Source organism: Sphingomonas sp. Leaf23 (assembly GCF_001421585.1).
Taxonomy (GTDB): domain Bacteria; phylum Pseudomonadota; class Alphaproteobacteria; order Sphingomonadales; family Sphingomonadaceae; genus Sphingomonas.
Window position 1 is genome coordinate 286213 of record NZ_LMKR01000002.1, and the last position, 225231, is coordinate 511443.

Annotated in this window: 212 protein-coding genes, 3 tRNA genes, 1 pseudogene and 1 riboswitch (2 of these 217 cut by a window edge); of the genes and pseudogenes, 93 read left to right on the top strand and 123 right to left on the bottom strand. The window is 67.9% G+C overall.

Translation table 11 applies throughout. The annotated features are described in order from the left end of the window. Positions 1-92, top strand: partial view of a response regulator transcription factor gene (locus tag ASE67_RS05175; RefSeq protein WP_055757508.1) — the 3' portion only. The gene continues 598 nt to the left of window position 1, outside the view; only the last 92 of its 690 coding nucleotides appear in the window; its start codon lies beyond the left edge, outside the window; the stop codon is at positions 90-92. 10 nt (positions 93-102) lie between these two features. Further along, entirely contained in the window at positions 103-1470 is a 1368-nt protein-coding gene (locus ASE67_RS05180; protein WP_055757510.1) for a sensor histidine kinase, read from the top strand. Between the two features lie 115 nt (positions 1471-1585). Here the strand turns inward: ASE67_RS05180 and ASE67_RS05185 are convergent, their stop codons facing one another. From ASE67_RS05185 to galE, 5 genes are all read right to left on the bottom strand, one after another. Beyond that, complete coding sequence (locus ASE67_RS05185; RefSeq protein WP_055757511.1) at positions 1586-2572, bottom strand: LLM class flavin-dependent oxidoreductase; 987 nt, start codon at positions 2570-2572, stop codon at positions 1586-1588. Between the two features lie 66 nt (positions 2573-2638). Beyond that, complete coding sequence (locus ASE67_RS05190; protein ID WP_055757513.1) at positions 2639-3424, bottom strand: PhzF family phenazine biosynthesis protein; 786 nt, start codon at positions 3422-3424, stop codon at positions 2639-2641. 1 nt (position 3425) lies between these two features. After that, positions 3426-4382, bottom strand: a complete 957-nt coding sequence (locus tag ASE67_RS05195; protein ID WP_055757515.1) for a cation diffusion facilitator family transporter — start codon at positions 4380-4382, stop codon at positions 3426-3428. Continuing rightward, positions 4379-4957, bottom strand: coding sequence for a pyridoxamine 5'-phosphate oxidase (gene pdxH, locus ASE67_RS05200; protein ID WP_055757517.1), 579 nt, complete (start codon positions 4955-4957; stop codon positions 4379-4381). The genes ASE67_RS05195 and pdxH overlap by 4 nt, the downstream gene beginning before the upstream one ends. Before the next feature lie 69 nt (positions 4958-5026). Further along, on the bottom strand, positions 5027-6022 hold the full coding sequence (gene galE, locus ASE67_RS05205; RefSeq protein WP_055757520.1) for a UDP-glucose 4-epimerase GalE: 996 nt from the start codon (positions 6020-6022) through the stop codon (positions 5027-5029). Positions 6023-6086: 64 nt separating this feature from the next. Here galE and msrA point away from each other — a divergent pair, with 64 nt between their 5' ends. Beyond that, positions 6087-6629 (top strand): peptide-methionine (S)-S-oxide reductase MsrA, encoded by a 543-nt coding sequence (msrA, locus tag ASE67_RS05210; protein ID WP_055757522.1) that lies wholly within the window; start codon positions 6087-6089, stop codon positions 6627-6629. A gap of 107 nt (positions 6630-6736) precedes the next feature. Next, positions 6737-8722 carry a GAF domain-containing protein gene (locus ASE67_RS05215; RefSeq protein WP_055757524.1) on the top strand — a complete coding sequence of 662 codons (1986 nt, stop codon included), beginning with the start codon at positions 6737-6739 and terminating at the stop codon, positions 8720-8722. Positions 8723-8789: 67 nt separating this feature from the next. Here ASE67_RS05215 and ASE67_RS05220 read toward each other — a convergent pair whose 3' ends face one another. From ASE67_RS05220 to ASE67_RS05230, 3 genes are all read right to left on the bottom strand, one after another. Next, the gene (locus ASE67_RS05220; RefSeq protein WP_055757526.1) at positions 8790-9041 is read right to left on the bottom strand and encodes a GlsB/YeaQ/YmgE family stress response membrane protein; all 252 of its coding nucleotides are present in this window, start codon (positions 9039-9041) and stop codon (positions 8790-8792) included. Positions 9042-9150: 109 nt separating this feature from the next. Beyond that, a complete protein-coding gene (gene sciP / locus ASE67_RS05225; RefSeq protein WP_055757528.1) occupies positions 9151-9453 on the bottom strand; it encodes a CtrA inhibitor SciP in 303 nt (100 codons plus the stop codon). A 99-nt stretch (positions 9454-9552) separates the two neighbouring features. Further along, positions 9553-9822 carry a hypothetical protein gene (locus tag ASE67_RS05230; RefSeq protein ID WP_200909355.1) on the bottom strand — a complete coding sequence of 90 codons (270 nt, stop codon included), beginning with the start codon at positions 9820-9822 and terminating at the stop codon, positions 9553-9555. Between the two features lie 113 nt (positions 9823-9935). Between ASE67_RS05230 and mnmA the strand changes: the two genes are divergently transcribed. The 3 genes from mnmA to dapD all read left to right on the top strand — a co-directional run bounded on the left by mnmA (position 9936) and on the right by dapD (position 12682). Beyond that, positions 9936-11030 carry a tRNA 2-thiouridine(34) synthase MnmA gene (mnmA, locus tag ASE67_RS05235; RefSeq protein ID WP_055757530.1) on the top strand — a complete coding sequence of 365 codons (1095 nt, stop codon included), beginning with the start codon at positions 9936-9938 and terminating at the stop codon, positions 11028-11030. A 174-nt stretch (positions 11031-11204) separates the two neighbouring features. Next, positions 11205-11867 (top strand): pyrimidine 5'-nucleotidase, encoded by a 663-nt coding sequence (locus tag ASE67_RS05240; RefSeq protein WP_055757532.1) that lies wholly within the window; start codon positions 11205-11207, stop codon positions 11865-11867. Beyond that, the gene (gene dapD, locus ASE67_RS05245) at positions 11864-12682 is read left to right on the top strand and encodes a 2,3,4,5-tetrahydropyridine-2,6-dicarboxylate N-succinyltransferase (protein ID WP_055757534.1); all 819 of its coding nucleotides are present in this window, start codon (positions 11864-11866) and stop codon (positions 12680-12682) included. Before ASE67_RS05240 ends, dapD begins: the two co-directional genes overlap by 4 nt. Positions 12683-12736: 54 nt before the next feature. On the opposite strand, the gene ASE67_RS05250 is transcribed toward dapD, so the two are convergent. Next, a complete protein-coding gene (locus ASE67_RS05250) occupies positions 12737-13969 on the bottom strand; it encodes a dipeptidase (protein WP_055757536.1) in 1233 nt (410 codons plus the stop codon). 86 nt (positions 13970-14055) lie between these two features. Here ASE67_RS05250 and ASE67_RS05255 point away from each other — a divergent pair, with 86 nt between their 5' ends. After that, a complete protein-coding gene (locus ASE67_RS05255) occupies positions 14056-14568 on the top strand; it encodes a hypothetical protein (RefSeq protein ID WP_055757538.1) in 513 nt (170 codons plus the stop codon). Positions 14569-14725: 157 nt separating this feature from the next. On the opposite strand, the gene ASE67_RS05260 is transcribed toward ASE67_RS05255, so the two are convergent. From ASE67_RS05260 to sucC, 3 genes are all read right to left on the bottom strand, one after another. Continuing rightward, positions 14726-15655: an electron transfer flavoprotein subunit alpha/FixB family protein gene (locus tag ASE67_RS05260; RefSeq protein WP_055757540.1), complete on the bottom strand. Its 930-nt coding sequence runs from the start codon at positions 15653-15655 to the stop codon at positions 14726-14728. Continuing rightward, positions 15652-16401 carry an electron transfer flavoprotein subunit beta/FixA family protein gene (locus ASE67_RS05265; protein WP_055757542.1) on the bottom strand — a complete coding sequence of 250 codons (750 nt, stop codon included), beginning with the start codon at positions 16399-16401 and terminating at the stop codon, positions 15652-15654. The genes ASE67_RS05260 and ASE67_RS05265 overlap by 4 nt, the downstream gene beginning before the upstream one ends. A 201-nt stretch (positions 16402-16602) precedes the next feature. Beyond that, a complete protein-coding gene (sucC, locus tag ASE67_RS05270; protein ID WP_055757544.1) occupies positions 16603-17802 on the bottom strand; it encodes an ADP-forming succinate--CoA ligase subunit beta in 1200 nt (399 codons plus the stop codon). A 192-nt stretch (positions 17803-17994) separates the two neighbouring features. Here sucC and ASE67_RS05275 point away from each other — a divergent pair, with 192 nt between their 5' ends. The 6 genes from ASE67_RS05275 to ASE67_RS05300 all read left to right on the top strand — a co-directional run bounded on the left by ASE67_RS05275 (position 17995) and on the right by ASE67_RS05300 (position 22038). Next, complete coding sequence (locus ASE67_RS05275; RefSeq protein ID WP_235511800.1) at positions 17995-18549, top strand: sterol desaturase family protein; 555 nt, start codon at positions 17995-17997, stop codon at positions 18547-18549. Further along, the gene (locus tag ASE67_RS05280; protein ID WP_055757546.1) at positions 18546-18929 is read left to right on the top strand and encodes a hypothetical protein; all 384 of its coding nucleotides are present in this window, start codon (positions 18546-18548) and stop codon (positions 18927-18929) included. Before ASE67_RS05275 ends, ASE67_RS05280 begins: the two co-directional genes overlap by 4 nt. 4 nt (positions 18930-18933) lie before the next feature. Beyond that, positions 18934-19680: a sulfite exporter TauE/SafE family protein gene (locus tag ASE67_RS05285; protein WP_443025532.1), complete on the top strand. Its 747-nt coding sequence runs from the start codon at positions 18934-18936 to the stop codon at positions 19678-19680. A 136-nt stretch (positions 19681-19816) separates the two neighbouring features. Next, on the top strand, positions 19817-20920 hold the full coding sequence (locus ASE67_RS05290; protein ID WP_055757548.1) for a hypothetical protein: 1104 nt from the start codon (positions 19817-19819) through the stop codon (positions 20918-20920). Continuing rightward, complete coding sequence (locus ASE67_RS05295; protein WP_055757550.1) at positions 20920-21426, top strand: hypothetical protein; 507 nt, start codon at positions 20920-20922, stop codon at positions 21424-21426. Before ASE67_RS05290 ends, ASE67_RS05295 begins: the two co-directional genes overlap by 1 nt. A gap of 111 nt (positions 21427-21537) precedes the next feature. After that, positions 21538-22038 (top strand): Mpo1 family 2-hydroxy fatty acid dioxygenase, encoded by a 501-nt coding sequence (locus ASE67_RS05300; protein WP_055757552.1) that lies wholly within the window; start codon positions 21538-21540, stop codon positions 22036-22038. A gap of 187 nt (positions 22039-22225) precedes the next feature. Here ASE67_RS05300 and ASE67_RS05305 read toward each other — a convergent pair whose 3' ends face one another. Further along, positions 22226-23161, bottom strand: a complete 936-nt coding sequence (locus ASE67_RS05305; RefSeq protein ID WP_055759168.1) for a ribose-phosphate pyrophosphokinase — start codon at positions 23159-23161, stop codon at positions 22226-22228. A 121-nt stretch (positions 23162-23282) separates the two neighbouring features. On the opposite strand from ASE67_RS05305, the gene gltX reads away from it, so the two are divergent. From gltX to ribH, 7 genes are all read left to right on the top strand, one after another. Further along, complete coding sequence (gltX, locus tag ASE67_RS05310; RefSeq protein WP_055757554.1) at positions 23283-24602, top strand: glutamate--tRNA ligase; 1320 nt, start codon at positions 23283-23285, stop codon at positions 24600-24602. Between the two features lie 248 nt (positions 24603-24850). Next, positions 24851-25525 carry a TonB family protein gene (locus ASE67_RS05315; protein ID WP_055757556.1) on the top strand — a complete coding sequence of 225 codons (675 nt, stop codon included), beginning with the start codon at positions 24851-24853 and terminating at the stop codon, positions 25523-25525. Positions 25526-25580: 55 nt separating this feature from the next. Beyond that, positions 25581-25928 (top strand): hypothetical protein, encoded by a 348-nt coding sequence (locus ASE67_RS05320; RefSeq protein WP_156348525.1) that lies wholly within the window; start codon positions 25581-25583, stop codon positions 25926-25928. A 32-nt stretch (positions 25929-25960) separates the two neighbouring features. Beyond that, positions 25961-26905: a bifunctional diaminohydroxyphosphoribosylaminopyrimidine deaminase/5-amino-6-(5-phosphoribosylamino)uracil reductase RibD gene (gene ribD, locus ASE67_RS05325; protein WP_055757561.1), complete on the top strand. Its 945-nt coding sequence runs from the start codon at positions 25961-25963 to the stop codon at positions 26903-26905. Positions 26906-26915: 10 nt separating this feature from the next. Continuing rightward, complete coding sequence (locus tag ASE67_RS05330; protein WP_055757563.1) at positions 26916-27518, top strand: riboflavin synthase; 603 nt, start codon at positions 26916-26918, stop codon at positions 27516-27518. Beyond that, the gene (gene ribB, locus ASE67_RS05335) at positions 27508-28638 is read left to right on the top strand and encodes a 3,4-dihydroxy-2-butanone-4-phosphate synthase (RefSeq protein ID WP_055757565.1); all 1131 of its coding nucleotides are present in this window, start codon (positions 27508-27510) and stop codon (positions 28636-28638) included. The genes ASE67_RS05330 and ribB overlap by 11 nt, the downstream gene beginning before the upstream one ends. 1 nt (position 28639) lies before the next feature. Beyond that, positions 28640-29062, top strand: coding sequence for a 6,7-dimethyl-8-ribityllumazine synthase (gene ribH, locus ASE67_RS05340; protein WP_055757568.1), 423 nt, complete (start codon positions 28640-28642; stop codon positions 29060-29062). Positions 29063-29264: 202 nt separating this feature from the next. Here the strand turns inward: ribH and ASE67_RS05345 are convergent, their stop codons facing one another. Next, positions 29265-29882: a YbhB/YbcL family Raf kinase inhibitor-like protein gene (locus ASE67_RS05345; protein WP_055757570.1), complete on the bottom strand. Its 618-nt coding sequence runs from the start codon at positions 29880-29882 to the stop codon at positions 29265-29267. A 153-nt stretch (positions 29883-30035) separates the two neighbouring features. Between ASE67_RS05345 and ASE67_RS05350 the strand changes: the two genes are divergently transcribed. Beyond that, on the top strand, positions 30036-31070 hold the full coding sequence (locus tag ASE67_RS05350) for a patatin-like phospholipase family protein (RefSeq protein WP_055757571.1): 1035 nt from the start codon (positions 30036-30038) through the stop codon (positions 31068-31070). Here the strand turns inward: ASE67_RS05350 and ASE67_RS05355 are convergent. The 4 genes from ASE67_RS05355 to ASE67_RS05370 form a co-directional block, all read right to left on the bottom strand. After that, positions 31067-31426 carry a Rieske (2Fe-2S) protein gene (locus ASE67_RS05355; protein ID WP_055757573.1) on the bottom strand — a complete coding sequence of 120 codons (360 nt, stop codon included), beginning with the start codon at positions 31424-31426 and terminating at the stop codon, positions 31067-31069. The genes ASE67_RS05350 and ASE67_RS05355 overlap by 4 nt on opposite strands. After that, positions 31423-32712 carry a homogentisate 1,2-dioxygenase gene (gene hmgA, locus ASE67_RS05360; protein WP_055757575.1) on the bottom strand — a complete coding sequence of 430 codons (1290 nt, stop codon included), beginning with the start codon at positions 32710-32712 and terminating at the stop codon, positions 31423-31425. Before hmgA ends, ASE67_RS05355 begins: the two co-directional genes overlap by 4 nt. A gap of 248 nt (positions 32713-32960) precedes the next feature. After that, positions 32961-34019 carry a 4-hydroxyphenylpyruvate dioxygenase gene (gene hppD, locus ASE67_RS05365; RefSeq protein ID WP_055757577.1) on the bottom strand — a complete coding sequence of 353 codons (1059 nt, stop codon included), beginning with the start codon at positions 34017-34019 and terminating at the stop codon, positions 32961-32963. 32 nt (positions 34020-34051) lie between these two features. Further along, positions 34052-34978 (bottom strand): LysR family transcriptional regulator, encoded by a 927-nt coding sequence (locus ASE67_RS05370; protein WP_055757579.1) that lies wholly within the window; start codon positions 34976-34978, stop codon positions 34052-34054. Between the two features lie 192 nt (positions 34979-35170). Between ASE67_RS05370 and ASE67_RS05375 the strand changes: the two genes are divergently transcribed. Then, positions 35171-37258, top strand: a complete 2088-nt coding sequence (locus ASE67_RS05375) for a malate synthase G (RefSeq protein ID WP_055757582.1) — start codon at positions 35171-35173, stop codon at positions 37256-37258. Positions 37259-37575: 317 nt separating this feature from the next. Here the strand turns inward: ASE67_RS05375 and ASE67_RS05385 are convergent. From ASE67_RS05385 to ftsE, 5 genes are all read right to left on the bottom strand, one after another. Then, positions 37576-37650, bottom strand: a tRNA-OTHER gene (locus ASE67_RS05385). A 45-nt stretch (positions 37651-37695) separates the two neighbouring features. After that, positions 37696-38415: a lysophospholipid acyltransferase family protein gene (locus ASE67_RS05390; protein ID WP_055757586.1), complete on the bottom strand. Its 720-nt coding sequence runs from the start codon at positions 38413-38415 to the stop codon at positions 37696-37698. Then, positions 38415-38954: a YdcF family protein gene (locus tag ASE67_RS05395; RefSeq protein ID WP_055757588.1), complete on the bottom strand. Its 540-nt coding sequence runs from the start codon at positions 38952-38954 to the stop codon at positions 38415-38417. The genes ASE67_RS05390 and ASE67_RS05395 overlap by 1 nt, the downstream gene beginning before the upstream one ends. Then, positions 38951-39832, bottom strand: coding sequence for a cell division protein FtsX (locus ASE67_RS05400; RefSeq protein WP_055757590.1), 882 nt, complete (start codon positions 39830-39832; stop codon positions 38951-38953). Before ASE67_RS05400 ends, ASE67_RS05395 begins: the two co-directional genes overlap by 4 nt. Continuing rightward, positions 39829-40515 (bottom strand): cell division ATP-binding protein FtsE, encoded by a 687-nt coding sequence (ftsE, locus tag ASE67_RS05405; RefSeq protein WP_055757592.1) that lies wholly within the window; start codon positions 40513-40515, stop codon positions 39829-39831. Before ftsE ends, ASE67_RS05400 begins: the two co-directional genes overlap by 4 nt. A 186-nt stretch (positions 40516-40701) precedes the next feature. On the opposite strand from ftsE, the gene ASE67_RS05410 reads away from it, so the two are divergent. Next, a complete protein-coding gene (locus tag ASE67_RS05410) occupies positions 40702-41532 on the top strand; it encodes a zinc-ribbon domain-containing protein (RefSeq protein ID WP_055757594.1) in 831 nt (276 codons plus the stop codon). Between the two features lie 313 nt (positions 41533-41845). Here ASE67_RS05410 and pdeM read toward each other — a convergent pair whose 3' ends face one another. From pdeM to ASE67_RS05430, 4 genes are all read right to left on the bottom strand, one after another. Continuing rightward, positions 41846-42508, bottom strand: coding sequence for a ligase-associated DNA damage response endonuclease PdeM (gene pdeM / locus ASE67_RS05415; RefSeq protein WP_055757595.1), 663 nt, complete (start codon positions 42506-42508; stop codon positions 41846-41848). 239 nt (positions 42509-42747) lie between these two features. Next, complete coding sequence (locus ASE67_RS05420; protein ID WP_055757597.1) at positions 42748-44013, bottom strand: DUF445 domain-containing protein; 1266 nt, start codon at positions 44011-44013, stop codon at positions 42748-42750. 150 nt (positions 44014-44163) lie between these two features. Continuing rightward, positions 44164-47361 carry an efflux RND transporter permease subunit gene (locus tag ASE67_RS05425; protein WP_055757599.1) on the bottom strand — a complete coding sequence of 1066 codons (3198 nt, stop codon included), beginning with the start codon at positions 47359-47361 and terminating at the stop codon, positions 44164-44166. A gap of 4 nt (positions 47362-47365) precedes the next feature. Next, complete coding sequence (locus tag ASE67_RS05430; RefSeq protein WP_055757600.1) at positions 47366-48574, bottom strand: efflux RND transporter periplasmic adaptor subunit; 1209 nt, start codon at positions 48572-48574, stop codon at positions 47366-47368. 193 nt (positions 48575-48767) lie between these two features. Between ASE67_RS05430 and ASE67_RS05435 the strand changes: the two genes are divergently transcribed. Then, complete coding sequence (locus ASE67_RS05435) at positions 48768-49490, top strand: SIMPL domain-containing protein (RefSeq protein ID WP_055757602.1); 723 nt, start codon at positions 48768-48770, stop codon at positions 49488-49490. 56 nt (positions 49491-49546) lie between these two features. Here the strand turns inward: ASE67_RS05435 and ASE67_RS05440 are convergent, their stop codons facing one another. The 4 genes from ASE67_RS05440 to ASE67_RS05455 are packed head-to-tail and all read right to left on the bottom strand — an operon-like array spanning position 49547 to position 52224. Beyond that, on the bottom strand, positions 49547-49945 hold the full coding sequence (locus ASE67_RS05440) for an acyl-CoA thioesterase (protein ID WP_055757604.1): 399 nt from the start codon (positions 49943-49945) through the stop codon (positions 49547-49549). After that, positions 49942-50577, bottom strand: a complete 636-nt coding sequence (locus ASE67_RS05445; protein ID WP_055757606.1) for a hypothetical protein — start codon at positions 50575-50577, stop codon at positions 49942-49944. The genes ASE67_RS05440 and ASE67_RS05445 overlap by 4 nt, the downstream gene beginning before the upstream one ends. After that, the gene (locus ASE67_RS05450; protein ID WP_055757608.1) at positions 50574-50915 is read right to left on the bottom strand and encodes a hypothetical protein; all 342 of its coding nucleotides are present in this window, start codon (positions 50913-50915) and stop codon (positions 50574-50576) included. The genes ASE67_RS05445 and ASE67_RS05450 overlap by 4 nt, the downstream gene beginning before the upstream one ends. A gap of 55 nt (positions 50916-50970) precedes the next feature. Next, positions 50971-52224 (bottom strand): multidrug effflux MFS transporter, encoded by a 1254-nt coding sequence (locus ASE67_RS05455; protein ID WP_055759171.1) that lies wholly within the window; start codon positions 52222-52224, stop codon positions 50971-50973. A 119-nt stretch (positions 52225-52343) separates the two neighbouring features. On the opposite strand from ASE67_RS05455, the gene ASE67_RS05460 reads away from it, so the two are divergent. Together ASE67_RS05460 and ASE67_RS05465 are read left to right on the top strand one after the other, a co-directional pair. Next, positions 52344-53297: an isopenicillin N synthase family dioxygenase gene (locus ASE67_RS05460; protein ID WP_055757610.1), complete on the top strand. Its 954-nt coding sequence runs from the start codon at positions 52344-52346 to the stop codon at positions 53295-53297. Positions 53298-53401: 104 nt separating this feature from the next. Further along, positions 53402-54694, top strand: coding sequence for a homoserine dehydrogenase (locus ASE67_RS05465; RefSeq protein WP_055757612.1), 1293 nt, complete (start codon positions 53402-53404; stop codon positions 54692-54694). A 274-nt stretch (positions 54695-54968) separates the two neighbouring features. Here ASE67_RS05465 and ASE67_RS05470 read toward each other — a convergent pair whose 3' ends face one another. The 15 genes from ASE67_RS05470 to ASE67_RS05540 all read right to left on the bottom strand — a co-directional run bounded on the left by ASE67_RS05470 (position 54969) and on the right by ASE67_RS05540 (position 70211). Next, complete coding sequence (locus ASE67_RS05470) at positions 54969-55367, bottom strand: hypothetical protein (RefSeq protein WP_055757614.1); 399 nt, start codon at positions 55365-55367, stop codon at positions 54969-54971. 32 nt (positions 55368-55399) lie between these two features. Next, entirely contained in the window at positions 55400-55939 is a 540-nt protein-coding gene (locus ASE67_RS05475; protein WP_055757616.1) for a demethoxyubiquinone hydroxylase family protein, read from the bottom strand. Next, complete coding sequence (locus ASE67_RS05480) at positions 55936-56415, bottom strand: disulfide bond formation protein B (protein ID WP_055757617.1); 480 nt, start codon at positions 56413-56415, stop codon at positions 55936-55938. Before ASE67_RS05480 ends, ASE67_RS05475 begins: the two co-directional genes overlap by 4 nt. A 4-nt stretch (positions 56416-56419) precedes the next feature. Further along, on the bottom strand, positions 56420-57769 hold the full coding sequence (locus ASE67_RS05485; protein WP_055757619.1) for a S41 family peptidase: 1350 nt from the start codon (positions 57767-57769) through the stop codon (positions 56420-56422). A 163-nt stretch (positions 57770-57932) separates the two neighbouring features. Continuing rightward, a complete protein-coding gene (locus ASE67_RS05490; protein ID WP_055757621.1) occupies positions 57933-59759 on the bottom strand; it encodes a methyl-accepting chemotaxis protein in 1827 nt (608 codons plus the stop codon). Positions 59760-59862: 103 nt separating this feature from the next. Continuing rightward, positions 59863-61017: a murein hydrolase activator EnvC family protein gene (locus ASE67_RS05495; protein ID WP_082456965.1), complete on the bottom strand. Its 1155-nt coding sequence runs from the start codon at positions 61015-61017 to the stop codon at positions 59863-59865. Next, the gene (locus ASE67_RS05500; protein ID WP_055757623.1) at positions 61014-61436 is read right to left on the bottom strand and encodes a 23S rRNA (pseudouridine(1915)-N(3))-methyltransferase RlmH; all 423 of its coding nucleotides are present in this window, start codon (positions 61434-61436) and stop codon (positions 61014-61016) included. The genes ASE67_RS05495 and ASE67_RS05500 overlap by 4 nt, the downstream gene beginning before the upstream one ends. Positions 61437-61448: 12 nt before the next feature. After that, positions 61449-61802 carry a ribosome silencing factor gene (gene rsfS, locus ASE67_RS05505; protein ID WP_055759176.1) on the bottom strand — a complete coding sequence of 118 codons (354 nt, stop codon included), beginning with the start codon at positions 61800-61802 and terminating at the stop codon, positions 61449-61451. Positions 61803-61837: 35 nt separating this feature from the next. After that, entirely contained in the window at positions 61838-62461 is a 624-nt protein-coding gene (locus ASE67_RS05510) for a nicotinate-nucleotide adenylyltransferase (RefSeq protein ID WP_055757625.1), read from the bottom strand. Continuing rightward, positions 62458-62757 (bottom strand): type II toxin-antitoxin system RelE/ParE family toxin, encoded by a 300-nt coding sequence (locus ASE67_RS05515; protein ID WP_055757627.1) that lies wholly within the window; start codon positions 62755-62757, stop codon positions 62458-62460. Before ASE67_RS05515 ends, ASE67_RS05510 begins: the two co-directional genes overlap by 4 nt. Further along, the gene (locus ASE67_RS05520; protein WP_055757629.1) at positions 62745-63005 is read right to left on the bottom strand and encodes a hypothetical protein; all 261 of its coding nucleotides are present in this window, start codon (positions 63003-63005) and stop codon (positions 62745-62747) included. Before ASE67_RS05520 ends, ASE67_RS05515 begins: the two co-directional genes overlap by 13 nt. 31 nt (positions 63006-63036) lie before the next feature. Further along, a complete protein-coding gene (locus ASE67_RS05525) occupies positions 63037-64299 on the bottom strand; it encodes a glutamate-5-semialdehyde dehydrogenase (protein WP_055757631.1) in 1263 nt (420 codons plus the stop codon). A gap of 128 nt (positions 64300-64427) precedes the next feature. Next, on the bottom strand, positions 64428-67733 hold the full coding sequence (locus ASE67_RS05530; protein ID WP_055757633.1) for a TonB-dependent receptor domain-containing protein: 3306 nt from the start codon (positions 67731-67733) through the stop codon (positions 64428-64430). A gap of 222 nt (positions 67734-67955) precedes the next feature. Continuing rightward, positions 67956-69128, bottom strand: coding sequence for an acetyl-CoA C-acetyltransferase (locus ASE67_RS05535; RefSeq protein WP_055757636.1), 1173 nt, complete (start codon positions 69126-69128; stop codon positions 67956-67958). Between the two features lie 15 nt (positions 69129-69143). Beyond that, positions 69144-70211, bottom strand: a complete 1068-nt coding sequence (locus ASE67_RS05540) for an alpha/beta fold hydrolase (protein ID WP_235511801.1) — start codon at positions 70209-70211, stop codon at positions 69144-69146. 30 nt (positions 70212-70241) lie between these two features. On the opposite strand from ASE67_RS05540, the gene phaR reads away from it, so the two are divergent. Next, positions 70242-70835 (top strand): polyhydroxyalkanoate synthesis repressor PhaR, encoded by a 594-nt coding sequence (phaR, locus tag ASE67_RS05545; protein ID WP_055757640.1) that lies wholly within the window; start codon positions 70242-70244, stop codon positions 70833-70835. Positions 70836-70871: 36 nt separating this feature from the next. Here phaR and ASE67_RS05550 read toward each other — a convergent pair whose 3' ends face one another. Continuing rightward, complete coding sequence (locus ASE67_RS05550) at positions 70872-71672, bottom strand: class I SAM-dependent methyltransferase (protein ID WP_055757642.1); 801 nt, start codon at positions 71670-71672, stop codon at positions 70872-70874. A gap of 27 nt (positions 71673-71699) precedes the next feature. On the opposite strand from ASE67_RS05550, the gene ASE67_RS18125 reads away from it, so the two are divergent. Continuing rightward, positions 71700-71891, top strand: coding sequence for a hypothetical protein (locus ASE67_RS18125; RefSeq protein ID WP_055821510.1), 192 nt, complete (start codon positions 71700-71702; stop codon positions 71889-71891). A gap of 82 nt (positions 71892-71973) precedes the next feature. Here ASE67_RS18125 and ASE67_RS05555 read toward each other — a convergent pair whose 3' ends face one another. The 9 genes from ASE67_RS05555 to mdh form a co-directional block, all read right to left on the bottom strand. Beyond that, complete coding sequence (locus tag ASE67_RS05555; protein ID WP_055757644.1) at positions 71974-73143, bottom strand: aspartyl protease family protein; 1170 nt, start codon at positions 73141-73143, stop codon at positions 71974-71976. A gap of 32 nt (positions 73144-73175) precedes the next feature. Further along, positions 73176-74720, bottom strand: coding sequence for a CpaF family protein (locus ASE67_RS05560; RefSeq protein ID WP_235511802.1), 1545 nt, complete (start codon positions 74718-74720; stop codon positions 73176-73178). A gap of 148 nt (positions 74721-74868) precedes the next feature. Beyond that, positions 74869-76269, bottom strand: a complete 1401-nt coding sequence (gene lpdA / locus ASE67_RS05565; RefSeq protein ID WP_055757646.1) for a dihydrolipoyl dehydrogenase — start codon at positions 76267-76269, stop codon at positions 74869-74871. A gap of 15 nt (positions 76270-76284) precedes the next feature. Beyond that, entirely contained in the window at positions 76285-76782 is a 498-nt protein-coding gene (locus tag ASE67_RS05570; RefSeq protein WP_055757648.1) for a YfbM family protein, read from the bottom strand. A gap of 17 nt (positions 76783-76799) precedes the next feature. Beyond that, complete coding sequence (odhB, locus tag ASE67_RS05575) at positions 76800-78068, bottom strand: 2-oxoglutarate dehydrogenase complex dihydrolipoyllysine-residue succinyltransferase (protein ID WP_055757650.1); 1269 nt, start codon at positions 78066-78068, stop codon at positions 76800-76802. A gap of 42 nt (positions 78069-78110) precedes the next feature. After that, entirely contained in the window at positions 78111-81083 is a 2973-nt protein-coding gene (locus tag ASE67_RS05580; RefSeq protein ID WP_082456966.1) for a 2-oxoglutarate dehydrogenase E1 component, read from the bottom strand. Positions 81084-81156: 73 nt separating this feature from the next. After that, positions 81157-82041: a succinate--CoA ligase subunit alpha gene (gene sucD / locus ASE67_RS05585; protein WP_055757657.1), complete on the bottom strand. Its 885-nt coding sequence runs from the start codon at positions 82039-82041 to the stop codon at positions 81157-81159. A gap of 38 nt (positions 82042-82079) precedes the next feature. After that, a complete protein-coding gene (locus ASE67_RS05590; protein ID WP_055757659.1) occupies positions 82080-82367 on the bottom strand; it encodes a GIY-YIG nuclease family protein in 288 nt (95 codons plus the stop codon). 99 nt (positions 82368-82466) lie between these two features. After that, positions 82467-83429 (bottom strand): malate dehydrogenase, encoded by a 963-nt coding sequence (gene mdh / locus ASE67_RS05595; RefSeq protein WP_055757664.1) that lies wholly within the window; start codon positions 83427-83429, stop codon positions 82467-82469. A 306-nt stretch (positions 83430-83735) separates the two neighbouring features. Here mdh and ASE67_RS05600 point away from each other — a divergent pair, with 306 nt between their 5' ends. Together ASE67_RS05600 and ASE67_RS05605 are read left to right on the top strand one after the other, a co-directional pair. After that, positions 83736-84017, top strand: a complete 282-nt coding sequence (locus ASE67_RS05600; protein WP_055757665.1) for an ETC complex I subunit — start codon at positions 83736-83738, stop codon at positions 84015-84017. Next, positions 84014-84424, top strand: a complete 411-nt coding sequence (locus tag ASE67_RS05605) for a DUF2147 domain-containing protein (RefSeq protein WP_055757667.1) — start codon at positions 84014-84016, stop codon at positions 84422-84424. The genes ASE67_RS05600 and ASE67_RS05605 overlap by 4 nt, the downstream gene beginning before the upstream one ends. Positions 84425-84427: 3 nt before the next feature. Here the strand turns inward: ASE67_RS05605 and ASE67_RS05610 are convergent, their stop codons facing one another. The 4 genes from ASE67_RS05610 to ASE67_RS05625 all read right to left on the bottom strand — a co-directional run bounded on the left by ASE67_RS05610 (position 84428) and on the right by ASE67_RS05625 (position 88957). Beyond that, the gene (locus ASE67_RS05610; RefSeq protein ID WP_235511803.1) at positions 84428-85189 is read right to left on the bottom strand and encodes an EAL domain-containing protein; all 762 of its coding nucleotides are present in this window, start codon (positions 85187-85189) and stop codon (positions 84428-84430) included. Between the two features lie 226 nt (positions 85190-85415). Continuing rightward, positions 85416-87062 carry a chaperonin GroEL gene (gene groL, locus ASE67_RS05615; protein ID WP_055757669.1) on the bottom strand — a complete coding sequence of 549 codons (1647 nt, stop codon included), beginning with the start codon at positions 87060-87062 and terminating at the stop codon, positions 85416-85418. 79 nt (positions 87063-87141) lie between these two features. Further along, positions 87142-87429 carry a co-chaperone GroES gene (groES, locus tag ASE67_RS05620; RefSeq protein ID WP_055757672.1) on the bottom strand — a complete coding sequence of 96 codons (288 nt, stop codon included), beginning with the start codon at positions 87427-87429 and terminating at the stop codon, positions 87142-87144. 136 nt (positions 87430-87565) lie between these two features. Next, on the bottom strand, positions 87566-88957 hold the full coding sequence (locus ASE67_RS05625; protein WP_055757673.1) for an MATE family efflux transporter: 1392 nt from the start codon (positions 88955-88957) through the stop codon (positions 87566-87568). Between the two features lie 232 nt (positions 88958-89189). Here ASE67_RS05625 and ASE67_RS18715 point away from each other — a divergent pair, with 232 nt between their 5' ends. Then, positions 89190-89771 (top strand): TetR/AcrR family transcriptional regulator, encoded by a 582-nt coding sequence (locus ASE67_RS18715; RefSeq protein ID WP_055757675.1) that lies wholly within the window; start codon positions 89190-89192, stop codon positions 89769-89771. Here the strand turns inward: ASE67_RS18715 and ASE67_RS05635 are convergent. The 7 genes from ASE67_RS05635 to ASE67_RS05665 form a co-directional block, all read right to left on the bottom strand. After that, entirely contained in the window at positions 89713-91179 is a 1467-nt protein-coding gene (locus ASE67_RS05635; protein WP_055757677.1) for an efflux transporter outer membrane subunit, read from the bottom strand. The genes ASE67_RS18715 and ASE67_RS05635 overlap by 59 nt on opposite strands. Beyond that, positions 91179-92738, bottom strand: a complete 1560-nt coding sequence (locus tag ASE67_RS05640) for an MDR family MFS transporter (RefSeq protein WP_055757679.1) — start codon at positions 92736-92738, stop codon at positions 91179-91181. Before ASE67_RS05640 ends, ASE67_RS05635 begins: the two co-directional genes overlap by 1 nt. A gap of 1 nt (position 92739) precedes the next feature. Beyond that, positions 92740-93870 carry an HlyD family secretion protein gene (locus tag ASE67_RS05645; protein WP_055757682.1) on the bottom strand — a complete coding sequence of 377 codons (1131 nt, stop codon included), beginning with the start codon at positions 93868-93870 and terminating at the stop codon, positions 92740-92742. 118 nt (positions 93871-93988) lie between these two features. Further along, positions 93989-94735, bottom strand: a complete 747-nt coding sequence (locus ASE67_RS05650; protein WP_055757683.1) for an AcvB/VirJ family lysyl-phosphatidylglycerol hydrolase — start codon at positions 94733-94735, stop codon at positions 93989-93991. Beyond that, the gene (mprF, locus tag ASE67_RS05655; protein WP_055757685.1) at positions 94732-97356 is read right to left on the bottom strand and encodes a bifunctional lysylphosphatidylglycerol flippase/synthetase MprF; all 2625 of its coding nucleotides are present in this window, start codon (positions 97354-97356) and stop codon (positions 94732-94734) included. Before mprF ends, ASE67_RS05650 begins: the two co-directional genes overlap by 4 nt. After that, on the bottom strand, positions 97349-97792 hold the full coding sequence (locus ASE67_RS05660; RefSeq protein WP_235511804.1) for a DUF2147 domain-containing protein: 444 nt from the start codon (positions 97790-97792) through the stop codon (positions 97349-97351). The genes mprF and ASE67_RS05660 overlap by 8 nt, the downstream gene beginning before the upstream one ends. Positions 97793-97866: 74 nt before the next feature. Next, positions 97867-98223, bottom strand: coding sequence for a hypothetical protein (locus ASE67_RS05665; protein WP_055757689.1), 357 nt, complete (start codon positions 98221-98223; stop codon positions 97867-97869). Between the two features lie 270 nt (positions 98224-98493). On the opposite strand from ASE67_RS05665, the gene ASE67_RS05670 reads away from it, so the two are divergent. From ASE67_RS05670 to ASE67_RS05680, 3 genes are all read left to right on the top strand, one after another. Further along, complete coding sequence (locus tag ASE67_RS05670) at positions 98494-100101, top strand: inorganic phosphate transporter (RefSeq protein ID WP_156347718.1); 1608 nt, start codon at positions 98494-98496, stop codon at positions 100099-100101. A gap of 22 nt (positions 100102-100123) precedes the next feature. Next, on the top strand, positions 100124-101587 hold the full coding sequence (locus ASE67_RS05675) for a hypothetical protein (RefSeq protein WP_055757691.1): 1464 nt from the start codon (positions 100124-100126) through the stop codon (positions 101585-101587). Between the two features lie 92 nt (positions 101588-101679). After that, positions 101680-102564, top strand: coding sequence for an NmrA family NAD(P)-binding protein (locus tag ASE67_RS05680; protein ID WP_055757694.1), 885 nt, complete (start codon positions 101680-101682; stop codon positions 102562-102564). An 81-nt stretch (positions 102565-102645) separates the two neighbouring features. Here the strand turns inward: ASE67_RS05680 and cobU are convergent, their stop codons facing one another. Further along, complete coding sequence (gene cobU / locus ASE67_RS05685; RefSeq protein ID WP_055757696.1) at positions 102646-103164, bottom strand: bifunctional adenosylcobinamide kinase/adenosylcobinamide-phosphate guanylyltransferase; 519 nt, start codon at positions 103162-103164, stop codon at positions 102646-102648. Positions 103165-103189: 25 nt separating this feature from the next. Further along, a riboswitch (cobalamin riboswitch) is annotated at positions 103190-103391 on the top strand. A 132-nt stretch (positions 103392-103523) separates the two neighbouring features. Here cobU and ASE67_RS05690 point away from each other — a divergent pair. From ASE67_RS05690 to ASE67_RS05740, 11 genes are read left to right on the top strand one after another with little or no spacing between them, the layout of a single operon-like run. Next, a complete protein-coding gene (locus ASE67_RS05690; RefSeq protein ID WP_055757697.1) occupies positions 103524-105452 on the top strand; it encodes a TonB-dependent receptor plug domain-containing protein in 1929 nt (642 codons plus the stop codon). Between the two features lie 4 nt (positions 105453-105456). Then, complete coding sequence (locus ASE67_RS05695) at positions 105457-106410, top strand: aminotransferase class I/II-fold pyridoxal phosphate-dependent enzyme (RefSeq protein WP_235511805.1); 954 nt, start codon at positions 105457-105459, stop codon at positions 106408-106410. Continuing rightward, the gene (gene cobO, locus ASE67_RS05700) at positions 106407-107018 is read left to right on the top strand and encodes a cob(I)yrinic acid a,c-diamide adenosyltransferase (protein WP_055757700.1); all 612 of its coding nucleotides are present in this window, start codon (positions 106407-106409) and stop codon (positions 107016-107018) included. Before ASE67_RS05695 ends, cobO begins: the two co-directional genes overlap by 4 nt. Beyond that, a complete protein-coding gene (locus ASE67_RS05705) occupies positions 107015-107821 on the top strand; it encodes an ABC transporter substrate-binding protein (protein ID WP_055757702.1) in 807 nt (268 codons plus the stop codon). The genes cobO and ASE67_RS05705 overlap by 4 nt, the downstream gene beginning before the upstream one ends. After that, positions 107818-108780, top strand: coding sequence for a FecCD family ABC transporter permease (locus ASE67_RS05710; RefSeq protein ID WP_055759191.1), 963 nt, complete (start codon positions 107818-107820; stop codon positions 108778-108780). The genes ASE67_RS05705 and ASE67_RS05710 overlap by 4 nt, the downstream gene beginning before the upstream one ends. After that, a complete protein-coding gene (locus ASE67_RS05715) occupies positions 108777-109547 on the top strand; it encodes an ABC transporter ATP-binding protein (RefSeq protein ID WP_055757705.1) in 771 nt (256 codons plus the stop codon). The genes ASE67_RS05710 and ASE67_RS05715 overlap by 4 nt, the downstream gene beginning before the upstream one ends. Then, complete coding sequence (cbiB, locus tag ASE67_RS05720) at positions 109547-110416, top strand: adenosylcobinamide-phosphate synthase CbiB (RefSeq protein ID WP_055759194.1); 870 nt, start codon at positions 109547-109549, stop codon at positions 110414-110416. Before ASE67_RS05715 ends, cbiB begins: the two co-directional genes overlap by 1 nt. Further along, positions 110404-111861 (top strand): cobyric acid synthase, encoded by a 1458-nt coding sequence (locus ASE67_RS05725; RefSeq protein WP_055757707.1) that lies wholly within the window; start codon positions 110404-110406, stop codon positions 111859-111861. Before cbiB ends, ASE67_RS05725 begins: the two co-directional genes overlap by 13 nt. Beyond that, positions 111858-112862, top strand: a complete 1005-nt coding sequence (cobT, locus tag ASE67_RS05730; protein ID WP_055757709.1) for a nicotinate-nucleotide--dimethylbenzimidazole phosphoribosyltransferase — start codon at positions 111858-111860, stop codon at positions 112860-112862. Before ASE67_RS05725 ends, cobT begins: the two co-directional genes overlap by 4 nt. After that, positions 112852-113625: an adenosylcobinamide-GDP ribazoletransferase gene (gene cobS / locus ASE67_RS05735; RefSeq protein ID WP_235511806.1), complete on the top strand. Its 774-nt coding sequence runs from the start codon at positions 112852-112854 to the stop codon at positions 113623-113625. Before cobT ends, cobS begins: the two co-directional genes overlap by 11 nt. Next, a complete protein-coding gene (locus ASE67_RS05740) occupies positions 113622-114161 on the top strand; it encodes a histidine phosphatase family protein (RefSeq protein WP_235511807.1) in 540 nt (179 codons plus the stop codon). Before cobS ends, ASE67_RS05740 begins: the two co-directional genes overlap by 4 nt. On the opposite strand, the gene ASE67_RS05745 is transcribed toward ASE67_RS05740, so the two are convergent. Beyond that, positions 114143-114994, bottom strand: a complete 852-nt coding sequence (locus ASE67_RS05745; RefSeq protein ID WP_082456968.1) for a glycoside hydrolase family 16 protein — start codon at positions 114992-114994, stop codon at positions 114143-114145. The two genes, ASE67_RS05740 and ASE67_RS05745, sit on opposite strands and share 19 nt — an antisense overlap. Before the next feature lie 128 nt (positions 114995-115122). Between ASE67_RS05745 and ASE67_RS05750 the strand changes: the two genes are divergently transcribed. Both ASE67_RS05750 and msrB read left to right on the top strand, forming a co-directional pair. Continuing rightward, the gene (locus tag ASE67_RS05750; protein WP_055757713.1) at positions 115123-115833 is read left to right on the top strand and encodes a dienelactone hydrolase family protein; all 711 of its coding nucleotides are present in this window, start codon (positions 115123-115125) and stop codon (positions 115831-115833) included. A 55-nt stretch (positions 115834-115888) separates the two neighbouring features. Continuing rightward, positions 115889-116332 carry a peptide-methionine (R)-S-oxide reductase MsrB gene (gene msrB / locus ASE67_RS05755; RefSeq protein WP_055757715.1) on the top strand — a complete coding sequence of 148 codons (444 nt, stop codon included), beginning with the start codon at positions 115889-115891 and terminating at the stop codon, positions 116330-116332. Between the two features lie 89 nt (positions 116333-116421). Here msrB and ASE67_RS05760 read toward each other — a convergent pair. Continuing rightward, positions 116422-116496 (bottom strand) — tRNA-Thr (locus ASE67_RS05760). A 112-nt stretch (positions 116497-116608) separates the two neighbouring features. Between ASE67_RS05760 and ASE67_RS18440 the strand changes: the two genes are divergently transcribed. The 7 genes from ASE67_RS18440 (at position 116609) to ASE67_RS05790 (ending at position 120896) form a co-directional block, all read left to right on the top strand. Then, positions 116609-116746, top strand: coding sequence for a hypothetical protein (locus ASE67_RS18440; RefSeq protein WP_200922174.1), 138 nt, complete (start codon positions 116609-116611; stop codon positions 116744-116746). Between the two features lie 73 nt (positions 116747-116819). After that, positions 116820-117779: a glycoside hydrolase family 5 protein gene (locus tag ASE67_RS05765; RefSeq protein ID WP_055757717.1), complete on the top strand. Its 960-nt coding sequence runs from the start codon at positions 116820-116822 to the stop codon at positions 117777-117779. A 39-nt stretch (positions 117780-117818) separates the two neighbouring features. Beyond that, a complete protein-coding gene (locus tag ASE67_RS05770) occupies positions 117819-118529 on the top strand; it encodes an alpha/beta hydrolase (protein ID WP_055759203.1) in 711 nt (236 codons plus the stop codon). Then, positions 118529-119281 carry a tetratricopeptide repeat protein gene (locus tag ASE67_RS05775; RefSeq protein WP_055757719.1) on the top strand — a complete coding sequence of 251 codons (753 nt, stop codon included), beginning with the start codon at positions 118529-118531 and terminating at the stop codon, positions 119279-119281. The genes ASE67_RS05770 and ASE67_RS05775 overlap by 1 nt, the downstream gene beginning before the upstream one ends. Before the next feature lie 61 nt (positions 119282-119342). Next, on the top strand, positions 119343-119762 hold the full coding sequence (locus ASE67_RS05780; RefSeq protein WP_055757722.1) for a VOC family protein: 420 nt from the start codon (positions 119343-119345) through the stop codon (positions 119760-119762). Next, on the top strand, positions 119759-120481 hold the full coding sequence (gene gloB, locus ASE67_RS05785) for a hydroxyacylglutathione hydrolase (protein WP_055759206.1): 723 nt from the start codon (positions 119759-119761) through the stop codon (positions 120479-120481). The genes ASE67_RS05780 and gloB overlap by 4 nt, the downstream gene beginning before the upstream one ends. Positions 120482-120500: 19 nt before the next feature. Continuing rightward, positions 120501-120896: a hypothetical protein gene (locus tag ASE67_RS05790; protein WP_055757724.1), complete on the top strand. Its 396-nt coding sequence runs from the start codon at positions 120501-120503 to the stop codon at positions 120894-120896. 256 nt (positions 120897-121152) lie between these two features. Here ASE67_RS05790 and hslU read toward each other — a convergent pair whose 3' ends face one another. The 5 genes from hslU to ASE67_RS05815 form a co-directional block, all read right to left on the bottom strand. Continuing rightward, complete coding sequence (hslU, locus tag ASE67_RS05795; protein WP_055757726.1) at positions 121153-122451, bottom strand: ATP-dependent protease ATPase subunit HslU; 1299 nt, start codon at positions 122449-122451, stop codon at positions 121153-121155. Positions 122452-122461: 10 nt separating this feature from the next. After that, a complete protein-coding gene (hslV, locus tag ASE67_RS05800) occupies positions 122462-123013 on the bottom strand; it encodes an ATP-dependent protease subunit HslV (RefSeq protein WP_055757729.1) in 552 nt (183 codons plus the stop codon). Between the two features lie 173 nt (positions 123014-123186). After that, positions 123187-123594 (bottom strand): holin family protein, encoded by a 408-nt coding sequence (locus ASE67_RS05805; RefSeq protein ID WP_055757731.1) that lies wholly within the window; start codon positions 123592-123594, stop codon positions 123187-123189. Positions 123595-123625: 31 nt separating this feature from the next. After that, positions 123626-124177, bottom strand: coding sequence for a glycoside hydrolase family 108 protein (locus ASE67_RS05810; RefSeq protein WP_055757733.1), 552 nt, complete (start codon positions 124175-124177; stop codon positions 123626-123628). 247 nt (positions 124178-124424) lie between these two features. After that, on the bottom strand, positions 124425-126032 hold the full coding sequence (locus ASE67_RS05815; protein WP_055757735.1) for an alpha-N-arabinofuranosidase: 1608 nt from the start codon (positions 126030-126032) through the stop codon (positions 124425-124427). 152 nt (positions 126033-126184) lie between these two features. Between ASE67_RS05815 and era the strand changes: the two genes are divergently transcribed. Beyond that, positions 126185-127087, top strand: a complete 903-nt coding sequence (era, locus tag ASE67_RS05820) for a GTPase Era (RefSeq protein ID WP_055757737.1) — start codon at positions 126185-126187, stop codon at positions 127085-127087. Between the two features lie 118 nt (positions 127088-127205). Here the strand turns inward: era and ASE67_RS05825 are convergent, their stop codons facing one another. Beyond that, the gene (locus ASE67_RS05825; RefSeq protein ID WP_055757739.1) at positions 127206-129713 is read right to left on the bottom strand and encodes a hypothetical protein; all 2508 of its coding nucleotides are present in this window, start codon (positions 129711-129713) and stop codon (positions 127206-127208) included. A 173-nt stretch (positions 129714-129886) separates the two neighbouring features. Continuing rightward, positions 129887-130282 carry a glycine zipper 2TM domain-containing protein gene (locus tag ASE67_RS05830; RefSeq protein WP_055757741.1) on the bottom strand — a complete coding sequence of 132 codons (396 nt, stop codon included), beginning with the start codon at positions 130280-130282 and terminating at the stop codon, positions 129887-129889. 250 nt (positions 130283-130532) lie between these two features. On the opposite strand from ASE67_RS05830, the gene gyrB reads away from it, so the two are divergent. Further along, complete coding sequence (gyrB, locus tag ASE67_RS05835) at positions 130533-133001, top strand: DNA topoisomerase (ATP-hydrolyzing) subunit B (protein ID WP_055757744.1); 2469 nt, start codon at positions 130533-130535, stop codon at positions 132999-133001. A 278-nt stretch (positions 133002-133279) separates the two neighbouring features. Here gyrB and ASE67_RS05840 read toward each other — a convergent pair whose 3' ends face one another. Both ASE67_RS05840 and ASE67_RS05845 read right to left on the bottom strand, forming a co-directional pair. Continuing rightward, on the bottom strand, positions 133280-135688 hold the full coding sequence (locus ASE67_RS05840) for a ligase-associated DNA damage response DEXH box helicase (RefSeq protein WP_082456969.1): 2409 nt from the start codon (positions 135686-135688) through the stop codon (positions 133280-133282). 207 nt (positions 135689-135895) lie between these two features. Beyond that, positions 135896-137542 (bottom strand): alkaline phosphatase D family protein, encoded by a 1647-nt coding sequence (locus ASE67_RS05845; RefSeq protein ID WP_055757746.1) that lies wholly within the window; start codon positions 137540-137542, stop codon positions 135896-135898. Positions 137543-137666: 124 nt separating this feature from the next. Between ASE67_RS05845 and ASE67_RS05850 the strand changes: the two genes are divergently transcribed. Further along, the gene (locus tag ASE67_RS05850; RefSeq protein ID WP_055757747.1) at positions 137667-140051 is read left to right on the top strand and encodes a TonB-dependent receptor; all 2385 of its coding nucleotides are present in this window, start codon (positions 137667-137669) and stop codon (positions 140049-140051) included. 56 nt (positions 140052-140107) lie between these two features. On the opposite strand, the gene ASE67_RS05855 is transcribed toward ASE67_RS05850, so the two are convergent. Continuing rightward, the gene (locus tag ASE67_RS05855; RefSeq protein ID WP_055757749.1) at positions 140108-142600 is read right to left on the bottom strand and encodes a TonB-dependent receptor domain-containing protein; all 2493 of its coding nucleotides are present in this window, start codon (positions 142598-142600) and stop codon (positions 140108-140110) included. A gap of 251 nt (positions 142601-142851) precedes the next feature. Here ASE67_RS05855 and ASE67_RS05860 point away from each other — a divergent pair, with 251 nt between their 5' ends. Both ASE67_RS05860 and ASE67_RS05865 read left to right on the top strand, forming a co-directional pair. Continuing rightward, positions 142852-145647: a TonB-dependent receptor gene (locus ASE67_RS05860; protein WP_055757751.1), complete on the top strand. Its 2796-nt coding sequence runs from the start codon at positions 142852-142854 to the stop codon at positions 145645-145647. Between the two features lie 59 nt (positions 145648-145706). After that, positions 145707-146669, top strand: coding sequence for a phytase (locus ASE67_RS05865; RefSeq protein ID WP_082456970.1), 963 nt, complete (start codon positions 145707-145709; stop codon positions 146667-146669). A 19-nt stretch (positions 146670-146688) separates the two neighbouring features. Here ASE67_RS05865 and ASE67_RS05870 read toward each other — a convergent pair whose 3' ends face one another. The 11 genes from ASE67_RS05870 to lgt all read right to left on the bottom strand — a co-directional run bounded on the left by ASE67_RS05870 (position 146689) and on the right by lgt (position 158798). Next, positions 146689-147294 (bottom strand): DedA family protein, encoded by a 606-nt coding sequence (locus tag ASE67_RS05870; RefSeq protein ID WP_055757756.1) that lies wholly within the window; start codon positions 147292-147294, stop codon positions 146689-146691. A gap of 171 nt (positions 147295-147465) precedes the next feature. Continuing rightward, positions 147466-148419, bottom strand: a complete 954-nt coding sequence (gene gshB / locus ASE67_RS05875; RefSeq protein ID WP_055757758.1) for a glutathione synthase — start codon at positions 148417-148419, stop codon at positions 147466-147468. Between the two features lie 68 nt (positions 148420-148487). After that, on the bottom strand, positions 148488-149462 hold the full coding sequence (locus ASE67_RS05880; protein WP_055757760.1) for a cell wall hydrolase: 975 nt from the start codon (positions 149460-149462) through the stop codon (positions 148488-148490). A gap of 164 nt (positions 149463-149626) precedes the next feature. Continuing rightward, positions 149627-152473, bottom strand: coding sequence for a M16 family metallopeptidase (locus tag ASE67_RS05885; protein WP_055757762.1), 2847 nt, complete (start codon positions 152471-152473; stop codon positions 149627-149629). A gap of 111 nt (positions 152474-152584) precedes the next feature. After that, positions 152585-152779: a hypothetical protein gene (locus tag ASE67_RS05890; RefSeq protein WP_055757764.1), complete on the bottom strand. Its 195-nt coding sequence runs from the start codon at positions 152777-152779 to the stop codon at positions 152585-152587. Positions 152780-152802: 23 nt separating this feature from the next. Beyond that, complete coding sequence (tgt, locus tag ASE67_RS05895) at positions 152803-153936, bottom strand: tRNA guanosine(34) transglycosylase Tgt (RefSeq protein WP_055757766.1); 1134 nt, start codon at positions 153934-153936, stop codon at positions 152803-152805. 77 nt (positions 153937-154013) lie between these two features. After that, entirely contained in the window at positions 154014-155333 is a 1320-nt protein-coding gene (locus tag ASE67_RS05900; RefSeq protein WP_055757768.1) for a cystathionine gamma-synthase family protein, read from the bottom strand. 91 nt (positions 155334-155424) lie between these two features. Further along, on the bottom strand, positions 155425-156192 hold the full coding sequence (gene pgeF, locus ASE67_RS05905; protein ID WP_055757770.1) for a peptidoglycan editing factor PgeF: 768 nt from the start codon (positions 156190-156192) through the stop codon (positions 155425-155427). Continuing rightward, complete coding sequence (locus ASE67_RS05910; protein ID WP_055757772.1) at positions 156189-156698, bottom strand: GNAT family N-acetyltransferase; 510 nt, start codon at positions 156696-156698, stop codon at positions 156189-156191. The genes pgeF and ASE67_RS05910 overlap by 4 nt, the downstream gene beginning before the upstream one ends. Further along, on the bottom strand, positions 156695-157744 hold the full coding sequence (locus ASE67_RS05915) for a class I SAM-dependent methyltransferase (RefSeq protein WP_055757774.1): 1050 nt from the start codon (positions 157742-157744) through the stop codon (positions 156695-156697). The genes ASE67_RS05910 and ASE67_RS05915 overlap by 4 nt, the downstream gene beginning before the upstream one ends. A gap of 154 nt (positions 157745-157898) precedes the next feature. After that, positions 157899-158798 carry a prolipoprotein diacylglyceryl transferase gene (gene lgt / locus ASE67_RS05920; protein WP_055757776.1) on the bottom strand — a complete coding sequence of 300 codons (900 nt, stop codon included), beginning with the start codon at positions 158796-158798 and terminating at the stop codon, positions 157899-157901. A 344-nt stretch (positions 158799-159142) separates the two neighbouring features. Here lgt and ASE67_RS05925 point away from each other — a divergent pair, with 344 nt between their 5' ends. The 5 genes from ASE67_RS05925 (at position 159143) to nadA (ending at position 163896) form a co-directional block, all read left to right on the top strand. Next, complete coding sequence (locus ASE67_RS05925; RefSeq protein ID WP_055757777.1) at positions 159143-159511, top strand: BlaI/MecI/CopY family transcriptional regulator; 369 nt, start codon at positions 159143-159145, stop codon at positions 159509-159511. Next, positions 159508-161139, top strand: coding sequence for a M56 family metallopeptidase (locus tag ASE67_RS05930; protein ID WP_055757781.1), 1632 nt, complete (start codon positions 159508-159510; stop codon positions 161137-161139). The genes ASE67_RS05925 and ASE67_RS05930 overlap by 4 nt, the downstream gene beginning before the upstream one ends. A gap of 111 nt (positions 161140-161250) precedes the next feature. Then, a complete protein-coding gene (locus ASE67_RS05935) occupies positions 161251-162108 on the top strand; it encodes an MBL fold metallo-hydrolase (RefSeq protein WP_055757783.1) in 858 nt (285 codons plus the stop codon). Further along, a complete protein-coding gene (locus ASE67_RS05940) occupies positions 162093-162809 on the top strand; it encodes a DUF4230 domain-containing protein (protein ID WP_055757786.1) in 717 nt (238 codons plus the stop codon). The genes ASE67_RS05935 and ASE67_RS05940 overlap by 16 nt, the downstream gene beginning before the upstream one ends. A 91-nt stretch (positions 162810-162900) precedes the next feature. Then, a complete protein-coding gene (gene nadA / locus ASE67_RS05945) occupies positions 162901-163896 on the top strand; it encodes a quinolinate synthase NadA (RefSeq protein ID WP_055757789.1) in 996 nt (331 codons plus the stop codon). A gap of 7 nt (positions 163897-163903) precedes the next feature. Here the strand turns inward: nadA and ASE67_RS05950 are convergent, their stop codons facing one another. The 4 genes from ASE67_RS05950 to ASE67_RS05965 form a co-directional block, all read right to left on the bottom strand. Then, on the bottom strand, positions 163904-164698 hold the full coding sequence (locus ASE67_RS05950; RefSeq protein ID WP_055757792.1) for a hypothetical protein: 795 nt from the start codon (positions 164696-164698) through the stop codon (positions 163904-163906). Between the two features lie 120 nt (positions 164699-164818). Beyond that, positions 164819-165457, bottom strand: a complete 639-nt coding sequence (locus ASE67_RS05955) for a 2-dehydro-3-deoxy-6-phosphogalactonate aldolase (protein WP_055757795.1) — start codon at positions 165455-165457, stop codon at positions 164819-164821. Further along, positions 165454-166323: a 2-dehydro-3-deoxygalactonokinase gene (locus tag ASE67_RS05960; protein ID WP_055757798.1), complete on the bottom strand. Its 870-nt coding sequence runs from the start codon at positions 166321-166323 to the stop codon at positions 165454-165456. Before ASE67_RS05960 ends, ASE67_RS05955 begins: the two co-directional genes overlap by 4 nt. Continuing rightward, positions 166314-167894 carry a sodium/sugar symporter gene (locus ASE67_RS05965; protein WP_055757801.1) on the bottom strand — a complete coding sequence of 527 codons (1581 nt, stop codon included), beginning with the start codon at positions 167892-167894 and terminating at the stop codon, positions 166314-166316. Before ASE67_RS05965 ends, ASE67_RS05960 begins: the two co-directional genes overlap by 10 nt. Before the next feature lie 101 nt (positions 167895-167995). On the opposite strand from ASE67_RS05965, the gene ASE67_RS05970 reads away from it, so the two are divergent. After that, positions 167996-168706 (top strand): FadR/GntR family transcriptional regulator, encoded by a 711-nt coding sequence (locus ASE67_RS05970; protein ID WP_055757804.1) that lies wholly within the window; start codon positions 167996-167998, stop codon positions 168704-168706. 126 nt (positions 168707-168832) lie between these two features. Here ASE67_RS05970 and fghA read toward each other — a convergent pair. Beyond that, positions 168833-169669 (bottom strand): annotated as a pseudogene (fghA, locus tag ASE67_RS17675) (S-formylglutathione hydrolase); the annotation flags it as partial. Between the two features lie 108 nt (positions 169670-169777). Here fghA and ASE67_RS05980 point away from each other — a divergent pair. Then, positions 169778-170326, top strand: coding sequence for a pseudouridine synthase (locus ASE67_RS05980; protein ID WP_055757810.1), 549 nt, complete (start codon positions 169778-169780; stop codon positions 170324-170326). Between the two features lie 236 nt (positions 170327-170562). On the opposite strand, the gene ASE67_RS05985 is transcribed toward ASE67_RS05980, so the two are convergent. After that, entirely contained in the window at positions 170563-171993 is a 1431-nt protein-coding gene (locus ASE67_RS05985; RefSeq protein WP_055757811.1) for a sigma-54-dependent transcriptional regulator, read from the bottom strand. Between the two features lie 190 nt (positions 171994-172183). Here ASE67_RS05985 and ASE67_RS17680 point away from each other — a divergent pair, with 190 nt between their 5' ends. From ASE67_RS17680 to ASE67_RS18530, 7 genes are all read left to right on the top strand, one after another. Continuing rightward, the gene (locus ASE67_RS17680) at positions 172184-172309 is read left to right on the top strand and encodes an aa3-type cytochrome c oxidase subunit IV (RefSeq protein WP_082456971.1); all 126 of its coding nucleotides are present in this window, start codon (positions 172184-172186) and stop codon (positions 172307-172309) included. A 1-nt stretch (position 172310) separates the two neighbouring features. Then, positions 172311-173438 (top strand): Re/Si-specific NAD(P)(+) transhydrogenase subunit alpha, encoded by a 1128-nt coding sequence (locus ASE67_RS05990; protein WP_055757815.1) that lies wholly within the window; start codon positions 172311-172313, stop codon positions 173436-173438. A gap of 17 nt (positions 173439-173455) precedes the next feature. Then, on the top strand, positions 173456-173824 hold the full coding sequence (locus ASE67_RS05995; RefSeq protein WP_055757818.1) for a PH domain-containing protein: 369 nt from the start codon (positions 173456-173458) through the stop codon (positions 173822-173824). A gap of 110 nt (positions 173825-173934) precedes the next feature. Next, positions 173935-174354, top strand: coding sequence for an endonuclease domain-containing protein (locus tag ASE67_RS06000; RefSeq protein WP_200922175.1), 420 nt, complete (start codon positions 173935-173937; stop codon positions 174352-174354). 3 nt (positions 174355-174357) lie between these two features. After that, positions 174358-174636, top strand: a complete 279-nt coding sequence (locus tag ASE67_RS06005; protein ID WP_055757824.1) for an NAD(P) transhydrogenase subunit alpha — start codon at positions 174358-174360, stop codon at positions 174634-174636. Between the two features lie 5 nt (positions 174637-174641). Continuing rightward, the gene (locus tag ASE67_RS06010; RefSeq protein WP_055757826.1) at positions 174642-176150 is read left to right on the top strand and encodes an NAD(P)(+) transhydrogenase (Re/Si-specific) subunit beta; all 1509 of its coding nucleotides are present in this window, start codon (positions 174642-174644) and stop codon (positions 176148-176150) included. 151 nt (positions 176151-176301) lie between these two features. Continuing rightward, the gene (locus ASE67_RS18530; protein WP_055757828.1) at positions 176302-177225 is read left to right on the top strand and encodes a winged helix DNA-binding protein; all 924 of its coding nucleotides are present in this window, start codon (positions 176302-176304) and stop codon (positions 177223-177225) included. Positions 177226-177500: 275 nt separating this feature from the next. Here the strand turns inward: ASE67_RS18530 and ASE67_RS06020 are convergent. Both ASE67_RS06020 and ASE67_RS06025 read right to left on the bottom strand, forming a co-directional pair. Continuing rightward, a tRNA-Val gene (locus ASE67_RS06020) sits at positions 177501-177576 on the bottom strand. Between the two features lie 94 nt (positions 177577-177670). Next, positions 177671-179242, bottom strand: coding sequence for a peptide MFS transporter (locus ASE67_RS06025; protein ID WP_082457022.1), 1572 nt, complete (start codon positions 179240-179242; stop codon positions 177671-177673). Between the two features lie 217 nt (positions 179243-179459). Between ASE67_RS06025 and ASE67_RS06030 the strand changes: the two genes are divergently transcribed. The 3 genes from ASE67_RS06030 to ASE67_RS06040 all read left to right on the top strand — a co-directional run bounded on the left by ASE67_RS06030 (position 179460) and on the right by ASE67_RS06040 (position 180778). Continuing rightward, positions 179460-180038: a nitroreductase family protein gene (locus ASE67_RS06030; RefSeq protein ID WP_055757836.1), complete on the top strand. Its 579-nt coding sequence runs from the start codon at positions 179460-179462 to the stop codon at positions 180036-180038. Between the two features lie 38 nt (positions 180039-180076). Beyond that, positions 180077-180436 carry a GntR family transcriptional regulator gene (locus ASE67_RS06035; RefSeq protein ID WP_055757839.1) on the top strand — a complete coding sequence of 120 codons (360 nt, stop codon included), beginning with the start codon at positions 180077-180079 and terminating at the stop codon, positions 180434-180436. A 144-nt stretch (positions 180437-180580) separates the two neighbouring features. Next, a complete protein-coding gene (locus tag ASE67_RS06040) occupies positions 180581-180778 on the top strand; it encodes a hypothetical protein (RefSeq protein WP_156347717.1) in 198 nt (65 codons plus the stop codon). Positions 180779-180848: 70 nt separating this feature from the next. Here ASE67_RS06040 and rsmI read toward each other — a convergent pair whose 3' ends face one another. After that, a complete protein-coding gene (gene rsmI / locus ASE67_RS06045) occupies positions 180849-181685 on the bottom strand; it encodes a 16S rRNA (cytidine(1402)-2'-O)-methyltransferase (protein WP_055759211.1) in 837 nt (278 codons plus the stop codon). A gap of 13 nt (positions 181686-181698) precedes the next feature. On the opposite strand from rsmI, the gene ASE67_RS06050 reads away from it, so the two are divergent. Both ASE67_RS06050 and ASE67_RS06055 read left to right on the top strand, forming a co-directional pair. After that, a complete protein-coding gene (locus ASE67_RS06050) occupies positions 181699-182892 on the top strand; it encodes a penicillin-binding protein activator (protein WP_055757850.1) in 1194 nt (397 codons plus the stop codon). Positions 182893-182983: 91 nt separating this feature from the next. Then, a complete protein-coding gene (locus tag ASE67_RS06055) occupies positions 182984-183535 on the top strand; it encodes a hypothetical protein (protein WP_235511809.1) in 552 nt (183 codons plus the stop codon). 4 nt (positions 183536-183539) lie between these two features. Here ASE67_RS06055 and ASE67_RS06060 read toward each other — a convergent pair whose 3' ends face one another. Beyond that, entirely contained in the window at positions 183540-184355 is an 816-nt protein-coding gene (locus ASE67_RS06060) for an LD-carboxypeptidase (RefSeq protein WP_055757855.1), read from the bottom strand. 48 nt (positions 184356-184403) lie between these two features. On the opposite strand from ASE67_RS06060, the gene ASE67_RS06065 reads away from it, so the two are divergent. From ASE67_RS06065 to ASE67_RS06075, 3 genes are all read left to right on the top strand, one after another. After that, positions 184404-185795 (top strand): UDP-N-acetylmuramate--L-alanine ligase, encoded by a 1392-nt coding sequence (locus tag ASE67_RS06065; RefSeq protein ID WP_055757858.1) that lies wholly within the window; start codon positions 184404-184406, stop codon positions 185793-185795. Positions 185796-186020: 225 nt separating this feature from the next. Beyond that, positions 186021-187370, top strand: coding sequence for an MFS transporter (locus tag ASE67_RS06070; RefSeq protein ID WP_055757861.1), 1350 nt, complete (start codon positions 186021-186023; stop codon positions 187368-187370). Between the two features lie 73 nt (positions 187371-187443). Further along, positions 187444-187779, top strand: a complete 336-nt coding sequence (locus ASE67_RS06075; RefSeq protein ID WP_055757864.1) for a DUF3060 domain-containing protein — start codon at positions 187444-187446, stop codon at positions 187777-187779. A gap of 59 nt (positions 187780-187838) precedes the next feature. Here the strand turns inward: ASE67_RS06075 and ASE67_RS06080 are convergent, their stop codons facing one another. Together ASE67_RS06080 and ASE67_RS06085 are read right to left on the bottom strand one after the other, a co-directional pair. Continuing rightward, positions 187839-188774: an ROK family protein gene (locus ASE67_RS06080; RefSeq protein ID WP_235511810.1), complete on the bottom strand. Its 936-nt coding sequence runs from the start codon at positions 188772-188774 to the stop codon at positions 187839-187841. A 99-nt stretch (positions 188775-188873) separates the two neighbouring features. Next, positions 188874-189323, bottom strand: coding sequence for a nuclear transport factor 2 family protein (locus ASE67_RS06085; RefSeq protein ID WP_055757868.1), 450 nt, complete (start codon positions 189321-189323; stop codon positions 188874-188876). Between the two features lie 75 nt (positions 189324-189398). Between ASE67_RS06085 and ASE67_RS18135 the strand changes: the two genes are divergently transcribed. Continuing rightward, positions 189399-189548: a hypothetical protein gene (locus tag ASE67_RS18135; protein ID WP_156348527.1), complete on the top strand. Its 150-nt coding sequence runs from the start codon at positions 189399-189401 to the stop codon at positions 189546-189548. Positions 189549-189551: 3 nt separating this feature from the next. On the opposite strand, the gene ASE67_RS06090 is transcribed toward ASE67_RS18135, so the two are convergent. Continuing rightward, positions 189552-190745, bottom strand: coding sequence for an ROK family transcriptional regulator (locus ASE67_RS06090; RefSeq protein WP_055757871.1), 1194 nt, complete (start codon positions 190743-190745; stop codon positions 189552-189554). A 225-nt stretch (positions 190746-190970) separates the two neighbouring features. On the opposite strand from ASE67_RS06090, the gene ASE67_RS06095 reads away from it, so the two are divergent. The 4 genes from ASE67_RS06095 to ASE67_RS06110 all read left to right on the top strand — a co-directional run bounded on the left by ASE67_RS06095 (position 190971) and on the right by ASE67_RS06110 (position 196356). Then, the gene (locus tag ASE67_RS06095; RefSeq protein ID WP_055759218.1) at positions 190971-193478 is read left to right on the top strand and encodes a glycoside hydrolase family 3 protein; all 2508 of its coding nucleotides are present in this window, start codon (positions 190971-190973) and stop codon (positions 193476-193478) included. Between the two features lie 182 nt (positions 193479-193660). Further along, on the top strand, positions 193661-195157 hold the full coding sequence (locus ASE67_RS06100) for a carboxylesterase/lipase family protein (protein WP_055757874.1): 1497 nt from the start codon (positions 193661-193663) through the stop codon (positions 195155-195157). Beyond that, the gene (locus tag ASE67_RS06105) at positions 195154-195888 is read left to right on the top strand and encodes a GDSL-type esterase/lipase family protein (RefSeq protein ID WP_055757877.1); all 735 of its coding nucleotides are present in this window, start codon (positions 195154-195156) and stop codon (positions 195886-195888) included. Before ASE67_RS06100 ends, ASE67_RS06105 begins: the two co-directional genes overlap by 4 nt. 135 nt (positions 195889-196023) lie before the next feature. Continuing rightward, entirely contained in the window at positions 196024-196356 is a 333-nt protein-coding gene (locus ASE67_RS06110) for a hypothetical protein (RefSeq protein WP_055757880.1), read from the top strand. An 84-nt stretch (positions 196357-196440) separates the two neighbouring features. Here ASE67_RS06110 and ASE67_RS06115 read toward each other — a convergent pair whose 3' ends face one another. From ASE67_RS06115 to asd, 4 genes are all read right to left on the bottom strand, one after another. After that, on the bottom strand, positions 196441-197328 hold the full coding sequence (locus ASE67_RS06115) for an ROK family protein (protein WP_055757883.1): 888 nt from the start codon (positions 197326-197328) through the stop codon (positions 196441-196443). 5 nt (positions 197329-197333) lie between these two features. Beyond that, complete coding sequence (locus ASE67_RS06120; RefSeq protein WP_055757886.1) at positions 197334-199199, bottom strand: M61 family metallopeptidase; 1866 nt, start codon at positions 199197-199199, stop codon at positions 197334-197336. 122 nt (positions 199200-199321) lie between these two features. Beyond that, positions 199322-200146, bottom strand: coding sequence for an amidohydrolase family protein (locus ASE67_RS06125; RefSeq protein WP_055757889.1), 825 nt, complete (start codon positions 200144-200146; stop codon positions 199322-199324). A gap of 95 nt (positions 200147-200241) precedes the next feature. Beyond that, positions 200242-201153, bottom strand: a complete 912-nt coding sequence (gene asd, locus ASE67_RS06130) for an archaetidylserine decarboxylase (RefSeq protein ID WP_235511811.1) — start codon at positions 201151-201153, stop codon at positions 200242-200244. A 35-nt stretch (positions 201154-201188) separates the two neighbouring features. On the opposite strand from asd, the gene ASE67_RS06135 reads away from it, so the two are divergent. After that, positions 201189-202841, top strand: a complete 1653-nt coding sequence (locus ASE67_RS06135) for an aminotransferase class III-fold pyridoxal phosphate-dependent enzyme (RefSeq protein ID WP_055757892.1) — start codon at positions 201189-201191, stop codon at positions 202839-202841. A 68-nt stretch (positions 202842-202909) separates the two neighbouring features. Here the strand turns inward: ASE67_RS06135 and ASE67_RS06140 are convergent, their stop codons facing one another. From ASE67_RS06140 to ASE67_RS06155, 4 genes are all read right to left on the bottom strand, one after another. After that, on the bottom strand, positions 202910-203104 hold the full coding sequence (locus ASE67_RS06140; RefSeq protein ID WP_055757897.1) for a hypothetical protein: 195 nt from the start codon (positions 203102-203104) through the stop codon (positions 202910-202912). Positions 203105-203123: 19 nt separating this feature from the next. Then, on the bottom strand, positions 203124-203327 hold the full coding sequence (locus ASE67_RS06145; protein ID WP_235511812.1) for a hypothetical protein: 204 nt from the start codon (positions 203325-203327) through the stop codon (positions 203124-203126). A 497-nt stretch (positions 203328-203824) separates the two neighbouring features. Beyond that, complete coding sequence (locus ASE67_RS06150) at positions 203825-204436, bottom strand: hypothetical protein (RefSeq protein ID WP_055757902.1); 612 nt, start codon at positions 204434-204436, stop codon at positions 203825-203827. A 27-nt stretch (positions 204437-204463) separates the two neighbouring features. Continuing rightward, entirely contained in the window at positions 204464-205153 is a 690-nt protein-coding gene (locus ASE67_RS06155) for a class I SAM-dependent methyltransferase (protein ID WP_082456972.1), read from the bottom strand. A gap of 210 nt (positions 205154-205363) precedes the next feature. Between ASE67_RS06155 and ASE67_RS06160 the strand changes: the two genes are divergently transcribed. After that, positions 205364-206290 carry a UDP-2,3-diacylglucosamine diphosphatase gene (locus ASE67_RS06160; RefSeq protein WP_055757905.1) on the top strand — a complete coding sequence of 309 codons (927 nt, stop codon included), beginning with the start codon at positions 205364-205366 and terminating at the stop codon, positions 206288-206290. Beyond that, a complete protein-coding gene (locus ASE67_RS06165) occupies positions 206287-207342 on the top strand; it encodes a glycosyltransferase family 4 protein (RefSeq protein WP_055757908.1) in 1056 nt (351 codons plus the stop codon). Before ASE67_RS06160 ends, ASE67_RS06165 begins: the two co-directional genes overlap by 4 nt. A 44-nt stretch (positions 207343-207386) precedes the next feature. On the opposite strand, the gene ASE67_RS06170 is transcribed toward ASE67_RS06165, so the two are convergent. Continuing rightward, the gene (locus ASE67_RS06170) at positions 207387-208544 is read right to left on the bottom strand and encodes a carbohydrate porin (protein WP_162236333.1); all 1158 of its coding nucleotides are present in this window, start codon (positions 208542-208544) and stop codon (positions 207387-207389) included. Positions 208545-208616: 72 nt separating this feature from the next. Beyond that, the gene (locus ASE67_RS06175; protein ID WP_055757912.1) at positions 208617-210407 is read right to left on the bottom strand and encodes a methyl-accepting chemotaxis protein; all 1791 of its coding nucleotides are present in this window, start codon (positions 210405-210407) and stop codon (positions 208617-208619) included. 335 nt (positions 210408-210742) lie between these two features. Between ASE67_RS06175 and ASE67_RS06180 the strand changes: the two genes are divergently transcribed. Then, positions 210743-211672, top strand: a complete 930-nt coding sequence (locus tag ASE67_RS06180) for a DUF808 domain-containing protein (RefSeq protein ID WP_055759230.1) — start codon at positions 210743-210745, stop codon at positions 211670-211672. 13 nt (positions 211673-211685) lie between these two features. On the opposite strand, the gene ASE67_RS06185 is transcribed toward ASE67_RS06180, so the two are convergent. From ASE67_RS06185 to dacB, 3 genes are all read right to left on the bottom strand, one after another. After that, positions 211686-212852: a serine hydrolase domain-containing protein gene (locus tag ASE67_RS06185; protein ID WP_055757915.1), complete on the bottom strand. Its 1167-nt coding sequence runs from the start codon at positions 212850-212852 to the stop codon at positions 211686-211688. A gap of 164 nt (positions 212853-213016) precedes the next feature. Beyond that, on the bottom strand, positions 213017-216037 hold the full coding sequence (locus ASE67_RS06190; protein ID WP_055757918.1) for a TonB-dependent receptor domain-containing protein: 3021 nt from the start codon (positions 216035-216037) through the stop codon (positions 213017-213019). A 165-nt stretch (positions 216038-216202) separates the two neighbouring features. Further along, a complete protein-coding gene (gene dacB, locus ASE67_RS06195; protein WP_082456974.1) occupies positions 216203-217606 on the bottom strand; it encodes a D-alanyl-D-alanine carboxypeptidase/D-alanyl-D-alanine endopeptidase in 1404 nt (467 codons plus the stop codon). A gap of 75 nt (positions 217607-217681) precedes the next feature. On the opposite strand from dacB, the gene ASE67_RS06200 reads away from it, so the two are divergent. Continuing rightward, complete coding sequence (locus ASE67_RS06200) at positions 217682-219517, top strand: amidohydrolase family protein (RefSeq protein WP_055757921.1); 1836 nt, start codon at positions 217682-217684, stop codon at positions 219515-219517. Here ASE67_RS06200 and fucP read toward each other — a convergent pair. The 5 genes from fucP to ASE67_RS06225 are packed head-to-tail and all read right to left on the bottom strand — an operon-like array spanning position 219508 to position 224047. Next, entirely contained in the window at positions 219508-220806 is a 1299-nt protein-coding gene (gene fucP / locus ASE67_RS06205; RefSeq protein WP_082456975.1) for an L-fucose:H+ symporter permease, read from the bottom strand. The genes ASE67_RS06200 and fucP overlap by 10 nt on opposite strands. Continuing rightward, complete coding sequence (locus ASE67_RS06210; RefSeq protein WP_055757924.1) at positions 220803-221147, bottom strand: L-rhamnose mutarotase; 345 nt, start codon at positions 221145-221147, stop codon at positions 220803-220805. The genes fucP and ASE67_RS06210 overlap by 4 nt, the downstream gene beginning before the upstream one ends. Further along, a complete protein-coding gene (locus ASE67_RS06215; RefSeq protein ID WP_055757925.1) occupies positions 221144-221875 on the bottom strand; it encodes an SDR family oxidoreductase in 732 nt (243 codons plus the stop codon). Before ASE67_RS06215 ends, ASE67_RS06210 begins: the two co-directional genes overlap by 4 nt. Then, positions 221872-222879 (bottom strand): aldo/keto reductase, encoded by a 1008-nt coding sequence (locus tag ASE67_RS06220; protein WP_055757929.1) that lies wholly within the window; start codon positions 222877-222879, stop codon positions 221872-221874. The genes ASE67_RS06215 and ASE67_RS06220 overlap by 4 nt, the downstream gene beginning before the upstream one ends. Before the next feature lie 58 nt (positions 222880-222937). Then, positions 222938-224047 (bottom strand): S-(hydroxymethyl)glutathione dehydrogenase/class III alcohol dehydrogenase, encoded by a 1110-nt coding sequence (locus ASE67_RS06225; protein ID WP_055757932.1) that lies wholly within the window; start codon positions 224045-224047, stop codon positions 222938-222940. An 82-nt stretch (positions 224048-224129) separates the two neighbouring features. On the opposite strand from ASE67_RS06225, the gene ASE67_RS06230 reads away from it, so the two are divergent. Next, the gene (locus ASE67_RS06230) at positions 224130-224684 is read left to right on the top strand and encodes a septal ring lytic transglycosylase RlpA family protein (protein ID WP_055757935.1); all 555 of its coding nucleotides are present in this window, start codon (positions 224130-224132) and stop codon (positions 224682-224684) included. Between the two features lie 426 nt (positions 224685-225110). Here ASE67_RS06230 and rpsD read toward each other — a convergent pair whose 3' ends face one another. Continuing rightward, positions 225111-225231: the end of a 30S ribosomal protein S4 gene (rpsD, locus tag ASE67_RS06235; protein WP_055757940.1), read on the bottom strand. It continues 491 nt past the right edge of the window; only the last 121 of its 612 coding nucleotides appear in the window; the start codon falls outside the window, past its right edge; it ends in the stop codon at positions 225111-225113.

Consider the following 225231-nt stretch of genomic DNA (forward strand, 5'->3'; position numbering starts at 1 on the left):
AGCTGGGCGCCGACGTCATCACGACGATCCGGGGCCTGGGCTACAGCCTCGACGAACCGGGCGCGCCGAAGCCGGCGGGCGCGGAGGACTGAGGCAGGCGCGATGACGAGCGGCACCGATCCTGCCCCGCGCACCTATGTCCGGGTGACGGGATCGCTGTCGCGGCGGATGATCCTCGTCGCGGCGCTGTGGATCATGCTGCTGCTGGCCGGCGGCGGCTTCGCGCTCGACCGGGTGCTGGTATCGGCGGTCACGCGCAACACCGATGACGGCCTCGAATACCTCCTCAACTCGCTGATCGTGTCGGCCGAGATCGATTCGACCGGCGAGGTGACGTTCAACCGCCAGCTGTCGGACCAGCGGTTCCTCGAACCCTATTCCGGCCTCTATTGGCAGGTGAGCGGGCCGGGGCACGAGACGTGGCCGTCGCGCTCGCTATGGGATCGCAAGCTGCCGGTCGACGGCAAGCGCTATACCGACGTCCATATTTATGACGCGCGGCCGTTTCCGGAGCAGAAGCTGCGGATCGTCGAACGCGACCTGACGCTGCCCGGATCGCCGACCGTCTGGCGGTTTCAGGTCGCCGAATCGCGCGACGTGCTCGACGGGCTGATCGCGGCGCTGCGCAAGACGCTGGTGCGATCGTTCGCACTGCTGGGGCTGGGGCTGATCGTCATGGCGACGCTCCAGACCTGGTACGGGCTGCTCCCCCTGCGCGCCGTGCGCGACGCGATCGCCCGGCTGCGCGCGGGGCAATCGGCGCGGGTCGAGGGATCGATGCCCGCCGAGGTCGCGCCGCTGGTTGAGGAACTGAACGCGCTGGTCGAACATAACGACAAGCAGGCCGAAGAGGCGCGGCGCCATGCCGGCAACCTTGCCCATGCGCTCAAGACCCCGCTGACCGTCATCATGAACGCGTCCGCCGCCGGCCAGGACGATCTTGCCGATACCGTCATCCGCGAAGCACGGACGATGCGGCGGCAGGTCGACCACCACCTCGCCCGCGCCCGCGCGGTCGGGCGGCGCGGATCGGCGCACAGCCGGGCGGATGTGTGGGTGTCGGTAGAAGCGGTCGAGCGCGCCGTCGCCCGGCTCTATCCCAATGTCCGCATCGACGTGGACGGCAAGAAGGACCTGATCGCCCGGATCGAGCGGCAGGACCTCGATGAAATCCTCGGCAACCTGGTCGAGAACGCCGCCAAGTACGGCGGGGGCAGCGTGTTCGTCACCGCCCGCGCCGATGCCGGCTTCGTCGAGCTGCTGGTCGAGGATGACGGGCGCGGCATCCCGGAATCGGACCGGCTGCGCATCTTCGACCGCGGCGTACGGCTCGATTCGGGCAAGCCCGGCACCGGCCTCGGCCTCGCCATCGTCCGCGACGTGGCGGAGATTTACGAAGGAACCGCCTCGCTGGAAGAGAGCGAGGATCTGGGCGGGTTGCTGGTGCGGCTGCGGTTGCCGGCGGCGTAACCGAACCCTCACCCCGTTCGGTTCGAGCAGCTTCGAGCCTGTCGAGAAGCGTCTGTCGAGAACACCCTTATTGAAGCAACTCCTCATCGACAGGCTCGAACCTAACCGACGGAGGTCACAACCCCCGCATCGCCGCCGCCGCGATCGACGCACTCCGCTTGCGCGCCGCCGGATCGAACATCGCGCCGGTGACGATCACCTCATCGACCTGCGTCCGCGCGATAAACTTGGCCAGCCCGTCGCGCACCGTCTCCGGCCCGCCGATCGCCGAACATTCCAGCACATGGTCGAGGACCGCATTACCCTGCGCGCCAAGCTGCGCACGATACCCCGCGACCGGCGGCGGCAGCTCGATCGGCTGGCCGGTACGGATCGCGACGAACATCTGTTCGGTCGAGCTGGCCAGCAGCCGCGCCTCCTCATCGGTGTCCGCCGCCAGCACGTTGAACGCAGCAGCGGCATAGGGCTTGTCGAGCACCGCCGAGGGCGTGAAATTGCGGCGATACACCTCCAGCGCCTGGTCGAGCGCGGCCGGTGCGAAGTGCGAGGCAAAGGCATAGGGCAGCCCCAGCATCGCCGCCAGTTGCGCACCGAACAGCGACGATCCGAGAATCCACAGATCGACCTTCGCCCCCGCGCCCGGCACCGCCCGGATGCCGGTGCGGCCATCATCGGCAAAATAGCTCTGCAGCTCGACCACATCCTGCGGAAAGGCGTTAGGATCGCTGTCCAGTGTCCGGCGCATCGCACGCGCGACGATCTGGTCCGATCCCGGTGCCCGGCCCAGCCCCAGGTCGATCCGCCCCGGATATAACGCGTCGAGCGTGCCGAACTGTTCGGCGACGCTGAGCGGCGCATGGTTGGGCAGCATGATGCCGCCCGCGCCGACCCGCATCGCCTTCGTCGCGGCGGCGATATGGCCGATCACGACCGCCGTCGCCGCGCTGGCGATGCCGGGCATACCGTGATGTTCGGCCACCCAATAGCGGTGGAAGCCCTCCGCCTCGGCATGGGCGGCAAGGTCGGCGGCGGCGGCCAGCGCCTCGGCCGGGGTGCCCCCCTGCCGGACGGGGACGAGATCGAGCATGGAATAGCGGGTCATTCGAGATAGATGGGTGGCGGGTTGCGAATTGCTACCCAATCCCGCTTTCCCCACCCCAAGCCCGGCTTACAGCAACAACTCGCCCCGCATCACCGTCACGCACCGCCCGCCCAGCACCGCACGGTCGCCGGCCAGCGTGCAGGTCAGATGGCCGCCGCGCGCGCTCGCCTGGAACGCGGTGAAGCGATCGCGACCCAGCCGCTCGGCCCAGAAGGGGGTGAGCGCGGCATGCGCCGATCCGGTTACCGGGTCCTCGTCCACGCCCCATGCCGGCACGAACACGCGGCTGACGACATCGGCGACGTCGCCCGGCGCGGTGACGATCGCCATCACATGACATGCCGACAGCGCCGCCATGTCGGGCGAACAGGCACGCACCGCCGCCGCGTCGGGCAACAGGATGATGCTGGTTTCCTGTGCCCCCGCAACACTCGCGAACACCTCGCCATCGCATCCCAGCGCCGCCAGCAGCGCCGCATCGGGCGCCGCCGCGACCCGCGTCACCGGCAGGTCGAGCGTATAGGCGCCCCCTTCGCGCCGCACGATCAGCACGCCCGCCCTGCGCGTGGCGAAGCGCACCGCGTCGCGTGTTCCCAGCAGCACATGGCCGCTCGCCAGCGTGGCATGGCCGCACATCGCGATCTCGACGGTGGGCGTGAACCAGCGCAGTTCATAGTCGGCCTCGCCACCACCCACCGGCACCGCAAACGCTGTTTCCGACAGGTTGTGCTCCAGCGCGATCGACTGGAGCAGCGCATCGTCGGGCCAGGCGTCGAGCAGCATCACCGCCGCCGGATTCCCCGCGAACGGCCGGTCGGCGAACGCGTCGACCACGGTGAAGGGCATCGTCATGCTACAGGCTCCCGACGCGCTTGCCGAACCAGTGCGGGGTCACGTCCGCCTCGACCAGCGGGTTGTCGGTGTCGACATGCCCCTCGGGATCAAGGTGGATCAGCACCTCGACCTTCGGAAATGCCTGGCGCAGCGCGCGCTCGACGCCTTCGACCACATCATGCGCCTCGGCGACGGTCATGTCGCGCGCGACCTCCATGTGGAATTGCGCGAAGTCGTGGCTGCCCGAACGGCGGGTGCGGAAGTCGTGGATGCCGCGCAGACCCTGCTGCCGTGCCGCGACGTCGAGGAAGGCATGGCGCTCGTCCTCCGGCCATTCCTTGTCCATCAGCTGGTCGATCGCCTGGCTCGACGCCTGGAACGCGCCCCATGCCAGCCACAGCGCGATCAGGATGCCCATCACCGGGTCGGCGCCGCGAATGCCGAACAACTGGTCGAGCACCATCGCGACGATCACCGCCAGGTTGAGCAACAGGTCGCTCTGGTAATGCACATTGTCGGCGCGGATCGCGACCGATCCGGTACGGTCGATGATCGATTTCTGGTACGCCAGCAACGCAAAGGTCGCGAGGATCGCGATCACCGACACGCCGATGCCGAATTCGACATCCTGCGTCTCGCCCGGCGCGCCGAACGCGGCGATCGCGCGCCACGCGATGCCCGCGGCCGATGCGGTGATCAGCATGACCTGGAACAGCGCCGCCAGCGCCTCCGCCTTGCCATGGCCAAAACGGTGGTCATGATCGGCGGGCGTCGCGGCAAGGCGCACGCCGTAGAGCGTCACCAGCGATGCGAGCAGGTCGAGCGCGGTGTCGGCAAGGCTGCCCAGCATCGCGACCGATCCGGTATGCCATGCGGCAAACCCCTTCAGCCCCAGCAGGAACACCGCCATCGTCACCGACGCGATGGCGGCGCGGGTGGCGAGCGGGATCACCCGCTTGCGTTCGGTCTCCGTCATGGGAACAGCAGCCCTTCGCTCCAGCTGCCGTCGGTGCCGGGGGTGAACACGCGGCGTTCGTGCAGCCGGTGCGCGCGGTCCTGCCAGAATTCGATCGACCGGGGCGTCACCCGGTATCCGCCCCAGAAGGGCGGACGGGGCACGTTCTGCCCCTCGAACCGTGCCTGCACCTCGGCAAAGCGCGCCTCGAACGTGGCGCGATCATCCAGCGGACGCGACTGGTCCGACGCCCAGGCGCCCAGCTGCGAATCGCGCCCGCGCGAGGCGAAATAGGCATCGGATTCGGCATCCGACGCCAGCGTCACCGGCCCCTCGATCCGGATCTGGCGGCGCAGTGATTTCCAGTGGAACAGCAGCGCGGCGTTGGGATTGGCGGCCAGATCGGCGGCCTTGCGCCCTTCGCGATTGGTGTAGAACACGAACCCGTCGCGGCCATGGCCCTTCAGCAGCACCATCCGCACCGAGGGGCGCCCTGCGGCATCGGCGGTGGCCAGCGCCATGGCGTTGGGGTCGTTCGGCTCGCTGGCGCGGGCCTCGGCGAACCATTGGTCGAACAGGTCGAAGGGATCGGTCATCGCCCGCACATAGCCCCTTTGCCGCGCGATTTCACCCCGACCCGAAGGGCAGGGGCGTATCGCCCCGGATCAGCCGCCGCGCCGCTCCGCCAGCTGGCGCTCCCATGCCAGCGCGTCACGCACGATCTGGTCGAGATCGGCATGCTGCGGCCGCCACGGCAGGGTGGCGAGGATCGTGCTGTTGTCGGCGACCAGCGCGTCGGGATCGCCGGCGCGACGCCCCTCCAGCTTGCGCTCGATCGTATGGTTTGTCACCCGGTCGACCGCATCCAGCACCTCGAGCACCGAATAGCCGCGGCCATAGCCCGCGTTCATCGTGTGGCTCTTGCCCGGATCGGCCATCAGCAGGTCGAGCGCATGGACATGCGCGTCGGCCAAGTCGCTGACATGGATATAATCGCGCACCCCGGTGCCGTCGGGCGTCGCGAAATCGGTGCCATAGACGCCGACATGCGCGCGCTTGCCGGTCGCCGCCTCGACCGCGACCTTGATGAGGTGCGTTGCGCCCGCCGTCGACTGCCCGCTGCGCCCCTGCGGATCGGCGCCGGCCACGTTGAAATAACGCAGCGCCGCATAGTTGATCGGATGCGCCGCGGCGACATCGGCCAGCATGATCTCGGTCATCAGCTTCGACATGCCATACGGATTGATCGGCTGTTTCGGGCTGTCCTCGCGCACCGGCACGACCTCGGGAATGCCATAGGTCGCGGCGGTCGACGATAAGATGAAATGCTTCACCCCTTCGGCGACGGCGCTTTCGATCAGGCTGCGCGAGGCGGCGGTGTTGTTGCGGTAATATTTGAGCGGATTCTCGACCGATTCGGGCACCACGACCGACCCGGCGAAATGCAGGATGGCGTGCACGTCATGGTCGCGCATCGCCGCGCGCACCGCCGCATCGTCGCTGATATCGGCGACGACCAGCGCGGCACGGGGATCGACCGCCCAGTCGAAGCCGGTGACCAGATTGTCGACCACCACGACCGCATGGCCGGCATCGAGCAGCGCCAGCACCGCATGGCTGCCGATATAGCCCGCGCCGCCCGTGACCAGAACCTTGCCCATTACCGTACCCCCGATTGCGTCGCTGTCTCGTGCGCCTATCTCTTCGACCGAAGGAGATTACGCAATGGCTACCGAACAGGCGACCTTCGCCGGCGGATGTTTCTGGTGCACCGAGGCGGTGTTTCGCGATGTGATCGGCGTCGAACAGGTCGAAAGCGGCTATATCGGCGGCACGGTCGAGCATCCGACCTACAAGCAGGTGTGCAGCGGCGACACCGGCCATGCCGAGGCGATCCGCGTCACCTACGACCCCGCCGTCATCAGCTATGACGACATGCTCGACATTTTCTTTGCGACGCATGACCCGACGCAGCTGAACCGGCAGGGCAACGACGTCGGCACCCAGTATCGCTCGGCGATCTTCCCGCATTCGCCCGAACAGGAAGCGGCGGCACGGGCAGGCATCGAACGTGCGGGCGAAGGGCGCGGGAAGATCGTCACGACCATCGAATCGCTGACGACCTGGTATCCGGCCGAGGACTATCACCAGGAATATTGGGACGGCGAGGGGCAGCGGAATCCCTATTGCCTGGCGATCATCCCGCCAAAGCTGCAAAAGCTGCGCAAGAGCTTTGCCGCGCACAGCCGGGCGGCCGAAACGGCCTGATCCCGCCACGGGACTAAATTAGCAAGGGGCGTGCCAACCTTGGTGCGCCCCTTGTACCATGGCGGGGGAATTGCTATCCCGATCATGGCCATAGGGGCAGGGCGACCATGGGGGCGACGATCGATACGACCGGATCGAACCGGCGGTTTGCCGCGATTCGCGACTATCGGCTGATCGAGGCGATCGGCCAGGGGGCGCAGGATGACCTTGCCCGACTGGCTGCCGAAATCTGCGAAGCGCCGGTTGCGCTCGTCACCTTGCTGGCGCCGGATCGGCAATGGTTCGTCGCGCAGGTCGGGACCGATCTGTGCGGAACCTCGCTCGACGATGCGATCTGCACCCATGCGCTGGACGTCGACGATATTCTGGTCATTCCCGATCTGTCGGCCGATCCCCGCACCCGTGCGAGCGGCATCGTTCTCGGGGAGCCGCACATCCGCTTCTACGCGGGCGTTCCGCTGCGCATCGGCGACGGCGTGCCGGTCGGCACGCTGTGCGTGCTCGACATGGTGGCGCGGCCCGACGGGTTGAGCGCGGTCCAGCGCGACATGCTGCTGCGCCTCGCGCGACAGGTGGTGACGACGCTCGAACTGCGCCGGTTGCTGGCGGAGCGGGACGAAACGCTGCACCGCATCGCCGAGACCGAGGCGGCGTTGTCGGGCAACGAACGCCGCTGGCAGGGCCTGTTCGAAAATATCAACGACGGCTTCGCGCTGGGCGAGGCGATCCGCGACGCCGACGGGCGGGTGATCGACTGGCAATTCGTCGATGCCAATCCGGCATGGTTCGCGCTGTCCGGGATCGATCGCGACCGGATGCTGGCAGCGACCGGGCGACAGATCGATCCCGCCGCGCCCGAACGCTGGGCCGATGGGCTGCACGGCATGCTGGAGGACGGCGCGCCGATCGGGTTCGTCCATCATGTGCCCACGATCGGACGCTGGTTCCGGGGGCATTGTTTCCGGATCGATGGCGACCGCTTCGGCGCGATCCTGCGCGACATCACGCTCGATCGCGCGGCGGAGGGGCGGCAGTCGGCGCTGATCCAGCTGGGCGACGCGCTGCGCGACTGTCACGATGTCGCCGATGTGGCGCGGGCGGCATCGGCGCTGGCCGGGCGGACGCTGGACGTCGCCTGTGCAGGCTTCGGCCGGATCGACGCGGGCATCACCCAGATCGAGATCGGCCCCGACTGGACGGCGGAGGGCGGCACCTCATTGGCCGGACGGCAGGCGGTCGACGATTTCGGCGACCTTGCCGACGCCCTTGCCAAAGGGGACGCGATCGCGGTCGACGATGTGCGGAGCGACCGGCGTACCGCCGGGCATGCCGATGCGCTGGCGGCGCGGGGGATCGGGGCGTTCGTGATCGTGCCCGTCCGCCGCGACGGGCGAATCGTCTCGGCGTTCCTCGTCCACACTGCCGGTCCCCGCCGCTGGAGCAGCGAAGAGATCGTGTTCCTGCGCAAGGTCGCCGATCGGGTCGATGTCGGCATGGCGCAGGTCGAATCGGAAGCGCGGCAGAGCCTGCTGATCCAGGAACTGGCCCACCGGCTGAAGAATACGCTGTCGATGGTGCAGGCGATCGCGTCGCAGACGCTGCGCGGATCGGTCGACCGCGCGCCGCTCGATGCGTTCGAACGCCGGTTGCAGGCGCTGGGCGTCGCGCATGACGTGCTGGTCGAACGCAATTGGGTCGGTGCCGACATGCGGACCACCATCGGTCAGGTGATGGGCGTATTCGGCTGCAACGATCGCATCGCGCTGGCCGGTCCCGATGTGGCGCTGGGCGCGCGCGCGGCGCTGGCGCTGGCGCTGATCCTCCACGAACTGGGCACCAACGCGGTCAAATACGGGGCGTTGTCGACGGCGGACGGCACGGTGGCGCTCGACTGGTCGGTGGCGGAGGGGCAGTTGTCGCTGACGTGGCACGAACGCGGCGGGCCCGTGGTCTGCCAGCCGGCGCGGCGGGGGTTCGGGTCCAAGCTGCTGCGCCTCGGCCTCGCTGGCACCGGCGACAGCGTGATCTGCTATGATCCTGCCGGCGTGCAGGTGTCGATGCAGGCCGCATTGTCCGACCTGACCGGCGGCTGACCCATCGCAAAACGGGCCGCCCCAGCAGGGACGGCCCGGTTCGATCGTATTGGTCGATGGCAGGTGCTTAGCGCACCGACCCGCGACGCACGAGATTCACGATCGCAAGCAGGACAATCGCGCCCAGCAGCGAATACAGGAAGCTCATGACGGTGATGCCGTTGTTGATGTTGGCACCCGTCACGAAGCCCGCAATGACCGCGCCGACGATGCCGACGACGACATTCAGGATGATGCCCTGCTGCGCGTCCGTCCGCATGACAATGCTGGCCAACCAGCCAACCACGCCACCAACGACCAGCCAGATGATGATACCCATGAGACGTCCCTCCATTGCTGTCTGCAACCCGGCGAAATTCGTACCGGGCGTACTGAGGGAAAGACTCTTCAGGGACTGGCTTGTTCCGCCTCCGTTTTAACTCTGCGCCTCAATATTTGCGCTGCTGGCGCTCATACAGCGATTTATAGTGCTGAATCCGCGTCACGCGCAGGCCGGGCATGCCCGACCGGTCGACCGCGCGCTGCCAGCTGGCGAATTCCTCCGCCGACAGGTTGTAGCGCTGGCACACGTCGTCCACGCTCAGCAGGCCGCCATTGACCGCCGCGACCACTTCCGCCTTGCGACGCACGACCCAACGGGTCGTTTCGGGCGGCGGCAGCGAATCGAGCGTCAGCGGCTCGCCGAGCGGACCGATCACTTTTGCCGGACGGATCTTGTGGTTCTCAATCATACTGGACCTCGAGCCGGGGAAATTCCCCTGAAACCTTCTTGCGCGGTCATACGCGAACGCGGTTGAACATCGGCTAAAACGGCTAGGTAAACATCGTCTTCATCCGCTGGTGTCCTGCCACTTCTTCGCGACGGGCCGGTATTCCGGCGCGACGCACCCCCGCAGCAAGGCGGCGGTCCACCCATTGAACGCCCCGTCCGCCGGATTGAGCAGGGATACCGGCGCGCGGTTCCATGCCAGCCGGGTCTGCAACCGTGCCGTCGGCGTCGCCGCCTGCCGCCCCGTCGCGGCGGCCAGCAGCACGGCCAGCTCCGTCGGCAGGGGGGTGACCGTGGAACCACGGTCGAAACGGGCAAAGCTCAGATCCAAATCATCATCCAGCAACAGGGCCTAGACCCTGCTAATAGGCTGACACTGTTGAAGGTCCGGTAAATGGCGCAGGATTTTTGCAACCGGGGCCGGGAACGCCTATCTGGCGGCACATGGACCTTGGTGAATTTCAACTGGATGCGCCCGTTTCCGCGCGGCGGATCGTCGTCGCGATGTCGGGCGGCGTCGACAGTTCGGTCGTGGCGGCACTCGCCCATGCGACGGGGGCAGAGACGATCGGCGTCACGTTGCAGCTTTACGACCATGGCGCGGCCGTCGGGCGGGCCGGGTCGTGCTGCGCCGGCCGCGACATTCGCGATGCGCGCGCGGTGTGCGACAAGCTGGGCATCGCCCATTATGTCTTCGACCATGAAAGCAGCTTTCGCGAAACGGTGATCGACGACTTTGCCGATGCCTATCTGGCCGGGCGCACGCCGATCCCTTGCGTGAAGTGCAACATGGGGCCGAAATTCACCGACCTGTTCGCGCTTGCCCGCGACCTCGGCGCCGACTGCCTGGCGACCGGCCATTATATCCGCCGGGTGATGGGGCCGGCGGGGGCCGAACTGCACCGCGCGATCGATCCGGCGCGCGACCAGAGCTATTTCCTGTTCGCGACGACCCAGGCACAGCTCGACTTCCTGCGCTTTCCGCTGGGCGCGATGCCCAAGGCCCGCGTGCGCGAGATCGCGGCCGAACTGGGACTGGGCGTCGCGGGCAAGCCCGACAGCCAGGACATCTGCTTCGTCCCCGATGGCGACTATGCCTCGCTGGTCCGCAAGCTGCGACCCGAGGCACAGGAGGGCGGCGAGATCGTCGACCTCGAAGGGCATGTGCTGGGCCGCCATGGCGGCCTGGTCGGCTATACCGTCGGGCAACGGCGCGGGCTGGAGATCGGCGGCCTTGCCGAGCCGCTCTATGTCGTGCGTCTCGAACCCGCGACCAAGCGGCTGGTGGTCGGCCCGCGCAGCGCGCTGGCGGTCGGCGCGGCCCGGCTGTCGGGCATCAACTGGATCGGTGGCGACCATGACGGGCCGCTGACCGCCAAGGTGCGTTCGATGGCAAAGCCGGTGCCCGCGCGGCTGGACGGCGAGCGGCTGGTGTTCGACGCCCCCGAATATGGCGTCGCGCCGGGACAGGCGGCGGTGCTCTACGCCGGCGACCGCGTGCTTGGCGGCGGCTGGATCGAGGGGACAGAGGCAGCCTGAATCCTCCCCGGCACGGGGAGGGGGACCGCCGCGCAGCGGTGGTGGAGGGGGCTGTCGACATCCACGACGGTTGCGTTGCGCGGCCACCCCCTCCACCAACCTGCGGTTGGTCCCCCTCCCCGTGCCGGGGAGGAACTTGCGGGCATCGCAACCTGCGCCTACAGCCCCGACCCGATGCTGCCCGCGCTATCCCATGTCCGCGACTGGATCTTCGATCTGGACAACACGCTCTATCCGGCGTCGTCCAACCTGTTCGCCGAGGTCGAGGCGCGCATGGGGCAGTATATCTGCGACCTGCTCGATTGCGATCCGCAAGAAGCGCATCGGGTGCAGAAGATGCATTTCCACAATCACGGCACGTCGCTGTCGGGGCTGATGGCCGAACAATCGGTCGACCCCTATCATTTCCTCGATTTCGTTCACGATATCGACCTGTCGCCGCTGGTGCCCGATCCCGACTTGCCGGGGCTGCTTGCCCGCCTGCCGGGACGCAAGCTGGTCTTCACCAACGGCGATGCGCCCTATGCGCGGCGGGTGCTCGAAAAGCTCGGCCTGTCCGACGGCTTTGCCGGCATCCACGACATCCACGCCACCGCCTATCGCCCCAAACCGCACACCAGCGCCTATGATGGCCTCTGCGCGGCGTGGGAGATCGATCCGACGACCGCGCTGTTCGCCGAGGACATGGCGCGCAACCTCGTGCCCGCCAAGCAGGTGGGCATGACGACGGTCTGGGTCGACAACGGGTCCGAACAGGGGCCGCCGGTGGCCCGCGACCATATCGATTACACCACGCACGACATCGTCGCGTGGCTACGCTTCGTGGAGGAATCATGACCGACCTTGCCGCCCAGATCGACGCCGCCTGGGAAAACCGTGCCGAGCTGACCGTCCACACCCAGGGCGAGGTCCGCGAGGCGGTCGACGCCGCACTGGCGCTGCTCGATTCGGGCGAGGCGCGCGTGGCCGAACCGGTCGAGGGCGGCTGGCAGGTGAACCAGTGGCTGAAGAAGGCGGTGTTGCTGTCGTTCCGCCTGAACGACAACGCCATCATGGACGGCCCCGGCGGCACCAACTGGTTCGACAAGGTGCCGAGCAAGTTCACCGGCTGGGGCGAACACCGCTTCCGCGAGGCCGGCTTCCGCGCGGTACCCGGCAGCATCGTCCGCCGCGGCGCGTTCGTCGGCAAGGGCGCGATCCTGATGCCGAGCTTCGTCAACATCGGCGCCTATGTCGGCGAAGGCACGATGGTCGACACCTGGGCGACGGTCGGCAGCTGCGCGCAGATCGGCAAGAACGTCCACCTTTCGGGTGGTGCCGGCATCGGTGGCGTGCTCGAGCCGCTGCAGGCCGATCCGGTCATCATCGGCGACGGCGCGTTCATCGGCGCGCGTGCAGAAGTTGCCGAAGGCGTGCGCGTCGGCGAAGGCGCAGTACTGTCGATGGGCGTGTACCTCGGCGCATCGACCAAGATCATCGACCGCGCGACCGGCGAAGTCTTCCGCGGCGAAGTCCCCCCCTATGCGGTGGTCGTGCCCGGATCGATCGGCGGCGGCGATGGCAAGCCCGCGCTGTACTGCGCGGTCATCGTCAAGCGGGTCGATGCCCAGACCCGCAGCAAGACCAGCATCAACGACTTGCTGCGCGACTGATCGCGACGCGATTGCGGGACGGTGCCTGCCGTCCCGCAATGGCCGTCAGGATTGTCAGGGATAGGTCGCGTCGACCGGGCGCGCACCGGCCATCGCCTTCGCCACCGCCTCGGCCTGTCCCAGCACGCGCAGCACATTGCCCTGCGCCAGCGCCGCCAGATCGGCGTCGCTCCATCCGCGCCGGGCCAGTTCGGCGAACAGCAGCGGATAGCCGTCGACGCCGCCCATCCCCTCCGGCCCGGTGCCCGAAATCCCGTCATAATCGCCGCCGATGCCGACCGACGCGCGTCCCGCCAGTTTGGCGATATGCTCGACATGATCGGCCATGGTTGCCGCCGTTACCCGCGGGGCGGGGTTGGCCGCCTCCCACGCCTTCATCGCCGCCGGGGCCTGTGCGTTATACAGGTTGCCGGGCAGCCCCTGCGCCTTGGCATAGGCACCGCGCCGATTGTCCCACTCGTTCCACTGCGCCGACAGGAACGCGGGATAGGCATTGACCATCACCACGCCGCCCTTCGCCCCGATTTGCCGCAGCAGGTCGTCGGGAATGTTGCGCGGCCGGTCGGCCAGCGCGCGGGCATTGGAGTGCGACGCGATCACCGGTGCCTTCGATTCCGCCAGAGCCGCCGCCATCGTAGCGTCGGACACATGGGCGATGTCGATCAGCATGCCCAGCCGGTTCATCTCGCGCACCACCTGCCGCCCGAACGGGGTCAGGCCGTTCGCCTGCGGGGTGTCGGTCGACGCATCGGCCCAGCCGACGCTCTTGGTATGCGTCAGCGTCATGTACCGCACGCCGAGGTTATAATATTGACGCAGCACCGACAGCCGCCCGGCGATCTGGTGCCCGCCCTCCACGCCGATCAGCGAGGCGACGCGCCCGCTCTTCGCGATGCGCGCCATGTCCGCCGCATCGCGCGCCAGCGCCATCCGCGTCGGGTTCGCACCGATCATCCGGCGGACGATATCGATCTGCTCGATCGTAGTTTCCACCGCCTGCGGCCCGGTGGTCGTCGCCGGAATCCACACCGACCAGAACTGCCCGCCGACATGACCGCGCTTCAGCCGGGCGAGGTCGGTCTGCAGCGGCGGGTCGATCCGGCTGGTGTCCTTGGTCAGGTCGACCGATTCGACCGCGGCATGGTGATGTTCGCGGATGCCCCACGGCAAGTCGTTATGCCCGTCGATGATCGGCGCGCGCTCCAGTACGCGCTCGGCACGCGCGCGGTCCTGTGCGGACGGGGCAGGGGCCTGGGCGGCGGCGAGCAGCAGGAGCGGCAGGATCATGGGGCTCACGCTAATCCGTCGCCCATGGGCCCGACAAGTGCTACGCACGCCATCGGCCATGCGCCGCGGATATGGGAGACGGGCCGATGTATGCCATGCTGGTGCTGCTGGGACAGGTCGCCACGCCCGCCGTACCGTTGAACGCCCCGCCCGAGCGTATCTCGATCCTCGTCGACCCTTGCGTGTCGCGCCGGCGCAATTCGCAGGACGACGAAATCGTCGTGTGCGGCGAAGGTGCGCGTGACCCGCGCCTTCCGCTGCCCGGAGAACGTACGCCGCCCGACCGGCCGCTGGCGTCCAATCCCTATGCCGACGGGCGCGGTGCTGCGCTGGCGGCGGCCGATCCCTGCGCCACCCGGTCGGAGGGCTGCACCACCGGCGTCGACATGATCGGCGGCGGGGTCTTCGCCATTCGCGCGATCGGCAAGCTGATCGATCCGGGCAGCTGCTGCGAGGAACCGGGCGAATACAAGGATGTCGGCAAGCTGGTCGGCGACATCATCCGCGGGGTGAAGGGCGGCCCGTCGAAGAAGGAGCGGGCCAAGCGCGTGGCGATCCCGCTCGACCCGGCAGTGCCGCTGCCGGTGGCGGCGAAGTAGGGAATCCTCCCCGGTACGGGGAGGAGTCGCCCAAAAAAAACGACGCGGGGATAAACCCCGCGTCGTCGGTCGTCGCGATGGCGACGCCGGCCGGCCGTCGCTTTGTGCGCTTGGGGCTTTGCCCCTTGCGCACCGGCTCGCAGCTACGCTGCGCGCCTCAAAGCTTGGCGGTCAGCTCCGGCACCAGCGTAAACAGATCCCCCACCAGCCCGACATCGGCGACCTGGAAGATCGGCGCGTCCTCGTCCTTGTTGATCGCGACGATGACCTTGCTGTCCTTCATGCCCGCCAGATGCTGGATCGCGCCGGAAATCCCGACCGCGATGTAGACCTCAGGGGCGACGATCTTGCCGGTCTGGCCGACCTGATAGTCGTTGGGGGCATAGCCCGCGTCGACCGCCGCGCGCGATGCGCCGACGGCGGCGTTTAGCTTGTCGGCCAGCGGATCGATCAGCGCATGGAACTGCTCTTCCGATCCCAGCGCACGGCCGCCCGAGACGATGATCTTGGCGCTGGTCAGCTCGGGCCGTTCCGATGCCGCGATCTCGGCACCGACGAAGCTCGACACGCCCTTGTCCCCGGTCGACGCGACCGCTTCGACCGCGGCCGACCCGCCGGTCGCCTCCGCCTTGTCGAACGCGGTACCGCGTACCGTCAGCACCAGCTTCGGATCGCTCGTCTTGACCGTGGCGATCGCATTGCCGGCATAGATCGGGCGGGTGAAGCTGTCCGGCCCCTCGACCGACAGGATTTCGCTGATCTGCATCACGTCGAGCAGCGCGGCAACGCGCGGCGCGATGTTCTTGCCGGTGGTGGTCGCCGGCGCGACGAACGCGTCGTGGCTGCCCATCAGCTCCACGACCAGCGGCGCGACGTTTTCGGCCAGGTTGTGCGCAAAGGCCGCATCGTCGGCGACCAGCACCTTGGCGACGCCGGCGATCTGCGCGGCGGCCTGCGCCACGCCATCGACGCCCTGACCCGCGACCAGCAGCTCGACCTCGCCCAGCTTCGCAGCGGCGGTGACGGTGGCATAGGTCGCGTCCTTGACCGACTGCCCGTCATGTTCGACCCAAACCAGCGTCTTCATGCGACCACTCCCAGCGTCTTGAGCTTGCCAACCAGTTCGTCGACATCGGCGACCTTTACGCCCGCCTGGCGCTTGGCCGGTTCCTCGACCTTGACCGTCGTCAGGCGCGGAGTGACGTCCACGCCCAGATCGGCGGCGGTCTTGGCCGCCAGCGGCTTCGACTTGGCCTTCATGATATTGGGCAGCGAGGCATAGCGCGGCTCGTTCAGGCGCAGGTCGGTGGTGACGATCGCCGGCAGCGAGAGCGCGACCGTCTCCAGCCCGCCATCGACCTCGCGCGTTACGTTCACCTTGTCGCCGGCAACCTCGACCTTGCTGGCGAAGGTACCCTGCGGATAGCCGGTGAGCGCGGCCAGCATCTGGCCGGTCTGGTTGTTGTCGTCGTCGATCGCCTGCTTGCCGAGGATCACCAGTTGCGGCGCTTCCTCGTCGATCACGGCCTTCAGCAGCTTGGCGACGCCCAGCGGCTCGACCTTGGTCTCGCTGGTGATCAGGATCGCGCGATCGGCACCCATGGCAAGGGCGGTGCGCAGCGTGTCCTGCGCCTTCTGCTCGCCGATCGACACGACGACGATCTCGGTCGCCACGCCCTTTTCCTTCAGGCGGATGGCTTCCTCGACCGCGATCTCGTCGAACGGGTTCATGCTCATCTTGACGTTGGCCAGGTCGACGCCCGACCCGTCCGCCTTCACGCGGGGCTTCACATTGTAATCAAGCACACGCTTGACCGGCACCAGCACCTTCATGGGCACTCCCTCTCAAAACTTTACGCGATGGCGTTGGCTGTATCCGTGGCGGTTTTGCGTGGTTTTCGCAAGTCCGGTATGGAAACGCCGGGACGCCGTAGCGGCAGGCGGCGACCCTAGCCCGAATCGCCCACAGGCCAAACGAAAAAGGGCCCGGACGTTTCCGCCCGGACCCTTCTCTCCGTCGCAGGCAGAGGGCGATCAGGCCGCCTTTTGCACTTCCGCGACGATCTTCTTGGCGGCATCGCCCAGGTCGTTGGCCGGAACGATCGCGAGGCCCGAATTGGCGAGGATGTCCTTGCCGGCCTGCACGTTGGTCCCTTCGAGGCGGACGACCAGCGGCACCGACAGGTTCACTTCCTTCGCGGCGGCAACGATGCCCTCCGCGATGATGTCGCACTTCATGATCCCGCCGAAGATGTTGACGAGAATGCCCTTCACCGCCGGATCGGCGAGAATGATCTTGAACGCCGCGGTGACCTTTTCCTTGTTCGCGCCGCCGCCGACGTCGAGGAAGTTGGCCGGGAACATGCCGTTCAACTTGATGATGTCCATCGTCGCCATGGCAAGGCCCGCGCCATTGACCATGCAGCCGATGTCGCCGTCGAGCTTGATGTAGGCCAGGTCGTACTTCGACGCCTCCAGCTCCATCGCGTCTTCTTCGGTGGTGTCGCGCAGTTCCATCAGGTCCTTGTGACGGAACATGGCGTTGCCGTCGAAGGCAACCTTGGCGTCGAGCACGACCAGCTGGCCTTCCTCGGTGACGGCGAGCGGGTTGATTTCGATCTGCTCGGCATCGGTGCCAAGGAACGCGTCGTACAGTTTCGATGCGACGCTGGCGGCCTGCTTGGCAAGGTCACCCTTCAGCTCCAGCGCGGCGGCGATGGCGCGGCCGTGGTGCGGCATGAAGCCGGTCGCGGTGTCGATGTCGATCGAGTGAATCTTCTCGGGCGTGTCATGCGCCACGGTTTCGATGTCCATGCCGCCTTCGGTGCTGGCAACCATCGAGACGCGGCCGGTCGCGCGGTTGACGAGCAGCGCGAGGTAGAATTCCTGCGCGATGTTCGCGCCGTCGGTCACGTACAGGCGGTTGACCTGCTTGCCCGCGTCGCCGGTCTGGATCGTGACCAGCGTATTGCCGAGCATGTCGGTCGCGTGCGCACGCACTTCGTCGAGGTTCCATGCGAGGCGGACACCGCCCTTGGCATCGGGGCCCAGTTCCTTGAACTTGCCCTTGCCGCGGCCGCCGGCGTGGATCTGCGACTTGACGACATACAGCGGCCCGGGGAGCTTGCCTGCGGCTTCGACGGCTTCGTCGACGGTCAGCGCGGCATAGCCGGCGGGGACGGGCACGCCGAACTTCGCGAGCAGTTCCTTGGCCTGATATTCGTGAATGTTCATGGGATTCGCCTTCCGCCTCTCGGGTGGTTGTACGCAGGTTTGCGAAGTTGCCGCGCGTAAAGCACATGCGCGCAGGCGAATCCAGCCCGAAAGCGCAGTAATGCAATTGCGTCGCAACTGCTTCAATGGAAACGGCAGGGGGATTGCTGCCGGGCGCGCCCACAGGGGCGAACCGCGCGGTAAGGCGTCGCAATGTCCCGGCCGAGCCGCTATATCGCCGCCATGCACTGGGCCATCGGCATCCTGATCTTCCTCGCCACCGTGATCTTCATGGAAGGCTTCGCCTATGTCGCGCATCGCTGGCTGATGCATGGGCCGGGCTGGTTCCTGCACGCCAGCCACCATGCCCCGCGCCATGGCAATTGGGAGTGGAACGACCTGTACGCTGCGATCTTTGCGGTGCCGTCGATCGTGCTGTTGCTCGGCGGGGTGCAATGGGGCTGGTGGCCGGGCACGATCTGGATCGGGGCGGGCATCGCCGCCTATGGCGCGATCTATTTCGGGTTCCACGACATCATCGTCCATCGCCGGCTGAACCACCGCTATCTGCCGCAGTCGCGCTATATGAAGCGGATCATTTCCGCCCACCGGCTGCACCATGCGGTCGAGAGCAAGCGCGGCACGGTCAGCTTCGGGTTCCTGTGGGCGCCGAGGCCCGAGGACCTGAAGGCCGAGTTGAAGCGGCGCGGCAATGCCGGGGTCCGCGCGCCGACCGCGCAGACCCGCGACCCCGTCGAGCATCCATGACCGCCGGCGGGTGGCAGGCGCGGGCGCTGTCGTGGGTGCTGGCGATCTTCGCCACGCTGGCGATGGTCGGTGCGGTGGCAACCATGTCGACCAAGGGCGGATCGTCACGTTCGGGCGCGGAAGTTGGCACCGATGCCGCCGGAAGGGTCGATCCGCGCACCGGCGCGCCGTTGCCGCCGCCTGCGCCCTTCACCACCGGCGCGCCGCGCGTCGAAACGGCGGAGAGTGCCGCGATGGCGCAACAGGCCGCCGCCACGCGCAGCGTCTCCGACGGGTTGGCGGTGCTGACCTATGCCGTGCTGGCGCTGGTCGCGGTGCTGGCGGTCGGCGTGTTGGCGCTGTTCCGCATTGCGCAGGCGTTGCAGGACCGGCGCGACTGACACGGTGATCGTCGACCCGTTCTTTTACGCGTTGGCGGTGCCGGCGGTGATGCTGCTCGGGCTGGCCAAGGGTGGCTTTTCCGGCATGGGCGCCCTGTCGCTGCCGATGCTGGCGCTGGCGATCGATCCGGTACGCGCGGCGGCGATCCTGTTGCCGATCCTGATCGTGCAGGACGTGGTCGGCATCTGGGCATTCCGCCGGACGATCGACTGGCGGGTGATCGGCTGGATGCTGCCGGGCGCGGGGCTGGGCATCGTGCTCGGCTATGGCTTTGCCAGCACGGTGCGGCCTTCGGCGGTGCTGGCGGTGGTCGGCGCGATTTCGGTCGCGTTCGGACTGTGGCGGCTGCGGATCGAACGCCGCGGGATGCCGGTCGCCACCCGGTCGCCGGGCTGGGTCGGCACGCTGTTCGGCATCGCGTCGGGCTTTACCAGCCAGGTCGCCCATGCCGGCCAGCCGCCCTTCCAGCTATGGGTGCTGCCGCGCCAGCTGCCGCGCGATGTGCTGGTCGGCACGACCGCGCTGTTCTTCGGCGCGGTCAACTGGCTGAAGGTCCCGGCCTATCTGGCACTCGGCCAGTTCACGCGGGCGAACCTCACCACCTCGGCGGCGCTGCTGCCGGTGGCGGTCGCATCGACCGTTGCCGGCGTGTGGCTGGTGCGGCGGGTGTCGGCACACCGGTTCTACACCGCGATCTATGTGCTGATGATCGCGGTGGGGGTGAAGCTGGTGTGGGATGGGGTGATGTGAACCATGCCGGAGGGTGCGAGCGTAACAGCGCTATGGTATGCGGCGGCACCGCGATCTAGCCTGCGGCATGCGTCCCGCCTCACATCGTTCGTTCGCGTTTGTCCTCTGCCTTGCGGCAACCGCATGCGCGGGGCGGGTGACGCTGCTTCCGCCTGCGATGCCGGTCGCCTTGCTATCGGTGCAAGACGATTCCAAAGCCCAAGCCCTTGCCGAGATTGATCCGGCGCGACCCATCGCCGATGAAATGGCGGGGCAGGCGCTGAGTATGTTCGGTCGCGAGGACCTGATCGCCGCTACCAGTGATGATTATAAACCGACAGGGTGCCCGCCGGTCGCGGGCGCCGGGGGGGTGATCGAAACCATCGTGCAACGCGCTCGCGCCACGTCGGTTGTCATCGTCAACGAAAGCCATGAGCGTTCCGAACATCGCGGATTTGCCGCGCGGGTGGCCCGTGCGCTCCGGCCTTTAGGATATGATACGCTGGCGATGGAGACGCTCAGCAATCCGACGTCGGACCAGTTCGTGCCGCCTTATCGTATTCGACCCAACCAGCCATTCCTCGAGGATTTAGATGGCTATTACCTGTCCGAAGCCGGGTTCGGACGGTTGGGCAGGCAGGCGAAGGCACTGGGCTATCACCTGCTGGCATATGAAGAACCATTCAGCCCCACGACCCCGAAGCTGTCGCCCGAGGAAAGCATCACTCGACGGGAGATCGCGCAGGCCGAGCAGCTTGCCACCTATATCGCTGCACACCCCGAAGCGAAGCTGCTCGTGTATGTCGGCTATTCGCATGCGACCGAAGTGCCGCGCGCCAACGGTCAGAAATGGATGGCAACGCGCCTGAAAGCGATGACCGGCATCGATCCGCTGACGGTGTCGCAAACGACCTGCCGGGGCGGCGGGAGACGGGAGCGGCTGGCGGTGTTGCCGGCCGACCAACCAGTCGGCACGTTCGACCTGATCGTCGATCATCCAAGCGCGCGGTTCGTGCGGGGGCGTCCGGCGTGGCGGCGGGTAGCGGGGGATCGGTCCGTGTCGATCCCCAAGGCGCTACGTCCCGCCCGGGGTTGGCGAATTGTCGAAGCGCGGCCGGTCGGTGAAAGCGAAGCGTCCGTGCCGATGGACCGGGTGGCGATCCGACCGGGCGAGGTTGTCGCGTTGCTGCTGCCGCCTGGGCGCTATCAGTTGAAGGTTCTGGATGTGCCAGCAGTGGCACATCCAGATGGTACCGAGTGATGCAGCGGACGATGTTGGCAGTCGTGGCAATCGCCTTCATCCTGCCCGCCTGTTCGCAGGCAAATCGAGGCAGCCTGTCGCCGGTCGCCGGGCCGGGCGTGACGCTGACCTCGACCGAGGGGTTGCCGGGAGACACTGCGCGCCTGTCGAGTGGCGGCATTACCGCCGACGTTACCGGGCGCTGGTCCGACCGGAACGAAACGATCGAAATTCGGTATCGCGCAGGCTCGGCACCGGTACGCATTGCGATGCGCAGCGCAGCGGTTGGCGCTGCCCGTGTGGCGACCTCGGCATGGGACCGGACGAAACCCTTTCCCGGCAATGCGATCGGTCGCCCGTTGCTGGACGAGGCGCCATTGGTAATCGCGGCGCGTGGCGAGGCGCGGGTCCAGATCGAGTTTGTCCGTAGTAAGGGGCCGTCGCTTTCGATCGGCGATGCGGTGACGCTCGCGGTGCCGATGCCCGATGGCCTGCGCCCGGTAACCTTTCGCGCAGGTGGCCAATAGGCGAGCACCGCGCTGCCAGGGTGACGAAACCTGCCGGCCGTGACAGGATCGGCCCCGACCCCGCCGACACGGACGAACGACTCGTCCGGCGGCGGGGATGGGAGAGGATCGATGTCGCGACTGGTCAGGCAATTGTCGGCCTATGCCGAATATCATCGCAACGGGCATAATGTCGCGACGCATATGGTCGGCATCCCGCTGATCCTGTTCGGTATCGGCGTATTGCTGTCGCGACCGGCGATCGCGGTGGGCGAGGGGATGGTGGTGACGCCGATGATGGTGGTCGCCGTGATCGCGGCGATCGGGTATCTGCGGCTCGACCTGATGTTCGGCGCGGTGCTGGCCGCGTTCCTCGCGATAGTCAGCTGGGCCGGGTTCGGGATTGCCAGCGGGTCGACGGGCGCGTGGCTGGCGGTCGGGCTGGGCAGCTTCGTTGTCGGCTGGACGCTGCAATTCGTCGGCCATTACTTCGAAGGGCGCAAACCCGCCTTTGTCGACGATCTGTCCAGCCTGTTCGTCGGGCCGCTGTTCGTGGTGGCAGAGGCAGCATTTATGCTCGGCCTGCGCCAACCGGTGCGGCAGGCGATGGAGGCCGTTCACCGCCCGGCCTGAGTAGGACGGGGCGGCTGCCCCGCCCGGTCGCTCAGGGTTCGTTTGGAAATCGGCCATAGAGCCAATTTCAGGCGGTGCCAGCCCGCTCCCCCTCCCGGCCACCCATCAAAATACCGTGTGGGTGGCCGGGAGGGGGAGCGGGCTGGCACCGCCGAAATGCGCCTTCAGCGCATTTTCAAACAGCTTCTCAGTCGAACAGGCTCGACACCGACGATTCGTCGGCGATGCGGCGGATCGCTTCGGCCAGCAGCGGGGCGATGGTCAGGTGGCGAATCTTGTTCCCCTGCGCGATCACGTCGTGGTTGCCGATCGAATCGGTGATGACCAGTTCTTCGAGCGACGACGCCTCGACCCGCGCGACCGCGCCGCCCGACAGGACGCCGTGGGTGCAATAGGCGACGACACCGACCGCGCCGGCCTGCTTCAGGGCAGCGGCGGCGTTGCACAGCGTGCCGGCCGAATCGACGATATCGTCGATCAGGACGCAGAAGCGCCCTTCGACGTCGCCGATGATGTTCATCACTTCCGATTCGCCCGCGCGCTCACGCCGCTTGTCGACGATGGCGAGCGGGGCGTTGTGGAGGCGCTTGGCCAGGCTGCGCGCGCGGACCACGCCGCCGACGTCGGGCGACACGACCATCAGGTTATGTTCGCCGAAGCGGGTCTTGATATCCTCCGACATCACCGGCGCGGCATAGAGATTGTCGGTCGGGATATCGAAGAAGCCCTGAATCTGTCCGGCGTGCAGGTCGACGCACAGCACGCGGTCGGCGCCGGCCTCGGTCACGATATTGGCGACCAGCTTTGCCGAGATCGGGGTGCGCGGGCCGGGTTTGCGGTCCTGCCGGGCATAGCCGAAATAGGGGATGACGGCGGTGATGCGCCGCGCCGACGCGCGCTTCAGCGCATCGATCATGATGAGCATTTCCATCAGGTTGTCGTTGACCGGATAGCTGGTCGACTGGACAACGAACACGTCCTCGCCGCGCACATTTTCCAGCACCTCGACGAAAATTTCCTCGTCGGCGAAGCGCCGCACGCTGGCCTTGGTCAGCGGGATTTCCAGATAGTCCGCGATCGCGGTCGACAGGGGAAGATTGGAATTGCCCGCCAGCAGCTTCATGGGTGCGCCCGTATCCATGATGAAAAAGAATGGGAGCGCCATAGAGCGCGCGGACGAATTGTGAAACCCATGTGACGCCCGCGTTTGCGCCGATGCGACAAATGGGCGAGAGGGCTGGGCCATGACCGTCACCCGTTTCGCCCCCAGCCCGACCGGCTTTCTGCACATCGGCAACCTGCGCACCGCGCTCCACAACTGGATGTTCGCGAAGAAGGCGGGCGGGCGGTTCCTGCTGCGGATCGACGACACCGATGGCGCGCGCAGCGAGGAGCGGTTCGTCGACGCGATCCGCCGCGACCTCGCCTGGCTGGGGCTGGTGCCCGATGGTGAGGAACGGCAGTCGGCGCGGTTCGACCGGTATGAGGCGGTGTTCGCCGCGATGGTGGCGAGCGGGCGGATCTATCCGGCCTATGAAACGCCCGAGGAACTGGACCTTCGTCGCAAGATCCTTGCCGGGCGGGGGATGCCGCCGGTCTATGATCGCGCTGCGCTGAAGCTGAGCGACGACGATCGGGCGCGGCTGGAGGGTGAGGGGCGGCGGCCGCACTGGCGGTTCCGGCTGGAGGCGGAGCCGATCGAGTGGGACGATCTGGTCCGCGGCCCGCAGCGCTTCGACGGGGCGTTGCTGTCCGATCCGGTGGTGCGGCGCGCCGACGGGTCGTGGCTGTATCTGCTCCCTTCGGTCATCGACGATGCCGATATGGGGGTCACCCATGTCGTACGCGGCGAAGACCATGTGTCGAACACCGCGACGCAGATGCAGATGTTCGCGGCGATGGGCGCAACGCCGCCGGCCTTTGCGCACGAGGCGCTGCTGGTCGGCAACGAAGGCAAATTGTCGAAGCGGCTGGGGTCGCTGGGCGTCGAGCATTTCCGGGAGCAGGGGATCGAGCCGGAGGCGGTCGTCGCGCTACTGGCGCGGCTGGGGACGAGCGATCCGGTCGAGGCGGTGGTTGATGCGCAGCCGCTGGTCGACGCGTTCGATTTCGGCCGGTTCGGGCGGGCGCCGGCGCGCTTCGACGAGGGTGAGCTGGCGCAGGTCAATGCGCGGATCGTCCACCAGCTGCCGTTCGAGCGGGTGGCGGACACGCTGCCCGAGGGGATGGACGCGGCGGCGTGGGAGGCGGTGCGCGGCAATCTGGAACGGGTGAGCGATGCCGCCGACTGGTGGCGGGTGGTGACGGGGCCGGTCGCGCCGCTGCCGGTGGCAGAGGAGGATCGCGCGTTCCTCGATCGGGCGGCGGAGGTTGCGCGCACGCTGCCCTGGACCGACCCGTGGGCCGAGTTGACCGGTGCGCTGAAGGCGGAGACGGGGCGCAAGGGCAAGGCGCTGTTCCTGCCGCTGCGCCGGGCGCTGACCGGCATGGACCATGGGCCGGACATGGCGGCGCTGCTGCCGCTGATCGGGCGCGACCGGGCGATCGCGCGGCTGACGGGCTGAGAGTCTGTCTGGAAACGTGCCGAAGCACGTTTTGCGGTGCCGGCCCGCTCCCCCACCCGGCCATCCATCGAGCGTACCGTGTGGGTGGCCGGGTGGGGGAGCGGGCCGGCACCGCCTGTAAACTCGCGCTATCGCGAGTTTCCAAACGAACTCTGACGCGCACGTCAGCTTTACACCGCCTCCGATCGGGTATCTCATCCCACCAGCCGATGGGTCGGCAGGAGATGTGAATCGAGAAGGACGGTGGCATGGCATATCAGGGACAACGTGGCCTGAACCCGGTGGGGTTGGGCATTGCGATTGCGATCAATGGCGGCCTGCTGGCCGTAGCGGTCCTGACGGCAACGACGGTGGTGACGCGGGTCGATCCGTGGAAGCCGATGGATGCGATCAACATCCCCATCGAACCGCCGCCGCCCCCCGTCGATATGCCCAAACCGGTCGAAAAGGCGCTGCCCGATCCCGCACCGGTCCAGCCGATCTTCGCCCCGCCCGCGCCGATCCCGGTGCCGGGACCGGCGATGGCCACCACGACCGAGATGCCGACCGCGCTCCCGCCCACCGATCCGGTCGTCACCGCACCCGGCGGCACGGGCACCGGCAGCCCGGTGACGGTCGCCAGCCCGCTGCCGGTGCTGGTCAGCGCCAGCGTCGACCCCCGCTACCGCGCCGATTTCCAGCCCGACTATCCCGCGTTCGAACGCAACCAGGCGCGCGACGGCGTGGTCGTCGTCCGCGTGCTGGTGGGGGCCAATGGCCGGGTGACCGCCGTCGAACCGGTCAGCGCGACCAGCGACGCGTTCTTCGATGCGACGAAGCGGCGCGCGCTGTCGAAATGGCGCTTCCGCCCCGCGACCCGCGACGGCGTGGCGGTGGAAAGCTGGCGCGAGATGACGGTGCGCTTCACGATGGAGGATCGCTGAGCGCGATGGGCGCGGGGGCTGGCGGTTGGTCGCCCCTGCGCCTATCTTGGCCGGCGTGAAGCTCCGCCATCTTTTCTCGCCGGTCCATGCCATCCGCGATTTCGTGGGCTTTGCCCGCACGCGCCAGAAACATGAATGGTGGTTCCTGCTGGCGTCGATCTGCGTCGTGCTGGTCATCGGCTGGGGGTTCGTCCACGATTCGCACTTCGAACGCGCATACAAGCCGAACATCATCTATTTCGAAAGCTGGCCCGCGAACCGCACCGACGAAGAGATCATCGCCCAGCAGCAGATCGACCTGGCCAAGGAAAAGGCCGAGGCCGCCGAATTCGAACGCGACCGCGCCAAGCGGCAGGCGGAATGGAAGAAGATCGACGATAAGCTGAAAAGCTGGGGCATCTGATCCATCCCCTTGCCGCCGACGATGCGCGCTGGATGGGCGCGGCGCTGACGCTGGCGGAGCGGACGCGGGGACGCACCGCGCCCAATCCCAATGTCGGCTGCGTGATCGTGTACGAGGGCCGGGTCGTCGGGCGCGGCTGGACCCAGGCGGGCGGGCGCCCCCATGCCGAGGCGGCGGCGCTGGCGCAGGCGGGTGCCCAGGCACGGGGGGCCACCGCCTATGTCACGCTGGAGCCGTGCGCGCATGTGTCGGCGCGCGGACCGGCCTGTTCCGACCTGTTGATCGCCAGCGGTGTGGCACGGGTCGTCGTTGCGCTGACCGACCCCGATCCGCGGACGAACGGACAGGGCATTGCCCGGCTGCGGGACGCGGGCCTTACGGTCACCTGCGGCGTGCGGGCCGAGGAGGCGGCGCGCGGGATGGCCGGGTTCCTGACCCGGCAGGCGCTGGGCCGGCCGTTCGTCACGCTGAAGCTCGCGCTGTCGCTCGACGGGGCGGTGTCGCGCGCGGATGGGCAGAGCCAGTGGATCACCGGGCCGCAGGCGCGCGCGCACGGCCATCTGGAACGCAGCCGGCACGAGGCGATCCTGGTCGGGCGCGGCACGGCGGAAATCGATCGCCCGACGCTGAACGTGCGCCTGCCCGGCCTGACCGATCGCAGCCCGCAGCGGGTGGTACTGTCGGCGGATTGCGCGGCGCTGAGCGGTTTCACGATGGTGCCGGGTGTCGCAGCGCTGGCCGACCTGCCCGGCGACCATGTGCTGGTCGAAGGCGGCGCGGCGACGGCGGCGGCGTTCCTGCGTGCCGATGCGGTCGACCGGCTGCTGCTGTACCGCGCGCCGATCCTGATCGGCCATGGCCGGACGCTGCCCGATATCGGCCTCACCGATCTGGCCCAGGCGCATGGCTGCTGGCGGCTGCACGATGCCCGGATGCTTGGCAGCGACCGGCTGGAGGTCTACGAGCGCGCCAGATAAGGAGCTTGCAGTGTTCACCGGAATAGTCAGCGACGTAGGGCGCATCGAATCAATCGACGGGCCGGGCGACCTGCGCGTGCGGATCGCCTGCGCCTATGACACGACCACCATCGACATGGGGGCGTCGATCGCCTGTTCGGGCGTCTGCCTGACGGTGGTCGATAAGGGTCCAAACTGGTTCGCGGTCGACGTGTCGGGCGAAACCGTGTCGCGCACCGCCGACCAATGGGTCGCGGGGCGTCCGCTGAACCTCGAACGCGCGCTGAAGCTCGGCGACGAGCTGGGCGGGCATATCGTCACCGGTCATGTCGACGGCGTGGGACAGGTGGTCGACATGACCGGTGACCATGAGTCGACCCGCGTGACCTTTGCGATTCCTCGGTCGCTCAGCCCGTTCGTCGCGGGCAAGGGGTCGGTGACGATCGACGGCGTGTCGCTGACCGTCAACGAGGTCGCCGACGATGCAACCGGTACCCGCTTCACCGTCAACCTGATCCCCCATACCCAGGCGGTCACGACGCTTGGGAGCCTTGCGGTCGGACAGTCGGTCAATATCGAGATCGACGTCCTCGCCCGCTATCTGATGCGAATGGAACAAGTCCGTGGCCAATGACGAACTGGCGGGTCTCCGCCATGCCTTTCTCTCCAGCCCCGAAGAGATCATCGACGAAGCCCGCAACGGGCGGATGTTCATCCTGGTCGATGACGAGGATCGCGAGAATGAGGGCGATCTGGTCATCCCGGCGCAGATGGCGACGCCCGATGCGGTCAATTTCATGGCGCGGCACGGGCGCGGCCTGATCTGCCTCGCAATGACCAAGGGGCGGGTCGAGCAGCTCGGCCTCGACCTGATGGCGCGCAACAACGGCACGCGACACGAAACCGCCTTCACCGTGTCGATCGAGGCGCGCGACGGGGTGACCACCGGCATTTCCGCCGCCGACCGTGCGCGCACGATCGCGGTCGCGATCGACGCGTCGAAAGAAGCGTCGGAGATCGTGACGCCGGGGCATGTGTTCCCGCTGGTCGCCCGCGAGGGCGGGGTGCTGGTCCGCGCCGGCCATACCGAGGCGGCGGTTGATGTGTCGCGGTTGGCCGGCCTCAACCCCTCGGGCGTGATCTGCGAGATCATGAACGAGGACGGCACGATGGCGCGGATGGACGACCTGGTCGGCTTTTCGCAACTCCATGGCCTCAAGATCGGGACGATCCGCGACCTGATCGCATACCGCCGCCGCCACGACCATCTGGTGACCAAGCGCGCGGAAACGGTGTTCGACAGCGAATGGGGCGGCGAATGGCGCGCCATGACCTTTTGGAACAAGGCGACGGGCAGCGAGCAGGTCGCACTGGTCAAGGGGCTGATCGATCCGGGCAAGCCGACGCTGGTACGGATGCACGCGCTGTCGCCGTTCGCCGACCTGTTCGGCGAGGGGGGGACACGCGGCGGATTGCTGCGCAAGTCGATGCGGATCATCGCCGAGGAGGGCGCGGGCGTCGTCGTCGTCATCAACCGCCCGCGTCCCGATGGCCTGACGCTCGCCATCCACGCCCGCAGCGGTGCGCCGGTGCCCGACATGGAGGAGCTGCGCGATTACGGCGTCGGCGCGATGATCCTGAACGAACTGGGTGTCGAGGACATGGTGCTGCTGACCAATACCCACCATACGCTGGTCGGGCTCGACGGTTATGGACTGAAGATCGTCGGCGAACGGCCGATCACGGAGAATTGATATGGCGAAGATTCTGATCGTCGAGGCGCGCTTCTACGACCATCTGAACGACCTGCTGCTCGAAGGCGCACGCGCCGCGATCGAGGCGGCGGGGCACGAACATGAGACGGTCACCGTGCCCGGCGCACTGGAAGTGCCCGGCGCGATTGCGATCGCCGATGCCGCCGAAACCTACGACGCATTCGTGGCACTGGGCGTCATCATCCGCGGCGAGACCTATCATTTCGAGGTCGTGGCGAACGAGAGCGCGCGCGGGTTGATGAACCTGTCGCTGGAGGGGGTACCCGTCGGCAACGGCATCCTGACCGTCGAGGACGAGGCGCAGGCGCTGACCCGCGCCAAGAAGGACGAAAAGGACAAGGGCGGCGAGGCGGCTAAGGCCGCGCTGGCGATGCTGGAATTGCGCGAACGGTTTTCGGTGTGACGTAAAAGCCCCTCCCCGCTGCGCGGGGAGGGGGACCGCCGCGTAGCGGTGGTGGAGGGGGGTGTCCGCAGACGGATCGCTCGAAGAAGCCCCCCTCCACCACCGCTACGCGGCGGTCCCCAGTATCGGGTCGGATCGTCCCGCGGACGATCCTCGACCATGCGGGGCATGGTCGACCCGATACTCCGTGCCGGGGAGGAGCTTAAACCGGAGCAACTTCCCCAACCGGACCCACGTCCGCCGGCTCGCCGCGCGAATAGACCCCGGTGAGCAGCCCCGCCGCCAGCACGCGGCCGGCCATCGCCTCGACCACCGCACTGCGCCCCGGATTGGGGTCGAGATGCGGCACATCCTGCAACGCGAACAGCTGGAATGCGTAGCGATGCTCGCCATGCCCGGTCGGGGGATCGGGCGGCAGCCAGCCTTCGCGCAGATAGCTGTTGCGGCCGACATCGCCGTGGGTCGCGTCGCCGTCGCCATCGGGCCGGATCGCCCCTTCCTCCAATTGCCCGTCTGCGGCAGCAATATCCCACAGGATCGCGTGCACCAGCGGCTGGGGCGAGGGGGCGTCGGCATCCTCGACGATCAGCGCCAGCGACGTCGCGCCGGCCGGTACGCCGCGCCAGTGCAGCGGCGGCGACACGCCCGCGCCATCGGCGGTGAAGCGATCGGGCAGCCGCTGCCCATCGGCAAAGGCGAGGCTGGCGAGATCGAGGCTGTCGAAGCTGCCAAGCGCCGGATCGGCAATGGTCAGCTTGGACGCGCCCGCGCGGACATTGCGCAGCAATCCGCCCAGCCACCCCGGAACATGTTCGAGCATGAGGGTCCTTTCGATGCCTGTCGGAGCGACAACCGGCGACAGGCCGGGACGGGTCCGTGGGGCGTGGAAATATCGCTGGTATCGCTCCTCCCACACCGGATACGAAGCGGTATTGCTGCGTTGCAACATCGACCCTTTTCCACGGAGCCGTCCATGTCCGCATCGTCCGAACCGCCGCGCCTCTCCCTCGCCCTGCAGGGGGGCGGCGCGCATGGTGCCTATGGCTGGGGCGTGCTCGACCGGTTGCTGGAGGAAGACCTGCCGATCGTTGCGGTCAGCGGGGCGTCGGCGGGGGCGCTGAACGGTGCGGCGCTGGTCACCGGGCTGGTGGCGGGCGGGCGGCAGGGTGCCAGGCAAGCGCTGGAGCGGCTGTGGGACACGGTGTCGCGGACGTCGCCGTTACAGGCATTCGACCTTGGCATGTGGGCGCCGCCGCTGTTCGAACCGGTGCTGCGTCGCTCGCTGGAGGTCGGCAAGCTGGTCGGGCGCTATGTCGCACCGCTGTCGCCGGGCCTGCGCAACATGCGCGCGCTGCGCCGGGTGGTGGAGGAAAGCATCGACCTGTCGCTGCTTTCCGATCCCCGCGCCATCCCGCTGTCGATCGCCGCCACGCGGGTCGCGACCGGGGCGGCGCGGTTGTTCGATAACGACGCGATCACCCTCGACGCACTGATGGCGTCGGCATGCCTGCCCGACCTGTTCGGGCCGGTGACGATCGATGACGAACCCTATTGGGACGGCGGATTTTCGGCGAACCCGGCGCTCGAACCGCTGATCTTTGGCGGGCATGGGCAGAGCGACCTGCTGATCGTGCAGATCACGCCCTTCGCAACGCAGGACACGCCCGAAACGCTGGTCGAGGTGATGGGGCGGATGAGCGATATCGGCTTCAACGCCTGCCTGTTGCGCGACCTGAAGGCACTGACACAGGTGCAGGCGATCGCGCGGCGCGCGCCGCCGATCGACGACAATTTCACCGCGCTGGCCAACACCAACCTGCATCTGATGGAGGCATCGCCGGCGCTCGCGACGCGCGGCCCCACCGGCAAGATCGACACCCGCCGGTCGCAGCTGGAGGCGCTGCGCGAACTGGGCCGCGACACGGCGGATGCGTGGCTGCGCGACCATGGCGGCAAGCTGGGCCAGCGATCGACGCTGACCGCGCTGCCCGAAGGGGTCGCGGCCTAGGCGGTGACGATCGCCCCGCCGACGACCGCGACCGGCCACGGCGTCAGCGATTGCCCCGGACACGGCCCGCCAAGGCACTTGCCGTCGGCAATCGCGAACAGCGCCGCGTGCCAGCTGCACGTAATCGCGCTGCGATCCGGGGTCAGATAGGCATCGAGCGTCTGCGCCAGCGGCAGCCCCATATGCGGGCAGCGGTCGACATAGCCGAACACCGCCTCCCCCTGCCGCACGACGAAGCCGTGGAACCGCCCGGCGCGCAGCTGCAGGACGTAGTTGCGCGCAGTGCCGTCGGGGATGTCGCTCAGTGGGCCGATCGTCACCCCGGCCGGCGTTGCGGAGACGCGTTCGTCGCTCATCCGGGCAACTGTGCCTTGGCGAAACCGGTCCACACATCGTCGTAATCGAGCTGCATCGTCGGGGTGGCCATCGCCCACGGCGTCGGGCGGACGACGTGGCGGGTTTCGAACATGAATGCCATGGTGTCGGCGATGCGGTGCGGTTTCAGGTCGGCGGCGACCGCCTTTTCATAGCTTGCCTGATCGGGGCCATGGCCGTTCATCTGGTTGTGGAGCGACGCGCCGCCGGGTGCAAAGCCGCCTTCCTTGGCATCATAGGCACCGGTCACCAGCCCCATGAACTCGCTCATGACGTTGCGATGGAACCACGGCGGGCGGAACGTGTCCTCCGCCACCATCCAGCGCGGCGGAAAGATCACGAAGTCGCAATTGGCGGTGCCGGGCGTCTCGCTGGGCGCGGTCAGCACGGTGAAGATCGACGGATCGGGATGGTCGAAGCTGACGGTGTTGATCGTGTTGAAGCGCGTCAGGTCGTAGCGGCAGGGGGCCAGGTTGCCATGCCACGCCACCACGTCGAACGGAGAGTGGTCGAGCGTGGTGATCCACAGCCCGCCCTGGAATTTTTGGATAACGTCGCACGGCGCGTCGCTATCCTCGAACCACGCGGAGGGCGTTTCGAAATCGCGCGGATTGGCGAGGCCATTGGCACCGATCGGCCCCAGGTCGGGCAGGCGGAACAGGCTGCCGTAATTCTCGCAGACATAGCCACGCGCTTGGCCGTCCGGCAGCTTTACGCGGAAGCGGACGCCACGCGGGATCAATGTGATCTGGAGCGGGGCAACGTCGATCCGGCCCAGTTCGGTGTCGATCGCCAAGGCACCCTGCTGCGGCACGATCAGCAGCTCGCCGTCCGAGGAAAAGAACGCGCGCTCCATGTCCTTCGTCGCGGCATAGAGGTGGATGCCGACCCCGCTCTGCGCCGCCACGTCGCCGGTCGCGCCATAGGTGACGAGGCCGTCTACCCAGTCGGTCGGCTCGGTCGGGAGCGGCAGCGGGTCCCAGCGCATCCGGTTGGGGCTGGGTGGGGTGTCTACGGGTGCGGACTTGAGGTGCTGTGCGCCGGTGTAGGGACGGAACGCGCCGTGGTTGGCGGTCGGACGCAGGCGGTAGAGCCACGACCGCCGGTTTTCGCTGCGCGGCGCGGTGAAGGCGGTGCCCGACAGTTGCTCGGCATACAGGCCGAACGGCACGCGCTGCGGGCTGTTGCGACCGATGGGGAGCGCGCCGGCGACCGCTTCGGTGGCGATGTGGTTGGCGAAACCGGGGTGGTAGGTGGAACCGGACATGACCCTCTCCCTCGTCACTTCGTCATTCCGGCGAAGGCCGGAATCCATGGTAACGGGGCATCGCGCTTTTTTCGATACGGCCCGTTTCCATGGACCCCGGCCTGCGCCGGGGTGAAGTTGGTTGTTGCGGCCCGCCGGGCCGTCAGTCGCGGCGAAGCCGCGCCTTGTGGCCCGGCTCCGTCGCGCTGGCCGGTCGATGGCAGCGCCTGCGCGCTGCACCGCGACCGAAGCTTTCGCTTCGGTCTGGGTCAGGCATCGACCGTGATTACCCCGCGCCGAATCTGATCCAGCTCGATGCTCTCATACAACGCCTGGAAATTGCCGTTGCCGAAGCCCTCATTCCCCTTGCGCTGGATGATCTCGAAGAAGATCGGCCCGAAAATCGGCTCGGTAAAGATCTGCAACAGCAACCCTTCGTCACCGACATTGCCGTCGATCAGAATGCGGTTGCGCTTCAGGCGTTCGAGGTCCTCGCCATGCCCCGGCACGCGCTTGTCGACCAGTTCGTAATAGGTCTCGATCGTGTCCTGCAACTTCACGCCCCGCGCGCGCAGTTTTTCGACCGTTTCGAAAATGTCGTCGGTGGTGAAGGCGAGGTGCTGGATGCCTTCGCCATTATAGTCGCGGATGAACTCCTCGATCTGGCTCTTGTCGTCCTGGCTTTCGTTCAGCGGGATGCGGATCGCCTTGTCCGGGGCGATCATCGCCTGGCTGAACAGGCCGGTCGCCTTGCCCTTGATGTCGAAATACTTCTGCTCTTCGAACCCGAAAATCTGGTTGTAGAAGGTCGACCAGGTGCGCATCTGCCCGCGCTTCACATTGTGGGTCAGGTGGTCGAGCAGGTCGAGCCCGACATTGTTCTCGGCCTCCGCTTCCGCTGCCCCCGGCACCGCGTCCCAGTCATCGTACAGCGAGCCCGCCGCGCCGTGCCGATCGACGAGGTACAGCATCGACCCGCCAATCCCCTCCAGCGCATAGCCCTCGCCCAGCACCCCGCGCGAGGCATCGGCCGGCTTGGCACCACGCGCCACCGCTGCGTCGAACGCCGCCTTCGCATCCGCCACGCGGAACGCCATGCCCGACGCCGACGGGCCATGCTGCGCAGCAAAGTCCGCAGCATGGGCATCCGGAATGCGGTTCAGCAGCAGGTTGATGCGGCCCTGCTTGTACCGCACCACGTCACGGGTGCGATGCTTCGACGCGGCAACGAAGCCGAACTGTTCCAATTGCTTGGCCATGCGGTCTAGGTCGGGCGCGGTGAATTCGCAGAATTCGAACCCGTCGAGACCCATCGGGTTGACGTCCATGTGTTCCACGGCTGCATCCTCTCAAATTCGTATCAATTGATACCAATCTGATCCGAACCTAAGGGCGAGTCAAGCGTATCCCACGGCGGCGGCGACCAGCGCGCGGCGAAGTGGTCGACGAATGCGGTTACCGCCGGGCGCGGATCGGCGGCGTGGATCGCGTGGATGGCCAGATCACGCGGCCCCTCCCACGCCGGCAGCACCCGCACCAGCCGCCCGTTGGCCAGCGCCTGCCCGACATCCCAGAGCGAGCGCAGCGAGATGCCGACCCCGGCCAGCGCCAGTTCGCGGACGATCTCGCTCGAATTGGTGCGGACATGGCTGCGCCCGGCGACCTGCACCCGCCCGCCGGGGCGCAGCAACGTCCATGGCAACTGTCCATCGGCCGCGAGCAGCCGGTGGTCGGCCAGTGCCCTGGGGTGGGACGGGACACCATGTTCGGCAAGGTAGGCGGGGCTGGCACACACCACGCGGCGATTGTCCGCCAGCCGCCGTGCGACATGGCCGGTCGGCGGATCGGCGGTGATGCGGATCGCGCAATCGATCCGCTCGGCCGCCAAATCGACATAGCTGTCGGACAGCAGCAGTTCGAGGTCGACCGCCGGATGCGCGTGCAGGAACGCGCCCAAATGCGGCGCGATATGCAATCGCGCGAACGAGGTCGGCGCGGCAATGCGCAGCGGCCCGGCGGGCGCGGCGGCGGCCCCGGTCACCCGTGCTTCGGCGGCGGCCAGCGCCGACAGGATCGGGGCAAGGTCGGCGTGCAACTGCGCCCCGACCGGGGTGGGATGCAGCCGCCGGGTGGTCCGTTCGATCAGCCGCGCGCCCAGCCGCGCCTCGAACCGCGCCAGCCGCTTCGATACCATCGCCGGCGAGATGCCCAGCACCCGCGCGGCGGCGGCGATGCTGCCGGTATCGAGGGTCGCGGCGAACAGTTCGTGGTCGGGATCGAGCGGCATTCGTTCCTCATCGGCATGGCTGTGCTGCGATTATGAATGGTTCCGATGGGAAAGGCGAGGCGGTATGCTTCCCTCATATTGTCATTCCGGCGCAGGCCGGAATCCATGGATACGGGACGTAGCGGATCTTGCGATGCGTTGCGTGACCGTGGATCCCGGCCTGCGTCGGGATGACGAAAGGGAGAGAATGACATGTCGGAAACCTTCGTCGAACGCGCCGGGCTACAGGTCGCCGCCGAACTCGCCACCTTCGTCGAACGTGACGCGCTGCCCCGCACCGGCATTCCGGCCGATTCCTTCTGGGAAGGGACCGCCGCGATCCTCGCCCGGTTTGCACCGGAAAACCGCGACCTGCTGAAGCGCCGCGACACGTTACAGGCGCAGCTCGACGCGTGGTTCGTCGCGCGGCAGGGGACGGCGATCGACCCGGCGGAACAGGCGGCGTTCCTGCGCGAGATCGGCTATCTGGTCGAGGAACCGACGCCGTTCACGGTCCACCCGGCCGATGTCGATCCGGAGATCGCGACGCTGGCCGGGCCGCAGCTGGTCGTGCCGATCCTCAACGCGCGCTTCCTGCTGAACGCCGCCAATGCGCGCTGGGGCAGCCTGTACGATGCGCTGTACGGCACCGATGCGATCCCCGGCACGGCGGCACCCGGCGGTTACGACGCGGCGCGCGGGGCCCAGGTGATCGACCGGGCCAAGGCGTTCCTTGACGAAGCCGCACCGCTCGCCACCGGCAGCTGGCGCGATTGGAGCGGCGGCACGCCCGCCCTCGCCGATCCGGCCCAGCTGGTCGGGCAGGCCGGCGAAAACTGGCTGCTGCGCCATCACGGGCTGCACATCGAACTGGTGATCGACCGCAGTCACCCGATCGGCAGCGGCGACCCGGCGGGCCTTGCCGACATCCTGCTCGAATCCGCGCTGACCACGATCTGCGATCTGGAGGATTCGGTCGCGGCGGTCGATGCCGCGGACAAGGTCGCCGCCTATGCCAATTGGCTGGGGCTGATGCAGAGCACGCTGACCGCGCAGTTCGCCAAGGGCGGACGCGAGGTGACGCGGACGCTGGCCGAAGATCGTCGCTATACGACCCTCGATGGCGGTGAGCTGGTCCTGCCGGGCCGGTCGCTGCTGTTCGTGCGCAATGTCGGGCATCTGATGACGACACCCGCCATTCGCCTGCCCGATGGCGGGGACGCGCCGGAGGGTATCCTCGACGCGATCGTCACCAGCCTGATCGCGCTGCACGACCTGAACGGCGCGCGCGCCAACAGCCGCGCCGGATCGATCTATATCGTGAAGCCCAAGCAGCACGGGCCGGAGGAGGTCGCCTTCACCGACCGGCTGTTCGATGCGGTCGAGGATCTGCTGCACCTGCCGCGCCACACGATCAAGGTCGGGGTGATGGACGAGGAACGGCGCACCTCCGCCAATCTCGCCGCGTGCATCCATGCGGTGCGGCACCGGATCGTGTTCATCAACACCGGCTTCCTCGACCGTACCGGCGACGAGCTGCACAGCGCGATGCACGCCGGGCCGATGATCCCGAAGGGCGAGATGAAGGGGGCGGACTGGATCGCGGCCTATGAGGATCGCAACGTCCAGATCGGCCTCGCCTGTGGCCTTGGCGGCCGCGCCCAGATCGGCAAGGGGATGTGGGCCGCGCCCGACCGGATGGCCGACATGCTGGCGCAAAAGATCGCACATCCGACAAGCGGGGCAAGCACCGCCTGGGTCCCGTCCCCCACCGCCGCGACGCTGCACGCGCTGCACTATCACGCGGTCGATGTTGCGCAGCGACAGGCGGCACGGGCGAGCGAGCCGGTGGCGTCGCTCGACCGGCTGCTGACGCTGCCGCTGGCACTGGGACGTAACTGGGACGCGGCAGAGGTGGCGCGCGAACTGGACAACAACGTCCAGGGCATCCTTGGCTATGTGGTCCGCTGGATCGATCAGGGAATCGGCTGTTCGAAGGTGCCCGACATCCACGATATCGGCCTGATGGAGGACCGCGCGACGCTGCGCATTTCGTCGCAGCATATCGCCAACTGGCTGCTGCACGGCGTCTGTACGACGGCCGATGTCGATGCCGCATTCGATCGGATGGCGGTCAAGGTCGATGCGCAGAATGCGGGCGACCCGGCGTACCGTCCGCTAGCGGGTGGCATCGCGCTCGCGGCGGCGCGGGCGTTGGTGTTCGAGGGGTTGGAACAGCCGAACGGGTACACCGAACCGTTTCTGCATGCGTATCGGAAGGTGGCGAAGGCGGCGGGGTAAGGGGGCGCTAGAGACCACCCCTCACACTCCTTCGCCCAACGACGTCTGCTTACACCCACTTGCAGGCATTCCGGCGGCCGTTATCGTCATGCTATGAAAGGAACAGTGAACATCGCGGGTCGCATTGTAGCTATCAGCTACACGCTGGTTATCCTGGCGATGGTGTGGTTTACTTTCTTATTCTTCGGCTTCGATTTTGGAGGCGATTTTAGCGGACTCATCGTCTTTTTCTTACTCGCGCTCTCGCCAATCCCTGTTTGCTCTGTTTGCTTCCGGAAAAATTAGTGAATGATTGCGTTCCACCAAGTGCAGCGATGCGCAGCGGGTGGGACTTGAACCGCACATACTCTCAGCACTTAGGCTGACGCACTCTCCAGTTGTGCTACCGCTGCCCAGTTATGGTAGCGAACCCGGCGTCCGCTTTCCACGAAGAACAGTCACTCCGCCGCCAAACTTCCCGCCACACCGCCCGCCGCCGGCTCCAGCACATTGATCGCGGCATGAACCCGCGCCTCGATCTCCTCGCGCGGCAATCCGGCCGGGATCGGATCGAGGAACCGGATCGTAATCACCCCCGGCCGGCTGGCCCCCTTGCGCGGCATGCAGTGGCCGCTGTCGAGCGCCACCGGCACGACGGGCATGTTCAGCGCCTTGTATAACCCGGCAAAGCCTGAGCGCAGCGGCGGGGCCTCACCCACCTCGACCCGTGTGCCTTCGGGAAAGATCAGCACCGACCGGTTTGCGGCGCGGGCGACGGCGGCTTCCTTCAGCATCTGGCGCAGCGCCTTGGACGACGCATCGCGGTCGACGCCGATCGCGCCATACGCCTTGGCGGTGCGGCCCCAGAAGGGCATGTCGATCAGCTCGCGCTTCATCACGATCAACGGACCGTCGATCCGCTGCGCCATCTCCAGCGTCTCGAACATGGCCTGGTGCTTGACCGCGAACAGGTAGGTGCCGGGCGGGCGCTGCCCCTCCACCCGGACCCGCACGCCCAATATCCAGCGCGCCAGGAAGCGATGGGTGCGAATCCACACATGGGCATGGACGTGCATCGCCCGCTGCCCGAACCGCGCGGACAGCGGCGCGCTCAGCACGATCGGCACCGACGCGGCATAGAACAGGATGCGGAAGATCAGGGTGCGCACCCACGCCATCACAGGTCGATCCCCAGCCGCATCACCAATCCCCGCACGATATATTTGTTATATTCGCCGAACAGCAGCGCGAAGCCGGGGTTCGCCTTGACCGGATCGCGCACGATCTCGACCGAATTGCCCAGCGCATGGCGCAGCTCCATTGCGGCCCGCGCCATATGCCAGTTCGACGTGACCAGCCGCACCGAACGATAGCGGTTGCGCCGGACCCAGTCGGCGGTCTCGTCGGCGTTGGACCGGGTATCGACCGCCTCATGTCCCAGATCGACACAGCAGCGGAACAGCCGGCGCGGCGCGCCGTTGGCGGCGGCCAGCTCGCCCGGCCGCACATCGGGGTCGACGCCGGTGACCAGCATCCGCTTCGCCTCGCCGCGCTCGATCACCGCCAGCCCGCGCTCGATCCGGCCCGACCCGCCGGTCGGCACCACCACGCCATCGGTCTGGCGCGGATCGGTGAGCGGCGTCGGCAGCGTCACCGCGAACAGCGCGAAGCCCAGCGCATAGAGCAGCAGCGCGACTGCAAAGACCCGCCCCATCACAGCACCCGCGCCAATCGCCGCAGCACGGCGACCCGCGCCGCCAACATGGCAAGGCCGGTAAAGGCAAACGGCAGTGCAGCGATCGCTGCCCACTCGAGCGGCGCCAGGGCGACCCCATCGACCAGCTGCGATTCGAGCGTCGCCATCCGCTCGCCGAGCGCCACGACGACCAGCGCGCCGGCCAGCGCGCCGATCAGCCCGCCGGTCAGCGTATCCTGCCCGATGCGGCGCTGGAACAGGCGTGCGATCTGAAGGTCGGTCGAACCCAGCATATGCAGAATGTCGATCGTTCCGCGATGCGTATCAAGCCCCGCCCGTGCCACGAGCAGCACGACGGCGGCGGTGGCACTCGCCATCACCAGCACCAGGCCGAATGCGGTGAGCCCGATCGCGCCGACGAAGCTGCGCACCGGGGCCAGCCACGTCGCATGGCGATCGACCCGGATGCCCGCGCCGACGCCCTTCGCCAGCGCCTCGACCCGCGCCACCGCCGCGTCGTCGCCGCTTTGCAAATCGACATCGATCATTGCCGGCATCGGCAGGTCGGCATCCAGCCCCGCCTCACCCAGCCAGGGTTTCAGCAGTTCGGCGAGGCGCGCGCGATCGACCTCTGCCGCCCGCGTCACGTCGGCTGACGCCTTCAACCGGGCGAGCAGGCGCACGACCTCCGCATCGCGCCGTACCGCATCGCCCTCGATCACCTGCACCGTCAGCCGCGCGGCGAGCTGCCGGTCGAGCGCGCCGCCGGCATTGCGGGTCGACAGGCCCAGCGCAGCGCTGAGCGTCGTCAGGAAGATCATGATCGCCATGATCCACACCATCGCCCGGCGCCCCTGCCGGTCGTCGAGCAACGGTTGCGTGGGGCTCCGCTGGCTCACGCGAAGCCCGCCGCTACCGGATCGACCAGCCGCCCGCGATCGAGCAGCATCAGCCGCGCATCGGGCACCCGGTCGAGCAGGTGGTGATCGTGGGTCGCCATCACGACGGTCGTACCCAGCCGGTTGAGCGAGGCGAACAGCTTCAGCAGCCGTTCGGCCATGTCGGGATCGACGTTGCCGGTCGGTTCGTCGGCGACGAGGATTTCGGGCCGGTTGATGACCGCGCGGGCGATGGCGACGCGCTGCTGTTCGCCACCCGACAGCGTGGGCGGGCGGGCATCGGCCCGGTCGGTCAGCCCGACCCAGGCGAGCATTTCCCCGACCGGCTCGGCGATATCCTCCTCCGGCATTCCCGCGACACGCAACGGGAGCGCGATATTGTCGCGCGCCGACAGATGCGGGACCAGCCGGAAATCCTGGAACACCACCCCGATCCGCCGACGAAAGCCCGGCAGGCGGCTGCGCGGCGACGTCACCATATCCTCACCGAACAGGCGGATGACGCCCCGGCTGGGCCGCTGCGACAGGTACAGCAGCCGCAGCAGCGACGTCTTGCCCGCGCCCGATGCGCCGACCAGGAAATGGAAGGTCCCGGCGCTCAGCGAAAAGCTGACATCGCTCAGCGTTTCCGGCCCCTGGGCGTAGCGAAGACCGACATTTTCGAACTGAACGATGCTGGCCACGGGCGCCCTTGCTTCCACCGGTCCTTCAGCCCATCGCACACGGGGCCGATTGTCTCAAGCACCACGCAATCGCGCCTTGCCATGGATGGCCAAGCCGCCGTAGATTCAACGCTTGGAATTCAGTCGCGCCCCGTTGGCCCCGCATGTCGCGGCCCGGCGCGGCCCATGCAGGGGGCAGGGGACGCAATGATCCTCGAATGTACGCAATGCCATATGCGGTATCTGGTGGCCGATTCGGCGATCGGCCCGGCCGGGCGCACCGTGCGTTGCGCGGGATGCCGGCATAGCTGGTTCCAGCCGCCGGCGATGCTCGATCTCGGCACCACCGCGGCAGTGACCCCGCCGAGCGAGCCGGTTCGCGCGCCCCAGCCGGCGATGGCGGAGGCGGTCGCCGATGCACCGCGCCCCCGCACTGCGCCGCCTGCACCTACCGCCGCCGTGGCCGAAATTCCCTATGCCGACACGCCGCGTCCCGCCCCGTTGCGCGCGCGCAACGCCGAACCGCGCCGTTATGTCGATCCGGAGGCGGAGCGTGCCGAGCGGGGCGAGCCGATCAATGCCTTCGCGCATCAGGCACCCTTCGTCCCGCGCCGCAACCCGGCGCGCCGCCGCACCGCCATCGCGGTTGCTGCCGGGGTTGCGATGCTCGCGGCCTGTGGCGGCATCCTTTACACCGGCACGCCGGGCATCGCCGAACAACTGGGCCTGCCGGTCGCATCGGGGGCCGGCGACGCGCTGAAATTCGCGATCAACACGCCCGAACGGCGGCTGTTGTCGAGCGGCAACGAACTGTTCGCGGTGTCGGGCAAGATCATCAACGAAACCGGCAGCCGCCAGCGCATTCCCGATATCCGCGCCGTCCTGAAGGACAGCCAGAACCGCGACGTCTACAGCTGGACGATCAAGCCGCAGACGCGGGTGATCGGGCCGAGCGGCAGCCTCAACTTCAACAGCGCCGCGCTGGACGTGCCCGCCAACGCCAAGGAACTCGAACTGAGCTTCGCGTCGGGGCTGTAAGGGGCGGTTACGTCGCTCTTGCGTATCCCCGCACAGGCGGGGATTCAGGATAACGGGCGATAGCGTCGGTCACTCTGGCCCCCCCCGCCTGCGCGGGGGTACGCTGACCTAACTTCCCCACCGTCACCCCGGCCTTGCGCCGGGGTCCCGCTTCTTCTTGAATCCCCCTGACCGAAGCCGTCCGCCCGCCGTTGGCGGATATCAGCTTCCGCTGAGGTGATGTGCGAGGCAAGCGGCAGGGACCAGCCCCTGACGGTAGGCTGGGAACCGTTACCCCCGGATCAGGCCCTGGGTAACGGCGCGCGGCACACCCTCACGCCGCGATCGGAAACCGCAGCAACCGGTCCTCCAGCGCGATCAGCGCCTCCGCCCCGCCGCCCACCGCACGCACGATTTCCGGATGATGCGCGTCCAGCCCACCCGTCAGCGACCCGAAGGCGGGCAGGATCAGCTTCGTCGCGCTCGCCACGAAACACCGCCGCGACACACCGCGCCCGCGCAGCTTCAGCCGCAGCTTCGGGTGGAAATGGCCCGACAGTTCGGGACGCGTCTCGGCCGGATCGGCCTCATGGCGCAGCACCACCCCGTCGACCACCGCTTCGTCGACCACCCGCCCGCCGCAATGATCGGCGACCACCCGGTCATGATTGCCGGTGATCCACGTCCAGTCCGCCCCGCCGGTCAGCGCCCGCAGCCGCGCCTGTGCCTCCGGCGACAACCGGTCGCACCCGGCGGAGTCATGGAAACTGTCGCCCAGACACCAGATTTCCGCCGGCCGCGTCCGCGCGACCACCGCTTCGATCCCCGCCAGCGTCTCCAGCGTGTCGTAGGGCGGCAGCATCTGCCCGAACTGCGCGAACCAGCTCGCCTTTTCGAAATGCAGGTCGGCCAGCAGCAACGCGCGCCGCGCCGGCCAGAACAGGGCACCGGCGGACAGGGCGTCAAAGGCGTGGCCGGCGAACGAAAGGCGAACCATGGCGTGGCTATAGCGCAGGCGGCGCGGCGCTCAAGCCATGGGGGCGTAACGATCGGCTGCGGCGTCGGGCGGCGGCTGTCCTACAGCGCCATGACCTGTCATCGTCGTGTCCGCTCTTTCTAATGGCCGTTTCCCCCACCACGCGATGTCCCCCGATCGGATGCGCTACGAAAACGCGGCTAGTGTGAACTTTGTGAACTTTGAGCGCCGCAAACGGCCCGCCTGGGTAACAAATGCCGCTACAGCCACACATCCACGACATGGATCGCCAGCCCGACCATGCCGCCGACCAGCGTCCCGTTGATGCGGATATATTGCAGGTCGCGCCCGACCGCATTTTCCAGCCGCCCGGTGATGGTTTCCGCATCCCAGCCGCGCACCGTATCCGACACGAGGCGCACGATCCCGTCGCCATAATCGGCGACCCCGCCCACCACCGCACGGCGGACGAAGCGATTGACCTTGGCCTTCAGCACGGGATCGGACTGCAGCGTCTGCCCCAGCTGCCGCATCGCCTCGCCGATCGGCCCGGCCAGCGCCCGGTCGGGATCGCGTGCGGCGCGCAGCATCCCGCCGCGAATCTTTTCCCACACCCCCATCCACCAGCCGGCCAGCGCCGGATTGTCGATCAGGTCGTTCTTCAGCCGCTCCACCTTTGCCTGCATCTCGGGCGAATGTTGCAGGTCGTGGGCCAGCAGCGCGAGGCCTTCGTTCGCCTTGGCACGCAGCGGATGGGCCGGATCTTCGGCGACCTCGGCCAGCATCTTGTGCAGGCCCTTCACCACCGATGTCGCCAGCGTCTCGTCCAGCCCGGTCCAGCGCAGGACGGCCCCGGCGCGCTTCTGCACCATCGCGCGGACCAGGTCGTCGTTCGCGTCCAGCGTCTTTGCGGTCCAGCGGATGATCGCATCGACCAGCGGCAGATGCCGGTCGTCGGCGATCGCCGCCTCCAGCGTCCGGCCCAGCGCCGGTGCGACCGGTATCGCGCGGAGGCGATTGGCCAGCGCGCCGCGCACCATCGTCCCGAACTGATCGGGGTCGAGGCCCTCCAGCACATTGACCGCCAACCGCGAGGCACCGTGGCGCAACCGTCCGCTGCGTGCCGCCGGATCGGCCAGCCACTTGCCCGCCGCGCCCGCCGCATCGACGCGGTGCATCCGCCGCGCAACGACCCGCGCGGTCAGGAAATTGTCGCGCAGGAACGCGGCCAGCGTGTCGCCGATCCGATCCTTGTTGCGCGGGATGATCGCGGTATGCGGGATCGGCAGGCCGAGCGGATGGCGGAACAGCGCGGTAACCGCGAACCAGTCGGCAAGGCCACCGACCATCGCCGCCTCGGCAAAGGCCTGTACGAAGCCCCAGGCGGGGTGGACCCCCTCCATCCGCCGCGACAGCAGGAACAGCGCAGCCATCGCCACCAGCATGAAGGTGGCGAGCCGCCGCATTTGGCGTAACGGGGCAGGAACCGCGTCGCCGGCGCGGGCGATGCTGAAGGGGGAGGCCATCCGCGAAACAATCGCCGGCCGGGCGGAAAGTTCAATAGGACGATCGATCGGCCCATCGTCGGGGCCGTCACCCCGGCTTCCGCCGGGGTAACATATGCTGGTCGGAGGTGGTGCTCCCCCCGTCCGGTCGACCCGGACGGGGAGGCAACCTTACTCCGCCGCCGGCAGCGACTTCGGCCCGTCGGCGGGCGGCAACGGCGCGCCGGGCTTGTGGTCGATCGCGAGGCCATCGGCATCGCCCGGACGATAGGTGAGCAGGCGTCGCGACAGGCGCGGGCCGACCCAGCGTTCGAGCCCGACCGCCAGGCTGAACGCCCCCGGCACGATCAGCAGCGTCAGCAGCGTCGAGAGCGTCAGGCCGCCGATGACGGTGATGCCCATCGGGCCACGGAACGACGAGTCACCCGACAGCGCCAGCGCCGTCGGCACCATGCCGGCGACCATTGCGACGGTGGTCATCACGATCGGCTGCGCCCGCTTGTGCCCGGCATCGAGGATCGCGACCTCCTTCTCGACGCCCTTCTCCATCTCCTCCAGCGAGAAGTCGATCAGCAGGATCGAGTTCTTGGCGACGATGCCCAGCAGCATCAGCAGCCCGATATAGACCGGCATCGAGATCGGGTTGCCCGTCACCCACAGCGCCAGCAGCCCGCCCAAGGGGGCCAGGAACAGCGACCCCATGTTCACGAACGGCGGCATCACCCGCTTGTAGAGCAGCACCAGCACCGCAAAGACGAGGAAGATGCCCGAAATCACCGCGACGATGAAGTTCTGGATCATCTCGCCCTGCCACTTCGCCTGACCCACGGTCAGTTCGGTGACACCCAGCGGCAGGTTCTGCATCGTCGGCAGGGCGTGGATCGCCTTTTGCGCAACGCCGGTCACGACGCCGGGGGCAAGATCGGCACCGACGACCAGGCGACGCTGCTGGTTGATGCGGTCGATCTTGGTCGGGCCTGCGCCGAAGCCGATATCGGCAACGACCGACAGCGGCACCGATCCGCCATTGGCGGTCGGCACGGGCAGGTTCTGGATCGTCGACAGCCGCGACCGGGCGTCCCGCGACAGCGCGACGCGGATCGGGATCTGCCGGTCGCTGAGCGAGAAGCGCGCGCTGTTCTGGTCGATATCGCCCAGCGTCGCGATGCGGATCGCCCCCGACAGCGCGGCGGTGGTGACGCCCAGGCTGGCGGCAAGGTCGCTGCGCGGACGGATGATGATTTCCGGCCGCTTCAGGTCGCCCGACACGCGCGGTGCGACCACCATCGGCAGCTTTTCCATCTCCTTGACGAGCTTGTTCGCGGTCTCGTTCAGCTTGACCGGATCGTCGCCGCCCAGCGTGATTGACAGGTCGCGGCTCGACCCGCCCCAGCCGAACTGCGACCGGAACGACACCCGCGCATCGGGGATCGCGGCCAGCTGCGGGGCGAGGCCGCGTTCGAACTCGGTGCTCTTGACCTGCCGCATCGCATCGAACGACTGGTCGTCCAACATCCCAAAGAAATGGCGCACGCGATCACCGAATTTCGGCTTGTCGACCAATTCGGCGGTGACACGGCCATTGCCGGCATAGCTCGACGAATAGACCGACTTCACCATCGGTTGGCCCTGCAACAGCTTTTCGACGCGCTTCACGACGACGGCGGTCTGTTCCAGCGTGGTGCCCGGCACCATTTCGACGGTGGCGGTCACCCGTTCGCGATCCTGCGGCGGCTGGAACGTCTGGGGCAGGACCATAAACATGACCACGGTCAGCGCGAGGGCGATGACGCCCGCGACGATCGTCGACCAGCGATGGCGCAGCGTCCAGCGCAGCACGCCCATATACCGGTCCATCAGCCAGCCTTCGCCATGGCTGGCGGTGCCGTGCGCCTTCAGGAAATAGGCGGCGATCATCGGCGTGATGAGGCGCGCGACGGCAAGGCTCATCAGCACCGATGCGACGACGGTCAGGCCGAAATTCTTGAAGAACTGGCCCGAGATACCCGGCATCAACCCGACCGGTAGGAAGACGGCAACGATCGCCATGGTCGTCGCCAGCACCGCGATGCCGATTTCGTCGGCCGCGTCGATCGATGCCTGATAGGCGGATTTTCCCATGCGCATGTGGCGGACGATATTCTCGATCTCCACGATCGCATCGTCGACCAGCACGCCCGCGACCAGGCTGAGCGCGAGCAGCGTCATCTGGTTGAGCGTAAAGCCCAGCATGTCCATGAACCAGAAGGCGGGGATCGCCGAGAGCGGAATGGCCAGCGCCGAGATGACCGTCGCGCGCCAGTCGCGCAGGAAGATGAAGACGACGATGATGGCGAGCAGCGCGCCTTCGTACATCGCGGTCATCGCCGAATGATACTGGACTTCGGTGAACTCGACCGAGTTGGACAGCAGCGCGAAGCGAACCTGCGGATTGCGCTTCTGCAGCTCGGCGAGGCGCTTTTCCGCCTCGTGGAACACGGTGACGTCGGACGCGCCCTTCGCGCGCTTGATATCGAACGCCAGCACCGGGCGGCCATTATATTCGGCGCGGCTCTTGGGCTCGGCATAGGCGTCGCGGACGTCGGCGATGTCGGCCAGGCGCACCGAGCGGCCACCGGCGACCGGCACCTGCGTCTGCGACAGGGCATAGGCGGTGGCGGCATTGCCCAGCACGCGCACCGATTGCTGCGACCCGGCGATTTCCGCCTGGCCGCCCGCCGCGTTCAGATTGACCTGGCGCAGCGCCTGGTTGACCTGGCTCGCGGTCAGCCCCTGCGCCTGCAACCGGGCGGGGTCGAGCGTCACGCGGATTTCACGGTCGACGCCGCCGACTCGCTCCACGGTCGCCATGCCGCCGATCGCCAGCAGTTCCTTGGCGACGGTATTGTCGACGTACCAGCTGAGCTGTTCCGGCGTCATGTCGTCGGCGATCGCGGTCCACGACGCGATGTCCGAATCGGTGGTGTTCGCGCGGAACACCTGCGGTTCGAGGATGCCGTCGGGCAACTGGCTGCGAATCTGGTTCACCGCTTCGCGCACGTCATTGACCGCGCGGTCGATCGGGGTGCCGATGTCGAGCTGGATGACGGTCTGCGACGACCCTTCGGTGACGGTCGATTCGATCTGGTCGATGCCCTGGAGCGCGCGCACCGCCGCCTCGACCCGCTGGGTAACCTGCGTTTCGAGTTCGGTGGGGGCGGCGCCGGGCTGGCTGATGACGACGATCGCGACCGGGAATTCGATGTCCGGGTCCTGGTTCACGTCCATCCGCATGAAGCTGACGATCCCGGCGATCGTCAGCGCGAGGAACAGCACCAGCGGCGGCACCGGGTTGCGGATCGACCATGCCGATATGTTGCGAAAGCCCATGGCGCTATTCCTTGCGTGCAGGCGCCGCGGCGGCGCGGACCGGCACCACCTGCTGCCCCGGATTGAGGAACGCGCCGGCACTGGCGACCACGCGTTCGTTGCCCATCAGGCCGGATCCGATCAGCGCGCCTTCGTCCGATACCTCGGCCACGCGCACGTCGCGCCGCTCCGCCTTGTCCTGCGCATCGAGGACATAGACATAGCTGCCCTTCTCGTCGCTCAGCACCGCTGATTCGGGCAGCAGCGGCGCGGTCGACGCGCCCGCGCCGATCCGGGCGCTGGCAAAGCCGCCAGGACGCAGTGCCGGATCATAGCTGAGCGCGATGCGGGCGATGCCCTGTCGCGTCTGCGGATCGATCACCGGCGATACCTGCCACACCTGCCCCTTGAACACGCGGGTGTCGCCGACCGGTACCACCTCTGCCGGCACGCCCGCGCGGATGGTGGCCAGATCGGCCTCCGACAGCTGGGCGCGCATTTCCATCTGCCCGCCCATCGCGATGCGGAACAGCACGCCGCTGCCCCCGCCGATCACCTGCCCTGGCTCGACCGCGCGGGTAAGGACGAGGCCGGCGGCGGGGGCGCGGATGTCGAGCCGGCGGTTGCGCGCCTGCGTTTCGGCCAGCTGCGCCTGCGCCACGCCGACCCGGGCGTTGGCGGCGTCGCGGGTGGCGGTCTTGCGGTCGATATCGGCCTTCGACACGAACCCGCGCTCGACCAGCTGCTTCGACCGGTCCAGTTCGGTCTGCGCGATCTGGGCATCGGCACGGGCAACGCGGACCTGCGCCGCCAGCGACTCGGCGGTCTGTGCCTGCACCGACCGGTCGACCGTGGCGAGGACTTGTCCGGCGCTTACCCAGCTGCCCGGCTCGACGAGGACCTGGGTGACCAGACCGCCTTCCCCAACGACGCCGACCGGCATTTCACGCCGCGCGGCGAGCGACCCGGTGCCCGTGACGGTGCGCATCACGGTGTCGCGGCCGGGGGTGACGACCGTCACCTTGGGCAGGGAACCTGCGGATGCGGCGGCGGGCGCCCCCTTGGCCGCTGGAGCGCTCGCGCTCTTGCGCCCGAATGCCCAGACGGCTCCGACCAAGACCAGCAGGATGACGACGATCCCGACAATCATCGCGCGGCGGCGCGACCGCGGCGCACCGTCCGGCCCGGTCAGCATCTGGCGGTCGCCCGCGATCGACGTCGATTCGTAGTTCATCCACCCCATCCCATTGGAGGCCCCCAGCCCCGTCCGCGCTGTATTATCTCAATACAGCACTGTTCTCAAGCATACACATCGCGTTTTTCGATAAGAACGACAAGCCTGGCATCGTTTGCGTTCAGCGTGCGTTTTGACGCGGACCCGTAACGACCAAGCGGTCATTGCGATTTGATTATAGAAGGATGTGCCGATGCTCCGTTCCGCCCTGATCCTGGCCGCCATCGGTGGCGCACTGCCCGCCGCTGCACAGCAGGTCGCGACCACCACCGCGCCGATCCTGACCGATGCGACGCTGCTGGACGTCGTTGCCGATGGCAAGGCGACGCGCGTGCCCGATATCGCGACGATCCGCGCCGGCGTCGTCAGCCAGTCGCCGACCGCCGCCGCCGCGCTGTCGGACAATGCGCAGCGCATGGCCCGCGTCGTCGCGGCGCTGCGCAAGGCGGGCGTGGCCGAGCGCGATATCCAGACCGCGCAGATCCAGCTGCAGCCGCAATATCGCTATGCCGACAACCAGCCGCCGGTCATCACCGGCTATCAGGCGAGCAACAGCGTCTCGGTTCGCTTCCGCGACGTGGCGAAGAGCGGGTCGATCCTCGACGCGCTGGTGGCGCAGGGCGCGAACCAGATCGATGGCCCGAACCTGTCGGTCGATGCCGCCGATGCCGCGCTGGATGAGGCGCGCACCGATGCCATTCGCCGCGCGCGGGCCCGTGCCGAACTCTATGCCAAGGCCGCCGGGATGCGCGTCGACCGCATTGTGTCGATCGTCGAAAATGGCGGCGACCAGCCACCGATGCCGATGCCGATGATGGCGTCGCTGCGCACGGCGAAGATGGCCGATTCGACCCCGCTGGCAGCGGGCGAGCAGGATTTGCGGGCTACCGTCTCGGTACGGTTCCTGCTGCGCTGATCGGAAGGTGGCTCCCCCGAACCGCGGGGAGCCACCTTCGCGGTAGCGACGAACGATTACCCCAGAAACCGATCCGCGACATCGGCGGGCACCCGCACCAGCCGTCCGGTTCGCCGGTCGAGCACCGCCCATGTGGTCCGTGCATCGACCTTCACCCGTCCGTCCGCGCCGGTGAAGCGCATCATCCGGTCGAACCGCGCCCCGCGCGGCGCTTCGCCGACCCAGGTTTCGGCGACGACCGTTTCCCCGGCGGCCACGTTGCCGCGATAATCGATTTCATGCCGGGTGATGACCCAGACATAGGCGTCCTGCTGCTCGGGCGTCGCTACCGCGCTCCAGTGCGCGACGGCGACGTCCTGAATCCAGCGTACCCAGACCGCGTTGTTCACATGGCCCAGTTCGTCGATATCGTCGGGCCCGGCGGTGATCGAACGGGTGAAACGGGGGGCGGTCATTGCGGGACGATCGGCTCCGAAGCGGGACGGGGCTTCAGGCCGCTGTTCGAAATGCGCCATGCCCGCTGTTCGGCGGTCGCGCCATCGATATCGCCGGTGCGATGCAGCGTGACCGGGCCGGCCATCGATACCGGCGTGCCGTCGCGCAGCTTCCCCGTCACGCGCACCGGAATCTGGATATAGCGCTGCCCGGCACCGGCATCGATCCGTCCTGGCGCGCCGATCGCCGCGCGATAGTCGGCATAGTTGGCGAAGGATTGGGCAAAGGCGGCTTGCGACATGCCCGATGCCTGTCCATTGCCGCCCCACAGCCGCCACGCATCGCCATAGCGCCGGTCGCCGATCGCCGCGAAATAATCGCGCAGCACCTGCGCCGCTGCGTCGGCGCCCGGCTCGACCATCGCGTCGCCGGGCGCGGGGGCCGGGGTCGGGGAGGGCGGCGGCGCGCTGACGCCGGGAATACCCTCACCGGCCGGAATGCTGGTTGCGGGCGTTACCGGCGTCGGTGCGCCGGCGGCGGGAACCGGTTCGGCCGGGGTGGCATTGCTTGCCGCCGCGGCGTTATCCGCCGGCTCGCCTCCGCCGCATCCCGCCAGCAGCAGCGCCAGTGCGGCTCCGCCGACGATCTTCACGGCTCGATCGCCTTTGCATCGCTGTCGTTCAGGTCACCGTCCTCGGCGAGATTGTCCTCGTCGAAATCCGCCTGCAGCTCGTCCTCTTCCTGGTCGCCCTGTCCGGTGACGACCGTATCGTCATCCTCGCCGGCCAGTTCGTCGTCCACCATGTCGAGCTCGTCCTCGTCCGCATCGTCGGACATGCCGAGATCGGGTTCGAGGTCGGTCAAGATCGTGCCGTCGGTCGGCCCGTCACGCGTCGCCTCGAGGATTTCTGCGCGCTGGCTCTCGTCATAGCCGTCTTCGTCATAACCGTCGTCGCCGGTGCCCTGTCCGGTTACCTGATGCCCGCCCATCGCATGTCTCCTGTTGCTTCAGACAGGCGAAACCCGTGGGCGGCGGGGCAGGTTCCTAGCCGCGGCGGAACAGCCGGCCGTGTTCGGTACGAAACACGACGAGCAGCGCGATCAGCCCCAGCGCCAGGAACCCGCCGTATAGCGGCACGGTCGTTCCGTTGAACGACTGGCCGATGAGCGCGCCGAGCACCGCGCCCGCCAGCATCGACACGAATCCCTGCAACGACGACGCGGTGCCGGCGATCGACCCCATATTCTCCATCGCCATCGCCGAGAAATTGGAGGTGGCAAGGCCGAAGCACGCCATCATCAGCGCCTGCAGCACGATGAAGCTGGCGAGCGATTCGATCCCCGCCAGCGTCACGGCCAGATGCACGGCAGCAACCGCGACCAGCCCCAGCAGCGCGGCGTGCGAGATGAGGCGCGTGCCGAACCGCATCACGATCCGCGAATTGAAGAACGACCCCGCCGCCATCGTACCGGCGACACAGGCAAAGACGACGGTCAGCAGCTTGGGCCGCTCGAACGTCACCTCCATGATCTGCTGGATCGATCCGACGAACCCGAACAGCCCGCCCGACAGCAGCGCGGCGGCGATGGTATAGCCGACCGCATAGCGATCGCGCAGCACCATGCGATAGCCGGCGAGGATGCGCGCCGGCTCCAGCGGCTGGCGCTCCGCCTCCGGCAGCGTCTCGGGCATGCGCAGCACGAACCAGGCGAGGATGATCGCGGTGACGATCGCGATGCCACCAAAGATCCAGCGCCACGACGCGAACGCCAGCACCAGCTCGCCGAACGACGGCGCCAGCACGGGGGCGGCCATGAAGAAGATGAACGCCAGGCTCATCACCCGCGCCATTGCCCGCCCCGAATAACAGTCGCGCACCAGCGCCACCGTCACCACCCGCGCACCCGCGACCGCCGCGCCGGAGGCGAGGCGCGCGATCAGCAACAGCACGAAGCTGCCCGAAATCGCGGCGATCAGGTTGGTGATCGCGCTGGCGACCAAGCCGAAAATCAGCACCGGCCGCCGGCCATAGCGGTCGGCCAGTGGACCATAAGCCAGCTGCGCCACCGAAAAGCCGATCAGGAACGCGGTGATGACGAACTGCCGCGTATTGGGCTCGGCGACGTCCAGCGCCGCGCCGATCGCGGGCAGCGCGGGCAGCATCGAATCGATGCCGAGCGCGGTCAGCGCCATCAGCGCCGCGATCAGCGTGACGAATTCGCCGAACGGCAGGGGCGACCGGTCGGCGGACGGGGCGGGCGTGGACGGTTCGGCGGAGGATCGGGGGGACTGCGACATGACGGTGCCTCCATGGCGCATGTCGTCCGTCGGGTCACGCAAAGGATGGCCCTGTTCGTCCGCCCGCCGCATGTCTATCTTCATCGCTTGTACCCGTATCTTTCAGGATGTTGAGACTCATGGCCGACACGCCGCTTTCGCAGGTTCCGCTGATTTCGATGGCGCAGGCGGAGCAGGACCCCGACGGCTTCGCCCGCGATTTCGGCGGCTCGTTCCAACGCTTCGGCTTCGCGATGGTGTCCGACCATGGCGTCGACCAGGGCGTGATCGACCGCGCTTGGGCGATGACCAAGGCGTTCTTCGACCTGCCCGAAGACGAAAAGCGCGCCTATTTCGTCGAAGGTGGCGGCGGCGCACGCGGCTATACCCCGTTCAAGACCGAAATCGCCAAGGGCGCGACCCATGTCGATCTGAAGGAATTCTGGCATGTCGGCCGCGAACTCGCCGCCGGGCATCGCTATGGCGACGTCATGCCGGCCAATGTCTGGCCCGACCGGCCGGAGGGATTTCGCGAGGCGTTCCTCGACCTGTTCGCCGCGCTGGATGCCGCCGGTGACCGGCTGCTTTCGGCGATCGCGCGCTATCTCGGGCTGGAGCCGAATTGGTTCGACCGCGCGGTGAAGGACGGCAATTCGGTCCTGCGCCTGCTGCACTATCCGCCGGTCGCCGCCGATGCCCCCGAAGTCCGCGCTGGCGCGCATGAGGACATCAACCTCATCACGCTGCTGCTGGGCGCGGAGGAAGCCGGCCTCGAACTGCTCGACCGCGACGGCCGCTGGCTGCCGGTGGCACCGCCGCCGGGGGCGATGGTCGTGAACGTTGGCGACATGTTGCAGCGCCTGACCAACCATGTCCTGCCGTCGACCACCCACCGCGTCGTCAACCCGGCCCCCGAACGTCGCGGCCATTCGCGCTATTCGATGCCGTTCTTCCTCCACCCCGCGCCCGATTTCCTGATCGAGACGCTGCCCGGCTGCATCAGCGAGGAGCGCCCGAACCGCTATCCGACGCCAATCAGCTCGCACGACTATCTGTACGAACGGCTGGTCGAGATCGGCCTCATCAAGAAGTGACACCGCGCGGGGTTTCCCTGCGGCGAACCAATGACTAGAGACATGAAACCGGCCGGGGCACTGCTCCGGCCGCAATTTTGTTACGTGTGCAACAAGAGGAAGATATGACCGAACCGCTCCGCGTCGCCATCGCCGGCCTTGGAACCGTGGGTGCGGGGGTTATTCGGCTGATCGAAACCAATGGCGACCTGATCGCCCGCCGCGCCGGCCGCCCAATCGAGGTGGTCGCCGTCTCGGCACGCGACCGGACGCGCGACCGGGGCATCGACCTGTCGCGCTATCAATGGGTCGACGACACCGCCGCGCTGGTGACGACCGGCGACGCCGATGTCGTGGTCGAGCTGATCGGCGGGTCGGACGGCCCGGCACTGACGCTGGCGCGCGGCACGCTGGCGGCGGGCAAGAGCTTCGTCACCGCGAACAAGGCGATGATCGCGCATCACGGTCTCGAACTGGCCGAGGCCGCCGAGGCACGCGGGGTCGCGCTGAAGTTCGAGGCGGCGGTGGCCGGCGGCGTGCCGGTCATCAAGGGTCTGCGCGAAGGGGCCGCCGCCAACGAAATCTCGCAGGTGTTCGGCATCCTCAATGGCACCTGCAACTTCATCCTGTCGAAGATGGAGGCCGAGGGCCGCGATTTCGCCGAAGTGCTGGCCGAGGCGCAGGCGCTGGGCTTCGCCGAAGCCGATCCCAGCTTCGACATTGATGGCGTCGATGCCGCGCACAAGCTGTCGATCCTCGCCAGCATCGCGTTCGGCACGCAGCCGGCGTTCGGCGCGGTGGCGGTGACGGGCATCCGCCACGTACTGGCCGCCGACATCGCCGAGGCGGCGGCATTGGGCTATCGCATCCGACTGGTCGGCGTGGGGGAGGCCGGGCCGCATGGCCTGTTCCAGCGGGTGCATCCGCACCTCGTGCCGCTCGACCATCCGCTGGCGCATGTCACGGGCTCGCTCAACGCCGTGGTGGCCGAGGGGAATTTCGTCGGCCGGCTGTTCTTCCAGGGGCGCGGTGCCGGCGACGGCCCGACCGCGAGCGCAGTGGTCGCCGACCTGATCGACATCGCGCGCGGTGAATTTGGCCCGCCCTATGCGATGCCCGCCGCCCTGCTCACCGCCGCAACGCCCGAACAGGCGAGCGAACGGCGTGGCCGCGCCTATGTCCGGTTGCAGGTCGCGGACAAGGTCGGCGTGCTCGCCGAAATCGCCGCCGCGATGCGCGATGCCGGCGTGTCGATCGAAAGCCTGATGCAGCGCGGCGCGAATGCCGATGGCAGCGTGCTGGTCGCGATCGTCACCCATGAAGGGCCGGAACGCTGCGTCGCGCAGGCGCTGGAGAAGCTGGAAAGCTCGGCCAGCGTGTTGGGCAAGCCGATGTGGATGCACGTTCTGAGCGAGTGAGGCGACGGGGCGGCGGGATATAAACGCACCACTTTCCGCCTGTCACCCCGGACTTGATCCAGGGTCCCGCTTCTTCTTCTTCTTCTTCTTCTTCTTCTTCTACGGCCGGTAAAAAAGCGGGACCCCGGGTCAAGCCCGGGGTGACGCATATGAGCGGTGGCATGCTATACTCCAGCACCTACCGCATCCCCGCGCAGGCGGGAATCCAGGGCCACGAACGCAGGTCTGTCAATTTGGCTCTGGACCCCCGCCTGCGCGAGGGTACCAAAAACGCTCAAGGCAGCGGAATGCTCGACTCCGCCTTTGCCCGTGCCCGACGTTCGGCCCGTGCCGCCGTCGCGCGCTGCACGAAGCACCCGGTCTGCCCGCCAACGCCGGCGGTCGAGCAGCTGCCGGTCCCGCTGCCGCCGACGTTCAGATTATCCTCGACCCGCGTCGCCCAGCTTTCGCCGTCGCGGGTCGGTTCGGCGTCGCGCAGTTCCTTGGGGATGCGGAAGCGTTCGCGCTCGCTGCGGCGGACGCAGACCACGATTTCCTCACCGCTCGAATTGGTCGGGCATTTGTCGTTGCCATAGATCACCAGCGTGCCGTTCTGCACCTGCGCGGCGGCAGGGGCGGCGGGCAGGGTGAAAGCGGCGATGGCGGCGGCACCGGCCAGAAGCATGCGGGTCATCAAATCCTCCTGTCCGGATAACGCCCGGTCGGTCAAATACGTTTCGAAACGGCGATGGCGACGCGACACCCTGCGCGAATCGCCGCCGATAGCAGTGGATAGGCGGGCGCGCGTTCGGCACCATGCGCCAGCGCCGCTTCCTTATGCTCCAGTTCCTCTGCCTGGAACCTTGCGATCGCTTCGCTTAACTCAGGATGATCGGCGCCCAGTTCGGTGAGCTGATCCTCATAATGTTTGTCGATTTCGGTTTCGACCGCAGCGGTGCAGGCCATCGCCGCCTCCGGCCCGATCGCCGCCGTCACCGCGCCCAGTGCAAATCCGGCCACGTCCCAGAAGGGCTGGATCAGCGTCGGACGCACGCCGCGTTCGGCGATCAGCGCGTCGAAATAGGCGCGGTGTTCCGCCTCCTGCAACGCCATGCCCTGGATCGCTGCCGACATGGGACTGCGGTCGCCCATCACCGCCAGCTGTCCGGCATAGATGCGGGTCGCGCCATATTCGCCCGCCTGATCGACGCGAATCATCGACCGGATGCCGTCGGGCCTGCGGTCACCGGGCCGCCACTTGCTCATGTCCGCTTCCTCGTCGCGAGAACCAGCACTGCCAACGCACCAGCGATCGAAAGGATCGCGTTGAATCCCGCCAGCGAAATGCCAAGGAACGTCCATTGCGGCACGTCGCAGCGTACCACCGGCTGCCGCACGATCGCCGCCAACAGGTCGCCGCCGGTCGCGCCCAGCGTGTTGGCGCAGGCGGTGATACCCTGCCACCAATGATATTCCACCCCGGCATGGAACACGCCGATCATCCCGCTGGCGAGGATCGCCACCCCGGCCAGCACGATCAGCGCCCGCTTGCCCGAGGTGCGCGGCACCACGAACGACAGCGCGGCCAGCGCAATGGCGGCATAGTGCGGCCAGCGTTGCCAATGGCACATCTCGCACGGGTACAGCCCGCCCAGATATTGCGATGCCAATGCCCCGCCGATCAGCGTGAGCGGCAGGAGCAGCGCGATCCAGCGCGCGAGCGGCAGGTCGTTGGCGCGCATAGGCTTAGCGCTTGCCCGGCTTGGCCGCCGGCGCTGCCGCCATCCGCGTGGTGGGTCCGACGCGGCCCATGGTCTGGAGCGCATAATAGAGCTGGAAATCGTCGATCCCGCGCTTCTTGAGCGATTCGGCGGTTTCGGCGAAGCGCGGATCGTCCTTCGTATCCTCGGTCAGCGTCTTGTCGTCGACCCCGGCTTCGTTGACCAGGTGACGGCGCAGATCGGCCTCGCGATACACCGGCCGGCTCTTGTAATCGGGGTCGGAAATCTGCGGCACCTTCAGGTCGGGGTCGATGCCCCCTTCCTGTACCGACCGGCCCGACGGCGTGTGGTAGCGCGCGGTGGTCAGGCGGACGGCGGTGTTCTTCGACAGGTCGAAGATCGACTGGACCGATCCCTTGCCGAAGCTGCGTTCGCCCATCACGATCGCGCGGTGATGGTCCTGCAGCGCACCGGCGACGATTTCCGACGCCGATGCCGTGCCCGGATTGGTCAGCACGATGATCGGCAGCCCCTGCGCCAGATCGCCCGGCACCATTTCCTCGGCGAAATAGCGTTCGGTATCGGCCTTGTCGCGCCCGCGCTGCGACACGATCTCGCCGCGTGCCAGGAAGGTGTCGGACACCTCGATCGCCTGATTCAGCAGCCCGCCGCCATTGTCGCGCAGGTCGATGATATAGCCCTTGGGCTTGTGGCCCAGCGCCTTGTCGATCCCGGCGATCGCGGCACGGGTATCGGCACCGGTCGTCTCGCTGAAGGTGTTGATGTTGATGACGCCGATGCCGTCCTTCACCTCCCACTTCACCGGCTTCTGCACGATCGTGCTGCGCACCAGCGTCAGCTCGATCGGCTTGTCGCGGCCGGGGCGGACGATGGTCAGCGAGACCTTCGACCCCGTAGGCCCGCGCATCTGCGCAACCGCCTCGTCCAGCGTGCCCCCGACGATCAGCTTGCCATCGACATGGGTGATATAGTCGCCCGACTTGATACCGGCCCGCGCCGCCGGCGTATCCTCGGTGGGCGTAATGACCTTGACCGCGCCGTCCTCCAGCGTGACCGACAGGCCTAGGCCCGAATAATTACCGGTCGTGGCGATGCGCAGATTCTCGAAATCCTTGGCATCCAGGTAACTGGAATGCGGATCGAGCGCAGCGAGCATGCCGCGCATCGCCCCTTCCATCAGCGTCTTGTCGTCCACCTTGTCGACGTAACTCGCCTTCACGCGGTTATAGACGTCCATGAAATTGTCGAGTTCGCGGAAACTGCCGGCATCGGCCTGCGCCATCGCACCGGTGGCGACGGGAACCAGCGCCATCGCGCCGACGATGGCGGTGGCCTGAAGAAACGAACGGGACATACGCATAAACGTCAGGATACTTTCGACTGCGGTACGTTTGCCACACTAGCGGTAAAACGTGCCGCGATCAAAGCGCTGTCTGACGGTGAGCGCCGCACTGGCCGTCATCCCGGAAAGGTGCGGGTTCGCCTGCGACAACCCACCGCCAGCGACGACCAGCCCCTCAGAACGACGACCAGTCATCCTCCTCCATGGCCAGCGCGGTATTGCCCGCCACGCGCGGTCGCATTGGAACCACACTCGTCGGGCGCGACGGTGCCTGGCGGGCAGGTGCAGCGCGCGGCGGGGTGTCTCCCAGGCGGAAGCTGGTGATCTGCCGGGTCATGCCGTCGGCATCGGAGGCGAGACTGCGCACCGCCGCCGTCGCTTCCTCGACCATCGCCGCGTTCTGCTGCGTCATGCCGTCCATTTCCGACACGGCGGTGTTGATCTGGTGCAGGCCGGTCGCCTGCCGTTCGGCGGAGGCGGCGATGTTGGCAACTAGCCCGTCGATCTCGCCGATGCGGTTGATGATCCGGGCCAGCGCCTCGCCGGTTTCGCCGACCAGCTGCACCCCGGTGCCGATCTGGGTCGACGACGCGGTAATGCGGGTCTTCACGTCCTTGGCCGCATCCGCCGATCGCTGCGCCAGCGCGCGCACCTCGCTTGCGACGACGGCGAAACCCTTGCCCGCATCGCCCGCGCGCGCCGCCTCGACGCCGGCGTTCAGCGCCAGCAGGTTGGTCTGGAACGAGATGCCGTCGATCACGCTGATGATATCGCTGATCTCGGCCGAAGCGTGTTCGATGCCGCGCATCGCCTCGACCGCGCGGCGGACGATCTCACCCGACTGGTCGGCCTCGTGGCGGGCCTCGCCGACGATCCGGTTGGCCTGTGCCGCCCCGGCGGCGGTTTCGCGGACGGTCGAGGTGATCTCGTCCATCGCCGCCGCCGTCTCCTCCAGGCTGGCGGCCTGCTGCTCGGTGCGCTGCGACAGGTCGTCGGATGCCTGGCGGATATCGTCGGCGCCGTTGTTGATGCTGCTCGCCGCCTCGGTCACGGTGGAGAGCGTGGTCTGCAGCGCGGTGACGGCGGCGTTGAAGTCCGCCTTGATCCGCGCGAACGGGCCGGTCAGGTCGGCATCGACGCGCGAGACCAGATCCCCTTCGGCCAGCCGTGCCAGCGCCGTGCCGAAGCTGTCGACGATCAGCGTCGTCTGCTCCCCCTTGGCGCGTTCGGCCGCGATCAGCTGGTCGCGCAGGTCGCGCGTCGCGCCGGCCAGCTGGCCCAGTTCGTCGCGCCGCCCGTTGACCGGAATGGTGACGGCCATGTCGCCCGACGTCATGCGCTGCAACGTGCCGACCAGCGCGAGCAGCGGGGCCACCACGAAGCGGCGGGTGGCAAAACCGATGGCCAGGATGACGCCGAAGGTCGCGATGGTGGTGGCGGCCAGCAGCAGCTTGGCGAAGGTTGCGGTTGCGGTGGCCTGTTCACCGACGTCGCGGAGATGTGATTCGATCGCGTCGGACAGCGTGCTCATGCCGCCCTCCAGCTTCTCGAACGCTTCGAGAAACCCCGGCAGCAGCGCGGTTGCCCGCGCCGGGTCGGTGGCGGCGGCATCGGCGATACGCCCGGCGGTGTCGATATAGGCATCGACCAGTGGCGTGATCCGGCGGGCCTGCGCCACGACCGCCGGAGCATCGCTATAGGCCGCGTCGGTCTGCAACGCCTTGCGCAGCGCAGCCGAGTCCTCGACCAGCGCCCGGCGATGCTCGGCGAGATCGAGGTCGCCGGCCGATGCCGCGCGCAGTACCGACAGCACGTCACCGCGAATCGTGTCGTGCATCATGTCGGCGGTCATGTGGTTGCGCAGCAGGGCCGATCCGCGCGTGATGTTGGCACGGGCGTCCGCCTGCTGTCCGTTGGACCAGACACTCGCCCCGGCGGAACCGAGTACCAGCAGCGCAATGGCGGCGATCGCCGCCAAAACCATCCGGTTGATCGAGTGCATGCTGCGGTCCTTCCGAATCGTGTCGTTCGGTACGTTATGGACTGGATTCAGATAATATACGGTTACGCGGCTGTTGACATTTCTGAGAGGTGTTGTCGGCGCCCTACAGCATCGCCGCCAGATCGACCGGTACACCGCGCCGGCGCAGCTCGATCGTGACCGGCGGTGCGTCACCCATCGGTGCGCGACCGATCGGCGTGCCGGCGACCACTCGGCCGTCGACCGGGCCCATGCTGGCCGCCAGCCCGGTGACGGTGGTCGTCCAGCCATCGCCATGGTCGAGGATCACGACCCGGCGATATCCGCGAAACCGTTTGCTGAACGCGATCCGGCCCGGCGCAGGGGCAAGGACCAGCGCACCGGGGGCGACGGTCAGCGTCAGCCCGCGCGCCCGCACCCCGCTGTCGCTGATCTCGCCAAAGCCGGTTGCAACCGCACCGCGCACGGGCAGGCGATAGGCGGGCGGGGGCAGGGGCGACGACGTGCCTTCAGGGCGGGGCAGGGGGCCGGGCAGCGCGGCCAGCGCGGCGCGCGTGTCGCTCGCCTCGCCCAGTTCCTCCAGCCGGTCGACGATATCGCGCGCCTGTTCACCTAGCGCGATCGCGCGGTCGGATTCGACCATCGCCCCGCGGGCCAGTGCGCGTGACCGCAATCGCTGTGCCGCCTCCGCCCGCACCAGCGTCAGGCGTTCGCCCTCCAGCCGCGCATTGCTGGCGGCCAGTGCCGACAGCGCGACGCCGGCCTGCGACCGCAGCCGTGCGGCATCGGCCACGCGCACGCGGACGGCGGCGGTACGCTGCTGCATCACCGGCACGACTGTCCCCAATACCGCACGGACATGGACCAGATCATCGGTCGATCCCGGCTGCGCCACCGCCAGCCAAGCCGGGCGCGTGGCGAGCGATTGCAGCGCCCCGACCAGCCGCGCGACCGGCGCCTGCCCCGCCGCCAGATCGGCACGGCGCCGGTCGAGCAGTTCGCCGACCAGCGCGACCCGCGCCCGCGCCGCCCGTGCGTCCGCCTCCGCCGCGGCGATTCGTGCCGTAAGCGCGGCCTGCGCCGCCCGGGTCCGTTCCGCCCCGGCACGGGCGGCACGGGCCGCTTGCTCCAGTCGCCGGGACCGTATGGCTGCCTCGGCCGCGTCGCGGCGGGCGGCCGACAGTCGCTCGCGCCCGGCGGCGACCGGATCGTCCCGTCCCCACGCCGCCGCCCCCGCCAGCGCGGCGATCGCGGCGATCAGGGCGACCGCGCGCCTCATCCTTCGCGGTGATAGGGGTGGCCGGCCAGGATGCTGGCCGCGCGCCACAATTGTTCGGCCAGCATCGCGCGGGCCATCAGGTGCGGCCATGTCGCCTTGCCGAACGCCAGCAACAGGTCGGCCTGCGCCCGCTGCGCATCGTCGAAGCCGTCCGCTGCACCCAGTAGGAACCGCGTCTCGCGCACGCCATCGTCGCGCCATCGGCCCAGCTGCGTCGCGAACGCCAGCGACGGCAGGTCGCGGCCCTTTTCGTCCAGCATGACGATGCGCGTGCCGGGTTCGACCGGCGGCATCCTGCCCCCGGTATCGGGCAGTTCGGTGATCTTCGTCGGCCAGCTGACCCGCTTCAGATAACGATCGATCAGCTCCCCCTCGGGACTACGCCCGATCCGCCCGCGCGCGACGATATGCAGCAGCACGGGCGACCGGGATCAGGCGTGCGCGGTCGGGTTCAGCGTATCGCCGAACGCCCACATCCGCTCCAGATTGTAGAAGGTGCGGACTTCGGGACGGAACAGGTGGACGATCACGTCGCCGGTGTCGATCAGCACCCAGTCGGCGGTCGGCAGTCCTTCGATCCGCGATGGACGACCGAATTCGGCCTTTACCCGTTCGGCCAGCTTCTGCGCCATCGACGCCACTTGGCGGCTCGACCGGCCGCTGGCGATCACCATGTAATCGGCGATGCTCGATTTGCCGGCGAGCGGGATCGACACCGTTTCGACCGCCTGGTCGTCGTCGAGGCTGGCGAGCACCATGCGATGCAGCGCTTCGGTCTCGGTCATGGCATCGGTCGGGTCGGTAGGGGTCGGCAAGTTCATCAGCTTTCAGGGGCCTGTGCGCCGGACCGGTCGGACGGGATCATCCGGCGGTGCCAGGCGGGATCGGCGGCGCGGATTGCGGTCGCCGACGTCGGATCGGGACGGAAGCGCAAACGGACCAGTGCCGGCAAACTCCACATCGTCCATCGTTTCGCCTGGCCTGCGGGCCGCGCATGGCGCCGCAACCAACCCATCGCAGGACTAGCGAGGGCCTTACCCTCATAGCCCGGACGCGCGATCACCGCAATCGCCACCGTCCGCGCGATTCCGCGCCAATCGCGCCAGCGGTGAAAGTCCGCCAGATTGTCCGCGCCCATCAACCAGACGAAGCGATGCTGCGGATACAGCCGCACCAGTTTGCGCAACGTGTCGACGGTATAGCGCGTGCCCAGCCGCCGCTCGATCGCCGTTGGGCGGATCGGCGCGTGGCGTGCGACCCGCCGCGCCGAAGCGAGCCGCGCGGCCAGCGGCGCCATGCCGGCGGCGGGCTTCAGCGGATTGCCCGGTGACACCAGCCACCACACCTCGTCCAGCGCCAGCGCACGCTTCGCCGCCAGCGATACCCGGCGATGCCCCTTGTGCGCGGGATTGAACGATCCGCCGAGCAGGCCGATGCGGCTCATGCCCGCGAAAACCCGTCGTCCCGCCAGTTTCGGCGTTCGTGCAAGACGCGTAAAATAGCCACCTCCTCCTGCTCGATGGTATAGAGAAGCACATAGGGGGTGCCAAAGGTCCGCCAGACCCGGACATTCTCGCCGAGCGATCGACCGATGGCGGGATATTCGCACAATCGACCGGCCGCGGCGGAAACGCTATCGAGGATTCGAACCGCCGATGAACCGGCATCCTGCTCGATCAGATAGGTGTCGAGATCGGTCAGGTCGCGGAGCGCCGAAGCGGTCCAGATCAGTCCTGGCATCGCGCGCGGTGGCGGGCGATAATTGCATTCAGGTCCCGCATCACGACCTCATGCGGGATCGTACGGCCATGCCGGAGGTCGTTCAGCCCAACCTGTGCTGCGTCCAGCAATCGCTCTTCGGACATCGCGGCATCCTGCAACAGCGCGGCGGCCACATCGCCGATCGATTGACCGCGCGCCGTTGCCAGCCGTTGCACGATGGCGGCGGTCGCGACGTCGAGGGTCGTGGTCAGCGAGGTTTTTTCCATGCCCACAACCTATGCCCCGCACCCGCCGCCATCAAGGGCGGGTCTGGCCGTTCCCCCGCACGATCCACTTGTACGTCGTCAGCCCCTCCAGCGCGACCGGCCCCCGCGCATGCAGCCGCCCGGTCGCAATGCCGATCTCCGCGCCCAGCCCGAATTCGCCACCATCGGCGAATTGGGTGGAGGCGTTCCACATCACGATCGCCGAATCGACCCGCGCCAGGAAATGCTCGGCGGTCGCGGCATCCTCGGTGATGATCGCATCGGTGTGATGCGAGCCGTGCGCGGCGATATGCGCGATCGCGTCGTCGACGCCATCGACCAGTTTCACCGACAGGACGGCATCGAGATATTCGGTGTCCCAGTCGTCGGCGTTCGCCTTGAGGATATCGGGATGGAGCGCCTGCACCTCGGCGTCGCCGCGCAGTTCGCATCCGGCAGCGATCAGCCCGGCCAGGATCGGCCGCGGGTCGCCATAGGCGCGGTCGATCAGCAGCGTCTCGGTCGCGCCGCATACGCCGGTGCGCCGCAGCTTGGCGTTGACGACGATCGCCTCTGCCATCGCCGGATCGGCGGCGCGGTCGACATAGCTGTGGTTCAGCCCGTCGAGATGCGCCAGCACCGGCACGCGCGCCTCGGCCTGCACCCGCGCGACCAGGCTCTTGCCCCCGCGCGGCACGATCAGGTCGATCATCCCCTCCGCCGTCAGCATCGCGCCGACCGCCGCGCGATCGGTCGTCTGGATCAGCTGCACAGCGCCGTCGGGCAGGCCAGCGCTCGCGAGGCCCTGCGCCATCGCGGCATGGATTGCACGGTTGCTGTGGATCGCCTCGCTCCCGCCACGCAGGATCGCGGCGTTGCCCGCCATCACCGCCAGCGCGCCGGCATCGGCGGTGACGTTCGGGCGACTCTCATAGATGATGCCGATCACCCCGATCGGCACGCGTACGCGCGACAGCGTAAGTCCGTTCGGCCGTTCGCTGCGATCGATCACGTCGCCAACCGGATCGGGCAGCCCCGCGACCGCCTCGACCCCTGCCGCCATCGCCTCCAGCCGGGCAGGGTCCAGCCGCAACCGGTCGAGCATCGCGCCCGACAGACCGTTCGCTTCGGCTGCGGCAATATCCTGCGCATTGGCGGCAAGGATCGCAGCGGCGTCCGCGCGGATTGCGTCGGCGGCGGCACGAAGCGCGGTGGCCTTGGCGGCAGTTGGCGTCACGGCCAGCGTTTGCGCTGCGGTTCGGGCGGCGGTGCCAATCTTGGCAAGCAACTGGGATGCGGTGTTGGGATCGGTCATGAAAGCTCTTCGGCGACGAATGCCTCGATGTCGCGCAGTTTGCCCGTCAGGTCCAGCCGCGTACCCGCATAAAGAAAAGGGCGGGGGATTGCTCCCCCGCCCTAGGATAATCGCCATTCGCTACCGGATCAGAAGCGTGCGCGGAAACCCGAATAGAAGCTGCGACCGCGATAATCGTAAATCGCCGAGCCGGCACCCGTCGCCGTCGAGCCGAGCGGCGGGGCCTGGTTGAACACGTTGTCGACGCCTGCGAAGAACTGCAGACCGTCCCGACGCGTGTCGCCGCTGCCCTGCACACCGCCCACGTTCCATTCGAACCGAAGGTCCGAATAGGTGATGACCGGATATTCCTGCGGCGAGGTCGCGTCGATGTTTGATGCCGGCAGACCGTTCACCCCGCTCCGGAACGATTCGTAGGCACCGGTGAACTGCTCGCCGATGAAGCGGAAGCGATAACCGAAGTTGAAGTTCTTGATGCCCAGATCAAAGTCCGCCCGGAACTCGTCCTGCGGATCGCCCAGTTCGCTCATGATCCGGTTTTCGAAGCTTGGGTTGGTCACGTCTTCGAAATTGCTGCGCTTCAACACATGCACATAGAGCAGGTTGGTCGTCAGGCTCACGTCCTGGCTCAACCGTGCGCGATAGATCAGCTGGGTATCGATGCCGCGCGCCTGGCGCTTGGCGAAGTTCAGCGGTGCCACGATCAGCGAGTTGCCCAGGATCGCGCCTGGCTGTTCACCGTTCGGGCCAGTGCCCGGACCGGCGAAACGCGTGAAGGCGCTGCAGAACACGTTGTTCAGGGTCGGGAAGTCGTAGCAGTTGTTGAGGATCTGCTGTGCGCTGACGCTAGTGATGATACCGTTCACCGTGATGTCGTAATAATCGACCGTCAGCGAGAAGCCTGGAAGGAAGCGCGGCTGGAACACGGCGCCCAGCGTGTACGAGTCGGAGGTTTCCGCCGCCAGGTTCGGGTTCGACCCGCTAACGATCGGCAACGAGTAGGTAACCGATCCCAGATTGGCGAGATTGGCGCCGACGGCGGTCGTGCAATTGGCGCGACGCGTCGTGGACCCACCATTGATCGCGGTGATGTTGCAGGGATCGGTAACCGACGAGAAGTTCGGGACCAGCGGGAAGCCGGTTTCCGACACGTTCGGCGCACGAACTGCACGCGCATAGTTGCCGCGCAGGCGGATGTCGCTGATCGGCGACCACTGCACGCCGCCGTTATAGGCATAGACGGTGCCCGTGCCGCCCTTGTAATCCGACACGCGACCGGCACCGGTCAGCGACAGTTCGTGGAAGAACGGAACTTCCTTCAGCAGCGGGACGCGAAGTTCGCCATAGGCTTCCTTCACTTCGAACGACGGCGGATCGAACACGGGGATCGAAACGGCGTTGTTGAAGCCCTGCGTCGTGAACGGGTCCTGACGGTAGAACGCCTTCTCCCGGCGATATTCACCGCCGATGGCGAAGCCGATCGGGCCGCCCGGCAGTTCGAACAACTGGCTCAGGTCGCCCGACATGAATGCCTGGCCGACGATCTGTTCCAGGCTGGATTTGGTCGAGAAGGCGCTGCTGAAATAGGCGATGGCATCGGCGTTGCCCGTGCCGGCCCCGAACGGGTTGTACGGACGGCAGGCGGCGATGTCGGCAGCAAGGCGTGCGGCGTTGGCAGCGCGGTTTGCAACCGAGACGCCATCCGTCCGTGCGTCCGCCACGGCAGCCGACGCGTCGAATTGCGAGCGGCACTGGATGGCGCCGGTCACCGGGTTGCGACCGGCATCCATCGCCAGCGAGAAGCGCTGGCGGTCGATATAGCCTTCGGTGATCGACGACTGATCGAACCGGCCGTAGTTACCCGAGATTTCATAGGACCAGTCGTCGTTGAACGTACCGCGCACGCCCAGAACGGCGCGATAGGTATCGCGACGGAACTTTTCGTCACGCAGGCCGACGTCCAGCAGGTTCTTGGCCAGAATGAAGCGATAGGTACCGGCGGCGATCGCCGCCCGGTCGGCGGCGGTGAGGTTGCCGGCGGCGGGGCACTGCACCGTCAGGCTCGGGTTGCAACCCGAGTTGAGGATGAGGTTCGAGAGCGTCGTACGGTCCGTTGCATTTAGGAACGGGTTGTCCAAGCGCGGACGTTCGCGGAAGTCGCCGACATTGCCCTGGTTGCCCGACCCCGTCTGGATGAACGTCGGACCGGCATTGTTACCGATGGCTTCACTGCGGCTGAACTTGCCTTCGAAGAATACCTCGAATGCCGGGCTGAACTCGAAATGCGACAGCAGGTTAAAGTTGTAGCGCTGCAGTTCGGGCAGAACCGACAGCGTGCGGCCTTCGCGGCCGGTCTGGCCATTGCCGCCGATGCGGCTTGCGTTGATGCCGGTGCCGAACGGCGTGCCGGTCTGCTGGACCAGACGCCCTTCGGGCGTGAAGAGATAGTTGCAGCTGAACGCCAGACCCGAATTGTTCGGCGCGCCGTTGTTCGCTGCCGTCGCGTTGCCGCAGGCACCGTTGGCTGCATTGCGCTGGTTGATCGGGATCAGGCCGTACGGATTGATCGTGCCGCTGCGCACGTCGCGCAGGAAGATCGCGTCGGGGAATCCGTCGCTACCGTTGGGCAGGCCGCCGGTGTCAGCGTCGACCGTGAACAGGCCGTCCTGCTGGCGGAACGCCGGCACGTCCGACGCGAACACCCGCTCCTGGCGCGAATATTCGCCGTGCAGTGTGATGTTGCCTTTGCCATCGGCGAAATTGCGGCCGGTCATCGCCGAGATATACTGCGATCCGCCAAAGCCAGCACCGGCGATGCTGGCCGATCCGCGAATCTGCGAACCTTCATACGAACGACGCAGGACGAAGTTGACGACGCCGGCAATCGCGTCCGAACCGTATACCGCCGAACTGCCGCCGGTGACGATATCGATCCGTTCAACCAAGTCGTTGGGGATCGAACTTACGTCCACTACAGACGCGTTGGACAGGATATCGGCAGCGACGTGGCGGCGACCGTTGACCAGTACCAGCGTGCGCGCCGTACCCAGTCCGCGCAGATCGAGCAGGTTCAGGCCGGCGATGCCGATGCCGAGACCCGGATTCTGCTGCGAGAAGGTGCTGCGCAGCTGCGGCAGATCGTTTAGCAGCTCACCGACATTCTGGTCGCTGCTTTGGAAGATCACGTCGCCCGCAATCGAGGTGATCGGCACGTCGGCGGTCAGGTTCGGCGTGCGGATGCGCGATCCAGTGATCGTGATGGTTTCGGCGGGCTCTTCCTGACAGATGGCGCGCGGATCGTCCGGCAGGCACTGATCTCCGGGAGTGGCCGCATCGGCGGCGGTTCCGGTCGATCCAGTCTGCGCAAAAGCGGCATGCGGCAGCAGTGCGACGCTGGCGAGCGCCGTCGCACCGAGAAGTCGGTTGAAGTTCATGATTGGCCCCGTTTTATGCCGGTGTCACGACCGGCGCTGGGCACAGACAATATCGCTACGGGCATTCAGGCAAGACACGTCAGTGCACCAACGTGTTTTCGCAACATGAATGTGATATGAATGTCACATTACAGTAATGTCATGTTGGCGCACTGACTTAGTGAATAATAAAATTACATTGAGATGTAATTAAATTATTTGAACATATGGTTTAGGATTTGCCTACCGCTCCAAACACATCGCAATACCCATACCGCCGCCGATGCACAGCGTCGCAAGGCCCTTCTTCGCGTCGCGACGCTTCATCTCGTACAGCAGAGTCGTCAGCACGCGGGCGCCCGAGGCACCGATCGGGTGGCCGATGGCGATCGCGCCGCCGTTCACGTTCACCTTGTCGGCGGTCCAGCCCATGTCCTTGCCGACGGCCAGCGCCTGTGCGGCAAAGGCTTCGTTGGCTTCGACCAGATCGAGGTCGTCGACGCTCCAGCCGGCCTTTTCCAGTGCTTTGCGCGAGGCGGGGACGGGGCCGATGCCCATGATCGACGGATCGACGCCGGCGGTCGCCCAGCTCTTGATCGTCGCCAGCGGTTCGAGGCCGCGCTTGGCGGCTTCGTCGGCCGACATCACGACCAGCGCGGCGGCGCCGTCGTTCAGGCCCGATGCGTTGGCGGCGGTCACCGTGCCGTCCTTCTTGAACGCGGGGCGCAGGCCCGACACGCCGTCGATGGTCGCACCGGCGCGGATATATTCGTCCTGGTCGACGATCGTATCGCCCTTGCGGCCCTTGATGGTGACCGGGGCGATCTCCTCGGCAAAGCGGCCTTCGCTGCGCGCAGCTTCCGCACGGTTCTGCGAGCGGACGGCGAATTCGTCCTGCTCGCCGCGGGTCAGTTCATACTGCGCCGCAAGGTTCTCGGCGGTGATGCCCATGTGATAGCCGTTGAAGACGTCGGTCAGGCCGTCCTTGATCATGGTGTCGACCATGGTGCCGTCACCCATCTTGGTGCCAGCGCGCAGCTGGACCGCGTGCGCGGCCAGCGACATGCTCTCCTGTCCGCCGGCAACGACGATAGTCGCATCGCCGGTCTGGATCGCCTGCGCCGCCAGCGCCACCGCGCGCAGGCCCGATCCGCAAACCTGGTTGAGGCCCCATGCCGGCACTTCCTTGGGCAGACCGGCTGCCATCGATGCCTGCCGCGCCGGGTTCTGGCCGTGCCCGGCGGTCAGCACCTGGCCCAGGATCACTTCCGAGACATCCTCCGGGGCGACACCGGCCTGATCCAGCGCGGCGGCGATCGCCTGCCGACCCAGCTCGTGCGCGGGCACGGTGGCAAAGGCCCCGAGGAAGCTGCCGACGGGAGTGCGCTTGGCGGCAACGATGACGACTTCGGACATGGGCAATCCTTTTCCCTAAGGGTTTGGCTGCTCTCTACTGCGCGGCACGCCGCTTAGCCAGTGCGCAAGCGGTTCCCACAGGACGCTACGGCCGCGGCGGCCGACGATCATGCCGACATGTCCCGCCGGCACGATCCGCCGGTCGGGCAGGCCGATCGCGCTGGCGGCGGGAACGATGCGATCGTTCTCGGCGACGAATTCGACCATCGGCACTGGCGGGCGCGACGCGACGATCCGGCCATCGACGCACCAGCGCTCCCGGCCGGGCAGGTCGGCATCGAACAGATCGTCGAACAGCTCGCGCGCCGCGGCATAGGGGATCGGCGCGCCGCCATTGGCCCAATCCTCCAGCGCGACGAACGCCTGCCCCGCTGGGGCGACGGGGTCGAGATCGGCGAACTGCACGAACTTTTCGACCGTGCGCGCCGGATCGATCTGCCAGAACATCGATTGCAGCAATTCCATCGGCAGCAGCCCCAGCCGCTCGGCGGTCGGCTGGGCGGCGGTCCATACGTCGGCGATCGCGGCGCGCCCGGCATCGCCAAACCCGTCGAAGCGCCACGGCGTCGCGATCAGCGCGATGCCGGCCACAGGCACGGACGCTGCAGCCGCGAGCGCGATGGTGCCGCCCAGGCAATAGCCAACCAGCAACGGCGGTTCGTCCAGCGTCGCACACAGCCGCGCCACCACCTGCGCATGATCGCCAAGGTCCATCGCCCGGTCGCCCGGCACCGGCGTGGTCCAGTCGACCAGCAGCACCCGCAGCCCCTGTCCGGCCAGCCAGCGCAGGAGCGAATTGTCGGGTGCCAGGTCGAGGACGAACGGCGGATTGATGAGCGACGGGATCACCACCACCGGTCGCCCGGTCCCGCCATAGTCGCGCAGCACGATCCGGCCGTCGCGCGCCACGGCGTCCGGCATCGGCGTCGCCGGCAGGCGCGGCGCGTCCTGGTATGCACGCAATCCCGCCAGCGCGCGGGTGCGGCGATCGGGGTCGTTCAGCGTTTCGCTGCGCAGCATCGACAGAAAGAGCGGTAGCGGGCGTGGCCCGTGTTGCGGCGCGGTATCAAGCGGTGTACCCATCCTGTCATCTTTCGCGCAAAGGTTTTTCCCATGAAGAAGGCAGCGGCCGACGGCAGCCCCGTCATCATCAAGAAATACGCCAATCGCCGGCTCTACAATACCGAGACGTCCTCCTACATCACGCTCGAACATCTGGCGGCGATGACGCGCGAGCATCGCGACTTCAAGGTGGTCGATGCGAAGACCGACGATGACATCACGCATAATGTGCTGACGCAGATCATCATGGAAGAGGAAAGCCGGGGGCAGACGCTGCTGCCGGTCAGCTTCCTGCGGCAACTCATCACGCTGTACGGTGATTCGATGCAGGCGATGGTGCCAGGCTATCTGGAGGCGTCGATGGACAGCTTCCGCCGCAACCAGGAACAGTTCAAGACGGCGGTCGAGGGCGCGTTCGCCCATTCGCCCTTCGCCGAGATCGCCAAGCGCAACCTGGCAATGTTCGAAGCGGCGGCGCATGCGTTCCAGCCCGGTGCGGCTGGTGCAGCCGGAGCAGCCGGTGCAGCAGGCGCCGTGCCGACCCCAGCGGCCGCCACGACCGAAGCGCCGGCCAAGACCGATGAGATGGCCGCGTTGCGCGCCGAACTCGCCCGGTTGCAGGACAAGGTGGACAAGCTGGGGTGAACGGGGCGGGGCGGGGCGGTGCCTCGCCCCCCGCCCTCACTTCGGCTTGACGAACCGTAGCGTCATCCGATCGCTCTCGCCGATCGCGGCATATTTCGCGCGATCGGTGTCGCCCAGCCGATAGGTCGGCGGCAGCGTCCAGACGCCTTGCGGCCAGTCGGCGGTGTCCTTCGGGTTCGCGTTCACGTTCGACTTGCCCGCCAGCTTGAACCCGGCCTTGGTCGCAAAGGCGATGACCGAGCTTTCCTTCATATAGCCCGATTTCTCCTCAGCCGCCGCGTCGCGCGCTTCGGGCAGGCGGTGTTCGACCACGCCCAGCAGGCCGCCTGGCTTCAGCATGCGGAACATTGCGTTGAAGGCCGCCTGTGCCTGATCGGTGCCGCCGAAGCGCCAGTTATGGACGTTGCGGAAGGTCAGCACCTTGTCCGCCACGCCATCGGGCACGCCAGCCGTTCCGGCAGCGGCGGGGAAGGCCACGACCTGCACCTTGCCGAAGGCGGTCGCGTCGCGCGCCTGCAGCTTCGTTACCATTTCGGCGGTGCGCGGCAGCGGGCCGGCAGCGATATAGCGGCCCTTTTCGCGCAGCATCGGTGCCAGGATTTCGCTGTACCAGCCACTGCCCGGCCAGATTTCGACCACGGTATCGGTCGGCTTCACCCCGAAGAATGCCAGCGTTTCGGCTGGATGGCGATAGCGATCGCGCGCGACATTGGCCGGGCTGCGCAGCGGCGAGGCGATTGCACCGGCCAGCGCCCCGCGCGGTTCCTGTGCCGGGGCGGGGGAGAGGGCGACCAGCGCGACACTTAGGGCTGGCAGCAACAGGGCGGTTCGACGCATGGGGAAATTCCTTGACGGGAGGAACGGGTGGACGACGCACACAGGCTGTTATGGACGATTGCGGGCGTGGCGGCGATGCTCTTTGCGGTGTCGATACTGGCGGAACGCCGCCGTACGCTGCGCCGCAATCCCGATCGGGTCGGCTGGGTGCCGTGGACGCTGGTGCAGCTGATCGCGGTGCTCGTGGTCGTATTCGCGGCGGCGATGGCGTTGAAATAGTCGGCCTCGTACGACGTGCCTTAGCACAGCCTTAGGCCTCACGCGGTTCCTGTCCTGTCGGGCGGAGGTAACGGATCGAACGTCAATAAAAGCTCGCCAGTGTCAGCGACCGTTCGGTCCCGTCGCACAGCGCCAGCTTCACCACCCGGCCGGGCGTATCCGTGCCCCAGCGGACATCGACCCCGCCATCGGGGGTAAGCGATACGGGCTTGCCGTCGACGGTGCAGATCAGTTCGTTCGCCTTCCAGCCGGCCTTCGCCGCCGGGCCGCCCGCCATCACATGCAGCACGCGCAACCGGGCGCGGTCGTAGCCGAGCAGCAGCCCGCTGGTCGATTTGAGCGGCGGGGCCGGGGCATTGGGGTTGGGGGTGACCACCATCTGCCCGGCGGCGGGGTCGAGCAGCACGCGGTAGCGCAGCAGCAGCCCGGTACCGACCCGCCCGGCGACGCGGACCTGCTTCGTGAACCCGCCATCGCCCTCGATCCGGAGTTCGATCGGCCCGGTCGGCACGCCGCCCAGCGCCACCTGGTCGGTCACGGTCAGCCCGGCATCGACCACCCCGCCCGCGCCGAACGCGATGGTGGAGGTGACGCGCGCACCCTTGATCCCGGCCGCACGCCATTGGTTCCGCGCGATGCTGAGCGATCCGCCGTCGCCGGTATCGACCAGCAGCGGGCGGACCCGGTGCTTCCCCAGCGTCGCTTCGGTCAGGTACAGCCCGCTGCCCGCCTGCAACGTCATCGGCACGCGCGTTCCCGCAAAGGGCATCCGACCGCTCGGCAACAGGCGGAAGCGGCGATTGGCGAAGTCGATGTCGATCGCATTGGGCGCGATCAGGTCGGTGCCGACCAGCACCTCGGCATCGCCCGACGCGCTGGCCAGCAATTTGGGCAGGTCGATCACCGCCACCCGGCCGCCGCTGCGGCTGAACGCGCCGAACGCGACCGTCTTGGTCGCGGCCCAGTCGACGCGGATCGCGCCGCCCAGCGCGATGCCCGACGCCGCATCCTGCGTATCGACGGACAGCTTTGCGCGCCGTGCGAACTCGCGGCTGACCGCGCTGTGGTTGAGGCCGGTGTCGAGCAGCGCCTGCGCCGCGACGCCATCGATCGTCATTGCAAAGCGCAGGTGATTGGCGCTGGTGAGCGTGAAGGGCACCCAGCGCGCCTCCGCATCGGCGGCCAGCAGGCCCTGCGCAGGGGCGGCGACGGGCGCGCACAGCAGCAGCGCGAGGAGCAGGCGGAGGATCACGCGTGGACTGTAGGGCGGCCAGATGGCTGACGCTACAGGCAAGCCTCCAGCAGCGCCTGGTCGAAACCATATTGCTTGGCCTTGTCCAGCGTATAGGGGCGCATCCCCATCGAACGATATTCGCCGATGATCTTGCCGTCGGCGCTCTCGTCCAGATATTCGAACTTGAACAGTTCCTGGGTGACGATCACAGGGCCTTCCATGCCGATCACCTCGGTAATGTTGGTCACGCGGCGCGACCCGTCGCGCAGGCGCTTCACCTGCACGATCAGGTCGACCGAATCGGCGATCTGGCGGCTGATCGCTTCCTTCGGCACCTTGATGTCTGACATCATCACCATGTTCTCCATACGCGCGAGGCATTCGCGCGGGGAGTTGGAGTGGAGCGTCGCCATCGATCCGTCGTGGCCGGTGTTCATCGCGGCAAGGAGGTCGAAACACTCGCTGCCACGGATTTCGCCCAGGATGATCCGGTCCGGGCGCATACGCAGCGCGTTCTTTACCAGGTCGCGGATCGTGATCTCGCCTTGCCCCTCCAGGTTCGGCGGGCGGGTTTCCAGCGGCAGCCAGTGCGGCTGTTGCAGGCGCAGTTCGGCGGCGTCCTCGATCGTCAGCACGCGCTCGCCGGGGTCGATCATCTTCGACAGGGCGTTGAGCATCGTCGTCTTGCCCGAGCCGGTGCCGCCCGAAATCACGATGTTGAAGCGGCTGGCCCCGGCGACCTTCAGCGCGGTCGCCATCTTCGTGCTCATCGACCCGAAGCCGGCCATCATGTCGATGGTGATCGGCTTGGCCGAGAATTTACGGATCGAGATCGCGGTGCCCTTGAGGCTCAAGGGCGGCACGATCACGTTGACGCGGCTGCCGTCCTTCAGGCGGGCGTCGGCCAGCGGCGTCGTCTGGTCGACACGGCGGCCGACCGAGTTGCAGATGCGCTGCGCGATCTGGAACAGATGCTCCTCGTCGCGAAACGCGATATTGGCCAGTTCCAGCTTGCCCTTGCGCTCGACAAACGTTTGTTCGGGGCCGTTGACCATGATGTCGCTGATCGCCGGATCGGCCAGCAGCTCCTCCAGCGGCCCCAGGCCCAGCAGTTCGTCGACCAGCACCTTTTCCAGCGCGAACTGCTCGCGCCGGTTGAGCGTCAATTTGAGTTCGGCGAGCACTTCCCCCACGATCGGGCGGAATTCCTCGGCCAGTTCGTCCTTGGTCAGGGTCGCGGCAGCTTCGGGGTCGACGCGTTCGAGCAGGCGGGGCAGCACCTGTTCCTTGATCCGGTGGATCGAGGTTTCGAATCCCTCGACCCGGCTGTTGCCTGCCTCACCCGACAGCGCCTGCCGATCGGCCAGACGCTGCATCGCGTCGCCGACGCCCTGCGGCATCGCACCGGACTGTTCGCCCGGCATCGGTTCTAGGTCACCGCCGGGCAGCGGCACCTGGCCCAGCGGAGGAAATTGGGGTGCGATGTCCAGATCGGCCGGGCGCGCTGGTCCCGATCCCTGCATAGGGCGGGCGACGCCGAACGATGGCCTGCCACCCGATCCGCCCACTCCGCTGCGCCGTCCGAATGCGTTCACGCTTGCCACCCCATCGAATCCTTGGGGGCAGCCTAGGCGACAAGATTTTACAACTTCCTAACCACGCAGGACGGCGCGTGTCCTGACATGGGAAGGGCGGAGCATGTCGCCATGCCCCGCCCCCCGATACCTGCCGAAGCGTGTCGGATCAGATGTGGATCGGCTTGCCCTGCACCGCCATCGCCGCTTCCTTCAGCGCCTCGGCATGGGTCGGGTGCGCGTGGCAGGTGTAGGCGATGTCCTCGCTGGTCGCGCCGAACTCCATCGCCTGTGCCGCCTGTGCGATCATCGTGCCGGCAAGGCTGGAGACGATCCACACGCCGACCACGCGGTCGGTCTTTGCGTCGGCAATGACCTTCACGAAGCCGTCGGTGTCGCGGTTGGTCTTGGCGCGGCTGTTGGCGGCGAAGGGGAACTTGCCGACCTTGATCTCGCCCTTTTCCTTGGCAGCCTCTTCCGTGAGGCCGACGCCGGCGATTTCGGGCATGGTGTAGACCACGCTCGGGATCACGTCGTGGTTCACGATGCCGGTCTGCCCGGCGATGAACTCGGCGACCGCGACGCCTTCGTCCTCGGCCTTGTGCGCGAGCATCGGGCCATGCACGACGTCGCCGATCGCCCAGATGCCGTCGACCTTCGTGCGGAACTCGTCGTCGATATCGACCTGACCGCGCTGGTTGACCGACAGGCCCGCCTTGTCGAGCGCAAGGCCTTCGGTGTTTGCGCGGCGACCGATCGACACCAGCACCGCGTCCGCCGTGATCGTCGTCGCTTCGCCACCCGCCGCCGGTTCGACGGTCAGCGTGGCGGTGCCGCCATCGACCGATGCGCCGGTGACCTTGGTCGAGGTCTTGAGGTCGAAGCCCTGCTTCTTGAACAGCTTGGCCGATTCCTTGCGGACTTCGCCATCGAAGCCGGGCAGGATCTGGTCAGCATATTCGACCACGGTGACCTTGGCGCCCAGGCGACGCCACACGCTGCCGAGTTCGAGGCCGATCACGCCGCCGCCGATCACCACCAAATGCTCGGGTACCTTGGGAAGGGCGAGGGCACCGGTCGAATCGACGATGATCGCCGCATCATTGTCGACCTGCACACCGGGCAGCGGGGTGACGCTCGACCCGGTTGCGATCACGATGTCGCGCGCGGTGACGGTGCGGTCGCCGACCTTGACCGTGTTGTCGTTTTCGAACGCGGCATAGCCCTTCAGCCATTCGACCTTGTTCTTCTTGAACAGATATTCGATGCCGCCGGTCAGCTCGCCGACCGCCTTCTTCTTTTCGGCATGCATCTGGTCGAGGTTGAGCGTCGCGCCCTGGATTTCGACGCCGAACTTGGCGAGGTGCCCGCCGGTCGCTTCCTCATACAGTTCGGACGCGTGCAGCAGCGCCTTGGACGGGATGCACCCGACGTTCAGGCAGGTTCCGCCCAGCGTCTCACGGCCCTCGGCGCAGGCAGTCTTCAGGCCCAGCTGCGCAGCGCGGATCGCGGCGACATAGCCGCCGGGGCCGGCACCGATCACGAGGACGTCGAAGTCATATTCAGCCATAGTCTCTATCCCGTCCTAGTCGTTGTGGGCGATCACGCGGATCGCGCCGTCGCCGGTACGGCGGCATTGTGCCGCAAACTGGCGCAGGGCGGGAATGCCCTGCATCACATAATCGAGCGCATCCGCGCTGCCGAACGTGTCGGCCAGATAGACATCGGCCTTCGCCATCACCTTTGCATCGAAACGGCGGGCGAGGGTCGTGTCGTCCACTTTGTCGAGCGCGTCGGCGAACGCCTTCATCAGCGGCGGCGCGATCAGGCCGATCCCGCCCTCGCCATTCTCGTCCGCGCCCAGTTCGGGCAACGCGGCGATGATTAGCCCAAGCGTATGCCCGACATCGTCGGCCGACCCGGTCAGCAGATAATGGACCGCGTGCCACGCTTCGCCCAGATCGAGGAAGTCGAGATTCTCGACGCCTTCCTCGAACAGGAAGTCCTCGAACACCGATGGGTCGGCGACTAGCCGGTCGATGTCGGCATCGCCGGCCCGACGCAGATAGATCACCATGCCCATCGGTGCTCGTCCGTTCCTTACAGATCGATCAGCAGGCGCGTCGGGTCCTCGATCGCGTTCTTCAGCGCGACGAGGAAGGTCACCGCCTCGCGACCGTCGATCAGGCGATGGTCGTAGCTGAGTGCGAGGTACATCATCGGGCGCACCACAACCTGACCGTTGCGGACGACCGGGCGTTCCTCGATGCGGTGGAGACCGAGCACCGCCGACTGCGGCGGGTTGATGATCGGGGTCGACATCAGCGATCCGAACACGCCGCCGTTCGAGATGGTGAAGGTGCCGCCCTTCATCTCGTCCATCTTCAGCGTGCCGTCCTTGGCGCGCTTGCCGAAGTCGCCGATCGTCTTTTCGACGCCCGCAACCGACAGCTTGTCGGCGTCGCGGATGACGGGGACGACCAGGCCGCCCGGTGCCGACACGGCGACCGAGATATCGGCATAGTCGCGATAGACGATCTCATCGCCCTCGATCGATGCGTTGACCGAAGGAATGTCCTTCAGCGCCATCGTTGCGGCCTTCACGAAGAAGCCCATGAAGCCGAGGCGAACGCCGTGCTTCTTTTCGAACAGGTCCTTGTACTTCGCGCGCGCCTCGATCACCGCCGTCATGTCGACGTCGTTGAAGGTGGTGAGCAGCGCGGCGGTGTCCTGCGCTTCCTTCAGGCGGCGGGCGATCGTCTGACGCAGGCGCGTCATCTTCACCCGCTCTTCGCCACGGGTCGGCGCAGCGGCGGCGGCAGGCGCGGCGGCGGCCGGAGCAGCAGCAGCGGCAGGCGCGGCGGCGGCCGACTTGTCACCGGCGGCGGCAACGACGTCTTCCTTGGTGATGCGACCGTCGCGACCGGTGCCCTTCACCTTGGCCGGATCGACGCCATGCTCGAGGATCGCGCGACGCACTGACGGCGACAGCGCGGCTGCATCGACATTGGTGTCGCCGGCGGCCGGGGCCTGCGGTGCAGCGGCCGGGGCGGCGGCGGGTGCCGGCGCGGCATCGGCCTTCGGCGCGGCATCGGCCTTCGGCGCGGCGGCGGGCGCAGCGGCGGCACCGTCGCCCGATTCGATCGTCGCGATCATCGCGCCGACCGACACCGTGTCGCCCGGCTGCACGGCGTGGGCGCCCATGACGCCGGCGACCGGCGAGGGCACCTCGACCGACACCTTGTCGGTTTCGAGCGACGCGATCGGTTCGTCGGCAGCGACCGCCTCACCGGGCTTCTTCAACCATTCGCCCAGCGTCGCTTCGGTGATCGATTCGCCCAGCGTGGGGACCAGAACTTCGGTAGCCATCGGATATTTCTCCTCTGCCCCACCCGGGGCGAGCACATTGGGTTACGACGCGGCCTTCGCGACCTTATCGGCGGCGGCTGCGCTTTCGGACTGGCGGGTACGACGGATTTCGTCGCGCACATTGTGGCCGAGCGCATCGGCGACCAGCGCGCCCTGTTCGGCCTGGTGACGCTTCATCAGGCCGGTGGCGGGCGATGCCGCTGCCGCACGACCGGCGTAGCGGGCGCGGGCGACCGGCGATCCGGCCTCGGCCAGCGCTTCCTCGATCGCCGGTTCGGTCAGGAACCACGAACCGTTGTTCTTCGGCTCTTCCTGCGCCCAGACCACATCGGTCAGGTTGGGCAGCTTCTGCAACCGCGCGACCAGCGCGTCCGACGGGAACGGATAAATCTGTTCCACGCGGACGATCTGCGTCGACGTGTCGCCTGCCGCATCGCGCGCCTCGATCAGGTCGAACGCGACCTTGCCCGAACACAGCACCAGACGGGTCGTGTTCGCATCCGCCGGTGCCGACGGATCGGACAGCAGCCGCTTGAAATGCGTACCCGGCAGGAAGTCCTCGGTCTTCGACACCGCCATCTTGTGCCGCAGCAGCGACTTGGGCGTCATGATGACCAGGGGTTTACGGAAGTTGCGGTGCATCTGCCGGCGCAGCAGGTGGAACAGGTTGGCCGGCGAGGTGACGTTGGCGACCTGCATATTGTCGCCCGCGCACAGCTGCAGGAAGCGTTCGAGGCGCGCCGAGCTATGCTCCGGACCCTGGCCTTCATAGCCGTGCGGCAGCATCATCACGAGGCCGTTGGCGCGCAGCCACTTGGCTTCGCCCGCCGCGATGAACTGGTCGATCATGATCTGCGCGCCGTTGGCGAAATCGCCGAACTGCGCTTCCCAGATCACCAGCGCCTTCGGATCGGCAAGGGCATAGCCATACTCGAAACCCAGCACGCCATATTCGGACAGCGGGCTGTCGAGCACTTCGAAGCTGCCATGTTCGATCGTCTGGAGCGGCACGAACTTGTGCTCGTCGCTCTGGTCGACCCACACCGCGTGCCGCTGCGAGAAGGTGCCGCGACCCGAATCCTGCCCCGACAGGCGGACGCCGAAGCCTTCCGACAGCAGCGAACCGAACGCCAGCGCCTCGGCCGTTGCCCAATCGAAGCCCTCGCCGCTGGTGAACATGCCGCGCTTGGCATCGAGCACCCGGGTCAGCGTCTTGTGGACCTGCAGGTCGTCGGGAACGGTCGTCAGCGTGCGGCCGATCGAATCGAACAGCTTTTGTTCGATGCCGGTATCGACCGAACGGCGCGATCCTTCGGCATCCATCGGTGCGTGCAGCCCCGACCAGCGCCCGGCGAACCAGTCGGCGCGGTTGGCCTTGTAGCTCTTGGCGCTCTCGAACTCGCCTTCCAGCAGCTGGGTGAACTCGGCGGTCTTGGCGGCGACGAACTCGCCGTCGATCACGCCTTCTTCCTGCAACCGCTTGCCATAGATTTCGCTGACGCCGGGATGGCCCTTGATCTTGGCGTACATCAGCGGCTGGGTGAAGGACGGTTCGTCGCCTTCGTTATGGCCGAAGCGGCGATAGCACCACATGTCGATGACGATGTCGCGTTTGAACTGCTGGCGGAACTCGATCGCCATCTTGGTGGCGAAGGTCACCGCCTCGGGATCGTCGCCGTTCACGTGGAAGATCGGCGCCTGCACACCCTTCGCCACGTCCGACGGATAGGGCGACGAGCGCGCGAACTGCGGCGACGTCGTAAAGCCGACCTGGTTGTTGATGATGAAATGGACGCAGCCGCCGGTGTTGTAGCCGCGGATGCCGGAGAAGCCGAGGCATTCCCACACGATCCCCTGGCCAGCGAACGCCGCGTCGCCATGGATCAGGACGGGCAGGACCTGCTCGTGCTTTTCGAGGTCGCCGCGGAAGGTCTGCTGCGCACGCACCTTGCCCAGCACGACCGGGTTGACCGCTTCGAGGTGGCTGGGATTCGCGACCAGCGACATATGCACCGACACATCGTCGAAGGTGCGGTCGGTGGAGGTGCCGAGGTGGTACTTCACGTCGCCCGACCCGCCGATGTCGTCCGGGTTGGCGCTGCCGCCGGCGAATTCGTGGAACAGCACGCGGAACGGCTTGGCCATCACGTTGGTCAGCACGTTCAGGCGACCACGGTGCGCCATGCCGTACACGATCTCGCGCACGCCGAGCTGGCCGCCGTACTTGATGACCGCTTCGAGCGCCGGGATCATCGATTCACCTCCGTCGAGGCCGAAGCGCTTCGTGCCGACATATTTGCGGCCGAGGAACTTCTCCCACTGTTCCGCCTCGATGACCTTGGCGAGGATCGCGCGCTTGCCTTCGGGGCTGAACTGGATCGCCTTGTCGCGGCCTTCCATCCGGTCCTGCAGGAACTTGCGCTCCTCCACGTCCGCGATGTGCATATATTCGAGGCCGACATTGCCGCAGTAATTGGCGCGCAGGATGTCGACGATTTCGCGCAGCGTCGCCCATTCGAGGCCGAGCGACCCGCCGAGATACACCGGCGTATCGACTTCGGCATCGGAGAAACCGTAATATTCGGTGCGCAGATCGTCGGGCAGCTCGCGACGGGCGAGGCCCAGCGGATCGAGATTGGCGGCAAGGTGGCCGCGCACGCGATAGGTGCGGATCAGCAGCTGCGCGCGGATCGCGTCGCCGGCGGCCTTGGCCACATCGACCTTGGGGGCGGCAGGCGCAGCGGCGGCCGGGGCGGGCTTGCCGCCACGCGCGGGCTTGGGCGCCGGCTCCATCTGCGTCGGGTCGAGCGCGGCGGTCAGCTCGTCGGTGTCGCTCAGCGGCCAGCGCTTGCTCTGCCAGCTGGGGTGCTGGGTCGCACCCTCCAGCCCGTCGAACCACTGGCGCCAGCCGGCGTCGACCGACGAGGGGTCCTCGCGGTAGCGACCATAGAGCGTTTCCACGAATGCCGGGCTGACGCCGGCGGCGATGTCGAAATCCTGGCCTTCGTAGCCCATGGTCACTTCCTGTCGTTCAGTCCCGGTCCAACCGGGACGTGCCCCGCGCGAACGCCGCGCAGGGCACGTTCGTTCAACCGTTCAGCACTTCGAGCAGCGTCGAGCCGAGTTCGCTGGGCGATGCCGCGACCTTGATGCCTGCTGCTTCCATCGCCGCGATCTTGCTTTCCGCATCGCCCTTGCCGCCCGACACGATCGCGCCGGCATGGCCCATGCGACGGCCCGGAGGGGCGGTGCGGCCCGCGATGAAGCCGGCCATCGGCTTCTTGCGGCCACGCTTGGCCTCGTCGATCAGGAACTGCGCGGCCTGTTCTTCCGCATCGCCACCGATCTCGCCGATCATGATGATCGACTGGGTTTCGTCGTCGGCGAGGAACAGTTCGAGCACGTCGATGAAGTTCGTGCCGTTGACCGGATCACCACCGATGCCGACGGCGGTCGTCTGGCCAAGGCCGGCGTTCGAGGTCTGGAACACCGCTTCATAGGTCAGCGTGCCCGAGCGCGAGACGACGCCGACCGAACCCTTCTTGAAGATCGAACCCGGCATGATGCCGATCTTGCACTCGCCCGGCGTCAGCACGCCGGGGCAGTTCGGGCCGATCAGCCGCGACTTCGAGCCACTGAGAGCGCGCTTTACCTTCACCATGTCCAGCACCGGAATGCCTTCGGTGATCGCGACGATCAGCGGGATTTCGGCGTCGATCGCCTCGAGGATCGAATCGGCGGCGAAGGGCGGCGGAACGTAGATGACCGAGGCGTCGGCACCGGTCTTCGACTTGGCTTCGGCGACGGTGTTGTAGACGGGGAGGCCGAGGTGCTCGGAACCGCCCTTGCCCGGCGTCACGCCGCCGACCATCTGCGTGCCATATTCCAGCGCCGCCTTGGTATGGAAGCTGCCGGTTTCGCCGGTCATCCCTTGGGTGATGACCTTGGTGTTCTTGTTGACGAGGATGCTCATCTTCGTTTCCCTTGCGTGCCCCGTTGCCGGAGCGAAAATCAGGTCAGCTGTCCGAACAGATCGTGCCAGCCGGGGTTGTTCTCTTCGATCAGCCGCAACTTCCAGTCACGGTTCCATTTCTTGATCCGCCGTTCGCGAAGCCGCGCTTCCTGCAGATCGTCATGGCATTCGTACCAGACCAGAAGGGTGCAGTCGTGTTCGCTCGTAAATCCTTCAACCGTACCGCTACGATGCTGATGAACGCGCTGGATCAGGTTGCTTGTCGAACCGGTATAGATCGTTCCGTTCCGTCGGCTGGCGACGATGTAGACGAACCCAGCCTTCATCCGCCGCCCTCATGTATCCCCGTGCAGGCGGGGATCCAGAGCCACGAGCGTTACGCTCCGTTACCCTGGACCCCCGCCTGCGCGGGGGTACGGTATTTGTCAGGCGAGGCTTTCGTCGATGCCCTTGCAGGCGACCAGCAGTTCCTTGACCGCGTCGACCGAGACCTGAAGGTTCGCCTTGGCTTCGTCGCCCAGCTTCACTTCGACGATCTTCTCGACGCCGCCGGCACCGATCACGACGGGCACGCCGACATACAAGCCGTCGACGCCATATTCACCCGACAGGTGCGCCGCGCAGGGCAGGACGCGCTTCTGGTCGTAGAGATAGGCTTCGGCCATCGCGATACCGCTGGTGGCGGGCGCGTAGAAGGCCGAGCCGGTCTTCAGCAGGCCGACGATCTCGCCGCCGCCACCACGGGTGCGCTTGACGATCGCGTCGACGCGCTCCTGGGTCGACATGCCCATCGCGATCAGGTCGGTGACCGGGATGCCGCTGACGGTCGAATATTCGAGGACCGGGACCATCGTGTCGCCGTGGCCGCCCAGCACGAAGCTGTTGACGTCCTTGACCGACACCTTGAATTCGTCCGCCAGAAAATGGCTGAAGCGCGCGCTGTCGAGGACGCCGGCCATGCCGACGACCTTGTTGTGCGGCAGGCCCGAGAACTCGCGCAGCGCCCACACCATCGCGTCGAGCGGGTTGGTGATGCAGATGACGAATGCGTCGGGGGCGTTGGCCTTGATGCCCTCGCCGACGGCCTTCATCACCTTCAGGTTGATGCCGAGCAGGTCGTCGCGGCTCATGCCGGGCTTGCGCGCGACACCGGCGGTGACGATGATGACGTCCGCGCCCGCGATGTCGGCATAGTCGTTGGTGCCGGTGATCGTCGCGTCGAACCCTTCGACGGGTCCGCACTGCGACAGGTCGAGCGCCTTGCCCTGCGGCACGCCTTCCACCACGTCGAACAGAACGATATCGCCCAGCCCCTTGAGGGCGGCGAGGTGGGCGAGGGTCCCGCCGATGTTGCCAGCGCCGATCAGCGCGATCTTCTTGCGAGCCAAGACGTCTCTCTCCGTAGCAAGTTCGGACGCGGTCCTGCCGCGACGCGCGGGGCTTTACGGCGTTTTCCCACGAGAAACAACCCTAAAGCGACCTTTATTGATAATAGATCGCAAGTGCAATAGAGGGCGAGCATGGCGGAAATGCTGGCCTGTAGCCTCGGACCCGCTAAAAAAATCCTCCACCACCGCTACCGGTTCCGCCAGCAAACAATGATTCGCACGATCTGCCTGCGCGACTCTGCTGGAAAGCGGCGTGGGCTTTGCTATGCAGGGCGCGAACCAGCGATCGCTTACAAGGTATCGTCCATGCCCAACGCCCGTATCTACCAGATCCCCAAGAACGCCATGCAGTCGGGTCGCGCCAAGACGCATACCTGGATGCTGGAGTTCGAGCCGGCCGAGCCGAAGCAGGCCGATCCGCTGACCGGCTGGGCGGGATCGGGCGATACGCGCGAGCAGGTGAAGCTGAAGTTCCCGTCGCTCGACGCCGCCACTGACTATGCGACGCGTGAGGGGATCGCATTCCATGTCATTCCGGCACCCGAGCGGACGTTGAAGCTGCAGGCCTATGCGGACAATTTCAAGTGATCGCTCGCGCGCTGGCGGTAACGGCGGTCGCGCTGGCGACCCCGGCACTCGCCGCGACGCCGATCACCGGACGCTATCTGACCGAGGACGGCGCGGGCGTGATCGAGGTCGCGCGCTGCGGTGACAAATTGTGCGGTCGGCTGGTCCGTATCGTGAAGGCTACCCCCGGCGCGCCGACGACCGATGTGAACAACGGCGACCCGGCGCTGCGGACGCGGCCGATCCTCGGCATGCCGATCCTGTCGGGCTTTGCCGATGCCGGCAGCGACTGGCGCGGGCGCATCTACGATCCGCGCAACGGCAAGAGCTACAAGTCGATCGTGTCGAAGAACGCCGACGGGTCGCTGAAGGTACAGGGTTGCATCGCGTTCTTCTGTCAGACGCAGCTGTGGAAGCCGGCGCGGTAGCGATCAGGCGGCGAGCGGGGTTGCCGGCAGCAGGATATCGGGCAACATGCGAAAGCCGGGGCGGGCGAGCAGGTAGCCCTGGATATAGCGGATGCCGAGATCACGCAGCACGGCATATTCCGCCGGCGTCTCGATCCCCTCGGCGATCACGGCCATGCCGAGCGAGGTCGCGATCCGCACCATCCCCTCGACGATCAGCCGGCGGGGGACGCTGACGTCGATGCCGCGGATCAGGTCCATGTCGAGCTTCAGATAATCGGTCTGGAAATTGGCAAGCAGGCCCAGCCCGGCATGGCCCGCACCGAAATCATCCAGGGCGGTGGCGAAGCCCATCGCGCGATAGGTTTCGACGATGTTGCGGACATGGTCGGTGTCGCCCATCTCCTCATTCTCGGTGAATTCGAAGATCAACCGGTCGGTCGGAAAGGCGTAGGTGCGCGCCGCCGCGAGGGTCGCCTGGATGCAGGCTACGGGGGAATAGACGGCGTTGGGGAGGAAGTTGATCGACAGCTTCGCACCTGTGGACAGGATGCCGGCCGCGACAGCGCCCTCGATCGCCGCCGTGCGGCATTGCTGGTCGAAGGCATAGCGATTGTCGGGTGTGACCTGCGCCAGCACCTGTGCCGCGCCTTCGCCGCCCTTGCCGCGCACCAGTGCCTCGAACGCGAAGGGGAGGCCGGTGTCGGCATCGACGATCGGCTGAAACGCCATGGCGATCGCGAAATCGGGCTGGTCTTCGCGGCAGCCCTTGCATCCTGATCGCATCGTCGTGGAAATCCCTTCGCGGTCCACGTAACCGCTTGGGATTGCCGGGTCGTTAACCTGGATATGGTTGACGTGAAAAAGGCCGGAAGGGGTGTCCCTTCCGGCCTTTTTCTGTCGGGTCGGAACCGGCACCGGCAAAGCCGGTGCCCGTCGGTCGGGTGCCGTGGCACCCGCCGGCCGTTCCGATTTCGTGTCCGGGGCAGGGATTCCCTGCCCCGGTCCAAAATCAGAAGTCCATGCCGCCCATGCCGCCCATGCCGCCGGCGGCGGGCATTGCGCCGCCCTTGCTGTCGTCCGGCAGTTCCGAAACGGTCGCTTCGGTGGTGATGAGCAGGCCGGCGACCGAGGCCGCGTTCTGCAGCGCGGTGCGGACGACCTTGGTCGGGTCGATCACGCCGGCGGCGACGAGGTTCTCGTACACGTCGGTCGATGCGTTGAAGCCGAACGAGGTGTCGTCCTGGTCGAGCAGCTTGCCCGAGACGACAGCGCCGTCATGGCCGGCATTCTGGGCGATCTGACGCACCAGCGCGGTCAGCGACTTGCGGACGATGTCGACGCCGCGCGTCTGGTCGTCGTTCGCGCCGGTCACGCCGTCGAGCGCCTTGGTCGCGTACAGCAGTGCCGTGCCGCCACCGGGGACGATGCCTTCTTCGACGGCTGCGCGGGTTGCGTGCAGCGCGTCGTCGACGCGGTCCTTGCGCTCCTTCACCTCGACCTCGGTCGCACCGCCGACCTTGATGACCGCGACGCCACCGGCGAGCTTCGCCAGACGCTCCTGCAGCTTTTCACGGTCATAGTCCGACGAGGTGACTTCGATCTGCTGACGGATCGCATCGGTGCGGCCCTTGATCGCGTCGGCTTCACCGGCACCGTCGACGATGATGGTGTTGTCCTTGTCGATCGTCACGCGCTTGGCGGTGCCGAGCATGCCGAGCGTCACGGTCTCGAGCTTGATGCCGAGGTCTTCCGAGATCACTTCGCCCTTGGTCAGGATCGCGATGTCTTCCAGCATCGCCTTGCGACGATCGCCGAAGCCCGGTGCCTTGACCGCTGCGACCTTCAGGCCGCCGCGCAGCTTGTTGACGACCAGGGTCGCCAGCGCTTCGCCTTCGATGTCCTCGGCGATGATCAGGAGCGGACGGCCCGACTGCACCACCGCTTCGAGGATCGGCAGCATCGCCTGCAGCGACGACAGCTTCTTCTCGTGGATCAGGATGTACGGGTCGTTCAGTTCGACCTGCATCTTTTCCGGGTTGGTGATGAAGTACGGCGACAGGTAGCCGCGGTCGAACTGCATGCCTTCGACGACGTCCAGTTCGAATTCGAGACCCTTGGCCTCTTCGACGGTGATGACGCCTTCCTTGCCGACCTTTTCCATGGCTTCGGCGATCTTTTCGCCGACTTCACGGTCGCCATTGGCCGAGATGATGCCGACCTGCGCGACTTCGGCCGAACCCGACACGGGCTTCGAGCGCGACTTCACGTCCTCGACCACCTTGGTCACGGCGATATCGATGCCGCGCTTCAGGTCCATCGGGTTCATGCCGGCGGCAACCGACTTCATGCCTTCGCGGACGATCGCCTGCGCCAGCACGGTGGCGGTGGTGGTGCCGTCGCCCGCGATGTCGTTGGTCTTCGAGGCCACTTCGCGCACCATCTGTGCGCCCATGTTCTCGAACTTGTCCTTCAGTTCGATTTCCTTGGCGACCGACACACCGTCCTTGGTGATGCGGGGCGCGCCGAACGACTTGTCGATGACGACGTTGCGGCCCTTCGGCCCCAGCGTCACCTTCACCGCGTCGGCGAGGATGTCGACGCCGCGCAGGATGCGTTCGCGGGCGTCACGACCGAATTTTACGTCCTTGGCTGCCATGGTGGCTACCCTTTCCAAATGTCAAAGTTCACAAAAGTCACACTCGCCACGCAAGTGCGACCGGATCAGGATCGGTCGTTCAGCCGACGATCCCGAGGATGTCCGATTCCTTCATGATCAGCAGGTCTTCGCCGTTCACCTTGACCTCGGTGCCCGACCACTTGCCGAACAGGATGCGGTCGCCGGCCTTGACGTCGAGCGGCGAAACCTCGCCCTTGTCGTTCTTGGCACCGGCGCCGGCGGCGACGACTTCGCCTTCCTGCGGCTTTTCCTTGGCGGTGTCGGGGATGATGATCCCGCCGAGCGTCTTCTCTTCGGCTTCGACGCGGCGGACGAGCACGCGGTCGTGCAGCGGACGGAAGTTCATGCGCGATTCCCTTTTGCGTTAACTGAACAGGTCTTGGCACTCGCCCCAGGGGAGTGCCAGCGCCCCGGATATGTGGAGGCGTTCAGCGAGCGTCAAGGCGCGGTGGAACAATTTTGCCGTCGGAACGTGGCCGGGTTCAGACGGGCCGAACCAGCCCGAGTTTCTCCCGCCGGCGCCAGCGATCGACCAGCAACAGCGCCACGACGAGCAGCCCGAAGGCGAGGCCGATCCAGATGCCGACCCCGGCGAGCGGCGTCCAGAAGCCGAGCGCCACCGACACGGAAAAGCCGACCGCCCAATAGCCGATGAGCGCGATGACCATCGGCAGCCGCGTATCCTGCACCCCGCGCAGCACGCCCGCCGCCACTGCCTGCGCCCCGTCGGCGAGCTGGAAGATCGCGGCGATCGCCAGATATTGCAGCGCCAGCGCGATCATCGCCGCATTGGCCGGCGCATCGACATCGACATAGACCGACAGGAACGCGCGCGGGAACAACCACAGGGTCAGCGCGGTGAACCCCATGAAGCCGGTGCCGACCGCCAGCGCCGACCAGCCCGCACGGGAAATCCACAGCCGGTCGCGCGCGCCATAGGCCAGCCCCACGCGGATCGTCGCCGCCTGCGCGATGCCGAACGGCACCTGAAACAGAAAGGCGGCGATCTGCAGCGCGATGGCGTGGGCCGCGACCTCGGTCACGCCGATCCGGCCCATCAGGAACCCGGCGGCGGAGAACAGCGCCCCTTCGAACGTCATCGTCGCGGCGATCGGCACGCCCAGTACGAAGATCTGGCGCAGGCGCGCGCCCTCGCCGCGCCACCAGTTGCCGAACAGGCGGAAGCGCCGCAGCCGCCGGTCGACCACGAGGACGGCGGCATAGGCGAGCATCATCGCGCTGGCGGTGGCGAGGCTGGCGATCGCCGACCCCTCCAGCCCGAGCGCGGGAAAACCGAGATTGCCGAACACCAGCAGCCAGTTGACGAAGATCGAGACGCCCAGCCCCATCGCGGTGATCGCCATCGCCCAGCCGGGGCGGCCGAGTGCCGAGGCGGTGATCCGCATGACGGTGCCGGCCAGCGCGGGGATCAATGCCCAGAGCAGGATATCGAGGAACGCATCGGTGCGCGCCGCGACCCGCACATCCTGTCCGGCAAGCAGCAGCAGCGATTCGCCATGCGCCATGATGCCCATGAAGGGGATGCTGCCGACGACCGCGATCCAGGCGGCCATGCGGAACGACCGGCGCACCTCGCGCACGGCATGACGGCGCTGGCCCAGTTCGGCGGCGATGATCGGCGCGGCGGCACCGACCAGCCCGGACAGGGCGAACAGGATGACGCTGTAGACATAGACGCCCAGCGTTGCGGCGGCGAGTTCGACCTCGCCCAGCCGCGCGACGAACACCACGTCGACGGCATAGACCGCCATCTGCAACAGGTTCGCGCCGACCAGCGGTGCGGCAAGGCGCAGCGTCGCAGCCAGTTCGGCGCGGGCGGTCGCGGGTGCTGCGGGGGCGGCGGCGTGGGGCATGCGCGGCGTGTAGTCGGTTGGTGCGGGGGATGCCAGTTCGGGGCGTGGGGGGGCGGCCCCCCCCCCCCCCACTCGTCGTTCCCGCGCAGGCGGGAACCCATAGACGCAGCCGCTGCGAATCCTGCCGAAACGTCAGCGTTTATGGACTCCCGCCTTCGCGGGAGTGACGAAAGGGGCGGTGGAGCAAGTACGCCCCCATGACCTTTCCCCATTTTCCCGATACAGCCACGCGATGACCCACGTTGCCGATCCCCGGCCGACCCGCGCGCCGCGCCGCGATGCCGCGCTTCGCCGCGATGCGCTGATCGCCGCTGCCGCCGATTGCTTCACGACCCATGGCTATGGCGTTCCGCTGGAGACGATCGCCGCTGCCGCGGGCGTCGGGCGCGCGACGCTGTATCGTAATTTTCCCGATCGGGCGGCGCTGGCGCTCGCGATCTTTTCGCGCGGGGCCGACCGGTTCGAGGCGATGCTGGACCCCGACCTGCCGATCGCCGAGACGATCGAGCGGCTGGTGCGCGCCGGGGCGGAATCGCTGGCGCTGTTCGCGCGGATCGCCGCCGAACTGCACCTCGACTATGCCAATATCGACCGGTTTCAGGAGCTGCGCGGGCGGATGGAGCGTATCCTTGCCCCCGCACTCATTGCGGCACAGGCGCGGGGCGAGGTCGCCGACGATATCTCGCCGCGCGACCTGGTGCTGACGATCCGCATGGCGAGCAGCCTGGTGCACCCGTTCCTGTCGGACGCCGAGGTCAGCGCGCAGGTGCAGACGGCGTTGCGGCTGTTGCTGAACGGCCTGCGTCCGCGCTGACCGGATCGGTCCAGCCAAGGCCCAGCGCCTTGTTCACCGCGATATAATATTGGGTCAGCTGGGCGCGGGCCTGCGTCACCGCGGCTGTCGCCGACAGTTGCTGGCGTTCGACGTCGAGCTGGTCGATCAGCGTGGTGGTGCCCGCCGTCACCCGTTGCCGGTTGAGCGCGGTGGCGCGCTTCGCGGTCGCCTCCGCCTGCACCAGCTGGCCCAGCTGTTTGCGGCTGTTGCCGTAGCGCGACAACGCGGTTTCGGCATCCTGCAACGCGTCGAGCACGGTCTTGCGATAGGTCGCGTCGGCCTGATCGCGCTGCGCCTCGCTGACGCGGGTGGCGGCGCGGTTCTTGCCGAAGTCGAGGAACGACCAGCTGAGCGACGGCGCGGCGATGGCGGCGATGTTGCCGAGGTCGAAGATGTCGCCGGGTGAGGTGCCGCCAAGGCCAAGGAGCCCCAGGAAGCGGATGCCGGGCAGCGCGCGCGCCTTGGCCACGCCGACCCCGGCGGTGCTGGCGGCGAGCTGGCGTTCGGCGGCGCGCACATCGGGGCGGTGCGCGATCAGCGACGCGGGGTCGCCGACTGCGACCTGCGCCGGGGGCAGCGGGACCGGGGCGACGGGCTTCAGCGTCGCATCGAGTGCGCCCGGCGTACGGCCGGTCAGCACCGCCAGCTGGTTCCAATATTCGTCGCGCTGTGCGGCGAGCGGGATCGCCTGCGCCTGCGTATTTTCCAGCTGCGTCTGGAGCCGTTCGACCGACAATTGCGATGCGGTGCCGGCGGCAAGGCGCTGGCGGGTGAGGGTCAGCTGCTGCTGTTGCAGGCGGGTGGTCGCGTCACTCAAGGCGATGCGGGCCTGGACGTCGCGCAGCGCGACATAGGCCTGCGCGACGGCGGCCGACAGCGACACCTGCACATCGGCCAGATCGGCGAGGCGTGCGTCGCCGGTCGCGCGGAACTGTTCGATGCTGCGGCGGCCTCCGCCGAACAGGTCGAGCTCCCAGCTGGCGTTGGCGCCGACATTGTAGAATTCGACCTGCGTACTGCCGCTGCCCGGCTGGATCGGGGGCAGTTCGGCGCCGATGACCGTGGCGTTGGCGCTGGCGCTGGGTTTCAGCGCGGCGCGCTGCTGCGACAGCTGGGCCTGCGCTTCGCGTACGCGGGCGACGGCCAGGTCGATGCTGGGGCTGTGCACCAGCGCATCGTCGACAAGCCGGTCAAGCAGCGGGTCGTTCAGCCCCTCCCACCAGCGCGCCAGGCCGGGGGCGGGGGTGAAGGCCGGGTCGGCCGCGCGGGCGAATGTCCCGCGCGCAACCGCGTCCGACGCGGTGGCGGGCGGGCCGGCATAGTCCGGGCCGACGGTGCAGGCGCCGAGCAGCAGCAGGGCGGTAAGGGAAAGGCTTCGCGTCGTCATCAATGCACCGTCGCCGGTTTGGCGCCTTTTGGCAGAGGTCGCAGGAACAGGACGAGGGGCAGGACGCAGAAGGTGCCCATGCCCATGATCCAGAAGATGTCGTTGTAGGTCATCGTCAGCGCCTCGGCCGAAATCTGTTGCGCGAGCAGCCGCAACCCGACCGCCGGGTCGCCGACCGCCTGCCCCAGTTGCGCGATATAGTGCTGCACATCGGGGCTGTTGGCGTTCAGCGTCTCCTCCATCCGGCGCGAATGGAAATACATCCGCTGGTCCTGCAGGATCGAGATGCCGGCGAGCGAGAAGCTGCCGCCGAGGTTCCGGAACGCGTTGAACAGGCCCGACGCGTCGCCGGCATCCTCGGGCGGGACCGATCGGACGCAGGCCTGGCTGAGGAACAGCATGCACAGGATCTGGCCGACGCCGCGCAGCAGCTGCGATACGGTGAAGTCGGGGCCGGAGGATTGCGCGGTGAGGCTGGCGTCGAGCAGCGCGGCGGTGCCCATGATGAGCAGGCCCATCGACACCGCGATGCGGATGTCGATCCGCTTCAGCAGGATCGGGACCATCGTCATCAGGATCAGGCTGGGGATGCCCGACAGCAGCACGACTTTCCCCGCCTGCAACGCATTATAGTCGGCGAGCGCGGCCAGGAACTGCGGGATTGCATAGCTGGTGCCGTACAGGACGACGCCCAGCACGATGCCCATCAGCGCGACCGCGCCGAATTGGCGGTCGAGCAGCAGCTTCAGCTTGATGATCGGGCGTTTCGCGGTTGCCTGTCCCCAGAACAGCAGGACGAAGCCGACCGCGCTGGTGAACGCCATCCAGCGGATGAGTTCGGAATCGAACCATTGTTCGCGCTGCCCGTCCTCGAGGAACACGGTCAGGCCGCCGAGGCCCAGCGCAAGGCCGGCGATGCCCAGCCAGTCCGCCTCGCGGAACAGGTGCAGCTTCGCCTTTTCATGCGGCAGGCCGACCAGCAGCAGGGTGACGAGGATCGCGCAGATCGGGATGTTGAGGAAGAAGGCATAGTGCCAGCTGATATTCTCGGTCAGCCAGCCACCAACCAGCGGCCCCAGCACCGGCCCCAGGATCGCGGTCACGCCGAACACGGCGATGCCGACCGGCTGCTGGTGCGGTGGCAGGCGCTGGGCGATGATCGTCTGCGCGGTCGGGATCATCGCCCCGCCGGTGAACCCCTGTCCCACACGGCCGACAATCATCATCGGCAGGGTGGTGGCGATGCCGCACACGACCGAGAACAGCGTGAACAGCGCGGCGGCGATCAGCAGGAAGGTCCGCATCCCCAGCATCCGCTGCAACCAGCCGGCCATGGGGATGATGACGATTTCGGCGACCAGATACGCCGTGGCGATCCACGTCCCCTCGGTCCCGCTGGCGCCGATTTCGCCCTGGATGGTCGGCAGCGCGGAATTGACGATCGAGATGTCGAGCGTCGCCATCAGCGCGCCCAGATTGCCCGCGATCACCGCCAGCCATGCCGCGAGGTCGGCCCGCTGCTGCGGCGGCGGGGCGGTGGTCACGCCCGCGCTGGCCATATCAGCGCTCCGCCTGCTCGCGCAGCTTCTTCAGGTCGTCGCGCGCCGTGCGGGTGTCGACCGTCACCGATACCGACAGGCCGGGCACCAGCAGGCGGCGGGCCTCCGGCGTCGCGGCGATCGAGATGCGCACCGGCACGCGCTGCGTGATCTTGGTGAAGTTGCCGGTCGCGTTCTGCGGCGGCAGCAGCGAGAATTGCGCGCCGGTGCCCGGCGCCAGGCTTTCGACGCGGCCCTCGATCGGCACGCCGTCCAGCGCGTCGACCGCGATCTCGACCGGCTGGCCCGGCCGCATCAGCGCGAGCTGCGTTTCCTTGAAATTGGCGGTGATATAGAGCCGGTCGAGCGGCACGACCGACATGAGGCGCGTGCCGGCCTGCACATATTGGCCGATGGTCACCGTCTTGTCGCCGATGCGGCCGGCGATCGGCGCGGTCAGCTGGGTCGCGCCGACATCGACGCTGGCGGCGGCGAGTTGCGCGCGCGCGGCCTGTCCCTGTGCGCGGCCCTGCGCGACCTGGCTCTGGAGCGAGCCGACCCGGCGCTGCTGCGCGGCGACGGCGGCTTCGGCGGCGCGGACGTTATCTGCCGACTGGCGCGCGGTCACCTCCAGCTGGGCCAGCGTCTGGCGGGTTTCGGCGCCCGATGCGGCGAGCGGGCGATAGCGCGCGACCTCGCCCGCATCATAGGCGGCCTTGCTGCGCGCGGCGGCCAGCTGGGCGCGGGCCTGGTCGATCGCGGCATATTGTTCGGTGATCTGCGCGCGGGCGGTGTCGGCCTGCGCGCCGGCGACGGCGATCTGCGCCTCGGCCTGTGCCGCCTGCGCGCGGGCGTCGCGGGGATCGATGCGGACCAGCGGCTGGCCGGCCTTCACATCCTGATTTTCGCCCACCAGCACTTCGGCGACATAGCCCGATACCCTGGGAGCAATGGTCACCATGTCGGCCTGCACCGTGGCGTCATCGGTTTCCTGCAGGAATTTCCCGTTGTTCTGATAGTCGAGATACCACCAGATGCCGACGACCGCCGCGACCACGACCAGCGCGATCAGAATATATTTGGCCCGGCCGTTGCCGCGCTTGGGCGCGGCGGTGTCCTGTGCCGGCTGGTCGTCGTGCTGTTGCTCGCTCATCGGTCGCTGATCCGCAGTTTCGCGCCGTCCCTGTCGCGGCGCGATCCTTATTAAGTGGACGTTTTGTCCGGATCAAGGCGATCTTGGGTGCGCTGCACAAAATATCAGGTCAAGGTAATCAGGTCAGTATGCCGGGATCGGCCATGCGCAGCGTGGCGAGGATGGTGGCGATCACCAGCTGGTCGTCATGGTGCAGGAAATGGCCACCGGGCAGGCCGACGACCTGCGCATGGCTACCCCGCAGCGTCGGGCACAGGCTTTCCTCTTCCTCGCGGCCATAGATGCAGATGACCGGTGCCCAGTGCAGCGCGCGCATCGTCGCGGTCGGCCGGGCGTCGGGCGTGCCGTGGTACAGGATGCCGGTGGGGTCGGAACGGAAATAGACGGTCTGCGCGGGTACGACGACGCTGATCGCGGCGATTCGCGCGCGCAGGTCGGCGGGCAGGTCGGGGGCGGTGGCCGACACCATGTCGGCACCGAACGACTGGCCCATCAGGATCACCCGCTGCGCCCCGGTGCGCGCCATGGCGGTGCGGATCGCGTTCGTGACGATGGCGTCGACCTGTTCGCGGGTCTTGCGCGTGCCGAAATTCACCGGCGAGCTGACGCCGACGACCGGGATGCCATGCGCGGCAAGCGCGGGAACGACTTCGCTGCCAAGGCCGAAGCGCAGCCCCATGTCGCCCGAGATATAGACCGCGACGACCGACGGGTGCTTCTTCCCCCCGTCGAACAGGCGCAGCGACTCGCTGTCGATCAGGTGCAGCGCCGGCGCGGCAAGGCCGAGCAGCACCAGCAGCCCGGCGAGCAGCGCGCCGATGCCAAGGCGACGGCGCAGGCGACGACGACGGTCGATACGGTTCATGACTGGGGTACTTTCGGTTCGACGCCAAGCCGGTCGGCAGCAGGGGCGGGGGGCAGATAAAGCGCGGGCTGGGGCCGGGCGATCAGGCGGGATAGGTCGCGAAGCCCCCGCAGCAGGCCGATGCCGCCGGGGCCGGCGATGTAGCGCGGCTCCCACCCCGGCGCGAACTTCTCCTTGTAGGTCCGAAGACCCCGGAAGCCGTAGAAGCGTTCGCCATGGCGGAAGATGAACGCCGCCGCCTTGGCCCAGGCGGGGGCGAGGCGGCGATCCTCGATCCCCGACAAGGGCGCCATGCCGAGCGAGAAGCGGGCATAGCCCTGTGCCTGCGCCCACAGCATCAGGTTGACGAGCAGGAAGTCCATGGTGCCCGGCGGCGTGTCGGAGCGGTGGCGCATCAGGTCGACCGAGGCTTCCTTGCGGTTATCGGTCAGCCAGAGGTTGGCGAAGGCGACGATGCGGTCGTCGATCGTCACCACCGCCACGTCGAAGCACGACAGATAGGCGCGATCGAAATGGCCGAGGCTGAAGCCCTTTTCGCGCTGCGCCTTCGCCTCCAGCCATTCGTCGGAAACCGATTCAAGTTCGGCCATCACCGAACCGATTTCGCATGCCCCGACGATGTGCATCCGCGCGCCCTTGCGCTCCACCGCGCGTTCCGACTTGCGCAGCGCGCGCAATCGGGGGGTGTCGAGGGTGAACTGGCACAAGTCGACCACCGCATCCTCGCCATATTTGACGATGCTCAGCCCCATGCCGATCGCGATGTCGAGGACCGGCGACGAAATCTGGTACAGCAGCAGCCGCCCCTGATCGCGGTCGGCGAGGTCGCGGAGATTCCACAGCAGTTCGCCCCAGGCGTCGCGCGGGCCGACCGGATCGCCCATCACCACCCAGCTGGCCCCGTGGACCTGATACATGACGAAGGCGTCGCCGGCGTCGGACAGCAGGAACCGTTTGTCGCCGGTCAGCGCCAGCATCGTGTCGGTGCGGTTGGCGTTGGCCAGGATGCGGCGGATCGTCGCCGAATCGACCGCCGACAGCGCGCTGCGCGCCGCCGCGGCGGTCGGCGACATCAGCCGCCACACGCACGCACCCGCCAGCATGACGATGACGCCCAGCGTCGCGCGGAGGAAGCGGGGGGCGTCGCTGTGCAGCGCGAATTTCCACCACAGGTTTTCGGAATAATCGACATGGCGATAGGCGAAGAAGCCCGCCCAGATCGTCAGCGCGATGACGGCGGCGACCGACGCGACCCAGCCGGGGCCGACCGGTTGCCCGGTCAGCGCGGTGCGGCGGTAGAAGGCGCTGCGGGTCCATTGCAGGAGGGCGGCGACGGTGAGGCAGGCGGTCGCCTCCTCATAATCCAGCCCCTTGCCGATCGAGAACAGCGCCGCAGCGATCAGCAGCATGCGGGTGGCGAGGAACGCGCCGTCGAGCCGGCGATAGAGGGCGGGGGCGAGCAGCAGCAGCGCGGTGCCGGTCAGGCTGGCGGCGATCGAGCTGCCCTCGATCATCGGTAGCGGCAGGATCGCGGCGAGGTCCCCCATGCGGGCGCGGACCGAGGGGAGTGAACCCGACAGCAGCAGCATCGCGCCGGCCATGAAGGTCGCGACGCTGAGCGCCAGCGGGGCGACTCCGGTCGCAACCGCGCGCATGCCCGACAGGAAGCGGCTCGACCGCCGCCGCTGGCGTGCCCCTTCGTGCCATGCGAGGACCAGTACGCCGCAGCCGAGCGGCAAGAGGTAATAGAGCACGCGGTAGGCGATCAGCGCGGCGAACAGCGTGGCGCGATCGACGGGCACGACCGCCAGCACGACCGCTTCGAACACGCCGATGCCGCCGGGGACATGGGTCACCACCGCCGCGACGATGCCGAGGGTGTAGGCGAGGATGAAGGCGGGCAGCAGCGCAGGGGCAGCGCCGGGGATCAGGACGAACAGCGCGGCGCTGGCGCAGGCGATATCGACCAGCGCGATGCCGATCTGCAGCAGCAGCAGGCCCGGTCCCGGCAGCGGCAGGGTGAAGCCGAACAGGCGGATCGGCGCGCGGACGATCGCGCAGGCACCGAGCAGCGCCACGGTCAGCGCGGCGATGGCCCAGCCGGCGACCTGCACCTCGGTCGCCGAGAGGGTGAGGCCGGCGAGGTCGAGCGCCCCGGGGTGCAGCAGCAGGGCGACTCCGGTGACGCTGACGACCCCGGCCCAGAAGGTGCCACTGGCGATCGCGACCACGCGGGCGACGTCGGGGCCGTCGAGGCCGGCGGCGCTGTAGATGCGGTAGCGCGCCGACCCGCCGGTCAGGAGGGCGAGGCCGAGATTGTGGCTGAGCGTATAGCTGGTGAAGGATGCGAGCGCGGCGGTGCGCCACGGCAGCGGGCGGCCGATGGTGTGGAGCGCCAGCAGGTCGTAGAAGGTCAGCGCCAGATAGCTGCCGGCGGTGGCCAGCAGCGCGAGGACGATCTTTGCCGCAGACAGGTCGTGCAGCGCACTGCGCACGTCGGCAAAGCGAATCTCCTGCGTCAGATGCTGGAGCGCGGCGAAGCCCAGCGCGATCAGCGCCAGCACCACCAGGACGCCGATCGGCGTGCGATAGCGATCGAGCAGGCGGCGCAGCTCAGCCATGGGGCACCTGTGCGATGCGCGACCAGTTCTGGCTGCGGCAGAGCATCCCCCCCCACAGGCAGCCGCGAATCCGCAGCGTGTCGGCATTGGGCAGGTCGATGCGCGAGGCGAAGCGGCGGCCCGTGTCGGGCACGAACACCGTGCCGGTCCACGCGCCGCTGCCATCGGCGGCATAGTTTTCGAGCAGTTCGGTACCGAGCAGCCGTTCTACCCCGCCATCCTTCGCATCGGCGCGGGCAGCGGGGCTGGCCCACACCACCCAGCCGCACAGCCGCGCGCCGCACGGGGCGGTGCGCACCGCGACGTTGCTGTGCGGGCTGAGCCACAGGCCGGCGGGCGACACCCCCGGCGCAAATGCGCTGGCGGGCACGGCCACCGCCATGCCCAGCGCCGCCACGATCCCGCTCCACACCCGCATCGTTCGATTCCCCTTCATATCGGGGGACATAGCGGACGGCGAATTGCCGGGGGTTCAGCGCGCGCTGAACAATCGGTAATGTTGGCGGGGCGCTACCGGTTCAGCGCATAGGTGATGATGAAGCAGGCGGCGGTCAGCAGCAGCATCGCGGCGATGAAGGTCGCATCGGCGATTCGCTCCAGCCAGTGCAGCCGCGCCGTGCCCTGTACGCGCAGCGCGAAATAGCTGCTGAGCGTCGCGATCAGGAACAGCAGCGCGTCGACCGACAACAGGTCGTCGGCCACCGTCTGGCGCGCGCGCAGCGTGATGGTGACGTGCAGCAGGCCGATGCCGGTCAGGCAGACGCCGACCATCGCCGAGGCGATCGGGCAGATCATCCGGCAGGTGCGTTCGTCGAGCGCGATCCGCGCCCGGTGGCGTGCCCGCGCCGGTTCGTTGCGATGGTCCATGGCGACGACTCCTTGTGCCGCCCCGCACAGCATCGGTCGAACGTACCGCGTCAAGCGGGAAAGCGCGGGCTGATCCAATGGTCGCATGTGGCGGCAGTGCAACGCCGGTGGCCGAAAACGGGGATTTCATGCATCATATCGCCAAAGCACATTCGGTTCGCTATGGGCCGCTTCGCCGAACCGCGATGCCGACGCGGCCGGTGTGCGACGCTCCCCAAGCTGTCACACTTCGCCGATAGGGCGACAGGTTCATTCGGCAGGGGAATTTCGATGACGAGCGCAGCGCTGGAGCGGGATGGACGCCCCGGCCCGAAACTGGACGACGGCTTCGGTCGCGCCGGTACGTTTGGATTCGCCACGGCGATCGTCGCCGCACTCGGCTACGTCGTCTACAACGTGTATCACGACGCATCGGCGGCCAGCGTCGATCCGCTGACGCTGATGCCGTTCGCGTTGCTGGTGCTCGCGCTGATTATAGCGCTGGGCTTCGAATTCGTGAACGGGTTCCACGACACCGCCAACGCGGTCGCAACCGTCATCTACACCAACTCGATGCCGGCGCATGTCGCGGTGGTCTGGTCCGGCATCTTCAACTTCCTTGGCGTGCTGATGTCGACCGGCGCGGTCGCGTTCGGCATCATTTCGCTGCTGCCGATCGAACTGATCTTGCAGGTCGGGTCGTCGTCGGGCTTCGCGATGGTCTTTGCGCTGCTGATCGCGGCGATCGTGTGGAACCTTGCCACCTGGGCGCTGGGCATCCCGTCGTCGTCGTCGCACACGCTGATCGGGTCGATCATCGGCGTCGGCGTCGCCAATGCGATCCTGCAGGGGCGCAACGGCTCGGCCGGCGTCGACTGGGACAAGGCGACCGAAATCGGCAAGGCGCTGCTGATCTCGCCGATGATCGGGTTCGGGGTCGCGGCGCTGCTGTTCCTCGCGATGAAGGCGCTGGTGCGCAACAAGGCGCTGTACGAGGCGCCGGTCGGCGACACGCCGCCGCCGCTATGGATCCGCTGCCTGCTGATCTTTACCTGCACCGGCGTCAGCTTCGCCCACGGGTCGAACGACGGGCAGAAGGGCATGGGCCTCATCATGCTGATCCTGATCGGCACGGTGCCCACCGCCTATGCGCTGAACCGTGCGGTGCCGGCGCAATATGAGGCGCAGTTCGCGACCAACAGCGCCGCCGCCGTGCGCGTGCTGATGCCGCAGGGCGAGGGCGCGACCCCCGACGACGCGACCGCCCGTGCGCAGGCGCAGCGCTATATCACCGAACGCAAGCTGGCCCCGGATACCGTGCCTGCCGTGACCACCATGGTCGGCGCGATCGAGCAGCAGGTCCGCGAATATGGCACGCTGGCCAAGGTGCCGGCCGCCGTCAGCGGGAACATGCGCAACGACATGTACCTGACATCGGAAGCGGTGAAGCGGCTGTCGAAGGAATCGTCGCTGTCGCTGACCGAAGCCGACAAGAAGGTGCTGACCGAATATCGCGGGTCGCTCGACGCCGGCACGCGCTTCATCCCGCTGTGGGTAAAGGTCGCGGTCGCGTTTGCACTGGGCCTTGGCACGATGGTCGGATGGAAGCGGATCGTCGTCACCGTCGGTGAAAAGATCGGCAAGACCCACCTGACCTATGCGCAGGGCGCATCGGCCGAGCTGGTGGCGATGGGCACGATCTTCGGCGCGGACAGCCTCGGCCTGCCGGTATCGACCACCCATGTCCTGTCGTCGGGCGTTGCCGGCACGATGGCGGCGAACCGGTCGGGGCTGCAGGTGTCGACGGTGCGCAACCTGCTGATGGCATGGGTGCTGACGTTGCCGGTGTCGGTGCTGCTGTCGGGGTCGTTGTACCTGCTGCTCAATCGCATCTTCTGATTTCGGCGGCGGGGTGCGAGCGATGCCGACCACCCCGCCGCTGCGCCGCGATCCGGTGGCGTGGGTGATCCTGATCCTCGTGTGGTTTTCGTGCGCGTGGTTCGGGTCGTGGGAGTTCAATCCCAACAATGCCGTCCGGATGTTCGCCACGCTGTCGCTGGTCGAGGACGGTGACGCCACCATCGACGAATATGCCGCGCTGACGATCGACAAGGCGCATTTCGGCGACCATTATTATTCGGACAAGGCACCGGGCATCACCGTGCTGGGCATCCCCGCTGTGGCGCTGGCGGACGCCGTGTCGGGGCAGACCGCGCATGATTTCGTGCCGGGATTCGAGAATCGCGAGTTCAATCGCTTCCTGAAGATTCGCATCCGGCTGGTCGCGGTCACCGTCTGCGCGCTGCTGACCGCGCTGGCGGCGATGCTGCTCTACGATCTGGTGCGCGGGGTGACCGGTGACGGCGAGGCGGGGGCGGTTGCCGCCTTGTCCTATGGCCTCGGCACGACCGTCTGGGGGTGGTCGACGACGATCTTTGGCCATGCGCCGGTCGCCGCGTTGCTGGTGATCGCGACGTGGGCAGTGTGGCGCGGCACCGGGCCGGGGCGGTCGTGGGGGCATGCGGTCGTCGCCGGCCTCGCGCTCGGCTGGGCGGTGCTGATCGAGCATTCGGCGCTGATCGCCGGGCTGCCGGTCGCCGGGTTCGCGCTGTGGCGGTTGCGTACCCTGCCGCGCGCGGCAGCGGTGCGGACGGTCGGGGTCGCGCTGGCGACCGGAGCGAGTGCGCTGGTCGTGCTGGTCGGCTATAACCTGATCGCGTTCGGGACGGTGTTTCGGCTGGGCTATTCCGGGGTCACCGACTTTGCAGGCATGCAGGAGGGGCTGTTCGGGCTGACCTACCCGAAGCCCTATGTGCTGTACGAACTGACCTTTGGCGAGCGGCGGGGGATGCTGTGGGTCGCGCCGATCCTGATCGTCGCGCCGTTCGGCATCGCCGCGCTGCTGCGTGATCCGGCGACGCGCGCGATCGGCTGGCTGGCGGTTGCCGGGGCGGTGGTGCCGTTCCTCATCAACGCCAGCTATTATTACTGGGACGGCGGCAATGCGACCGGCCCGCGCCATGCGTTGCCGGCGGTCGGGTACCTGTGCATCGGCATCGGTGCCTTCTGGGCACGGGCGACGCGCTGGTCACGGGCGGCGGTGGCAGCGCTGCTGGCGGGGTCGGTCGTGCTCAACATGGCGATCGCCAGCGCCGAGATCACCGCGCCGGGCAGCGAGCCGCGTGCGCTGGCGGTCGCGGTGTTCCGCGACCGGTTCGATCCGGGCTATCTGCGCACCGTCGCCGATGAATGGCTGGGCTTCACCCCGTGGCAGGGGCTGGCGATCTGGGCGGTAGTCGCGGCCATGCTGACGATCGCGCTGGCGAGGCTGGTGCGGCGGGCGAAGGCCGGGGCACGGCCCGTACCCGGCGGGGCGGCGATCTGAGAGGCTGATGATCCCTCCCCCCTTGCGTTGCCGCCACCGGGGCCGCACGACGGGGACGGCAGTCCGCCGGGGAAGGGCAGCAGGGAACGACCATGGACACGATTATCGTCGCAGGGGCCACCGGCGACCTCGGCAACCGGATCGCGAAGGCGGCGGTGGCGCGCGGGGCGAAGGTGCGCGCGCTGATCCGCGCCGGCACCGCGCCCGAGCGGATCGCGGCGCTGGAGGCGATCGGGGCCGATCCGCATCCGGTCGATTTCGAGGATGCACAGGCGCTGGCGCAGGCGTGTCGCGGGGTGGTGTGCGTCGTGTCGGCGCTGAACGGCCTTGGCGACACGATCCTCGGGACCCAGACCCGGCTGCTCGATGCGGCGCTGGGCGGTGGCGCGGCGCGGTTCATCCCGTCCGACTTCTCGATCGATTATCGCGCGCTGCCGACCGGCACCAACCGCAATTTCGACCTGCGCCGTGCGTTTCGCACCCGGATCGACACCGCGCCGATCCTGGCGACCTCGATCTTCAACGGGGCGTTCGCCGACATGCTGAACGGCGAGATGCCGCTGATCCAGCGGCGGGTGCGGCGCGTGCTGTACTGGGGCGATGCCGATACGAAGTTCGCGCTGACGACCAAGGACGACGTGGCGGCCTATACCGCCGCCGCCGCGCTCGATCCCGCCGTGCCGCGCAACCTGCAGATCGCGGGGGCACAGGTCAGCGCGCGCGATCTGGCGGCGTTGATGGGCGAGGTGACGGGCAAGCGGTACGGGTTGCTGCGCGTCGGGTCGCTCGGCACGCTTGCCCGGATGATCGGCGTCACGCGGCGGCTGTTCCCCGCGCGCGATCAGGTGTTTCCGGCGTGGCAGGGGATGCAGTATCTCCACAACATGTTCGATGGCCGCGCGCCCAGCGGACCGGTGGACAATGCGCGCTATGATGTGGCGTGGACACCGTTGAGGGCGGTGCTGGCCCAGCAATGACGTATCCCCGCGCAGGCGGGGATTCAGGGTAACCGGGCGCAGCGCTTTTGGCTCTGGACCCCCGCCTGCGCGGGGGTACGGTCAGCGTTCGGGCGCGAACCGCTGCAACGGCAGCACCATCCCCGCCACCACGAACCAGCAGCGATCGACCGCCGCCGCCACCGCCTGATTGAGCCGCCCCGCTTCGTCGCGAAAGGTGCGGCCGAGCGGGTGTTCGGGGACGATGCCGAGGCCCACTTCGTTGCTGACCAGCATCAACGGATGTTGCGCGGCCCCGATCGCCGCGATCAGATCGGTACTGTGCCGGGCAACGTCGTGGCCGCCAAGCATCACATTGGTCAGCCACAGCGTCAGGCAGTCGACCAGCACCGGGCCTTTGCCCGCGCGGATCGCCGGGGCCAGGTCGACCGGGCATTCGACCGTGTGCCAGCCGGGGCCGCGATCGGCGCGGTGGCGGGCGATGCGGTCGGCCATCTCGTCGTCCCATGCTTCGGCCGTGGCGAGGTAGGTCCAGGGGCCGGGCAGGGCCTCGCACGCGGCTTGCGCCAGCCGGCTCTTGCCCGAGCGCGCGCCGCCCACGAACAGGGTTGTCGTCGCCATCTTGTCCTGTGCCCCCAAGCGCTCTAAGGGCGCGGATGCGACAGGTTCCCAGAAATGGGATGAAAAGGGAACCCGGAAGCGCGTGTCTTGCGCGCCATCCGGGGCTGCCCCCGCAACTGTGACCGGCGAGCCCTGCTCCTCCGTGCGCCACTGGACCCCAGGTCCGGGAAGGCCGGGCAAGGCGATGACCCGCGAGCCAGGAGACCTGCCCGTCGCGGTTGTCCTTCGCGCGGACGGGGTGTGCCGGGTGATCGAGGGTTTCCTCGCGTGACGACGTTGTTGGGGTCGTGCGCGCGGGGGACAGGCTGTCCGCCGTAATTCCGTCGCGTCCCCGTTGTTGACCAAGGGGGGATGCCCGAATGAAGACCCGTTTCCTGTTGCTGCCGTGCCTGTTGGCGGCGAACCCGGCCTTTGCCCAGAGCGCGCAGTCGACCAGTGGCCTTGAGCGCGTGGCGACCGGCGACGACGAGATCGTCGTGACCGCCAACCGCGAGGCGCGGCCGGTCGATACCGTCGGCCAGGCCGTCACCGTGCTCGACATCGTGACCATCGAACAGCGTCAGGCGGTGGTCGTGTCCGACCTGCTGCGCCAGACGCCGGGCGTAACGGTGACCCGCAATGGCGGCCCCGGCACGACGACCAGCGTCAACATCCGTGGCGGCGACAGCGACCAGACCGTGGCGCTGATCGATGGCGTAAAGCTCAACGATCCGTCGTCGCCGGGCGGCGGGTTCAATTTCGGCAACCTGCTGATCGGCAATATCGCGCGCATCGAAGTGCTGCGCGGCGCACAGTCGGTGCTGTGGGGCAGCCAGGCGATCGGCGGCGTCGTCAACATGATTACCCGCCAGCCGACCGAGGCGCTGGCGATCAACGCACGGGCCGAGGGCGGATCGTTCGGCACGGGTCAGGCCGTCGCCAACGTGTCGGGCAAGGCCGGGCCGGTATCGGCCAGCCTCGGCGGCGGGTTCTTCACCACCGACGGCATCTCCGCTTATGCGCCGGGTGCCGAGAAGGACGGATATCGTAACTATGGTGCGAACGGCAGCGTGTCGGTCGCGCTGGCCGATAGCGTGTCGGTCGATGTGCGCGGTTTCTATTCGAACGGGCGGACGGAGATCGACGGCTTCCCGGCACCGACGTTCAGCTTCGGCGACACGCGCGAAGTGGGCAAGGCGGAGCAGTGGACCGGCTATACCGGGCTGAACGCCGCGCTGTTCGACGGGCGGTTCCGCAACCGCATCGGCTATGCCCATACCCAGAGCAACCGCACCAACAACGATCCCGACGGCACCCCGACCGAGACGTTCCGCGGCAAGGGGCGCAACGACCGGATCGATTACCAAGGGTCGTTCGACGTCACCGATGCCGTGTTCGCGACCTTCGGCGTCGAGCGCGAGGTATCGCGCTTCACCACGGCGAGCTTCGGCGGGCCGGCGACTACCGGTCGTGCGCGGCTGCTGGGGGTCTATGGCCAGCTGGCGGTGACGCCGGTTCAGAACCTGACGCTGACGGGCGGCGTGCGCCATGACGATCACAATGTGTTCGGCGGCGCGACGGTGTTTTCGGGGAGCGGGGTGTGGTCGCCGAACGGCGGCAATACGCTGCTGCGCGCCAGCTATTCCGAAGGGTTCAAGGCGCCGACGTTGTACCAGTTGCAGAGCGAATACGGCAACGCGCAGCTGACCCCGGAGCGTTCGAAGGGTTGGGACGCCGGCATTACCCAGCGCGGGCTGGACGGTGCGGTAGAAGCCAGCGCGACGTGGTTCGACCGTACGTCGAAGGACCTGATCGCGTTCATCTCCTGCCCTGCCAATGGCACCGGCATTTGTGCCAACCGGCCGTTCGGCACCTACGACAATATCCAGCGCGCCGAGGCGAAGGGGCTGGAATTCGCGCTGAAGCTCAAACCCGTCGAGGCGTTCACGGTCGCGGCGGCCTATACGTGGCTGGATGCCGAGAACCGGTCGGTCGGCACCGCCAATTTCGGGCGCAAGCTGGCGCGGCGGCCGGCGGACAGCATGACCGTCAACGCCGATTATCGCTGGGCGTTCGGGCTGTCGACCGGGGCGACGGTCACGATGATCGGCGACAGTTTCGACAATGCGTCGAATGCGCGCCGGCTGGACGGCTATGTCCTGACCGACCTGCGTGCGGCGTTCCCGATCACCGAGCGGGTCGAGGTGTATGGCCGGGTCGAGAATCTGTTCGACGAACGCTATCAGACCATCTTCCAGTACGGCACGCCGGGCCGCGCCGCCTATGGCGGTGTCCGCGTCCGCTATTGATCCGATGCAGTCCCTCGCCGAATTTTGCGCGCATGGTGGCCGTCTGGCCGCCGCTGCGCGTGCGTTCGGCGGGGGCGACTGGATCGACCTGTCGACGGGGATCGCGCCCTGGGCCTATCCCCATGGCGCCCTCGACCTGACCCGCCTGCCCGAACCGGGCGAATTGGCGGCGGTGGAGGCGGCGGCGGCCGATGCGTTCGGCGTCGCCGATCCGGCGCGGGTGGTGGCGGTGCCCGGCACCGACCTTGCGCTGCGGCTGCTGGCGGTCGTGCTGGGCGCGGAGCGGCCAGCGGTGGTGCGGCCGGGCTATGCCGGGCATGCGGCGGCGTGGGGCGCGGCGCGCAGCGTCGCGGCGGGGGTCGATCCGGGCGATGCCGACCTGCTGGTGCTGGCGTCGCCGGCCAATCCCGACGGGCGGGTGACGCCGCCCGAACAGTTGCGCGCGCTGGCCGGGCGGATGACGGTGGTGGTCGACGAGGCCTATGCCGATCCCGCCCCCGGCCTGTGCGGCGAGGCGTCCGACCGGCTGATCGTGCTCCGGTCATTCGGCAAATTCTATGGCCTGCCCGGTGTCCGGCTGGGGTTCGTCATCGCCGGGCCGCGCGTTGCGGGTGCGCTGCGGCAGTTACTGGGCGACTGGCCGGTGTCGTTGCCCGCGATCACGATCGGTACCGCCGCCTATCGCGACGCGGGCTGGCGGGGTGAGCAGGTCGAGCGGATCGATACGGTCGGGACGCTGCTCGACACCGTCCTGTCGCGGTTCGAGCCGGTCGGGGCCGCGCCGCTGTTCCGGCTGGTCGGCGCGGCGGACGCGCACGGCCTGTTCCGTCATCTGTGCAACCATGCCATCCTGACCCGTCCCTTCGCCGAGCGGGGCGATCGCCTGCGCATCGGCCTGCCTGCCGATGGCGCGGCGCTTGCCCGCCTGACCCATGCCCTATCGGAGTATCCGCGATGACCGAGACCCCCGACGATCATGCCCGCCACAATGCCCGGATGCAGCGCATGGCGGTGGCGCGCGAAAAGATGCAGGCGCGCCGCACGATGGAACGCGGGCTGCTGATCGTCCATACCGGCAATGGCAAGGGCAAGTCGTCCAGCGCGTTCGGCATGGCGATCCGCAGCATCGGCTGGGGGATGAAGGTCGCGATTCTTCAGTACGTGAAGGGCAAGTGGGAGACGGGCGAGCGCAACTTCTTCGACGCGCATCCCGATCTCGCGAGCTTCGAGGTGATGGGCGAGGGCTTCACATGGGAAACGCAGGACCGCGCGCAGGACATCGCCGCCGCACGCGCCGCATGGGAGCGGTCGAAGGAGATGATCCTCGATCCCGCCATCGATTTCGTGATCCTCGACGAACTCAACATCGTGCTGCGCGACGATACGCTGCCGGTCGCGGAGGTCGTGGAATTCCTGAAGGACCGCCCGCTGACCAAGCATATCTGCATCACCGGCCGCAATGCGAAGCCCGAACTGCTCGAAATTGCCGACCTCATCACCGAGTTCGGCGAGGTGAAGCATCCCTATCATGCCGGGTTCAAGGCGCAGAAGGGCGTCGAATATTGATCCGCTCCCTCCTCTTGTTGCTGGCCGCGCCGTGGGTCGTGTCGGCGGCGCCGCGCCTGCCGCGGATCGTGTCGATCAATCCGTGCGTCGATGCGGTGCTGGCCCGCGTCGCCGATCCGGCGCAGATCGTCGGCATCAGCCATTATTCGCAGGATGTACGGGCGACCTCGGTCCCGCTCAGCTGGGCAGGCCGGTTCAAGGCGACGTCGGGCACGGCGGAGGAAGTGGTTGCATTGCGCCCCGATGTGGTGCTGGCCGGGGCGCATGTCGAACCGGCGACGATTGCCGCGCTCAAGCGGCTGAAGATCAGGCTGGTGCAATATCCGGTGCCCGCGTCGGTCGCGGAGAGCGTGGCGCAGGTCGGCGAGATCGCGACGGCCACCGGCCATGCCGATCGCGGCAATGTGTTGGCGGCGCGGATCGCGGCGGCGGCGGCCCCCTCGACTGCGCGGCCGGTCGGCGCGCTGGTGTGGCAGGGTAATGGACTGGTGCCCGGTAGCGGCACGCTGACCGACGACCTGCTGAAGCGCGCCGGGTTTCGCAACATGAGCGCGGCGTATGGCCTGAAGCAATGGGACGTCCTGCCGCTCGAATATCTGGTTGCCGATCCGCCGCGCGTGTTGTTGTCGACCGCGCCGGAGGGCGTGCAGGACGACCGCATGACCGGGCACCCGGCGGTGCGGCGGCTGGCGCAGCATATCACCGTCGCCGCATATCCCACGCGGTTGATGAATTGTGGCGGGCCGACGATCATCGCGGCGATGGCGCGGTTGCGGCAGGTGCGCGCGCAGGTGGCGTCGTGAAGCGGCTGATCCTTGGCCTGATCGTGCTGCTGCTGCTCGCCGCCGCGCTGTCGGTCGCGGCGGGGAAGGTGTGGGTGCCGCTGGATGCGTGGAGCGCCGACGATCCGCGCTCGATCATCATCGTCGAACTGCGCCTGCCGCGCACCGTGCTGGCGCTGCTGGTCGGCGGTGCGCTGGGGCTGTCGGGGGCGGTGATGCAGGGCTATCTGCGCAATCCGCTGGCCGATCCGGGGCTGTTCGGCGTGTCGTCGGGCGCGGCGTTCGGCGCGGTGATCGCGCTGTATTTCGGCTATGCCGCGCAGATGTGGCTGCTCCCGGGCTTTGCGTTGGTCGGGGCCGGCGTCACCATGTCGCTGCTGGCGCTGATCGCAGGGCGGTCGGGCAGCCTGTTGCTGTTCACGCTGGGCGGCATGATCCTGACCAGCATCACCGGGTCGCTGACCTCGCTTGCCATCAGCCTTGCGCCGACGCCGTTCGTGTCGTCGCAGATCGTGACGTGGCTGCTGGGCGCGCTCACCGATCGCAGCTGGGACGATGTACTGGTCGCGGCACCGCTGATCCTGCTCGGCATGGGCGTGCTGGCGCTGACCGCGCGGTCGCTGGATGCGCTGACGCTGGGTGAGGCGGCGGCGCGGTCGATGGGGGTCGATCCGGCGCGGCTGCAACGGCTGGTTATCCTTGGCGTCGCGCTGACGGTCGGCGGGTCGGTGGCGACGGCGGGGATGATCGGGTTCGTCGGGCTGATCGTGCCGCATCTGGTCCGGCCGCTGGCGGGCAACCGCCCATCTGCGATCCTGCTGCCGTCGGCGTTGGCCGGGGCGGTGTTGCTGACCTTTGCCGACAGCCTGGTGCGGCTGGCCCCGACGGTCAGCGAATTGCGGCTGGGGATCGCCATGTCGATGCTGGGCGGGCCGTTCTTCCTCTATCTGCTCGTCACGATGCGGAGGCGGCTGGCATGACCGATCTGGTGGCCGATGCGATCGGCCTGACGCTGGGCGGCAAGCGCGTGCTGGACGACGTATCGTTTGCGTTCCGGCCGGGGCGGGTGACGGTCCTGCTGGGCGCGAACGGGGCGGGCAAGTCGAGCCTGCTCGCCTGCCTCGCCGCGCTGCGCCGCCCGGATAGGGGGGCAGCGCGGCTGGGTGGCGAAGATGTGCAGGCGATCGACCGCCGGGTGCGGGCACGGGCGATCGGGTTGCTGCCGCAGTCGGCCGATGTGCATTGGGATATCGATGTGGCGACGCTGGTCGGGCTGGGCCGGTTTCCGCATCGCGGACGCTGGGGCGAGACGCAGGCCGATCGCGATGCGGTGGCGGCGGCGCTGGCGGCGACCGACATGACCGCGTTTGCGGCCCGTGGTGTCGAGCGGCTGTCGGGCGGTGAGCGCGGGCGGGCGCTGCTGGCGCGGGTGCTGGCGGGCGAGCCGGACTGGCTGCTGGCCGACGAACCGCTCGCCAGCCTCGACCCCGCGCACCAGCTCGACGTGCTGGCGCGGTTGCGCGGGGTGGCCAGTGGCGGGCGGGGCGTGGTGCTGGTGCTGCACGACCTGCATCTGGCGGCACGGGTGGCGGACGATGCGGTGTTGTTGAAGGAAGGGCGCGTCGTGGCGAGCGGCGCGGCGGAGGACGTGCTGACCGCGCCGGCCATCGCCGAAGCCTATGGCATCGCTGTCGAGATCGGCCATACGCCGCAGGGGCATCGCTACATTCTGCCGGTCGCGCGGTGATCGCGCTCGCCGCGCTGATCGTCGAGGCGGCGGTCGGCTATCCGCGTCGCTGGTGGCATCCGGTGATGGGCGTCGGCGCGCTGATCGGCGGCCTAGAGCGGGCGTGGAACCGGCGGCGACGGCGGGAGGGTGTGGCGCTGGTGCTGGTGCTGGTCGCGCTGGCGGTGTCGCTGGGGCAGGCGATCCAATGGCTCGGGACGATTGCCACGGTGATGGTCGCGACCACCGGCCTCGCACAGCGCAGCCTCCACGATCACGTCGTGGCAGTGGCGCGGCCGTTGCTGGCCGGCGAGCTGGGCGCGGCCCGTAGCGCGGTGGCGATGATCGTCGGGCGCGATACCGATGCGCTCGATGAAGCCGGGGTGGCGACGGCGGCGATCGAGAGCCTGGCCGAAAGTTTCTGCGACGGGGTGGTCGCGCCGGCGCTGGCCCTCGCGCTGTTCGGCCTGCCGGGGCTGTTCGTGGTGAAGGCGATCAACACCGCCGATTCGATGATCGGGCATCGTACGCCGGAACTATCTGCGTTCGGTTGGGCGGCGGCGCGGGCGGATGATGTGGTCAATTTCGTACCGGCGCGGATCGCGGGCGTGCTGATCGCACTGGCGGGCCGCGGCGGCTGGCGGGAGATGCGGCGCGATGCCCCGGCCCACGCTTCGCCCAATGGCGGCTGGCCGGAGGCGGCGATGGCCGGGGCGCTCGGGCGGCGGCTGGGCGGGACGATCAGCTATGATGGGGAGCCAGCCCGGCGCGCGATGCTGGGCGACGGGCCGATGCCCGACGCGCACGATCTGGAACGGGCGCTGACCATCTATCGCACCGCCTGCTTGCTCCTGTGGATATTGGTCGGGATCATCCCATGGCTGGGGTGATGATCCAGGGAACCGGCTCGGACGTCGGCAAGTCGGTGCTGGTCGCCGGAATCTGCCGGTTGCTGACGAACCGGGGCATGGTCGTGCGGCCGTTCAAGGCGCAGAACATGTCGAACAACGCCGCCGTCTGTAGGGATGGCGGGGAGATCGGCCGGGCGCAGGCGTTGCAGGCGATGGCGTGTCGTGTGGCCGCGACGACAGACATGAACCCGGTGCTGCTGAAACCCCAAAGCGACCGGACATCGCAATTGGTCGTCGGCGGGCGGGTGGCCGGGGTGATGCGCGCGGGCGATTATCGGGCGCGGCGGCCGGAGCTGCTGGCCGAGGTGCTGGCCGCCTATCGCCGCCTGTCGGCCGGGGCCGATATCGTCGTGGTCGAGGGGGCGGGGTCGCCGGCCGAGATCAACCTGCGCGCCGGCGACATCGCCAATATGGGCTTTGCGCGGGCGGCGGGGGTGCCGGTGGTGCTGGCGGGCGATATCGATCGCGGCGGCGTGATCGCGGCGCTGGTGGGCACGCAGGCGGTGATCGACCCGGCCGATGCGGCGATGATCCGGGGGTTTCTGGTCAACAAGTTCCGGGGCGATCCGGCGCTGTTCGACGATGGCCGCGCCGAGATCGTCGCGCGGACGGGATGGCGCGATATCGGGCTGGTGCCGTGGCTGGCCGATGCCGCGCGGCTGCCCGCCGAGGATGCGGTGGCGCTGGGGCGCGGGGTCGAGGGTGGCGTGGGGCCGCTGATCGTGGTGCCGATGCTGTCGCGCATCGCCAATTTCGACGATTTCGACGCGCTTGCCCATGATCCGGCGGTGCGGTTGCGGATGATCCCGCCGGGCCAGCCGTTGCCGGGCGATGCCGCGCTGGTGATCCTGCCGGGCACCAAGGCGACGATCGCCGACCTCGCTTTCCTGCGCGAACAGGGGTGGGATATCGACCTGGCGGGGCATGTCCGCCGGGGCGGGCGGGTGCTGGGGATTTGCGGTGGCTACCAGATGCTGGGCACGCGCATCGCCGATCCGCAGGGGATCGAAGGGCCGGCGGGGAGCGCCGCCGGGCTGGGGCTGTTGCCGGTCGAGACGGTGATCGCCGGTGCCAAGACCACGCGGCCGGTGACGGGCGAGCTGGTCGGGGGTGCGGCCTTTGCCGGGTACGAGATCCATGCCGGGGTGACGCGGGTCGCGCCCGGCACGCCGCCGCTGCTGCGCCTTGCCGATGGCACGCCGGACGGGGCGACGGCGCGCGACGGGCAGATTGCCGGGTGCTACGTCCATGGCCTGTTCGACCGGGCCAGCGCGCGGGCCGCGCTGCTGGCGGGGATCGGGGCTGCTGCCGATCCGCTCGATCGGCATGAGGCGGTCGACGCCGCGCTGGACGGGGTTGCCGCCGCGTTGGAAGCGGTGCTGGATATCGACGCATTGCTGGACATTGCTGGGGAGGCTGCATGATCGACGACATTCGCGCGCATCTGGACGCGCTGGCCAAGCCGCGCGGGGCGATGGGGCGGCTGGAGGCGTTGGCCGAAGAGCTGGCGCTGACGCAGGGGCGGATCGATGCGCGCACCTCCCCGCGACAGGCGGTGCTGTTCGCCGGCGACCATGGTTGCGTGGAGGAGGGGGTGTCGGCGTGGCCGTCTGCGGTGACGCAGATGATGGTCACGACGATCCTCTCTGGGCGGGCGACCAGCAATGCGCTGGCGGCGGCCGCGAACTGTCCGCTTCGGGTCGTGGATGTTGGCATGATCGCGCCGAAGTTGGCGCCCCATCCCCATTTTCGCGACGCGCGCGTGGCGCAAGGCACGCAACCGCTGGGACAAAGGGCGGCGATGGACGTCGCGCAGTTCGACGCGGCATGGGGCGTGGGCGTCGAGGAAGCCGATGCGGCGATCGACGCGGGCGCGGTGCTGCTGATTGCGGGGGAGATGGGGATCGGCAACACGACACCTGCCGCCTGCCTGACTGCGCTCCTCGCCGACATCGAACCGGACGCTGCGGTCGGGCGCGGGGCGGGGTCGGACGATGCCGTGCTGGTCGTCAAGCGCCGGGTCGTGACGGCTGCGGTGGCGCGGGCGGCGGCGATGCCGGATCGGCGGGCGGCGATCGCGTCGGTCGCGGGCTTTGAGATCGCGGCGATGGCCGGTTTCTATGCCGCAGGTGCGGCGCGCGGGGTGACGGTGCTGCTCGACGGCTATGTCGCGACGGCCGCCGCGCTCATCGCGGAAAGCCTGGCGCCGGGCAGCGTGCGGTCGATGATCGCCGCGCATCGCTCGGCCGAGCCGGGGCATGGCGCGGCGCTGGCGGCGCTGGGGCTGACGCCGGTGCTCGACTGGGAGATGCGGCTGGGCGAGGGCAGCGGGGCGCTGACCGCGCTGCCACTGCTTGATGCGGCGGCGGCGCTCCTCAACGATGTCGTGCGGCTCGACCAGATCGGGGCGGATCGTGCCGACTGACGGTCCCCGCTGGGCGCCGCCATTGCTGGCGGTCCAGTTTCTGACGCGCCTGCCCGTGCCGGTGCTGCACCGGTTGACGGGGGAGCAGGCGGCGGCGGGGCTGGAGCAGGCGATGGCGTGGCTGCCGCCGGTCGGGTCGCTGATCGGGGCGGTGACCGGCGCGACCTTCCTGATCGCCCAATTCTGGTGGCCGCCGCTGGTTGCCGCCGTGCTGGCGCTGATCGTCGAGGCGTTGCTGACCGGGGCGTTCCATGAGGATGCCGTCGCCGATTTCTGCGATGCGTTCGGCGGGATGGCCAGCGGCGACCGCGCGCTGACGATCATGAAGGACAGCCGGATCGGCAGCTATGGCGCGCTGGGGCTGGGGCTGGTCGTGCTGCTGCGCATCGCGGCGATGGTCGCATTGCCGCCGGTGCTGGCGATGGCGGCGATCGTCGCGGCGGCGACGCTGGGGCGGCTGTGCGCGGTGACGCTGGCGGCGTTGGTCGCGCCGGTCGGGAGTGGCGCGGGGATGGCGGTGCGCGCCGGGCGGATGCCGATCGGGCGGCTCGCGCTGGCCGGAGTGCTGGCGGTGCCCGGGATCGCGCCGCTGCTGTGGCTGCGGCCCATGGCGGTGGTCGTCGCGCTGGTGGCGATGGCAGTGTTGCTGGCGTGGCTCGCGCGGTTCCTGCGGCGGCGGATCGGTGGGAGTACCGGCGACTGCCTGGGCTTTGCGGCCGCGATGGGGCAGCTGGCGCTGTTACTGGCGGTCGCGGCGCGGTGAGCGTCCTGCTGCTGCGCCATCCGCCGGTGGCGCTCGCGTGGAAGGGGCGCTGCTATGGCCGGTCGGACATGGGGTGGAGCCGCGAAGGCTGGGCGATGGCGCGGCGGATCGCCCGCGACCTGCCGCCGGTCGATGCGGTGGTGCATTCGGGCGCACTGCGTACCCGTCGGCTGGCGGCAATGGTCGCGCAGGGCGTGCCGGTCGGCGAAGACCCGCGCTGGCTGGAGCGGGACTTCGACCGGTGGGAGGGGCGCAGCTGGGACGCGATCTGGCGGGAGAGCGGCGCGGAGATGGACGGCATGATGACCGCGCCGGAAACCTATCGCCCCGGCGGCGGGGAGACCGGGCGCGAGCTCGCCGACCGGGTGCAGGCGGCGTGGGACGCGCTGCCCGCACGCGGCACCGTGCTGGTGATCGCCCATGGCGGGCCGATCGCCACGCTGCGCGCGATCCGGGCCGGCCAGCCGCTCACCCGCGCGGTGGACTTCATTCCGGCGTGCGGTGAGGTCGTCGGCGTTCAGCGATATTGCCAGTAGCGGACATAATCGACCTGCATCGATTGCGGGAACTTGGTGTCGTCGATCCCCATCTTGCCACCCCAGTCGCCACCGACCGCGACGTTCAGGATCAGGTTGTACGGCCGGTCGAACGGCCATGCCGCCTGTCCGCCGGGCTGGTTGTTGTCGACCTGCATATAGCCGCGCCCGTCGACGCCGATGGTGATCGAATCGGGGCGCCAGTCGAGCTGGTAGCGATGCCACTGGCCGCAGGCGTCGCTCATCTTGAGCGAACCGCCGCGCTGCGTGCCGCGCGCATGGTTGAACAGTGCGCTGTGCACCGTCGCGTGGATCAGGCCGGGTTCGTATCCGACCAGTTCGAGGATGTCGATTTCCCCACCGGCAGGCCAGCCGCCGGTCGGCGGGACCAGCCACAAGGCCGGCCAGATGCCGCGCCCGCACGGCAGTTTCGCGCGGATGTCGTAGAAACCATAGCCCATCGCCCGCGTCGACACGATCCGGGCGGAGGTATAGCCCTGCCCCCCCGCATCCGGGCCGGTCGGCCGCCCGCGCCGCGCCTCGATCACCAGCTTGCCATTGTCGATCCGCGCATTGGCCGGGGTGTTGGCCGGCGCGTAATATTGGCGTTCGTTATTGTACCAGCCGGCCTTGTTGCGGTGGGTGTCGAAGCGCCAGTTGGCCGGGTCGATCCGCTTGCCCGAAAATTCGTCGGCAAAGGTGGGGGCGGTCGTCGGCGGGGCGATGCGGGTGTCGACCCCGTAATTCGCCGCGCCGAGCGGCGCCGGCTTGTCCTGCGCCTGCACGCCCGCGGCCAGTCCTGCCGTCGCCAGCACCAACATCACCTTACTCATTGGGTACGCTCCTGCAATCGCGCCGGTTTCTGCGCGACAGGATCGCATGGTACGGACGGGGCACGGGGTCGCGCAACCCCTGCCGGGCATCGGCCGTTCTGCGCGAGACCCTGATATGGAGCAGACGCATGACGATCGACCTCTTCGACTATCCCGATGCCGACACCGTGTTGCAGGCCGGCGTGGCCTTTCCCGCCGGAGAGGGCAAGGCGCCCGCAGTGCTGATCGTCCACCAATGGGCCGGGCGCGGCGAGGGGGAGCACAAGACCGCCGAGAAGCTGGCCGAGCTCGGCTATGTCGGGATCGCGATCGACATGTTCGGCAAGGACGTGAAGGGCGACCCGTCGGGTGACAACAGCCACCTGATCGGCCCGTTCCTGTCGGATCGCGCGGCGCTGTTGCAGCGGGTGCGCGCGGCGGTGACCTTTGCCGCGACGCTCGACCGGGTCAATGCGGGCCGACTCGCGGCGATCGGCTATTGCTTCGGCGGGCTGTGCGTCCTCGACCTGGCACGCGGCGGCGCGGACGGGGTGCGGGGCGTGGTCAGCCTGCACGGGATGCTGGATGGCAACGATCTGTCGACCGACGGGCCGATCGCGGCGAAGGTGCTGGTCGAGCATGGCTGGCGCGATCCGATGGCCGCGCCGGACAAGGTGCTGGCCTTTGCCGAGGAAATGGGCGCGCGCGACGCCGACTGGCAACTGCACGCGCACGGCCGGGCGATGCACGCCTTTACCAACGCCCATGCCGCCGCGCCTGAAAAGGGCATGGCCTATGACGCTGATGCTGATCGCCGGTCGTGGGAATCGGTCACCGCGTTCCTGGCCGAGCTGTTCTGATCCGGTTGCATGGGGCCGGTCCGGCCCCATGTAGACGGCAGCAAAGGAACGAGACATGACCGACTATCGCAAGACCGAGGAGGCGCTGGCCCGCCTCACGCCCGAGCAGTTCTATGTCACGCAGCAGAGCGGGACCGAACGGCCGGGCACCGGCGAATATCTGCACGAGAAGCGCGCCGGCATCTATGTCGACATCGTGTCGGGCGAGCCGCTGTTCGCATCGGCCGACAAGTTCGATTCGCATTGCGGCTGGCCGAGCTTCACCAAGCCGATCGAGCCGGCCAATGTCGCCGAACTGCGCGACACGACGCACGGCATGGTTCGCACCGAGGTCCGCTCGGCCGGGGGCGACAGCCATCTGGGCCACGTCTTTCCCGATGGCCCGCGCGACCGGGGTGGCCTGCGCTACTGCATCAATTCGGCGTCGCTGCGCTTTGTCCCGCGCGAGGCGATGGAGGCCGAAGGATATGGCGACTATCTCGACCAGGTCGAGGGATAGGCGGCACGCGCCACGCCGACCGCGGCGTGGCGCGCCAGCCGATGGCGCCCCGTCAGGGGTCGGCTATCGCGTCGTATTATCTAAGAAAATGGTGCTGCCGGTGAGGATTGAACTCACGACCTCAGCCTTACCAAGGATGCGCTCTACCACTGAGCTACGGCAGCACTCCGAGCCGGGGGGAAACCCCTCGGCGGCGGGAGGGGCCTATGTGCAGGCATTTGCGGTGAAGTCAAGCGGCCGTTGCCAGATTGCGTGCGAATTGCGTAGAAAGTCGCGATGAGTGAAGCGGAACGCAAGGCGCGGCTGGCACAGGCGCTGCGACAGAATCTACGGCGGCGCAAGGATCAGGCGCGGGCCGAGGCGGCGGCCGACCGCCCCGCCGATCGCGGGCCGGCCGATCCCGTGGCGGACTGATCGCGCGGCCGTTGTTGACAGCGTTGACGGCGGGCGACACCTTTCGGCCTGAGAATCAAGGGTGGAGGGGTGGATGCGTCGCTGGTGGCTGTTGCTGGTCGCGATATTGTCGATACCGGTGGCATGGGCCGCACCGGTCGGATCGCCGGTGGCCGAGCATGGCCGGCTGGCGGTGCGGGGTGCGCAGGTGGTCGATGCGCAGGGGCGGCCCTATGCGGTGCATGGCATGTCGTTGTTCTGGAGCCAGTGGCAGCCGCGTTATTATGATCCGGCGACGGTCGCGTGGCTGGTGCGCGACTGGCGGGTAAGCGCGGTGCGCGCGGCGATCGGGGCGCAGCAGGGCGGCTATGATGCGCAGCCCGAGGCGGAGACGAAGCGCGCCGAGACGGTGATCGATGCAGCGATCGCGCAGGGCATCTATGTCGTGGTCGACTGGCACGCGCACCAGCCGCGGCCCGACGATGCCGTCCGGTTCTTCCGCCATATCGCGACCCGATATCGCGGCGTGCCGAACCTGATCTACGAAACCTATAACGAACCGCTGCCCGAATATGGCTGGTCCAAGGTGCTGAAACCCTATCATGTACGGGTGATCGGCGCGATCCGGGCGATCGATCCGGGTGCGTTCGTCGTGGCGGGCACGCGCAGCTGGTCGCAGGATGTCGACGAGGCGGCGGCCGATCCGCTGCCCTTCGCCAACGTCGCCTATACGCTGCATTATTACGCCGCGACGCATAAGGGCGAGCTGCGTGCGAAGGCGGAGACGGCGATGCGGCGCGGCATTGCGCTGTTCGTCACCGAATATGGCACCACCGCCGCCAATGGCGACGCGCCGATCGATGCGAAGGAAACGCAGACCTGGTGGGACTGGTGCGCGAAGTACGGCATCAGCACCCTGAACTGGTCGGTCGGTAACAAGGACGAGGCGTCGGCGATCCTGAAACCCGCGACGCAGGGCCTGTCGGGGTGGAGCGAGGCGGATCTGACCGAATCGGGGCGGCTGGTCCGGGCGCATCTGCGGACGATGCGCTGACCCTATCGCCCGCGCCGGGTGCATGGCATGGAGGCGGGCATGACCGACTCCCGCCCGCTCGCCTATCGCCATACCCCCGGTTCCGGCCCGACCATCCTGTTCCTGCCGGGCTATGCGTCCGACATGAGCGGGGCCAAGGCGCTGGCGATCGAAGCCTGGGCGCGTGAGACGGGGCGGGCGTTCCTGCGCTTCGATTATGCCGGGTGCGGCGAGAGCCCCGGCGCGTTCGAGGAGCAGACGTTGGCCGGGTGGGTCGACGATGCGCTGGCGATGATCGACGGCGCGATCGAGGGGCCGGTGGTGCCGGTGGGATCGTCGATGGGCGGGTGGATCGCGCTGCTCGCCGCGCGGGCGCGGGCCGATCGGATTGCCGGGCTGGTCGGCATCGCGCCCGCGCCCGACTTCACCGACTGGGGGTTTACCCAGGCGGAGAAGATGACGCTGCTGACGCAGGGGCGGATCGAGCGGCCGTCACCCTATGCCGACACGCCGACCGTCTTCACCCGAGCCTTCTGGTCGTCGGGGGAGGCGAACCGGATTCTGCACGCCGAGCTGCCGATCGATGTGCCGGTGCGGCTGGTGCAGGGGCAGCGCGATGCCGATGTGCCGTGGGAGCGCACCGTCCACCTCGCCGCGCGCATCCGTTCAGCCGATGTGCAGACTATCCTGGTCAAGGATGGCGACCATCGCCTGTCGCGTGACGGCGATATCGCGCTGATCCTGCGCGCCATCGAGGATGTGTTGCCCTGATGCTGTCTCCGCTGCTGTTCCTCGCGCTGCAGGCCGCTGCCGGCCCGCAACTGCCCGCCGGGTCCACGCCCGAGGCGCGCTACGACGCCTGTGTCGATGCCGCGACGACCGCGCCTGAACAGGCGGAGAAGCTGGCGGGGCAATGGCGGCTGGTCGGTGGCGGGTTCCTCGCGCGGCAGTGCCTCGGCATGAGCTATGCCACGCGCCAGCGCTGGACCGCGGCGGCCGAGGCGTTCGAACAGGCCGCGCGCGAGGCGGAGGTGGCGAAGGATGCCCGGGCCGCCAATTACTGGGCGCAGGCGGGCAATGCCCGGCTGGCCGATGGCGACACGATCGCGGCGGGCACCGCGCTGGACGCGGCATTGGCCAGCGGGTCGCTGACGGGCCTCGCGCGGGGCGAGGCGCAGCTCGACCGGGCGCGGGTGCGGGTTGCGGGCGGCGACCTGGCCGGGGCGCGCGGCGATCTCGACCGCGCGGTGAAGGATGCGCCGGCGGACCCGCTGGTGTGGCTGTTATCGGCGACGCTGGCACGGCGAGCCGGTGACCTGACCCGCGCGAAGGCCGACATTGCCGAGGCGCTGCGCCGATCGCCCGACGATGCGTCGGTGCAGCTGGAGGCGGGCAACATCGCCGGCCTGTCGGGCGACACCAAGGCCGCGCGCGCCGCGTTCGAGGCGGTGCAGCGCTTGGTGCCGGGCAGCGCGCAGGCGAAGGCGGCCGACGCGGCGCTCGACACGCTCCCGCCCGCCTGATGGCGGTTGCGGCGGGCCCCGGCCGACCCGATATGCCGGGTCAAGCCATAGGGAGCCGTCGATGACCCGCTATCTCCACACCATGATCCGGGTGACCGACCCGGACGCGACCATCGCCTTTTTCGACATGCTGGGCCTGAAAGAGGTTCGGCGCATGGCGAATGAGAAGGGGCGTTTCACCCTGATCTTCCTCGCCGCACCGGGGCAGGAGGGCGTGGCCGAGGTAGAACTGACCCATAATTGGGACCCCGAACCCTATGATGGCGGGCGGAATTTCGGCCATCTGGCGTTCCGCGTCGACGACATCTACGCCACCTGCCAGACGCTGATGGATGCCGGCGTCACGATCAACCGCCCGCCGCGCGACGGGCATATGGCGTTCGTGAAGACGCCGGACGGCATCTCGATCGAGCTGTTGCAGGACGGATCGCTGCCCGCCGCCGAACCGTGGGCATCGATGCCGAACACGGGGACGTGGTGATGGAGATCGTCCAGATCCCGGTGCTGTCCGATAACTATGCCTGGCTGCTGCACGACGATGCCAGCGGCGAGACGGTGGCGATCGATCCGGGTGCGGCGCAGCCGGTGCTCGACGCCGCCGCGACACGCGGCTGGACGATCACCGCGATCTGGAACACGCACTGGCATCCCGATCATGTCGGCGGCAATGCGGCGATCAAGGCGGCGACCGGCGCCACGGTGACCGGGCCGGAGGCGGAGCGCGGCAAGATTGCCGACATGGACAATGGCGTCGGCGAGGGCGCGATGCTGTCGGTCGGCGATGCGCAGGCGACCGTGTGGGCGGTGCCGGGGCATACTGCCGGGCATATTGCGTTCCACTTCGCCGACGATGCGGTATTGTTCAGCGGCGACACGCTGTTCGCCATGGGCTGTGGCCGGTTGTTCGAAGGCACGGCGGCGGAGATGTACGGCAACATGCGGCGCTATGCCGGGCTGCCCGCCGACACGCGGGTCTATTGCGGGCACGAATATACGCTGTCGAACGGCCGCTATGCATTGTCCGCCGAGCCGGACAATGCCGCGATCGTTGAGCGGATGGCGGCGGTTGAGGCGATGCGCGAAAAGGGCGAGCCGACCGTGCCGACGACGATCGGTGCGGAACTGGCGACCAATCCGTTCCTGCGTAGCCGGTCGGCCGAGGAACTGGCGCGGCACCGCGCGGCGAAAGATGCGTTCTGATCGGGTGAGGAGAAGCGCGATGAAGCGATTGGCATGGACGGCGGCGCTGTTGCTGGGCGCATGTGCGACCCCGCAGCAAATGGCGGAGACGCAGGCCAAGGGCGACCGGGACTTGGCAAAGATGCTGGAGGGGCGTGTCGCGGGCAAGCCCGAGAACTGCATCCCGACCGGGTTCATCGACGGACCGCAGGTCGTGGGCGACTCGCTGGTCTATCGCCAGACCGGCAAGCGGTTGTGGCGGACGCAGGTGCGCGACCGCTGCCCGTTCCTGCGCGACGACCAGATCGTGGTGTCGATCCTGTATGGTGCGCAGGTGTGCCGCAACGACCGGTTCCGGCTGGTCGATCGCGGGTCGCCGATTGCTTCGGCGGACTGCACGTTTGGCGCGTTCGTGCCGTATGACAAGGTGGGGTGATTGGCCCCACGCCGTTCGGTTCGAGCTTGTCTGGAACGGGGTGACCCTAAGGGCGCGTTCTCGACCGACGCTTCTCGACAAGCTCGAAGCTGCTCGAACCGAACGGGTGGGGGTAGGGGTAGGGTCTGACCTCCCCCCACCCGTTCATCCTGAGTAGCCGCTGAGCTTGTCGAAGCGGCGTATCGAAGGACCATTGCGGGTGCTTCGATACGGGCCTTCGACTTCGCTCAGTCCCTACTCAGCACGAACGGGGCGGCTACAGCACGTACCGGCTGAGGTCGGTGTTCCGCGCGATGCTGGCCAGCTGCTTGTCGACATAGGGCGCGTCGATCGTCACCGCCTGCCCGGCGCGGTCCTCGGCGTCGAAGCTGACCTCTTCCAGCAGCTTTTCCATCACCGTCTGCAACCGGCGTGCGCCGATATTTTCGACCTCGGCATTCACCTCCGCCGCGATGCGGGCGATGGCGGCGATGCCGTCGTCGGTGAAGGTCACCTCGACCGATTCGGTGCCGAGCAGCGCGCGATACTGGGCGGGCAGCGACGCCTTCGTATCCGACAGGATCGCGATGAAGTCGGTTTCGGTCAGGCCTTTCAGCTCGACGCGGATGGGCAGGCGGCCCTGGAGTTCTGGCAGCAGGTCGCTGGGCTTCGCCACATGGAACGCGCCCGACGCGATGAAGAGGACGTGATCGGTCTTCATCGGGCCGTACTTCGTCGCGACGGTCGTGCCCTCGATCAGCGGGAGCAGGTCGCGCTGCACGCCTTCGCGGCTGATCGATCCGCCGCTGCGGCCGTCGCTGACCGCGATCTTGTCGATTTCGTCGAGGAAGACGATGCCGTTCGCCTCGGCATCGGCCAGCGCGGCGCGGCTCACTTCGTCCTGGTCGAGCCGCTTGTCGGCTTCTTCCTCGACCAGCTTGTCCCATGCGGCGCGGACGGTCAGCTTGCGGCGCTTCTGCTGCCCGCCGCCGAACGCCTTGCCCATCATCGCCGACAGGTCGAGCATCTGCGGCTGCGCGCCCGGAATCTCGAACGGCATTTGCGGCTGGGCGTCCAGCTCGATCTCGATTTCCTTGTCGTCCATATGCCCGTCGGCGAAGCGCTGGCGGAAGGCTTCGCGGGTCGCTTCGCTGGCACCCTTGCCGGTCAGCGCGTCGAGCAGGCGGGCCATGGCGGCTTCCTCCGCCTTGTCCTTCACCGCGACGCGGCGGCGTTCGCGTTCCAGCCGGATCGCTTCCTCGACCAGATCGCGGGCGATCTGTTCGACGTCGCGGCCGACATAGCCGACCTCGGTGAACTTGGTCGCCTCGACCTTCACGAACGGTGCGTCGGCGAGACGGGCGAGGCGGCGGCTGATCTCGGTCTTGCCGCAGCCGGTGGGCCCGATCATCAGGATGTTCTTCGGGGACACCTCGTCGCGCAGGTCGGGCGAAAGCTGTTGCCGGCGCCAGCGGTTGCGCAGGGCGACGGCGACGGCGCGCTTGGCGTCCTGCTGCCCGATGATGTGCGCGTCCAATGCGGCGACGATCGCCTTCGGAGTCAGATTGTCTTGCATGGGATGTCCGTCAGTTCGCGCTGTCGAGCGCTTCGAGGGTGACGCGATCGTTGGTGTAGACGCAGAGTTCGGCGGCGATGGCGAGCGCCTTGCGCGCGACCTTTTCGGCGTCGCCTTCGTAATCGGACAGCGCACGGGCGGCGGCGAGCGCGAAATTGCCGCCCGATCCGATCGCGGCGATGCCGGCTTCCGGCTCCAGCACGTCGCCATTGCCGGTGACGACCAACGTCACGTCCTTGTCGGCGACGATCAGCATCGCTTCGAGATTGCGCAGGAATTTGTCGGTGCGCCAGTCCTTGGCCAGTTCGACCGCAGCGCGCAGCAGCTGGCCCTGATGGCGCTCCAGCTTTGCCTCGAGGCGTTCGAACAAGGTGAAGGCATCGGCGGTGGCGCCGGCGAAGCCTGCGATCACCTTGCCATCGCCCAGCGGGCGGACCTTGCGCGCATTGGGTTTCATGACCGTCTGCCCGGCCGAAACCTGCCCGTCCCCTGCGATCACTACGCGACCGCCGCGACGCACGGATACAATCGTGGTGCCGTGCCACACCGTCTCTTTGCTCATGGGGCGCGATATGGGGAGGAGGTTTGGCGGTACAAGTTCCTCCCCATTCATGGGGAGGGGGACCAGCCGCAGGCTGGTGGAGGGGGTTGGCCACGCAACGATACCGTGCCGTATGCCGAGCCCCCCCTCCACCAGCTTCGCTGGTCCCCCTCCCCGCGGAGCGGGGAGGATCTTTAGCGTTCGACGCCTTTCGCCTTCCCCCACGCCCTTGCCGCCGTGTAGCCTAGGTAGCCGGTGCCGAAGAGGGCGTAGAGTTCCTCGGGGATACCGCGCAGATAGGCGGTCATGCCGCGTGCGATGCCGGCGGCCATGTCGGGCTGCACCGCCGAGATCAGCCCCATCGGGATCGCCCACAGCAGCAGCGCGTACATGACGTAGAGGAAGCCGGGCCGTGCGCGCGAGGTCCAGGGGTCGGTCGACTGCGCCTCCGCCACGATTGCCGACAGCTGCGCCTTTACCCGGTCGAGGTCGGCGGTGGATTCGAGTTTCAGCAGTTCCAGTTTGGCCGCATCGCGGGCCTTGGGATCGGGGATCAGCTTGTCGAGCAGCGCCGCGATCGGCGCGATCAGGGAATCGATCATAGGGCCTCCCAAATGTCAAAGTTCACTAAGTTCACACTCGCGGCGCATCGACGCGTGTCGCGAGCCAGCCGTAGAGAAAGGCTTCGTTGGCCGGGCGCGTCTCGGCGAGGTGGAGATAGCGTTCGCCCTGCAAGGCGTTGATCGCCTTGACCAATACCGCCTCGGCCGATGCGCCGCGCGTGGCGAGCAGGGTGTCGAGCGCGTGCAGCGTTCGCGTGCCGATGTTGGCGTCGACGATCAGGTCGGGCCAGTCGCGCTGTTGGCGGTTGAGCGCGTTCAGCACCCGCTGGAGAAAGGTCGCGGCGACCGCCGGACCCATGTTGACGCCGGTGTCGAACAGTTCGGCGGCGAGCAGCGGTGCGCGGGTGGCGACGCCTGCGAAGTTCGGCGCATGCCAATAGCGGGCGCGATAGATGCGCGCGGCGAGCGGGCGGGGCAGGTCGCGGATGGGGCCGGTGTACCCCTCGCCGCGGGCGACGGCTTGCGTGATGCCATAGCGGGTCGGGCCGCCGCGGTCTGCGGGATGGTCGACATAGCCGCCTTCGCGGTCGATCACGTCGTCGATCAGGGTGGTTGCGTCCATTTCGTCCTCCTGTTGGAGACGGAACGTAACCAGAACGGTTTGTTGTAGGAAAGCGGCCATGCTGGCGCACTGCGCCGGGATGGCTGCCCCCGCGCAGGCGGGGGTCCAGAGTTCGATGCGATGCGGGTTGCGTATGCCGCCCTGGACCCCCGCCTGCGCGGGGGTACGCGGCATCTGCCTCGACCCTGCGCTCAAAGCGAACGGAAGGAGGAAAGGGGAGGCGACGCGTACGCCGCCCCCGCAGGCCTTACTTGATGTCGAGCATCACCACCGACTTGGCCGGCAGCGTCACCGACAGCGTGCCGTTCGCCAGCTGCGCGCCAGTGAACGTCGCCGGCACCACCGCGTTCGGATTGTCGAAGGTGTTGTGCGCGGTCATCGTCGGGGCGGTCAGTACGCGGCCGGTGATGGTTGCGCCCGCGATGCCGGTCAGCGCGGCGGTGATCGGGGCCGGGCGGTTCGGATCGGCGTTCGACAGCGCGATATGCACCACGCCGTCCTTGCCGCGCACGGCCGAGGCCGACACCGCCGGGATCGCCCACTGGTTCCGCGAATACCACGGGCTGGCGATGGTGATCGGCAGGACGGTGCCGTCCATGTACGGCTTGTACATCTCGAACACGTGATAGGTCGGCGTCAGGACCATCTTCGGCCCGTCGGTCAGGATCATCGCCTGCAGCACGTTCACCATCTGGGCGATGGCGGTCATCTTTACCCGGTCGGCGTGCTTGGCAAAGATGTTGAGGTTGATCGCGGCGACCAGCGCGTCGCGCATCGTGTTCTGCTGCCGCAGGAAGCCCGGATGCGTGCCGGGGTCCTGCGCATACCACGTGCCCCATTCGTCGACGGCCAGCCACACGCGCTTTTGCGGGTCGTATTTGTCCATCATCGCCGAATGGCGGGTGATGAGTTCCTCCATCTTCCACGTGCGGCCGAGCGTTTCGGCCCAGGCGGATTCGTCGAAGTCGGTCGGCGACGCCTTGGGCGGCCAGCCGCCGCCGGGGACGGTGTAGTAATGGAGCGACACGGCATCGATCTGGTTGATCGCGTCGCGCATCATCACGTCGGTCCAGTTATAGTCTTCCGAATTGGCGCCCGATGCGATCTTGAGCACGCGGCTGCCCTCGGGCGACTTGATGAAGGTCGCGAAGCGCTTCGTCTCGTCCGCCGCATATTCGGGGCGCATGTTGCCGCCGCAGCCCCACAGCTCGTTGCCGATGCCGAAATAGGGGACCTTCCACGGGGCCTTGCGGCCGTTCTTTGCGCGTTCGTCGGCGAGCGTGCCCGCCTGCTGAGTCATGTATTCGACCCATTCGGCCATTTCGCGCGGAGAGCCGTTGCCGACATTGCCCGAGATATAGGCCTCGGCACCGACCTGTTCGGTCAGGTCCATGAATTCGTGCGTGCCGACCGCGTTATCCTCGGTCACGCCGCCCCAGTTGGTGTTGATCTTGACCGGGCGCTTGGCCTTCGGCCCGATGCCTTCGCGCCAGTGATATTCGTCGGCGAAGCAGCCGCCGGGCCAGCGGATGACGGGCACGCCCAGGCGCTTCAGCGCGGCGACGACGTCGTTGCGAAAGCCGCGGGTATTGGGAATCTTGCGGTCGTTGCCGACCCACAGGCCGCCATAGATGCCGTTGCCCAGATGTTCGGCGAACTGGGTGAAGATGCGCCGGTCGTAGGTGGGGCCGGCCTGGTCGCCGCGAATCGTGATCTGGGCCGGCTCGCCCGGTTGCGGCGTCGGCGCGCTCTGGGCGGTGGCGGTCGCGGCGATCAGCAGCGATGCGGTGCCGAGCACCAGGGCGCGTGCGCGCTGGCGCAGCGTGTGGCGCGTGGATGTGTGGCCGTTCAGCATGGGACAGGTTCCCCCCTTTATGATTATTGTCGGACTAATGCGTAGCGGTACCGCGGCGGGCGATCAAGCGCGGATCGGGACGCTTTGCAGCAGGCGGCGGGGCGGGTAAGAGGGAGGCCAACCATTTCCATCTTCAGGCAGGTATTGTTCTTTTGACGTCATCTCCCCAGTCGTGCGGCCTTGTCGCGGTTCTTGGCGCCCCGAATGCGGGGAAGTCGACGCTGGTCAATGCGCTGGTCGGACAGAAGGTCGCGATCACCAGCCCCAAGGCGCAGACGACGCGCACCCGGTTGATGGGCATCGCGATCGAGGGCGATACCCAGCTGCTGCTGGTCGATACGCCGGGTATTTTCGAACCGAAGCGCCGGCTGGACCGGGCGATGGTGTCGGCGGCGTGGGAAGGTACGGCGGGCGCCGACGCGATCGCGGTGGTGGTCGATGGCCGGGGCGGCATCGGGCCGAAGGTCCGCGCGATCGTCGAGCCGCTGGCGCAGCGCAAGGAACCCAAGCTGCTGATCCTGAACAAGGTCGACATCGCCGACAAGCCGCGCCTGCTGGACCATGCCGCGCGGCTGCACGAAATGGCGGCGTTCGAGGAGACGTTCTTCGTCAGCGCCACGACCGGTGACGGGCTGGCGGAGATGAAGGCGGCGCTGGCCAAGCGGATGCCCGAGGGGCCGTGGCATTTCCCCGAGGATCAGGTGAGCGACGCCACCGACCGGATGCTGGCGGCCGAAGTGACCCGCGAGCAGCTGTACCACCAGCTGCACGAGGAACTGCCCTATGCCAGCGCGGTCGACACCGAACGCTATCTGGAGCGCGAGGACGGGTCGGTCGAAATCCACCAGCAGATCTATGTCGCGCGCGATACGCAGCGCGCGATCGTGCTGGGCAAGGGCGGGCAGAAGATCAAGGAAATCGGCGCGACCGCCCGCAAGGAATTGCAGGAATTGCTGGGCGTGCGGGTCCACCTGTACCTGCATGTGAAGGTCAAGCCGAACTGGGAAGAGGACCGGATGCTGTACCGGGATATCGGGCTGGACTGGGTGGAGTAAACCACGCGGGTCCGTACCCCCGCGCAGGCGGGGGTCCAGGGTTCCAAACGCCGCCGTTTCGCTTGTGGCTCTGGACCCCCGCCTGCGCGGGGGTACGGCTTCGTGTTGGTGGAGTGCCCTAAAACAGCTTCCTGACCGACAGCCGCACGATCCGGCCGTAAGGGTCGAGGAACGACGGCTGAAAGCGATACGGGATCGCGCCGGTACGATCGCGGACGTCGACGCGGTCGTTGAGCAGGTTCTGTGCCTCGAACTGGAGCACCATCCGCTTCGCCCATGGGGCGTTCGGCGCAAGTTTGTCGGCCTGTATCTGCGAATAGAGCCCCAGGAACGTCAGCCCCGAAAAGCGCAGGTCGGAAGCGGCGAGCGTGCTGCGGATGCGGGTGGCGGGGCGCCAGTTGCCATAGATGCCCGCCCGGAACGCGCCGACCGATCCGCCGACATTGCCCATCACGTCATAGCGCGGCCGCCCGCCGGTGCCGTCCAGCGTCTCGCCATCGAGCAGGTCGAGTTCGTCCTGCCCCCGGCGCAGCGTCAGCCGGTCGTCGAGCCGCGCGGTCACGGTGAGGAAGCTCCACAGCTGCGGCCGGTCGGGTGGCGGGGGGGCGTCCTTGGCCGGCGGCGGCGGGGTGGGGCCGATGGGGGTGAACAGGCCGATTTCCGCCTTCAGCTTGCGTTCGACCTCGCGGAACAGGTTCACCGGGCGGATATCGGCGCGGAGCAACCGGCCGGCATCGTCGCGGACGAAGCGTTCGGGGAACGCGGCCTGCAACGCCGCCGTCGCGCTGCCCGGATTGGCGACCTGATCGGTGATGCGCGTGTCGATATAGCTGAGGCCGAGATTCAGCTGCTTGTCCTTGATCGGGCGCCAGCCGATGCCGAGCGTGCGGATCTGCCGCTCCTCGGGCCGAAGGTCGGTATTGCCACCGCCGGTGACCGCGATCGGCGCGCTGGCCCCGGTCACGAAGTCGAAGAACGGCGTGTTGGGCACGGTGACGACCGGAAAGGTCAGCGTGGCGATCGCCGGCGGGGTGCGCGCGGTGTTGATCGACGCGGTGATCTGCACCGGTCGCCACGGCGTCCAGGTGAGCGCGATGTTGCTGCTGGCCAGGCTGCCATAATCGGACACGTCGGTCAGCCCGAACAGGAAATTGGCCGACAGCGATCCGATCGCCGACAGGACCTTGCGATCGGCCGAGGCGATCGGCAGGTCGAGGCTGGCGCTGCCACCGGTTACGGTGCGGGTCAGCGTGCTGGCCGCGCCGGCATCGTCGGCCAATCGCCCGCTGCTGCCCGAGCGGGCCAGATCGGCGTTCAGCGTCAGCTGGGCCGGGCCGGCGGGCAGTTGCAGGACCGGGCCGTTCGCGGTCGCCTTTGCGGTCAGGGTGCCGGTGACGGTGCGGCTGCGGGTGACGATCCGCGGCTGGGCGGCGATCACCGGGGACAGGTCAAACGGATTCGCGCCGGCATCGACCGCCGCCTGCAGTGCATCGGCCGCGACCCCGCGATCGACCGCCGCCCGCGCACGCACCCGATCGTAACTGCCGGTGACGTTCCACAGCCAGCGGCCGATGCCGCCCTGCACGGTCGATGCGGCATGGAGCGTCAGGTTGTCGTTGCGCTGGGTCAGCACCGGCCCTTCGTCCAGATAGCGGTCGAGCAGCACCGGGCCGGCAAAGGGCAGCGCGGTCGCGGCGGGCAGGGTCAGCGTCGCCCCCTGCAACCCGGCCAGCGCGCGGCCGCGATCGGCCTCCATCGTCAGGTTGATCGCGGCGGTCAGCGTCCTGCCGATCGGCAGGGCATGGGTGGCATCGACCTTCAGCGCGCTGCGGCTGCGCATCGAAAAGAAGGGCGCAAGATCGGTCGCGCGGGGGGTACCGGCGGCATAGGCGGCCAGCGTGCCGCGCGACGCCGGATCGATCGGTACGGCGGTGGCTGTCACCGCCCGCCCGGCCAGCAGGTCGAGCGCGGGATCGATGCTGCCCCCGCCCGGCGCGCGCAGGTTGCCGATCCGGTCGAACGGGCTGTCGCTGTCGGGCAGATAGGGGCGCTGCGATGCGCGCAGCGGATTCTGCCGGTCAAAGTTGATGGTCAGGAGCGTGCGGCGGTCGCCGGCGATGCGGGTCGATCCCAGTTCCAGCCGTTCGGTGCCGCCGCCGCCGTCGGTGGTGGTGCCCGCGCCCTGATCGAACACCAGCGCGCGGAAGCGTTGTTTCAGCACGAAATTGACGACGCGCACGGTGGGCGCAAAGCCGAATCGGGCGGCGTCCTGTTCCGACAGGACCTCGGTGCGCTCCAGCGCCTCGGGCGGGAGCGTCCAGATTTCGCGGTAGCCCGACACGCGGCGACCGTTCAGCAGAAACACGGGATCGCCGCCGCTGGCCGAACTGGTCAGCGGTTTCAGGAGGCTGGCGAGCTGCTCCATGCTGGTCGCGCCCAGCGCGCGGAGCGCCGCGGCGTCGAGCACCGCGACCGGGGCGGCGTCGCCGATCGCCGAGCCGGGCGGGCGCTTGCCGGTCACGACGATCTCGTCGTCGCGGGGTTCGGCATCCTCCTGCGCGGCGGCGGGCAACGGCATCGACAAGATCGCGGCTCCGGCCAGCGTTCGCCCCACTGCCGTCCTCATCCGCCGCTCCGTCGTCGTTAAGCCACCGGGACTAGGGGCAGTTTCCGACCGAAACGTGGCGAAAAGCGGCGCGCGCCGGGCGGCCATGCAAAAAGGGCCGGCCCTCCCCTTTACGGAAAGGACCGACCCCATGTCCGACACCCCGTTACGCCACCGGAGGTGCCGGAAACCGGTTAGCGGCGGCAGTAGCGCGGCGCATCGGCCTTATCGATCGCCCGGCCGGCAACCGCACCGACGCCACCGCCCAGGATGGTGCCGAGCAGGCGGTCACCGCGGCCGGCCACCGTGTTGCCGAGCAGGCCGCCGGCGATCGCACCGATCACGGTGCCGCCATCGCCATTCTCGCAACGCTCGCCACGGGTGTTGGCATAGCGATCACGATAGTAACCGCGGTCGCCGCGATACGAACGATAGCCCCGGTAGTCGCGATACCCGCGATCATACCGGCTGTCGCGATAGTCCCGCTCGTAGCGGTCCCCGCGCCAGCTCTGCGCCGAAGCGGCGGTCGGAGCGGCGGCGGTGGCGACCGTGGCAAGCGCGGCAGCGGCAAGCGTCAGCTTCTTGAACATGGGTCTTCTCCCTCAAAACTTTGCGGCAGGATATCTGCCTGTGATTTGGGGTATGCGCCGATTCGCTTGAGCGGATACTGAATGCGCCTGTTAGCTGCCGTTCATTATTCTGGCGGAACGGTTGGGTGCGCTTGCCGTCACCCGGATCGGGTCCGGCGTGACGATGCAGGCTATGGTGGTGGATCGAAACGACCCGCCGCCCCTGCGGGTTTTGCTTTAGTTCCCCCGCGCAAAACCCTATATACTCGCTATGGCAACGAACCCCAATCAGAACGACTACGGCGCAGACTCGATCAAGGTGCTGAAGGGCCTGGACGCGGTGCGCAAGCGTCCCGGCATGTATATCGGCGATACCGACGACGGCTCGGGCCTCCACCACATGGTGTTCGAGGTGAGCGACAATGCGATCGACGAGGCGCTGGCCGGGCATTGCGACCGCATCCTCATCACGCTGAACGCCGATGGCTCGGTTTCGGTCGAGGATAACGGCCGCGGGATTCCGACCGGCATCCACAGCGAAGAGGGCGTGTCGGCCGCCGAGGTCATCATGACCCAGCTGCACGCCGGCGGTAAGTTCGAGAACACCAACGACGACAATGCCTACAAGGTGTCGGGCGGCCTGCACGGCGTGGGCGTGTCGGTGGTGAATGCGCTATCCGACTTCCTCGACCTGACGATCTGGCGTGAGGGCCAAGAGCACACCATGCGCTTCCGCCGGGGCGATGCCGAGGCGCCGCTGAAGGTCGTCGGACCGTCGGACAAGCGCGGGACCCGCGTGACGTTCCTGCCCAGCCCGGAAACGTTCAAGATCATCGAGTTCGATTTCGACAAGCTGGAACACCGCTTCCGCGAGCTGGCGTTCCTGAATTCGGGCGTGCGGCTGGTGCTGGTCGATGCCCGGCACGAGGAGCCGCGCGAGGTCGAACTGTTCTACGAGGGCGGGATCGCCGCGTTCGTGAAGTATCTCGACCGGACCAAGACGCCGCTAATGCCCGATCCGATCGCGATCCACGGCTTTCGCGACGATGTCGGCATCGACGTCGCGCTGGAATGGAACGACAGCTATTACGAGAACGTCCTGGCGTTCACCAACAACATACCCCAGCGCGACGGCGGCACCCACATGGCGGCGTTCCGCGCCGCGCTGACCCGTACCCTCAACAACTATGCCGACAAGTCAGGCATGTTGAAGAAGGAAAAGGTGTCGCTGACCGGCGACGACATGCGCGAGGGGCTGACCGCGATCGTGTCGGTCAAGCTGCCCGATCCGAAATTCTCGTCGCAGACCAAGGACAAATTGGTGTCGTCGGAGGTTCGTCAGCCGCTGGAAGCGCTGATGGCCGACAAGCTGGCCGAGTATCTGCAGGAAAATCCGGCCAATGCGAAGGCGATCATCCAGAAGGTGATCGACGCCGCCGCCGCACGCGAGGCCGCGAAGAAGGCACGCGAACTGACCCGGCGCAAGGGCGCGATGGACATCGCGTCGCTGCCGGGCAAGCTGGCCGATTGCCAGGAGCGCGATCCCGCCAAGTCCGAGCTGTTCTTCGTCGAGGGTGACTCGGCCGGCGGGTCGGCCAAGCAGGGCCGCGACCGCCATTTCCAGGCGATCCTGCCGCTGCGCGGGAAGATCCTGAACGTGGAGCGCGCGCGGTTCGACCGGATGCTCGCCAGCCGTGAAATCGGGACGATCATCACCGCGCTCGGCACCGGTATCCGCGACGACTTCAACCTCGACAAGCTGCGCTACCACAAGATCGTCATCATGACCGACGCCGACGTCGACGGCGCGCATATCCGCACGCTGCTGCTGACGTTCTTCTATCGCCAGATGCCCGAGATCATCGAGGCCGGGCACCTCTATATCGCCCAGCCGCCGCTGTATAAGGCGACGAAGGGCCGGTCGGAGGTGTACCTGAAGGACGACAACGCGCTCGACGAATATCTGGTCGAAGCGGGGGTCAACGCCTATGTGCTGGAAAGCGCGGGTGGTGCGCGCAGCGGCGACGATCTGAAGGCGCTTTTGAGTCATGCGCGGCGGATGCGCACGCTGATGCGCTATGTCCCGCGTCGCTACGACATGGGCATCGTCGAGGTGCTGGCGCTGGCCGGCGTGCTCGACCCGCAGATCAACGATGCCGACCGCCAGACGCGGCTGGACGATGCCGTGTCGCGCATCGGCCGCACCGATACCGAGGCGCAGTGGACCGCGCGCGTGACCGAGGATGGCGGGTTGCAGTTCCAGCGCCGTTGGCGCGGGGTGACCGACACCCACACCATCGAACCGGCGTTCCTGTTGTCGGCCGAGGGGCGCAAGCTGCACAGCCTGGCGGGCGAGGAAGCGGCGAGCTATACCGGTGTATCGAAGCTGGTGAGCGCACGCAGCGCCGCCGATCCGCTAGCCGAGCCCGAGGACGAGGCCCCGGCGGTCGCCGCCAAGGGCGAGACGCTGGTCGCACGACCCAGCCAGCTGCTCGACGCGATCCTGGCGGCGGGGCGCAAGGGCCTGTCGATCCAGCGCTACAAGGGGCTGGGCGAGATGAACGCCGAACAGCTGTGGGAAACCACGCTCGACCCGTCGAACCGGTCGATGCTGCGCGTCGCGATCGACCAGGCGGACGTGGCGGACGAAATCTTTACGCGGCTGATGGGCGACGTGGTCGAACCGCGGCGCGACTTCATTCAGGAAAATGCGCTGAACGTGGCGAACCTGGACGTTTGAGGCGTGCCGTATCCCCGCGCAGGCGGGGATCCAGGGTTACGGAGCGTAACGCCTCTGGCTCTGGATCCCCGCCTGCGCGGGGATACGGTCTTTGGTGGACGGGAGTCGTCCAACCCCACGCCGTACATCTTCCCTGATACCGTTCGGTTCGAGCAGCTTCGAGCTTGTCGAGAAGCGTCCGTCGAGAACCCTGTGTTCGGGGCACCCCCTTCTCGACTTCGGTTCTCGACAGGCTCGAACCTGCGCTCGAAGCGAACGGGGGCGGGAGAGGCCGCCCCTCAATCCAGCGCCATCGCCTCCGCGGCCAGTGCTTCCGCCTCGATCAACAACGCATCGTCGGCCGACCCCTGCGTCACCCGTTCGCGCCCGATCAGCACCAGCACCGGAACGGCGAGCGGACTGACCCGATCGAGCGTCACATGCCGGATGCGTGCCTGCGCTGTCTCCAGCAGCTTTGCCAGCCGCCCGACATCGGTCATCCGCGCGCGGGCATCCTCCCACGCCGCCTGCAGCAGCAAGTGGCCGGGTTCGTATTTGCGCAGCACGTCGTAGATCAGGTCAGTGGAGAAGGTGACCTGCTTCCCCGTCTTGCGCTTGCCGGGATGCTGGCGTTCGACCAGCCCGCCGATCACCGCGACCTCGCGGAACGCGCGTTTCAGCAGTGCCGACCCCTGTACCCAGTCGACGAATTCATGCTCCAAAATGTCGGGCGAGAACAGCGCGGCGGGATCCGTAATCGGTTCGAGGCCGTAGCAGGACAGCGCATAGTCGTTCGACACGAAGCCGATGGGTTTCAGCCCCAATGCCTCCATCCGCCGGGTTATCAACATGCCGAGCGACTGGTGTGCGTTCCACCCTTCGAAGCTGTAGGCGACCATGTAGTGGCGCCCCTCGTGCGGAAAGGTTTCGACCAGCAGCTCGCCTGGGCGGGGCAGGACCGATCGCCGCGCCTGGATCTCCAGCCATTCGCGCACGTCGTCGGGAAAGCGTGACCATTGCGACGGATCGGCGAGGAAGCCGCGCACCCGGTCGGCGAGGTTGGTCGACAGCGCCATCCGCGCGCCGCCATATTTGGGAATGCGCGCGGGCTTGCTACTGGCGCGCACGACCAGATCGGTCAGCTCGATCTTTTCGACCTCCAGGCTCATGCCCGAAAAGAAAAACGTATCGCCCGGCGACAGGGTGGAAGCGAAATATTCTTCGACCGTGCCCAGCCGGCGGCCATTCTTGAACCGCACGTCGAGGGTGGGCGCGTCGACGATGATCCCGGCGTTCAGGCGATGCTGCGCGATGAACGCCGGCTTGGTGACGGTCCACAACCCGTCGCTGTCGAGGCGCAGCCGCTTGAACCGGTCATAGGCCTTCAGCGCATAGCCGCCCTCGGCGATATAATGCAGCACGCGGTCGAACGTGTCGGCGTCCAGTGCGGAATAGGGCAGGGCAGCCTGCACCTCCGCCAGCATCTCGGCAGCGGCAAAGGGTTCGGCGCAGGCACAGCCCATCAGATGCTGTGCCAGCACGTCGAGCGCGCCGGGGCGGAACACCTCGCGGTCGAGTTCGCCCGCCTCCACCGCGTCGAGTGCCGCCTGCGCTTCGAGAAATTCGAAGCGGTTGCCGGGCACCAGCAGCGCCTTCGACACCTCGTCCAGCCGGTGGTTGGCGCGGCCGATGCGCTGGAGTAGGCGCGACGACCCCTTGGGCGCGCCCATCTGGATCACGCAATCGACATCGCCCCAGTCGACGCCCAGATCGAGGCTGGCGGTGGCGACCAGCGCGCGCAACTTGCCATCGGCCATCGCCGCCTCGACCTTGCGCCGTGCCTCGCGGTCGAGGCTACCGTGATGAATGCCGATCGGCAGCTGGGCGTCGTTGGCCAGCCACAGGTCCTGAAAGATCAGCTCGGCGAGGCTGCGGGTGTTGCAGAAGACGATGGTGGTGCGGTTGCGCGCGATCTCGCGCATCACCTGCGCGGCGGCATAGCGGCCCGAATGGCCCGACCACGGGATGCGGTCCTGCGGCAACAGGATGCGGATGTCGGGGTCGGCGCCCGGCTCCCCCTGCACCAATGTCACCGCATCGATGTCGCCATACGGCGCGAGCCATGCGCGATAGCCGTCCGGATCGGCGACCGTCGCCGACAGTGCGACCCGGCGCAGGGTCGGCGCAAAGCGTTGCAGGCGCGTCAGGCACAGCGCCAACAGGTCGCCGCGCTTGTCGGTGGCAAAGGCATGGACCTCATCGATGATGATCGTGCGGAGCGTCGCGAACAGCCGGTCGGCATCGGGATAGGACAGCAGCAGGCTGAGCGATTCGGGCGTCGTCAGCAGGATGTGCGGCGGTTTGCTGCGCTGGCGCGCCTTGCGGTCGGACGGGGTGTCGCCGGTGCGCGTTTCGACGCGGATCGACAGGTCCATCTCAGCGATCGGGGTCAGCAGGTTGCGCTGCACGTCGACCGCCAATGCCTTTAGCGGTGAGATATAGAGGGTGTGGAGGCCCTCGGTCGGGCTTTCGATCAGGTCGGTCAGCGTCGGCAGGAACCCGGCCAGCGTCTTGCCCGCACCGGTGGCGGCGACCAGCAGCGCGTGGTTGCCGGCGCGGGCGACGTCGAGCATGTCGCGCTGATGGCGGCGCGGCGACCAGCCGCGTGCGGCGAACCAGTCGATCAAGGGGGCGGGGAGGTCGCGCACTACGGCCAATGTAGGGCGGCGGGGGGCGGGCGCAACGCAGACCGTCTGCCGTATCCCCGCGGAGGCGGGGATCCAGAGCCGCGAACGACGGCGTCTGCGGCCCTGGACCCCCGCCTGCGCGGGGGTACGGTCAACGATGGCGTCCAAATGCTGGTTGTTCAGCGTGGACCCCCGCCTGCACGGGGTGCGGTCGTTGCTTGGTCGGCGTCAGACCGCCGTCATCGGCGCGGGCTTCCCCGCCGTCACCCGCCAGCGCGCGGTCGTCGCGGTCGTGAAGTCCGGCGTCGTCACGCTCGACACGGTGCGGAATTGCGCATCGGCATGGGTCGGCGTCAGGGTGAGTAGCAGATAGCCCTTGCGGTCCTGATCGCAGTAGCGGACTTCGGGGGCGTCCTTTTCGATCACCTTGCCGAGGCCGGGCAGCAGCGAGCCATAGGACGGGCTGGAGATCGCGGTCGCGCCGAATTCGTTGGCGACCAGCCGGCCCGAATCGTCGTGCAGGTCATTGGCCCAGCCGGCATGGCTGTCGCCCGACAGCACGATCGGGTGCGACTTCGCCCGGCGGAACGCGGCGTACAGCCGCTCGCGCGCCGGGGGATAGCCGTCCCAGCTGTCGAAATTGAACGGCAGCCCGGCGCGGTACGACCGCTGCCCGGCGGCGATGCGCGGGGCATAGGCGGCGGGCAGGCGGTTGAGCAGGTCGGCAAAGCCCTGCGCGCCCATGTCCTTGACCAGATCGGGGCCGGGCACGCGCGCCATCACCACCTGGTTGCCCAGCACCTGCCACGGGCGCTTTGCCTTGACCGACCGGGCGAGTTCGCGCTCGACCCAATCCTGCTGCCCGCGTCCCAGCAGCTCCCGGTCGGGCCGTGCGCGGATCGCCATCATCGCGGCGTAATCCTCCGGCCCGATCCCGGCCCCCTTGGGCGCGGCCTGTTCCGACCGCGCAAGCAGCCGGGTTTCGACCATCACCAGCGTGGCGAGGTCGCCGAAATCGAAGCTGCGGTTGATCGCCGCCCAGGGCTGGCCGGGCCTGGGATCGCGAATCGGCATCCATTCGAAATAGGTCTGCATCGCCGCCGCCTTGCGCGTGGCCCAGTCGCCCTCGGTCTTCGCGTCGTGGTTCTCCGCACCGCCGACCCAGCTGTCATTGGCGGTTTCATGGTCGTCCCAGACGCAGATGAACGCGGCGCGGGCGTGCGCCGCCTGCATCGCGGCGTCGCGCTTCACCTGCGCATGGCGGGTGCGATAATCGGCCAGCGTCACGATCTCATGGGCGGGTTCGGGCAGGCGGTTCAGCTTGCGGCCGATCTCCGCGCCATACCCCTCCGCGCCATATTCATAGATGTAGTCGCCCAGATGCAGCACCGCGTCGACGCGGGGTTCGGCGGCGATCGCGGTGTATGCGTGCCAATAGCCGCCGGGATAGAGCTGGCAGGAGACGACCGCCAGCGCGACGTCTGTCGTGCGCCCACGCGGCAGGGTGCGGAAGCGGCCCTTGGGCGAGGTGGTGCCGTCGGGCGCGGTGAACCAGAACCAGTATTCGGTGCCGGGCTTCAGGCCGGTCGCCTCGACCTTCGCCGTAAAGTCGCGCGCGCCCCGCGCGGTGGTGCGGCCGGTGGCGATTGCTGCGCCGCCCCCGCTTTCCGCGACATGCCAGTCGAGCGCGATGTCGCCGCGGTCGTCCGAAGCCGGCGTCGCGCGGGTCCACAGGATCGCGCCATCGGCCGCCGGATCGCCGCTGGCCACGCCGTGCAGGAACCGGGTGGCGGGCGCTGCCTCGGCGATCGTCGGCAGGGTCAGGGCGGCGCTGCTGCCCATCAGGCGGAGGGCGTCGCGGCGGTTCAGGGTCATGGGGCACGGCCTTTGTCGAAACGATATGCGCGGCGTCCTATGCCCGGCATGCGACAGGTCCGTGACGTCATCGACCTGTCATTCCCGCCCCCTAGAGGCCGCGCCGTCAATAGGGGGATATTGCATGAAAACCTGTCTGCGCTCGACCATCGCCATGCTCGCGATCACATGCTCGACCACCGCCTTCGCCCAGGCCAATGTCCAGCCGCAGGGCGACGATGCCGACGAAATCGTCGTCACCGCGCAAAAGGTCGAACAGCGGATCGAGGACGTGCCGGTCACCGTGACGGCGGTGACGGGACAGAAAATGGCCGACCTCGGCGTCTCGACGCTGGCCGATGTCGCGCAATATATTCCGGGCCTCGTCGTGCAGGAGCAGAGCGCGAACAATCCCGGCTTCGTCATTCGCGGCATCACGTCGGATTCGGGATCGGCGCAACAGGGCGCGCGCGTCACCTTCTATTACAACGGCGTCGATATCAGCCGCTCGCGCGGGGCGTATCAGGACCTGTTCGACCTGGAGCGGATCGAGGCGGTGAAGGGGCCGCAGGCGACGCTGTTCGGCACCGCCGCCGCCGTCGGCGCGGTATCGATCCTGTCGGCCAAGCCGAAGCCCGGCTTCGCCGCCGACCTCGCCGCCTCCTACGGCAATTTCAACCGAACGCAGGTGTCGGGGATGGTCAATGCCGGGGGCGACACGCTCGCCGCGCGCCTCGCCTTCGCCTACAAATATCGTGACGGCTATGTCCGCAACATCGCGGGCGATGCCGACGTGCCGAACCAGAATCAGGGGCGCGTCGATCAGGACGACCTGAACGGGCAGGACCAGCGCGGGATTCGCGGGTCGCTGCGCTGGACGCCGACCAGTGCGGTCACCGCCGACCTCGTGCTGACCTATGACGGGCAGCGCAATCCGGGCACCGCGTTCAAGAGCCGCGCCTTTGCGCCGACCGGCGGGCAGACCGGTGATTACGGCACTGCCGAACTGTCGGGTTCGCCCTACAGCCGCGAGGTGCTGGGCAAGCGCAAGCTCGGCCTCGACCGCGATGTGTATGATGCGAACCTTACCGTTTCGGTCGATCTGGGGCGCGGCGTCACCTTCACCACGGTCAACGGTTATCGCCGGTTCAACAGCCTTGAGACGTTCGACGCCGATGGCGGCCCGGCCTGGTATCTGGAGTTCGCCGAGGATGCGAAGGGCGATCAGTGGAGCCATGAAGGCCGCTTCAACTTCACCGGGGACAAGGCGCGGGCGTCGTTCGGGTGGAACGCCTTCTTCGAAAACGGTTTCCAGCGCGTGCCGTTCTCGAGCGAGGAGGGGACCTATCTCGCCTGTTCGGTGAGCGCCGGTTTCGCGCCGATCCGCGCGGCGCTGAACCAGGCGGGCATTCCGACGGGGCCGAACTGCGTCGCGGCCAACGGCATGGTGCCGGGCGCGCGGGCGACGGCGGTGCTGTCGCGGGGCGCCCTGACCGAACTGCCCTATGCGGCGGAGTTCACCAATTTCGGCAACAACGACACCTATTCGATGTTCGCCGATGCGACCTGGATTCCGGTCCCCGCGCTCGAACTGACCGCCGGTGCCCGCGTGCTGATCGAGGATCGCCAGTCGGGCTATAGCTCCATCCAGCCCTTCTCGCGGCTGCTCGCCGGGGCGGGGGTGTTCACCAGCCTGCTCGGCACCGCCAATACGAACGGCGCGAAGTTCGAGGCGCAGCGCAGCTTTGCCGCCGTCCTGCCGCGCTTCAACGCGCTGCTGCGCCTGTCGGATGCGGTCAACCTGTACGCGACGGTCAGCAAAGGCCGCCGCTCGCCGGTGGTGCAGCTGGGCGCAGCGCGCACCGGCAGCAGTGCGACGGCCGGCGTGATCCCGAACCTGCAGGTCGTGCCCGAGGAACTGGTGTGGAATTACGAAGGCGGCATCAAGGGGCGGGTGGGTCCGTTCACCGGCGCGGCGTCGGTCTTCTATCAGCGCTATGACGGGTTCCAGGTGTCGGTGACCGAAAACGGCGTCACCACCTCGCGTTCGGCGGGGTCGGCGGACAATCTGGGCGTCGAGCTGGAGGGCACGTTCCGCGTCGGGCAGGTCCTGTCGCTGTTCGGGACCTTCGCCTATCTCGACGGCGGGATCGGCGACGATGCGACCAATGGGGTATTCGCGGGCAATCGCTTCCGCCTGCAACCCGACATGACCGCCTCTGCGGGTGCCAACCTGCGGGTGCCCGTCGGATCGGCAACCTTCTATGCCGTGCCGAACCTGACCTACCGGTCGAAGGTGTTCTTCGAACTGCCGAACCGCGAGGCGATCTCGACGCCGGGCTATACGCTGGTCAACCTGCGTGCGGGCGTGGAGCTGGGCGAGCGGTTCACCATCGGCGGCTTTGCGCGCAACCTGACCGACGAGCGCTATCTGATCGATGCGGGCAATACCGGCGGCGGCTTTGGCGTGCCGACCTATATCCGGGGCGAGCCGCGCTTCTACGGGCTGGAGCTGGGTGCGCGGTTCTGACGGGCAAAAAAACGCCGGTGCCACGGGGAGTGGCACCGGCGTAAGGTACTGGGAGATCAGAAGCTGAAGCGGGCGGTCGCCGAAATGGTGCGGCCGTTGATCGAACGCGCCCGGATGATGCCGTTCGCAGGGATCGCGCCTTCTTCCGCTTCGGTCAGGCCGATCGTGTCGAACAGGTTGTTCGCGTTGACCGAGAACTGGACCTGCTCCGCCGGGCGGAACTGCACGAAGGCGTTGACCTGCGTATAGCCCGGCAGCTTCAGCTGGTTGCTGTCCTGCGCATAGCTCGACGTGGTGCCGATGACGTTGGCGCCGACCGTGAACTGGTCGACCTCGATCTGCGGCGTGGCCGAGAAGACGAACTCCGCCTGGCGACGCGGGCGATTGCCGACGGTTGCCGGGTTCACCGCGTCGCTGACGATCTTCGCATCGGTCCACGTGCCGCCGGCGGTCAGGCTGAACGGCCCGCGCTTGATATTGCCCTCCAGCTCGACGCCATAGGCGCGGTAGTTGCGGTCGAAGAAGCGCTGGGTCGTCGCCTCGAAATTCTGCTCCTCGGTGCGCGCCCAGAAACCGGTGGCGTAGAAGGCGACGCCGTTCGCCCGATACTTCATGCCGGCCTCTGCCTGGCGGACGATATCGACCGCCGCGTCGCGATTGAGGAGGCCGCCGGTGGTGGTGCTGACGGCGGGTCCGAACAGCAGCCGGTCGGCATTGGCGCGCCCGCCGCGGCTGTACCGGCCGAACACCGCAAGGTCGGAGCTCAGGCGATAGTTCGCGCCGAGCGAATAGGACCAGTAGTTGAAGTCATAGTCGACCGGCGCCGGGCTGTTCAGCGGGATCACCGCGACGCGGCGTTCGGCATCCGAAATCACGCCGTCGCCATTGATGTCGCGGGTGACCGTGCCGACGCGCCCGCCGCCCAGATCGGCACCCGACACCGTGCCCTTGGCCTGCCCGAAGTCATAGCGCACCGACCCGTCGAGCGTCAGCGCACCGCCCGACCAGTTGAGCGAGGCGAAGGGCGCGTTGGTGTCGTAGTTCAGGTCGTAGCTGCGGCGGCAGCATCCGCCGAAATAGCTGGCGGCATAGCCGTACACGCCGTTCTGCGTGATCGACGTGCCGACCGCGTTGCGGACATTGACCAGCGCCGCATTGCCGCCACCCACCACGTCGGACAGCAGCGACGTCCACAGCCAGTCGGTGTCGATCGTCTGGCGCGACTTGTAGAAGCCGGCGGTCAGGCCGAGAGTCCCGCCGCCCAGCGCAATGTCATGGGTCAGGCGGAAATCGTTGGTGATGTTGTCGAGGCTGTTGAGCTTCGTGTCGAACACCACGATTTCGGCGAGCAACCCGTTGCCGTTGAGTGCGGCGGGGTTGGCGATCACGCGGCCGGCATTGGGGCCGGTTGCGTAGCTGAGCGTCGAGCCTGCGCCGGCCAGCGCGGTGGCGATGGTCGCCGCCGAATCGACATTGGCCGGGAAGTTCGAGATGAAGCGCCCGGAAATGTCCGAATAGCGGAAGCGGTTGGTGACGCTCCACCCCTCGGCCAGATCGAACTTCGTTTCGAAGCCGACCGCCTTCACCACCGGATGCTGCCCGTCGCGGATGTCGTTGACGACCGGGTTGTTGCCGCCGTCCAGCGTCAGGTTGCGGGTGATGTTGGGCGAATGCAGCGTGTCGCGGTTGATCGAGAAGCCGGCGATCTCGCTGAACTTCGGATCGTCGTTGGTGCCGCTGACCCGGATCGGGTTGGGCAGGTAGGCGATGGCGCGATCGTCGAGATACTTGCCATAGACGCGGACATAGCCGCCGGCGAATTCCTTGGTGACGTTCAGCTTGATCTGCCCGCCGCGATTGGCGTCATAGCCCGCCTGACGCGGGCCGGTGCCGAAGCGGTAGAAGCCGCCGACATGGACGCGCAAGCTATCCGACAGCTTCTTGCCGTACGAGAAATCGGTGCGGAAATCGCGATAGTCGATGCCGGTCGACCCCTGCACCACCGCGCCTTCGCGTTCGCCGGTGTCGGAGATCAGGTTGATGACGCCGCCGGGCGAGTTCGAGGCGAAGGTCGAGGCCGAGCCGCCACGGATCGCCTCGACACGGGCGACATTCAGGTCGGCGCGCAGGAAGATGTCGGCATTGCCGAAGGTGATGTCGCCATATTCGAGGATGGGGAGGCCGTCTTCCTGCAGCTGCAAGAACTTCGACCCGCCCGATGCGACCGGCAGGCCGCGCACCGCGATGTTGGCGTTGCCTTCGCCGCCCGAGCTTTCCGAGCGCACGCCGGGGATGTTGCGGAACAGTTCGGCGACCGATCGCGGCGCGGTGGTCTGGAGCGTCGCCTGGTCGAGCGAGCTGACCGACACCGAGCTGTCGAGCCGGTTCTGCCCGCGCGCGACGCCGGTGACGATGATGTCGGCATCGGCGGCGGCGGTGTCGTCGGCAGGCTGGGCGGTATCGGTCGCGGGTGCGTCGGCGCTCTGCGCAAGGGCAGGCAGCGGCAGGGCAAGTGCGGTCGATGCGAGCAGAATATGGAACGCCTTCATGGTCCCCTCCTTGGGATATGGCCCGGCCGTTACCGGTGTACGACTCGAACATTATCGTTGCTGCAAACGATTGCAAAGTTGTGCGCCATAACAATTGCAATGGATTGCATAAGGTGTTGCCATACGGTCACACCTATTGGCTGCACCGGGCGGCGTCATCGATCGGTAACGCAGACGTAACCCGCGTTTCATCGCCGACCGGCAGGGGGCTGGCCACACAGGAAGCCAGGCGCTTCCGAGGGGGAACAGACATGGTTGCTATTTTCACCCGCGCGACGCGGGCCGTCTTCGTGCGCGCATTGCTCGGCGGTGCCGCGATCCTGCCGACCGCCGCCTTCGCCGCACCGCCGGAGGAAACGCCGGTCGCCGCCGCGCCGGGCGAGGACGAGGCGCAGGAGATCGTCGTGCAGGGCAGCCGCCCGATCGCCGAATCCGAAGCCGCCGCGCTGGAGATTCAGCGCAACAGTCCGGCGCTGGTATCGGTCATCGCCTCCGACGCGGTGGGCCGCCTGCCCGACCAGAACGTCGCGCAGGCGATCAGCCGCTTGCCCGGTGTCGGCGTCGAACGCGACCAGGGTCAGGCCCGCTACGTCAATTTGCGCGGCGCGCCCAAGCGCTGGACCACGCTGTCGTTCGACGGCGTAAACGTCGTCAGCCCCGAAGGGCGCGCGGCGCGCTTCGATTCGATCCCCTCGGCGATCGCCAAGCAGATCATCGTGCGCAAGGCGGTGACGCCCGACATGGTGGGCGAAACGATTTCGGGTAACGTCGACATCATCACCCGCTCGGGCTTCGACCAGAACGGGTTCCATGTCGCGGGCAAGGCCGGCTACGGCATCGTCGAGCTGGGCGACCGCCGTGAATTCGAAGGGTCGCTGGTCGTGTCGGACCGGTTCGACACCGGCATCGGCGAATTCGCCATCGCGTCGTCGGCCAGCCTGTACCGGCGCGGCATGGTGACGGACAATTTCGAAACCGACTGGGAAAGCGTCGATCAGGACCGCCGCCCCGTTTTCGCCGACCGCATCTGGGCGCGTGAGACCGAGAACAAGCTCTATCGCCTGGTCCGCAAGAATTACGCGTTGTCGACCCGATTGGACTGGAAGCCGGCGCCGGGCCACCGCCTCTTTGCCGAAACCATCTATTCGGCGTTCCAGGATGATGAACAGCGCAACAACTATATCGTCGACCTCGACGACCAGCAGTCGCGCACGCCCACCGGCACCGTCGCCTGCACCGTCAACGCGACCCCGGCGGCCGGCACCACCGGCTATGCCGACATCTGCACCGGCAATACCCCGTTCAAGGGGACGGTGTACGGCATCGACCTGAATTCGAACTTCACGGTGCGCGCCTACAAGCAGTCGGTGTTCACCAACACGCTGGGCGGCGACCACGACCTCGATACGTGGCGCGTGTCGTGGCGGGCGAACTATACCCGCTCGATCGACGACCGGACGCAGCCGGCGCAGCTGAACTATGACAGTCCGTCGTTCGGCACCAACGGCGCGAACGCCGCCAACCGCCTGACCGTCGGCTATGACTTCACCGATCCGCAGCTGGCGAAGATCGCGCTGTACCGCACGATCCGCAACGCCAACGGCACCTTCGCCCGCGGCGACCGGGTGACGGCGATCGAGGATTTCCCGCGCTCGCTCGCCCGTCTGCGCTCGCTGCTCGCGGCCGATACGACCGATGCCTATACCGCGCGGATCGATCTGCAGCACGACGTCGACGGCCTGTTCGGCGACAAGACGACGTTTGCCTTCGGCCTGCGCTTCGACGATCGTACCAAGTCGGTCGACGAACGCCTGCTCGAACTGAACAGCGCGGCGCAGTTCAGCGCGGCGGGCATCCCGACCGGCTATGGCCAGATCGCGATCCCCGGCGGGTTCCAGGGCAAGCTACCGCTCGGCTACACCTTCCAATATTTCGGCAAGGATCAGATCCTCGACCTGATCGACCGGGCGAAGACGGTCGGCAGCTATGTCGACCAGCGCGCCAACCTGTACGACGTGAACGAGCGCATCTATTCGGCGTACGGCATGGCGACGGTCACGACCGGCTGGGGCAACATCATCGGCGGCGCGCGGATCGAGCATATCCGCAACAAGTCTTCGGCGTTCGTGACCGACGGCAAGACGTTCACTCCGCTGAGCGTCGATCGCGACATGACGCTGATCTATCCCAGCCTGCACATCAATTACGACGTGACGCCGCAGATGAAGGCGCGGCTGTCGTTCAACACCGGCGCGGCGCGGCCCGATTATGACCAGCTGCGCCCGAACCTGAGCTACAACGACGCCAACCTGACGATTTCCGGCGGCAATCCCGATGCGAAGCCGGAAAAGGCGATGGGCGTCGACGCCTATGTCGAATATTATGTCGCGCCTGCCGGCTTCCTGTCGTTCGGTGCCTATTACAAGCGGCTGCGCGACGTGCTGTTCGACACCAGCCGCACCTTTGGCAGCGACATCCTGAACTTCGGCGGGGCCGACCGGTCGCAGTACGTCTTCTCGACCATCGATAATGGCGGCAGCGGGTCGATCGTCGGGATCGAGGGCGCGATCCAGCAGCAGCTCGACCCGTTCGTCGGTGACCTCGGCCTGCCCGACTGGATGGGCGGGTTCGGCGTGCAGCTGAACGCGACGCTGAACCGCAGCCGCGCGGAGACGCCGGATGGCCGCCGCGTGCCGCTGCCCGGTGCGTCGAATGCGGTCTACAATCTGGGCGTCTATTACGAGAAATACGGCTTCTCGGCGCGGGCCCAGTATCAGAACCGGTCGCGCTGGCTGGACGAGCTGGGCGATTTCCAGGTCATCAACGGCGTCAATCGCGGCGTCGATGGCGGCGATTTCTATTGGGCGAAGGACAACGAACTCGACGCGTCGATGCGCTATGCGATCAACCGCAATGTCGAACTGTTCGGCAATTTCAGCAACCTGCTGGGTGGGCCGGGCCGGCGCTATGTCCGCGACACGCGCTATACCATCGAGCGCGAGACGTTCGGTCGCCGCTATCAGGCCGGCGTGCGGGTGAATTTCTGATGCGGCGGGTAGCGTTCGCAGCGTTGCTCGGCGGGTGTGCGGTAACGCCCCCGCCGGCCATGCCCACAGCCGCTCCACAGGTCGCGGCGGCGGCGGAGACCGATCCGGTCCATACCGCCGCCGACGCCGCCGACGATCCCGCCATCTGGCGCAACCGGCGCAATCCGGCCGCCAGCCTGGTGATCGGGACCGACAAGAAGGCCGGCATCCATGTCTACGACCTGTCGGGCAAGCGGCTGAGCTTTACGCCTGCCGCACGGCTCAACAATGTCGATCTGCGTGACGTGGGTGGCCGGGTGATCGCGGCGGCGAGCGACCGGGCCGACGAGCGCCAGGCGCATGTCGCGCTGTTCACGCTAGATACGGTGGCAAAGAAGCTGGTGCCGATGGGGCGGTATCCGGTCGGCGCGGGCGAGGCCTATGGCATGTGCCTGTGGACGCGTGCGCGCGACAAGGCGCTGTTCGGCTTCGTCGTGATGAAGGACGGGCGGATCGACCAGGTGTCGATCGATCTGGCCGGCGCGACGCCAGTGGTGCGTACCGTGCGGTCGATGAAGGTCGCCAGCCAGGCCGAGGGCTGCGTGGTCGATGACCGCACCGGAGTCCTGTATGTCGCGGAGGAGGATGTCGGGCTGTGGCGTTTCGCCGCCGATCCCGCCGCCCCGGTTGAGGGCACCGCGATCGCGAAGGTCGACGGCACGACGCTGGTCGCCGATGCCGAGGGGCTGGCGCTGGCCCCCGCCGGGCGCGACGGCGGCTATCTGGTTGCCAGCAGCCAGGGCGACAACGCCTACACGCTCTACCGCCTGCCCGGCGTCACCTATGCCGGGCGCTTCCGCATCGGTGGCGGCGCGATCGACGGCACCAGCGAGACCGACGGGATCGAGCTGATCCCCGGCAATTTCGGGCCGAAATATCCAAAGGGGCTGATGGTCGCGCAGGACGGCGACAACGCGCCCGACACGCAGAACTTCAAATATGTGTCGTGGGCCGACGTGCTGAAGGCATTGCGGCTCCGCTGACGTGGCCCGCGCGCGGCGGTCACCGCTGCGCGCGCGGCTTCCACGTGATGACGCGGTAGATATAGCCGACCACGATCGCCGCCGACATCGCGATGGCGACCGGCCCGACATAATGGTCGAGCTGTTCGAAATTCGACCCCAGCCACAGCCCGGCATAGGCCAGCACCGCATTCCAGATGATGCTGCCGGTGAAGGTCGCGAGGAAGAAGCGCCAGCGCGGCATGCACGCCATGCCCGCGGGCAGCGAGATCATGGTGCGGAAGGTGGGCATGAAGCGGAAGATGAAGACCGTCGCACCGCCATGTTTGCGGAAGAAGCGGTGCAGCTTTTCCACATCCTCCCACTCGACCGTCAGCCACCGGCCCCAGCGGTCGACGAACGGCTTCAACCCCTGATAGCCGAAGCGCCGCCCGATCGCGTACCAGAAGTAGTTGCCGGCGGTGGTCCCGGCGGTGCCCCACAGCAGCAGCGGCACCATCGCCATGTCGCCGCGCGCCACCGCCATGCCGCCCAGGCCCATGATGACCTCCGACGGGATCGGCGGAATTACATTTTCCAGCGCCATCAGCAGGAAGATGCCGAGATAGCCACCGCGCGCGATCGCATCGAGGATGAAGGTCGTCATGGGGATGGGGAACGTGCGGGGCGGGGTTTCGTGCCTTCATTGTCTGATCCAGCGCTGCTGGATCAGCGCGGCACCGGCCCGCTCCCCCACCCGACCACCCACAGCGTATCCTGATTGGGTGGTCGGGTGGGGGAGCGGGCCGGTGCCGCATCCGCGTGAGCGGATCAAATCTTAGCCCGCCGCCACTCGCGCCTCGATCGCGTCCCAGATCATGCCGGCGACGTCGGTCCCGTCGAACTTCTCGATCGCGACGATGCCGGTCGGCGAGGTTACGTTGATCTCGGTCAGCCATTCGCCGCCGATCACGTCGATCCCGACGAAGATCAGCCCGCGCCGCTTCAATTCCGGGCCGAGCGCGGCACAGATTTCGCGTTCCTTGTCGGTCAGCTCGGTCTTGGCCGCGGTGCCGCCGACCGCCAGGTTCGACCGGATCTCGCCTGCGCCGGGCAGGCGGTTGACCGCGCCCGCGACCTCGCCATCGACCAGCACGATCCGCTTGTCGCCCTTCGCCACGGCGGGCAGGAACGCCTGGACCATATGCGGCTCGCGATAGGCGGTGTTGAACACCTCGATCAGCGACGACAGGTTCTGCGCATCGGCATCGATCTTGAAGATCGCCTTGCCCCCATTGCCGTGCAGCGGCTTCACCACGATCGAGCCGTGTTCGTTGAGGAACTCGCGCGCTTCCTCGACCGAGCGGGTGATGAGGGTGGGGGGCATGAAGCGCTGATAATCCAGCACGAACAGCTTTTCAGGCGCATTGCGCACCGACGCCGGATCGTTGACCACCAACGTCCGGTCGCTGATCCGCTCCAGCAGGTGCGTCGCGGTGATGTAGCCGAGGTCGAACGGCGGGTCCTGCCGCATCAGCACGACATCGGCCTGCTCGCCCAGATCGAGGCTGACGGGATCGCCGAACACGAAGTGATCGCCGACGACGCGCTGCACCGTGACCGGATGGGCGCGGGTCCATACCCGGTCGCCCGACTGGTTGAGGTCTTCGGGCGCATAATGGAACAGCCGGTGCCCGCGCGCCTGCGCCGACAGCATCAGCGCAAAGGTCGAATCGCCCGCGATGTTGATGCCGGCAAGGGGGTCCATCTGGACGGCGACGGTCAGCGACATGGGGGCACACTCCGGTTGGTTGCCGCTCAGGTAGGGGGCTGGCGGGGGAAAGTCACGGGGGGAGCGACCTACCGCAGCGGCTTGCCCGAATCCTTCCACTTGTCGAGCACCTGCGATTCCGGGGGCAGCGTGTCCTTCGGCTCGGCAAGGGGTGTCGGGCTGGCGGCAGGCGTCGGCGGCGCGACGACGGGGGTGGGCAGGAGCGGCACCGTCTGCACTGGCACGGCGGCCTCTGGCGTCGGCGTCGCGGGCATGGGACGCAGCGGCCCCGGCATCGGCTCCATGCCGATATAGCGGTCGCTGAACGCGGCGGGGGTGCCCCACCACCCCTTCCACCGGTGGAAGAAATGCGCGCCGAACACGCCGGTCATCACCAGCGCGCGGTTCCACGACGGGGTGACGGCATAGGTGTGGTAATGCGTCGCCAGCCCTACGGCTGCGAACACGTCGCCCGACAGCGCGCGCGCGGCGACCCGGCGCGACCGCAGCCAGACCGACGGCGCCGGCACCCGCGCCATCGCCCCGTCGCACGCAAAGCTGAACTGGCAGACCGGCCGATCCGACCCCTGGAATACCACGCCGCACACGGTGGCGGGAAAGGCGGGATGGCGCACGCGGTTCAGCACGACCTGTGCCACCGCGCGCTGCCCGGCATCGGGTTCGTTGCCGGCCTCGTAATAGATGGCGGTCGTCAGGCATTGCAGCGCGCGCGCCCGGTCGAGCTGGCTGCCGCGCAGCACGAACGGCCGCGCCGGCTGGATCGAGGCGTCGCCGACATCGGCGTCGACATTTGCCGGGAGGGCAGGGAGCGGCGCGGTGCCGGTCTCCCCCCGCCGTACCGGCGCGTCGGCCAGCAGCTGCGCTGCGCCCGGGAAATGGTCGTCGGCTTCGTATCCGGTGGCGGCGGCCGGCGGCGGCGCGGGCGGATCGCGATGCTCGCGTGCGGCGATCCCCGCGCGCACCGCGATCGCCCCGCCAATCAGCAGCAGGGCTGCACCGGCGATCCTGCGCGTGCGCCGGTCGAGGGGGGGGAGGGCCGCCATGTCGCAGGACCTAGCCGGAAAAGGTATCGAAAGTCGCAAGATTTGAAATGGGTTAACGGAAACCTATCCCGTCACCCCGGGCTTGACCCGGGGTCCCGCTTCTTAACGACCGTCGAAGAAGGAGAAGCGGGACCCCGGATCAAGTCCGGGGTGACGAGAGCGTTTTACTTCACCCCCAGGTCCGCGCGGCTCAGATCGATCGATGCCGCCGGGATCACCACCAGCTGCGGATAGGCGGCGCGGAGCGGTTCGAGGAACTGCTTCGCGTCGCCGACCACGACGATGCTTGCCGCCTTCGGGTCCATGACCCTTGCCGCCGCCTGCTGCACCGCTGCCGGTCCGACCGCCTCGATCGAGGGGAGGAAGGTCGCAATGCGCGCCAGCGGCACGCCGTCCGACACATAGGTGACGATCGTGCCCGCGATGCCGCTGGTGCGTTCGATGGTGCGGCCGAAATTGCCGGTCAGCACCGCCTTGCGCGTCGCCAGTTCGGCTTCCGGGGCAGGCTCGGCACCCATGCGGCGCATCTCGTCGGTGATGATCTTTACCACCTCCGGCGCGGACGGGTTCTTGGTCTGCGTCGACGCGCCGACCGCGCCGCCATTGCGACGCGCGTCCAGTTCGGATCGGGCACCGTACGCCAGTCCGCGCTTGATGCGGATTTCCTGGTTCAGTCGCGACGAAAAGCCGACGCCCAACGTCGCATTGGCGACGGCGGCGGGGAAATAGGCCGCGTCGCTGCGGGCGATGCCCGGCCGGGCGACGACCACGCCGGCCTGTCCGGCGCCGGACATGTCGACGACGATCACGCGCGGGGCGGGCGGTGCGACCTCCGGCGGGCGGGCCGGCGTCGCTTGCGGCTGTCCGCGCCAGTCGCCGAACAGCTGCGTCGCCAGCTGCATGCCCGCGTCCGGCGTAATGTCACCGACCAGCACCAGCGTCGTCTGTTCCGGCTGCCATGCGCGGCCATAGGCGGCGGTGATGTCGGCGCGGGTGATCGCCTTCAGCGTGGTCGGCGTGCCGCTGGCCGGGTGGCCGTACGGCGCGCCGCCAAACACCGCGCGATCGGCAACGAGGTTCGACAACTGCCCCGGATCGGTCAGCGCGACGCTGACGCCATCGATCGTCCGCGTGCGCAGCCGGTCGATCTCACCTTGCGCGAACGCCGGATTGCGCGCGACGTCGGCGAGGATGCCGAGCGCCGGTGCCGCCTGCGCCGATCCGACGGTCAGCGTGACATTCTGCGAATCCCAGCCCGCGCCGCTGCCGATGCTGCCGCCGAGCGATTCGACCGCGCGCGCGATTTCGGTCGCCGAACGCGTTTTGGTCCCTTGCGTCAGCAGCCCGGCGGTCAGTTCGCCCACCCCGGCACGGTTGTCGGGATCGGCGGCGGCCCCGCCGCCCGCGACCAGTGCGGCGGTGACCACCGGCACCCCGCGCTTTTCGACCAGCACGACGCGCATGCCGTTGGGCAGTCGGCGTTCGACCGGCACCGGAATCGCGACCTGTACCGGCGCAGCGGGCGCGGGCGGCAGGATGCGCTGGCCCTCTGCGGCGGGCGTGTGGATCGTGATGCCCGGTGGCACGGCCAGTGGGGCGGTGACCACGCTGTTGGCGACTGCGATCGTGTCGCTGGCGGCACCCGCCGGCTTGGGCGTATCGGGCAGGTAGCGGACGGTGGCGGCGCGGCCGGCGGCGAGCCACGTCTTCGCCACGCGCTGCACATCGGCGGCGGTGACGCGACCGATCGCGGCCAGCGCCTTGTCGGCGGCTTGCGGATCGCGCTCGACGATCACGCCCTGCGCCAGTGCCGATGCCTTGCCTTCCGCCGTCTCGCGCGAGAGCAGTTCGGCGGTGGTGATCTCGTTCTTCGCCTCGGCCAGTTCGGCGGCGGTCGGCGGGGTGGCGATGATGCTCGCGACCTCGCGCTTCAGTGCCGCTTCACCGTCCGCCACCGACTTGCCACCGGCGAGGATCGCGTAGAGCGACAGCGTGCCCGGACCCTGCTTGGCATCGAGCTGCACGCCGACATCCTGCGCGATCTGGTCGCGATAGACGAGGCTCTGGTGCAGGCGCGAATTGTCGCCGCCCGATAGGATCGCGTCGAGCACCTTCAGCGCCGCCTGATCGGGATGGTTGGCCGGCGGCAGCGGATAGCTGATGAGGATCGCGGGCAGCGGCGTGTTCGCCTCGTACACCGTCTTCGTCACCGGTTGCTGACGGACCGGTTCGCCGACGGTCACGCGCGGGATCGGGCGGTTGGGTTTCGCGATCGGCGCGAAATACTGATCGACCCAGCGGTTCAGCTGCGCAGGGTCGAAATTGCCCGCGACGACCAGCACCGCATTGTCGGGCCGGTAATAGGTCGCGTGGAACGCGCGGATATCGTCGATCGTCGCCGCATCCAGATCGGCGATCGATCCGATGCCCGGCCGGGCATAGGGATGGCGGCTATACGACACCATCGGCGCGTACAGGCCAAACAGCTTGCCATAGGGTTGGGCGAGGATGCGGCTGCGCAATTCCTCCTTCACGACCTCGCGCTCCGAGGCGAAGGTCTTGGGATCGACGACCAGCGTCGCCATCCGGTCTGCCTCGGCGAACAGCAGCCGCTGCAGGTGGTTGGCGGGCACCACCTCGTAATAATTGGTGTAGTCGTCGGCGGTCGACGCGTTGTTGTACCCGCCGACATCCTCGGTCAGCCGGTCGAGCTGTTCGGGCACCAGATTGCGCGTCGCCTTGAACATCAGGTGTTCGAACATGTGCGCAAAGCCCGACCGCCCTGCGGGATCGTCCTTCGACCCGACATCGTACCACACCTGCACCGACACGTTCGCGCTGGAGGTATCGCGAATGGCATAGACGCGCAGGCCGTTGGCGAGCGTGCGTTCGGTATAGGCGATCGGCGGCACGGTCGCGCTGGCGGCGGGGGCCGCCGGGGCGGGGCGCTGCTGCGCATGGGCCGGGCTAAGCAGGGCGGTCGAGATCAGCAGCGCAAGGCCGAAACGCATGGGGGACATTCTCCGGAACGGATGATGCGGCAAGGTGTGGGCCGCATCCCCCCGGAGTGTCAACGTATCATCGGTTACGAAGGGGGCGCTTCGCCGGCGCCCCGCCCGATATCAGCCCTTCTTGCGCCCCGAATTGGCATAGAGCAGCGCGGCGGCAAGGGCGGCGGATCCAATGCCGATGCTGATCGGCACCACCGGCCAGCCCTGTCCCTTGGACGGCTGCCGGGTGTCGGCGGCGGCGTCGGCAACGCGCTTCACTTCCTTGGCGGCGGCGGTCACTTCGTTCAGGTCGGTCTTGTCGGTCATAATCCTCTCCCTCTTGTCGGGGTTCAATGCTTGGGGGCGTTGTAGCGTGCCCGGAAATCGTCGGCAAAATCGGCAAGCGTATCGTTCGCGATCGCCGCGCGCAGGTCGGCCATCAGCGCCTGATAGAAATACAGGTTATGCTCGGTCATCAGCATCGCCCCCAGAATCTCGCCCGCGCGGACGAGATGGTGGAGATAGGCGCGGCTGTGGCCGTGGCACACCGGGCAGGCGCAGTCGGGATCGACCGGGGCCAAATCCTCGGCAAATTTGGCGTTGCGGATGTTGATCGGGCCTGAACGGGTGAACGCCTGTCCGGTGCGGCCCGACCGGGTCGGCAGCACGCAGTCGAACATGTCGATGCCGCGCTCCACCGCGCCGACGATATCGTCGGGCTTGCCGACGCCCATCAGATAGCGGGGCTTGTCCACCGGCAGCTGCTGCGGCGCATAGTCGAGCACGCCGAACATCGCCGCCTGCCCTTCCCCCACCGCGAGGCCACCGACCGCATAGCCGTCGAAGCCGATGTCGATCAGTGCGTCGGCGGAGGCCTTGCGCAAGCCTTCGTCGAGCGCGCCCTGCTGGATACCGAACAGCGCGGCGCGCGATGCGTGTTCCTCGCCCGAATCGAAGCCGGCGCGGCTGCGGCGCGCCCAGCGCATCGAGCGTTCCATCGCCTTGGCCTGTACCTCGCGGGTCGAGGTGGTCGGGACCAGTTCGTCGAATGCCATCACGATATCGGAGCCGAGCAGCCGCTGGATTTCCATCGAGCGTTCGGGGCTCATCAAATGACGCGTGCCGTCGAGATGGCTTTTGAATTCGACGCCATCCTCCGATCGCTTGGTCAACTCGGACAGGCTCATCACCTGATACCCGCCACTGTCGGTCAGGATCGGCCGGTCCCAGCCCATGAACTTGTGCAGGCCCCCCAGCCGCGCGACGCGCTCGGCGCTGGGGCGCAGCATCAGGTGGTAGGTGTTGCCAAGCAGGATATCGGCCCCCGACGCGCGCACGTCCTGCGGCTTCATCGCCTTCACGGTGGCGGCGGTGCCGACCGGCATGAAGGCGGGCGTGCGGATGTCCCCGCGCTGCATGGCGATGGTGCCGGTGCGGGCGCGGCCGGACGTGGCGGTGACGGTGAAGGCGAAACGGGGCGGCATAAGGCGAGCGGTCATGCCGGACGTTCTCTCCGCTGTCGACTCAAGATCCTCCCCGCGGAGCGGGGAGGATCTTTCGATCAGATTGCCGCCAGTGCCTGTTCGAAATCGGCGATCAGGTCGTCGGCGTCCTCGACCCCGATCGAGATGCGCACGAGGTTGTCGGTAATCCCCAGCGCCGCCTTGCGCGCATCGGGCACCGAAAGGTGCGTCATCCCCGCCGGATGGCTGGCCAGCGTCTCGGTTCCGCCCAGGCTCACTGCCAGCTTGGCGATGACCAGCGCATCGAGGAACGCGAACGCCTCGCGCTCGCCGCCGTTCAGGTAGAGCGAGAAGGTCGATCCGCCGCCGGTGCAGTGGCGGGCATAGATGTCGGCCTGCCGCTCCATGCCCTTCGCATCCTTCAGGAAGCCGAGATAGCCGACGCGTTCGACCTTGGGATGATCGCGGAGGAAGGCGCAGACCTTTTCCGCATTCTCGCCCGCGCGGCTCATGCGCAGTTCGAGCGTCTCCAGCGAGCGGAGCAGCATCCACGCGGTGTTCGGGTCGCAGATCGTGCCGATCGTGTTGCGCATCGACCGGATGGTGTTGATGTGCGCCTTCGACCCCAGCACGCCGCCCGCGACCAGATCGCTATGCCCGCCGGCATATTTGGTCAGCGAATAGACGACCAGATCGGCACCATGTTGCAGCGGTTGTTGCCACAACGGCCCGAGGAAGGTGTTGTCGATCGCGATCGGCGGCTTGTCGTCGCCGGTGCCGAACACCGCGTCGCGGGCGGCCGCGACCGCTTCGATATCGACCAGCGCGTTGGTCGGGTTCGCCGGGCTTTCGAGGTAGATCAGCGGGACGCGGCCCTCGGCCTGGTGCAGCACCGCTTCGATCTCGTCCTGCGTCGCGCCGGCGGGGAAGTCGAAATACTTGACCCCGAAGCGGCCGAGCACCCGGCCGATCAGCGTCTCGGTCGCGGCATAGAGCGGGCCGGAATGGATGATCGTGTCGCCGGGCTGGACCATCGACAGGAACAGCGTGGCAATCGCCGACATGCCGCTGGAGAACACCAGCGCGTCCTCCGCCGCTTCCCAGACGCCAAGGCGGTCCTCGAGGATTTCCTGGTTCGGGCCGTTGAAGCGCGAATAGACGAGACCCTCGGCCCCGCCCGGACGCTTGCCGGTCACCCCTTCGAAATGGCGCTTGCCCGCCGCCGCGTTGGGGAAGACATAGGTCGAAGTCGCGAAGATCGGCGGTTTCAGCGACCCTTCGGACAATACCGGATCATAGCCATGGCCCATCATCAGCGTCGCGGGGCTAAGCCGGCGGCCGCCGACGGTATCGACCGGCGGCTTGGGGCGGCGGCGCGGGGGGACGCCGGTCAGGTCGGCTTCGGTTTCGTTGGTCACGCGAATCTCTCCTATTTTCGGGAGAGCCTAACGATAGTTACGAAAGAAACCAACTCGGGCGAGCGTGCCCACCCGTCATTCCGGCGAGGGCTCAGGGCTGCGCCAGCCCGATCACCGACAGCTGCCGTCCGTAATCCGCCTCGCCACGATGCGTCGCGCGGCGGAAGCTGAAGAAGCGGTCCTCCTGCGCGTAGGTATCCTGCCCCAGCGCCTCGATCCGCCGGACGCCCGCTGCGGCGAGGCGGTGGACGACATAGGCTTCGAGGTCGAAGCGGGCATGGCTGGGGCGGTTCTCGGCAAAGAAGCGCTCATTCGCGGGATCGGTCGAACAGAAGCGTTCGACGAAGCCCATATCGACCTCATAGCTTGCTCGCGCGATGCACGGGCCGACGGCGGCGGCGATGCGGTCGGCACGCGCGCCGAGCTTTTCCATCTGGGCGATGGTCGCGTCGGTCACGCCGGCCAGCGCGCCCTTCCACCCGGCATGGGCCGCGCCGACGACACCCGCTTCCCGGTCGGCGAGCAGCACCGGCGCGCAATCGGCGGTCAGGATGCCGAGCAGGATGCCCGGCCGTTCGGTGACCATCGCATCCCCCTGCGGCCGTTCGCCATCGGGAAAGGCGGTCAGGACGCGGACGACCGACGCCGAATGGATCTGGTACAGCCCGCACAGCGCCGCACCGGGCAGCACCGCGTCGACGACGCGCGCGCGATTCTCGGCGATGGCGGCGGGATCCTCGCCCGATCCGAGGCCGGTGTTGAGGCCGGCGACGACTCCCGTCGATACCCCGCCGCGCCGCCCGAGAAACCCGTGCACCACGCCGTCCAGCGCGTGCGCGCGCAATACTTCGACCGTCATAGCGCCACCCGCATCACGTCATCCTCGTCCCGGTGGTTGCCGACCATGAAGTCATAGGTGCCGACCCGTTCGAACCCATAGCGTTCGTAGAACCGCCGGGCGCGGTGATTGTCGACGAAGACCGACAGGAACAGTTCGTCGGCACCGGTCCCGCGCGCCTTGGCCAGCATATGCTCCATCAGCGTCGCGGCGAGGCCGGTGCCCTGCGCTGCCTTGCGCAGATAGAATTGGCGCAGTTCGATCGCCACGCCGGTCGGCTCGAACGGCAGCGACGGCGGACCGAGCTTGGCATAGCCGACCGCCTCGTCGCCGGACATCGCCAGCACGACATAGAAACGCGGGTCGGTCAGTTCCGCCTCCCACGCCGCGACCGTGAAGCGCGCGAGGAACGCGGCAAGGTCGTCGGGGTGGTAGAGGTGGCCGAAGGTGTCGGCGAACGTCTCGGTGCCGATCTTCACCAGCAGTGCGGCATCGGCGACCGTCGCGTCACGCAGCACCAGCGTCATGCCGCGAACCCCGCCGGCACCGGCCAGCCGGGCGAGGTGATCGCGATTGCCTTGAACAGTGTGCCCATCTGCTCGTCCTCGACCAGCCGGTCGCGATCGGCGCGCAGGGCGTCGGCGCGCTCGGGGCTGCGGGCGGCCAGTGCCTGCGTGCGGGCATCGATGCCCAGCGCCTTCAGCAACACACCCTGATCGACCGGGCCATAGGCGACCGCGTCCTCGGCGCGCGCGGCCTCGATCAGCGTGCCGAAATCGACATGCGCGGTCAGGTCCTGTTCGCCCGGATCGTCATAAGGGTTGACGAAGCTGTGTCCGCGCACCGCCTGCAACGTGTCGCCCAGCGCGGGGCCGGCATACCCATAGTCGATGATGATCGCGCAGCCACCCTGCGCCACGATCCGCTTCGCCAGTTGGCGCAGGATCGCGACGGCGGCGGGGGCGGTTTCCAGCACCGATCCGATCGGGGCATCGCGGAAGGCGGGCGGGATGATCGGATCGAAGCCGCGCTGGCCCATCACCGGCAGGAACAGCGTGTCCTGACACGCGACCAGCCGCTCGCGCCAGCCGTCCGCCGTCTTGACCAGCTGGCGGATGGGGAGCGCATCGAAGAATTCGTTGGCGACGACCAGCAGCGCGCCGTCGTCGGGCAGGCCAACGGTATCGACCGCCCATTCCGCCTGCGGCACGCGCTTGGCCTGTTCGTCGCGCAGCGTCGGGCTGGTTTCGATCAGGTGCACCGGGGCCACGCAGCCCGCCGACGCCATCGAACGCAGCGCATCGGCGGCGAGCGTGCCGCGGCCCGGCCCGAACTCGACATAGCGCGCCGCCGGCCGCCCGGCACGGTCCCAGCTGTCGGCGAGCCCCAGGCCGATCAGCTCGCCGAACATCTGGCTGATTTCGGGCGCGGTGGTGAAGTCGCCATTCGCGCCCAGCGGATCGCGCGTCGCGTAATAATGCGCGTTGGCCGCGCCCATGAACTGGGCAAGGCTGATCGGCCCGGCCAGCGTGATCGCGCGGGCGAGGCGTTCGGGGAGGGCGGGGTCGGTCACGCCAGATCCTCCCCGGCACGGGGAGGGGGACCGCTCGCGATAGTGAGGGGTGGAGGGGGGTGTCCTGCTCCACAACGGCTGCGTTCGAGGATGCCCCCCTCCACCATGCTGCGCATGGTCCCCCTCCCCGTGCCGGGGAGGATTTGGGTTGCCATCACGCCACGCTCTCCGACCCCGCGATCGGTTCGACGCGGACGCGGCGGCGCTTCGACGTGACCATCAGGTAGATGCCGATCGCGATCATCGGCAGCGTCAGCCACTGGCCCATGTGCAGCCCCGTCGCCTGCGCGAAGGCGACCAGCTGCGCATCGGGCTCGCGCCAGAATTCGATGATGAAGCGCGCGACGCCGAACCCGGCCATGCCGGTGCCGAGCAGGAAGCCGGGCTTGTAGCGGGCATCGGTGCGCCAGAAGAGGAAGGACAGGATCAGGAACAGGATCAACCCTTCGCCCAGCGCCTCGTACAGCTGGCTGGGATGGCGCGCGGGATCGAGGCCGCCGGCAACGGTGCGCGGGAACACGATCGCCCACGGCGCGTCGCTGGGCTTGCCCCACAGCTCGCCGTTCACGAAATTGGCGATGCGGCCCAGGAACTGGCCGATCGGCGCGACGCAGGTGACGTAATCCGCGACCCGCAGCGGGCGCAGGCCGTGCTTGCGCGCCAGCCACCAGATGCCGAGGATCAGCCCGACCATGCCGCCGTGGAACGACATGCCGCCATCCCACAGCCGCAGGATCTTGATCGGATCGGAAAACATCTCGGGCGCGTAGAAGATTGCATAGCCCAGCCGCCCGCCAAGGATGATGCCGAGCGTCGCATAGAACACGAAATCGTCGGCATGGCGCCGCGCCATCGGGGCGCCCGGCTGGTCGAGCAGCTTCAGCAGATACCACCACCCGGCCAGGATGCCGGTGATATACGCCAGCGAATACCATTTCAGTTGAAAGAAGCCGAGGTTCAGCGCGACCGGATCGAGGCCCAGATCGACATAGCGGATATGGCTGGCGGCCATGCCGACGTCACCGGTGGCGGCGGCGAGGGTGGATAGGATCAAGGGGGTACGCTCCGGCTGTGGTGCCGCGCGTAATATCGGGGTTGGCGGGTGAGGGGAACCACCGATCCTGTGCAGGCGCGTCGCGGCCGTTGCGGTGGGAAGTCCGGGGTGGGCGAACCGGCGCAGGGGGGGATGCTGCCGGTTCGCCCGTATTGAAGCGCGAACGCATCGGACACTCGTAACCCTGCAGGCCGCGTGCCAGTTTCGGCGACAGGCCGATTGCGGGGCTTTCGATGGTTAATGCCGAAAGCCGCATAGGGTCGAGTGTAAGGAATTCCGACAGGCGACTCGCGCGCCAAAGATTACGCTTGTAAACGGAATGACCACGGGCGTAGTCATTCGTCATGGCCGAACGAATCAGCGATGCCGAGCATGCCGTGATGGAAGTGCTCTGGGACAAGAACCCGCTCACCGCGCAGGAGGTGGTGGAACGTGTCGCCCCGGCGCGGGGCTGGACCGCGAACACCGTCAAGACCCTGCTCGGGCGGCTGCTGGCGAAGGATGCCGTCGGCGCGGAGGAGGACGGGCGGCGCTATCGCTACCGCCCGCTGGTCGCGCGCGAGGAATATGTCGCGGGTGAATCGCAGCGGTTCATCGACAAGCTGTTCGGCGGCAGCCTGACGCCGCTGGTCGCGCATCTGGCCGAACGCGACCAGCTGAGCGCGAAGGAAATCGACGAGATCGAGGCTCTGTTAAAGGCGCTGAAACAATGATCGGATGGGCGGTGGAGACGATCGCGGCGACGACGCTGCTGATGCTGCTGGTGCTGGGCCTGCGCGGTCCCGTTGCGCGGCGTTTCGGTCCGCAGGCGGCATATGCACTGTGGGCGCTGCCCGCGCTGCGCATGATCCTGCCGCCGATCCCCGATGCGTGGCGTCCGGTGGAGTTCGCACCGATCGGTGCCGCGACCGAACCCGGCGTCATCATGTTGGGCGTGCCGGTTGCGGAGGTGCCCGCGCTGCCGCAAGGCTGGGGCATGGCGGACGTGCCGCTGATCGTCGTCGCGCTGTGGCTGCTGGGCGCGATCGCGTTCGTTGCGTGGCATATCGTGCAGCACAGCCGCTTCTGCGCAAAGGTGCTGGCATCGGGCCGGGCCAAGGGGGTGGCGGGCGGCCATGTCCAGATGATCGAGAGCCGCCATGCCGCAGGGCCGCTCGCCTTCGGGGTGGTGCGCCGCTACGTCGCGATGCCGGTCGATTTTCGGGACCGTTATGACGAGCGCGAACAGGCATTGGCGCTGGCGCACGAACTGGGCCACCATGCGCGGGGCGATCTGCTGGCGAACTGGGTCGCGCTGGTCGTGCTCGGCTGCCACTGGTTCAATCCGGTCGCATGGCGTGCCTTCCGTGCGTTCCGGGCGGACCAGGAAATGGCGTGCGACGCGATGGTGCTGGCCCGCGCCACGCCGGGTGTCCGCCACGCCTATGCCACCGCCATCGTCAAGTCCGCGCACGGCCAGGCGCTGTCCGCCGCCTGCCACCTGCACGGCGTCCATGAACTGAAAGGGAGACTCATCATGTTGTCGAAGCATCGGGTGATGTCGCCCGCCACCCGCCGTATCGCCGGCGGTGCCACGCTGACCCTCGCCATCATCGGTCTGGGGATGACCGCATCGGGAACGAAGGCCGCCGAGACGATCCGGTCGAAGGTGGAGACCGCGACCGGCGTCGATATCGCGCGGGTCGAAGCGCAGGCGGCCGAAGCGCTGGCCCCGGTCGCGGCAATCGTGCCGGCACAGGCCGCGACGCTGCCGGTGATCGTCGCCAAGCCGGCGGCGATGACGCAGCCGACCGACCCGGCAAAGCCCGCGCTGCCGGCGTTGCCCGCCAATCCCGCCATGCCCGCGGCGATCAAGGTCGTCCGCGTGCCAACCCCGGCCCCGGCCAATGGCGAAGTGCGCAAGATCGTCGTCCAGCGCTTCGACGCCAATGGCAAGCTGCTGGGGCAGACGGTCAACGACCTTCCCGAAATCCAGGTCACGAATGCCAATTGCGGTCCGGGCACGCAGACCACCATGACCCGCACCGAAGGCGGCAAGCAGGTCACGGTCGTCTGTTCCGATCGCATCCGCATCATCACCCGCGATGCCCAGTTCCGTGCCGAACAGGGCGCAAAGCTGGCCGCGATGGGTGCCGCCCGCGCCGCGCAGGGGCAGGTGCAGGCGCAGCAGGGTGAGGCTTATGCCCGGCAGGGCATGCAGGCGGCGCTGGCCGGGCTGCGTTCGGCCCGTGCGTCGATCGCGATGAATGCGGACATGCCGGCGGAGGCGCGTGCGAGCGCGCTGGAAGGCATCGACGACAGCATCCGCGAAGTGCAGGCGGAGATGGCCGAAAAGGATTAACCCGGGTTCGCGGACGTTCTGCCCCGTTCGTTCGCGACAGGGCCGGTCGGCAATGCGCCGGCCGGCCCATCGTCTTGCATCCCGTCACAACAGCCGCCATCTCGCACGGCAATGGCTGAATTTCCCCCCGGCATGGCCCAGCCGCTCGAACCGCTGGTGACGCGCGTGCTGGCCCGCAACGTATCGCCCTATACCCATACCGGCACGCAGAGCTTCATCGTCGGCGGCAGCGGCGCGGTGGCGATCATCGATCCGGGGCCGGTCGACGACGTGCATCTGGATGCCTTGCTGGCGGCGGTCGGCGGGCGCGAGGTTGCGGCGATCCTGTGCACCCACACCCACCGCGACCATAGTCCGGGGGCAAGGCCGCTGGCCGAGCGTACCGGCGCGGCGATCATCGGCTGCGCGGCGCTGACGATGGACGATGCCGGCCCGCGCGCCGATGCCGCGTTCGACGTCGACTATCGCCCCGACCGGGTGCTGGCCGATGGCGAGGCGGTGGCGGGCGATGGCTGGACATTGGTCGCGGTCGCGACACCGGGGCACACGTCGAACCACCTTGCCTTTGCCCTGTCCGAAAGCGGCGCGCTGTTCAGCGGCGATCATGTCATGGGCTGGTCGACGACGATCGTGTCGCCGCCCGATGGCGACATGGGCGACTATATGGCCAGCCTCGACAAGCTGCTGGGGCGTGAGGACCGGGTCTATTATCCCGCGCATGGCGATCAGGTCGATAATCCCCGGCGTCTGGTGCGGGGCATGCTCGGCCATCGCAAGCAGCGCGAGGGGCAGATCGCGCGTGCGATCGAACGCGGCACCCACGACATTCCGGCGATGGTCGCAGGCATGTATGTCGGGCTGCACCCGAAGCTGCTGGGCGCGGCGGAACGGTCGGTGCTGGCGCACCTGATCGACATGGAACGGCGCGGGATCGTGCGGCAGGAGGGCGCGACATGGCATCGCATGTAAGGCCGCAGGCACTTCGGCTGGGCGTGGCGGTCGTCGTGTTGCTCGCGCTCGCGGTCGGCGGCTGGATGGTGTGGCAGCGGTACGAGGAGCGCTACACCATCACCACCGAACCCGATAGCGGGCAGGCGGTGACCCGGATCATTACCGCGCGCCTGTCGGGGGCGAGCGCGCTGAAGGTCGCGTCGCTGTCGGGCACGTTGCAGGCGACGGCGAACGATACGCGCGGCTTCGGCTGGCTGCGCACCGATCAGGTGGTCAAGATGCCCTATTCGGTCGATTATTTCGTCGATCTGGGCGGGATCGGCGAGGGGCAGCTGAGCTGGTCGGCCGATACCCGGACGCTGGTGGTCGATGCGCCCGACGTGACCGTCGCCAAACCCAATATCGACGAAGCGGGGCGGACGCTCAGCGAAACCCACGGGCTGATCGTCACCCGCGACGCCGCCGCCGCGCTGGCGCAGCGCGTGTCGGCGGTGGCGCAGGGCCGCGCCGAGCGCGAGGCACGCAGTCCCGAACGGCTGGCGCAGGCGCGCGAACTGGCGCGGGCCAGCCTTGCCCGCGTATTGGCCGCCCCGCTGGCGGCGGCGGGGGAGGGCGATGTGCGGGTGGTCGTGACCTTCCCGGCGGAACGCGGGAGCCGCAACGGCGAGCGCTGGGACGTGTCGACGCCGCCGGCCGAGGTGCTGGGCAATCGGCGGTGAGCTTGTTCTCCCTGCCTTAAGCAGGGAGGGGAGAGAGCGACTTGCGGACACACCGGGACCGACCTAGGGGCAGGGTCACAGGGAGACGATGATGAACGCGCGCACCGAATTGCCCACCGGCACCGATCTGCTGGCCGAAATCGACCGGCTGCGCCGTGAGCGCAACGCCGTCATCCTCGGCCATTACTACCAGAAGCCCGAGATACAGGACCTCGCCGATTTCGTCGGCGACAGCCTCGACCTCAGCCGTAAGGCAGCGGCGACCGATGCCGATGTCATCGCGTTCTGCGGCGTGCGCTTCATGGCGGAGACGGCCAAGATCCTGTCGCCCGACAAGACGGTGATCCTGCCCGACATGGACGCCGGCTGTTCGCTGGAGGACAGCTGCCCGCCCGAACAGTTCGCCGCGTTTCGTGCGCAGCATCCCGACCATATCGCGCTGACCTACATCAACTGTTCGACCGAGGTGAAGGCGCTTAGCGACATCATCGTCACCTCGTCGTCGGCGGAAAAGATTCTGGCGCAGCTGCCCGCCGACCAGAAGGTGATCTTCGGGCCCGACCGCAATCTGGGCGGATACCTGATGCGCAAGACCGGGCGCGACATGTTGCTGTGGCCGGGCGTGTGCATCGTGCACGAGGCGTTCAGCGAGACCGAGCTGCTGAAGCTCAAGGCGCAGTACCCCGACGCCCCGGTCGCGGCGCATCCCGAATGCCCGGCGATCATCCTCGACCATGCCGATTATGTCGGGTCGACCAGCGGCATCCTGGCCTATGCCAGCGAATTTCCCGGCGACACGCTGATCGTCGCGACCGAGCCGCACATCATCCACCAGATGGAAAAGGCGCTGCCGAACAAGACATTCATCGGCGCGCCGGGCGCGGACGGCAACTGCAACTGCAACATCTGCCCGTACATGGCGCTCAACACGCTGGAAAAGCTCTACATCGCGCTGCGCGACCTGAGCCCGCGTATCGAGATCGAGGAGGAGCTGCGCCTGAAGGCGAAGGTCTCGCTCGACCGGATGCTGGCGATGGCGAGCGGGACGGTGGGCCTGGGCGATCTGGGGCCGCTGCGCGCGGGGTAACGCGCCGCTACCGCCCCAGCCAGTGGCGCACCCCGCCGCGCGACAGGCCGGTCAGCGTGCCGACGACCACCAGCAGCGCGGCGGCGAGGACGGCGAGCGCGACCAGCGTCGACGCCTGACCACCCGCCGCCCAGATCGCGGCGAGCGCCCACAGGAAGACGAGCGCGAACGGCGGGCAGCCGCGCGTCGCGATCAGCGCCACCGCGGCGATCGCGCCGGCGACCAGCAACAGCACCGCCGCGATCATCGGCGTTGCCGCGCCGCCGTCGATCCCGTGGAAACGCAGCGACGCGGCGATGTTCACGATCGACGCGACCGTCAGCCAGCTGGTGAGCGCCGTTAGCGGCAGTGCGGCGCACCAGCGCTCTCCGGCCGAAAATCCGTGCGGCCATCCGGAAAAGGTGCGCAGCGTCGCGATCAGGCAGATGAGCGTGAACAGTATGATGATCGCGGAAGGGAAGCCGAGCCCGAAAACCTGCGTATAGGCCGCCCATAACGCATTGCCGAGAAACGCACCCGACGCCGGCAGGCGCAACCGGGCGAGCAGCGGGTTGCCGCGCTGCTTCGGCAATGCCTGATACACCGCGAAGACCAATGTGCCGGTATAGAGTGCCCCCCAGATCGCGAACGCCCAGCCCTCCGGCGTCACCAGCGTGCGCACCATGTTCGATTGTTCGCCAATGCTGCGGCCGATGCCGATGCCTGGCAACAACGGGGTCAGCAGCTGCGAAATCGCGCACAGCACGGGCAGGGCGCGGGCAAGGGGCGAAGCGTCGCGGGTTCGGATGGCTCGGGTCGGCATGGCCGAGGAACTCGCCAGCCCGCGTTCGGTTGCGGGGCGCAACGGATTGGTCGCGTTCGAAAACAGCCAGACCCGTCCTTCCCGCGCAGGCGGGAGGGACGAATGGGGTATCGTGCCGTTCTACCCCTCCAGCGCCTGCCACGCCGCGACAAACGCCCGCGCGCGTTCACCGACCGTCGCGGCGTCCATCCCCGGCACGTACAGCGCCGAGCCAAGGCCGTACCCCGCCGCGCCGGCCTTGTGCCAGTCGGCCAGCACCGAGGGCACGATGCCACCGACCGGCAGCATCCGCACGTCGCGCGGCAGGACGGCACGCATCGCTTTCATCACCGCCGGACTGGCTGCTTCGGCGGGGAACAGCTTCAGCGCCGCCGCGCCCGCGTCCAACGCGGCAAAGGCCTCGGTCGGGGTGGCGATGCCGGGCATGGCGACCAGCCCGCGCTCCGCCGCCGCCGAAATGACGGCGGTATTGGCGTTGGGGGAGATGATGAGCGTGCCGCCGGCCGCTTCGACCTGCGCCACCTGATCGACGTTCAAAACCGTTCCTGCGCCGACGACGGCATAGCCCTCCAGCTTCTTGGACAGGCGGGTGATGCTCTCATACGGGTCGGGCGAATTGAGCGGCACTTCGACGATGGTGAAGCCGGCATCGACCAGCGCGTCGCCAATATCCTCCACCTCGTGCGGTTGGACCCCACGCAGGATCGCGACCAGCGGGCAACGGGCAAAGGCGGTGTCGAAGGCGGTCAGGTGGCTCATGCGGACAACTTTCGGATTTGGGTGATGCCGGCGATAAAGGCAGCCTCGCACCCGCTGACAAGGGCACGACCGCCCAGGGTTTCGATCGCGGTGGCGTACAGCGTGGCAAGGTCGCCATCGGCCACCAGATGGACGTCGCGCCCGCCATCGATCCGCGCGGCGACGTCGCCGCCGATCAGCACGCCGCTGGCATAGGATGCGGCTTGCGATTCGTCGCGCAGGCCCAGGACATGGGCGGCGCGAATGCCGAACAGGCTGGCGGCAAGGTCGCGCTTCGCCCCTTCGCGCACGCCGTCGCGAAATGCATCGCCGGCAGCGACGGGTGCTGCCAGCTGCGGCGCCAACACCCCGCCACCGCGCAGCAGCGCGAACAGCTCGCCGGTCATCGCGGTGGTGAAGGCGGTGACCTTGTTGCCGCGCAGCTCGACCCATTTGCAATGGGTGCCCGGCTGGCACAGCAACGCATCCGCCGGTACCTGTCCGGCAAGCGCCGCGCCGAGCAACTGCACCTCTTCACCGCGCATCACGTCGCCCTGCGTGCCGTCGGTGAACGACAGCCCCGGCACGATCGCGGTGCGGTCGTCGATCCGGGTCAGCGCTGCGGCGATCTCCCCGATTCCCGCCGGCACCGCGACGTACGGGGCGACGCGCCAGCCGATGGTCGAGCCGACCATGCCCGCCATCAGCACGGGCAGGTCACCCAGTTCCGCCCGGATCGCGGCCAGCTCGGCCGGATAGGCATCGGCCGGGGTGGTCGACACCCCCTGCGGACTGCGCAGCGTGGCAGCGATCCGTCCGTCCTCGACCCGGTAGGCGCGGCGGTTGGTCGTGCCCCAATCGATCGCAATGAACGGGCTCACCACCATGTCGCGTACAGCGCGATGAGGATCAGGACGACGCCGAGGCTGGCGATGTTGAACCCGGTGGAAGTGTTGAAGCGCACCCCCTCCATCGTGATCCGGTCGGCATCACCGCGCCCCTTGATCGCCAGCGACAGGACGATGGCGAGGCCGAGGCTCAGCACGAACACGATGCCCATCCGGTCCATGAACGGGATGCCCGGCGCCACGGTGCGCAACAGCCACGACAGCACGACCGAGGCGATCGCCGCGCCGATCGCGCCGGCTTCGGTGGCGCGTTTCCAGAACAGGCCCAGTAGGAAGATGACGGTGATCCCTGGCGTGAAGAAGCCCGAGAATTCCTGGATGAACTGGAATGCCTGGTCCGCGCCGCCCAGCAGCGGTTTTGCCGCGATGATGGCGACCAGGATCGCGACGCTGGCGGCGATGCGGCCGATGCGGACCAGCTTGCGCTCGGTCGCCTTGTCCATCGCGCCGCTTTCGCTGGTGCGCTTGGCATAGAGGTCGAGCGTGAAGATCGTCGCGATCGAATTGATCTTTGACGCGGTCGACGCAATGATCGCGGCGATCAGCGCGGCAAAGACGAGGCCCAATAGCCCGGAGGGCAGCAGCCGCATCATCGTGGGGTAGGCTTCGTCGGGCTTGGCGAGGTCGGGGGCCAGCACGACGGCGGCGATGCCCGGCACCACGATCACCAGCGGCATCAGCAGCTTGAGAAAGGCGGCGAAGACGATGCCCTTCTGCGCCTCGGGCAGCGACTTCGCGGCCAGCGCGCGCTGGATGATATACTGGTTGAACCCCCAATAGCTGAGATTCGCGATCCACATACCGCCGATCAGGACCGAGAGGCCGGGCAGATCCTTGTAGAAGGGATTGTCGGCGGTCAGGATCATGTCGAACTTTTCGGGCGCGCGGCGGCTGAGTTCGGCAAAGCCGCCCAGCACGCCCGCATCGCCGCCGATCTGCGACAGGGTAAGGTACGAGATGGTCAGGCCGCCGAACACGAGCAACGTCACCTGCACGATATCGGTCAGCGCCACCGCCTTCAGCCCGCCGCGCAGCTGATAGAGGAGCGCGAACAGGCCGAGCGCGACCAGCGCCACCGTCTGGTCCACACCCGCGACCTTCGTTACCGCGATCGATCCGAGCCAGATGATGCTGGTCAGGTTCACGAACACGTACAGCGCCAGCCAGAACACCGCCATCAGTGTGCGGATCGACGGGCCGTACCGCTGTTCGAGGAACTGCGGCATCGTGTAGATTTCGTTGCGGAGGAAAATCGGCAGGAAGAATTTGCCGACGATCAGCAGGGTCAGCGCCGCCATCCATTCATAGGACGCGATCGCCAGGCCGATCTGATAGCCCGACCCGGCCATGCCGACGATCTGTTCGGCCGAGATGTTCGCCGCGATCAGCGACGCGCCGATCGCCCACCACGGCAGCGATTTGGACGCCAGGAAATAATCGGACGAATCCTTTTCCTGCCCACCCTTGTCGCGGCTGACCCATTGGGCCAGACCGAAAATGCCGATCGCGTAGATCACGACCACGATCAGGTCGATCGTCGACAGACGCATGCTATTCCTCCCCCGCCCACTGGCGCTTTGGACGGGACAATTATACGACGAATGGCGAGTGTCCAGCACGAAGCGGCACAGACGAGGGAGAGAAGCGGATCATGGCGGCGCGGATGACCGGGATGCCCGGCGGCAATCTGACGCGGGCGACGCTCGACACGCTCGGGCGCGCGATCGTTACCGGCGAATATGACGACCGCCCGTTCCCGACCGAGGCGGACATCGGCAAGGCGCACGGCATCAGCCGGTCGGTCACGCGCGAAGCGGTGAAGATGCTGACCGCCAAGGGGCTGGTAAGCGCCCGCCCGCGGCAGGGGACGGTGGTGCGCCCGGCATCGGCGTGGAACCTGTTCGACCCCGATGTGCTGCATTGGCTGCTCGACCGCAAATTCTCGGTCGAGCTGCTGCGCCAGTTCAACCAGCTGCGCGTGGCGATCGAGCCGGAGGCGGCGGCGCTGGCGGCGGTCGCGGCGGACGACGAGGATCTGGCGCGCATCGCGCAGGGGCTGGCGCGGATGGCGGCGGCCGAACGCGGGGAGGATGACGGCCTCGACGCCGATATCGACTTTCACGTCGCGATCCTGCTGGCGGCGAAGAACCCGTTCTACGCCCAGTTCCGCGAGATGGTGGCGACCGCGCTCAATACCTCGATCCGCTTCACCAACACCATCGTCGGCCGATCGGCCAGCGTCGAGCAGCATGCCGCCGTCGCGGACGCGATCGCCGCGCGCGACCCGCACGCCGCGCGGACGGCGATGCGCGCGCTGATCGGCGACGTGCTGGAGTTGATCGAGGATCGCGGCGAGGGGTAGGCGCCTTCGTTGTTTTCCGGTTAGGCGTATCCCCGCGCAGGCGGGGATCCAGAGCCACAATCGCGGACCGTTGTTCTGCTGGGCCCTGGACCCCCGCCTGCGCGGGGGTACGGCAGGCCAGGCTTCCTTCAACCGCTCCGCATGCCAGCGCACATGATCGGCCAGGAAGGTCGAGATGAAATAATAGCTGTGGTCGTATCCCGGCTGCATCCGGAGCGTGCAGTCGATCCCGGCATCGGCGCACACCTTCGCCAGCAATTCCGGGCGTAGCTGTTCAGTCAGGAACGCGTCGGCATCGCCCTGATCGATCAGCAGTTCCTTCACCCGTGCGCCATCCTCGATCATCGCCACCGCATCGGCCGCGCGCCATGCCGACCGATCGGGGCCGAGATAGCCGCCGAGCGCCTTTTGCCCCCACGGTACCTGGGACGGCGCGACGATCGGCGCGAAGGCGGAGATCGAGCGGAAGCGATCCGGGTTGCGCAGGCCGATGGTCAGCGCGCCATGCCCGCCCATCGAATGGCCGGTGATCGATTGCCGCGCGCCGTCGAGCATCGGAAATTCGGCGGCGATCAGCGCGGGCAGCTCCTCCTCGACATAGGACCGCATCCGATAGTGTTTGGCGAAGGGGGCTTCGGTCGCATCGACATAGAAACCCGCGCCAAGGCCGAAATCCCACGCCCCGTCCGGATCGTCGGGCACCCCGTCGCCGCGCGGTGAGGTGTCGGGCGCGATGAAGGCGATGCCGTGTTCGGCGCAGGCCGCGCGGAACTCGCCCTTGTCGGTGACATTGGCATGGGTGCAGGTCAGGCCGGAGAGATACCAGAGCACCGGCGCGCGTTGCCCCTCCTTCAGCGGCGGTACGAACACCGAAAACGTCATGGTGGTGCCGGTCGCGGTCGATTCATGGGTATAGACGCCCTGCGTGCCGCCATGGGCGCGGGCGGTCGAAACGGTCTTCATGGACGCTCTCCATCGATGGTCGCGCTGCGCTATACCCAAGGGACGGCCGGCGGGGATAGCCGGTTCCATCCCCCTCGACAGCGCGGGGCGGATCGCCGACAGGGTGCCATGGCCCGGCTGATCCTGCTCAACAAACCGTACGGCGTGCTGTCGCAATTCACCGATCGCGGGACCGAGGGCGCGCGGGCCACGCTGTCCGATCATGTCGCGGTACCCGGCGTCTATCCCGCCGGGCGGCTGGACCGCGACAGCGAGGGGCTGTTGCTGCTGACCGACGACGGCGCCCTGCAGGCGCGGATCGCCGACCCCCGGTTCAAGCTGCCGAAAACCTATTGGGTGCAGGTGGAGGGCGCGCCGGACGAGGGGGCGCTCAACCGGTTGCGGCAGGGCGTGGTGCTGAACGACGGCCCGACCCGCCCGGCCGAGGTGGCGGCGATCGATCCGCCGGAATTATGGGAGCGGGTGCCGCCGGTGCGGTTCCGCAAATCGGTGCCCGATCACTGGCTGTCGATCACGATCCGCGAAGGCCGCAACCGGCAGGTGCGGCGGATGACGGCGGCGGTCGGCCTGCCGACGCTTCGGCTGGTCCGCTGGCGGGTGGGGGCATGGAGTGTCGAGGGGCTGGCACCGGGGGCGTGGCGGGAGGTGGTGGCGTAGCCTGCCGCCCAACTCCGTATCCCCGCGCAGGCGGGGATCCAGGGTTGCAAAGCGCGACGCCCGTGGCTCTGGATCCCCGCCTTCGCGGGGATACGGCTTGTTGCCGGTCAAACCACCAACCCGACTCGTCACCCCGGGCCTGACCCGGGGTCCCGCTTCTTCTTCTGCCGTAATTAGAAGCGGGACCTCGGATCAAGTCCGGGGTGACGATACGGAAATGCAGCGCCAGCTCCCCCTCACGCCGCGTTCTGGTCGATCCCCAACTCGCCCAATTTCCGATACAACGTCGAGCGCCCGATCCCCAGCCGCCGGGCGACCTCGGTCATGCGGCCGCGATAATGGCCGATCGCGAGGCGGATGACGTCGGCCTCGATCTCTTCCAGCGCGCGCAAGTTTCCGTCGGGCCGGAACAGCGTGACCCCGCCGCCCACGTCCTGCCGATGGACGGGCAGGACCGGTTGCGGCGCCCCCCCTTCTGCAATCTGCGCGATTTCGGGGAAATCGGCACGGGTCAGCGCATCGCCGTCGCACAGCACCGCCGCGCGGAACAACGCGTTCTGCAACTGCCGCACATTGCCCGGCCACGGATAGGTGCCGAGCAGCGCGATCGCCTCGTCGGTGATGCCCAGCGGCCGGAGCCCCGGCTGCTGCGCGATCCGCCCCATCAGGTGGCGGGCGAGTGCGGGAATGTCGCCGATCCGGTCGCGCAAGGGGGGGATGGTGACCTGCACGACGTTCAGTCGGTAATAGAGGTCTTCGCGGAAACGCCCGGCCTCCACCTCCTGCGTCAGCGTCTTGTTGGTCGCCGCGATTACGCGGACGTCCACCTCACGCGGATGGCGCGCGCCGACCGAATGGATTTCGCCCGATTGCAGCACGCGCAGCAGCTTCACCTGCGTCTCGAACGGCATCTCGCCGATCTCGTCGAGGAAGATCGTGCCGCCGTCCGCTTCCTGGAACCGGCCGATCTTGCGTTCGAACGCGCCGGTGAACGCGCCCTTTTCGTGGCCGAACAGCTCGCTTTCGACCAGGTTGGCGGGGATCGCGCCGCAGTTTACCCGGACCATCGGCTTGCGTGCGCGGGGGCTGGCGGCGTGGATCGCCTCGGCGACCACTTCCTTTCCCACGCCGCTTTCGCCCTCGATCAACACCGGCACGCGCGCCCGCGCTGCCTTCGCCGCGATGGCCAGCGCCGCGCGGAAAGACGGGGCCGACCCGACGATCTCGTCGAATGCCAGCGTCATCGACAGTTTTTCGGTCAGCGGCCGCAATTCGCCCCGCGTCGCGCCGCCCGCCGCCGCTTCCAGCGCGGTCAGCAGCCGTTCGGCGGCGATCGGCTTGACCAGGAAATCGCTTGCCCCCGCGCGCATCGCCGCCACCGCGCCCGCGACCGATTCATTGGCGGTCAGCAGCAGGATGGGCAGCGCCGGGCGGTTGCGCCGCAGCTCGGCGATCAGCGCGGTCGGATCGCTGTCGGGCGACCAATGGTCGAGCAGCACCGCGTCCAGCGCCATGCCGTCGGGCGTGCCGAGCATCGCCAGCGCGGTTTCGCCATCGCGTGCGAACAGCGTGCGCCACCCGCGACGCCCCGCGATCGCCGCGACCAGCCGGCGCTGGGCCGGTTCGTCGTCGATCACCATCAACAGCCTTTGCCCGTCGCGCGTCATATGCTGCCTGTGTGTCCCTATCGTCCCGTAACGGTGCAACCATGCGCTATCGTTCGTAAAATTCGGCTTAAGCCGGCGGCGGGATCGATATTTGCGCGGCCGTAACGATCACGATGTCGCAAGCAGGGTTGGCGGGCCGGCGGTGGCGCGCTACGCTTGCGCTTAAGAAAAACGATCGAGGGGAGATCGAATGGCAGTCGAAGGCCGCACGCCCGCCCATGCCGGGACCTACACCAGCTTCCTGCGCTGGTTCACCTGGGGCGCGGTGGTCTGCGCCGCGCTCGCCGCACTGGTCATCTATCTGATCGCTGCCTGACGTGAAGGTCGCGCTGCTCGCCGAACAGGCCGCTGGCGAACGCCGGGTCGCCGCGACGCCCGAAACGGTCAAGAAGCTGATCGGCCTGGGAGCCGAGGTCGCCGTGGAGGCGGGGGCGGGCGCTGGCGCGTCGATCGACGATGCCGCCTATGCCGCCGCCGGGGCGACGATCGGCGCCCGTGCGCAGGTGCTGGCCGATGCCGATATCCTGCTGGGCGTCGCGGCGCCGGTGCCCGACAGCCTGGCCGGGGCGAAGCAGGGCGCGTGGCTGGTGGGGGCACTCAATCCGTTCGGCGACCGCGCGCGGATCGATGGCTATGCGGCGCTGGGGGTCGAGGCGCTGGCGATGGAATGGATGCCGCGCATCACCCGCGCCCAGTCGATGGACATATTGTCGTCGCAGGCGAACTTGGCGGGGTACAAGGCGGTGCTGGACGCGGCGGCCGAATATGGCCGCGCCTTCCCGATGATGATGACGGCGGCCGGCACGATCAGCGCGGCGCGCGTGTTCGTGATGGGCGTCGGCGTCGCCGGGCTGCAGGCGATCGCGACCGCGCGCCGGCTGGGCGCGCAGGTCAGCGCGACCGACGTCCGATCGGCGACCAAGGAACAGATCCAGTCGCTCGGCGCGAAACCGATCTTCGTCGACAAGGTGGCGGGGATCGAGGGCGAAGGCGCGGGCGGCTATGCCGGCGAAATGAGCGCCGAATATCAGGCGGCCCAGGCCGAACTGGTTTCCGCGCATATCGCGAAACAGGATATCGTCATCACCACCGCGCTGATTCCGGGCAAGCCTGCTCCCCGATTGGTCAGTGACGCACAGGTCGCCTCGATGCGACCGGGCAGCGTCATCGTCGACCTCGCGGTCGAACAGGGCGGCAATGTCGAGGGCGCGGTCGCGGGCGAAGTGGTCGAGCGGCACGGCGTGAAGATCGTCGGCCATCGCAACGTGCCCGGCCGCCTTGCCGCCGACGCATCGGCGCTGTTCGCCCGCAACCTGTTCAATTTCCTGTCGGCCTATTGGGACAAGGACGCCGGACGCCCGGTCCTGCCCGCCGACGATGAAGTGACGCAGGCGATCCGCCTGACGCAGAACGGGCAAGTGGTACATCCGCGCCTGACCGCCTGATACAAGGGAGACGAAATATGGGCCTGTTCAGCAGCCACGAGGTCGATCCGGCCGAAATCCACGAGAAATACGGCCACGCCCTGATCGACGGGGAACAGGTGCTGGCCGCCTTCCGCTCGCTGCGCGACACCGCGTTCCTGACCAACCTGCGCTTCGTGCTGGTCGACGTGCAGGGGATCACCGGCTCCAAGATCGCGTTTCGCAGCGTGCCGTACCGCTCGATCACCAGCTTCTCGGTCGAAAGCACGGGCACCTTCGACCTCGACAGCGACCTGCACCTGTGGGTCACCGGACAGGCGACGCCGATGGTGCTGAAGGTCAGCCGCAAGGCCGACCCGGCCGCGATCCAGCGGTTGCTGGCCGAACAGGTGCTGGCGAAACGGTGAGAGGGGCAGCTCCTTCAGTTCCTCCCCATGCTCGGCATGGGGAGGGGGACCACGCGCAGCGTGGTGGAGGGGCCTCGACGGTCGTGCGTGCGCGGCAGCTGCGAAGGGCGATGAGCCTGCCCGAAGTGCTGTTGTGGCAACAGCTGCGGCTCGAACCATATGGGCTGAAGTTCCGCCGCCAGCACCCGGTGCTGACCTACATCCTCGACTTCTACTGCGCACGCGCGAAGCTGGCGGTCGAGATCGACGGCGAGGCGCATGATCGCGGAAATCGGCCGGCGCGGGACGGGGTGCGCGATGCTGCTCTCGCTGCGTACGGCCTGACCATTCACCGCATACCCGCCCGTGACGTGTTGGCCGACCCTGCTGCGGCCGCCGAAGCGATCGCGGCCGCCGCGCTGCCCCTCCACCCCCGGCTGTGCCGGCGGTCCCCCTCCCCAAGCATGCTTGGGGAGGATCTTGAGCCCTTCCACAAGGGTCCCCCTCCCCGTGCCGGGGAGGACCTGAACGTCCTTCATCCAGCGGAGTAGCCGATGGACTTCCTCTCGATCCTGTCGATCTTCGTCCTCGCCTGCTTCGTCGGCTATTATGTCGTCTGGTCGGTGACGCCCGCGCTGCACACGCCGTTGATGGCGGTGACCAACGCCATCTCCTCGGTCATCATCGTCGGCGCGCTGATCGCCGCTGCCGCCGCCGGGGTGCCGGGGGCCAAGTGGCTCGGGCTGCTGGGCGTGGTGCTGGCCAGCATCAACATCTTCGGCGGGTTCGCCGTCACCGAACGCATGCTCGCCATGTACAAGAAGAAGGGGTGAGGGCGATGCACGAAGCTGCTCCGGTCAATCCATGGGTCGCCTTCGCCTATCTGGTGGCGGGGGTGTGCTTCATCCTGGCCCTTCGCGGCCTGTCGTCGCCCGCCACCAGCCGGCGGGGCAATCGGCTGGGCATGGTCGGCATGGGGATCGCGGTGCTGACCACGATCTTCACGCACCTGCCTCTGATGGAGGTGACGGTCGTCGAACAGACTGCCGACTATGACATCTGGACGCAGTTCACCCGGATCGACAGCATCACCTTTGCCGAAATCCTGATCGCCATCGCGATCGGTGCGATCATCGGCCTGACCACCGCGAAACGCATCGCGATGACCGCGATGCCGCAGCTGGTCGCCGCCTTCCACAGTCTTGTCGGTCTCGCCGCCGTGCTGGTCGGCATCGCCGCGTACCTGAACCCGCAGGCGTTCGGCATCGCATCGATGGTGATCCCGATGATCGGACAGCCGTTCGCGGTCATTAACCCCGTCAGCAAGGTCGAAATGGGCCTGGGCGTCGCGATCGGTGCGATCACCTTTTCGGGATCGGTCATCGCCTTCCTGAAACTTAACGGATCGATGTCGGGCAAGCCGATCCTGCTGCCCGGCCGGCACGTCATCAACCTGGGCGTGCTGGCCGCGATCCTGCTGCTGGTCGCGCAGTTCGCGCATACGCAGGACGCTTGGCCGTTCTGGGCGATCGTCGTGCTGTCGTTCGCGATCGGCTTCCTGCTCATCATCCCGATCGGCGGGGCGGACATGCCGGTCGTCGTGTCGATGCTCAACAGCTATTCGGGCTGGGCGGCGGCGGCGATGGGCTTCACGCTCGGCAACACCGCGATGATCGTCACCGGCGCGCTGGTCGGGTCGTCGGGCGCGATCCTAAGCTACATCATGTGCCGGGCGATGAATCGCAGCTTCATCAGCGTGATCGCCGGCGGCTTCGGCGCGACCGACAGCGGCGGGGGCGGCGCGGCGGCGATCGACCGCCCGTGGAAGCGCGGGAGCGCCGAGGACGCCGCCTTCCTGATGCAACAGGCCGAACAGGTCATCATCGTCCCCGGATACGGCATGGCGGTGGCGCAGGCGCAACACGCGCTCAAGGAAATGGGCGACAAGCTGAAGGCGCATGGCGTCCGCGTGAAATATGCCATCCACCCGGTCGCGGGGCGGATGCCGGGGCATATGAACGTGCTGCTGGCCGAAGCGAACGTGCCCTATGACGACGTGTTCGAGCTGGAGGACATCAATTCCGAATTCGCGCAGACCGATGTCGCCTTCGTGATCGGTGCCAACGACGTGACCAACCCGGCGGCCAAGACCGACAAGACCTCGCCGATCTACGGCATGCCGGTGCTCGACGTCGAAAAGGCGAAAACCGTGCTGTTCATCAAGCGGTCGATGGGCGGCGTCGGCTATGCCGGGGTCGATAACGAGGTCTTCTACCGCGACAACACGATGATGCTGCTGGCCGATGCCAAGAAGATGGTCGAGGAGATCGTCAAGTCGATGGAGTAGCGCGGGACCGGACCCGGTCGGATCATCGTCGCGGCGCGGGCATCGCGATGGTGCAGCCGGGGTCACTCCTGCTCCGGGCGTCGCCGAAAGGCTCGCCAACCCGCCGCAACCGTCCTATCGCGCCGGTATACGGTCGTGACAGGGGGACGGGTTGACGGATTTCGTTGGGTTTGGCGGGCAATCGGTGCGGCGGGCGATCATCGTCGCGGATGATCGAATTGCGGCGGACGATGCGGCGGTCGCGGCCCGCGCGGCCGGGGTGACCATCGGTGACACGATCGGTTTTGCCGGAATTGCCGATGCGCTCGACGCCTTGCCGCATGCCGACCTGTTGCTCATCGAAGCCGCGGGCGTGGTGCTGGCCGCGCTCGACGATGCGCTGCCCGTGCTCGCCCGGCGGGCGCAGCGGGACCGGGCGCAGATCGTGGTCAGCTTCCCACTCGACGCGCTCGACCTCGTGTCGCTGCATCTGCTCGGTGGCCCGGCGACCTTGTTGTGCGCTGCGGGCCCCGAGGAACTCGTCGCCGCCATTGCGCTCGGCGCGGGCGCCAGCGGCGGCCTGCACGCTGCCGAGCGCGATGCCGAACGATTGCGACGGCTGAATGCCGAGATCGTCCGTGTCGCCGAGGCACTGCTGAAGCTCGGCCGCGACGGTACGGGTGGCGACGGCGTGCGCGACCGGGGATCGGATTTCGTGGCCCCGCTGGCGGAGGACAGCACCCCGGTCGAGATCACCGCCGCCACCGTGCGCGGCGCGATCCGCGCGCGCCGGCTGCGCGACCAGTATTTCGCCGACGGCCTGTTCGCCGACCCGGCATGGGACATGCTGCTCGACCTGTTCGCCGCGCGGCTGGAGGGGCTGACCGTCTCGGTATCGAGCCTGTGCATCGCCTCCGCCGTGCCGCCGACCACGGCGCTGCGCTGGATCACCGCGATGACCGATGCCGGGCTGCTGATGCGCCGCGAAGACCCGAACGACCGCCGCCGCGCCTTCGTCACCCTTACCGCGCGCGCAGTGGCGGGGCTGGAAGGCTATGGGCAGGCGGTGGCGAAAGCTGGGCTGGGCTGGGCGTAGGGACACGGGGGGCGTGTGGCGGTAGACGCGGCGGGCAGGTAGCCAGACTCAGGCTGATGTAGCCCCCGCCGCATACGTCGCCCCACCTAAGGCCGGGGTCTCCCCATTAATTGGCGGGTCGTGCGCCGCGTGGGTCGTAACGTAGGATATGGCGGAGATCGCGCCCGCCCACGCCGTCAGTCGTGGCGAAGCCACGCCTTATGGCGTGAGCTTCGACCCGCTGGCCGCGCTGGCGCATGGTTTGTGCTGCTTGCAGCACATCCTGCGCTGCGCGGTGGTGGGCGCTGACGGGCTCGAACCGCCGACCCTCTCGGTGTAAACGAGATGCTCTACCAACTGAGCTAAGCGCCCCCGAAGGGAAGACCGGCGGAATACCGTGGTTTTCGGGACATGCAACAAAATTTGCACGACCGGGTGGTGATCACCGCCCGGTCGTGCGGGAAGATTACTTCTCTTCCTTCCACACATCGACGCCCGCGGCCTTGGGCTCGCCGATTTCGGCCTGGCCCGCCAGGCTGTGGTCGGTTTCGTCGGCCAGCGTGTCGAGGTGCATCCACCGCTTCACGATCGGGGAGAGCAGCAGCACGACGACGCCGATGCCGATCGTCCACCACCCGATGCTGTTATAGACCGACAGCGTGCCTTCCTTGGTCATTTCGCCGTCATGGCCGCCGGTCGCCTCGCCGATCTTGCCCGCCACGAAATTGCCGACCGCCGTCATGTAGAACCATGCGCCCATGATGAGCGAGGCGAGGTGCTTGGGCGCCAGCCGGTTCATCGCCGACAGGCCGACCGGCGACAGGCACAGTTCGCCGGTGGTCTGGAAGAAATAGATCAGGAACACGAACAGCACCGGCGTCGCGATTTCCGGGCCGACGGTCTTGGCGCCCCACACGAACACTAGGAACGAGAAGCCGACCTGCAACAGCGCCAGCGCGAACTTGGCCGGGGCCGAGGGTTCTAGATTGCGCTTGGCGAGCGCCACCCACAACGCCGCAAAGATCGGGCCGAGCAGCACGATGTAGATGGCGTTGATCGACTGGAACAGCGATGCGGGCACGCCGCCGCGATCGACGAAGCGGTCGGTGTAGAGGTTCAGCGATCCGCCCGCCTGTTCGAACAGGCCCCAGAAGACCGGGTTCAGCGCAATCAGGAACAGGATGGCGAACATCCGTTCGCGCGGCTGCTTGGGCAGTTTGAACGATTCGAACAGGACATAGGCGAGCAGCGCCACGCCCGAGATGATGAGCAGCGTTTCGATCACCGACTGATACTGGATCAGTGCCCAGATGACGCCGATCGACGCGACGCCAAGGCCGTACAGCCCCCATTCGGTCGCCTTCGACAGCGGGCGGGGGGCCTCGCCCTGGCCCTTCAGCAGCGGCTTGCCCAGCACGAACACGACCAGGCCCAGCAGCATGCCGATCCCCGCCGCGCCGAAGCCGTACGCCCAGCCATAGGTTTCCCCGAGGAAACCGGCAAAGATCACGCCCAGCGCCGCGCCGACGTTAATCCCGACATAGAAGATGGTGTAGGCGCCGTCGCGACGCAGGTCGGTGCGGCTGTAGAGCTGCCCGACGATCACCGAGATGTTGGCCTTCAGGAAGCCCGACCCGACGATGATGCACGCCAGCGCCGCCCAGAAGATGTTGATCGCCGGATCGGCCTGCTTGACGAGGGGGTCGGTGATGCCGGTCTGCCCCTCGAACGCCATCAGCAGGTGGCCGATGGTCAGGATCACCGCACCGAACAGCACCGCCTTGCGCTGCCCCAGATAGCGGTCGGCGAGATAGCCGCCCAGCACCGGCGTGATGTACACCAGCGAGGTATACGCGCCGTAGATCAGGTTGGATTCACCGTCGCCGAACAGCCAGTGCTTGGTGAGATAAAAGATCAGCAGCGCGCGCATGCCGTAATAGGAGAAGCGCTCCCACATCTCGGCAAAGAACAGGACGTACAGCCCCTTGGGATGGCCGGCGAATTCGTCGCCCTTACTGGCAGCGGCGACGCCGCCCATGACGAGCAGCAGGATCAGGAACCCCGCCGCGATCGATGGAATGATGGGTAGGCCGAACAAGGATGCATCCCCCGGAAAAAACTGGCGCGCCCGGCCCCTTGGCGGGCGGTGCGCGCGGATCGAACGAGCCTAACGGCGAAAATCGCGATGCCAAGCCGGATTGTTGCGAATGTGACGATGCTTGGCGCGGGGCAAGGCGGCGCCTACATCACCGCCCATGACCTTCAACGACCGCTCCTCGCTGCTCGGCTACCTCCAGACGCGTCGGTCGGGCAAGCCGCGCGACATGGTGGCGCCGGGGCCGGACGATGCCGAGATCGACGCGATGATCGCCATCGCCGCGCGCACGCCCGATCATGGCAAGCTCGCCCCGTGGCGCTTCGTCGTGGTGCCCGCCGACAGGCGACAGGCATTCGCGGCGCTGCTGCGGCAGGCGCAAGCGGCGGAAAATCCGGGGGTGACGGAGGCGCAGCTGGAGGCGTCGGATCGCTTCGCGAACGAAGGCGAGGCGCTGATCGTCGTGCTGTCCACGCCGGTCGACAGCCATATCCCGCGCTGGGAACAGGAACTGTCGGCGGGTGCGGCGACGATGAACCTGCTCCATGCCGCCCACGCCATGGGCTATGTCGCCAGCTGGCTGACCGGATGGATGGCGTATAGCGATACGGTGCGCGACGCGTTCGGGTCCCCGGCCGAGCGCGTTGCCGGCTTCGTCTTCATCGGTTCGCCCGGCCGTCCGCTCGACGAACGGCCCCGTCCCGATCTGGCGCGGATCGGTACGCGATGGGACGGGTGAAAGATGGACATTTTCGCCGCTTGCTGTATTAAGTCAGCATGACAGCGATCGATCACGAAGACACGCCCGTATATCTTCGCCTGCGTGCGTTGATCGCCGCTGCGATCCTGCGCGGCGAATATCGCGTCGGGGACCAGCTGCCCTCGGTACGCGCCTTTGCCGCCGAACATGGCGCGAACCCGCTGACCGTGGCCAAGGCGTACCAGACATTTCAGGACGATGGCTATGTCGAGGTGCGGCGGGGCGTCGGCATGTTCGTGCTGCCGGGTGCCGTCGAACGGCTGCGGACGGCAGAGCGCGAGCGGTTCCTGACCGGGCATTGGCCGCGGATTCGTGCGCATATCGAACTGCTGGGACTTGACGCGCCCACCTTGTTGGACGAACGCGCGCCGGCCTGACCCGGAACTGCGGCGAACCGGTGGCGGGCATGGTCGGGCGTCGCTTGCAGTCTGGAACCTTTCGTGTCCTCGTCGGTCGTTGGTACCTTTCGTAGCGGAACCGTGATGCGGTGGTGGCGTTCCCTGTTTTCTAGGGAGACTGCCGTGGAACGAACCGTATCGATGCCGACCCGCGTACCCCTTTATGCGCTGCATGGGCGCAACAGCTGCCCGACCTGCGGGGCGTCGCAATGGTTTGTCGGGCGCGTGATCGCCGAGTGCGCCTGTTGTGGCGATACCCTGCCGATCAACCATGCCGTCCGGCCGACGCAGATGACCGCGCTGCGCAACATCGCGGCGTGAAGCTCGTCTGATCCTGCACGTCACCCCGAGCCTGATCCGGGGTGATGTCAGGATGGCGAAAGGGTCGGGGCTATTCCCCCTTCATCGCCATCGCTCGCGCATACAGCTCGCGCCGGTCCAGCCCCAGCGCCTTGGCGACTTCGCCCGCCGCCTTGGACGCGGGCAATCGGGTCAGCGCCTCGCGCAGGGCGCTATCGGCATCGTCCTGCGTCGCCGGCGGGGGTGCGCCGGGGGGCGCGACGACGATCACGATCTCGCCCTTGGGCGGGGCATCGGCATAGCGTTCCGCCAGCACCGACAGCGTGCCCGTCACGCATTCCTCGAATCGTTTCGTAATTTCCCGCGCCACGCCGCAGTCGCGATTGCCCAGCCCCTCGGCCAGCGCCGCTAGGGTCGCCGACAAGCGCTGCCCGCTTTCGTAGAAGACCAGCGTCGCGCGGATGCCCGCGATTTCGGCGATGGCATCGGCGCGGGCGTGCGCCTTGGACGGAAGGAAGCCTGCGAACAGGAACCGGTCGGTCGGCAGCCCTGCCAGCGTCAGCGCGGCGACCGCGGCGCAGGGGCCGGGGATGGTGACGACCGCATGGCCCGCCGCGCGCGCATCGCGCACCAGCTTGTATCCCGGATCGGAAATCAACGGCGTACCGGCATCCGATACCAGCGCCACCGCCTCGCTGCCCATCCGCGCGATCAGGCCGGGGCGCATCCCCTCGGCATTGTGGTCGTGATAGGGGATCATCGGCCGCTTCGCCCCAATATGGCGCAGCAGCCCGGCGGTCACCCGGCTGTCCTCGACGGCGATGACGTCCGCGCGCGATAAAATATCGGCGGCACGGATAGTCAGGTCACCGAGATTGCCGATGGGGGTCGCGACGATGTAGAGGCCGGGGGCAAGTTTTTCGGTCATCAGGGGGAGGTCCATGGCAGACACGATAGCGCCACGGCAATGGCGGCACCACATCGCGCGCGCCACGGCGCTGATCGGCGCGGCATTGCTCGCCGGTTGCGCGACGCTCGTGCCCAAGGGGCCGGTCGAACAGGCACCGCCCACCACTACCCGTCCGCAGCCGACCCGGCCCGGCCCGGTGACCGGCGGCATTCCGGAGGACACGCAGCGCCACCGCGTCGCGCTGCTGGTGCCGCTGAGCGGGCCCAATGGCGGCGTCGGCCGCTCGATCGCCAATGCGACGCAGCTGGCCCTGCTCGACACGCGCAGCGAACGGGTGCGAATCACCACCTATGACACGGCGCTGGGTGCCGCCGCCGCCGCGCAGCGGGCGATCGAGGAGGGCAACCGGCTGATCCTCGGCCCGCTGCTTGCCGACGATGTGCGCGCGGTCGCGCCGATCGCGCGCGCGGCGAAGGTGCCGGTCATCAGCTATTCGAACGACGTGTCGGTCGCCGGGGGCGGTGCCTATCTGCTGGGCTATACCCCGGCGCAGTCGATCGATCGCGTCGTCGGCTATGCCCGCACCAACGGCATGACCCGGTTCGCCGGCCTTGTCCCCGCCGGCGTCTATGGCCAGCGCGCCTCGACCAGCTTCCTGCGCGCGGTGGAGCAGGCGGGCGGACAGGTCGTCTCGATCCAGACCTATGCGCGCGGCGGGATCGGCGCGGCGGTCGCCAAGCTGCCGAAGACCTCGCCCTATGAAGCGGTGCTGATCGCCGATCAGGCGGGACAGGCCGCGCTGGCGGTCCCCGCGATCCGCAAGTCCACCAGCCGTTCGGCCAAGGTGCTCGGCACCGAACTGTGGAACACCGAAACCGGGCTGGGATCGATGCCGGCGCTGAACGGTGCGTGGTATGCCAGCGTGTCGAACAGCCTGTATCGCCAGTTCGCGACCAAATACCGCGCCCGCTTCAACGCCGCGCCGTACCGCCTGTCGAGCCTTGGCTATGATTCGGTGCTGCTGACGGTGCGCATCGCCCGCGACTGGACGATCGGCCGCGACTTCCCCGAAAGCCGCCTGCGTGCCGAGGACGGTTTCGCCGGCCTCGACGGCGCCTTCCGCTTCGGCCGCGACGGCGTGGCGGAGCGCGCGCTGGAGGTGCAGGAGGTGCGTGCCGGCGGCGCGGTGACGGTTAGCCCGGCGGCAAGGACGTTCGGGGAGTAAGGCAGTGTTCGGATGGTTCGGCCAGCGTGACCGTCCGAAAGCCTGTCAGTATCTGCGACCGGGCCGGCTGCACCGGGTGATCAGGGCCTTTGTGGACCTCGATGGCCTGCTGCATCCGGTCGGTGAAACCTGGACTTTCCTACGCTGCGAAGCCTTTCTGCAGGAAGAGGGTATATCGTGGATCGTCGCAATGCCCGATGGATCGGAACTGCAGATCCGGTTGCAGCGTCGGCCGTATGACGAGCATGGTGTCCTCGAATATCTGGACGACCATGTCCTGCCCGCCGCTCGGCCCGGCGAGGACTGGCCGTTGCTGGTCATGCGCGACAGCGTCTGTCTTGCCGATGACGTCGATGCGCCGCACGCTTGCGTAGTCGACGTTCCGCGTGATGCAGATGCGACCGGGGTCGCGCGTGCGTTGCTATCGAGCGGTTGCCTTGCCGGCGTGGCGGGGCACACCACTTGGTCGATCGCAATGGGCCGGGACCGCGTGGTTTTTGGCGACCGCTGGGGACTGCGGTTTGTGCGCGCGGTGCGTCCCGATCCGTTGACCGCGCGGGCCGAGGCGTTCGAACGGATCGACGTGCGCTACTGGCAGCAACGCGATGCGCAGACGGTCATCGCGGCGCTGACCGGCCAATAACCCCTCACGCCACCCCGAACGGCACCACCATGTTATCGGCATAATGGCCGACATGCGCGCGCCCCAGATACGGCACGCCCATCGTCTTCGCCCATTTGGCGGCGATCTGCTCCTCGGTCTCGCCAAAGCCCGTATCGTCGGGATGGCGATCGGTCACCGCGCCCAGTCGGATGCCGGCGATGCCCTTCAGCTGCGTCGCTTCGCTTAGCTGCCAGAACAGGCGGTCGATGCGGTACAGGTCCTCGCCCACTTCCTCGACGATCACGACATGGTCGGTCAGGTCGGGCAGCCACGGCGTGCCGATCAGCGCGCACAGGATCACCAGGTTGAACGCAACGGTCGGCCGTCCGTCCAGCTCGGGCGCCAGCATCGTGCGATCGCGATTGACCAGCCAGGCGAGCGCGCGCGCCGCGCTGTTGGTGCCGCCCGCCTTGCCGACCTGCGCCGCCATCGGCCCGTGGATCGGCCGCCCGATCCGCCGGGCGTAAAGTGCCGCCAGCAGGAACCCCATGTCGGAAAAGCCGAGATAGCTCTTCGCCGCCGCCGCGCGGTTCAGCTGCGGCATCACCCTGTCGAGGATGCGGTTCGACCCGTATCCGCCGCGCGCGAACCAGATCGCGTCGAACCCCGGATCATTGGCGAATTCGAGGAACGCGGCCGCACGCTGTTCATCGGTGCCCGCGAAATGCCCGACGTCGAGAAAACACTGCGGATGGACCACCAGGTCGAGCGTCGGATAGGTGAGCGCGGCATAGCCCTGTGTCCGGGCCATCTGGTCCTCATCCACCCGCCGCGCCGGTGCCACGACTCCGATACGCATCACGCAACCCCGCTTGCCACTTCTGGCCAAGCTCGATAGCGCCGGGCGATGCTGTACGGCAAATCCTTCTTCCTCGTCGGGATCGGCGGGTCGGGCATGATGCCCCTCGCCATGATCCTTGCCGGACGCGGCGCGACCGTCGCCGGCTCCGACCGCTCGCTGGATCAGGCGAGCCTGCCTGCCAAGTTCGACGCGCTCCGCGCGCTCGGCATCGCGCTGTTTCCCCAGGATGGCAGCGGCATCGTGTCCGCCGGGCAGATCGTGGTCGCCTCCGCCGCGATCGAGCCGACCGTCGCCGATATCGTCGCCGCCGAACGGGTGGGTGCCAGGCGGATGGGCCGCGCCGAGCTGCTGGCCGAGCTGTTCAACGAAGCCCCGCTGTCGATCGGGGTGGCCGGTACCAGCGGCAAATCGACCGTGACCGGCATGATCGGCTTTATCCTCCACACGCTCGGCCGCGATCCGACCGTGATGAACGGCGCGGTGATGAAGGATTTCGCGGCCCCCGACCGCCCCTTCGCCAGCGCGCTGGTGGGGCAGGGGGATGCGTTCGTCAGCGAGGTCGACGAGAGCGACGGGTCGATCGCCTTCTATCGCCCGACCGTCGCGGTGCTGAACAATGTCAGCCTCGACCACAAGTCGCTCGACGAACTGCGCGCGCTGTTCGGTGGCTTTGCAGAGCGGGCGGGGCGGGTGGTCGTCAATGTCGGCGATGCCGAGGCGGCGGCGCTTGCCGCGACGATCCCGGCGGACAAGCGCACGACCTTCGCGGTCGAGGGCACTGCCGACCTCACCGCCCGCGCGATGGTGCTCGATCCCTTTGCCAGCCGGTTCGAACTGGTCGTGGACGGCGCGACCCATGACGTGCGGCTTGCCGTACCCGGCCGCCACAATGTCGCCAACGCCCTTGCCGCGATCGGCGCGGTTGCCGCCATCGGCGTGCCGATCGCCGATGCGGTGCGGGCGATCGCCGGTTTCTCAGGCCTCAAGCGCCGGTTCGAACTGGTGGGGCAGGCGGGCGGCGTCGCCGTGATCGACGATTTCGGCCACAACCCCGACAAGATCGCCGCGACCATCGCCACGCTGCGCAGCGCGCCCGGCCGCCTGTTGCTGCTGTTCCAGCCGCACGGCTATGGCCCGCTGAAGGTCATGCGCCGCGAACTGGTGGCGATGTTCGCCGATCGGCTGGCGGCGGACGACCTGCTGGTGCTGCCCGATCCGGTCTATCGCGGCGGCACCGTCGCGCGCGAGGTGACCAGCGCCGATATCGTCGCCGACCTGACCGCGCTGGGTACGCCGGCACGCCACATCGCCGATCGGGCGGATGCGGCGGCGTTCCTGGTCGAACAGGCGCGGGCGGGCGATCGCATCGTGGTGATGGGCGCGCGCGACGATACGCTGTCGGAACTGGCGGCGGGGATGGTGGCGCGGCTGGGATAGGCTCGCTGCCGATGCCCTTATCGTCACCCCGGACCTGATCCGGGGTCCCGCTTTATTGCCGACCGTAGGACAAGAAGCGGGACCCCGGCTCAAGGCCGGGGTGACGAGAGGCGGGACACCCAATCCTTACCAATTTCTTGACAACGCTGCCCCGCTCGGCGACCGACCAATATCGCAAGCAAATTGTCGAATTAGTCCGACAAGCGCTGAGAAGGGGAGGCCGCTTTGGCACAGACACGGGCGGGTTCCGCCACCACCGGGCTGGCGTTCGCCGCCGTCACCACGCTGTTCTTCGCATGGGGCTTCATCACCTCGCTGATCGACCCGCTGGTCGCGGCGGTGAAGGGCATCTTCACGCTGAGTGATTTCGAGGCGCAGTTTGCCGCATCGGCGTTCTTCCTCGCCTACGGCCTGATCTCGATGCCCGCCGCGATCCTGCTCGGTCGGTTGAAGGCGGTGCCCTCGATCCTGTTCGCGCTCATCACCATGGTCGTCGGCTGCCTGACGATGCTGGTCGCGGCGAACCTCGCGGTCTTCCCGATCGTGCTGCTCGGCCTGTTCATCCTCGCCTCGGGCATCACCATCCTGCAGGTCGCGGCGAACCCGCTGGCCGCCGCGCTGGGCGATCCGAAGCTCAGCCATTTCCGCCTGACGCTCAGCCAGACGTTCAATTCGTTCGGCACGTTCCTCGGGCCGCTGCTCGGCGCCAGCCTGTTCCTCGAAGGGGTCGAGGTGAAGGACGGCACGGTGCTGACCGAAGCGGTGCGCGCCGGCGCGCTGGCCGGGATCGACCGCGCCTATTTCTGGATCGCCGGGCTGATCGCGGCGTTGGCGGTATTCTTCTTCCTCAGCCGCAAGGTCGTGTCGGCCGCCGTGCCCGAAGCGCCGGCGAACACGCCGTCGCCCGCCGCCCTGCTGCGCGACGCCTTCTCGTCGCGCTGGGCGATCCTGGGGGCCGCCGCGATCTTCATCTATGTCGGCGCGGAAGTCGCGATCGGCACGCAGATGGCGCTGTTCCTGAACGGCGATACCGTGTGGGGCGCATCGGACGCGGCGTTCGGCGTGCCGCTGCTGGATCTGGCGATGGGTAGCGACGGGGTTCCCGGCGTTTCGCTGCAGGAAGCGGGCAAGGCGGTTGCCTTCTACTGGCTGGGCGCGATGATTGGCCGCGCGATCGGATCAGTGCTGCTGTCGAAGGTGAAGGCGCACAAGCTGCTGGCGCTGTTCACCGGCATCGCCGTCGCCATGTGCCTGTACGTCGCGCTGGTCGGCGGGGTCGGTGCGGGCTTCGTGGCGCTCGGCATCGGGCTGTTCAACTCGATCATGTTCCCGGTGATCTTCACCCTGACCCTCGAACGCTCGACCGCCAGCGAGGCGGCGACCTCCGGCCTGCTGTGCACCGCGATCTTTGGTGGCGCGGTCATTCCGCTGATCGTCGGGCTGGTGTCGGGTGCGGTCGGGCATGGCGCGGCGTTCGTCGTGCCGGCGTTGTGCTACGGAGCGCTCTGCGCTTTCGCCATCGCGGCGGGCCGCACGGCCCCACGCAACGCCGCGTCGACCAAGAGCCTGCACTGATCGTCGCAGCGGCCATGGTCTCCCGGCCCCGACATGATTAGGCTCGCCGCCTGACGTTCACGGGAGAGAGATCATGGTCGTTCGCGTTGTCCTGTTGTTATCCGCCCTCGCACTGCCGGCCACGCTGCCGGCACAGGTCCGCCAGCAGGGGGCGGGGGCGACGCAGGAACTGGACTGCGACGGCGGGGTCGCCACCGTCGAGGGTGCCGGCAACACCATGCGCATCACCGGGCGGTGCAGCGCGCTGGTGATCCAGGGGGCCGGCAACCGCGTCGTCATCGACCTCGCGCCACGCGGATCGGTTCGGATCGAAGGCGCCAGCAACACCGTCTTCTATCGCACTCCCGATGGCAGCAAGGCGCGCGTCAACATCGCCGGCGCGGGCAACCGGGTGTCGTTCCAGCGGTAGGATGTATCCGTCCGTCACCCCGGATCACGGTCGGGGTGACGGACGTTCCGGCGGGACGCTTACGCCACCACCCGATCGCCCAGCGCGACCTGCGCCAGCGCGATCGACCCCAGCGGCCCCGCCTGATCGCCCAGCGCGGGGGCAACGACATAGTCGCGCTCCGGCAGCGGCAGATAGCCGTTGATGCTGGCGCGCAGCGCCGGTTCGATCCGGGCCAGCAGATGCGGCTGCTTGTTCATCACCCCGCCGCCGATCGCGATCCGCTTGGGGCCGGTGGTGCACACCATCGCATGGCACATGGCGGTGATCGCCGCTTCGACCCGATCCCACACCGGATGATCCTCGGCGAGGGTCGAAACATGGACGTCGCCCAGCGCCGCCTTGATCCCCGTTCCCGATGCCAGCCCCTCGACGCAATCGTCATGGAACGGGCAGCCGCTGGGCAGCATGTCGCTGCGCAGCCGGGGGACGCGCAGATGGCCGATCTCGGCATGGCCGATCCCGCGCGTCGGCTTGCCGTTGACCAGCAGCCCGACGCCAACGCCGGTGCCGATCGTGACATAGGCAAAGTCGTCCAGCCCCTGCGCACAGCCCCACAGCATTTCGGCAAAGGCCGCGCCGTTGACGTCGGTATCGAACGCGCACGGCACGTCGAAGCCCTGCGACAGCGGACCCGCGACGTCGGTCATCGGCCAGTCGGGCTTGGTCGTCGCCAGGATATGGCCCCAGGTCGGCGACGCGGGGTCGAGGTCGACCGGGCCGAAGCTGGCGATACCCAGCGCCGCGAACCCGCCGGCGTCCCACCAGCGTTGCAGGATCGCGGCGATGGCGGGCAGGGTGACGGACGGATGCTCGGTCGGGACGGTTTCCTGCGCGATGATCCGGCCCGGTCCGTGCGCCAGCGTGCAAACGCATTTGGTGCCGCCCAGTTCGATCCCGGCCATCGGCAAAATGCCATGCGTCCCCTGCACCGCCGGATCGAAAGCCATGTTCATCCCCCAAAACCTTTTTACTTGTGAAAGGCGCGCAGCGTCGCAGGATTTGGTGAAAAAGGCAAATTGAAATCGGAATTATGCCGCCGATAGGACGAAGGCTCAGCGTGCCGGCGGGATCGGGGTATATTGCGCCGACACCAGCCGCCATCCACCGCCCGTCCGGCGCGCGACATAGCCGACGCGGATCGCCCGGACGGTGCCGCCCGGCATGGTCAGCTGCTTGCGTTCGGTCATCGATGCAAAGGCACCGTTCACGCGCACGACGCGTTCGTCCTGGCGCATCGGTGGCACCGGGTTGCGATGGTCGGGGGTGTAGAAGCCCAGCACCGCCGCACGGGAATCGACCGTGCCGACGGGCGAAATCTCGACATAATCGTCTGCCAGCGTGGCGGCGAGGGTGGCGGGATCGAAGGCGGCCCGTGCCGCATCGAACCGGTCGACCAGCGCCTCGACCGCCGCTGCCGGTTGCGGCGTGGCCACCGCCGATGCGCCGACGACCATCGTTGCCGCCGCGAGGATGCCGCCCAGAGCACCGTTTCGTCCGATCATTGCCCCTCCCTTGTCGCTAATCGCGATTTAACCATCCGTCACGATACTGGCCGATCCAGCCCTGAAGGCGACGCCATGCACAACGATGCCCAGTCCCCCGATCCGATCGCGCCAACCCGCCCCAGCGCGACCGGATGCGGCGCGCGGTTCGAACTGGCGCTGGTCGCCGCGTTTAAGGGCGGGGCGATACCGCTGGCACCACACCCGCCGCTGCCGCGCGGCTGATCCTCAGCCGGCGTCCTCCGCCTTCCACAGCGCGGTGGCGCTGGGCAGCAGGAAATGGCTGAACGGCAGGATCGCCGCGCCGACCGCCGGGGCATCCTCCGCCAGCATCGCGCGCCGCACCGGGGCCAGCGCGGGCACATTGGTCACCGTGTGCATCCGCGTGTTCAGCCGCTCGGCCAGCGTGTCGACATGCGCGCCGGGCAGCCGCCCGCCGACGAACACCGCCGCCGGATTGATGAGGCAGTTGATCGCGACCAGCGGTTCGACCAGCCGCTCGACCGACGCGTCGATCCACGCATCGACCACCGCCAGCAACGCGGGATCGTCACCGCGCGCGCCCAGCATGTCGGCCAGCGTAAAGCCCGCATCGCGCAACGGGTGCGACAACCCCGACAGCGACACGGTATGCTGGATCTGCGTCTGCCCGCCCCGGCCGTCGCTGCCCAACAGGAAGCCCAGCTCACCCGAACGGCCCTGCGCCCCGCGATAATAGCTGCCGTCGAGCACCAGCCCGCCGCCCAGCGCGGACGAGATCAGGACGTAGAAGAAACTGGCCTGGTGCTGGCCATGGCCCAGCTGCAACTCGCCCATCGCGGCGGCGGCGGCGTCGTTCTCCACGAAGACCGGCAGGTCGATCGGCTGGGCGAACAGCGCGGCCATGTCGACCGCTTCCCACGCGGTATAGCTTTCCGGCCGGCCGGGCAGGTCGACCGTGCCCAGATCGTCGGGCCGCGCCACGCCGATGCCGACGATGCGCTGCCGTTCGATCCCCGCCTCGGCGATCAGTCCGTCGACCGCCGATCGATAGAAGGCCGCCACGTCGTCGGGCATCGCGAAATCGACCTCGCGGGTGGCGCGTGCCAGCGTCTGTCCGGCGAAATCGACCAGCACGATCGTCACATGGTCGCGGTCGATATTGATGCCGATCGCGAAGCAGGCAGCGGGGTTCACCACCAGCTTCGTCGGCGGCTGCCCGCGCCCGCCGCGCCGCTGCCCGGCCTCCAGCACCAGCCCCTCGCCCAGCAGCCGCCGGGTGATGTTGGCGATCGCCGGCGGGGTCAGCCCGGTGATGTTGGCCAGTTCGATCCGCGTCAGCGATCCCGACACGCGGATCGCATGCAGCGTCACCCGCTGGTTATGGTCGGCCGCCCGTTCGAGGTTGGTGCCCGACAGGCGGATGGGCGCGCGCTCGGTCATCGCCGGCAAGCGGCCGCAAGGATGGGGGGCAAAACGCAAATCTCCCTGTACGACGGTCCTGCCGCCGGTTTGTCGGACAACAGCGTGGACCAGCCGTCCGGGCGGTTCAATCCGAAAATCACTATCGAAAAGGGCGGTTTGGGCGTTGACAACGCTGTCGGAATTGCCGAACGGAGCGTGAAGAGGAACGCGCGTCGCGAGGGCCGCGTCGGGGAGAGCGATGCGATGAAACCGGTTACGACGTTCTTGTTGGGCACCGCCCTGGTCCTGGGCGCGCTGCCCGCCGCCGCACAGACCGTGCCCGCGCCGGCCTCCGCCGCGACCGTCCATCCCGACATTTGGCCACAGGCGAACTGGCCGTACAAGACCGATCCCAAGATCGAGGCGCGCATCGCCGACCTGCTCAAGCGGATGACGCTGGAGGAAAAGGTGGGGCAGGTCGTGCAGGGCGATATCGCCAGCCTGACGCCCGAGGACGTGAAGCGCTATCACCTCGGCTCGGTGCTGAACGGTGGTAACTCGGCGCCCAACAACGACGAATTCGCGCCCGCGGCCGAATGGTTGAAGCTCGCCGACAAATTCTATGCGGCGTCGGTCGACACGTCGGGCGGCGGCGTCGGCATCCCCGTCATCTGGGGCACCGATGCGGTGCACGGCCACAGCAACATCGTCGGCGCGACGCTGTTCCCGCACAATGTCGGGTTGGGCGCGATGCACGACCCGGCCTTGATGCGAAAGATCGCGCAGGCGACCGCGGCCGAAATCCGCGCGACCGGCATCGAATGGACCTTCGCGCCGACGATCACCGTTCCGCAGGACCTGCGCTGGGGCCGCGCCTATGAAGGCTATTCGTCCGACCCGAAGCTCGTCGCCAGCTACGTCACCCAGTTCATCGAGGGGCTGCAGGGCACGCCCGGCTCGACCAACCAGCTGAAGGGTCCCTACGTCCTCGCCTCGACCAAGCATTTCCTGGCGGACGGCGGCACCTTCGGCGGGCAGGATCAGGGCGACGCGAAGATTTCCGAAACCCAGCTGCGCGACATCCACGGCACGCCCTATGTCTCGGCGATCAACGCCGGCGTGCAGACGGTCATGGCCAGCTTTTCGAGCTGGAACGGCGAAAAGATCACCGGGCACAAGGGCCTGATGACCGACGTGCTGAAAAAGCGCATGGGCTTTGGCGGGTTCATCGTCAGCGACTGGAACGCGCACGGCCAGGTCGCGGGCTGCACCAACGCATCGTGCCCGCGCGCGATCAACGCCGGCCTCGACATGTACATGGCGCCCGACAGCTGGAAGCCGATCTGGGAAAACCTGGTTAAGCAGGTGAAGTCGGGCGAAGTGCCGATGAGCCGCCTCGACGACGCGGTGTCGAACGTCCTGCGCGTCAAACTGCGCGCCGGCTTGTTCGAAGCGGGCAAGCCGTCGTCGCGGCCGCTGTCGGGCCAGTTCGACCTGCTCGGCAGCCCGCAGCATCGCGCCATCGCGCGCGAAGCGGTGGCGAAGTCGCTGGTGCTGCTCAAGAACAACGGCTCGCTGCTGCCGATCAAGGCCGGCGCGCGCGTGCTGGTCGCCGGTGACGGTGCGAACGATGTCGCGCGCCAGTCGGGCGGCTGGACGCTGACGTGGCAGGGGACGGGGATCGACCCGAAATATTTCCCCGGCGCGACCTCGATCTATCAGGGGCTGGAAGCAGCGGCGAAGGCGGCGGGCGGTTCGGCCATGCTGTCGGCCGATGGCAGCTTCACCGGCGCGAAGCCCGATGCGGCGATCGTCGTGTTCGGCGAAACGCCCTATGCCGAGTTCCAGGGCGACATCAAGACGCTGCAGCTGCGCCCCGAACTGCGTGCCCCCATCGAAACGATGAAGAAGCTGAAGGCGCAGGGCATTCCCGTCGTCGCCGTCATGCTGACCGGTCGGCCGCTGTTCGTGAACGCCGCGATCAACGCTGCCGACGCGTTCGTCGTCGCCTGGCTGCCCGGATCGGAAGGGGCCGGCGTCGCCGACGCACTGCTGAAGGACCGCAGCGGCAAGGCGAAGCGCGACTTTTCGGGCACGCTGTCGTTCGCCTGGCCCGCAACCGCCGACGCCACCGGCCCGACCCAGTTCCCACTGGGCTATGGCCTGACCGGTGCCAGCAAGACGACCGTGCCCGCGCTGTCGGAGGACCCGAAGGTCGCCGAGGTCGATGCCGGCGACGTGTTCATGGACAAGGGCCTGCCCGCGACCGCATGGTCGCTGGAGGTCGGCGGCGCCGGCACCGGCGGCAACACCCGCATCACCACCGTCCCCGCGCAGTCGGGTGCCGGCCGGGTGAAGGTCACCGCGACCGACCACGGCGTTCAGGAAGGGGCGCGCCGCTTCGTTGTCGATGGCACCGGCCCGGCGCAGATCCTGCTCAGCACCCAGTCGCCGGTCGACCTGACCCGCCAGACCAATGGCGACGTCATGCTGACCGCGACGATGCGCGTCGATGCCGCACCCACCAAGCCGGTCGCGCTGGCGCTGCGCAGTGGTCCGGGCGGCGGGCAGGTCGCGCTCGGCCGGATGGAGCAGCTGGGCGTCGGCCAGTGGAAGACGCTGGGCGTGCCGCTCAAATGCTTTGGCGGCAATGTGAACATGGCAAAGGTCGACACGCCCTTCGTCCTGACCACCGATGGCGCGCTGACCGTCAGCGTGGCGCGCGTGGCGCTCGGCACCACGGCGGACGTAAAGCTGACCTGCCCGAAGTAAAAAGCTCCTCCCCGCTGCGCGGGGAGGGGGACCATGCGCAGCATGGTGGAGGGGGGTGTCCGCAACCGGAACCGCTGCGTTGCGGGGCGATCCCACTCCACCATCGCCTTCGGCGACGGTCCCCCTCCCCGTGCCGGGGAGGATTTGCTACTCGCCGGACGACAACACACAGGGGCACGGCGATGAAGGCAATCTGGGCAGCGTTACTCCTCGCCACGGCCACCCCCGCCACCGCGCAGGAAGCCACCCCCGCCACCCCCACACCGCCGCGCGTCTCCGTGTCCGGCGGCATTGTCGAGGGCAAGGCCGAGGCCGACCGCACCGTCTTTCGCGGCATCCCCTTCGCCGCACCGCCGCTCGGCGCGAACCGCTGGCGCGAACCGCAGCCGGTGGTCGAATGGACCGGCATCCGCGCGGCGACCGACCGTGCGCCCGCCTGCCTCCAGAACGACTATGGCTGGAACCGCGCCGACCATGTGTTCGCCAGCGAAGACTGCCTGACGCTCGACGTCGGCACGCCGGCGCTGACCGGCAAACGCCCGGTGATCGTGTGGATTCACGGCGGCAGCAACCGCGCCGGATCGGCGGGCGACATGGCGCTGTCGTCGATCGGCAAGCGCGGGGTGGTCGTCGTCGCGCTCCAGTACCGGCTCGGCATCTTCGGCTTCCTGCCCCACCGGGCCCTGGCGGCGGAGGCCGATGGCAAGAGCGGCAATTACGGCCTGATGGACCAGATCGCGGCGCTGCGCTGGGTCCGCGATAATATCGCCAAGTTCGGCGGCGATCCCGATAACGTCACCATCGCCGGCGAAAGCGCCGGCTCGCAGGACGTGTCGCTGCTCCTCGCCTCGCCACTGGCGCGCGGATTGTTTGCCAAGGCGGCGATGGAATCGGGCACCCCCGGCTTCGGCCTGCCCTGGCGGCCCTTGAAGGAAGCGTTCCGCATCGGCGACCAATTGGACGTGCTGCTCGGCACCCGTGGCAGTGCACCGCTTCGCACCGCATCGCCCGCCGCGCTGCTGGCGGCCGACCTGAAGCTGCACGATGCGAAGCTGACCGCCGACGATTATCTGTACCTGCGCACCACCATCGACGGCGCGGTCCTGCCCGATACGCCCGACCGGCTGTTCGTCACCGCGCCCAAGCGGCCGGTCCTCCTCGGCAGCAACATGCTCGAACTCGACCTGCCCGGCGATCGCCCGGCACGCGACGGGTTCGTCGACCTGTCGTTCGGCACCAATGCAGAGGGTGCGCGGACCTTCTACCGCCTGGACGATGCCGACCCGCTGCCGCATCCGCGTCTGGGCACCCGCGACCAGCAGATCGCGACCGACGCGACCTTCCGCTGCCCGGCCGGCAACCTCGCCACCCTGCTCGCCACCCGCAACTGGCCGGTCTGGCGCTATGAGTTCGACCTGGCGCGCGACGGCGGGGCGGGGCCGACGACCCATGCGGCCGAAATCGACTATATCTTCAACGACCGCCGCGCCGGGCCGGTGTGGCTGCAGGATTACTGGGTCGCCTTTGCCACCACCGGCGATCCCAATGGCGATGGTCGCCCGGCCTGGACCCGCAGCGCGCGGGGCAAGCCCGCCAGCATCCTGTTCGACGCGCGCGGTGCGACCCCGCGCGACGGCGATATCCGCCCCGAAATCTGCCGCCTGCAAGGATCGTTATGACCCCTGATCGTCGCCATTTCCTCGGCCTTGCCGCCGGGGCCGCCCTGCTGCCCGCCGCCGCCTGTGCCGCGCAGGAGGAAAGCTGGGAGGTGAAGCACCAGCGCCAGCTCGCGACCGACTGGCCGTGGCTGGGGCGCTATGCCGCCGACAATGCCGCGCTCGCCGCGTCGGGGGCGAAGACCGACATCGTGTTCATGGGCGATTCGATCACCGAAGGGTGGCGCGGCAGCCGCCCCGACTTCTTCCGCCCCGGCCGCGTCGGACGCGGGATCAGCGGCCAGACGACGCCGCAAATGGTGCTGCGCATGATGGCCGACGTCGTCGCCCACCGTCCGAAGTTCGTCCACATCATGGCCGGCACCAACGACATCGCCGGCAATACCGGGCCGATGACCCCGGCGCAGACCCACGACAACCTCGCGATGATGGTGATGATCGCGCGGGCAGCCGGCATCGGCGTGCTGCTGGCGAGCGTACCGCCGGCGGACGGTTTCCCGTGGAAACCTGGCCTGCCGACCGTCGCCCTGATCCGCGCGATCAATGCGTGGATCAGGGACTATGCGGCGAAGAACCGCGTCACCTTCGTCGACTACACCCCGGCACTGGCGACGCCCGCCGGTGCGATGCGGCCGGGCTTTGCGAATGACGGCGTGCATCCGACGCCCGCCGGCTATGCCGCGATGGAGAAGGTGCTGACCCCGATCCTGCGCGCGAAGGGGTTGCCGGCCTGAACCCACCCAAAGCTGAACGAACCCGGCCAAGTCGCGACAATCCGACACAATTTTCCGCCCTTTGCGACAAACCCCTGCGACACGCGTTCGCCATTTTCACCTTCGACCCCGATGGTTCGACAAAGGAGAAAAGGGATGAAGAAGTTCGCACTGATGCTCGCCGGTCTTGGCGTTGCGCTGACCGCCCTGCCTGCCGCCGCCCAGCCGTGGCAGTCGGTCAACCAGCGCCAGGCGCAGATCGAGCGCCGCATCGATCAGGGCATCCGCAACGGCTCGCTCAGCCGGCGTGAAGCGGTGAACCTGCGCGCCGAATTCCGCCAGATCGCCAATCTCGAACAGCGCTATCGCCGCTCGAACGGCCTGTCGATGCAGGAACGCCGCGACCTCGACCGCCGCTTCGACGCGCTGGCGTATAAGGTCCGCGTCGACAAGCACGACCGCAACGGCCGCCCGGGCCATCGCCGCTAACGGCTTCGCCGCTCCCTCCCTCTCCCGCCGGGAGAGGGAAGGGGCCCGCCCGGCGCAGCCGGGTGGGAAGGGTGAGGGTAAAGACTAACCTCCCGCGACGAATGCCCCGATCAACCCGGCTTCGTCGCCCAATCGCCCCGGCACGACGACCGCCGTCGTGACCGGGGTGAGCAGGTTGGTCCGCACCCGCGCGTCCAGCGCCGCGATCAATCCGGTCGCATTGGCCAGCCCCCCGCCGACCGGCACGATCGTGGCCGACACCGCGTGCAGCAGCATCGCGATCGGCCCGCCGAGCAGGTCGCAGAACCACGCGACCGTCGCCGCCGCCTGCACATCGCCCGCCTCCGCCCCGCGCGTGATCGCGATGCTGTCCGCCTCCACGCCGTGCAGAAACCGGTGCAGCCGCTCCAGCCCGCGCGCGCTGCCGATCGTGTCGAGACACCCCCGCCGTCCGCAACCGCACGCAAAGACCGGCATCGCCTCGGGCGCCACGGGGCTGGCATGGATCACCTGTCCGTGTCCCCATTCGCCGCCGATCCCGCCAGCACCACTGACGATCCGCCCGCGTTCGACCAGCCCGCCACCGACCCCGGTGCCCAGGATGATGCCGAACACCCGCTCATGCCCCTTGGCCGCGCCCAGCGTCGCCTCGGCCAGCACGAACGCATCGGCATCGTTCACCACGGTCACCGGCAGCGCCAGCGCCGCGCGCAGGTCGTCCGCCAGCCGCCGACCATCGATGCACGGGATGTTCGCACTGGTCACGACCCCGCCGACCGGATCGACCAGCCCGGCGGTCGCGATCGACACGGCCGCGCAGGGAACCGCCTCCGCAGCCTCCGCAAAGATCGCGACGAACCCCGCCCAATCATCGACAGGGGTGCGGGTCTTGCGCCGCCACACGATCCGGGCTGCGTCGTCGAACGCGGCGATGTCGACGAACGAGCCGCCGACATCGGCGCACAGCCGCATCGCGCCTATTCCGCGCCCAGCCACTTCAGCCGGAACGCGCGCTGCTGTGCGGTCGGCGCGCGCCCGACCGTCTCGCCGCGCACGATCTGCAGCGTCGGATCGGCCACCGGGGTCAGCGTCGCCACGCGCTCAATCCCGCGCTGGCGATACCGCAGCTCGACCGGCGTACCGGGCTTCAGCGCCGCGACGCCCGCCGTCCACGCCGCCACGCTGCCGACCGGCTGCCCGCCCAGCGACAGCAGCACGTCGCCGCGATCCACCCCGGCGGCGAACAGCGGCGTGTTCTGCGCCGGCGACAGCGCCAGCGTCACCCCGTCCGCTTCCTGCGTCGCATTGGCCCGCCCGATCCAGCCGGTACCCGGTGCCGCCGCGCGCAGCACCAGCCCGGCCTGATCCAGCAGCGGCGTGAAATCGGGCAGGAAGCTGCCCTCGATCGACCGGTCGAAAAACTGGTCGGCAAACGCCTTGTCCCCGGTCAGCGTGGTCAGCGCCGCGCGCAGGTCGGCGGGGGTATAGGACCGCTCGGTCGCGCCATGCGTCTGCCACAACAGCCGCATGTAATCGTCGAGGGTCTTGCCCGGAAACCGCTGGCGCAGCTGCAGGTCGAGCGACAGGCCGATCACCGCGCCATAGGGGTAATAGGAGACGAAGATGTTCGGCTCGACCGGATCGATCGTGGTCGCCGCATCGACGAACGGCGCGCGGAGACTCATTTCCTGCGGCGAGGCATTGGTCCGTGCGGCGATGCGCGCCGGGCTGTTGACCACCCCGTTCACCATGCCGCCCATCTCGTCCAGCCATTCATCGACCGACGACAGCCCGGCACGGCGGATCGCCAGCGGCCCGTAGTAGCTGGTGAACCCCTCGGCCAGCCACAGCGAGGGGGTCGGGTTGGCGCGGGTGAAGTCGAACGGCTCCAGCTCGCGCGGGCGCAGCCGCTCGACGTTCCAGCTGTGGAAGAACTCATGCGCCAGCGTGCCGAGCTGGTCGTCCTTCGCCTCGGCCAGCGATCGTTTGTCGGTGATGATCGTCGAGTTACGATGCTCCATCCCGTCGCCGTTCACCGACGGGCGATAGTCGGCGATGAAGGTATAGGTGCCGAAATCATAGGGCGCGGGCGCGCCGAAGATCCTGATCTCCTCGGCCACGACCTTCTTCGCCTTCGCGGTGAAGCGGTCCATGTCGGCAGCGGTGCCGCCATGGTGCAGCGTCAGGCGATACGTCTTGCCCGCCTCCTGCCATTCGCGGACCATATGGTCCGACAGCTCGGTCGGGCTGTCCATGAAATATTGCAGGTTCGGCGCCCAATAGCTGCCCGGCGCGGTGCCGGCGGGCAACTGCGTCGCGACCTTCCAGGTCGGGTCGGGACTGGTGAAGCGCACGCTGATCGGCTGCGCGTCATATCCGTTCGCCCACAGGAACGTCGCGGGCATGTTCAGATGGGCGTGGGTCGCATCGATCTGCGCATAGGTGCCGTCACCCCGGTCGCCATACAGTGTGTAGGCGACGACGACCGTGCCGTCATGGCCCGCCACGCTCCAGGCATAGGGATCGGTGCGCGTCAGCTTGAGCGGCCGCCCGGCGCCGTCGGTCGCGCTGACGTCATAGACGTTCTTGGCGAATTCATGGATCGCATAGCGGCCGGGCGACGAGCGCGACATCTGCACGCGCAACGGGCCGGCGGGCACCGATCGCCACGTCGCGACGATCCGCGCGCGATGATGCTGCGCCTGCGGGAACGACACGGCATAGCTGACCGGCGCATTCGCCCCCGGATCGCGCGCGGCGGTCTGCGCGACCGGCGCGGTCTGCGCGGCGGCGGGCAGGGCGAGGCAGGAGGCCAGCAACACGGCGACCAGCGAACGAACCATGGCAATTCCCCTTCGAGTTGGGCTGCTTGTAGCGGGCAGGGGGGGCGGATTGGAAGGGTGGAGCGCGCCACTTCCCGACGACCCTTCGTATCCCGCCCGCGCGGGGATACGGCACATGGCGGTCAGATCCCGTAGAATGCCCGCGCCGCGCCACCCATCAACCGCGCCCGCTCGCCTTCCGACAATGCGAGAGTCAGCACCCGCACCGTCGCCAGCCAGTCGCCATAGCTGTCGCCCGCCACCGACAGCACCGGCCAGTCGCTGCCCCACAGCAACCGTTTCCCGAACCATCCGACCAATCGTTCGACCATGCCGCCAAGCGCCAGCGGATCGGCCCCCGCCGCCTGTTCGGTGCGCAGCCCCGACAGCTTGCACCACACCGACGGCCGCGCCGCCAGCGCCGCCATCCCGGCCGCCCAGTCGGCATCGCCCGGCGGCGCCGGCTTGGCGGCGTGATCGATCACGATCTTCAGGTCCGGCCAGCGATCGGCCAGGGTCGCCAGCACGCCCAGATGCCGCGGCTGGACCAGCGCATCGAACCGCAGCCCGTGCGCGACCATCGCCGCCACCCCGCGCGCCACATCGTCGCGCAGCAGCCAGTCGCTATCGGCGATCGCCTGCACCATCGGCCTGAGGCCCAGCAGCCTGGGGTTCGCCGCCAGCGCCGCGATCCGCTCGGGCGCCTGCGGGCCGTCCAGCGCGACCCAGCCGACCACCCCCGCGACCCACGGATCGGCGTCGGCCATCTCCAGCAGCCAGTCGGTTTCGCGGTCGTCGGTCTGCGCCTGCACCAGCACGACCCGCTCGACCGGCGCATCCCCCATCGCCGCGCGCGCATCGGCCAACGAATGGCTGCGATACAGCGCGCCATCGGTCACCGCCGGCCAGCCATGGAACGGCGCATCGATCCGCCACACATGCAGATGCGCATCGACGATGCCGCTCATCCCGCCTCCCTCCTCGCCGACAGAGTGGCGTGAGGCGGGGGCGCAACGCAACCCCGTCCGTCACCCCGGATCACCCGACGCAGCGCCGCCGGCCGCTAAATATCCTCGATCACCACCCGCTCGAACAACACATCGCCCGCGCGCACCCGGTCGCCGGTCTGCATGCCCTCCGCCAGCACGAACGGCGCCGGCGTCAGCAGCACGATGGTCGAACCATGTTCGAACCACCCCATTTCCTCTCCCTGACGCACCGCCACATCGATTTCGGCCACCGGCTCCGCCCGTTCGCGCAACAGCTTGACCGTATCGAGGAAGGTCAGCCGGATCGCCGCGACCAGGATCGCCGCCACCGGCACCAGCAGGATCGGCGTCCCGTCGCCCAGCCGCATCCGCACCGTCGCCCGTTCGTTGCGGCAATATAGCCGGTCGACCCGCTTCAGTGCCGGCGGATTCACGTTGAAACAATCGCCGGGGAAATAGCGCACCCGCTCGACCCGCCCGTCCTGCGGCGCATGAAACCGGTGATACATGCCGGCGGTCAGCCGCAGCGTGACGAAGCTCCCGCCCAGATACGCCTCGCCCTCGCCCCCGGTCAGCTCGGCGATCGAATAGCGTTTCCCCTTGGCCTGCACGATCGAATCGCCGGTTACGCTTCCGCTGGCGACGATGATCCCGTCGGATGGCGACGCTACCTGATGCCCCCGCGCCGAAAACGTCCGCGCGCCGGGCCGCAACCGCCGGATGAAGCAGGCGTGCATCGATGGCCAGCGCGTCTCCGCCGCATCGGACAGGTCGACATCGCAAAAGCTCCGCCACACCGCGATCGACGCCTTCGCCACCAGCGGCTGTTCGACCTTGCTGAACCACCCCATCGCGCGGGTCAGCGTCCGACGCGGCAGCCAGTTGGTCGCGGCATAGTTCAGCGATTCGATATCGGTCAGCCGGGCGATGGCGCGGTTGAGCCGGGAGGGTGCGGGCGAGGGGGCGGTGCGGTCCATGACCGTCATCAATATTTCCTTATCGGGTCATATTTGCGTCAGCCATGATGCCTCTTGCCCTCGCATTCGCCGCCGGAGTCGCCGGTCTTGCCGCCACCAAGGGGCGCGCCCGCCTGGCGCTCAGCCGCGCCAAGCACGGCTCGCTGACCGGCCATGTCCGCTGGGGCCAGCGCATCGCGCGCCAGATCGCGTTCTACGACTATGACGACGCGCGCTTCTTCGCCGCCGACGATGCCCCGGCCGAGATCGCCGAACAGCGTCGCGCCGGCTTCGAACGCCTCTCCGCGCTCTACGCCACCCGTTTTCCCAACACGGTCGCCGCGACCAAAGAATTGCGCGAGGGGCTGTCCGACCTGCAATTCACCGGCCGCTACCGCGTACCGTTCCAGTTCAGCGCGAAGGTCCGCGAGCAATTGTCGACCGGTGCCTTCTACCAATCCTCGTCGGGCGTCACCGTCACCGACCTCGACGGTAACGTCTTCTACGACCTCGCCGGCTCCTACGGCGTCAACCTGTTCGGCCATGATTTCTACAAGGACTGCATTGCGCAAGGGAGCGCACGCGTCGCCGATCTCGGCCCGGTGCTCGGCAACTACCATCCGGTCATCGCTGCCAATGTCGCGCGGCTGAAGGCGATCAGCGGCATGGACGAGGTGTCGTTCCACATGTCGGGCACCGAAGCGGTGATGCAGGCGGTGCGCCTCGCGCGCTATCACACCGGCCGCCGCCGCGTGGTGCGCTTCGCCGGGGCCTATCATGGCTGGTGGGGCGATGTGCAGCCGGGCATCGGCAACCCGACCCCAGCCGACAACACGCTTACCCTGTCCGAACTGTCCGACCGCACGCTGCACGTCCTCGCCACGCGCAAGGATATCGCCTGCGTCCTCGTCAACCCGCTCCAGGCGATGCACCCGAACAAGGGCGCGCCGTCCGACGGCACGATGATCGACAGCAGCCGCGCCGCGCATCTCGACCGCGCCGCCTATCGCGACTGGCTGGTCAGGCTGCGCGACGTCTGCACGCGGGCCGGCATCGTCCTGATCTTCGACGAAGTGTTCATGGGCTTCCGCTTGGCGAAGGGCGGCATGGCCGAGGCGTTCGGCGTAGCTCCCGACATGGTGACCTATGGCAAGACGCTGGGCGGTGGCTTACCCATCGGCGTCGTGTGCGGCCGCGCCGACCTGATGCGGCGCTTCCGCCCGGAAAACCCCGCCGACATCTGCTTCGCGCGCGGCACGTTCAACGCGCACCCCTATGTGATGGGGGCGATGGACGTGTTCCTCGAACGGCTCGACAGCCCTGAGGTACAGGCGATGTACGCGGGCGTCGACGCCCGCTGGGATGCGCGGCTGGCGCAATTCAACGCGGCGATGGCGGCCGCCGACCTGCCCGTGCGCGCGGCGGGCATGCAGACGGTGTGGACGATCACCTACACCATACCGTCGCGCTACAACTGGATGCTGCAATATTATGCCCGCGCCGAGGGGCTGGCATTGAGCTGGGTCGGCACCGGCCGCCTGATCTTCAGCCTCAATTACGACGACGCCGCCTTCGCCGAAGTCGTCGCGCGGTTCGTGCAGGCGGCACGGGCGATGCGGAGCGACGGCTGGTGGTGGACCGCCCCCGGCACCACCAACAAGATGCTGCGGCGACAGGTGCTGAAGGAAACCCTGTCGCGGCGGCTGGGGCGGGGATAGCCGCTCCCCCGCCAAAGGCCAAGGGACGGCCGGATCGCTGCCGGCCGCACCTCGATCGCGACTGCTGCTTACCCCCGCCGGGCGTCGGCTGCCGCGTGCAGCGCCTCGATGATCGCCCGGTTCGCCTGATGGCCCGACAGGTCCTGCGCCAGCGTGGCATAGCCCTCGCGGCGCAATGCCTGCCGGATCTGGTTCACCGAAGAAAAGTCACCCGACGCAGCCAGTTCGACTGCGCGGGCAAGGGCGGGGGTGTCGCGGGTCATCGGGGGATCGCTCGCCGGATCAGCCGTTGCGCACCCACGGCGTCCGCACGACCGTGCCGGCGATCAACTTCTTGCCGAACGCCTTGCGCATCGTGTCGGCCGCATCACCATTCTTCAGCACGACATGCGTACCACCCGAATGCAGCGTCTCGATCGCGCTGATCGACGCGCCATGCTTGCGGCACAGCGCTTCCACATCGGCGCGCGCGATGCCCACGTTCATCGCCCGCGAAGTCGTCACCGCGGTCGGGGTGCCCCGTCGCCAATCGTCCTGCATGTCGGTCCAGTCATCATTCGAGCAAACGGACCGCCGGGCCACGCGGAGAGGGTCGACCGGCCGGCGCCGGTAGCGGGACCAGCCGGGTTCGACGGGGCCAGATCGTATATGGGGTGCCGCCGGCGCGTTAACAGGTGGCGGGCGCGGATAATGTTGCAGGGGCGGAACGAGCGGGGTTTCGCTCCGCCATGGCTGTGCCGGAACGTGCTTTCCTACACCGCGACGCCCTGCCACGCTCGCCGCCGCTCTTTCTCCCCGTCGAGCCCCTCAGTCGCAATTAATGCGACCGGTTCGCAAGTGCGCAAATCGGTCGCGAGTGTGAACTTTGTGAACTTTGGCGGCCCGCCATGGGCAAAGCCCATGGCGTTGGACGGCGCTTTTCGCGCCGCCGGCCGGGCGCGCCTTTAGGCTTGGCGCAGCGTTCGCTGCGCCTTGCCCGGCGCTTAGTGCCGCGCCGCCTCCTGCAAATCCGTATCGATCCGCGCGCCCTTCAACAGCTGCACCGGCGCTTTCCGGTACAGGATGAAGTCGTTGAACGGATCGGTGATGATCTTGGTCGCCCACACGATCCCGGTCATCACGTCGCGCTGGATGAACAGCTGGATCACCCGGAACAGCAGGCCCCCGACCGCGAACGCCAACCACAGCAGCGCCAGGTGCCGCAGGAACCCGACGAACCCGACATGCGGTTCGAACACCCCGAAGAAGGTCGGGTCGAGCAGTAGCGGGATCGGCGTCGCCGCCCACAGCCCCATGAAGACGACCTTGCGGAACAGGTTGTACCCGACCTTGATCTCTTCCTTATGTTCGTGCGTCGCCTGGTTCATATGATCGTAGGTCTTGGGCTCGAAGAAGAAATGCCCCGACTGCCGCGCGGTCATCGCCACCAGCCAGCCGAGCAGGCTCGCCACCGCCGGGTCGATCCACACGACCACATAGGCGATCAGGAACGTGGTCGCGCTGACGAAGTGCAGCGCCTGGTTGATGATGCTGTGGTGGTAATAGCGATGATCGTCCCACCGCTGTTCGTGCAACGCTTCCTTGAATCCGGGCATTGTCCAAGCCTTTGAAAAAAATGTGGTTCAGGCGGTCGCGCCGAGCGCGGGCGTCGGGTGGTTGTCCTGTCCGGCCGCGCCGGCGCGGCGGAAGCACACCAGCGAGAAATGGCCGAGCGGGGGCAGCGGCCGGCGCTCGACCAGCTCCGCCTGCGGGTTGCGCGCCGCCCAGTCGCCATAGATCGACCACGGGAAATCGGTGCGCCAGCCAAGGCGACTGGTGATGGGCATCAGCGCGCGCTCGATTCTGGCGCGGACACCGGCCTCCGCGCCCAGCCGGGTCGCGATCACGATCATGCCGCCGGGCCGCACCACGCGCAGGAACTCGCTCAAGGCGCGGTCGGGATGCGGCACAGCCGACACGACATATTGCGCGACCACCACGTCGAACGACGCATCGTCGAAATCCAGCGCCTCGGCATCGCCGATCGCGATCCGCTCGACATGATCCAGCCGCAACCGCTTCACCCGGTCGCGCGCCTTGTCCAGCATCTGGTCGGCGATATCGATGCCGGTGATCCGGCTCTCGGCGCGATAGTGCGGCAACGAGATGCCGGTGCCGACGCCCACCTCGAGGATACGGCCGCCGACCGTCTCGGCCGCGTCGATCGCCGCGCGGCGGCCCCGGCGGAACACCGGCCCGAATACCAGGTCATAGATGGGCGCCCAGCGATCATAGGCGCTCGCCACGCCGACGCGGTTCAATTCCTGAGCCAATCCGTGAGTTTCCTTGTCCAGCGCCGTGCGGCTTGTCTGGCCAGCCACAATGACGCCGATCGATGACAGGCCAATGGCGGAGGCGTGTCAGCAAGGTTTCAATTTGATGAGAGCGGCCGTCACACCCGCGCAATACTATTGTCGCCGAGGCGCGTTACTGCATCGCCATCGCCAGGACGCAAGTCCGGCCCACTATCGTGGGGAAATACGATGACGACGGCATTTGTATCCCGGACCGATCGGCAAAAGTCGCCGGAAACGCCTGCAAAGTCGCTGGCGCGCAAGATACCGGACTGGATTAACGATCCGCAAAGCTATCAGGCGGAGGGTCCGAAAAAGTCCTACCGCACCGTCTTCATTTCCGACGTCCATCTCGGCACGCCGGGATGCAGCGCGACCCAGCTGGTCGACTTCCTCCATTCGTTCGAATGCGAGACGCTGTACCTGGTCGGCGATATCGTCGACGGGTGGCAGATCCGGCGCGGCTGGTACTGGCCGTCCAGCCATAACGACGTCATCCGCTCGATCCTGAAGTTCGCGCGCCGCGGCACCCGCGTCATCTATATCCCCGGCAACCATGACGAGGCATTTCGCGACTATACCGGTCTCGAATTCGGCGGCGTGGAAATGGTCGAGGAGGATATCCACGAAACCGCCGACGGCCGCCGCCTGCTGGTGCTGCACGGCGACAAGTTCGACGGCGTGGTGCTCTATGCCAAGTGGCTCGCCTTCCTCGGCGACTATGCCTACACCGCGCTGCTGAAGGCCAACAGTGTGTGGAACTTCACCCGGCGCAAGCTCGGCCTGCCCTATTGGTCGCTGTCGGCCTATGCCAAGCATCGCGTGAAGAACGCGGTGAACTTCATCGGCCGGTTCGAGGAAACGGTGGCGCATGCGGCCGCCGAACACGGCGTCGACGGCGTGGTATGCGGCCATATCCACACCGCCGAGATCCGCCAGATCGGCGACATCATGTACTATAATGACGGCGACTGGGTGGAGAGCTGCACCGCGCTGGTCGAGGATCATGCCGGCGCCATGTCGCTGATCGACTGGCGTGCGCTGACCTGGGAAAAGGAACTGGCAAAGGCGGCGGGCAGCGTCGACGCCGCGCCCCACGCGGTCGCCACCGCGTGAGGATCGCGATCGTCAGCGACGCGTGGAGCCCGCAGGTCAACGGCGTCGTCCGCACGTTGCAGACGACGATCGGCCGCCTGCAACAACGCGGGCACATCGTCGAAACCTACACCCCCGACGGCTTCGCCACCCGGGCCTGCCCCGGCTATCCCGAAATCCGGCTGGCGCTGGGCTGCGGGCCGGAACTGGGCCGGCGGATCGAAGCCTTCCGGCCCGACGCGATCCACATCGCGACCGAAGGGCCGCTCGGCTGGGCGGCGCGGGGCTGGTGCCGGCGGCATGGCGCGCGCTTCACCACCTCGTTCCATACCAATTTCGCCGACTATCTGGCGATGCGGACGCATCTGCCGGCCGGGCTGTTCTGGCCGTTCCTGCGCCGCTTCCATGCCCGCGCCAGCGGGGTGATGACCGCCACCGCCCGCGTCGCCGCCTCGCTGCGCGACCATGGCATCGCCCATACAAGGCGCTGGTCGCGCGGTGTCGACCTGTCCTTGTTCAAACCCGATGGCGGGCAACTGGACGTCGCCACCCTGCCGCGCCCGATCCTGCTCCATGTCGGGCGGATCGCGGTCGAAAAGAATATCGAGGCGTTCCTGGCGCTCGACGTGCCGGGCACCAAGCTGCTGGTCGGTGACGGCCCGGCGCGCGCCGAACTGGAGCGCCGCTATCCGCTCGCCCAGTTCATCGGGTTGAAACAGGGCGCGGCGCTCGCCGCCGCCTATCGCGCCGCCGACGTGCTGGTCTTCCCCAGCCGCACCGACACCTTCGGGCTGGTGATGATCGAGGCGCTGGCGTGCGGCACGCCGGTCGCGGGCTATCCGGTACCGGGACCGCTCGACATCATCGGGCTGGACGGCATGGGTGGCGGCACGCAGCGGATCGGCGCGGTCGACGACGATCTGGCGGTGGCCGTCGCCCAGGCGCTGACCGCCGATCGCGACGCCTGCGCCCGCGCCGGCACCGCCTATTGCTGGTCGCACTGCACCGACCAGTTCGTCGGCAATCTGGTCGATGCCGGGATTGCCGCCCGACCGGTGCTGGCGGCGGCATAGCCCCTTGTCACCCCGGACTTGATCCAGGGAATACGGACAGGCCGCTACAGCGCCTTCCACGCGACGATCGCGCGCAGCCCCAGCACCACCGCGTCCTCCGCATCGCGCAGGCCCCCCGGACGGCGGACATATTGCACGTCGGGCTGGAGCGTCAGGAACGGCAGCACCCGGTCGCTATAGGTCAGCTCGACCATCCCCTCCGATCCGGTCAGCGCCGGTTCGCCCGCCGGATTGGCCCGGCGATAAGGGGTGCTGAGGTCGGCACTGGCCACGCCGATCGACAGCTGGCTGTCGGGACGGGCGGGGACGATGCCATGGCCGGTCACGCCCAGCTGCACCCCGCCGGCAAAGGGCGTGGTCCGCCCGTCCGACCATCCGGCACGGGCAAAGGCGCGCCAATGGCCCGGCTGATCGGCCTGTCCGGCAAGGTCGGTCTCGACCGAGACATAGACGCCGTGCGACGCCGCCTCGCCGGGGCCGGTGGTGACACCGGGCGGAATGATGCGCGGTTGCCGCCGGCTATAGGCCCAACCGCCCACCGTAAAGGACAGCATGCCCTGCCGTCCCGCCTCGGCGACGAACAGCGTCGAGCGGTGTCCGTGCGTGTCGGCGATCCCGCGCGGCGCGCGGATCGCCACCGCCTGCACATACTGCCGCTCGTCCCCGGCGCGAACGCGGATGGCCAGGTCGGTGCGCGGAAAGATCGACGGCCCGTTGGGACCGGTCGCCGCCAGTTCGGACCCGATCCCGAACGCCGGCGCGATCAGGTGCGATGCGGCATCATTGGCATAGAATTCGCTGTTCAGGTCGTATTTGCCGACCAGCACCGACAGCCGGTCGTCGGCGAAATTCTGCTGGACCCATGCCTGGTACAGCAGCAGGTCGGCACCGGCGACCTCGATATTGTTCACGCCCTGCAACGTGCCGGCAATGTCGTTGGGTCGCCCGCCCATATTGTTGAGCAGGCTGGCAAAGGCGGTACCCCCGCGCCATCCCACCGCCCGGTCGAGGTCGAGCGCGGCGAGCAGGTCGATATTGTCGAGATAGCGGACGCCGCGCGCTTCCCCCGCCGCGACGCCGACGACATCGCCCTTGTACACGATGTCGACGCTCAGCGGACCCGCCGGCGCCTCCTGCGCCTGCACCGGTGCCGAAACCATCGTTAGAGCAATGGCGGCACAGCCGATTGCGTTGCGTCCCATGCGATGTTCCCCTGTTTCAAGCGTTGCTGGCGACCGGCCGCCCGATGCCCCCATCGGCGGCCGGTCGTCGGATCAGGCGGCGCGGCCGAACGCGGCGTCGTCGCCGTCGGGGCCACCCTGCGCCAGGTCCAGCGCAAAGCCGCGCACGCGGCTCTGTTGCCCGGCAACCGATGTGGCCTTGGTCCGGTGCGCCGCAGCGGTTCCCTTGGCGCGCACCGCCGGCTTGCGCGCGGCCGGGCGATGCGTGGCGCGCGCGTCATCGATGCGGAAGAAGGCGATGCTCTGCTGCAGGTCGTTCGCCTGTCCCGCCAATTCCTCGGAGGTCGAGGTGATCTGTTCCGACGCCGACGCGTTCTGCTGCGTCACGGTGTCGAGCTGCTGCAGCGCCTGGTTGATCTGGCTCGCGCCGATATCCTGTTCGCGGCACGCCGCGCTGATTTCCGACACCAGTTCGGCGGTTCGACGGATGTCAGGCACCAGCTTGGTCAGCATCTCGCCGGCCTGTGCCGCCGCCTGCACCGTGTCGCCCGACACCGCGCTGATTTCGGCAGCGGCGGTCTGGCTGCGCTCGGCGAGCTTGCGGACTTCCGAAGCCACGACCGCGAAGCCGCGACCATGTTCGCCGGCACGCGCCGCCTCGACCGCCGCGTTCAGCGCCAGCAGGTCGGTCTGCCGCGCGATTTCCTGCACGATGCCGATCTTTTCGGCGATGGTGCGCATCGCGACGACCGCCTTGTCGACCGCGACGCCGCTCGCTTCAGCGTCCTTCGACGACTGGCGCGCTATCTTTTCGGTCTGGGCGGCATTGTCGGCGTTCTGTTTGATGTTGGCGGCCATCTGCTCCATCGATGCCGATGCTTCCTCGGCAGAGGCGGCCTGTTCGGTCGCGCCCTGGCTCACCTGTTCCGACGACGCCGACAGTTCCTGGCTGCCGGCGGCGACGTTGTTCGCCGCGCCGGTCGCATCGCCGACCACACCCCGCAGCCGCTCGACCATCGACACCAGCGCGTGGCCCAGCTTGTCCTTGTCCGACGCGGGGCTGTGATCGACGGTCAGGTCGCCCTGTGCGATCGTATCCGCCAGTGCCGCCGACTTGCGCAGCGCCACCGTCATGCGATTCACCGTGTCGACCAGATCCTTGATCTCGTCATTGCTGGTGACGGTCACTTCCTGATCGAGATCACCGATCGCCACCGCGTCCAGCGCGACGCCGACCCGCTTCAGCCCCTTTGCCACGATCATGCCGATCCACAGCGCACCGGTGACGGCGAGGATCAGCGCGGCGATCGCCGCCGTCAGCAACGTCGTCTGCGACGACGCGTACAACGTGTCGCCCGCGTCATCGGCTTTCTTCATCTCGGCACGCTGGCGCTGCACCACGTCCTGGACCTGGGTGCGCATCTTTTCCGCGATCGGACGCGCGTCGCGCAGCGAGATCGCGCCTGCTTCCAGATTCTTGTTCCCAAGGGCGAGCGGGACGATCCGATCCGCCACCGTCTTATACTCATTCCACTGCGTGCGGATGGAGGCATATTGCGCCCGGTCGGTGTCGTCCGCCATTGGCGGCGCCTGTCCGATCAGTTCGTCAGCGCGCGCGCGTTGCTGCCGGAAATTGGAAAGCTGCTGCTGCACGATCTGCGGATCGTCGGACAGCGCCAAATTCTTTTCGGCGACGATCGCCAGTGTCGACGCCATGTTGAACTGCTGGATACGGTCGAGCGCCGTCGCCGGATCGTCCACCAGATCGCTCATCGCCTGGTTGAGCATCCCCAGACGGTCGATGCCATAGCCGACGACGCCGGCCAGCAACAGCAAGACGACCGCAAAGGTCGCCCCCAATTTCATCTTGATCGTCGCTCGCATTGCGTAGGTCCCCGGCAAGTTTGGTGTCGTTGCGCATTCTCAGTGGTGCGCGATGGGGGGGACATTGACCGGGGGAGCTTAAGATCATCTTTGTCGGGCATTAACTTCGCGCGAATGAATATGACTGACACAGGTGCAAATAAGGGGTTCTGCTTCAGCAACAAAAAATTACAATGATCGTATACGCATGGAGCGACAGCGAAAATTCGGCGCAAGCCGGCGCAGCGCTACTGGCGAACAGCGTTAACGGGCGATTTGCGGCGTTCGACGCTTTTCGTGGAATTGTGTCGATCCGGTCGCTACCGCTCGGCGCAAACGGCTTTGGGGAACAGGCGATGGCTGGTGGTTTGGTTGCGTTGCTCGACGATATCGCGGCGATCGCAAAGCTCGCAGCGGCCTCGCTCGACGATGTGAGCGCTGCGGCGGGGCGTGCGGGGGCAAAGGCGGCAGGCGTCGTGATCGACGATGCGGCGGTCACCCCGCGCTATGTCGTCGGCCTGTCGCCGGCGCGCGAACTGCCGATCATCGGCAAGATCGCGCTGGGGTCGCTGCGCAACAAGCTGCTGATCCTGCTGCCGGTGCTGCTGATCCTGAAGTTCTTCGCGCCCTGGGCAGTCACCCCGATCCTGATGGCAGGCGGCGCGTTCCTGTGCTTCGAGGGCGCGGAAAAGATCCTCGCCCCGCTGTTCGGCGGCCACCATGCCGAGGAAGCCGCGACGACCACCGACCCGGTCGAGCTGGAGCGCCAGCAGGTCAGCGGCGCGATCCGCACCGACATGATCCTGTCGGGCGAAATCATGATTATCGCGCTCAACGAACTGCCCGCGCTGTCGATCTGGATGCAGGGGGTCGCGCTGGCGGTGGTCGGCATCGCGATCACCATCGGCGTCTATGGCGCCGTCGCGCTGATCGTGAAGATGGACGATATCGGCCTCGCGCTCGCCCGCCGGTCGAGCGCGCTGGCCCAGACGATCGGGCGCGGGCTGGTTCAGGCGATGCCGGTGGTGCTGAAGGCGCTGGCACTGATCGGCACCGCCGCGATGCTGTGGGTCGGCGGACAGATCATCCTGCACGGGCTGGAGGAGTTCGGCTTCGTAACGCTCCCGCACCTCGTCCACGACACTGCGCATCATGTGGCGGAGGCGGTGCCGGCCCTGGGCGGCGTGCTGGAATGGATCGTCAACGCGGCCGGTGCGGCGGTGTTCGGCATCCTGATCGGCGCGGTCATCGCCGGCGTGCTGCACGTCCTGCCGAAGAAGCATTGAGGGGGAGGGGGCCCTACCGCCCCCGTGCCAGCCACTCCTCGGTCGGGGTGAACGCCGACCGCGTCGACGCCGCGACCGGCACATCGGTCGCGACATAGGCGACGCCGGTCCCGGCCTGCAGGTCGACCCACAGCCCCGACCGCAGGCCATAGGCATCGCCCGCATGGCCGATCCGTAGTCGACCATCGCCGAACGGATCGTCGCGACACCCGGCGACCGGCGTGGCAAGGAACGTCACCGCCAGCCCATAGCGGCACATGAAGCCGCCCTGCTTCGCGCCCGTGGTCGCATCGCTGCCGGTGTCGCCATTGGTCCCGTCCCACGTCCACAGCGGCGTCGTCAGCGTCGCAAAGGCGCGCGGCGACAATATCCGTCCGCGGTCGCTCCGCCCCCGCCGCAGCAGCATTCGCCCGACCGCCGCCAGCCCGCGCGCCGAGATACGCAGGCCCCCCTGGGGTGAGAACATCGCCCCGTTCCTGCCCGCGCGCCACCGCGAGAGGTCGCACGATCCATCGCGCGCCGGTTCGACCGAACAGGCGGGCGCGCGGCCGTGATGATCGTCCTTGGTCGGTGCTCGCCCGCGATACTGCACCACCGCGCGGGCGGCCATTTCGGGCGAACAGCTTGCCCAGTTATAGCATGCGGTGATCCCCAGCGGCCGAAACACCAGCCGCTCCATCGCCCGGTCGAACCGCTCGCCCGTCGCGCGTTCGACCACGCTGGCGACGATCGGGAAGTTGAGATTGGCATAGGCGAACCACTGTCCGGGCGCATGGGCCGCATCCCACGCCTTCGGATCGGCCAGCACCGGCGCCAGTTCGGCATCCAGTGGCAACACATAGTCCACCCCGTCGACGATCCCCGCGCGGTGCGACAGCAACAGCCGGAGCGTGATCGGCACATCGGGATAGCGCGGATGCCGCAACCGCCAGCCAAGCAGGTCCGACACATCGGCATCGAGGTCGAGCGTCCCCGCATCGACCAGTCGCAGCACCGCGATCGCGGTTACCAGCTTGGAGATGGAGGCGACCCGCACCGGATCGTCGGCGGTGACCGCGCGGTCGGCGGCGATGTCGGCCAGGCCGCGTTCGACGACCGCCGTCTCTCCCCGCCGGTCGAACGCGACGCGTACCTCGGCAACCGGCTGCGCCGTCGCGGCGGCGAGGAGGGCGGCGATCATCTTCTACCCCCTTTCCCTATCCGTTCGCTTCGAGCGCAGGTTCGAGCCTGTCGAGAACCGTAGTCGAGAAGGGGGTTGCCCCGAACGGCGCGTTCTCGACTGCCGCTTCTCGACAAGCTCGAAGCTGCTCGAACCAAACGGGCAGGGGAGGCAAGACAGCTCCCCTAGAACTTCACATCCGCCTGCACGGTAAACGCCCGCCCGCGCGGATCGGCAACGCGCGGTTCCCACGACCCGCCCGACCCGGTGTTCGAATCATAGGTGATGGCAAACGGCGGATCGACGTCGAAGAGGTTCTTCACCCCCAGCGTCAGGCGCGTCGCCTTGTTGCCGAGGTTCAGGAAACTGACCGCGAGGTTATAGGTGACATAGGGCTTCACATCTTCGTTGAAGTCGGCCCGCGTGACCGTGCCCGCCAGGATGCCGGGCAGCGCTTGGTTCTTGTACCCGTCGCGATATTGCTGGGTCAGCGCGATCGTCACCGCTTCGTTGGTATAGCTGACGAACGCATTATGCTTCCACCGCAGGCCCAGGTCGCCGGCAAAGCTGAACACGCCGATCAGGCTGGGGCCATAGGGCGAATTCTGCGTCAGCTTCTCGCGCTTCTTCAGCAAATAGGTGCCGTCGATCCCAGCGAGGAAGCTGCCGCCGAACGCATCCACCCCGCCGCGCGCGGTGAGTTCGAGGCCTTGCGTCCGCCGCGCGCCGGCGTTGATCCAGGTGCGATCGATCGCGACCAGTTCGTTGGTGGTCGGATCGCGACGGAACCGGTCGGAAAACAGCGCGGCATTGTCGATCAGCTCACGCTCGGTCAGCAGCTGGATCGTGTCGTCGACATTGATCGCCCAGAAATCGAGCGAAGCGCTGAACTTCGGTGCCGGCTGGATCACGATACCCGCGCTGAACATCCGGGCGCTTTCGGGGCCGAGGTTGGGGTTGCCGCCGGTCAGGATGGTGGGCTGTACCGCTTGGCACGCCGGGGTCGTGGTGTTGGGAATGCCGCCGGGGCAGCGCACCGGGTCGGCAAGGTCGCGGCCCGAATAGGGCGATTCGGTGGTGCCGTTGAAAATCTGGTTGAAGGTCGGCACGCGGAAGCCGGTGCTGAACGATCCCCGGACCATCACCGGTTCCCACGGACGATACTTCACCGACACCTTGGGATTCGTGCTGGTGCCGAAATCGCCATAATCGTCGACGCGCAGCGCGCCGGTCAGCTCGAACCCGCGGAACAGCGGCAGCAGCACTTCGGTATAGGCCGCCTTCACCTGCCGGTTCTTGGCACGCAGCGCGTTCACATTGTCGAATGCCGCGAGGAAGATGACCGGGGCGGAGGCGGCGGCGGCAGCCGATCCGTTGAAGCTGTAGGATTCGCTGCGGAAATCGATCCCTGCCGCCATCTGCGCCTTGCCGCCGGGCAGGCGGAACAGCGGGCCGGCGATCGAGTAATCGATCTGCTTCACCTCGTACCGCCCGCCGTACAGCGTCGCCCCTTCGGCCGACACCGCCGCCAACCCGGCCAGCGCCGCATCGCTCTGGTTGATCGAGAAGGGGTTCAGGATGCCGCTGTTGAGCAATCCGGCAAGGCCCGGCCCGATCGCCCCGGCTGCGGTCGGGGCGCTGGGATCATAGGCACCGTTGCTGAGCGTCCCGCGATAATAATAGCCGCTGCCCAGCACCGAGCTGGACTCGCTCTTGGCGTACGAACCGCCCGCGCGGTAATCCCAACCCTGCCACAACGGCCCTTCGGCGGCGAGGGTGACGCGGATCGTCTTGGTATCGGTTTCGTATTCGCGCGGGCCGCAGGCGATGCAGCGCCAGCGGAAAGCAATCGGCTTGTTGCGATTGGCCGCCACCGCCGGGAAGGTTGCCGCGATCGCGTTATAGACCGCATCATAGGTCGCGGCGGTCAGCGCATTGCGCGGATAGGCGACCTGGAAATTGGTGGTGTTGCTCGACACCTGCGCGTTGGAGAACAGCTTGGCCGAATTGGCGTTCGATCCGGTGACCTCCAGCGAAATCTGGTGATCCTCCGCCACCCGCGCGACGGCGCGGGCGAGGTAGGTCAGCGTCTTGATCGGCTGCTGGATCACCGCCGCGCGGCCCGTGTCCCATGCGCAGGCATAGCGCGCCGACACGTTGTTCCACAGCGCATCGTCATACGCCATGCCGCCGTCCATCGATTCACATCCCGCACCGCCGGGCAGGTCGAGCGGGTTGATCCCGCCGCTCGCCGCCGTGGTGGTACCGGGAATGACGAGGCCAGCCAGTACCTGCGCGCTCGCGGTGCCGCCCAGCAGCGTGCCGCCCCCCAGCGTGCTGCCTTGCAGCGTCGAGCGGTTGAGCGGAAAGGCGGTGGCGATCGGCGTGCCGCGCGTGTCGACCGACAGGCCGCGGTTCGGCTGGTTACCGTTCACGAAGTCGCGGTTCGACCCGAACAAAATGTTGTTCCAGCGATAGGCGACCGCGCCCATCACGTTGAACCCCTGATCGTCCAGATCGCCGAAACCGGCGATGGCCGACACGCGATAGATGGCGCCGTCACCCTGTTCGGTGATGTCGCTCGCGCCCATCACGCCGACGCCCTTGTAATCGGTGCGGGTGATGAAGTTGATGACGCCGCCGATCGCGTCGGTGCCATAGATCGCCGAGGCACCGTCCTTCAGCACCTCGACCCGCTCGATCGCCGCGAATGGGATCTGGTTCACGTCGACCGCCGCGCCCGACAGGCCGTGCGCCGCGACCCGCCGGCTGTTGAGCAGGACCAGCGTCGCCGCCGCGCCCTGACCACGCAGGTTTGCGGCGGACAGGCCATTTGTCCCGCGCTGCGCCCCGGTGGTGACGTCGGCATTCGACGCCAGGTTGTCCGCGCCCGACCCGTTGCTGGTCAGCAGGCTGATGAGCTGTTCGGGGCTGGCGATCGCGTTGCGCTCGATCTCGGCATTGCTGATGATCTGCAGCGGTAGCGAGCTGTTGTTCGGGTCGCGCTTGATCCGCGATCCGGTGACCAGGATTTCGCCGTCGTCGGCCGTCGACGCGGGCGTCGTCTGCACAGCGACGCCGGTCGGCGTGGCGGCTTCCGCCGTCGTCACCCCTTCGCTCACCGTCTGTGCGCCCGCCTGTCCCGCCGCGATCATCGCGACGAACAGCGATCCGCCCAACAGCACCCGTGCCTTGCCAGCCCGCATAATCTTGCCCCCAAGCCTGCGCCGCCATTTCCCCGTGAGCGGCTGTTGGCAACAATAAGCAACAAAAGCGTTGCGTCGCGGAAGGGGCGGCGCGGCGGGTTTTCACGGAACCGTAGCGTTCCGGTAACACTCGCCCAATTTTGGTTAGAGCGCCATAACGTGCGGCTATAGCGCGGCGGCGGCGGCCAGCAGCGCGGCGTCCATCGCCGGGGTCGCCGACGTGCCGTCGGGATTGTCGTTGGCATAGAGCGCAAAGGTCAGCACCTGTCCGCTCGCCGCCGTCATCGTGCCGGCCAGCGCCGATACCCCGCTCAGCGTCCCCGTCTTGGCGTGGACCTTGCCGGCGAGCGGTGTGTCGCGGAACCGGCGCGACAGCGTGCCGTCGACCCCGCCGACCGGCAGCGTCGCCAGCCACCGCGCTCCCCACGGCTGCGTCTGTGCCCAGGTCAGCAGCGTCACCATCGCGCGCGGGGTCACCCGGTTATAGGTCGACATGCCCGACCCGTCGGACAGGTCCCATGCGGTGCGCGGCACGCCCGCCGACGCCATCATCGCCGCGACCCGCTTCAGCCCGTCGCCGATCGACCCGCCGCCGCTGACCCGCCCGATCCGGCGTAGCAGCAGTTCGGCGTGCAGGTTCTGGCTCGCCTTGTTGGTGGTCGCGACATCCTCGATCAGCGGCGCGGGCTGCAGTCGCGCCAACATCGGCGGCATCGTGCCAGCTTCCACGACCGCGCCATCCTCCTCCGCCCGGTACGGCCGATGCCGCACCCCGACCGCGCCGGTCACCCGCACACCCCGCTCCCGCAACAACGTCGCCAACGTCCACGCGGCATGATGCGCGGCATCCTCGACCCCGACCCGCACCGTCGTTCCCGGCCCCGGCGCAACCGTCCCCGACAGCCGCAGCACATCGCTACCCGGCATCCGGTCGAACGATATGTTGCTGGTGGTGCCGACCCGGACGCGGTTGTCGATGCGGTAATAGTCCGATCCGCCGACCACCGCGCGGCCCCCTTCCGCGACGACCGTCACTACCAGTTCATTGTCGTCCAGCGTGAGGGCGGAGGCGGCGGTGCCATAGCGCCCGGCCATGTTGTTCCACCCCATCCCCGGCGACCAGCGCTGGTCGGGAAAGCGGCTGTCGTCGCCGATCACGTCGCCCACCACCCGCGTTTTCGCCGCCACCGCATCGGCGAGCGTGGCCAGGCAATCGACCCGGCAGTCCGCCGCACTCGACAGCCGCGCATCGCCCGCGCCCACCAGCACGACGTCGCGCCCCTCCAACCGCACCCCCGCGCCGCCATCGTCGGCGGCGTCGAGCGGCAGGGTGGCGAAGCTCGCGAGCGTCGTGAAGATCTTGGTGTTCGACGCCGGCACGAACCGCCGGTCGGGTTCGATCGCGACCTGTTCGACACCGGCGGCATCGCGCACCACCATGCCGAAGCGAGTGCCCGCCGGTGCCTTGGCCAGCGCGGCGCGGACGGCGGCCTTGACCCCCGGATCGGGGGCCGCCGCGGCCAGCATTGCGCCTGCGGCTCCGATGATGATCGCTCTGATGGTCTGCATGGGCGCGCATCCTACGTCCTGGCTGCGCCTGCGCAACCGTTGGACGCGCACGGTATAGCCGGTACACATGGACCCATGCTCCATCGTCTCCTGCTCGCGCTGCTGCCGCTGCTACTGATCGCCGCCGACCGGCCGGCGCAGCGGGAAACGGTGGTGCTGATCCGGGGCGCGCGGGTGTTCGACGGGACCGGCGCGCCTGCGGTGGTGGGCGATGTGCTGGTCGTCGGCGACCGGATCGCGGGCGTTGGACCACAACTGAAACGGCCACGCGGGGCGCGGGTCATCGATGCACGCGGGCTGACGCTGTTGCCGGGGCTGCACGATCTTCACACCCATTTGCGGGCATCCGGCTATGGCAGTCCCGACGATCTGGGCAAGGCTTGGGCCTCGCACCTCGCCAACGGTATCACCAGCGCCAACGACTTCTCGCTGTCGGGCGAGATGCTCGGCCCCATCCGCGCCATCGCCGCCGAGGGGCGCATCCCGACGCCGCGCCTGAACCTCGCCATCCGGCTGGGTGTGCCGGGCGGGCATGGCACCGAATATGGGTGGGGCAGCTTCTTCACGCTGACCGCGACCACCCCGCGCGCGGCGCATGTCGCGATGAAGACCGCGCTGGCGTACCAGCCCGACGTCATCAAGGTGTTCGCTGATGGCTGGCGCTATGGCCGTTCGCCCGATCTTGCCAGCATGAACGTGCCGACCCTCTCGGCCATCGTCGACGATGCCCATGCCGCCGGGCTGCCGGTCATCACCCATACGGTCACGCTGGCCGGGGCGAAGATCGCCGCCGCCGCCGGGGTCGATGCGCTGGGGCATGGGATCGGCGATGCGCCCGTAGATGCCGAGCTGATCGCGCTGATGCGTGCGAAGCAAGTCGCCTATGTGCCGACGTTGGTGGTGTACGAACCACAGCAGGACCGGACCTTCACGGCGCTGGAATGGCGGCATCTGGCCGCACCCGAGCGGGCGGCGGAGGCGGCGCGGATGGCGCGGCCGGTCGAGGCGATCCCCGAACTCGAATCGAAACGCTGGGCGATCATGCAGGCCAATGTCCGCACGCTGCACGCGGCGGGTATCCGCATCGGCGTGGGCACCGATGCCGGGATCGGCGGCGTCTATCACGGGTCGAGCGCGGTGCGCGAGACGCGGCTGCTCGCCGGTTTGGGGCTGACCCCGGCCGAGGCATTGGTCGCGGCGACTGGCGGGGCGGCGGACATAGTGCGCCAGCGCGACCAAGGCCGGATCGCGGTCGGCCAGCGGGCCGACCTGCTGCTGGTCGGCGGGCGGCCCGACGTGGCGATCGACGACTTGCACGATGTCCGGCGGGTGTTCGTCGCCGGGCGGGAAATGCCGCTGGACGATCTGCGGCGACGGATCGATGCGCGCGAGGCAACGCCGATGCCGGTCCACGCCATGGCCGGCCCGATCGATACCGGTGCGCGGGGTGACGGGCGCACCGACCTCGACACGCTGCCGGTCGAGAGCGTCGAGGCGGGCACCGACCACAGCCGGCTGGACGTGGTGCGTCCCGATGGGCCGCATGAGCGGCATCTGTTCGCGGTGGCCCGGCTGGGCGCGGCCGATCGGCCGTTCGCCGCGCTGGTGCTGCCGTTGACCAAGGGGGCGATCGACGTCGCGGATGCGCGCGGCTTTACCGGCATCGCGTTCGAGGCACGCGGGGCGGGGCGCTACGGCGTCGCGTTCGACGTCTATGGCGCGCGGCAGGCGAGCCGCGCGTCGTTCGAGGCGAGCGGCGAGCGCCGCGAAATCCGCCTGCCGTTCAGCGCCTTTGCTAGCGGTGACACCCCGTTAGACCTGACCCAATTACGCAGTGTCGCGTTCCGCCTGACCGGGGAGCCGGGCGGGCGGGCGTGGCTCGAACTGGCGAAGGTCCGCTTCTACCGCTGAGCGGCGGGCCGTACCGTCAGCGCAAAGGCCAGCACCACCGCAAAGGACATGCCGGGCACCAGCATCGCGGTCTGGATCGATACCATGCCATGGCTCAGCCACCCCATCAGCGGCGGGAATACCGCCCCGCCGATCACCGCCATCACGATCAGCGGTGCGCCGAGCGGGGCGCGGGGCCCCAGGTCGCGGACGCCGAGCGAGAAGATGGTGGGGAACATGATCGACATGAACAGGCTGCTGAGCGCCAGCGCGTAGATCGCGATCATGCCGTGGCCAAGCGCGGCGACAAGCATCAGTGCGATATTGGCAAGCGCGAAGACGGCGAGCAGCCGGGTCGCAGCGATGCGGTGCATCAGGAGCGTGCCGATCAACCGCCCGGCAAGGAACAGCGCGAGGCTGACCGACAGCAGATAGGCGGCCTCGCGTTCGGGCGTCGCGGGGCTGATCGTCTTCACCACGTCGATGAAGAAGCTCCACACCCCGACCTGCGCGCCGACATAGAAGAATTGCGCGACCACTGCCCAGCGCAATGCCCGGACCCGCAGCACCGATCGCAACCCCTGCAGCGTGTTGCCGCCGGTTTCGCGCGGGACTTCGGGCAGGCGGACGATGGCAACGGCCAGCGCGATCAGCACGACGACGCCGGCGAGCACCAGATAGGGCAGCTGCACCATCTGCGCCTCTGCCGCGCGATAGGCGGCACGGGCGGCGGGGGCCATCGCGTCGAGCGCAGCGCGGTCATGCTCGACGCCCGAAAAGATGAACTTCGCGCCGATGATCGGGGCGATCGCGCCGCCCAGGCCATTGAATGCCTGCGCCAGGTTGAGCCGCTGTTCGGCGCGCGCCGGATCGCCGAAGGCGACGATATAGGGATTGGCGGCGGTTTCGAGGAACGCCGCGCCCGAGGCGATGACGAACAGCGCCCCCAGGAACGCGGCATAGTCGCGCACCTCGGCGGCGGGATAGAACAGCAGCGCGCCGACCGCGTAGAAGGCGAGGCCGGCCAGGATGCCGATGCGATAGCCGAAGCGCCGCAGCACCAGCCCGGCGGGCAGCGCCATGACGAAATAGCCGATGTAAAAGGCGAACTGCACCAGCCCGGCCTGCGCCCGGTTCAGGTCGAGCGCCTTTTGAAATTGGCGGATCAGCAGGTCGTTGAAGTTGTTGGCGATCGCCCAGAGGAAGAACAGGCTGACGACGACCGCGAAGCCGGCGGCAAAGCCCGGCGTGACGAAGCGGCCCCCGGTCCCGGCCGGGGTGGAGCGGGGCGGGGCGCCGGGGGCGATCATGGATGGTCGCTCAGCGCAAAGATCGGGGTCATCGGCGTCCAGCGGCTGCCATCGGGCGCACCGGGCAGCGCGCGCTGGAACTGCCCCATGCGCGCTTCCCATGCCGCGACTTCGGGATCGGCGGCGTCGGCATCGGCCTTTGCGCCGGGATCGAAATCGGGTGCGACGGTCATCGTCATCACCAGTCGCGTGCCGTGGCGGAAAATCTGCATTTCCTGAACCCCCGCCGCGCGGATCGCGGCCAATACCGGTGCGGGGACATTGCCCGGCACATGCCAGCGTTCATATTCGGCGATCGCCGCCGCATCGTCCACCAGGTCGAGGGTCAGGACGCGGATCATGCGTTCGACCAGCCGCCGTCGATCACATGCACCGCGCCGGTGGTGTAGGACGACGCATCGGAGGCGAGGTACAGCGCCAGTTCGGCAATCTCCTCCGCGCGGCCCAGCCGCCCCATCGGCTGGCGCGCGGTAAAGGCGGCGCGCGCGGCCTCCGCATCGCCGGTCGCGGCCATGCGTTCCTCCAGCGAGGGCGACTGGACCGTGCCGGGGCAGATCGCGTTGCAGCGGATGCCGGACCCCACGAAATCTAGCGCGACCGATTTGGTAAGGCCGATCACCGCCGCCTTCGACGCGGTGTAGACGAAGCGGCCGGGCACCGCGATCACATGGCTGGCGACCGACGACATGTTGACGATCGACCCGCCGCCATTCGCGATCATCGCGGGCAGCAGCGCGCGGATCAGGCGATATTGCGACCGGGCGTTCAGGTCGAAGCTGAAGTCCCAGTCAGCCTCTTCGGTCGTCAGGATCGTGCCGGCATGGACGAACCCGGCGCAGTTGAACAGGATATCGACCGTGCCGACCTGTGCGGCGAAGTCCCTGATCGCCTGTCCGTCCATCAGGTCGACGACATGCGGTTCGCATCCGGCCAGCGTCGCCAGCGCGTCGGCGTTGATGTCGACGCCAAGGACGCGGGCGCCTTCGCGAGCGAAAAGTTCGGCGGCGGCGCGGCCGATGCCTTGCGCCGCAGCAGTGACGATGGCGGTTTTGCCGGACAGGCGGGTCATGCAGTCTCCATGGGAACGGGGGCGTCGGCGCGGATCAGGCCGGCGTCGATCAGGTCGGTCCACAGCGCGGGCGGCAGCGGCATCGTGGCGAGCGTCGCGGCCTGTGCCACTTCGCCCACATCCGCCATGCCGGGGATCACCGCCGTCACGGCGGGGTGCGCCATCGGGAATTGCAGCGCGGCGGCGGCCATCGGCACGGCGTGGCGCGCACAGATCGCGGCGATGGCATCGACCCGGCGCGTCACCTCGGCCGGGGGCGCTTCGTAATTATAGCGGGCGTCCGGCCCGGTGCCCGAGGCGAGGATGCCCGAATTATACGGCCCCCCGACGATCACCCGCACCCCCCGCGCCGCACAGCGCGGCAGCAGCGTGTCGAGCGCCGCCTGTTCGAGCAGCGTGTAGCGCCCGGCGAGCAGGATGGCGTCGAGTTCCACCCGGTCGAGCAGGTCCTCGCACACCGCGATCTCGTTCACGCCGATGCCGATCGCGCCGACCATGCCGGCGTCGCGCAGCGCCCGCATCGCCGGATAGCCGCCGTCGAGAAACGTCGCCATCTGCGCCGCCGCATCCGCGCCGTGGGTCAGTTCGCCCAGGTCATGCGCCAGCAGCAGGTCGATCCGATCGCGCCGCAGCCGCGCCCGGCTGGCGTCGAACGAGGCGAGCACCCCGTCCCGTGAATAATCGAACGCGCTTTCGACCGGTTCGGGGGAGACGAACCCCTGTCGCTCGGCGGCAAGGTCGCGGTCGGGGGCGGGACGCAGCACGCGGCCGACCTTGGTCGAAACGAAGGCGTGTCCATTGGGGTCGAGGTCGGCCAGCGCATCGCCCAGCCGGCGTTCGGACAGGCCGAAGCCATAATGCGGCGCGGTGTCGAAGCAGCGGATGCCCCGGTCCCACGCGGCGTCGATCGTTGCACGGGCGGCGTCATCACCGACCGGTCGATACAGATTACCGATCGCGGCCCCGCCAAAGCCCAGCTTGGCAGGGACCAGCCCGTGCGTCATCGCCTATCCTCTCTTCGCTTATATTCGCGAAGAAATTTCACCTGTCAAAACCAAAGCGTCAATAGACGACGACGGAGCGGATGCTTTCGCCGGCGTGCATCAGGTCGAAGCCCTTGTTGATCTCCTCCAGGCTCAGGACATGGGTGATCATCGGGTCGATCTCGATCTTGCCGTTCATGTACCAGTCGACGATCTTCGGCACGTCCGTCCGCCCCTTCGCCCCGCCGAACGCGGTGCCGCGCCAGTTGCGCCCGGTGACCAGCTGGAACGGGCGGGTGGCGATTTCCTTGCCCGCCTCCGCCACGCCGATGATGATGCTGGTGCCCCAGCCACGGTGGCACGCCTCCAGCGCCTGGCGCATGACGTCGGTGTTGCCGGTGCAGTCGAACGTATAGTCCGCCCCGCCATCGGTCAGCGCAACGAGATGCTGGACCAGATCGCCGCCGACATCCTTCGGGTTGACGAAATGGGTCATGCCGAAGCGGCGGCCCCATTCCTCGCGATCCGGGTTGATGTCGACGCCGACGATCATGTTCGCGCCGGCCATCTTCGCACCCTGCAGCACGTTGAGGCCAATGCCGCCGAGGCCGAAGACGATGATGTTGTCGCCCGGCGCGACCTTCGCGGTGTTGACCACCGCGCCGACGCCAGTGGTGACGCCGCAGCCGACATAGCAGCTGGTCTGGAACGGGGCGTCCTCGCGGATCTTCGCGACCGCGATCTCGGGCAGGACGGTGAAGTTCGAGAAGGTCGAGCAGCCCATGTAATGGTAGATCGGCTGGCCCTTGTAGCTGAACCGCGTCGTGCCGTCGGGCATCAGCCCTTTCCCCTGCGTCTGCCGAATCGCGGTGCACAGGTTGGTCTTGCCCGACAGGCACGACTTACACTGGCGACATTCGGGGGTGTAGAGCGGGATGACGTGATCGCCGACCGCGACACTGGTCACGCCTGCGCCGATTTCGCGGACGATGCCGGCGCCTTCATGGCCGAGCACGCTCGGGAAGATGCCTTCGCTGTCGAAGCCGTCCAAGGTGTAGGCGTCGGTGTGGCAGATGCCGGTCGCCATGATCTCGATCAGCACTTCGCCGGCCTTGGGACCTTCGAGGTCGAGTTCGACGATTTCGAGGGGGCGCTTCGCTTCGAATGCGACGGCGGCGCGGGTCTTCATGGGGGCGTCTCCTTTGGGCATGCGGCGTAGCGGGGGCGGGTGGGGGTCGGCAAGGGGGACGCGATCCGCTACCGTCGCGGCCATGGTACCGCGTTCCCTTGTTCCCGTCGTTTCGCTGCTCCTGTCCGCCTGTGCCGGGGGCGACTATCGGCCGGTCAGCGACGCGGCGGTCAAGATCGGTGCGCCGTATCAGGTGCGGGGTGTCAGTTATGCCCCGGCGGCGGACCCGAGCTACGACATGCTGGGGATGGCGAGCTGGTATGGCAGCGAGTCGGGTCGGCGGACGGCCAATGGCGAGCGGTTCCGGCCCAAGGGGGTGAGCGCGGCGCACACCACGCTGCCCTTGCCCAGCTATGTCGAGGTGACTGCGCTCGACACCGGGCGGCGTATCCTGGTGCGAGTCAATGATCGCGGGCCGTTTGCGGGCCGGGGCCGCATCCTCGATCTGTCGCGTGGCGCGGCCGAGGCGCTGGGCGTGCGCGGGGCGGGCGTGGTGCCGGTGCGCGTGCGGGTGGTATCGCCCGACGAACGCGACCGGGCGCGGCTGCGCCGGGGCAAGGCGGCGCGCGAATTACCGCCGGTGGACGCCGCCACGCGGGCCAATTTGCGGGCGCAGCTCAGGGCGAGCGGGCTGTAGCGGCGCGCCAAAGTTCACAAAGTTCACACTAGTGGTGTGTTTGCGCGCGGTGGGCTGGGCCGGCGCCGGGTGGCCAAAGTTCACTAAGTTCACACTCGTGATGATCGTGCGCGCGGCGACCATCGCGGATGGCGGTCGGTGTCGTAACGGAGGTTCGCGAGGTCAAAGAGCGTGCGGACGCGACGGGCCGCGTTGGCGATCGTGGCGATGGGGCCGCGTGTAGGAAAGCGGTTTATCGGGTCGTCGGCTTGGGCTGCGCGCGGATCGCGGACGCAGAAAGGGCGACCCGTTGCGGGGCCGCCCTTTTTGGTTCTGCCAGCGCCATGGGCGAAGCCCATGTCGTCGGTCGGGGCCTTGGCCCCGCCGGCCGCTCGCGCCGAAGTTTGGCCTCGGTCCAGCTTTGCTGGACCTTGGCTCGGCGCGAGATCAGCGCGAGTAAAATTCCACCACCAGGTTCGGTTCCATCTTCACCGGATAGGGCACTTCGTCCAGCGTCGGAACGCGGGTGAAGGTGACCTTGGTGCCTTCGGTGCCGATATATTCGGGC

Bases quoted from the DNA above. Each gene is read 5' to 3' on its own strand.
- ASE67_RS05860 (WP_055757751.1), top strand. From the start codon at position 142,852: ATGGTTGCTATTTTCACCCGCGCGACGCGGGCCGTCTTCGTGCGCGCA.
- ASE67_RS05690 (WP_055757697.1), top strand. From the start codon at position 103,524: ATGAAGACCCGTTTCCTGTTGCTGCCGTGCCTGTTGGCGGCGAACCCG.
- ASE67_RS05315 (WP_055757556.1), top strand. From the start codon at position 24,851: ATGGCATATCAGGGACAACGTGGCCTGAACCCGGTGGGGTTGGGCATT.
- ASE67_RS06035 (WP_055757839.1), top strand. From the start codon at position 180,077: ATGACAGCGATCGATCACGAAGACACGCCCGTATATCTTCGCCTGCGT.
- ASE67_RS05600 (WP_055757665.1), top strand. From the start codon at position 83,736: ATGCCCAACGCCCGTATCTACCAGATCCCCAAGAACGCCATGCAGTCG.
- pdxH (WP_055757517.1), bottom strand. From the start codon at position 4,957: ATGACCGATCCCTTCGACCTGTTCGACCAATGGTTCGCCGAGGCCCGC.
- sciP (WP_055757528.1), bottom strand. From the start codon at position 9,453: ATGATTGAGAACCACAAGATCCGTCCGGCAAAAGTGATCGGTCCGCTC.
- ASE67_RS05980 (WP_055757810.1), top strand. From the start codon at position 169,778: ATGGCCCGGCTGATCCTGCTCAACAAACCGTACGGCGTGCTGTCGCAA.
- cobT (WP_055757709.1), top strand. From the start codon at position 111,858: ATGATCGACGACATTCGCGCGCATCTGGACGCGCTGGCCAAGCCGCGC.
- dacB (WP_082456974.1), bottom strand. From the start codon at position 217,606: ATGCAGACCATCAGAGCGATCATCATCGGAGCCGCAGGCGCAATGCTG.
- ASE67_RS05490 (WP_055757621.1), bottom strand. From the start codon at position 59,759: ATGCACTCGATCAACCGGATGGTTTTGGCGGCGATCGCCGCCATTGCG.
- lpdA (WP_055757646.1), bottom strand. From the start codon at position 76,269: ATGGCTGAATATGACTTCGACGTCCTCGTGATCGGTGCCGGCCCCGGC.
- ASE67_RS05180 (WP_055757510.1), top strand. From the start codon at position 103: ATGACGAGCGGCACCGATCCTGCCCCGCGCACCTATGTCCGGGTGACG.
- ASE67_RS05350 (WP_055757571.1), top strand. From the start codon at position 30,036: ATGTCCGCATCGTCCGAACCGCCGCGCCTCTCCCTCGCCCTGCAGGGG.
- pdeM (WP_055757595.1), bottom strand. From the start codon at position 42,508: ATGGTTCGCCTTTCGTTCGCCGGCCACGCCTTTGACGCCCTGTCCGCC.
- ASE67_RS05855 (WP_055757749.1), bottom strand. From the start codon at position 142,600: ATGAAGGCGTTCCATATTCTGCTCGCATCGACCGCACTTGCCCTGCCG.
- ASE67_RS05715 (WP_055757705.1), top strand. From the start codon at position 108,777: ATGACCGATCTGGTGGCCGATGCGATCGGCCTGACGCTGGGCGGCAAG.
- ASE67_RS06185 (WP_055757915.1), bottom strand. From the start codon at position 212,852: ATGATCGCCGCCCTCCTCGCCGCCGCGACGGCGCAGCCGGTTGCCGAG.
- ASE67_RS05635 (WP_055757677.1), bottom strand. From the start codon at position 91,179: ATGACGACGCGAAGCCTTTCCCTTACCGCCCTGCTGCTGCTCGGCGCC.
- hslU (WP_055757726.1), bottom strand. From the start codon at position 122,451: ATGCAAGACAATCTGACTCCGAAGGCGATCGTCGCCGCATTGGACGCG.
- ASE67_RS06100 (WP_055757874.1), top strand. From the start codon at position 193,661: ATGAAGGCAATCTGGGCAGCGTTACTCCTCGCCACGGCCACCCCCGCC.
- ASE67_RS05355 (WP_055757573.1), bottom strand. From the start codon at position 31,426: ATGAGCGACGAACGCGTCTCCGCAACGCCGGCCGGGGTGACGATCGGC.
- ASE67_RS05745 (WP_082456968.1), bottom strand. From the start codon at position 114,994: ATGAGTAAGGTGATGTTGGTGCTGGCGACGGCAGGACTGGCCGCGGGC.
- ASE67_RS06065 (WP_055757858.1), top strand. From the start codon at position 184,404: ATGCTGTACGGCAAATCCTTCTTCCTCGTCGGGATCGGCGGGTCGGGC.
- sucC (WP_055757544.1), bottom strand. From the start codon at position 17,802: ATGAACATTCACGAATATCAGGCCAAGGAACTGCTCGCGAAGTTCGGC.
- ASE67_RS05770 (WP_055759203.1), top strand. From the start codon at position 117,819: ATGACCGACTCCCGCCCGCTCGCCTATCGCCATACCCCCGGTTCCGGC.
- ASE67_RS06170 (WP_162236333.1), bottom strand. From the start codon at position 208,544: ATGGGACGCAACGCAATCGGCTGTGCCGCCATTGCTCTAACGATGGTT.
- msrA (WP_055757522.1), top strand. From the start codon at position 6,087: ATGGCTACCGAACAGGCGACCTTCGCCGGCGGATGTTTCTGGTGCACC.
- ASE67_RS05515 (WP_055757627.1), bottom strand. From the start codon at position 62,757: ATGCCAGGACTGATCTGGACCGCTTCGGCGCTCCGCGACCTGACCGAT.
- nadA (WP_055757789.1), top strand. From the start codon at position 162,901: ATGAACGCGCGCACCGAATTGCCCACCGGCACCGATCTGCTGGCCGAA.
- ASE67_RS05660 (WP_235511804.1), bottom strand. From the start codon at position 97,792: ATGAAGGGGAATCGAACGATGCGGGTGTGGAGCGGGATCGTGGCGGCG.
- ASE67_RS05465 (WP_055757612.1), top strand. From the start codon at position 53,402: ATGACCGAACCGCTCCGCGTCGCCATCGCCGGCCTTGGAACCGTGGGT.
- ASE67_RS05645 (WP_055757682.1), bottom strand. From the start codon at position 93,870: ATGAGCGAGCAACAGCACGACGACCAGCCGGCACAGGACACCGCCGCG.
- ASE67_RS05910 (WP_055757772.1), bottom strand. From the start codon at position 156,698: ATGACGCTGGTGCTGCGTGACGCGACGGTCGCCGATGCCGCACTGCTG.
- ASE67_RS05260 (WP_055757540.1), bottom strand. From the start codon at position 15,655: ATGAAGACGCTGGTTTGGGTCGAACATGACGGGCAGTCGGTCAAGGAC.
- ASE67_RS05725 (WP_055757707.1), top strand. From the start codon at position 110,404: ATGGCTGGGGTGATGATCCAGGGAACCGGCTCGGACGTCGGCAAGTCG.
- ASE67_RS06230 (WP_055757935.1), top strand. From the start codon at position 224,130: ATGGTACCGCGTTCCCTTGTTCCCGTCGTTTCGCTGCTCCTGTCCGCC.
- ASE67_RS05240 (WP_055757532.1), top strand. From the start codon at position 11,205: ATGCTGCCCGCGCTATCCCATGTCCGCGACTGGATCTTCGATCTGGAC.
- ASE67_RS06150 (WP_055757902.1), bottom strand. From the start codon at position 204,436: ATGCCCGGATTCAAGGAAGCGTTGCACGAACAGCGGTGGGACGATCAT.
- ASE67_RS05345 (WP_055757570.1), bottom strand. From the start codon at position 29,882: ATGCTCGAACATGTTCCGGGGTGGCTGGGCGGATTGCTGCGCAATGTC.
- ASE67_RS05535 (WP_055757636.1), bottom strand. From the start codon at position 69,128: ATGTCCGAAGTCGTCATCGTTGCCGCCAAGCGCACTCCCGTCGGCAGC.
- ASE67_RS05680 (WP_055757694.1), top strand. From the start codon at position 101,680: ATGGACACGATTATCGTCGCAGGGGCCACCGGCGACCTCGGCAACCGG.
- ASE67_RS05825 (WP_055757739.1), bottom strand. From the start codon at position 129,713: ATGAGGACGGCAGTGGGGCGAACGCTGGCCGGAGCCGCGATCTTGTCG.
- ASE67_RS06160 (WP_055757905.1), top strand. From the start codon at position 205,364: ATGACGACGGCATTTGTATCCCGGACCGATCGGCAAAAGTCGCCGGAA.
- ASE67_RS05275 (WP_235511800.1), top strand. From the start codon at position 17,995: ATGTCCCGGCCGAGCCGCTATATCGCCGCCATGCACTGGGCCATCGGC.
- ASE67_RS05815 (WP_055757735.1), bottom strand. From the start codon at position 126,032: ATGCTGAACGGCCACACATCCACGCGCCACACGCTGCGCCAGCGCGCA.
- ASE67_RS06050 (WP_055757850.1), top strand. From the start codon at position 181,699: ATGGCAGACACGATAGCGCCACGGCAATGGCGGCACCACATCGCGCGC.
- ASE67_RS05580 (WP_082456966.1), bottom strand. From the start codon at position 81,083: ATGGGCTACGAAGGCCAGGATTTCGACATCGCCGCCGGCGTCAGCCCG.
- ASE67_RS06030 (WP_055757836.1), top strand. From the start codon at position 179,460: ATGACCTTCAACGACCGCTCCTCGCTGCTCGGCTACCTCCAGACGCGT.
- ASE67_RS06175 (WP_055757912.1), bottom strand. From the start codon at position 210,407: ATGCGAGCGACGATCAAGATGAAATTGGGGGCGACCTTTGCGGTCGTC.
- ASE67_RS06190 (WP_055757918.1), bottom strand. From the start codon at position 216,037: ATGCGGGCTGGCAAGGCACGGGTGCTGTTGGGCGGATCGCTGTTCGTC.
- ASE67_RS06125 (WP_055757889.1), bottom strand. From the start codon at position 200,146: ATGAGCGGCATCGTCGATGCGCATCTGCATGTGTGGCGGATCGATGCG.
- ASE67_RS05430 (WP_055757600.1), bottom strand. From the start codon at position 48,574: ATGAACTACGAATCGACGTCGATCGCGGGCGACCGCCAGATGCTGACC.
- ASE67_RS05890 (WP_055757764.1), bottom strand. From the start codon at position 152,779: ATGACCGACAAGACCGACCTGAACGAAGTGACCGCCGCCGCCAAGGAA.
- ASE67_RS06135 (WP_055757892.1), top strand. From the start codon at position 201,189: ATGATGCCTCTTGCCCTCGCATTCGCCGCCGGAGTCGCCGGTCTTGCC.
- ASE67_RS05695 (WP_235511805.1), top strand. From the start codon at position 105,457: ATGCAGTCCCTCGCCGAATTTTGCGCGCATGGTGGCCGTCTGGCCGCC.
- dapD (WP_055757534.1), top strand. From the start codon at position 11,864: ATGACCGACCTTGCCGCCCAGATCGACGCCGCCTGGGAAAACCGTGCC.
- ASE67_RS05255 (WP_055757538.1), top strand. From the start codon at position 14,056: ATGTATGCCATGCTGGTGCTGCTGGGACAGGTCGCCACGCCCGCCGTA.
- ASE67_RS05280 (WP_055757546.1), top strand. From the start codon at position 18,546: ATGACCGCCGGCGGGTGGCAGGCGCGGGCGCTGTCGTGGGTGCTGGCG.
- ASE67_RS05845 (WP_055757746.1), bottom strand. From the start codon at position 137,542: ATGACCCTGAACCGCCGCGACGCCCTCCGCCTGATGGGCAGCAGCGCC.
- hppD (WP_055757577.1), bottom strand. From the start codon at position 34,019: ATGGACGTCAACCCGATGGGTCTCGACGGGTTCGAATTCTGCGAATTC.
- ASE67_RS05750 (WP_055757713.1), top strand. From the start codon at position 115,123: ATGACGATCGACCTCTTCGACTATCCCGATGCCGACACCGTGTTGCAG.
- gltX (WP_055757554.1), top strand. From the start codon at position 23,283: ATGACCGTCACCCGTTTCGCCCCCAGCCCGACCGGCTTTCTGCACATC.
- hmgA (WP_055757575.1), bottom strand. From the start codon at position 32,712: ATGTCCGGTTCCACCTACCACCCCGGTTTCGCCAACCACATCGCCACC.
- ASE67_RS06140 (WP_055757897.1), bottom strand. From the start codon at position 203,104: ATGACCCGCGACACCCCCGCCCTTGCCCGCGCAGTCGAACTGGCTGCG.
- ASE67_RS05425 (WP_055757599.1), bottom strand. From the start codon at position 47,361: ATGGGCTTTCGCAACATATCGGCATGGTCGATCCGCAACCCGGTGCCG.
- ASE67_RS05960 (WP_055757798.1), bottom strand. From the start codon at position 166,323: ATGGTGGTGAGCCCGTTCATTGCGATCGATTGGGGCACGACCAACCGC.
- ASE67_RS05550 (WP_055757642.1), bottom strand. From the start codon at position 71,672: ATGCGTCGAACCGCCCTGTTGCTGCCAGCCCTAAGTGTCGCGCTGGTC.
- ASE67_RS05985 (WP_055757811.1), bottom strand. From the start codon at position 171,993: ATGACGCGCGACGGGCAAAGGCTGTTGATGGTGATCGACGACGAACCG.
- ASE67_RS05530 (WP_055757633.1), bottom strand. From the start codon at position 67,733: ATGAACTTCAACCGACTTCTCGGTGCGACGGCGCTCGCCAGCGTCGCA.
- ASE67_RS05250 (WP_055757536.1), bottom strand. From the start codon at position 13,969: ATGATCCTGCCGCTCCTGCTGCTCGCCGCCGCCCAGGCCCCTGCCCCG.
- ASE67_RS05185 (WP_055757511.1), bottom strand. From the start codon at position 2,572: ATGACCCGCTATTCCATGCTCGATCTCGTCCCCGTCCGGCAGGGGGGC.
- ASE67_RS05930 (WP_055757781.1), top strand. From the start codon at position 159,508: ATGATCGGATGGGCGGTGGAGACGATCGCGGCGACGACGCTGCTGATG.
- ASE67_RS05305 (WP_055759168.1), bottom strand. From the start codon at position 23,161: ATGAAGCTGCTGGCGGGCAATTCCAATCTTCCCCTGTCGACCGCGATC.
- ASE67_RS05410 (WP_055757594.1), top strand. From the start codon at position 40,702: ATGATCCTCGAATGTACGCAATGCCATATGCGGTATCTGGTGGCCGAT.
- ASE67_RS05475 (WP_055757616.1), bottom strand. From the start codon at position 55,939: ATGAGCAAGTGGCGGCCCGGTGACCGCAGGCCCGACGGCATCCGGTCG.
- groES (WP_055757672.1), bottom strand. From the start codon at position 87,429: ATGAACTTCCGTCCGCTGCACGACCGCGTGCTCGTCCGCCGCGTCGAA.
- ASE67_RS06220 (WP_055757929.1), bottom strand. From the start codon at position 222,879: ATGACGCACGGGCTGGTCCCTGCCAAGCTGGGCTTTGGCGGGGCCGCG.
- ASE67_RS05435 (WP_055757602.1), top strand. From the start codon at position 48,768: ATGCTCCGTTCCGCCCTGATCCTGGCCGCCATCGGTGGCGCACTGCCC.
- ASE67_RS05885 (WP_055757762.1), bottom strand. From the start codon at position 152,473: ATGCGTTTCGGCCTTGCGCTGCTGATCTCGACCGCCCTGCTTAGCCCG.
- ASE67_RS06120 (WP_055757886.1), bottom strand. From the start codon at position 199,199: ATGGTTCGTTCGCTGGTCGCCGTGTTGCTGGCCTCCTGCCTCGCCCTG.
- ASE67_RS05765 (WP_055757717.1), top strand. From the start codon at position 116,820: ATGCGTCGCTGGTGGCTGTTGCTGGTCGCGATATTGTCGATACCGGTG.
- ASE67_RS05460 (WP_055757610.1), top strand. From the start codon at position 52,344: ATGGCCGACACGCCGCTTTCGCAGGTTCCGCTGATTTCGATGGCGCAG.
- ASE67_RS05390 (WP_055757586.1), bottom strand. From the start codon at position 38,415: ATGGCGTGGGTGCGCACCCTGATCTTCCGCATCCTGTTCTATGCCGCG.
- ASE67_RS06215 (WP_055757925.1), bottom strand. From the start codon at position 221,875: ATGACCCGCCTGTCCGGCAAAACCGCCATCGTCACTGCTGCGGCGCAA.
- ASE67_RS06010 (WP_055757826.1), top strand. From the start codon at position 174,642: ATGCACGAAGCTGCTCCGGTCAATCCATGGGTCGCCTTCGCCTATCTG.
- mprF (WP_055757685.1), bottom strand. From the start codon at position 97,356: ATGGCTGAGCTGCGCCGCCTGCTCGATCGCTATCGCACGCCGATCGGC.
- ASE67_RS05265 (WP_055757542.1), bottom strand. From the start codon at position 16,401: ATGAAGGTGCTGGTGCCGGTCAAGCGTGTGCTTGATTACAATGTGAAG.
- ASE67_RS05965 (WP_055757801.1), bottom strand. From the start codon at position 167,894: ATGCGTCTGTCGACGATCGACCTGATCGTGGTCGTGATCTACGCGATC.
- ASE67_RS06180 (WP_055759230.1), top strand. From the start codon at position 210,743: ATGGCTGGTGGTTTGGTTGCGTTGCTCGACGATATCGCGGCGATCGCA.
- ASE67_RS05480 (WP_055757617.1), bottom strand. From the start codon at position 56,415: ATGCGCGCCAACGACCTGCCGCTCGCGCGCTGGATCGCGCTGCTCCTG.
- ASE67_RS05880 (WP_055757760.1), bottom strand. From the start codon at position 149,462: ATGGCGGCCCTCCCCCCCCTCGACCGGCGCACGCGCAGGATCGCCGGT.
- ASE67_RS05215 (WP_055757524.1), top strand. From the start codon at position 6,737: ATGGGGGCGACGATCGATACGACCGGATCGAACCGGCGGTTTGCCGCG.
- ASE67_RS06080 (WP_235511810.1), bottom strand. From the start codon at position 188,774: ATGAACATGGCTTTCGATCCGGCGGTGCAGGGGACGCATGGCATTTTG.
- ASE67_RS05485 (WP_055757619.1), bottom strand. From the start codon at position 57,769: ATGTCCCGTTCGTTTCTTCAGGCCACCGCCATCGTCGGCGCGATGGCG.
- ASE67_RS05830 (WP_055757741.1), bottom strand. From the start codon at position 130,282: ATGTTCAAGAAGCTGACGCTTGCCGCTGCCGCGCTTGCCACGGTCGCC.
- ASE67_RS05520 (WP_055757629.1), bottom strand. From the start codon at position 63,005: ATGGAAAAAACCTCGCTGACCACGACCCTCGACGTCGCGACCGCCGCC.
- ASE67_RS05675 (WP_055757691.1), top strand. From the start codon at position 100,124: ATGCCGACCACCCCGCCGCTGCGCCGCGATCCGGTGGCGTGGGTGATC.
- mnmA (WP_055757530.1), top strand. From the start codon at position 9,936: ATGGACCTTGGTGAATTTCAACTGGATGCGCCCGTTTCCGCGCGGCGG.
- ASE67_RS05810 (WP_055757733.1), bottom strand. From the start codon at position 124,177: ATGGACGCAACCACCCTGATCGACGACGTGATCGACCGCGAAGGCGGC.
- cobU (WP_055757696.1), bottom strand. From the start codon at position 103,164: ATGGCGACGACAACCCTGTTCGTGGGCGGCGCGCGCTCGGGCAAGAGC.
- galE (WP_055757520.1), bottom strand. From the start codon at position 6,022: ATGGGCAAGGTTCTGGTCACGGGCGGCGCGGGCTATATCGGCAGCCAT.
- rsmI (WP_055759211.1), bottom strand. From the start codon at position 181,685: ATGACCGAAAAACTTGCCCCCGGCCTCTACATCGTCGCGACCCCCATC.
- ASE67_RS05190 (WP_055757513.1), bottom strand. From the start codon at position 3,424: ATGACGATGCCCTTCACCGTGGTCGACGCGTTCGCCGACCGGCCGTTC.
- ASE67_RS05995 (WP_055757818.1), top strand. From the start codon at position 173,456: ATGGGCCTGTTCAGCAGCCACGAGGTCGATCCGGCCGAAATCCACGAG.
- ASE67_RS05640 (WP_055757679.1), bottom strand. From the start codon at position 92,738: ATGGCCAGCGCGGGCGTGACCACCGCCCCGCCGCCGCAGCAGCGGGCC.
- ASE67_RS05610 (WP_235511803.1), bottom strand. From the start codon at position 85,189: ATGCGATCAGGATGCAAGGGCTGCCGCGAAGACCAGCCCGATTTCGCG.
- phaR (WP_055757640.1), top strand. From the start codon at position 70,242: ATGAAGAAGGCAGCGGCCGACGGCAGCCCCGTCATCATCAAGAAATAC.
- pgeF (WP_055757770.1), bottom strand. From the start codon at position 156,192: ATGACGGTCGAAGTATTGCGCGCGCACGCGCTGGACGGCGTGGTGCAC.
- ASE67_RS06145 (WP_235511812.1), bottom strand. From the start codon at position 203,327: ATGAACGTGGGCATCGCGCGCGCCGATGTGGAAGCGCTGTGCCGCAAG.
- msrB (WP_055757715.1), top strand. From the start codon at position 115,889: ATGACCGACTATCGCAAGACCGAGGAGGCGCTGGCCCGCCTCACGCCC.
- ASE67_RS05375 (WP_055757582.1), top strand. From the start codon at position 35,171: ATGTCGGAAACCTTCGTCGAACGCGCCGGGCTACAGGTCGCCGCCGAA.
- tgt (WP_055757766.1), bottom strand. From the start codon at position 153,936: ATGCCGCCCCGTTTCGCCTTCACCGTCACCGCCACGTCCGGCCGCGCC.
- ASE67_RS05670 (WP_156347718.1), top strand. From the start codon at position 98,494: ATGACGAGCGCAGCGCTGGAGCGGGATGGACGCCCCGGCCCGAAACTG.
- odhB (WP_055757650.1), bottom strand. From the start codon at position 78,068: ATGGCTACCGAAGTTCTGGTCCCCACGCTGGGCGAATCGATCACCGAA.
- gyrB (WP_055757744.1), top strand. From the start codon at position 130,533: ATGGCAACGAACCCCAATCAGAACGACTACGGCGCAGACTCGATCAAG.
- ASE67_RS05950 (WP_055757792.1), bottom strand. From the start codon at position 164,698: ATGCCGACCCGAGCCATCCGAACCCGCGACGCTTCGCCCCTTGCCCGC.
- ASE67_RS18440 (WP_200922174.1), top strand. From the start codon at position 116,609: ATGAGTGAAGCGGAACGCAAGGCGCGGCTGGCACAGGCGCTGCGACAG.
- ASE67_RS05440 (WP_055757604.1), bottom strand. From the start codon at position 49,945: ATGACCGCCCCCCGTTTCACCCGTTCGATCACCGCCGGGCCCGACGAT.
- ribH (WP_055757568.1), top strand. From the start codon at position 28,640: ATGGCGAAGATTCTGATCGTCGAGGCGCGCTTCTACGACCATCTGAAC.
- groL (WP_055757669.1), bottom strand. From the start codon at position 87,062: ATGGCAGCCAAGGACGTAAAATTCGGTCGTGACGCCCGCGAACGCATC.
- ASE67_RS05470 (WP_055757614.1), bottom strand. From the start codon at position 55,367: ATGACCCGCATGCTTCTGGCCGGTGCCGCCGCCATCGCCGCTTTCACC.
- ASE67_RS06200 (WP_055757921.1), top strand. From the start codon at position 217,682: ATGCTCCATCGTCTCCTGCTCGCGCTGCTGCCGCTGCTACTGATCGCC.
- ASE67_RS05195 (WP_055757515.1), bottom strand. From the start codon at position 4,382: ATGACGGAGACCGAACGCAAGCGGGTGATCCCGCTCGCCACCCGCGCC.
- ASE67_RS06115 (WP_055757883.1), bottom strand. From the start codon at position 197,328: ATGCGGCTGTGCGCCGATGTCGGCGGCTCGTTCGTCGACATCGCCGCG.
- ASE67_RS05455 (WP_055759171.1), bottom strand. From the start codon at position 52,224: ATGTCGCAGTCCCCCCGATCCTCCGCCGAACCGTCCACGCCCGCCCCG.
- ASE67_RS05870 (WP_055757756.1), bottom strand. From the start codon at position 147,294: ATGACGACCTTCATCCTCGATGCGATCGCGCGCGGTGGCTATCTCGGC.
- ASE67_RS17680 (WP_082456971.1), top strand. From the start codon at position 172,184: ATGGCAGTCGAAGGCCGCACGCCCGCCCATGCCGGGACCTACACCAGC.
- ASE67_RS05370 (WP_055757579.1), bottom strand. From the start codon at position 34,978: ATGCCGCTCGATCCCGACCACGAACTGTTCGCCGCGACCCTCGATACC.
- ASE67_RS05790 (WP_055757724.1), top strand. From the start codon at position 120,501: ATGAAGCGATTGGCATGGACGGCGGCGCTGTTGCTGGGCGCATGTGCG.
- ASE67_RS06000 (WP_200922175.1), top strand. From the start codon at position 173,935: ATGAGCCTGCCCGAAGTGCTGTTGTGGCAACAGCTGCGGCTCGAACCA.
- sucD (WP_055757657.1), bottom strand. From the start codon at position 82,041: ATGAGCATCCTCGTCAACAAGAACACCAAGGTCATCACCCAAGGGATG.
- ASE67_RS05495 (WP_082456965.1), bottom strand. From the start codon at position 61,017: ATGAGGCGCGCGGTCGCCCTGATCGCCGCGATCGCCGCGCTGGCGGGG.
- ASE67_RS18715 (WP_055757675.1), top strand. From the start codon at position 89,190: ATGACCCACGTTGCCGATCCCCGGCCGACCCGCGCGCCGCGCCGCGAT.
- ASE67_RS05850 (WP_055757747.1), top strand. From the start codon at position 137,667: ATGAAAACCTGTCTGCGCTCGACCATCGCCATGCTCGCGATCACATGC.
- ASE67_RS05780 (WP_055757722.1), top strand. From the start codon at position 119,343: ATGACCCGCTATCTCCACACCATGATCCGGGTGACCGACCCGGACGCG.
- ASE67_RS05510 (WP_055757625.1), bottom strand. From the start codon at position 62,461: ATGAGCCGCATCGGCCTGCTCGGCGGATCGTTCAATCCCGCGCACAAG.
- ASE67_RS06225 (WP_055757932.1), bottom strand. From the start codon at position 224,047: ATGAAGACCCGCGCCGCCGTCGCATTCGAAGCGAAGCGCCCCCTCGAA.
- ASE67_RS06005 (WP_055757824.1), top strand. From the start codon at position 174,358: ATGGACTTCCTCTCGATCCTGTCGATCTTCGTCCTCGCCTGCTTCGTC.
- ASE67_RS05540 (WP_235511801.1), bottom strand. From the start codon at position 70,211: ATGGGTACACCGCTTGATACCGCGCCGCAACACGGGCCACGCCCGCTA.
- ASE67_RS06060 (WP_055757855.1), bottom strand. From the start codon at position 184,355: ATGCGTATCGGAGTCGTGGCACCGGCGCGGCGGGTGGATGAGGACCAG.
- ASE67_RS05805 (WP_055757731.1), bottom strand. From the start codon at position 123,594: ATGATCGATTCCCTGATCGCGCCGATCGCGGCGCTGCTCGACAAGCTG.
- ASE67_RS05295 (WP_055757550.1), top strand. From the start codon at position 20,920: ATGCAGCGGACGATGTTGGCAGTCGTGGCAATCGCCTTCATCCTGCCC.
- asd (WP_235511811.1), bottom strand. From the start codon at position 201,153: ATGACGGTCATGGACCGCACCGCCCCCTCGCCCGCACCCTCCCGGCTC.
- rsfS (WP_055759176.1), bottom strand. From the start codon at position 61,802: ATGACCGAGACCGAAGCGCTGCATCGCATGGTGCTCGCCAGCCTCGAC.
- ASE67_RS05420 (WP_055757597.1), bottom strand. From the start codon at position 44,013: ATGGCCTCCCCCTTCAGCATCGCCCGCGCCGGCGACGCGGTTCCTGCC.
- cobO (WP_055757700.1), top strand. From the start codon at position 106,407: ATGACCGAGACCCCCGACGATCATGCCCGCCACAATGCCCGGATGCAG.
- ASE67_RS05650 (WP_055757683.1), bottom strand. From the start codon at position 94,735: ATGAACCGTATCGACCGTCGTCGTCGCCTGCGCCGTCGCCTTGGCATC.
- ASE67_RS05940 (WP_055757786.1), top strand. From the start codon at position 162,093: ATGGCATCGCATGTAAGGCCGCAGGCACTTCGGCTGGGCGTGGCGGTC.
- ASE67_RS05955 (WP_055757795.1), bottom strand. From the start codon at position 165,457: ATGAGCCACCTGACCGCCTTCGACACCGCCTTTGCCCGTTGCCCGCTG.
- ASE67_RS05865 (WP_082456970.1), top strand. From the start codon at position 145,707: ATGCCCACAGCCGCTCCACAGGTCGCGGCGGCGGCGGAGACCGATCCG.
- ASE67_RS18135 (WP_156348527.1), top strand. From the start codon at position 189,399: ATGCACAACGATGCCCAGTCCCCCGATCCGATCGCGCCAACCCGCCCC.
- ASE67_RS05570 (WP_055757648.1), bottom strand. From the start codon at position 76,782: ATGGGCATGGTGATCTATCTGCGTCGGGCCGGCGATGCCGACATCGAC.
- fucP (WP_082456975.1), bottom strand. From the start codon at position 220,806: ATGATCGCCCCCGGCGCCCCGCCCCGCTCCACCCCGGCCGGGACCGGG.
- gshB (WP_055757758.1), bottom strand. From the start codon at position 148,419: ATGTCGCTGACCGTCGCCGTCCAGATGGACCCCCTTGCCGGCATCAAC.
- ASE67_RS05220 (WP_055757526.1), bottom strand. From the start codon at position 9,041: ATGGGTATCATCATCTGGCTGGTCGTTGGTGGCGTGGTTGGCTGGTTG.
- ASE67_RS05935 (WP_055757783.1), top strand. From the start codon at position 161,251: ATGGCTGAATTTCCCCCCGGCATGGCCCAGCCGCTCGAACCGCTGGTG.
- ASE67_RS05525 (WP_055757631.1), bottom strand. From the start codon at position 64,299: ATGACCGATCCCAACACCGCATCCCAGTTGCTTGCCAAGATTGGCACC.
- ASE67_RS05665 (WP_055757689.1), bottom strand. From the start codon at position 98,223: ATGGACCATCGCAACGAACCGGCGCGGGCACGCCACCGGGCGCGGATC.
- ASE67_RS05925 (WP_055757777.1), top strand. From the start codon at position 159,143: ATGGCCGAACGAATCAGCGATGCCGAGCATGCCGTGATGGAAGTGCTC.
- ASE67_RS06210 (WP_055757924.1), bottom strand. From the start codon at position 221,147: ATGATCCGCGTCCTGACCCTCGACCTGGTGGACGATGCGGCGGCGATC.
- ASE67_RS05300 (WP_055757552.1), top strand. From the start codon at position 21,538: ATGTCGCGACTGGTCAGGCAATTGTCGGCCTATGCCGAATATCATCGC.
- ASE67_RS06075 (WP_055757864.1), top strand. From the start codon at position 187,444: ATGGTCGTTCGCGTTGTCCTGTTGTTATCCGCCCTCGCACTGCCGGCC.
- ASE67_RS05590 (WP_055757659.1), bottom strand. From the start codon at position 82,367: ATGAAGGCTGGGTTCGTCTACATCGTCGCCAGCCGACGGAACGGAACG.
- ASE67_RS05970 (WP_055757804.1), top strand. From the start codon at position 167,996: ATGGCGGCGCGGATGACCGGGATGCCCGGCGGCAATCTGACGCGGGCG.
- ASE67_RS06025 (WP_082457022.1), bottom strand. From the start codon at position 179,242: ATGGGCGGCGTCGCCGCTGCCAGTAAGGGCGACGAATTCGCCGGCCAT.
- ASE67_RS05625 (WP_055757673.1), bottom strand. From the start codon at position 88,957: ATGCCCCACGCCGCCGCCCCCGCAGCACCCGCGACCGCCCGCGCCGAA.
- ASE67_RS06095 (WP_055759218.1), top strand. From the start codon at position 190,971: ATGAAACCGGTTACGACGTTCTTGTTGGGCACCGCCCTGGTCCTGGGC.
- ASE67_RS05450 (WP_055757608.1), bottom strand. From the start codon at position 50,915: ATGGGCGGGCATCAGGTAACCGGACAGGGCACCGGCGACGACGGTTAT.
- ASE67_RS06105 (WP_055757877.1), top strand. From the start codon at position 195,154: ATGACCCCTGATCGTCGCCATTTCCTCGGCCTTGCCGCCGGGGCCGCC.
- hslV (WP_055757729.1), bottom strand. From the start codon at position 123,013: ATGAGCAAAGAGACGGTGTGGCACGGCACCACGATTGTATCCGTGCGT.
- ASE67_RS06090 (WP_055757871.1), bottom strand. From the start codon at position 190,745: ATGACCGAGCGCGCGCCCATCCGCCTGTCGGGCACCAACCTCGAACGG.
- ASE67_RS05775 (WP_055757719.1), top strand. From the start codon at position 118,529: ATGCTGTCTCCGCTGCTGTTCCTCGCGCTGCAGGCCGCTGCCGGCCCG.
- ribD (WP_055757561.1), top strand. From the start codon at position 25,961: ATGGGCGCGGCGCTGACGCTGGCGGAGCGGACGCGGGGACGCACCGCG.
- ASE67_RS06110 (WP_055757880.1), top strand. From the start codon at position 196,024: ATGAAGAAGTTCGCACTGATGCTCGCCGGTCTTGGCGTTGCGCTGACC.
- ASE67_RS06085 (WP_055757868.1), bottom strand. From the start codon at position 189,323: ATGATCGGACGAAACGGTGCTCTGGGCGGCATCCTCGCGGCGGCAACG.